This window comes from Pseudomonas sp. UBA5666, assembly GCF_002420785.1.
GTDB lineage: Bacteria > Pseudomonadota > Gammaproteobacteria > Pseudomonadales > Pseudomonadaceae > Aquipseudomonas > Aquipseudomonas fulva.
Genome location: NZ_DIIQ01000008.1, coordinates 1 through 230,686 on the forward strand (window position 1 = coordinate 1; position 230,686 = coordinate 230,686).

General features: G+C 62.9%; 192 protein-coding genes, 2 tRNA genes, 3 pseudogenes and 2 riboswitches (1 of these 199 cut by a window edge). Of the genes and pseudogenes, 98 read left to right on the forward strand and 99 right to left on the reverse strand.

Annotated features, from left to right (window positions below; translation table 11 throughout):
* Both B2Y33_RS05315 and B2Y33_RS05320 read left to right on the forward strand, forming a co-directional pair.
* The coding region (locus B2Y33_RS05315; protein ID WP_288632777.1) for a phosphoenolpyruvate carboxykinase (ATP) at nt 1–751 on the forward strand (751 nt) is incomplete at its 5' end.
* Nucleotides 752–886: 135 nt separating this feature from the next.
* A complete protein-coding gene (locus tag B2Y33_RS05320; RefSeq protein ID WP_288632778.1) occupies nt 887–1,312 on the forward strand; it encodes an acyl-CoA thioesterase in 426 nt (141 codons plus the stop codon).
* A gap of 229 nt (nt 1,313–1,541) precedes the next feature.
* Here B2Y33_RS05320 and B2Y33_RS05325 read toward each other — a convergent pair whose 3' ends face one another.
* The 3 genes from B2Y33_RS05325 to fdhD all read right to left on the reverse strand — a co-directional run bounded on the left by B2Y33_RS05325 (nt 1,542) and on the right by fdhD (nt 5,398).
* Nucleotides 1,542–2,021 (reverse strand): glycine zipper domain-containing protein, encoded by a 480-nt coding sequence (locus B2Y33_RS05325; RefSeq protein WP_027914113.1) that lies wholly within the window; start codon nt 2,019–2,021, stop codon nt 1,542–1,544.
* Between the two features lie 195 nt (nt 2,022–2,216).
* Nucleotides 2,217–4,562 carry an FdhF/YdeP family oxidoreductase gene (locus B2Y33_RS05330; RefSeq protein ID WP_049696772.1) on the reverse strand — a complete coding sequence of 782 codons (2,346 nt, stop codon included), beginning with the start codon at nt 4,560–4,562 and terminating at the stop codon, nt 2,217–2,219.
* Nucleotides 4,563–4,567: 5 nt separating this feature from the next.
* Entirely contained in the window at nt 4,568–5,398 is an 831-nt protein-coding gene (gene fdhD / locus B2Y33_RS05335) for a formate dehydrogenase accessory sulfurtransferase FdhD (protein WP_027914111.1), read from the reverse strand.
* A gap of 192 nt (nt 5,399–5,590) precedes the next feature.
* On the opposite strand from fdhD, the gene lysM reads away from it, so the two are divergent.
* Nucleotides 5,591–6,031 (forward strand): peptidoglycan-binding protein LysM, encoded by a 441-nt coding sequence (gene lysM, locus B2Y33_RS05340; RefSeq protein ID WP_027914110.1) that lies wholly within the window; start codon nt 5,591–5,593, stop codon nt 6,029–6,031.
* A gap of 59 nt (nt 6,032–6,090) precedes the next feature.
* Here lysM and yrfG read toward each other — a convergent pair whose 3' ends face one another.
* Nucleotides 6,091–6,753, reverse strand: a complete 663-nt coding sequence (yrfG, locus tag B2Y33_RS05345) for a GMP/IMP nucleotidase (protein ID WP_028688175.1) — start codon at nt 6,751–6,753, stop codon at nt 6,091–6,093.
* 63 nt (nt 6,754–6,816) lie between these two features.
* On the opposite strand from yrfG, the gene nudE reads away from it, so the two are divergent.
* Together nudE and cysQ are read left to right on the forward strand one after the other, a co-directional pair.
* Nucleotides 6,817–7,383: an ADP compounds hydrolase NudE gene (nudE, locus tag B2Y33_RS05350; RefSeq protein WP_023535727.1), complete on the forward strand. Its 567-nt coding sequence runs from the start codon at nt 6,817–6,819 to the stop codon at nt 7,381–7,383.
* Nucleotides 7,380–8,198: a 3'(2'),5'-bisphosphate nucleotidase CysQ gene (cysQ, locus tag B2Y33_RS05355; protein WP_028688174.1), complete on the forward strand. Its 819-nt coding sequence runs from the start codon at nt 7,380–7,382 to the stop codon at nt 8,196–8,198. The genes nudE and cysQ overlap by 4 nt, the downstream gene beginning before the upstream one ends.
* A 132-nt stretch (nt 8,199–8,330) precedes the next feature.
* Here the strand turns inward: cysQ and B2Y33_RS05360 are convergent, their stop codons facing one another.
* The 4 genes from B2Y33_RS05360 to rfbC are packed head-to-tail and all read right to left on the reverse strand — an operon-like array spanning nt 8,331 to nt 12,588.
* On the reverse strand, nt 8,331–8,786 hold the full coding sequence (locus B2Y33_RS05360) for a YiiD C-terminal domain-containing protein (RefSeq protein WP_206405232.1): 456 nt from the start codon (nt 8,784–8,786) through the stop codon (nt 8,331–8,333).
* Nucleotides 8,786–10,189, reverse strand: coding sequence for a sigma-54-dependent transcriptional regulator (locus B2Y33_RS05365; RefSeq protein ID WP_206405231.1), 1,404 nt, complete (start codon nt 10,187–10,189; stop codon nt 8,786–8,788). Before B2Y33_RS05365 ends, B2Y33_RS05360 begins: the two co-directional genes overlap by 1 nt.
* Nucleotides 10,186–12,000, reverse strand: a complete 1,815-nt coding sequence (locus tag B2Y33_RS05370; protein ID WP_206405230.1) for a sensor histidine kinase — start codon at nt 11,998–12,000, stop codon at nt 10,186–10,188. The genes B2Y33_RS05365 and B2Y33_RS05370 overlap by 4 nt, the downstream gene beginning before the upstream one ends.
* A 42-nt stretch (nt 12,001–12,042) precedes the next feature.
* Nucleotides 12,043–12,588 (reverse strand): dTDP-4-dehydrorhamnose 3,5-epimerase, encoded by a 546-nt coding sequence (rfbC, locus tag B2Y33_RS05375; protein WP_027914103.1) that lies wholly within the window; start codon nt 12,586–12,588, stop codon nt 12,043–12,045.
* 267 nt (nt 12,589–12,855) lie between these two features.
* Here rfbC and aguA point away from each other — a divergent pair, with 267 nt between their 5' ends.
* A complete protein-coding gene (gene aguA, locus B2Y33_RS05380; protein ID WP_145279338.1) occupies nt 12,856–13,962 on the forward strand; it encodes an agmatine deiminase in 1,107 nt (368 codons plus the stop codon).
* Between the two features lie 449 nt (nt 13,963–14,411).
* On the opposite strand, the gene B2Y33_RS05390 is transcribed toward aguA, so the two are convergent.
* Nucleotides 14,412–16,514, reverse strand: coding sequence for a TonB-dependent receptor (locus B2Y33_RS05390; protein ID WP_206405229.1), 2,103 nt, complete (start codon nt 16,512–16,514; stop codon nt 14,412–14,414).
* Between the two features lie 459 nt (nt 16,515–16,973).
* Between B2Y33_RS05390 and B2Y33_RS05395 the strand changes: the two genes are divergently transcribed.
* On the forward strand, nt 16,974–18,293 hold the full coding sequence (locus B2Y33_RS05395; protein ID WP_023535821.1) for an OprD family porin: 1,320 nt from the start codon (nt 16,974–16,976) through the stop codon (nt 18,291–18,293).
* A 69-nt stretch (nt 18,294–18,362) separates the two neighbouring features.
* Here the strand turns inward: B2Y33_RS05395 and B2Y33_RS05400 are convergent, their stop codons facing one another.
* Together B2Y33_RS05400 and B2Y33_RS05405 are read right to left on the reverse strand one after the other, a co-directional pair.
* Nucleotides 18,363–19,730, reverse strand: a complete 1,368-nt coding sequence (locus B2Y33_RS05400; RefSeq protein WP_028688171.1) for an ATP-binding protein — start codon at nt 19,728–19,730, stop codon at nt 18,363–18,365.
* A 1-nt stretch (nt 19,731) separates the two neighbouring features.
* Nucleotides 19,732–20,454, reverse strand: a complete 723-nt coding sequence (locus B2Y33_RS05405) for a response regulator (protein WP_027914099.1) — start codon at nt 20,452–20,454, stop codon at nt 19,732–19,734.
* Nucleotides 20,455–20,594: 140 nt separating this feature from the next.
* Here B2Y33_RS05405 and B2Y33_RS05410 point away from each other — a divergent pair, with 140 nt between their 5' ends.
* Nucleotides 20,595–22,892: a TonB-dependent siderophore receptor gene (locus tag B2Y33_RS05410; protein WP_206405228.1), complete on the forward strand. Its 2,298-nt coding sequence runs from the start codon at nt 20,595–20,597 to the stop codon at nt 22,890–22,892.
* A 72-nt stretch (nt 22,893–22,964) separates the two neighbouring features.
* On the opposite strand, the gene B2Y33_RS05415 is transcribed toward B2Y33_RS05410, so the two are convergent.
* Nucleotides 22,965–23,171: a DUF3079 domain-containing protein gene (locus B2Y33_RS05415; protein WP_023535792.1), complete on the reverse strand. Its 207-nt coding sequence runs from the start codon at nt 23,169–23,171 to the stop codon at nt 22,965–22,967.
* A gap of 337 nt (nt 23,172–23,508) precedes the next feature.
* Between B2Y33_RS05415 and B2Y33_RS05420 the strand changes: the two genes are divergently transcribed.
* Both B2Y33_RS05420 and B2Y33_RS05425 read left to right on the forward strand, forming a co-directional pair.
* Nucleotides 23,509–24,321, forward strand: coding sequence for an alpha/beta fold hydrolase (locus B2Y33_RS05420; protein WP_206405227.1), 813 nt, complete (start codon nt 23,509–23,511; stop codon nt 24,319–24,321).
* The gene (locus tag B2Y33_RS05425) at nt 24,314–25,471 is read left to right on the forward strand and encodes a sensor histidine kinase (protein ID WP_206405226.1); all 1,158 of its coding nucleotides are present in this window, start codon (nt 24,314–24,316) and stop codon (nt 25,469–25,471) included. Before B2Y33_RS05420 ends, B2Y33_RS05425 begins: the two co-directional genes overlap by 8 nt.
* A gap of 296 nt (nt 25,472–25,767) precedes the next feature.
* Here B2Y33_RS05425 and B2Y33_RS05430 read toward each other — a convergent pair whose 3' ends face one another.
* The 5 genes and pseudogenes from B2Y33_RS05430 to B2Y33_RS05450 all read right to left on the reverse strand — a co-directional run bounded on the left by B2Y33_RS05430 (nt 25,768) and on the right by B2Y33_RS05450 (nt 27,856).
* The gene (locus B2Y33_RS05430; RefSeq protein WP_206405225.1) at nt 25,768–26,214 is read right to left on the reverse strand and encodes a type II toxin-antitoxin system HicB family antitoxin; all 447 of its coding nucleotides are present in this window, start codon (nt 26,212–26,214) and stop codon (nt 25,768–25,770) included.
* Nucleotides 26,215–26,301: 87 nt separating this feature from the next.
* Nucleotides 26,302–26,484, reverse strand: a complete 183-nt coding sequence (locus B2Y33_RS05435; protein ID WP_080992932.1) for a type II toxin-antitoxin system HicA family toxin — start codon at nt 26,482–26,484, stop codon at nt 26,302–26,304.
* Between the two features lie 585 nt (nt 26,485–27,069).
* A pseudogene (locus B2Y33_RS05440) lies at nt 27,070–27,276 on the reverse strand (integrase); the annotation flags it as partial.
* Between the two features lie 157 nt (nt 27,277–27,433).
* Nucleotides 27,434–27,509: transfer RNA gene (locus tag B2Y33_RS05445), tRNA-Thr, on the reverse strand.
* Between the two features lie 98 nt (nt 27,510–27,607).
* Entirely contained in the window at nt 27,608–27,856 is a 249-nt protein-coding gene (locus B2Y33_RS05450) for a hypothetical protein (protein WP_023535804.1), read from the reverse strand.
* Between the two features lie 673 nt (nt 27,857–28,529).
* On the opposite strand from B2Y33_RS05450, the gene B2Y33_RS05455 reads away from it, so the two are divergent.
* Nucleotides 28,530–28,805, forward strand: a complete 276-nt coding sequence (locus B2Y33_RS05455) for a DUF3077 domain-containing protein (RefSeq protein ID WP_028687285.1) — start codon at nt 28,530–28,532, stop codon at nt 28,803–28,805.
* Nucleotides 28,806–29,226: 421 nt separating this feature from the next.
* Here B2Y33_RS05455 and B2Y33_RS05460 read toward each other — a convergent pair whose 3' ends face one another.
* The 5 genes from B2Y33_RS05460 to B2Y33_RS05480 all read right to left on the reverse strand — a co-directional run bounded on the left by B2Y33_RS05460 (nt 29,227) and on the right by B2Y33_RS05480 (nt 33,519).
* A complete protein-coding gene (locus B2Y33_RS05460) occupies nt 29,227–30,432 on the reverse strand; it encodes a methyltransferase (RefSeq protein ID WP_128611009.1) in 1,206 nt (401 codons plus the stop codon).
* Between the two features lie 113 nt (nt 30,433–30,545).
* Nucleotides 30,546–31,235: an ABC transporter permease gene (locus B2Y33_RS05465; RefSeq protein ID WP_206405224.1), complete on the reverse strand. Its 690-nt coding sequence runs from the start codon at nt 31,233–31,235 to the stop codon at nt 30,546–30,548.
* Nucleotides 31,232–31,927 (reverse strand): ABC transporter permease, encoded by a 696-nt coding sequence (locus B2Y33_RS05470; RefSeq protein WP_023535794.1) that lies wholly within the window; start codon nt 31,925–31,927, stop codon nt 31,232–31,234. Before B2Y33_RS05470 ends, B2Y33_RS05465 begins: the two co-directional genes overlap by 4 nt.
* Before the next feature lie 54 nt (nt 31,928–31,981).
* Nucleotides 31,982–32,734 carry an ABC transporter substrate-binding protein gene (locus tag B2Y33_RS05475; RefSeq protein ID WP_023535762.1) on the reverse strand — a complete coding sequence of 251 codons (753 nt, stop codon included), beginning with the start codon at nt 32,732–32,734 and terminating at the stop codon, nt 31,982–31,984.
* Nucleotides 32,735–32,745: 11 nt separating this feature from the next.
* On the reverse strand, nt 32,746–33,519 hold the full coding sequence (locus B2Y33_RS05480; RefSeq protein ID WP_023535748.1) for an ABC transporter ATP-binding protein: 774 nt from the start codon (nt 33,517–33,519) through the stop codon (nt 32,746–32,748).
* Nucleotides 33,520–34,157: 638 nt separating this feature from the next.
* Between B2Y33_RS05480 and gabP the strand changes: the two genes are divergently transcribed.
* Complete coding sequence (gene gabP, locus B2Y33_RS05485; protein WP_023535725.1) at nt 34,158–35,543, forward strand: GABA permease; 1,386 nt, start codon at nt 34,158–34,160, stop codon at nt 35,541–35,543.
* Nucleotides 35,544–35,686: 143 nt separating this feature from the next.
* Here gabP and B2Y33_RS05490 read toward each other — a convergent pair whose 3' ends face one another.
* The 6 genes from B2Y33_RS05490 to B2Y33_RS05515 form a co-directional block, all read right to left on the reverse strand.
* Nucleotides 35,687–36,130 (reverse strand): hypothetical protein, encoded by a 444-nt coding sequence (locus B2Y33_RS05490; protein ID WP_027914092.1) that lies wholly within the window; start codon nt 36,128–36,130, stop codon nt 35,687–35,689.
* Nucleotides 36,131–36,217: 87 nt separating this feature from the next.
* Complete coding sequence (ppk2, locus tag B2Y33_RS05495; protein WP_028687282.1) at nt 36,218–37,198, reverse strand: polyphosphate kinase 2; 981 nt, start codon at nt 37,196–37,198, stop codon at nt 36,218–36,220.
* Between the two features lie 224 nt (nt 37,199–37,422).
* Nucleotides 37,423–37,498: transfer RNA gene (locus tag B2Y33_RS05500), tRNA-Phe, on the reverse strand.
* 91 nt (nt 37,499–37,589) lie between these two features.
* A complete protein-coding gene (locus tag B2Y33_RS05505) occupies nt 37,590–37,862 on the reverse strand; it encodes an oxidative damage protection protein (protein ID WP_027914090.1) in 273 nt (90 codons plus the stop codon).
* The gene (mutY, locus tag B2Y33_RS05510) at nt 37,862–38,926 is read right to left on the reverse strand and encodes an A/G-specific adenine glycosylase (RefSeq protein ID WP_206405223.1); all 1,065 of its coding nucleotides are present in this window, start codon (nt 38,924–38,926) and stop codon (nt 37,862–37,864) included. Before mutY ends, B2Y33_RS05505 begins: the two co-directional genes overlap by 1 nt.
* Nucleotides 38,923–41,178: an AsmA family protein gene (locus tag B2Y33_RS05515; protein ID WP_206405222.1), complete on the reverse strand. Its 2,256-nt coding sequence runs from the start codon at nt 41,176–41,178 to the stop codon at nt 38,923–38,925. Before B2Y33_RS05515 ends, mutY begins: the two co-directional genes overlap by 4 nt.
* A 285-nt stretch (nt 41,179–41,463) precedes the next feature.
* Between B2Y33_RS05515 and B2Y33_RS05520 the strand changes: the two genes are divergently transcribed.
* The 6 genes from B2Y33_RS05520 to hisF all read left to right on the forward strand — a co-directional run bounded on the left by B2Y33_RS05520 (nt 41,464) and on the right by hisF (nt 46,511).
* Entirely contained in the window at nt 41,464–43,125 is a 1,662-nt protein-coding gene (locus B2Y33_RS05520) for an OFA family MFS transporter (RefSeq protein WP_128611006.1), read from the forward strand.
* A gap of 260 nt (nt 43,126–43,385) precedes the next feature.
* Nucleotides 43,386–43,979: an imidazoleglycerol-phosphate dehydratase HisB gene (hisB, locus tag B2Y33_RS05525; RefSeq protein ID WP_023532883.1), complete on the forward strand. Its 594-nt coding sequence runs from the start codon at nt 43,386–43,388 to the stop codon at nt 43,977–43,979.
* Nucleotides 43,980–44,618, forward strand: a complete 639-nt coding sequence (gene hisH, locus B2Y33_RS05530) for an imidazole glycerol phosphate synthase subunit HisH (RefSeq protein ID WP_028687279.1) — start codon at nt 43,980–43,982, stop codon at nt 44,616–44,618.
* On the forward strand, nt 44,619–44,879 hold the full coding sequence (locus tag B2Y33_RS05535) for a DUF2164 domain-containing protein (RefSeq protein WP_027914086.1): 261 nt from the start codon (nt 44,619–44,621) through the stop codon (nt 44,877–44,879). It begins immediately after the preceding gene.
* A 27-nt stretch (nt 44,880–44,906) separates the two neighbouring features.
* Nucleotides 44,907–45,656 carry a 1-(5-phosphoribosyl)-5-[(5-phosphoribosylamino)methylideneamino]imidazole-4-carboxamide isomerase gene (gene hisA, locus B2Y33_RS05540; protein WP_023533011.1) on the forward strand — a complete coding sequence of 250 codons (750 nt, stop codon included), beginning with the start codon at nt 44,907–44,909 and terminating at the stop codon, nt 45,654–45,656.
* A gap of 84 nt (nt 45,657–45,740) precedes the next feature.
* Nucleotides 45,741–46,511, forward strand: coding sequence for an imidazole glycerol phosphate synthase subunit HisF (gene hisF / locus B2Y33_RS05545; protein WP_027914085.1), 771 nt, complete (start codon nt 45,741–45,743; stop codon nt 46,509–46,511).
* 40 nt (nt 46,512–46,551) lie between these two features.
* Here hisF and betA read toward each other — a convergent pair whose 3' ends face one another.
* The 3 genes from betA to betI all read right to left on the reverse strand — a co-directional run bounded on the left by betA (nt 46,552) and on the right by betI (nt 50,554).
* On the reverse strand, nt 46,552–48,243 hold the full coding sequence (gene betA / locus B2Y33_RS05550; RefSeq protein ID WP_023532909.1) for a choline dehydrogenase: 1,692 nt from the start codon (nt 48,241–48,243) through the stop codon (nt 46,552–46,554).
* Between the two features lie 146 nt (nt 48,244–48,389).
* Complete coding sequence (betB, locus tag B2Y33_RS05555; protein WP_023532870.1) at nt 48,390–49,862, reverse strand: betaine-aldehyde dehydrogenase; 1,473 nt, start codon at nt 49,860–49,862, stop codon at nt 48,390–48,392.
* Nucleotides 49,863–49,900: 38 nt separating this feature from the next.
* Nucleotides 49,901–50,554 (reverse strand): transcriptional regulator BetI, encoded by a 654-nt coding sequence (gene betI / locus B2Y33_RS05560; protein ID WP_023533018.1) that lies wholly within the window; start codon nt 50,552–50,554, stop codon nt 49,901–49,903.
* A gap of 475 nt (nt 50,555–51,029) precedes the next feature.
* On the opposite strand from betI, the gene B2Y33_RS05565 reads away from it, so the two are divergent.
* Nucleotides 51,030–53,033: a BCCT family transporter gene (locus B2Y33_RS05565; RefSeq protein ID WP_110606980.1), complete on the forward strand. Its 2,004-nt coding sequence runs from the start codon at nt 51,030–51,032 to the stop codon at nt 53,031–53,033.
* Nucleotides 53,034–53,118: 85 nt separating this feature from the next.
* Nucleotides 53,119–57,771: a dermonecrotic toxin domain-containing protein gene (locus tag B2Y33_RS05570; RefSeq protein WP_206405221.1), complete on the forward strand. Its 4,653-nt coding sequence runs from the start codon at nt 53,119–53,121 to the stop codon at nt 57,769–57,771.
* 128 nt (nt 57,772–57,899) lie between these two features.
* Here B2Y33_RS05570 and B2Y33_RS05575 read toward each other — a convergent pair whose 3' ends face one another.
* From B2Y33_RS05575 to gpmI, 4 genes are all read right to left on the reverse strand, one after another.
* Nucleotides 57,900–58,667: a divergent polysaccharide deacetylase family protein gene (locus B2Y33_RS05575; RefSeq protein WP_288632779.1), complete on the reverse strand. Its 768-nt coding sequence runs from the start codon at nt 58,665–58,667 to the stop codon at nt 57,900–57,902.
* A 7-nt stretch (nt 58,668–58,674) separates the two neighbouring features.
* Nucleotides 58,675–59,991 carry a S41 family peptidase gene (locus tag B2Y33_RS05580; RefSeq protein ID WP_023533072.1) on the reverse strand — a complete coding sequence of 439 codons (1,317 nt, stop codon included), beginning with the start codon at nt 59,989–59,991 and terminating at the stop codon, nt 58,675–58,677.
* A gap of 76 nt (nt 59,992–60,067) precedes the next feature.
* The gene (locus tag B2Y33_RS05585; protein ID WP_028687277.1) at nt 60,068–61,369 is read right to left on the reverse strand and encodes a murein hydrolase activator EnvC family protein; all 1,302 of its coding nucleotides are present in this window, start codon (nt 61,367–61,369) and stop codon (nt 60,068–60,070) included.
* Between the two features lie 120 nt (nt 61,370–61,489).
* A complete protein-coding gene (gene gpmI, locus B2Y33_RS05590) occupies nt 61,490–63,025 on the reverse strand; it encodes a 2,3-bisphosphoglycerate-independent phosphoglycerate mutase (protein WP_288632780.1) in 1,536 nt (511 codons plus the stop codon).
* Between the two features lie 208 nt (nt 63,026–63,233).
* On the opposite strand from gpmI, the gene B2Y33_RS05595 reads away from it, so the two are divergent.
* The 3 genes from B2Y33_RS05595 to secB are packed head-to-tail and all read left to right on the forward strand — an operon-like array spanning nt 63,234 to nt 64,430.
* Nucleotides 63,234–63,647: a rhodanese-like domain-containing protein gene (locus tag B2Y33_RS05595; protein ID WP_181073863.1), complete on the forward strand. Its 414-nt coding sequence runs from the start codon at nt 63,234–63,236 to the stop codon at nt 63,645–63,647.
* 1 nt (nt 63,648) lies between these two features.
* Entirely contained in the window at nt 63,649–63,903 is a 255-nt protein-coding gene (gene grxC / locus B2Y33_RS05600) for a glutaredoxin 3 (RefSeq protein WP_027914077.1), read from the forward strand.
* A gap of 41 nt (nt 63,904–63,944) precedes the next feature.
* Nucleotides 63,945–64,430 carry a protein-export chaperone SecB gene (secB, locus tag B2Y33_RS05605; RefSeq protein WP_023532907.1) on the forward strand — a complete coding sequence of 162 codons (486 nt, stop codon included), beginning with the start codon at nt 63,945–63,947 and terminating at the stop codon, nt 64,428–64,430.
* Nucleotides 64,431–64,536: 106 nt separating this feature from the next.
* Here secB and trmL read toward each other — a convergent pair whose 3' ends face one another.
* Nucleotides 64,537–64,998, reverse strand: a complete 462-nt coding sequence (gene trmL, locus B2Y33_RS05610; protein WP_027914076.1) for a tRNA (uridine(34)/cytosine(34)/5-carboxymethylaminomethyluridine(34)-2'-O)-methyltransferase TrmL — start codon at nt 64,996–64,998, stop codon at nt 64,537–64,539.
* Here trmL and B2Y33_RS05615 point away from each other — a divergent pair.
* Entirely contained in the window at nt 64,997–65,434 is a 438-nt protein-coding gene (locus B2Y33_RS05615) for a hypothetical protein (RefSeq protein ID WP_027914075.1), read from the forward strand. The genes trmL and B2Y33_RS05615 overlap by 2 nt on opposite strands.
* A 295-nt stretch (nt 65,435–65,729) precedes the next feature.
* On the opposite strand, the gene ntrC is transcribed toward B2Y33_RS05615, so the two are convergent.
* The 4 genes from ntrC to glnA all read right to left on the reverse strand — a co-directional run bounded on the left by ntrC (nt 65,730) and on the right by glnA (nt 70,611).
* Complete coding sequence (gene ntrC / locus B2Y33_RS05620) at nt 65,730–67,172, reverse strand: nitrogen regulation protein NR(I) (RefSeq protein WP_027914074.1); 1,443 nt, start codon at nt 67,170–67,172, stop codon at nt 65,730–65,732.
* Complete coding sequence (glnL, locus tag B2Y33_RS05625) at nt 67,169–68,254, reverse strand: nitrogen regulation protein NR(II) (protein ID WP_027914073.1); 1,086 nt, start codon at nt 68,252–68,254, stop codon at nt 67,169–67,171. Before glnL ends, ntrC begins: the two co-directional genes overlap by 4 nt.
* Before the next feature lie 254 nt (nt 68,255–68,508).
* Nucleotides 68,509–69,051 carry a chorismate mutase gene (locus B2Y33_RS05630; protein WP_110606977.1) on the reverse strand — a complete coding sequence of 181 codons (543 nt, stop codon included), beginning with the start codon at nt 69,049–69,051 and terminating at the stop codon, nt 68,509–68,511.
* Between the two features lie 153 nt (nt 69,052–69,204).
* Nucleotides 69,205–70,611: a type I glutamate--ammonia ligase gene (gene glnA, locus B2Y33_RS05635; RefSeq protein ID WP_023532915.1), complete on the reverse strand. Its 1,407-nt coding sequence runs from the start codon at nt 70,609–70,611 to the stop codon at nt 69,205–69,207.
* A 469-nt stretch (nt 70,612–71,080) separates the two neighbouring features.
* On the opposite strand from glnA, the gene thiI reads away from it, so the two are divergent.
* On the forward strand, nt 71,081–72,535 hold the full coding sequence (gene thiI, locus B2Y33_RS05640; protein WP_027914071.1) for a tRNA uracil 4-sulfurtransferase ThiI: 1,455 nt from the start codon (nt 71,081–71,083) through the stop codon (nt 72,533–72,535).
* A 126-nt stretch (nt 72,536–72,661) separates the two neighbouring features.
* Nucleotides 72,662–74,482 carry a translational GTPase TypA gene (gene typA / locus B2Y33_RS05645; RefSeq protein ID WP_023532979.1) on the forward strand — a complete coding sequence of 607 codons (1,821 nt, stop codon included), beginning with the start codon at nt 72,662–72,664 and terminating at the stop codon, nt 74,480–74,482.
* 141 nt (nt 74,483–74,623) lie between these two features.
* Here typA and B2Y33_RS05650 read toward each other — a convergent pair whose 3' ends face one another.
* The gene (locus B2Y33_RS05650) at nt 74,624–75,028 is read right to left on the reverse strand and encodes a YkgJ family cysteine cluster protein (RefSeq protein WP_016712459.1); all 405 of its coding nucleotides are present in this window, start codon (nt 75,026–75,028) and stop codon (nt 74,624–74,626) included.
* Nucleotides 75,029–75,213: 185 nt separating this feature from the next.
* Between B2Y33_RS05650 and B2Y33_RS05655 the strand changes: the two genes are divergently transcribed.
* The 5 genes from B2Y33_RS05655 to B2Y33_RS05675 all read left to right on the forward strand — a co-directional run bounded on the left by B2Y33_RS05655 (nt 75,214) and on the right by B2Y33_RS05675 (nt 80,630).
* On the forward strand, nt 75,214–77,664 hold the full coding sequence (locus tag B2Y33_RS05655) for a glycogen/starch/alpha-glucan phosphorylase (protein ID WP_027914070.1): 2,451 nt from the start codon (nt 75,214–75,216) through the stop codon (nt 77,662–77,664).
* A 242-nt stretch (nt 77,665–77,906) separates the two neighbouring features.
* Nucleotides 77,907–78,917 (forward strand): class 1 fructose-bisphosphatase, encoded by a 1,011-nt coding sequence (locus B2Y33_RS05660; protein WP_023532920.1) that lies wholly within the window; start codon nt 77,907–77,909, stop codon nt 78,915–78,917.
* Nucleotides 78,918–78,920: 3 nt separating this feature from the next.
* A complete protein-coding gene (locus B2Y33_RS05665) occupies nt 78,921–79,517 on the forward strand; it encodes a DUF924 family protein (RefSeq protein ID WP_206405218.1) in 597 nt (198 codons plus the stop codon).
* Nucleotides 79,518–79,806: 289 nt separating this feature from the next.
* On the forward strand, nt 79,807–80,061 hold the full coding sequence (bamE, locus tag B2Y33_RS05670) for an outer membrane protein assembly factor BamE domain-containing protein (protein ID WP_027914068.1): 255 nt from the start codon (nt 79,807–79,809) through the stop codon (nt 80,059–80,061).
* Nucleotides 80,058–80,630, forward strand: a complete 573-nt coding sequence (locus tag B2Y33_RS05675) for a lipocalin family protein (RefSeq protein WP_027914067.1) — start codon at nt 80,058–80,060, stop codon at nt 80,628–80,630. The genes bamE and B2Y33_RS05675 overlap by 4 nt, the downstream gene beginning before the upstream one ends.
* 104 nt (nt 80,631–80,734) lie before the next feature.
* Here B2Y33_RS05675 and B2Y33_RS05680 read toward each other — a convergent pair whose 3' ends face one another.
* Nucleotides 80,735–82,099, reverse strand: coding sequence for a formimidoylglutamate deiminase (locus tag B2Y33_RS05680; RefSeq protein ID WP_206405216.1), 1,365 nt, complete (start codon nt 82,097–82,099; stop codon nt 80,735–80,737).
* A gap of 143 nt (nt 82,100–82,242) precedes the next feature.
* Here B2Y33_RS05680 and hutC point away from each other — a divergent pair, with 143 nt between their 5' ends.
* The 7 genes from hutC (at nt 82,243) to hutG (ending at nt 90,465) form a co-directional block, all read left to right on the forward strand.
* Complete coding sequence (gene hutC / locus B2Y33_RS05685; protein ID WP_173645899.1) at nt 82,243–82,953, forward strand: histidine utilization repressor; 711 nt, start codon at nt 82,243–82,245, stop codon at nt 82,951–82,953.
* A complete protein-coding gene (locus tag B2Y33_RS05690; protein WP_059183449.1) occupies nt 82,950–83,519 on the forward strand; it encodes a HutD family protein in 570 nt (189 codons plus the stop codon). Before hutC ends, B2Y33_RS05690 begins: the two co-directional genes overlap by 4 nt.
* A gap of 135 nt (nt 83,520–83,654) precedes the next feature.
* Nucleotides 83,655–85,328 (forward strand): urocanate hydratase, encoded by a 1,674-nt coding sequence (gene hutU / locus B2Y33_RS05695; protein ID WP_027914063.1) that lies wholly within the window; start codon nt 83,655–83,657, stop codon nt 85,326–85,328.
* Between the two features lie 98 nt (nt 85,329–85,426).
* Nucleotides 85,427–86,959 carry a histidine ammonia-lyase gene (gene hutH / locus B2Y33_RS05700; RefSeq protein ID WP_027914062.1) on the forward strand — a complete coding sequence of 511 codons (1,533 nt, stop codon included), beginning with the start codon at nt 85,427–85,429 and terminating at the stop codon, nt 86,957–86,959.
* A 67-nt stretch (nt 86,960–87,026) separates the two neighbouring features.
* Nucleotides 87,027–88,430 (forward strand): amino acid permease, encoded by a 1,404-nt coding sequence (locus B2Y33_RS05705; protein ID WP_206405215.1) that lies wholly within the window; start codon nt 87,027–87,029, stop codon nt 88,428–88,430.
* A 15-nt stretch (nt 88,431–88,445) separates the two neighbouring features.
* On the forward strand, nt 88,446–89,651 hold the full coding sequence (hutI, locus tag B2Y33_RS05710; protein WP_027914060.1) for an imidazolonepropionase: 1,206 nt from the start codon (nt 88,446–88,448) through the stop codon (nt 89,649–89,651).
* Between the two features lie 10 nt (nt 89,652–89,661).
* Nucleotides 89,662–90,465, forward strand: coding sequence for an N-formylglutamate deformylase (hutG, locus tag B2Y33_RS05715; protein ID WP_206405252.1), 804 nt, complete (start codon nt 89,662–89,664; stop codon nt 90,463–90,465).
* Nucleotides 90,466–90,513: 48 nt separating this feature from the next.
* On the opposite strand, the gene B2Y33_RS05720 is transcribed toward hutG, so the two are convergent.
* On the reverse strand, nt 90,514–96,033 hold the full coding sequence (locus B2Y33_RS05720) for a dermonecrotic toxin domain-containing protein (RefSeq protein ID WP_241194866.1): 5,520 nt from the start codon (nt 96,031–96,033) through the stop codon (nt 90,514–90,516).
* 181 nt (nt 96,034–96,214) lie between these two features.
* On the opposite strand from B2Y33_RS05720, the gene pip reads away from it, so the two are divergent.
* From pip to B2Y33_RS05755, 7 genes are all read left to right on the forward strand, one after another.
* Nucleotides 96,215–97,186 (forward strand): prolyl aminopeptidase, encoded by a 972-nt coding sequence (gene pip, locus B2Y33_RS05725; protein WP_206405213.1) that lies wholly within the window; start codon nt 96,215–96,217, stop codon nt 97,184–97,186.
* A complete protein-coding gene (gene dtd, locus B2Y33_RS05730; RefSeq protein ID WP_028687265.1) occupies nt 97,183–97,620 on the forward strand; it encodes a D-aminoacyl-tRNA deacylase in 438 nt (145 codons plus the stop codon). The genes pip and dtd overlap by 4 nt, the downstream gene beginning before the upstream one ends.
* A gap of 264 nt (nt 97,621–97,884) precedes the next feature.
* On the forward strand, nt 97,885–99,606 hold the full coding sequence (locus B2Y33_RS05735; RefSeq protein ID WP_201870985.1) for a glucan biosynthesis protein G: 1,722 nt from the start codon (nt 97,885–97,887) through the stop codon (nt 99,604–99,606).
* On the forward strand, nt 99,599–102,172 hold the full coding sequence (mdoH, locus tag B2Y33_RS05740) for a glucans biosynthesis glucosyltransferase MdoH (protein ID WP_206405212.1): 2,574 nt from the start codon (nt 99,599–99,601) through the stop codon (nt 102,170–102,172). The genes B2Y33_RS05735 and mdoH overlap by 8 nt, the downstream gene beginning before the upstream one ends.
* A 242-nt stretch (nt 102,173–102,414) precedes the next feature.
* On the forward strand, nt 102,415–103,215 hold the full coding sequence (locus B2Y33_RS05745; RefSeq protein WP_023533017.1) for a transporter substrate-binding domain-containing protein: 801 nt from the start codon (nt 102,415–102,417) through the stop codon (nt 103,213–103,215).
* A 111-nt stretch (nt 103,216–103,326) separates the two neighbouring features.
* Entirely contained in the window at nt 103,327–104,289 is a 963-nt protein-coding gene (locus tag B2Y33_RS05750; RefSeq protein WP_027914053.1) for an amino acid ABC transporter permease, read from the forward strand.
* Nucleotides 104,282–105,016, forward strand: coding sequence for an amino acid ABC transporter ATP-binding protein (locus tag B2Y33_RS05755; protein ID WP_027914052.1), 735 nt, complete (start codon nt 104,282–104,284; stop codon nt 105,014–105,016). The genes B2Y33_RS05750 and B2Y33_RS05755 overlap by 8 nt, the downstream gene beginning before the upstream one ends.
* Nucleotides 105,017–105,085: 69 nt before the next feature.
* Here B2Y33_RS05755 and B2Y33_RS23165 read toward each other — a convergent pair whose 3' ends face one another.
* The 13 genes and pseudogenes from B2Y33_RS23165 to ubiE form a co-directional block, all read right to left on the reverse strand.
* Nucleotides 105,086–105,979 (reverse strand): methyl-accepting chemotaxis protein, encoded by an 894-nt coding sequence (locus B2Y33_RS23165; protein WP_371923610.1) that lies wholly within the window; start codon nt 105,977–105,979, stop codon nt 105,086–105,088.
* A 9-nt stretch (nt 105,980–105,988) separates the two neighbouring features.
* A pseudogene (locus B2Y33_RS23170) lies at nt 105,989–107,086 on the reverse strand (methyl-accepting chemotaxis protein); the annotation flags it as partial.
* 199 nt (nt 107,087–107,285) lie between these two features.
* The gene (locus tag B2Y33_RS23175) at nt 107,286–108,158 is read right to left on the reverse strand and encodes a methyl-accepting chemotaxis protein (RefSeq protein ID WP_371920202.1); all 873 of its coding nucleotides are present in this window, start codon (nt 108,156–108,158) and stop codon (nt 107,286–107,288) included.
* Nucleotides 108,141–109,202 (reverse strand): annotated as a pseudogene (locus tag B2Y33_RS23180) (methyl-accepting chemotaxis protein); the annotation flags it as partial. The pseudogene B2Y33_RS23180 and the gene B2Y33_RS23175, both read right to left, overlap by 18 nt.
* A gap of 97 nt (nt 109,203–109,299) precedes the next feature.
* Nucleotides 109,300–110,007, reverse strand: coding sequence for a 16S rRNA (uracil(1498)-N(3))-methyltransferase (locus B2Y33_RS05770; RefSeq protein ID WP_206405205.1), 708 nt, complete (start codon nt 110,005–110,007; stop codon nt 109,300–109,302).
* Nucleotides 110,004–110,789, reverse strand: coding sequence for a twin-arginine translocase subunit TatC (gene tatC / locus B2Y33_RS05775; protein WP_027914048.1), 786 nt, complete (start codon nt 110,787–110,789; stop codon nt 110,004–110,006). Before tatC ends, B2Y33_RS05770 begins: the two co-directional genes overlap by 4 nt.
* Nucleotides 110,786–111,163 carry a Sec-independent protein translocase protein TatB gene (gene tatB, locus B2Y33_RS05780; RefSeq protein ID WP_027914047.1) on the reverse strand — a complete coding sequence of 126 codons (378 nt, stop codon included), beginning with the start codon at nt 111,161–111,163 and terminating at the stop codon, nt 110,786–110,788. The genes tatC and tatB overlap by 4 nt, the downstream gene beginning before the upstream one ends.
* Before the next feature lie 3 nt (nt 111,164–111,166).
* Nucleotides 111,167–111,448 (reverse strand): twin-arginine translocase TatA/TatE family subunit, encoded by a 282-nt coding sequence (locus B2Y33_RS05785; protein ID WP_027914046.1) that lies wholly within the window; start codon nt 111,446–111,448, stop codon nt 111,167–111,169.
* Nucleotides 111,449–111,502: 54 nt separating this feature from the next.
* Nucleotides 111,503–111,838 carry a phosphoribosyl-ATP diphosphatase gene (locus B2Y33_RS05790; protein WP_023532983.1) on the reverse strand — a complete coding sequence of 112 codons (336 nt, stop codon included), beginning with the start codon at nt 111,836–111,838 and terminating at the stop codon, nt 111,503–111,505.
* Nucleotide 111,839: 1 nt separating this feature from the next.
* Complete coding sequence (hisI, locus tag B2Y33_RS05795; RefSeq protein WP_023533064.1) at nt 111,840–112,232, reverse strand: phosphoribosyl-AMP cyclohydrolase; 393 nt, start codon at nt 112,230–112,232, stop codon at nt 111,840–111,842.
* A gap of 72 nt (nt 112,233–112,304) precedes the next feature.
* Nucleotides 112,305–113,921 carry a ubiquinone biosynthesis regulatory protein kinase UbiB gene (gene ubiB, locus B2Y33_RS05800; protein ID WP_027914045.1) on the reverse strand — a complete coding sequence of 539 codons (1,617 nt, stop codon included), beginning with the start codon at nt 113,919–113,921 and terminating at the stop codon, nt 112,305–112,307.
* On the reverse strand, nt 113,918–114,541 hold the full coding sequence (locus B2Y33_RS05805) for a ubiquinone biosynthesis accessory factor UbiJ (protein WP_027914044.1): 624 nt from the start codon (nt 114,539–114,541) through the stop codon (nt 113,918–113,920). The genes ubiB and B2Y33_RS05805 overlap by 4 nt, the downstream gene beginning before the upstream one ends.
* The gene (gene ubiE / locus B2Y33_RS05810) at nt 114,541–115,311 is read right to left on the reverse strand and encodes a bifunctional demethylmenaquinone methyltransferase/2-methoxy-6-polyprenyl-1,4-benzoquinol methylase UbiE (RefSeq protein WP_027914043.1); all 771 of its coding nucleotides are present in this window, start codon (nt 115,309–115,311) and stop codon (nt 114,541–114,543) included. The genes B2Y33_RS05805 and ubiE overlap by 1 nt, the downstream gene beginning before the upstream one ends.
* Nucleotides 115,312–115,435: 124 nt before the next feature.
* Between ubiE and B2Y33_RS05815 the strand changes: the two genes are divergently transcribed.
* On the forward strand, nt 115,436–115,711 hold the full coding sequence (locus B2Y33_RS05815) for a polyhydroxyalkanoic acid system family protein (protein ID WP_023533042.1): 276 nt from the start codon (nt 115,436–115,438) through the stop codon (nt 115,709–115,711).
* Between the two features lie 54 nt (nt 115,712–115,765).
* Here B2Y33_RS05815 and phaZ read toward each other — a convergent pair whose 3' ends face one another.
* From phaZ to gshB, 12 genes are all read right to left on the reverse strand, one after another.
* Nucleotides 115,766–116,578 carry a poly(3-hydroxyalkanoate) depolymerase gene (gene phaZ / locus B2Y33_RS05820; RefSeq protein WP_042139516.1) on the reverse strand — a complete coding sequence of 271 codons (813 nt, stop codon included), beginning with the start codon at nt 116,576–116,578 and terminating at the stop codon, nt 115,766–115,768.
* Between the two features lie 62 nt (nt 116,579–116,640).
* Nucleotides 116,641–118,317 carry a class II poly(R)-hydroxyalkanoic acid synthase gene (gene phaC / locus B2Y33_RS05825; RefSeq protein WP_027914042.1) on the reverse strand — a complete coding sequence of 559 codons (1,677 nt, stop codon included), beginning with the start codon at nt 118,315–118,317 and terminating at the stop codon, nt 116,641–116,643.
* A 259-nt stretch (nt 118,318–118,576) separates the two neighbouring features.
* Entirely contained in the window at nt 118,577–118,954 is a 378-nt protein-coding gene (locus tag B2Y33_RS05830) for a gamma-butyrobetaine hydroxylase-like domain-containing protein (RefSeq protein WP_023532890.1), read from the reverse strand.
* Nucleotides 118,955–119,088: 134 nt separating this feature from the next.
* On the reverse strand, nt 119,089–120,432 hold the full coding sequence (gene hslU / locus B2Y33_RS05835; RefSeq protein WP_023533050.1) for an ATP-dependent protease ATPase subunit HslU: 1,344 nt from the start codon (nt 120,430–120,432) through the stop codon (nt 119,089–119,091).
* 75 nt (nt 120,433–120,507) lie between these two features.
* On the reverse strand, nt 120,508–121,038 hold the full coding sequence (gene hslV, locus B2Y33_RS05840) for an ATP-dependent protease subunit HslV (protein WP_023533032.1): 531 nt from the start codon (nt 121,036–121,038) through the stop codon (nt 120,508–120,510).
* A 422-nt stretch (nt 121,039–121,460) separates the two neighbouring features.
* On the reverse strand, nt 121,461–122,732 hold the full coding sequence (locus tag B2Y33_RS05845; protein ID WP_027914041.1) for a dihydroorotase: 1,272 nt from the start codon (nt 122,730–122,732) through the stop codon (nt 121,461–121,463).
* A complete protein-coding gene (locus B2Y33_RS05850) occupies nt 122,729–123,733 on the reverse strand; it encodes an aspartate carbamoyltransferase catalytic subunit (protein WP_027914040.1) in 1,005 nt (334 codons plus the stop codon). Before B2Y33_RS05850 ends, B2Y33_RS05845 begins: the two co-directional genes overlap by 4 nt.
* A 12-nt stretch (nt 123,734–123,745) precedes the next feature.
* Nucleotides 123,746–124,264: a bifunctional pyr operon transcriptional regulator/uracil phosphoribosyltransferase PyrR gene (gene pyrR, locus B2Y33_RS05855; protein ID WP_023533003.1), complete on the reverse strand. Its 519-nt coding sequence runs from the start codon at nt 124,262–124,264 to the stop codon at nt 123,746–123,748.
* Between the two features lie 49 nt (nt 124,265–124,313).
* Complete coding sequence (ruvX, locus tag B2Y33_RS05860) at nt 124,314–124,751, reverse strand: Holliday junction resolvase RuvX (protein WP_023533019.1); 438 nt, start codon at nt 124,749–124,751, stop codon at nt 124,314–124,316.
* A complete protein-coding gene (locus B2Y33_RS05865) occupies nt 124,751–125,320 on the reverse strand; it encodes a YqgE/AlgH family protein (protein WP_027914039.1) in 570 nt (189 codons plus the stop codon). The genes ruvX and B2Y33_RS05865 overlap by 1 nt, the downstream gene beginning before the upstream one ends.
* A 46-nt stretch (nt 125,321–125,366) precedes the next feature.
* Nucleotides 125,367–126,266: an energy transducer TonB gene (locus tag B2Y33_RS05870; RefSeq protein ID WP_027914038.1), complete on the reverse strand. Its 900-nt coding sequence runs from the start codon at nt 126,264–126,266 to the stop codon at nt 125,367–125,369.
* Between the two features lie 139 nt (nt 126,267–126,405).
* On the reverse strand, nt 126,406–127,359 hold the full coding sequence (gene gshB, locus B2Y33_RS05875; RefSeq protein ID WP_027914037.1) for a glutathione synthase: 954 nt from the start codon (nt 127,357–127,359) through the stop codon (nt 126,406–126,408).
* A 239-nt stretch (nt 127,360–127,598) separates the two neighbouring features.
* Between gshB and B2Y33_RS05880 the strand changes: the two genes are divergently transcribed.
* The 7 genes from B2Y33_RS05880 to trhA all read left to right on the forward strand — a co-directional run bounded on the left by B2Y33_RS05880 (nt 127,599) and on the right by trhA (nt 137,155).
* Nucleotides 127,599–128,000: a response regulator gene (locus B2Y33_RS05880; protein WP_027914036.1), complete on the forward strand. Its 402-nt coding sequence runs from the start codon at nt 127,599–127,601 to the stop codon at nt 127,998–128,000.
* Between the two features lie 48 nt (nt 128,001–128,048).
* Nucleotides 128,049–128,414: a twitching motility response regulator PilH gene (gene pilH, locus B2Y33_RS05885; protein WP_027914035.1), complete on the forward strand. Its 366-nt coding sequence runs from the start codon at nt 128,049–128,051 to the stop codon at nt 128,412–128,414.
* Nucleotides 128,411–128,962 carry a chemotaxis protein CheW gene (locus B2Y33_RS05890; RefSeq protein ID WP_027914034.1) on the forward strand — a complete coding sequence of 184 codons (552 nt, stop codon included), beginning with the start codon at nt 128,411–128,413 and terminating at the stop codon, nt 128,960–128,962. The genes pilH and B2Y33_RS05890 overlap by 4 nt, the downstream gene beginning before the upstream one ends.
* 48 nt (nt 128,963–129,010) lie before the next feature.
* On the forward strand, nt 129,011–131,035 hold the full coding sequence (locus tag B2Y33_RS05895) for a methyl-accepting chemotaxis protein (RefSeq protein ID WP_225806697.1): 2,025 nt from the start codon (nt 129,011–129,013) through the stop codon (nt 131,033–131,035).
* Nucleotides 131,036–131,044: 9 nt separating this feature from the next.
* Nucleotides 131,045–135,994 (forward strand): Hpt domain-containing protein, encoded by a 4,950-nt coding sequence (locus B2Y33_RS05900; RefSeq protein WP_225806668.1) that lies wholly within the window; start codon nt 131,045–131,047, stop codon nt 135,992–135,994.
* A complete protein-coding gene (locus B2Y33_RS05905) occupies nt 135,987–136,469 on the forward strand; it encodes a chemotaxis protein CheW (protein ID WP_023532942.1) in 483 nt (160 codons plus the stop codon). Before B2Y33_RS05900 ends, B2Y33_RS05905 begins: the two co-directional genes overlap by 8 nt.
* A 68-nt stretch (nt 136,470–136,537) precedes the next feature.
* Nucleotides 136,538–137,155 carry a PAQR family membrane homeostasis protein TrhA gene (gene trhA, locus B2Y33_RS05910; protein WP_027914031.1) on the forward strand — a complete coding sequence of 206 codons (618 nt, stop codon included), beginning with the start codon at nt 136,538–136,540 and terminating at the stop codon, nt 137,153–137,155.
* Nucleotides 137,156–137,196: 41 nt separating this feature from the next.
* On the opposite strand, the gene B2Y33_RS05915 is transcribed toward trhA, so the two are convergent.
* Together B2Y33_RS05915 and B2Y33_RS05920 are read right to left on the reverse strand one after the other, a co-directional pair.
* Nucleotides 137,197–137,916: a 16S rRNA (uracil(1498)-N(3))-methyltransferase gene (locus B2Y33_RS05915; RefSeq protein ID WP_027914030.1), complete on the reverse strand. Its 720-nt coding sequence runs from the start codon at nt 137,914–137,916 to the stop codon at nt 137,197–137,199.
* Nucleotides 137,917–138,020: 104 nt separating this feature from the next.
* Nucleotides 138,021–139,427, reverse strand: coding sequence for an adenosylmethionine--8-amino-7-oxononanoate transaminase (locus B2Y33_RS05920; RefSeq protein WP_027914029.1), 1,407 nt, complete (start codon nt 139,425–139,427; stop codon nt 138,021–138,023).
* A gap of 205 nt (nt 139,428–139,632) precedes the next feature.
* Between B2Y33_RS05920 and B2Y33_RS05925 the strand changes: the two genes are divergently transcribed.
* The 3 genes from B2Y33_RS05925 (at nt 139,633) to B2Y33_RS05935 (ending at nt 142,944) form a co-directional block, all read left to right on the forward strand.
* Nucleotides 139,633–141,534, forward strand: a complete 1,902-nt coding sequence (locus B2Y33_RS05925) for a flavin monoamine oxidase family protein (protein ID WP_049696728.1) — start codon at nt 139,633–139,635, stop codon at nt 141,532–141,534.
* A gap of 245 nt (nt 141,535–141,779) precedes the next feature.
* Nucleotides 141,780–142,331, forward strand: coding sequence for a cytochrome b (locus B2Y33_RS05930; protein WP_027914027.1), 552 nt, complete (start codon nt 141,780–141,782; stop codon nt 142,329–142,331).
* A gap of 34 nt (nt 142,332–142,365) precedes the next feature.
* Complete coding sequence (locus B2Y33_RS05935) at nt 142,366–142,944, forward strand: YceI family protein (protein WP_206405201.1); 579 nt, start codon at nt 142,366–142,368, stop codon at nt 142,942–142,944.
* Nucleotides 142,945–142,993: 49 nt separating this feature from the next.
* Here B2Y33_RS05935 and B2Y33_RS05940 read toward each other — a convergent pair whose 3' ends face one another.
* From B2Y33_RS05940 to ahcY, 4 genes are all read right to left on the reverse strand, one after another.
* A complete protein-coding gene (locus tag B2Y33_RS05940) occupies nt 142,994–144,874 on the reverse strand; it encodes a DEAD/DEAH box helicase (RefSeq protein ID WP_027914025.1) in 1,881 nt (626 codons plus the stop codon).
* A 218-nt stretch (nt 144,875–145,092) separates the two neighbouring features.
* Nucleotides 145,093–145,881 (reverse strand): substrate-binding periplasmic protein, encoded by a 789-nt coding sequence (locus B2Y33_RS05945; protein WP_027914024.1) that lies wholly within the window; start codon nt 145,879–145,881, stop codon nt 145,093–145,095.
* Nucleotides 145,882–146,014: 133 nt separating this feature from the next.
* On the reverse strand, nt 146,015–146,860 hold the full coding sequence (gene metF / locus B2Y33_RS05950; RefSeq protein ID WP_027914023.1) for a methylenetetrahydrofolate reductase [NAD(P)H]: 846 nt from the start codon (nt 146,858–146,860) through the stop codon (nt 146,015–146,017).
* 159 nt (nt 146,861–147,019) lie between these two features.
* Complete coding sequence (gene ahcY, locus B2Y33_RS05955) at nt 147,020–148,429, reverse strand: adenosylhomocysteinase (RefSeq protein WP_027914022.1); 1,410 nt, start codon at nt 148,427–148,429, stop codon at nt 147,020–147,022.
* A gap of 20 nt (nt 148,430–148,449) precedes the next feature.
* Nucleotides 148,450–148,546, reverse strand: a riboswitch (S-adenosyl-L-homocysteine riboswitch).
* Nucleotides 148,547–148,724: 178 nt separating this feature from the next.
* Here ahcY and B2Y33_RS05960 point away from each other — a divergent pair.
* Nucleotides 148,725–149,126: an acyl-CoA thioesterase gene (locus B2Y33_RS05960; protein ID WP_023533000.1), complete on the forward strand. Its 402-nt coding sequence runs from the start codon at nt 148,725–148,727 to the stop codon at nt 149,124–149,126.
* 35 nt (nt 149,127–149,161) lie between these two features.
* Here the strand turns inward: B2Y33_RS05960 and B2Y33_RS05965 are convergent, their stop codons facing one another.
* Nucleotides 149,162–150,397: a cation:proton antiporter gene (locus B2Y33_RS05965; RefSeq protein WP_027914021.1), complete on the reverse strand. Its 1,236-nt coding sequence runs from the start codon at nt 150,395–150,397 to the stop codon at nt 149,162–149,164.
* Nucleotides 150,398–150,639: 242 nt separating this feature from the next.
* Here B2Y33_RS05965 and B2Y33_RS05970 point away from each other — a divergent pair, with 242 nt between their 5' ends.
* Nucleotides 150,640–151,473, forward strand: coding sequence for a DMT family transporter (locus tag B2Y33_RS05970; RefSeq protein WP_028687247.1), 834 nt, complete (start codon nt 150,640–150,642; stop codon nt 151,471–151,473).
* A 27-nt stretch (nt 151,474–151,500) separates the two neighbouring features.
* The gene (locus B2Y33_RS05975; RefSeq protein WP_023533046.1) at nt 151,501–151,887 is read left to right on the forward strand and encodes an MAPEG family protein; all 387 of its coding nucleotides are present in this window, start codon (nt 151,501–151,503) and stop codon (nt 151,885–151,887) included.
* Between the two features lie 27 nt (nt 151,888–151,914).
* Here the strand turns inward: B2Y33_RS05975 and B2Y33_RS05980 are convergent, their stop codons facing one another.
* Complete coding sequence (locus tag B2Y33_RS05980; protein ID WP_206405199.1) at nt 151,915–153,066, reverse strand: murein transglycosylase A; 1,152 nt, start codon at nt 153,064–153,066, stop codon at nt 151,915–151,917.
* A 118-nt stretch (nt 153,067–153,184) separates the two neighbouring features.
* Here B2Y33_RS05980 and B2Y33_RS05985 point away from each other — a divergent pair, with 118 nt between their 5' ends.
* Nucleotides 153,185–153,643: a c-type cytochrome gene (locus B2Y33_RS05985; protein WP_027914018.1), complete on the forward strand. Its 459-nt coding sequence runs from the start codon at nt 153,185–153,187 to the stop codon at nt 153,641–153,643.
* Nucleotides 153,644–153,692: 49 nt separating this feature from the next.
* Here the strand turns inward: B2Y33_RS05985 and B2Y33_RS05990 are convergent, their stop codons facing one another.
* From B2Y33_RS05990 to B2Y33_RS06005, 4 genes are all read right to left on the reverse strand, one after another.
* Complete coding sequence (locus tag B2Y33_RS05990; protein ID WP_027914017.1) at nt 153,693–154,085, reverse strand: DUF1090 domain-containing protein; 393 nt, start codon at nt 154,083–154,085, stop codon at nt 153,693–153,695.
* 138 nt (nt 154,086–154,223) lie between these two features.
* Nucleotides 154,224–155,921: an NAD-dependent DNA ligase LigB gene (ligB, locus tag B2Y33_RS05995; RefSeq protein ID WP_132578005.1), complete on the reverse strand. Its 1,698-nt coding sequence runs from the start codon at nt 155,919–155,921 to the stop codon at nt 154,224–154,226.
* A gap of 143 nt (nt 155,922–156,064) precedes the next feature.
* Nucleotides 156,065–157,255, reverse strand: a complete 1,191-nt coding sequence (gene metK / locus B2Y33_RS06000) for a methionine adenosyltransferase (RefSeq protein ID WP_023532964.1) — start codon at nt 157,253–157,255, stop codon at nt 156,065–156,067.
* An 18-nt stretch (nt 157,256–157,273) separates the two neighbouring features.
* Nucleotides 157,274–158,266, reverse strand: a complete 993-nt coding sequence (locus tag B2Y33_RS06005; RefSeq protein WP_027914015.1) for an ArsR/SmtB family transcription factor — start codon at nt 158,264–158,266, stop codon at nt 157,274–157,276.
* Between the two features lie 228 nt (nt 158,267–158,494).
* Between B2Y33_RS06005 and tkt the strand changes: the two genes are divergently transcribed.
* The 10 genes from tkt (at nt 158,495) to B2Y33_RS06055 (ending at nt 168,822) form a co-directional block, all read left to right on the forward strand.
* Nucleotides 158,495–160,492, forward strand: coding sequence for a transketolase (tkt, locus tag B2Y33_RS06010; protein WP_206405196.1), 1,998 nt, complete (start codon nt 158,495–158,497; stop codon nt 160,490–160,492).
* 182 nt (nt 160,493–160,674) lie between these two features.
* A complete protein-coding gene (gene epd, locus B2Y33_RS06015) occupies nt 160,675–161,736 on the forward strand; it encodes an erythrose-4-phosphate dehydrogenase (protein WP_027914013.1) in 1,062 nt (353 codons plus the stop codon).
* 12 nt (nt 161,737–161,748) lie between these two features.
* Nucleotides 161,749–162,912, forward strand: a complete 1,164-nt coding sequence (locus B2Y33_RS06020; protein WP_027914012.1) for a phosphoglycerate kinase — start codon at nt 161,749–161,751, stop codon at nt 162,910–162,912.
* A complete protein-coding gene (locus B2Y33_RS06025) occupies nt 162,912–163,163 on the forward strand; it encodes a hypothetical protein (RefSeq protein WP_027914011.1) in 252 nt (83 codons plus the stop codon). The genes B2Y33_RS06020 and B2Y33_RS06025 overlap by 1 nt, the downstream gene beginning before the upstream one ends.
* Before the next feature lie 74 nt (nt 163,164–163,237).
* On the forward strand, nt 163,238–163,567 hold the full coding sequence (locus tag B2Y33_RS06030) for an MliC family protein (RefSeq protein WP_049696721.1): 330 nt from the start codon (nt 163,238–163,240) through the stop codon (nt 163,565–163,567).
* 98 nt (nt 163,568–163,665) lie between these two features.
* Complete coding sequence (fba, locus tag B2Y33_RS06035) at nt 163,666–164,730, forward strand: class II fructose-bisphosphate aldolase (protein ID WP_023533056.1); 1,065 nt, start codon at nt 163,666–163,668, stop codon at nt 164,728–164,730.
* A gap of 232 nt (nt 164,731–164,962) precedes the next feature.
* Nucleotides 164,963–167,098 carry a putative bifunctional diguanylate cyclase/phosphodiesterase gene (locus B2Y33_RS06040; protein WP_027914008.1) on the forward strand — a complete coding sequence of 712 codons (2,136 nt, stop codon included), beginning with the start codon at nt 164,963–164,965 and terminating at the stop codon, nt 167,096–167,098.
* Between the two features lie 31 nt (nt 167,099–167,129).
* On the forward strand, nt 167,130–167,630 hold the full coding sequence (locus B2Y33_RS06045; protein WP_206405195.1) for a M48 family metallopeptidase: 501 nt from the start codon (nt 167,130–167,132) through the stop codon (nt 167,628–167,630).
* A 12-nt stretch (nt 167,631–167,642) separates the two neighbouring features.
* Nucleotides 167,643–167,939, forward strand: a complete 297-nt coding sequence (locus B2Y33_RS06050; protein ID WP_027914007.1) for a winged helix-turn-helix domain-containing protein — start codon at nt 167,643–167,645, stop codon at nt 167,937–167,939.
* A 145-nt stretch (nt 167,940–168,084) separates the two neighbouring features.
* Complete coding sequence (locus tag B2Y33_RS06055; protein WP_132578009.1) at nt 168,085–168,822, forward strand: substrate-binding periplasmic protein; 738 nt, start codon at nt 168,085–168,087, stop codon at nt 168,820–168,822.
* A 139-nt stretch (nt 168,823–168,961) separates the two neighbouring features.
* On the opposite strand, the gene yccS is transcribed toward B2Y33_RS06055, so the two are convergent.
* The 7 genes from yccS to B2Y33_RS06090 all read right to left on the reverse strand — a co-directional run bounded on the left by yccS (nt 168,962) and on the right by B2Y33_RS06090 (nt 179,361).
* Nucleotides 168,962–171,160: a YccS family putative transporter gene (gene yccS / locus B2Y33_RS06060; protein ID WP_027914005.1), complete on the reverse strand. Its 2,199-nt coding sequence runs from the start codon at nt 171,158–171,160 to the stop codon at nt 168,962–168,964.
* Nucleotides 171,161–171,283: 123 nt separating this feature from the next.
* Nucleotides 171,284–172,465, reverse strand: a complete 1,182-nt coding sequence (locus tag B2Y33_RS06065) for an NAD(P)/FAD-dependent oxidoreductase (RefSeq protein WP_059183442.1) — start codon at nt 172,463–172,465, stop codon at nt 171,284–171,286.
* 147 nt (nt 172,466–172,612) lie between these two features.
* Nucleotides 172,613–173,950 (reverse strand): ATP-dependent RNA helicase DbpA, encoded by a 1,338-nt coding sequence (gene dbpA, locus B2Y33_RS06070; protein ID WP_230396040.1) that lies wholly within the window; start codon nt 173,948–173,950, stop codon nt 172,613–172,615.
* 112 nt (nt 173,951–174,062) lie between these two features.
* Complete coding sequence (gene mdtD / locus B2Y33_RS06075; protein WP_023533030.1) at nt 174,063–175,490, reverse strand: multidrug transporter subunit MdtD; 1,428 nt, start codon at nt 175,488–175,490, stop codon at nt 174,063–174,065.
* Between the two features lie 100 nt (nt 175,491–175,590).
* Nucleotides 175,591–176,910 carry a TldD/PmbA family protein gene (locus B2Y33_RS06080; RefSeq protein ID WP_049696720.1) on the reverse strand — a complete coding sequence of 440 codons (1,320 nt, stop codon included), beginning with the start codon at nt 176,908–176,910 and terminating at the stop codon, nt 175,591–175,593.
* A complete protein-coding gene (locus B2Y33_RS06085) occupies nt 176,910–178,352 on the reverse strand; it encodes a TldD/PmbA family protein (RefSeq protein ID WP_145279405.1) in 1,443 nt (480 codons plus the stop codon). Before B2Y33_RS06085 ends, B2Y33_RS06080 begins: the two co-directional genes overlap by 1 nt.
* Before the next feature lie 154 nt (nt 178,353–178,506).
* Nucleotides 178,507–179,361, reverse strand: coding sequence for a LysR family transcriptional regulator (locus B2Y33_RS06090; protein ID WP_128610984.1), 855 nt, complete (start codon nt 179,359–179,361; stop codon nt 178,507–178,509).
* On the opposite strand from B2Y33_RS06090, the gene B2Y33_RS06095 reads away from it, so the two are divergent.
* From B2Y33_RS06095 to B2Y33_RS06105, 3 genes are read left to right on the forward strand one after another with little or no spacing between them, the layout of a single operon-like run.
* Complete coding sequence (locus B2Y33_RS06095; RefSeq protein ID WP_241194865.1) at nt 179,360–180,466, forward strand: hypothetical protein; 1,107 nt, start codon at nt 179,360–179,362, stop codon at nt 180,464–180,466. The genes B2Y33_RS06090 and B2Y33_RS06095 overlap by 2 nt on opposite strands.
* Before the next feature lie 24 nt (nt 180,467–180,490).
* Nucleotides 180,491–181,450 (forward strand): hypothetical protein, encoded by a 960-nt coding sequence (locus B2Y33_RS06100; protein WP_027913998.1) that lies wholly within the window; start codon nt 180,491–180,493, stop codon nt 181,448–181,450.
* 2 nt (nt 181,451–181,452) lie between these two features.
* The gene (locus B2Y33_RS06105) at nt 181,453–182,376 is read left to right on the forward strand and encodes a DMT family transporter (RefSeq protein ID WP_206405194.1); all 924 of its coding nucleotides are present in this window, start codon (nt 181,453–181,455) and stop codon (nt 182,374–182,376) included.
* Nucleotides 182,377–182,394: 18 nt separating this feature from the next.
* On the opposite strand, the gene B2Y33_RS06110 is transcribed toward B2Y33_RS06105, so the two are convergent.
* Entirely contained in the window at nt 182,395–184,197 is a 1,803-nt protein-coding gene (locus B2Y33_RS06110; RefSeq protein ID WP_145279408.1) for an acyl-CoA dehydrogenase, read from the reverse strand.
* Between the two features lie 246 nt (nt 184,198–184,443).
* Nucleotides 184,444–188,397: a trifunctional transcriptional regulator/proline dehydrogenase/L-glutamate gamma-semialdehyde dehydrogenase gene (putA, locus tag B2Y33_RS06115; protein WP_027913995.1), complete on the reverse strand. Its 3,954-nt coding sequence runs from the start codon at nt 188,395–188,397 to the stop codon at nt 184,444–184,446.
* Nucleotides 188,398–188,756: 359 nt separating this feature from the next.
* Here putA and putP point away from each other — a divergent pair, with 359 nt between their 5' ends.
* From putP to B2Y33_RS06160, 9 genes are all read left to right on the forward strand, one after another.
* The gene (putP, locus tag B2Y33_RS06120; protein WP_027913994.1) at nt 188,757–190,235 is read left to right on the forward strand and encodes a sodium/proline symporter PutP; all 1,479 of its coding nucleotides are present in this window, start codon (nt 188,757–188,759) and stop codon (nt 190,233–190,235) included.
* A gap of 170 nt (nt 190,236–190,405) precedes the next feature.
* Nucleotides 190,406–191,242 (forward strand): 23S rRNA (adenine(2030)-N(6))-methyltransferase RlmJ, encoded by an 837-nt coding sequence (locus tag B2Y33_RS06125; RefSeq protein ID WP_027913993.1) that lies wholly within the window; start codon nt 190,406–190,408, stop codon nt 191,240–191,242.
* Between the two features lie 355 nt (nt 191,243–191,597).
* Nucleotides 191,598–193,355, forward strand: a complete 1,758-nt coding sequence (locus tag B2Y33_RS06130; RefSeq protein ID WP_027913992.1) for a carbamoyltransferase family protein — start codon at nt 191,598–191,600, stop codon at nt 193,353–193,355.
* Nucleotides 193,339–194,466, forward strand: a complete 1,128-nt coding sequence (locus B2Y33_RS06135) for a glycosyltransferase (protein ID WP_027913991.1) — start codon at nt 193,339–193,341, stop codon at nt 194,464–194,466. The genes B2Y33_RS06130 and B2Y33_RS06135 overlap by 17 nt, the downstream gene beginning before the upstream one ends.
* The gene (locus B2Y33_RS06140) at nt 194,466–195,362 is read left to right on the forward strand and encodes an antimicrobial resistance protein Mig-14 (RefSeq protein WP_027913990.1); all 897 of its coding nucleotides are present in this window, start codon (nt 194,466–194,468) and stop codon (nt 195,360–195,362) included. Before B2Y33_RS06135 ends, B2Y33_RS06140 begins: the two co-directional genes overlap by 1 nt.
* Nucleotides 195,359–196,789, forward strand: coding sequence for a PIG-L deacetylase family protein (locus tag B2Y33_RS06145; protein WP_049696763.1), 1,431 nt, complete (start codon nt 195,359–195,361; stop codon nt 196,787–196,789). The genes B2Y33_RS06140 and B2Y33_RS06145 overlap by 4 nt, the downstream gene beginning before the upstream one ends.
* A complete protein-coding gene (locus B2Y33_RS06150) occupies nt 196,786–197,931 on the forward strand; it encodes a glycosyltransferase (protein WP_049696715.1) in 1,146 nt (381 codons plus the stop codon). Before B2Y33_RS06145 ends, B2Y33_RS06150 begins: the two co-directional genes overlap by 4 nt.
* On the forward strand, nt 197,928–198,812 hold the full coding sequence (locus B2Y33_RS06155) for a glycosyltransferase (protein WP_028687916.1): 885 nt from the start codon (nt 197,928–197,930) through the stop codon (nt 198,810–198,812). The genes B2Y33_RS06150 and B2Y33_RS06155 overlap by 4 nt, the downstream gene beginning before the upstream one ends.
* Before the next feature lie 6 nt (nt 198,813–198,818).
* Nucleotides 198,819–199,457, forward strand: coding sequence for a CatB-related O-acetyltransferase (locus B2Y33_RS06160; RefSeq protein ID WP_206405192.1), 639 nt, complete (start codon nt 198,819–198,821; stop codon nt 199,455–199,457).
* On the opposite strand, the gene B2Y33_RS06165 is transcribed toward B2Y33_RS06160, so the two are convergent.
* Both B2Y33_RS06165 and B2Y33_RS06170 read right to left on the reverse strand, forming a co-directional pair.
* Nucleotides 199,434–200,642, reverse strand: coding sequence for an acyltransferase family protein (locus tag B2Y33_RS06165; protein ID WP_027913986.1), 1,209 nt, complete (start codon nt 200,640–200,642; stop codon nt 199,434–199,436). The two genes, B2Y33_RS06160 and B2Y33_RS06165, sit on opposite strands and share 24 nt — an antisense overlap.
* 1 nt (nt 200,643) lies before the next feature.
* A complete protein-coding gene (locus tag B2Y33_RS06170; RefSeq protein WP_049696714.1) occupies nt 200,644–202,500 on the reverse strand; it encodes a bifunctional O-antigen ligase/aminoglycoside phosphotransferase family protein in 1,857 nt (618 codons plus the stop codon).
* 147 nt (nt 202,501–202,647) lie between these two features.
* Between B2Y33_RS06170 and msbA the strand changes: the two genes are divergently transcribed.
* A complete protein-coding gene (gene msbA, locus B2Y33_RS06175) occupies nt 202,648–204,453 on the forward strand; it encodes a lipid A export permease/ATP-binding protein MsbA (RefSeq protein ID WP_027913984.1) in 1,806 nt (601 codons plus the stop codon).
* 129 nt (nt 204,454–204,582) lie between these two features.
* Nucleotides 204,583–206,004: a bifunctional D-glycero-beta-D-manno-heptose-7-phosphate kinase/D-glycero-beta-D-manno-heptose 1-phosphate adenylyltransferase HldE gene (gene hldE, locus B2Y33_RS06180; RefSeq protein WP_027913983.1), complete on the forward strand. Its 1,422-nt coding sequence runs from the start codon at nt 204,583–204,585 to the stop codon at nt 206,002–206,004.
* A 69-nt stretch (nt 206,005–206,073) separates the two neighbouring features.
* Here hldE and B2Y33_RS06185 read toward each other — a convergent pair whose 3' ends face one another.
* The 4 genes from B2Y33_RS06185 to B2Y33_RS06200 all read right to left on the reverse strand — a co-directional run bounded on the left by B2Y33_RS06185 (nt 206,074) and on the right by B2Y33_RS06200 (nt 209,513).
* The gene (locus tag B2Y33_RS06185) at nt 206,074–207,045 is read right to left on the reverse strand and encodes a hypothetical protein (RefSeq protein WP_027913982.1); all 972 of its coding nucleotides are present in this window, start codon (nt 207,043–207,045) and stop codon (nt 206,074–206,076) included.
* A 46-nt stretch (nt 207,046–207,091) separates the two neighbouring features.
* Nucleotides 207,092–207,904, reverse strand: a complete 813-nt coding sequence (locus tag B2Y33_RS06190) for an aldo/keto reductase (protein ID WP_027913981.1) — start codon at nt 207,902–207,904, stop codon at nt 207,092–207,094.
* Complete coding sequence (locus B2Y33_RS06195) at nt 207,901–209,076, reverse strand: NAD(P)/FAD-dependent oxidoreductase (protein WP_027913980.1); 1,176 nt, start codon at nt 209,074–209,076, stop codon at nt 207,901–207,903. Before B2Y33_RS06195 ends, B2Y33_RS06190 begins: the two co-directional genes overlap by 4 nt.
* A gap of 104 nt (nt 209,077–209,180) precedes the next feature.
* The gene (locus tag B2Y33_RS06200; RefSeq protein WP_027913979.1) at nt 209,181–209,513 is read right to left on the reverse strand and encodes a DMT family transporter; all 333 of its coding nucleotides are present in this window, start codon (nt 209,511–209,513) and stop codon (nt 209,181–209,183) included.
* Between the two features lie 83 nt (nt 209,514–209,596).
* Here B2Y33_RS06200 and B2Y33_RS06205 point away from each other — a divergent pair, with 83 nt between their 5' ends.
* Nucleotides 209,597–210,487 (forward strand): LysR family transcriptional regulator, encoded by an 891-nt coding sequence (locus B2Y33_RS06205; protein ID WP_027913978.1) that lies wholly within the window; start codon nt 209,597–209,599, stop codon nt 210,485–210,487.
* Between the two features lie 11 nt (nt 210,488–210,498).
* Nucleotides 210,499–211,770, forward strand: coding sequence for a lipid IV(A) 3-deoxy-D-manno-octulosonic acid transferase (gene waaA, locus B2Y33_RS06210; protein ID WP_027913977.1), 1,272 nt, complete (start codon nt 210,499–210,501; stop codon nt 211,768–211,770).
* Between the two features lie 98 nt (nt 211,771–211,868).
* Here waaA and B2Y33_RS06215 read toward each other — a convergent pair whose 3' ends face one another.
* A complete protein-coding gene (locus tag B2Y33_RS06215; RefSeq protein ID WP_023532888.1) occupies nt 211,869–213,302 on the reverse strand; it encodes a TolC family outer membrane protein in 1,434 nt (477 codons plus the stop codon).
* Nucleotides 213,303–213,461: 159 nt separating this feature from the next.
* A riboswitch (TPP riboswitch) is annotated at nt 213,462–213,568 on the forward strand.
* 154 nt (nt 213,569–213,722) lie between these two features.
* On the opposite strand from B2Y33_RS06215, the gene thiC reads away from it, so the two are divergent.
* Nucleotides 213,723–215,603, forward strand: coding sequence for a phosphomethylpyrimidine synthase ThiC (gene thiC / locus B2Y33_RS06220; protein WP_027913976.1), 1,881 nt, complete (start codon nt 213,723–213,725; stop codon nt 215,601–215,603).
* Nucleotides 215,604–215,713: 110 nt separating this feature from the next.
* Nucleotides 215,714–216,997 (forward strand): putative hydroxymethylpyrimidine transporter CytX, encoded by a 1,284-nt coding sequence (cytX, locus tag B2Y33_RS06225; RefSeq protein WP_027913975.1) that lies wholly within the window; start codon nt 215,714–215,716, stop codon nt 216,995–216,997.
* Here cytX and B2Y33_RS06230 read toward each other — a convergent pair.
* Complete coding sequence (locus B2Y33_RS06230) at nt 216,966–217,712, reverse strand: RsiV family protein (RefSeq protein ID WP_027913974.1); 747 nt, start codon at nt 217,710–217,712, stop codon at nt 216,966–216,968. The two genes, cytX and B2Y33_RS06230, sit on opposite strands and share 32 nt — an antisense overlap.
* Nucleotides 217,713–217,897: 185 nt before the next feature.
* Between B2Y33_RS06230 and B2Y33_RS06235 the strand changes: the two genes are divergently transcribed.
* The 9 genes from B2Y33_RS06235 to B2Y33_RS06275 all read left to right on the forward strand — a co-directional run bounded on the left by B2Y33_RS06235 (nt 217,898) and on the right by B2Y33_RS06275 (nt 227,261).
* Nucleotides 217,898–218,515, forward strand: a complete 618-nt coding sequence (locus B2Y33_RS06235) for an NUDIX domain-containing protein (protein WP_023532940.1) — start codon at nt 217,898–217,900, stop codon at nt 218,513–218,515.
* The gene (locus B2Y33_RS06240; RefSeq protein ID WP_206405190.1) at nt 218,506–218,958 is read left to right on the forward strand and encodes a DUF1249 domain-containing protein; all 453 of its coding nucleotides are present in this window, start codon (nt 218,506–218,508) and stop codon (nt 218,956–218,958) included. Before B2Y33_RS06235 ends, B2Y33_RS06240 begins: the two co-directional genes overlap by 10 nt.
* A gap of 12 nt (nt 218,959–218,970) precedes the next feature.
* A complete protein-coding gene (gene cpdA, locus B2Y33_RS06245; RefSeq protein ID WP_027913972.1) occupies nt 218,971–219,771 on the forward strand; it encodes a 3',5'-cyclic-AMP phosphodiesterase in 801 nt (266 codons plus the stop codon).
* A 294-nt stretch (nt 219,772–220,065) separates the two neighbouring features.
* Nucleotides 220,066–220,674, forward strand: a complete 609-nt coding sequence (locus tag B2Y33_RS06250; protein WP_027913971.1) for a YqiA/YcfP family alpha/beta fold hydrolase — start codon at nt 220,066–220,068, stop codon at nt 220,672–220,674.
* A 35-nt stretch (nt 220,675–220,709) separates the two neighbouring features.
* Entirely contained in the window at nt 220,710–222,614 is a 1,905-nt protein-coding gene (parE, locus tag B2Y33_RS06255) for a DNA topoisomerase IV subunit B (RefSeq protein ID WP_027913970.1), read from the forward strand.
* Nucleotides 222,611–223,597: an esterase-like activity of phytase family protein gene (locus tag B2Y33_RS06260; protein ID WP_027913969.1), complete on the forward strand. Its 987-nt coding sequence runs from the start codon at nt 222,611–222,613 to the stop codon at nt 223,595–223,597. Before parE ends, B2Y33_RS06260 begins: the two co-directional genes overlap by 4 nt.
* Entirely contained in the window at nt 223,594–224,112 is a 519-nt protein-coding gene (locus B2Y33_RS06265) for a retropepsin-like aspartic protease family protein (RefSeq protein ID WP_027913968.1), read from the forward strand. Before B2Y33_RS06260 ends, B2Y33_RS06265 begins: the two co-directional genes overlap by 4 nt.
* A 10-nt stretch (nt 224,113–224,122) precedes the next feature.
* Nucleotides 224,123–226,378, forward strand: a complete 2,256-nt coding sequence (gene parC / locus B2Y33_RS06270) for a DNA topoisomerase IV subunit A (RefSeq protein ID WP_027913967.1) — start codon at nt 224,123–224,125, stop codon at nt 226,376–226,378.
* A gap of 172 nt (nt 226,379–226,550) precedes the next feature.
* On the forward strand, nt 226,551–227,261 hold the full coding sequence (locus B2Y33_RS06275) for a PqiC family protein (protein WP_023532908.1): 711 nt from the start codon (nt 226,551–226,553) through the stop codon (nt 227,259–227,261).
* A 262-nt stretch (nt 227,262–227,523) separates the two neighbouring features.
* Here the strand turns inward: B2Y33_RS06275 and B2Y33_RS06280 are convergent, their stop codons facing one another.
* A complete protein-coding gene (locus B2Y33_RS06280) occupies nt 227,524–228,969 on the reverse strand; it encodes a histidine kinase (RefSeq protein WP_027913966.1) in 1,446 nt (481 codons plus the stop codon).
* 134 nt (nt 228,970–229,103) lie between these two features.
* Between B2Y33_RS06280 and serB the strand changes: the two genes are divergently transcribed.
* On the forward strand, nt 229,104–230,318 hold the full coding sequence (gene serB, locus B2Y33_RS06285) for a phosphoserine phosphatase SerB (RefSeq protein ID WP_027913965.1): 1,215 nt from the start codon (nt 229,104–229,106) through the stop codon (nt 230,316–230,318).
* Nucleotides 230,319–230,394: 76 nt separating this feature from the next.
* On the opposite strand, the gene asd is transcribed toward serB, so the two are convergent.
* Nucleotides 230,395–230,686 carry the end of an archaetidylserine decarboxylase gene (asd, locus tag B2Y33_RS06290; protein WP_206405186.1) on the reverse strand. The gene runs 572 nt beyond the window's last position, so only the last 292 of its 864 coding nucleotides appear in the window; its start codon lies off the right edge, out of view; it ends in the stop codon at nt 230,395–230,397.

Below are 230,686 nucleotides of genomic sequence, written 5' to 3' on the forward strand. Positions count from 1 at the left end.
GTCCGAGAAGAACGAGCCGGTCATCTGGAAAGCCATCAAGCATGGCGCCGTGCTGGAAAACGTCGTGCTCGATGCCAACAAGCACGCCGACTACAGCGACGTCAGCCTGACCCAGAACAGCCGCGCCGCCTACCCGTTGGAGCACGTGGCCAAGCGCTCCGAGGCGAACCTGGGTGGCGAGCCGAACGCGGTCATCTTCCTGACCTGCGACCTGACTGGCGTACTGCCTCCCGTGTCGATCCTGAACAACGAGCAGGCGGCCTACCACTTCCTGTCCGGCTACACCGCGCTGGTCGGCTCCACCGAAATGGGCTCGGGCGGCGGCATCAAGTCGACCTTCTCCACCTGCTTCGGCGCGCCGTTCTTCCCGCGTCCTGCTGGTGAATACGCCGAGCTGCTGATCAAGCGCATCAACGGCTTCAACTCCAAGGTCTACCTGGTTAACACCGGCTGGACGGGCGGTGGCTACGGTGTGGGCAAGCGCTTCAGCATTCCGACCACCCGTGCCGTGATCGCTGCCATCCAGAGCGGCGCGTTGGTCGGTGCTGAAACCGAGCACCTGGACATCATCAACCTGGACGTACCGAAGTCGGTACCAGGCGTCGAGACTGACCTGCTCAACCCGCGCACCAACTGGGCTGACAAGGCTGCCTACGACGAAGCCGCCAAGGGCCTGGCCAACCTGTTCATCGAAAACTTCAAGAAGTTCGATGTGTCCGATGCCATCAAGGCTGCGGGTCCTCAGCTGTAAGCTGAAGCAGGTTGTAGTAAAAAAGCCGCCCTTCGAGGCGGCTTTTTGCTGGGAGCTTCAAAAAGGTTAGTTCGGTCAAACGGCTCATTTTCTGATTCACTGTGTCCATCCAATGTGAAACCGCGAGCCTGCCCGATGATCCAGCCTCCTCAGCGCACTGCCTTTTCTCACGTGCATCCGATCCTGACCCGCGCGCAAGACAACGACGCCAACGGCCATATCGCGGGCTCGACCGTGCATGCTTATTTCGAAACGGCCATTCAGGCCTTTTTGATTGAGCAAGCCGGACTGGATCTGCGCGACGGCGCATTGGCGGCGTTCGTGGTCAGCTCGGCGGCGGACTTCTATGCCCTGCGGGGCTTTCCGGACGTACTGGAGGTTGCGCTGGGTGTGACGCGTCTGGCTGGGAGCACCGTGGAGTACCGGCTGGCGCTGTATCGTCCTGGTGAAGCCCAGGCTTGTTCGGCGGGGACGGTGGTGCAGGTTTTCATTGACCGAGCCAGTGGCCAGCCGGTTGCGCTGCCGGCGCAGTTAGCGGCGCTTGCAGAGCAGGCCCCATGAAAAAACCCCGCCTCAAGGCGTAATGCTGTTCATTTAGGGCCGCTCCGCGACCCATCGCGGCACAAGGCCGCTCCTACAGTGACTGCGTGACGCTTGAGTTAGCGGGCTCACTGGGCATCGTGGGAGCGGCCTTTGTGCCGCGATGGGCCGTGAAACGGCCCCAACACGCTTAAGTGAACAGCATTACGCCTCAAGGCGGGGTCTTTGCGCAGCGGTTACCGCTGACCCATCAAGGGTGGCGATGACGGCCGTGCTTGCGGTGGCCGTAATGGTGACCACGGTCCCAGTGACGGCGGTCGTCGTAGTCGCGGCGGTAGCGGCGATGGTCGCGGCGATCATCCTGATCAGCCTTGTTGCCCATGTAGTTGCCCAAGGCACCGCCGGCGCCGCCGCCAGCGGCTGCACCGATGTAGCTGCCGGTGGTGCCGCCAACGGTACGGCCCACCACGTTGCCGCCTGCTGCGCCCAGCGCACCGCCGATGGCCGCTTCGCCACGCTGACGTTTGTCGGCGCCCACCGCACTGCCGGCGGCGCCGCCCAGGCCTGCGCCTATGGCGCCGCCTGTGCTACCACCGATGGACTGGCCTACGACTGAGCCCAGTACCCCACCCAATGCGCCGCCAATGCCGGCCTCGGTGGAGCCGCCTGCCATGGCAACGCCGCTGAGCAAGCTGAAAGACAACAACAGAATCGAGGAGTACTTCTTCATTCAAGAGAGCCTCAGAGTGATGACGAGGCGAATGTGCTTCTATCTGCAGCCAGTGGCAACGAATATCCGACGAATTGCACGGGTTGTACACAATTCGTCAACTCATTGATTTATAAGTGAAACTTTGTCTTTTTTTTGCGGTCTTATGCTCTTGTGACCCAGCCCTGCTCCTGTATTGGACCAGGGCTTTTTCATTCAGAGTATTCGCCCGTCGTCCTCTGCGCGTTCCAGTTTGATCGCAATGAACTTGGACGTGGGTGTATGACTACCCTCGCCAATGCTCTCCAGCGGCACCAACGGGTTCACTTCTGGATAATAGGCCGCTGCCTGCCCTGCAGGTATGTCGAACGCCAGCAGAGTGAAGCCGCGCACGCGGCGTACATGCTCATCCCCCCACAGTGAAACGATGTCGACCTTCTGGCCAGGCTCAAAGCCCAGCCGAACAATGTCGGCTTCGTTGGCGAACAACACGTCGCGCTGGCCGCGTACGCCTCGGTAACGGTCATCCAGGCCATAAATGGTGGTGTTGTACTGATCGTGCGAGCGCATCGATTGCAGTACCAAGTCCGGTACCTGGCCGCTGTTACGTACACGCTCGTCGATCAGGGAGTCTGGCAGCAGGTTGGCCTTGAAGTTGGCGCGGCCATTGGCCGTGGCCCACTCGCGCCGGGCGGCGCTATTACCCAGATAGAACCCCCCAGGCTGGCGCATGCGCTGATTGAAATCAGCGAAGCCTGCAATGGTGTCGGCGATCAGGGCTCGAATGCGGTCGTAGTCGGCCACTAGCCATTGCCAGTCCACAGGGTGTTTGCCCAGGGTGGCTGCAGCGATGCCAGCGATGACCGCAGGTTCGGACCGCATCTGCCGGGACAGTGGCTTGAGCTGGCCATTGGAGCCATGGACCATGCTGAACGAGTCTTCGACGGTGACCGCCTGAGGCCCGTCCGCTTGCATATCGATATCGGTGCGGCCCAGGCAAGGCAGGATAAGCGCCTGCTTGCCGTGAACCAGGTGGCTGCGGTTGAGCTTGGTGCTGATGTGCACGGTCAGTTCGCAGTTGCGCAGCGCCCGCGCGGTGCGCTCGGTGTCAGGTGTGGCCTGGGCGAAGTTGCCGCCTAGCCCGATGAACACCTTGGCGTGCCCCTGGAGCATGGCATGGATGGCTTCGACGGTGTTGTGCCCGTTCTTGCGCGGCACCGGGAAGCCGAAGCGCGCTTCGATGGCGTCGAGCAGGGCGGCAGGCGGACGCTCGTTGATACCCATGGTGCGGTCGCCCTGCACGTTGCTGTGACCGCGAACCGGGCACAATCCGGCCCCTGGCGCGCCGATGTTGCCGCGCAGCATTTGCAGGTTGACCAGTTCCTGGATGGTCGGCACCGAGTGACGGTGCTGAGTGATGCCCATGGCCCAGCACATGATCACGCGCTGGCTCCGGCAGTACATACGGGCGGCCAGTTCGATGTCTTCGAGTGCCAAGCCCGACTGCTGCTGGATATGCGCCCACGGCGTGGCATCGACCACCGCCAGGTAGTCGTCCAGGCCGTGCCCGTGCTCGGCGATGAAGGCGTGGTCGAAGACCGCCGGCTCGCCCTTGGCTTGCGCTTCACGCTCCCATTGCAGGGCGAACTTGGCCATGCCGCGCAGCATGGCCATGTCGCCACCCAGCGCCGGGCGGAAGAACGCGGTATTGGTGGGGCGGTCGCTGTTGGTCAGCATCTCCAGCGGGTTTTGCGGGTGCTGGAAGCGTTCCAGACCACGCTCCTTGAGCGGGTTGATGCACACCACCTGCGCACCGCGTTTCACCGCATCGCGCAGCGGGTCCAGCATGCGAGGATGGTTGGTGCCCGGGTTCTGGCCCCAGACGAAGATGGCATCGGCGTGCTCGAAATCCTCGAACGTGACGGTGCCCTTGCCCACCCCGACGCTCTGCCCCAGCGCCACACCGCTGGCCTCGTGGCACATGTTCGAGCAGTCCGGAAAATTGTTGGTGCCGTAGGCGCGCACGAAGAGCTGGTACAGGTACGCCGCTTCGTTGCTGGCGCGCCCGGAGGTATAGAACTCGGCCTGGTCAGGGCTTGCGAGCTTGTTCAGCTCTCGGCCGATGAGGGCGAACGCGGCGTCCCAGCTGATGGGCTGGTAGCGATCACTGGTGGCGTCGTACACCATCGGTTCGGTCAGTCGGCCTTGGTACTCCAGCCAGTAGTCGCTTTGTTGCAACAACGAGGTAACGCTGTAGCGGGCGAAGAAGGCGGCGTCCACGCGGCGTTTGGTGGCTTCCCAGTTGACGGCCTTGGCGCCGTTTTCGCAGAACTTGACCATGCCGCTTTCGGGCGAGTCGCCCCAGGCGCAACCCGGGCAATCGAAGCCGCCGTTCTGGTTGGTCTTGAGCAGGGCGCGGATGTTCTTCAGCGGGTTGTCGCTGCCAACCCAGGCTTTGGCCACGCTGCGCAGTGCACCCCAGCCGCCGGCAGGGCCGTGGTAGGGCTTGTAGCGAGGGGAAGAGGCTGGGGCGTTTTTCGGAATAGGCTGGTACGAGGTCACGGCTGTTACGACTCCGCCGCCGGGCTGTAGACCCGCGGTGCGCTGTGTTTGGGCAAATGAATGAGGTTGAGGTTGTGCCTGCGCGCCCATTGCAGGGCCAGGCCCGTTGGTGCCGACAGGCTGACCAGGGTCTGGATGCCGGCGCGCAGTACTTTCTGGATCAGTTCCAGGCTGCAACGGCTGGTGACGATGGCCAGGCCGCCGCCGCTGTCGATGCCCTGGCGCAGCAGTGCGCCAATGAGCTTGTCAAGGGCGTTGTGCCGGCCAATATCTTCGCGGCCCAGCAGCAGTTCGCCATGGCGGTCCATGAACAAGGCCGCATGCACGGCGCCGCAGTGCTGGCCCAGCGGCTGGAAGGCGTCGATGCGCTGGCGCAGGCCGACCAGCCACTGTGCAGGCGGCAACGGGGCGCCGGGCAGCTTGGCCAGGTCCGGCAGCGCCTGCTCCAGGGCTTCGACGCCGCACAGGCCACAGCCGCTGGTGCCGGCCAGCTGGCGGCGTTGGTTCTTCAGGTTCCAGAAAGCGCGGCTGGAGATTTCCAGGTCCGCGTACATCGACGCGCCACTTCCCGACAGTTTGACGTCGTAGATTTCGGCGGTGCTTTCAACGATGCCGCTGCCCACACTAAAACCAACGGCAAAATCTTCCAGGTCGGTCGGGCTGACGAGCATGACGGCCTGGTTCAGGCCGTTGTACACGATCGCCAGGGCGACTTCTTCGGCCAGTGGCGTGCTGCCAGGCTGGCCATCGCCGAGCTGGACGTAATCATAGGTAGTGCTGGCGGCGGGCAGGGCTAACGGTAACGAGGCCGCACAGAACGGTGGCTTGCTGTTCATCCAGGCGTGCTCTTGATCGGCGATTGGGCGCCGGCTTACTGAGGCTACAAGCCTAGGCTTGCCCGCCGGCGACGTCTAATTGCTAGGGTCTATGCCGTGATAGACCGCGTCGATAGGTCGCAGTGCGATGACTGACTGAGTCATGGCCTAGACTTCACTGTCCAACGGTTTCACATCAACAAGGAGAGCGTCATGAGTCTATTCAGCTTTGTGAAGGAAGCAGGCGAGAAGTTGATCGATCTGCTAACCCCCGGCAATGCCAAGGCCGAGGAGCAGTTGAAAAAGCACGTTGAAAACGTCGGGTTGGGTAACCCCAACATCACCGCCACCGTGGAAGGCGACACAGTCACCCTCAAGGGCGAGGTAGCGAGCCAGGAAGAGAAAGAGAAGATCATTCTGGCAGCCGGCAACATTGAAGGTGTGGCCAGCGTCGACGATCAGATCACCGTCACCGGCCCAGTAGCCCAGGCTGCGCGCTTCGTGACCGTGGAGAAGGGCGATACCCTGAGCGCCATCTCCAAGCGGGTGTACGGCGATGCGAACAAGTACCAGAAGATCTTCGAGGCCAACAAGCCCATGCTGTCGGATCCGAACAAGATCTACCCGGGCCAGGTGTTGCGTATTCCCGAGTAACGGGTAAGCCTGTCTATAGGCTTGTCACCGCAACCCGCGCCCATGGCGCGGGTTTGCGTTCACAGTCCGTGCAGCAATTCCCGATAGTCCTCGACAGCTGCGAACTCTGCGGTATCCCGAGGCTGAGCCTGGCTGTCCGGCTGACGCACCGCCAGCAAGTGGCCCACCCCGAATTGCCGGGCACTGCGCAAGATGGGCAATGTGTCGTCGATGAACAGGCTGCGGGCAGGTTCAAAGCCGATATCGGCTTGCAAGGCATCCCAGAACTGCGGGCTTTCCTTGGGAAACCCATAGTCGTGGGAGCTGATCATGCGGTCGAAGTAGGGTGCCAGTTCGATGCGCTCGAGTTTGAGCGACAGTGAATCGCGGTGTGCATTGGTGATCATGATTACCCGCTTGCCTGCCTGGCTGATCGCGGCCAGAAAGGTATCGGCATCGGGTCGCAAGGCGATCAGGTCGGCGATTTCGCGCTTGAGCTCGCGGATCGGCAAGCGCAGCTCACGGCTCCAGAAGTCCAGACAGTACCAGTTCAACGTGCCGGCGTTGCGCTCGAACAGCGGTTCGAGTTCCAGCTGCGCCATCGCCCGGCTCACGCCGTGCAGTTCTGCATAGCGCTGCGGCAGGTGCTCCAGCCAGAAGCGGTTGTCATAGTGCAGGTCGAGCAGTGTGCCATCCATGTCCAGCAGGACGGTGTCGATGGCGGACCAGGGAAGAACAGGCATGGGAAACTCTCGTTCGGTCGGCAAGCCACGGTATAGTAACCCGTTCACGCCAAGGAGCCCCCCATGCGCCAGAAACCTACCGTCCTCAGCCGCGAGATCGTCGCCAGCAGCCGCCTGTTCCGAGTCGAGGCCGTCGAGTTGCGGTTCAGCAACGGCGTGGAACGCACCTACGAGCGGCTGGTGGGCCGGGGCAACGGTTATGGCGCGGTGATGATCGTGGCCATGCTCGATGCCGAGCACGCGGTCCTGGTCGAAGAGTACTGCGGCGGAACTGACGAATATGAACTGTCCCTACCCAAGGGCCTGATCGAGCCCGGCGAGGACGTGCTGGCGGCAGCTGACCGAGAGCTCAAGGAAGAAGCCGGCTTTGGTGCACGGCAACTGGAGCACCTGACCGAGCTTTCCCTGTCTCCGGGCTACATGAGCCAGAAAATCCAGGTGGTGCTGGCCACCGACCTGTACGAGGAACGGTTGGAAGGCGATGAGCCGGAGCCGATGGGCGTGGACAAGGTCAACCTGCGGGAGCTGTCGGCCTTGGCCATGCACCCGCAGTTCAGCGAAGGTCGCGCGCTGGCTGCCTTGTACCTGGCCCGTGACCTGCTGATCCAGCGCGGGGTACTGGCACTATGAACGATCAGCAATTGATGCAGGGCGTGGTGGCGTTGGCGCTGTCGGCGGGCGAGGCGATCCTGCCGTTCTGGCGCGCCGATGTGGCCGTCGTCAACAAGGCCGACGACTCGCCCGTCACGGCTGCGGACCTAGCTGCACACCAGGTGATTGCAGAGGGCTTGCAGGCTCTGGCCCCGCACATTCCCGTTCTGTCCGAAGAAGACTGCGATATCCCACTGGTGGAGCGCCAGAAGTGGCGCCGTTGGTGGTTGGTCGACCCGCTCGACGGCACCAAGGAGTTCATTGCCGGCAGTGAGGAATTCACGGTCAACATTGCCTTGATCGATCAGGGCGAGGTGGTGTTCGGGGTGGTATCGATGCCCACTTCGGGGCGTTGCTATTTCGGCGGCCGGGCCCTGGGTGCCTGGCGAGCGGAGCGGGGTGAAACCGCGCAGGCCATCCAGGTGCGCGCCACCCCGCCTGCCGGGTCGCCTTTCACCGTGGTTGCCAGCCGCCGGCACTCCAGCCCTCGGCAAGAGGCTTTGCTGAACGGGTTGGGTGCTGCGGTGGGGCCGCTTGATTTGGTTTCGGTGGGCAGTTCGCTGAAGTTCTGCCTGCTGGCCGAAGGCAGCGCCGACTGCTACCCGCGTTTGGCGCCGACCTCCCAGTGGGACACGGCGGCTGCTCAGGGTGTGGTCGAAGGTGCCGGGGGCGAGGTGATCGAGGTCGACGGCCAACCCTTCCGTTATCCGGCGCGCGAATCGCTGCTCAATCCCTACTTCCTGGCCCTGCCGGCGGGGGCTGGTTGGCGAGAGGCCTTGCTTGCGCTTGTTTGATTCACAAGAGTCAGTGCGGCGTTGGGTGTTGAAAACTGCTCATCGTTTGAGGGCCGAAAGGGCCGCTAAGCGGCCTTAGATGCTCGCCTTCACACAAGACTAACAGTTGATCACTCGCGATCACCCCGCCGCTCACCTGTGCAACACATACTGCCCGCTGAACAGCACCGCCACTTCATCACTGCCCACGTTGCTCACTGCCGTTTCCAGCGTCAGCCGTGCCCGCCCACGCCGTTGATACATTGTCAGGAACCGCGACCAGGCCTTCTCGTCCGGTGCAGCGCAACTGGCCACGGCGGCGCCGGTAACCGGCAGCGGATAGCTGATCTGCCCCTCTTGAATGACGATATGCCCATCATCGATGCCCAATTCCTGTAGCCGCAGGTGCAACCAGCCCCAGCCGGCCAGGACCGCGGCGCAATAGAGGCTGCCACCGAACATGGTGTTCTTGTGGTTGACGTTGGCGGCCAATGGCAGGTGCAGGCGCAGGGTATGCCCTTGCCAGTCCAGCACCTCCAGGCCCATCTCCCGGGTCAGTGGAATATCGCCGTGAAGTACTGTCTGCAGCGGGTGAATCGGCTTGCTCATCAACGGGTTTCCTCATGGTCGTCGTGGCCACCGCCACCGCCCTCGAAACTCAGGCCATGCTTGCGTAACTTGTCGTGCAGCGTCTTGCGTGGAACACCCAGCGCTTCGGCCAGGCTACGCAGCGAGCCATGAGGCTGGGCCAATTCGGCAGTGATCAACGAGCGCTCGAAGTGCTCCACTTGCTCGCTCAGGTTGCCGGTGACGGGGGCGGGCGCGTTGGTTGCAGGCGGCGCCTGGCCATCGAGTGCCAGCTCCAGCCCGAGGGCAAAGCGTTCGGCCGCGTTTTGCAGTTCGCGCACATTGCCCGGCCAGTCATGGCGCAACAGCAAGGCCCGTTGCGCAGGTTGCAGCGCGTGCGGCCCCAGGCCATGGCGCTGGCTGGCCGCATCGGCGAAATGTTGGAAGAGCATCAGGATGTCGTCGCCACGTTCGCGCAGCGGTGGAGTACGCAAGGGCGCCACGTTCAAGCGGTAATACAAGTCCGCACGAAAACGGCCCTGATCGGCGGCCTGGCGCAGGTCTTCCTTGGTGGCGGCGATGATGCGGATATCCAGCGGTATCAGCTGATTGCCACCCAATCGCTCGACGACGCGCTCCTGCAGCATGCGCAACAGCTTTACCTGCACATCCAGGCTCATGCTTTCGATTTCATCAAGGAACAACGTACCGCCATTGGCGAATTCGAACTTGCCAATGCGGCGTTTTTGCGCGCCCGTGAAGGCGCCAGGCTCATGACCAAACAGCTCGCTCTCGACCACCGATTCGGCCAAAGCGCCAGCGTTGATGGCCACGAAGGGCCCGTCCCGGCGGCTCGACAGGTCGTGCAGGGCGCGGGCGACCACTTCCTTGCCAGCCCCGGTCTCACCCAGGATCAATACGTCCGCTCGCGTGCCGGCCAGCGCGCCGATCTGCTCGCGCAGGCGCTGCATGGCCGCGGACTGGCCTACCAGGCGCGTGGCCAGTTGCTGGCGGTCGCTCAAAGCCATGCGCAGGCTACGGTTCTCCAGCACCAATTGGCGCAGTGCCAGGGCGCGGCGTACGCTGTCGAGCAGGGCGTCGCTGGCGAAGGGCTTTTCCAGGAAGTCATAGGCACCGGCGCGCATGGCTTGTACCGCCAGCGGGACATCGCCGTGCCCGGTGATCAACAGTACCGGCAGTTCGCTGTCCAGGCCATGCAGCTGCTCGAGCAGCTGCAGGCCGTCGATGCCCGGCATACGGATATCGCTGACGACAACCCCCGGCCAATCTGTTGGAATGCGCTCGGCTAGGCCGTGGGCATCGGCCAGTGCCACGACCTTGAGCCCGGCCAGGTCCAGCGTCTGGCTCAGGGCTTGGCGCAGGTGTGCGTCGTCGTCGACCAGGATCACCTGGGCGCGGCTGTCGATCAGTGTCTCGGGGCTCATGCCGAAGAATCCTCTGAATTGGGCAAGGTGGCACCCGGCGGGGCTACACGCATTTTCAAGGTCAGCACCGCACCGCCCTCGGGGTGGTTGGCCAGCAACAGTTCTCCCCCCAGGGTGCGCATCAGGCTGTCACAGATGGCCAGGCCCAAGCCCAGCCCCTGGGTGCGGGTCTTGGTGGTGAAAAAGGGCTCTATGGCATGCTCCAGTGCCTGACGGGTGAAGCCGGGGCCGTTGTCGCGAATGGAGAGATAAACGCAATCGTCCTGCTGCTCTGCACTTATCCACAACCGGCGCGGGTTGGCCTTCTCGGTCAGCGCGTCCAGGGCATTGGCCAGCAAGTTGCCCAATACCTGACGCAGGCGGGTTTCGCCCGCCTGCACCCACAGCGTCGCTTCAGGCAGGTCGCGCACCAGCTCCACCGCCATTGCCCGGCGACGTTTGGCGAGCAGGGCCAGGGCATCGTCCAGGGCCGGTTGCAGGGCTACGCTTTCCGGCGCGTGGCGGTCACGGCGGGCAAAGGCGCGCAGGTGGGCAATGATCGAGGCCATGCGCCCGGTCAGTTCGCCGATCAGTTTCAGGTTGCCGCGCGCGTCCTCGGTACGTTGATGGTCCAACAGGATCTCGGCGTTTTCCGCATAGCTGCGAATGGCTGCCAGGGGCTGGTTCAGCTCATGGCTGATACTCGCCGACATGGTGCCCAGCACCGACAGCTTGCCTGCCTGCACCAGTTCGTCCTGGGCCCTCACGGCCTCCTGCTGGGCATTTTCGCGTTCGAGCACGGCGCTTTTGAGGCGCGCGTTGAGCCCTTCGAGGTCGGCGGTGCGCTCGGCCACGCGCTGTTCGAGCTGCTGACGACCACGAGCCTCGAAGTCGATGCGGTCCATGTAATGACGGCGCCGCTGCATCACCAGGCCAGTCAGCAGCACGATGACCAGCAGAGCGCCGGCACCGATGGCCGTAACCGTCTGCGCGGCGCGGTCCACCAGGATGCGCGGGGCAAGGATGCTGACCTGCCAGCCGGTCTCTGGAATGGCCCGGGTCTGGGTGATCCAGGCATCGTCACTGATCACCAGCGGCTGGGGTGCCTGGGTCGGGTACGGCTGGATGGCGATGATGGCCTGGCGCTCGGCCGCGGTCAGCGGACGGGTGGCGCGAAAACGCCACTCCGGGCGTGACGTGAGGATGACCACGCCGTTGTGATCGGTCAGCAGCAGTTGCTCGGGCGTGCGGCCCCACAAGGTCTCGGTATGATCGAGGTCGACCTTCACCACCAGCACACCGACGATGCGTTCGCCGTCGCGCACGGCGGCGGCAAAGAAATACCCCCGCTTTGCAGACGTGGTGCCCTGGCCGAAGAAACGACCGAGGTGCCCGGCCATGGCTTCGTTGAAGTAAGGGCGAAATGCGAAGTTACGCCCCACGAAGCTGTCGTGTTTGTCCCAGTTGGACGCCGCCAAGGTGTTGCCGCTGACGTCCATGAGGTACATCACCTCGGCGCCGGTCTGCTGCACGATGTTTTTCAGCAGGCGGTTGGCATTGGTGACCGCCTCCAGGCGGAACGGATCGGCCAGCACCCCGCGCAAGGCCGGCAAATCGCCAAGGATCTGCGGCAAGGTTTCATAGCGGTGCAGCGTCCCCAGCAGGTTGGCGACATAGAGGTCGAGGGTCTGCCGGTTCTGCGAGGCCAGTTCTTGCCGGTAATAGCGCTCGGCCAGGTGATGCAGCGGCCATAGCAGCGGCACCAGGCACAGCGCCAGTAAGGCCAGGCTGCGCCAACGGGGGCGGCGAGGAGGGGTGTTCTTGGCGATCATCACATCATTGCGTCAGAAAAGTCTGATGCAATTATGCGCTAGTTAAGGCAGCACTTGTGCTTCTGCCCACGACACGCCCACCTTGTCCTTGTCTGACAGCACAGGCGGCTGTTGCAGGCCCCAGTCAATGGCCAGCGTCGGGTCGTCCCAGCGGATGCAGCGGTCAGCCTGGGGATTGTAGTAGTCGGTGGTCTTGTACAGAAACTCCGCCGAATCGCCCATCACCGCAAAGCCATGGGCAAAGCCTGCTGGGATCCACAACTGACGATGGTTTTCCGCCGACAGGTGCACCGCCACCCACTGGCCGAATGTTGGCGAGTGCCTGCGCACGTCCACGGCCACATCGCGGATCTCGCCCTGTACCACGCGCACCAGCTTGCCTTGGGTATTGGCCACCTGATAATGCAGCCCACGCAGCACGCCCCGGCCGGAGCGCGAGTGGTTGTCCTGGACGAACTCGACCTCGGCGCCGGTCAGCCGGGCAAACTCGCGGGCGTTGAAGGACTCGAAAAAAAAACCTCGGCTGTCGCCGAAGACCTTGGGTTCGATGATCAGCACTTCGGGGAGGGCAGTGGCTATCACGTTCATCGGGAAACACTCTGCAGGCTATGCGTTATGACCCTAGCTGGCAGACGCGTGCTTGTCCTGTCCAGAAGAGCGCCCGACAACGGTCTGAACACTGCTAGGGTTAGGTTGCGCACGACGAGCGTCACGTATTTGCCGATTATTATCGAAATATAATCCGTATATTATGCGCCTTCTCGAACGCTATTCTGTTTAAAGATGGATTTATATCGGTTATAAACGCTTTTTACGCCCACACCCTTCCGGGCAGGGCCATGACAGAGGTCAACGATGAAAACCCTCACTTCCACGCCACGTGCCGATGGTTTCCACATGCCCGCCGAATGGGCCCCGCAAACCCAGGTCTGGATGGTCTGGCCAGAGCGGCCGGATAACTGGCGACTGGGCGGTAAGCCGGCGCAGGCGGCCCATGTCACCTTGGCCAAGGCGATCGCGCGCTTCGAGCCGGTCACCGTGGGCGTCTCGGCGGGCCAGTATGAAAACGCGCGTCGCCTGCTGGACCAGCCCAATATCCGGGTCGTTGAACTGGGCAGCGACGATGCCTGGGTGCGTGACACCGGCCCCACCTTCGTGGTCAACGACAACGGCGAAGTGCGTGGCGTGGACTGGGATTTCAACGCCTGGGGTGGCTTCGAGGGTGGACTGTATGCACCGTGGAACCGGGACGAGGCATTGGCTGGCAAGGTGCTGGAGATGGAGCGCTGCCAGCGTTATCGCACCGAAGGGTTCGTGCTCGAAGGCGGCTCGATCCATGTGGACGGCGAAGGCACGGTGATCACCACCGAAGAGTGCCTGTTGAACCACAACCGTAATCCGCACCTGAACCGCGAGCAGATCGAAACCGTGCTGCGCGACAACCTCGCGGTCGATACCGTGGTGTGGCTGCCAGACGGCCTGTACAACGACGAGACCGATGGCCATGTCGACAACTTCTGCTGTTACGTGCGCCCTGGCGAAGTGTTACTGGCCTGGACAGATGACGTGAACGACCCCAACTACGCGCGCTGTCACGCGGCCATGGAAGTGCTGCAGACCACCCGCGACGCCAAGGGGCGGGCCTTCGTCGTGCACAAGATGCCGATTCCCGGGCCGCTGTACGCCACCGAAGAAGAATGTGCCGGCGTCGACCAGGTGTCGGGCAGCCAGGAGCGTGATCCTTCGGTGCGTCTGGCAGGCTCGTACGTCAACTTCCTGATCGTCAACGGCGGCATCATCGCGCCGAGCTTCGACGACCCGGCCGATGCCGAGGCCAAGGCCATACTGTCGAGCATCTTCCCTGATCACGAGGTGGTGATGATCCCTGGACGGGAATTGCTGTTGGGTGGCGGTAACATCCATTGCCTGACCCAGCAGCAGCCGGCGCCTGTGTACCGTTGATGGTTCGTGGCGCGTAGTGAGGACGCACACGCGCACAACCGCCAGGCGACGCCTGGCACCTGCAGTGGCATAGCTTTTGTATTGTTTTTCAAACAGATAGCCTGATGTAACCGGGTTACCTGCTTGTAACACTACTTGCGTAGGTTAGCTGCTCACGGGCCAGGAGTACGTGTAGAAATGAATGCAGCAAGTGAGTCGGCATTGCGCCCATTGGCAATAGACCAAGCATCGCTCGAGCGTTTGGCGACGTGGTTGAAGCACCATGGAAGCAGCAGGGTCAGGACGACCGACCCACGACGGCTACTTGCCGGGCGCTACCCTGAAGGACTGATCAGCGAGGCGGAGTTTCATGCGTTGATGGCGGTGTGGCGTTAGCCGCGACCCAACGTTGCTCAAACCCTGTACCACACTGGCAGGGGCAGCCCCGCAAAGGCTGCCCCTGCTGACGTTCAGAAGCTGTAGGTGCCTGTGACGACCAGGCTGCGGGGGTCGCCGACCTGGATCTGCGCTGCACTGGTCGCCGAACTGTAGTATGTCCGGTCGGCAATGTTGCTCAGCGCCGCCCGCACATCCCACGCCTGGCTGCGGTACCCGGCCAGCGCATCCCAGCGGCCATAACCTGGCAGCACCGTGGTGTTCTGGTTGTCGGCATACCGCTGACCGACCAGCGTCAGGCCTGTTTCGGCATACCAGCCCAGTTCTGGCTTCCAGGTGACGAACAGGCTGGCGTTACGCTTGGCCACGTCATTGATCCGGTTATCTTGCTGGCCGTTGTTGTCCTTGACGATGGTGGCATCCTGCAAGCCAACCCCGCCGCGCACGTACCAGTTGCCGATCACATTGCCCGTGGCGGTCAACTCGATGCCGCGCGAGCGCTGAAGGCCGCTGAGCAAGGTGATTTCCGGGTTAAGCGGGTCGCGGGTACGACGGTTGTAAAGCTCCAGTTCATAGACCGCCAGGGTGGTGGTCAGGCGTTGGTCGAACCAGTCGCTCTTCACGCCAACTTCCTTTTGCCGGGTCAGCTCGGGTGCCGTCTCGTTGCTGTTGCCCGGGGCGCCCGGCGTGATGCCGATCAGGCCACCGCCTACCGGCGAGAAGGTCTTGCTCCATGATGCGTAGAACGAGTGATCCTGCCACGGGGTGTACACGATCCCTATGCGAGGGCTGGTGGTCCGGCTGCTCTGTTTTTCGGACAGGCTGCGCACCTTGTTGGTGGTCTCCACGTCGAATTCATCGAAGCGCACGCCTGCCAGCAGCTGCCATTGATCGTTCAGGCGAAGCTGGTCTTGCAGGTACAGGCCACGGCTTTGCACCACGGTGTGGTTGTTGCTGGACATCACCATGCGACCGTTGTGCTGCTTGCTCCGGTCAGGGTCGTACAGGTCCAGCGGCGGCACGGGCCGCCCGCCGGCGTTTGCCGCAGCCGCGGTATACAAGGTAGGGTCGCGGCGTTGGCTGCCGAACTCCAGGCCCAGCAACAGCGTGTGCCCCAGGCCTAGTGTGTCAAAGGTGCCTTCGGCTTCCAGGGTGTTGAACAGGTTGCGGGTGTTCAGGTCCTGCTGCCAGCGCTGACGCGTCACCGTGCCATTGCTGGGGTTATAGGCGGTGGGGTAGGTGTTGTCGAATTCGCTGTCGAGCTTGAACAGGCTCAGGGTGTGACGCAGTTGCCACGCATCGTTGAGCTCGTAGTTCAGGCGTGAGCGCAAGGACTGCGCCCGGTCATCGATGAAGTCACGCTGTGTATCGCCGTAGGTCGTGCTGCGGCTGACGTTCGCCGGGCGGCCATCGACGCCGGGGATACCGCGGTCCGGCGTGCGGTTGAAGCGGCTGTACTCGTATTGCACCAGCCAGTTCAGCTGCGGCGTGACCTGCCAGCTGACCGAGGGCGCGAACAGCTGGCGGCTACCGTCGATACCGTCACGGAAGCTGTTGTTGTCCTGGTTACCCATGTTCAGGCGCAGGCTGACCGTGTCGCTGGGGTCTGCGCTCAGGTCGGCATACAGGCTGCGCAGATCCTCGCTGCCTGCCCGTGCCTCCAGGGTAGAGCGACGGCCTGCCTCGGGCGCCTTGCTGATGCGGTTGACGATACCCCCCTGGCCGCCCCGCCCATACAGCACGGCCGCCGGGCCTTTGAGCACATCGACCCGTTCGATGCTGTGCAGGTCGCGGATGTACTGGCTGTCATCGCGCACGCCGTCCAGATAGAAGTCATTGCCGGCTTCGAAGCCGCGAATGCGTACGCTGTCGAAGCGCGTGTCGGCACCACTGCTGACGTTGGGGATACCCTCGAGCGCTTTGCCCAGCGTGTCGCTGCCGTAGTCCAGCACCTGCGACGTCTTTATCGTATCCACCGCCTGCGGCACGGAGCGCACGGCAGTGGCGGTTCGAGTCGCGGTACCGACCTCACGCACCCGCGGGTTGTCTTTTTCCCGCTCGCTTTCGGCGGTGACGGACAGCTCAGGTAGGGTGGTGGTGGCAGCGCTTGTGGGGCTGGCAGCCAGCAGGCATGAAATGGAGAGCGTGATAGGAGCGAGGCGAGAAGGGGCAGGCATGGCGCACGTTCGACCGAGCAATAATGAAGGTGCGAATGATAATGGGTGCTATTTACTAATGCTCGCCTATTCTGAGCCCTGGATTTTTACGTTTGTATCACTTTGTAACTAATTACGAAGGCCTGCCAAGGGAACTTGTCGCTGTGATCAGGATGAGTTTTCCATATCAAGAAGGAATATCCTCCTACAGCTTTAGTTCTAAAGAAAATGCCTCATGAGCGCTCGGTTTTTAGTTATATCAACCTGAATTTCACGTTTTTTTGACATTTGTAATCGCACGCCGCTAGGATTCGGCCACGCCTGCTGGCCAATCCGTTTGGCCATGCTGTTGCCAGGCCGGCCGCGTTTACCGGCAAAGGGGCTTTTGGCAGAACCTGCATAGCGTCGAACCTACGAAGGGGCGTTGGTTTATGGCGTCATTACGCAGCGCGTTTTCGATCAAGAAATAAGGAAAATAACATGTTGAATACCAGGATCAGCCTGGTCGCCCTGGCGATGATCGCCGCGACCCAGGCCCAGGCCAATGACCAGGCCGCCAGCAACGGCTTCATCGAGGACAGCCACGCCAACGTCCTTCTGCGCAACGCCTACATCAACCGTGACAAGAAGCACGGCACCGATGACCAGATCGAGTGGGGCCAGGCATTCATCGGTAACTTCTCGTCCGGCTTCACCCAGGGCACCGTCGGGGTCGGCGTCGATGCATTCGGCCTGTACGCCTTGCGCCTGGACGGCGGCAAGGGCCACAACGGTGGCGGCGGCGTCGACTTCTTCAAGCCGCACGACACCACCAACGCCGATGGCAATGCCCGTTCGCCGCACAACCTGGCCCGTGCCGGTGCCGCCGTGAAGTTCCGCATTTCCAACACCGTGCTCAAGTACGGTGACCAGATGCCCGCCCTGCCAGTGCTCCAGTACGACGATGCGCGCCTGCTGCCGGAAAGCTTCACCGGCACCCTGATCACCTCCAAGGAAATCGAAGGCCTGGAGCTGAACGCCGGTCGCTTCACCCAGGAAGCGCGCAAGAGCGCCGAACGCCGCGATGGCGGTGGTCTGAAGTCGATCAACGTGTTGGGCGGTAGCTACAAGTTCAACGACAACTTCACCGCGTCGCTGTACACCGCCGACACCGAAGACGTGATGAAGAAGCACTACCTGGGCTTGAACTACGTCTACGCCATTGCCGAGAACCAGTCCCTGACCCTGGACTTCAACGGCTACAAGTCGAGCATCGACAACAAGTACGTGCGTGAAGCGGGCCTGAACGGCGACTCGAACACCATCTGGAGCCTGGCCGCCACCTACGCCTACGGCGCCCACTCGTTCACCCTCGCTCACCAGCGCAGCACTGGCAGCACCGGCTACAACTACGGCTGGTACCAGAACCAGGGCGGTGTGGGTGATGGTGGCTCGACCATCTTCCTGGCCAACTCCTACTGGTCCGACTTCAATGCCGAGGACGAGCGTTCCTGGCAGCTGGGCTATGGCCTGGACTTCGGTGCCTACGGCATCCCTGGCCTGACCTACAAGCTGGCCTACGTGGTGGGTGACAACATCAACACCCGCAATGTCGCCAACCCACAGGGCTTCGGCGAAGGCAAGGAGCGCGAGATCTTCAACCAGATCCGCTACGTGGTACAGGAAGGCCCTGCCAAGGACCTGTCGGTCAAGCTGCGCAGCTCGTTCCTGCGTACCAACAATGCCGTGCGCCAGAACGGTTACAACGACGACGGCAACGAAGTCCGCGTATTCGTCGAGTACCCGATCAGCATCTTCTGATCTGGTCACCCACGCAGGCCACCTTCGCACCGCGTGCGCCGTTGGCCTGAGCCTACGGGCTGCCCGTCTCTAGACAGGCAGCTCAAGGGTCACGCGCAACCCGCCCCCCTCACGGTTGCGCACCCGCAATGCCCCCCCATGGCTGGTCATGATTCGCTCGACGATACTCAGCCCCAGCCCATACCCGCCGGATGCCTGGTTACGCGAGCTCTCGCCCCGTACGAACGGTTCGGTGACGGTCGCCAGCAGGTGCGGCGCAATGCCTGGGCCTCGATCCTCGACGTGAACCAGCACCCGTGCCCCTACGCGCTCCACCGACACACTCACCTGACTGGCATAACGCAATGCATTGACCAGCAGGTTTTGCAGGCAACGCTGCACCATCAGGGCATCGACGCTCACCACGCCGCCATGGCCGTGCACGGGTATTGGTTCGTCGGCAGTGGCCAGCTCGGCGCACTGGCGTATCACCAGGCGATCCATGTCGACCGGTTGCAGGTTTTGCTGTTCGCCCGCACGCAGGTAGTCCAGCACCTGGCCGATCATGTCGTCCATCTGGGCGATGTTCTGCCGTAAGCGCTGCCGGTGTTCGTCGTCGGGCATGCGTTCCAGGCGCAGGCGCATGCGCGTCAGCGGGGTGCGCAGGTCATGGGAGACAGCAGCGAGAAAGTAAGCCTTGTCGTTGACCATGGCGATCAGGCGCTGCTGCATGGCGTTGAAGGCTTGCGCGGCCTGACGAACCTCATCGGGACCATCGAGCGCCAGCGGCGGTTGTTGCAGGTTGCTGCCCAGCGCCAGCGCCGCATCCGCCAGGCGGCGTAGCGGACGCAGGCACAGGCGCACGGCAATCAGGCATACCACCAGCACGGCGACAATGCGCAACGCGTACACCCGCAGCAGGTAGTCACTGATCAGCAGCCAGGCGGATTCACCGCTCCAGCCCTGCAGTTCCTGCCCGTCTATGGTCAGCCAATGCCCGTCTGCCAACGGCACCGCAAACTGAAGATGGGCCTGGGCGGTGCGCAGCCCGAACAGGCTGCGCCAGACGATCGGCTGGCCCAGTTCGTCGGTCAACTGCACCTTCATCAAGCGCACCTGCGGCTCATGGCCAAGCTCGTATTTCAGTGCCTGGTGAAGCAGCAACTCGACCCGTTTGCGCCCGCGCCGTTCATCCTGCTGCAGTACGGGCAGCTGCTCGGCGCAGCGCAACTGGTAATGGGCCGGCACCTTGAGCACGCCGGCATGACAGCTGGCCTGCTGGATCAGCGGTGCACTGCGCGCCGCAATCAAGCGCACGGGGGCTTCGAACACCTGGGCGAAGCGCACATCGAACCAGATGCTGCTGGACATCAACTGAATGGCCAGGGTGCCGCCCACCATGATCAGCATCAGCTGCCCGAACAGCGTGCGCGGCCACAGTCGGCGAGCCCAGCGCATGTCAGGCCGTGGCCTGGGTCTGAGCAATGCTCAGCAGATAACCTTCGTTGCGGATGGTGAGGATCTGCGCCACATCGCCAGGCGCATGGCGCAGATGCTGGCGCAGGCGGCTGACGCACATGTCGACCGAGCGATCGTCCGGCAGGTGGTCGCGGCTGAAGGCACTACGTGTCAACTGGTCGCGAGACACCACACGGTTGTTGGCTTCGAGCAGTTCGCGCAGCACCCGATAATCGGAGCGCGGCAAGGTCAAGGTCTGCCCGTCGGGGCGGGTCAGCAGGCGCTTGATATGTTCCAGGCGAAAACCTGCAAAGACATGGGCTTGGACCTGGGTTGGCTCCTGTACGGCAGCCTCCAGCCGATGGGGCCTGCGCAGCACGGCCTTGATCCTGGCAATGAGCTCCCGGGGTTCGAAAGGCTTGGCCAGGTAATCGTCGGCCCCTACTTCCAGGCCAATGATGCGGTCCAGTGCACTGCCCTTGGCCGACAGCATGATCACCGCCAACCCCGGCAGGGCCTGCAACTGACGGCACAGGCTCAGGCCATCTTCACCGGGCAGCATCAGGTCCAGCACCACAAGGTCCACCTTTTGCCGCGCCAGGTGCTCGTGCATCTGCTTGCCGTCGGCCGCCGCCAGTACGACGTAGCCTGCATCGGTCAGGTAATCGCACAGCAGCTCGCGAATCTCGTCGTCGTCATCAACAACCAGCAGGGTTGTGCTCATCTGAAAAAACACCTGTGAGGCGGGCGTCGTCAACGCCCGTTACGTTGCATTACATCCCCGTACATGTCGGGTGTAGAGCCCGGAGGACTGATCCCTAGAATCCTAACAAAAAATCATCTGCAAATACGAAGCCTTCCCAAATGAATCCCTCAAGCATCGCCAACACCTTCACCGCGTTCACCTGTGGCGGCACCCGCCTCAAGCCAATTGCCTTCTTCGTCGGCCTCGCCATCAGCGGTGGCGTCATGGCCGCCGGCAGCGCACCTCTGGTGCTCGATGCCACTCAAATCGAAGACAGTGCCCTGCTGCCCCAGGACGATGCCGGCCAGCTGGGCTACACCGTCGAACGCACGCGCAGCTCCACCGGCCTGGCGCTGACCCCACGGCAAACGCCACAGTCGGTCACCACCATCACCCGCCAGCAGATGGATGACCGCGCCATCCACAGCATCGAGCAGGCGCTGGAAACCACCCCCGGGGTAACCGCCAGCAAATCCGAAGTGGGCGGACGCACCGATTACCGCGCCCGTGGCTATTCCATCACCAACTGGAAAATCGACGGCCTGCAGGCACCCGGCGCGTCCGACTTCAGCGGTAGCGGCAACGCCCTGAACATGGACCTGTACGAGCGCATCGACATCGTGCGCGGTGCCAACGGCCTGCTCGGCGGAACCGGTGACCCGTCCGCTACCATCGACCTGATTCGCAAGGCGCCCACCCGCACCTTCGGCGGCAGCGCCTATGCCACCTACGGCAGCTGGGACAAACGCCGCCTGGGCGCCGACCTGAACCTGCCGCTGTCCGAAGACGGCCGCCTGCGCTCGCGTTTCGTGGTGACCCAGCAGGACGCCAACTCGTTCCGCGACTACCAGTCCGACCGTTCACGCGCGGCCCTGGCCAACTTCGAGTTCGACCTGGACGACGCCACCACCCTAGGTGCCGGCTATCAGTACGAGTACAACAAGGTGGTGGGCGGTGGCTGGGGCGCGAACATCCCCATCTGGTACCGCGACGGCAGCAAGACCGACCTGCCACGCAGCTCCAACCTGGTACCGAGCTGGAGCTTTGGCGAGTACACCACCCGCACCGCCTTCGGCTCGCTGGTGCACCGCTTCGACAACGACTGGTCGCTGGACCTGAAGGCATCCCAGAGCACGACCGATGCCCTCAACCACCGAGGCCTGGGCAAGGTCAACTCGGCAGGGCGTGGCCGGTTCGGCGGCTACTGGAATCAGGACGGCAGCGGCGCGGTGCTCAACGGCCTGCACAGCTCGAGCGACACCACCCAGCAGTCGGCGCAGATCGACCTGTCCGGCCCGTTCCAGTTGTTTGGCCGTACGCACCAGGCCATGGTCGGCTACAACGACAGCCGTAGCGTGCAGTGGTCCCCGGAATACCGCTGCAGCATGGTCGGTGGCGGCAAGGCCACCGATCCAGTGGTGGGCTGCTTGTTCCGCGCCAACAATGGCCTGCCCATCAGCGACTGGCGCAATGGCGTGGACGGGGACTATGCCATGCTGGCTTCGCAGACCGGCAAGCACAGCAAGACCACCACCCGCCTGCAAGGCATGTACGCCGCGACCCGCCTGAGCATCACCGACCCACTGTCGGTGATCCTGGGCGTGCGCACCACTGACTACTCGGCCATCACCCGCAGCGTGGATGCCGTGCGCACCAGCCAGGAAGAAAACGGCGTTGTGACTCCCTACCTGGGCGCGGTCTACGACCTCAACGACACCTACTCGCTGTACGCCAGCTACACCGACATCTTCAACCCGCAAACCCAGGAAACCAGTGCCGGCAGCCGGGTCGAGCCGATCCGTGGGCAAAGCTACGAGACGGGTATCAAAGGTGCCTGGTTCGACGGTCGCCTGAACGCCTCTGCGGCGTACTTCCGCACCAAGCAGGAAAACAAGGCCGTGCTGGACGGCGGCCTGTCGACCCCGACCGGTGGCGATGCCTACAAAGCAGGCTCAGGCCAGGAAACCGACGGTATCGACCTGGAAATCGCCGGCGCCCTCACCCCGGACTGGAACGTGTACGCCGGCTACACCTACCTGCACTTCCGCCGCGTTGACAGCGACGGGCGCAGCGACCCTTCGCACCTGTTCAAGGCCTCCACCACCTACCACCTCAGCGGCCCACTCGACCGCCTGACGGTCGGCGCCGGCGTTACCGCGCAGTCCAATATCCGCGCCCTTTCCAGCCCGGCGGGCCAGCCCGTCAACGGCGTGAGCAGTGGTGCTACCGACGTGAACTGGTCCGGCTACGCCATCTGGAACGCCATGGCCAAGTACCAGGTGACCGACGACACCAGCGTGACCCTCAATGCCAACAACCTGTTCGACAAGCACTACTACACCCGCTACGGGTTCTATGCAGGGGCCGTTTACGGTGACCCGCGCAGCTTGTCGATGACCGTCAACACCACCTTCTGATCCACGTTGCAAGGACGAACACCTCACCCGCGCCCGGCGGGTGAGGTGGTTCATGCAGGGCTGAAGGCGCGGTCAGAGGGTGGGGGGCTTCGCGTTATCCACAGCGGGCGGCTCGAACCTGTCATCGAAGCTGTCCCAGTCCTCGCCGAACAGCTCCATCGGGTGCATGGTCCGGTCGGCACCATTGCCGCATGCCAGCGCCTTGGCTGGGCAATACAGATCGCAGCCCCAGCAAATGCGCTCGGGGTGGCTGGGGTGCTTCGGGAATTTCTTGGCCATGAGGTGCCTCCGGCAGGCGGTACATGACCTGAGCCTAACCTTCGCAGCGCTATTCGAGTTGACCGAAGTCAAACACCAGCCAATGGCATCCTGATCATCGCCTGACCGTCTGTCCCCAGAAAATTGGCAGAAACTTCTACGTCGCTTGCCTATATAGCGTAATGTGGGCGTCCCGATCCGTGAACTGTTACAGCACAAGACCCCACTAAGTCATTAGCGGGGCGATGACGCGTCGCTCAACGGCACCTTTCTGTAGGGCTTCCCTCAACTATTCTCAGCAAGGACTTGAACGGATCGTGACAGCTCAGCATGACGTTGAACGGTATTGGGGAGAGGTATGACCCTGCAAAAACGTAACAACGTCCAGGTTGCCGGAGCCGGTGACGTGACCCTCGTTCTGTCCCATGGTTTCGGCTGCGACCAATCCATGTGGCGGCTGCTGCTCCCGCACTTTCTCGAACGCTTCCGGGTCGTGACCTACGACTTGGTCGGGGCGGGGCACTCGGACCTGAGTGCCTACAAGCACGACAAGTACTCCACGCTGTGGGGCTACGCGAGCGATCTCAACGAAATCATCGACGAATACGCCCAAGGCCCGGTCATCGTGGTCGCCCACTCGGTCAGCGCCATGATCACTGCCCTGGCCGAGCGCCAGCGGCCAGGCCGCCTGATGGGGCTGGTCATGGTGGGCGGCTCGCCCTGTTACGTCGACGACGAGGCGTACACCGGCGGCTTCACCCCCGATGAAGTGCACGACCTGCTGACCACCCTCGACGAAAACTACCTGGGTTGGTCCAGCTCCATGGCCCCCGTGCTGATGGGGACCCCCGGCCAGCCGGCCCTGGAGCAGGAACTGGCCAGCAGTTTCAGCCGCACCGACGCCCAGATCGCCCGGCACTTCGCCCGCGTGATCTTCCTGTCCGACCACCGCAAGGACGTGACAGGCCTGCAGCTGCCCACCCTGATCGTGCAATGCACCGGGGACCCCGTCCTGCCTTTAGCGGTAGGCAACTACCTGCACGCCGTCATGCCCAGCAGCCAGCTGAGCATCATCGAGAACATGGGCCATTACCCCCAGCTGAGCGCGTCAGGCGCTTGTGCGGCCGCGATGGACCAGTTCTTCACCCACCTTGGCCTCGACCATGGATAACACGGCGCTGCTGTCCACCCAGGCCTTCTTCGAGCACGCACCCTGTGCCCTGGTGGTGATGGCGCCCGACGGCACCCTGGTGCGCTGCAACCAGACACTGGCCGACTGGCTGGGGTACGACAGCGCCACCCTGCACGCGATGAGCTTCGACCAACTGCTGCCCGCCGACGGCCGCGTGTTCCTGCTGACCCACTGGGGCCCACTGCTGAACATGCAGGGGTCGATCTCCGAAGTGAAGATCGCCCTGCGCCACCGCGACGGCCGCAAGCTGCCCATGCTGCTCAGCGGCGTGCGCCGCGAAAGCGATGACGGCATTCGTTACCATCTGGCGCTGTTCAGCGCGCTCGAAAGCACCAGCAGTGGCAAGGCTGCCCTGGAAGCCATGCAACGCGCCGAAGAAATGCTGGCGCAGAAGATAGAAGCCGAAAGCGCCCTTCAGCGCGCCCAGGCTGAACTCGCCGCCGCCTACCAGGAAGTCCAGCGCCGTGCCGTCTTCTCCGAACAGATGGTCGCCATTGCCAGCCACGACCTGAAGAACCCCCTGACCGCCATCCAGATGGCCGCGTCCATGCTCAAGCGCGATCTACCAAGCGACCGTGCTCGGCGCTTGTTGGCGGGCATCGATACCTCGACCGAGCGCGCGCTGCGCATGATCGTCGACCTGCTCGACTTCGCCTCGGTCAGGCTCGGCCCCGGCATGACCATCCGCCGCGAGCGAGTGGACCTGGTGCGTGCCGTGGATTATTCGATAAGTGAGCTGAAGGTGGCCTTCCCTGACGCACAGATTCGGCATTACGCCCGCGGCCGGCGCGTGGTGCAGGTCGACCCGGATCGGTTGCAGCAGTTGATGGGTAACCTGGTGGCCAACGCTGTCGCCTATGGCGACCTTCGCTATCCCATTACCGTGACCACGGATTTCTCGGATGACGGGGCGGTGGTGACTGTGCAAAACCATGGTGCTGCCATCGATGACGCGCTGCTGCCCACGTTGTTCGAGCCGATGACCCGAGGCAGCGATTGCCAGGACACGGTGCGGTCGGTGGGGCTGGGGTTGTTCATCGTGAAGAAGATCGCCGAGGCGCATGGGGGGAGTGTGAATATGTGCTCGGATGGGGTGTTGGGCACACGGTTTGAGGTTTGGTTGGGGTGAGGGGGCTTGGGCAGGTGCGTTCAATTCGCCGGGAATCCTAACCCGTATCTTGCGTAAGCGCCGTTCCATACGAGCAACCCCCCAACACCGCATCCGGAACCGAGCGAATCCCAGTGTGGGAGCGGCCTCGCGCCGCGATGGGCTGCACAGCAGCCCCAATAAGGCGTTTCAGAAGTTCGATGAATACCCTGTGAGCTCTCAAGTTTCGCAAAGTTGGTTCAGTGCTTCAGTTGCGTTTCTTGCCCGTATACCTGGTCATTATTAGGGCGCCCTAGGGCGCCCTTAATATTTTCAAGTCATACTGTCTTTCTGGTTTTTAAAGCGTCTATGCCTTCGTTTAAGTTTTTCGCCAGCTCATGCAGCGCCGCCGCGGCTAAAAATCCTGATCTGGACGCATAAGCGCTGTCTTCTTTCACGCGATCATCTATGCGTTTGAGGAGACCTTCTGGTAAAGACGCGTTAAAGCGAACCGACTTCCCATAGTAGGGGGTGACGTCGAATTCTACGAAAGCCCAGATGCCATCGGCATAAGCCGGGTCCTTCCTATGGATTTCGATATTTTGAGGTTGCGGCAGAGGCTCTCCATCTTCTACCAAACCTTCAAAGTGCATCTCTAACGCCAGTTGGACTTCGCTCAATGCTTCATCGATCGTTTCGCCAGCAGAGAAGCAGCCCGGTACGTCTGGAACTGTCACTCCGTAGTCGGAGCCTTCATCTTTGTGCAAAACAACTGGGTATTTCATTTTAAATATCCCTCCGAAAAATTTCGGCGATTCGATTTCACTATTGCTAACAGCAAGCTTACGATCTACCCGCAAGGGTAAAACCGGTCAGAGACCGGCTTGCTTCCAAATGTTTCGAAGCGTCCCGGTTGCCACATCCTTATTTGGATGAGGAACCGTAACCCGCCCCTTCTTGGTTGGATGCTTGAACTGCTGGTGGCTCCCATCAGTCCCTTTGACTCTGACCCAACCGTCATCCTTCAGCCGCTTGATGATGTCTCGGCTGTGCACGGGTACCTCCTCAAAGCTTGCCGCGGTTGTGTGTATGCTACACAACGATTCAGAGGATTGTACACACTAGTACACAATGTCTAAGATCCGACAACCCAACGCTTGTTCCCCAGAGCAGGGGGATGAGCTCACATCGACCGTATTTGCATACGCTTCACCTCCGTTTGCTAATCCTCGCCCCACCGTATCCTGCCTAGAATGCTGAGCGTTATCAGGGATGGCCCCTGCGACCTGTGGGGGATGTCCTCTAGTCTGTGGCTGGCGGCTCCTGACGTCCTGGAGCGAGGGCATCTCATGATCTGGCCTCTTGAAGCCGTTAAAGGTGGGCGGGTAGAGGCTGCATTGGCTGACGAGACCAGTGCTGCGAGATCCTGAGTTGGATGAAATGCAGCAATGCGATGACCGGGGCATGCCCGACTGTTAGTCAGGTGCACCCCATTCCTTGGTCTGCGGCACCATCCCCTACATCGCTGCTGCTAGAGCCATTGGCGTCTGTCACGCCTATGTCAGGAGTGAAGTTGCTGCAAAACCAAATGCGATAAGGGCTGCAGCACTGTCAAGAGCGCCCGGCTCTTCCCATTGAAAGAGACGGATCACTGGATAACTGCTTAGGGCAGTCAGGCCTTCTCGGCCATCGGGTTTCACGTACCTGAGCCGCCCGCCCTTGCGGCCGTTGGATTGCACAAGCAGGTCAAGACCGCCCCCATCGAAGAGCTTGTACTCGCGCTTTCTGGGCTTTGCCGTGCGACAGGGGGTACCGGTAGGCGGGGCAGTTTTGCGGGCCGCAAGGATAGTCTCCGATATCGAAACGGACCTCTACCCTTAAAACTAGCCTTATTAGCGCTGGCCACTCCCGAAATCCGACGGCACGCCAAAACGAAAAAACCCGCCAGAAGGCGGGTTTTCCGGGGGTTCCAGAGATTTTGAAAACCTTCTCTGGAACCTTATATGGTGCCGGCACCAGGAATCGAACCCGGGACCTACTGATTACAAGTCAGTTGCTCTACCAGCTGAGCTATACCGGCAATGGGGCGTCATTATAACGATCGTTTGGCGTGTGTAAACCACTTCCTTGCGATTGTTTGAAAATGACCTAACTCACCGACCCAAAAGGGAAATTTTCTTACCAGCCGCGGTGGAGGGTGGTGACGTTTGGTTCGGTCTTGCCGGGGTTGAAGAACAGCTTGTCGTTGTCGCAACCGCGCTTGCGGCAGGTGTTGTCGGCGCGCAGGGGTAGGCCTCGGTCGCCGCCCAGCTGCATGCCGGGGTGGTTCCAGCCGAGGTTGCCGGGGGCGGGGTGCGAGGGGCCGCTGGCGCAGGCGGTGAGGGCCAGGGCGAAGGCGAGCAGGGCGAGGGGCTTGGCTTGGGTCACGAGAGTCAGGTCCGTTGTCGAATCTGGCGCAACGCCAGATGGCCGCAGGGCTGGCAGGCAGCGCGCGACGTCACTTTTTAATGTTTTGGGGGGCGCATGATACACGGTTGTGGGGGCGGGGATTAGGGGTGGGATGTTGCGGGGAGTGTGCGGTGGGTCATGGAATTGGAAGTTGAGTGGGTTTTTGGGGGAGGCGGGGGTGTGTGGGGCTGTGGATATGGGGTTTGGGGTGGAGTTGCTGGGGCCGCTTTGCGGCCCATCGCGGCGCGAGGCCGCTCCCACACCGGGATACGTTGGGCTGGAGTTTTGTGTTTGATTGATGGTACGGGATGAGTGGTTTGTAGTCTGAGGGCCTTGGTTTTGTAGGAAATGTCTGGACTCTTCTGCTGGAGGCTTCTGCAAATTTACGTATCGGACGTATCCTACGCGCTCTGCCGAAGTATCGCCGTTGTCTGGGAAATACCTCACGGATACCTTTGCCCCGTCGCTCTGGCGACCGGGTGTGAGAACCCGACTTCGAATAAGCGCTACCTGCAATGGTGGCCGTGCGCGGGCAGGCTTTGGTCTGGCCGGGGTTCCTTATTCACTCGGTTTCTCACCCTGCGTACGGCTGCCACCCTATCCGTGAGAAGGTCTGCGTGGCGGCTCCTGTTTTCGAATAAGGAACCAAGTCATGGATACGAGCAATTCGGACCCTATCACCACCGCAGGCGTAGAAACCTTCCTCCAAGCCGGCACCCCACCCGTAAACCTCCTTCGCGTACAGCCCGGCATCCCGGTGGATGCTGCGTACGAGCACGTCTCCATCCTGATGGGTTACATCAAGCACCTGGTGCGTGAGGGGGACATGGAGGATGACCACAAGCTGCTCGGTGCGGCGGATTACCTCTGTGACATGGCCAACGCCTTGCTGAATGACATCGAAATCGCCAAAGGCAAACGCCCCTAGCCAACCAGAACCTCGGCGGCATGGATGACAATGGGCCAGGGTGCCAAGCGGATAGACAAACCGTTCTCAGGCACCCGTCCAATGCTTTCATCACTGCTCAAGGAAAACAGACTTCGGAATTTCAAAGCCACACGCGAGTACTGAAGCATTCACAGTTCCGGCATGGCAGCTCGATCCCCTACGCACCAAACGTCTCTGAAATCAACAAAAAATCGCCCCTGAAAAATTGCTTATGCACAAGCGGCATCGAATGTTTGTGCCAATGGCATAACCCCGCCCGCAATAAACCAAATTTGCGCAAATGCCTGTTTTTGCTGGTCTTGAACGTCATTTTGGAATAAGCCAATCCGTCCGAATGGCCCCGTACACCAACAGGTAACCCCAAGCTTGTTCACAGACTTATCCACAGGCTTTTCTGCGGCTATCTGTCGCGCTCGGCGAGGATCATCAGGTTGCGTGGGGTGAGGGCATAGTCGCAAAACACGCCCAAAAGTACGTCATAGCCCTGTTCGGTCAGAAAAAGGGCACGGTCCAGTGCCAGCCAGAGTTCGAGTGGGCGGCGGAAGAGGTTGCGCAGGCGTTCGAGGTTGCGTACCTGCGCCAGGCGATTCCATCCTGCCGATTCCAACGCCGCCCAATCGATATCCCCATCCAGGTCCAGTTGCTTGAGCGCAGCCAGGTCACGGCAATACCGCTCGAAGGGCTTGGCCAACCAGGCCACCGGCAGCGATGGCGTGGGCAGGTACTGGTCGGTCTGGCGCTGTTGGCGTTGCAGCAGGTCGAAGCCCAGGCGGCGGGCCATGGACGTGTCGCGCTGGCGGCGTACGCGGGCGCCGGCGGTGACGGTTTCGCTCAGGGGCAGGCCAAGGTCATCCAGCGACAGGTGCAAGGCCGAGGCGCGAGCAGCTGTGGATAACGCCTGGTACTGGGCGGTGGCAATGCGGTTGTAGCAGCACGGGGCCACGGCCAGTTGTGGGCAATGTTGCTGGCTGGCCAGGCGCAGCAGCCGGACATGCAGGTCGCCGCAGGCGTGCAGGGCGACCACGCTGGTGTCTGCATCCAGATGCTCGACGCTGCCAGGGGCCATCACGTCCTGATGGATGTGTTGCACGGGCAAATGGTGATGGGCACTGAGCGCCTGCCCGGCAGCCACCAGCGCGGTGTCGTACTCCAGGCAGGTCAGGCGCTGGCCGGGGTGCAGCAAACGCCGGCCCAGGTGGCCTTTGCCCGAGCACCAGTCCAGCCAGTGGCGCGAGGGCGCGCGGAAGGCGAGGTGACGGGCGAAGGCTTCGATCTGGTGCCATTTGCGGCCGGGTACATTGACGTCAAGCCGGTGGGCGGCGGCGGGGAGCGCACAGGTGGGCAGGGCACCCAGCGCGCTGAGCGCCTGGGCGGCATCAGCCAACTGTGGATAAGGTGCGGGCAGTGCGTGTGGGTCGACGTCACCTTCGGCCTCGGCCAAGGTGCTTTGGCGCAGATGCCGCGCAAGTTCCGGGTAGGTGCTTTCCCAATCCAGGTGCAGATGGGTGAACGGCCTGGGTTTCCACAGCGCCTGATGCTCGGTCAAAAACCGGTCAAGCGCCTGAAAGCGTTCGAGCAAAAGGTGGCTGTGGAGGGAGGTAGGCATTGGGAGCGCTGTCGATAAAGGGTGGTCAGGCCTTGCTGCCGGCTGAACCCGCTTTCACCCAGGCATCCACATGCCGGGTAAAAAAGGGCCAACCGGCTGCAGCCGGTAACGGATCAGCGCCCTTGGCAGGCGTCCACGCGCAACCAGCGCTCCAGCAGCTTGAAGCCCTGCACCAGCATGAACGAGATCAGCAGGTAGAACAGGCCAGCGGCGAAGAAGATCTCCACCGGCAAGTACGTGCGGGCAATGATGGTCCGCGCCATGCCGGTTAGTTCCAGCAGGGTGACCGTACTGGCCAGCGCGCTGGCCTTGAGCATCAGGATCACTTCGTTGCTGTAGGCCGGCAGGCCGATGCGGGCAGCCCGGGGCAGCATGATGTAGACCAGCGTCTTGGCCCGGGACATGCCCAGCGCCCGCGCAGCCTCGATCTCGCCCTTGGGAATGGACTGCAAGGCGCCGCGCAGGATTTCGGCGATGTAGGCGGCGGTGTGCAAGGTCATGGTCAGCGCGGTGCACCAGAACGGGTCGCGCAGGTACGGCCATAGCGCGCTGGCGCGCACGGCGTCGAACTGGGCCAGGCCGTAGTACACCAGAAACAGCTGCACCAACAGCGGGGTGCCGCGGAAGAAGAAGATGTAACTGAAGGGCACGGCGCGCACGTACCAGTGCCGCGAAGAGCGGGCGATACCCAGCGGGATGGCCAGGATCAAACCGGCCACCACCGCGATGGCCACCAGCTCCAGGGTCAGGGTGGCGCCCTGGGCCAGGCGCGGCAGCCACTTGATGATCACTTCCCAGTTCATTGTTCGGCCCTCGCGAAGCCGCGAGCGGCGCGTTGTTCCAGGAAATGCATGCCGGTCATGGCAATGACGGTCAGGCTGAGGTAGATGCAGGCCGCCACCATGTAGAAGGTGAACGGCTCCTTGGTCACGGTCACGCCAATCTGGGCATGGCGCATGATTTCTTCAAGGCCGATCACCGACACCAGCGCGGTGTCCTTCATCAGGATCATGAACAGGTTGCCCAGGCCGGGCAGGGCGATGCGCCACATCTGCGGCAGGATGATCCGCGACAGGATGCGGCCCTTGGACATGCCCAGCGCCAGCCCGGCTTCGCGGTGGCCTTTGGGGATGGCCAGGATAGCGCCCCGGAACACCTCGGTGGCGTAGGCGCCAAAACACAGGCCCAGGGCAATGACGCCTGCGGCAAAGGCGCTGAGCTCAAGGCCTGGCATGTGCAGGGCTTCGCCCAGGGCGTTCATCAGGCCCACGGTGCCGAAGTAGATCAGCAACACCCACAGCAGTTCGGGAATACCCCGTACCAGGGTCGAGTAGAAACCGCCAAGCCACTGCAAGGGCTTGAGCGGGGAAGTCTTGGCCAGGGCGCCGAGCAGGCCCAGCACCAGCCCTAACAGCAAGGCGCACAGCGCCAGTTTTACGGTCATCAGGGTGCCGGCCATCATGGCCGGACCGAATCCGTGCAAGTCGATATTCATGGGCAGGTCATTCTAGGGAGAGGCGCGCCACCGGGGCGCGCCAATCGGGGCGGATCATTCGATGCTGAACGGGAAGTACTTGTCGTTGATCTTCTTGTACGTACCGTCGGCCTTGATTTCGGCCAGGGCCTTGTTCAGGTCGTCGCGCAGCTTGGTGTCACCCTTGCGCACGGCGATACCGATCTTGTCGCTGTCCATCACTGGCTCGCCCTTGAACTCGTAGTTCATGCCGTCCTTGCTCTTGAGCCACTCGTACTGCACGTACTTGTCGGCCAGGATGCCGTCGATACGGCCGGAAACCAGGTCCAGGTAGGCGTTTTCCTGGGTGTCGTACAGCTTGATGTCCACACCGCTGTAGTTGTCTTCCAGGTAGGTGCCAGCCAGGGTGGCGCGCTGGGTGCCGATGACCTTGCCCTTGAGCGAGTCCTTGTCAGTCTTGAAGTCGACGTTCTTCGGTGCGATGAACTGCAGCTTGTTGGAGTAGTACGGGTCGGTGAAGTCCACCGCCTGCTTGCGCTCGTCGGTGATCGACAGCGACGAGACCAGGAAGTCGAACTTCTTGGCGTTCAGGGCTGGAATGATGCCGTCCCAGTCGGAGGTGACGACCGAGCACTCGACCTTCATCTTGGCGCACAAGGCATCACCAATGTCCTTGTCGAAACCGACGACATTACCGCTGGCGTCCTTGTTGTTGAACGGTGGGTAGGCGGCTTCGATACCCATGCGCAGTTTTTCCGCGGCCATGGCATTGGCCGACATGACCAGGGTGGCAGCGGCTGCCAGGAGAAACTTCTTGTAGGTGTGCATGTATTGCTCCGTTAGCGGTGGCTGGACATGAATTGCTTGCAACGCGCCGAGGTCGGGTTCTCGAAGACCTGCTGCGGCGATCCCTGCTCTTCGACCAGGCCCTGGTGCAGGAAGACCACTTCACTGGACACCTGGCGGGCAAAGTTCATCTCGTGCGTCACCAGCAGCATGGTACGGCCTTCTTCGGCCAATGCGCGGATAACGTTAAGCACTTCCTGGACCATTTCCGGATCGAGGGCCGAGGTGGGCTCGTCGAACAGGATGACCTTGGGCTTCATGGCCAGGGTACGGGCAATGGCGGCGCGCTGCTGCTGGCCACCGGACAGCTGGGCGGGGTAGCTGTGACGCTTGTCGTAGATCCCCACCTTGTTGAGCAGCGCCTCGGCTGCCTCGACGGCCTCGGCCTTGCTTTGGCCAAGTACGCGGCGTGGGGCCTCGATGATGTTGTCGAGGATCGACATGTGCGGCCACAGGTTGAAGTTCTGGAAGACGAAGCCGATTTCGCTGCGCAGTCGGTTGATCTGGCGGTTGTCGGCAGCCATCAGGTCGCCGTTCTTTGCGGCCTTGAGCTTGAGGGCTTCACCGGCCACGAGGATTTCGCCCTGGTGCGGGTTTTCCAGCAGGTTGATGCAGCGCAGCAGGGTGGACTTGCCGGAGCCGGACGACCCCAGAATGGAGATCACGTCACCGTCGCGTGCGGTCAGCGAAATGCCCTTGAGAATTTCCTGCTCGCCATAACGTTTGTGCAGGTTGCGGATTTCCAGCGCGGGCGTGGCCTGAGCCATGTGCGGTCCTCATGTGTTCGGGTGCGTTCCCAGCTGTTGGCGGCCTTCCTGGCGTGCGCCAAGCTAGCATAGCGGCATTATGACGGCCAACAGGGTCGCCGGGCGCTCTGGGCATTGGTGGGGCAGTTTGTCGCATCGTTGCAGCGCAACGTCGCGCAGATGTCCACAAGGGAGGTTACCCGGCACCAGAGCCATGATGAAAAAAGGCGCGATGGTGCCAGTTTTGACGGTCTCAGGGAAGCGCTTTCGGACCATGTGCCCGTCAAACCTGACTGTCCGGGCAGCCTGTCGAGGCGCTCCGGTGCAGCCTTTCTGAACCCCGCCGCGGTCCAGGGTTGTACCGAAGGGTTGCGCCCTGTTTGCCTTGTGATGGTGCGCAGGTGTTACCGAGGGGCACCTTTGGTGCATTTGTAAGTGAGTATTTCGGTAATGAGCGCTTTTGATGGCTAATCGGCCATTCAATGGCCCTTTTTGCCGTGGCCCCCGCCGTTATTGGCTTCCGGCGTGGTCGGGCCGAGTGCGCGTAGCACATGGCGCGGTTATTGCCAGTGTCCAATCAATGGTTGCCGCTGTGCATGCTCCAGACGCGAGCCGCGCTTGCGCAACCGATGTGATCTACTCCTTGCAAAGGTAGTTTTATGAGCGGCAACAATTCCAATGACCTCGCTCAGGGGCTTAAACAACGGCATGTGACCATGCTGTCCATTGCTGGCGTCATCGGCGCAGGCCTGTTCGTCGGTTCCGGACACGCCATTGCAGCGGCGGGCCCGGCGGTACTGCTGGCTTATGCCGCCGCCGGTACGCTGGTGGTGCTGGTCATGCGCATGCTCGGTGAAATGGCAGTGGCTTCGCCCGACACCGGTTCGTTCTCCACCTACGCCGACCGCGCCATCGGGCGCTGGGCCGGCTTCACCATCGGCTGGCTGTACTGGTGGTTCTGGGTGTTGGTGATTCCACTGGAGGCCAACGCCGCTGCAGCCATCCTGCATGCCTGGTTCCCAGCCGTTGACCTGTGGGCGTTCTCCCTGCTGATCACCTTGGCACTGACCGTGACCAACCTGTTCAGCGTGAAGAACTACGGTGAGTTCGAGTTCTGGTTCGCCCTGCTCAAGGTGCTGGCCATCATCGCGTTCATCGTGGTCGGTTGTGTGGCCATGTTCGGCCTGGTACCCAACAGCCAGGTCAGCGGTGCCAGCCACCTGTTCGATACCCAAGGCTTCATGCCAAACGGCCTCGGCGCCGTGCTGGCTGCCATGCTGACGACCATGTTCTCATTCATGGGCACCGAGATCGTCACCATCGCCGCTGCCGAGTCCAAGGACCCGGGCAAGCAGATCAGCCGCGCCACCAACTCGGTGATCTGGCGTATCTGCCTGTTCTACCTAGTGTCGATCTTCCTGGTCGTGGCGCTGGTGCCATGGAATGACCCGGCGTTGGCCGAAGTCGGTTCCTACCAGACCGTGCTCAGCCGCATCGGTGTACCCAACGCCAAGCTGATCGTCGATATCGTGGTACTGATCGCCGTGACCAGCTGCCTGAACTCGGCGCTGTACACGTCCTCGCGCATGTTGTTCTCGCTGAGCAAGCGTGGCGATGCCCCGGCCATGGCCCAACGCACCACCAAGGCGGCTACCCCTTACGTGGCGGTGCTGCTGTCCACTGCGGCGGCGTTCCTGTGCGTCTTCGCCAACTTCCTTGCGCCAGCCCAGGTCTTCGAGTTCCTGCTGGCAAGCTCCGGCGCCATCGCGTTGCTGGTGTACCTGGTGATTGCCGTTTCGCAACTGCGCATGCGTGCCAAGCGCGAGGCCAGTGGTGAGCAGATCGCGTTCAAGATGTGGCTGTTCCCAGGGCTGACCTGGGCGACCATCGCCTTCATTGTGGCGGTGCTGGGGGTAATGGCACTGCGTGAGGACCACCGCATCGAGATCATCGCGACGGCACTGCTGAGCATCGCCGTGGTGGCTGCGGGGCTGCTGGTGCACCGCAAGCGCGAAGCCGGTGGACGGGCAGCGGTGGCCAAGTAAGGCCGCCACTCCATTTGCCTGCGTGCAGGGCCGGCCATCGCGGCCGGTCCAGCGCCCCGGCAAGGCCGCTCACGCAGGTATTCGGTCGTCTTTAGGAGCGGGGCAAGTCGGCTGTTTCCAAGCCGTCAGCCCGGCCACCCTAATCAACCAAACTGCTTCTGCTGTTGCTGCTGCTTGGCCACCAGCTCGGACGCAGCCAGGTAAGCCTCCTGGAACTCATCGCTTTCCAGCCATGCCATGGTCGTGTCTTCGTCCGCGCCATCGAGCCATGCACGGTAGGCGTTGAATACCATCACGATATAGTCGGTCGCGTGTTCTTCCTTGTGGCCCTTGAGCACCAGGGCCAGCAGCGGGTCAACCAGGAACACCGAGATCATCGGCACCAGGCCGCCTTCCTGGGCTTCCTTCATCTTCTTGAACAAAGGGTCGTAACTGGCCGACGCCATGGCCTTATCGAACACCTGCTCGACGCTGGCGCTATCGCCTGCGCTGGCCTTCACGGCCTGGCCGCTGCGCACCATGCGGTTCTGCTTGGCCTTGGTGGCGGCGCGCTTGGCGCGTTTTTGTTGCTTGCTGGAGGTGGCCATGGGCAATCCTTGGGTGGGGCTTGAAAGTGCGCGTATTGAAGCGCAGTTACCCGCGAAACCCAAGTGCCATGCACGCACCGCCGGCGGTCAGCTGGCGATCGCGTCGTCCTCCTCGAACCCGCGCGATGCCCGCCCGACCAGCAGTGGGTCCGGCGCGTAGGCCACGCTCAAGTCCTTGTCCGGGTAGTCCAGCGAATGCAGGAAGTGGCGGATGCAGTTGATGCGCGCACGCTTCTTGTCATCGGACTTGATCACCGTCCACGGCGCGTCGGCGGTGTCGGTGTGGAAGAACATGGCTTCCTTGGCGGCGGTGTAGTCGTCCCACTTGTCCAGAGACTTGATGTCGATGGGCGACAGTTTCCAGTGCTTGAGGGGGTCGTCCCGGCGCGAGATGAAGCGGCGCAGTTGTTCCTCGCGGTTCACCGAAAACCAGTACTTGAACAGCAGTATGCCGCTGTTGCACAGCATCCGCTCAAGGTCCGGTGCCTGGCGCATGAACTCCAGGTATTGAAGGGGGGAGCAGAAATCCATCACCTTCTCGACGCCCGCGCGGTTGTACCAGGAGCGGTCGAAGAACACCATTTCCCCCGCCGTGGGCAGGTGCTGCACATAGCGCTGGAAATACCACTGGCCTTTCTCTTGTTCCGACGGCTTTTCCAGCGCCACGATGCGAGCGCCCCGGGGGTTCAGGTGCTCCATGAACCGCTTGATGGTCCCACCCTTGCCTGCAGCGTCACGCCCTTCGAACAGAATCACCACCCGCTGCCCGGTTTCTTTCACCCAGCTTTGCACCTTGAGCAACTCGATCTGCAGGGCGTGCTTGGCCCTTTCGTACTCTTGTCGACGCAGGCGCTGCGGGTAAGGGTAGCCGGATGGCAAGCGCGCCGATGTGCTGTCTTCGCTGCTGCCCTTGGGAGCGCTGGCCACTTCCAGTGCGGTCGGTGCCTGGCTGATCGCGGTGATGGCCGGTTCGGGTTTGCGCGGGCGGGGGCGGCGAGTGCGGGGCTTGGCCGTGGGGGTAGCCTTCTTGGGGGGTGGGGAAGTCTGGAGAGGGGCGTCGTCGCTCATGGAGGTCCTTGCAAGGTGGTTCGAATGTTCACCTTGAATGCTAAGGACGACAGGGCGCTGGCTCTTTGATGTTGATCAACCCGGCCGGGATGAGTGCTGCTGACCGAAGGCTACCCACGACGAAGGGCGACCCACCAGCACTTTTCGACAGGCAACAAAAAACCCGCACTGGGCGGGTTTCTTGTGTCGCTTCGGGTAACTTTGCAACCACCAGAAGCTGAAGGTGGTGCCCAGAGACGGAGTCGAACCGCCGACACGAGGATTTTCAATCCTCTGCTCTACCGACTGAGCTATCTGGGCGACGAGGTGAATTAAATAGACTTTCAGACCGCTCGTCAACGACTTTTTGAAAAAAATATTAAATTAATTCCGTCGCTTACGTGCCCCCGGGTCATTGCGAGGGCGGTACGTAGCCTTCTGCCTGAGCGTATTCTTCGCCAGCGAAAAACTTGTCCATCTCGGCCTGGAGGAATTTGCGGTCCTCGCCATTCATCATGTTCAGGCGCTTTTCGTTGATCAGCATGGTCTGGTGCTTCTGCCAGTCGGCCCAGGCCTTCTGCGAGATGTGGTCGAAGATGTCCTGGCCCTTGGCCCCTGGATAGGGTGGGCGGTCCAGGCCGGGCAGTTCTTCGTTGTACTTGCGGCACATCACGGTGCGGGTCATCAGGCATCTCCTGCAATCAGTTCGTCGGCTGCGCGTTTGAGCAGCTTCTTCACCGGGGCGGCCAGGCCCAGGCGCGGTGGGGTGGCCAGGTTATACCAGAGCCAGTCGGCCTCGACCATGTGCTCGCCAACCGGGTCGACGTGCACCAGCCAAGGCTCGATGGCCAGCTGGAAGTGGCTGAAGGTGTGGGTCAGGTTGTCCAGGGCGTGGCTGCGGCCCAGGCGCAGGCCGTGCTGATCGGCCAAGTCGTCAAGCTGGGCGATGTCGTCGAGCTCCGGCAAGCTCCACAGCCCGCCCCACAGGCCACTGGACGGGCGACGGTACAGCAGGATGGCGCCGTCGTCGTTGGCCAGCAGCGGCATCAGCGTGCGCCGCTGGGGTAGCGCCTTGCGCGGCTTGGGCTCGGGGTAGCGGGTTTCTTCGCCGTGCAGGTGCGCCTCGCAGCCGCGCCGTACCGGGCAGAGCAGGCAGGTGGGCTTGCTGCGGGTGCAGAGCGTCGCGCCCAGGTCCATCATCGCCTGGGTGTAGTGGTTGGCACGAACCATGGGCGTGAAACGCTCGGCAGTGGCCCACAGCTGGTTGGCTACCCTCGGCTCACCCGGGTAACCGGCCTGGGCGGTGAAGCGCGCCAGGACTCGTTTGACGTTACCGTCCAGGATCGGCGCACGGATGCCCATGCTGATGCTGGCGATGGCCCCGGCTGTGGAGCGGCCGATGCCGGGCAGCTCGGTGAGCTGCTCGACGCTGCGCGGAAACACCCCGCCATGCTGCTCGACCACGATGCGTGCAGCCTTCTGCAGGTTGCGGGCGCGGGTGTAGTAGCCCAGGCCCGTCCACAAGTGCAGCACCTCGTCCTCGGGCGCCTCGGCCAGCGCTTGCACGGTCGGCAGCGCATGCATGAAGCGGTCGAAATAGTTCAGCACGGTGCTGACCTGGGTCTGTTGCAGCATGATTTCAGACACCCACACCCGGTACGGGTTGATGCCCTGTTGCCAGGGCAGATCGTGCCGGCCGTGCGTGTCGTACCACTCCAGCACAGCGCTGGAAAACTGCTCGGGTGTCATCGCTTGAACAGCCCCTTGAGCGCGTCTTTGAGTTCCGGGCTCACTTTGTCTCCGAGTTTTTCATCGAGTTTTTCGTCGATCTTGTCTTTGAGGCGGTTGCCTGCGAGTTTGGCGGCGACCTTGCCCATGCCGTCCTTGTCCAGACGGCAGGCCTTGGCGCCCAGCTCCAGCGGGCCACGGCAGCGCAGCGGCACTTCCACGCCCACGTAGCGCTCGTTGACCTGGCAGGCCGGGTCGGGCATGGCCCGCTGATCGCCCTCGACGATAACACCCACGTTGTAGTCCATGCCCAGTACCCGCAGGTCCACGTCACCATGGCCGTTGACGGTCAGGCCTGGAATTCGCACCTTGAGGTCAGGGTTGCTGGCCACGCCATTGCGAATCACCACGCTGCCACGCAGCGCCTGGAACGGGGTGTCCTTGCCGCGCGGCTCGCCGCTGAGCGACTTGCGGTTGAGCGTGGCAATGGCCTGGCACAGCTGTTGTTCGAGGTTGGCGTTGACCAGCACACCGTCATTGATGGTGAAGTTGGCCGTGCCGTTGAGCGTGTCCACCAGCGCTTTCTGGCTGTTGCCGGTGGCGGTCAGGTCGCTGGACAGGGTCAGCAAACCCTTGACCGGCGGCGTCTTGTCCTTGTCGTCGGTCTTGATGAAATGCTCGACGGGTACTCGCTGGATGCGGGTGTTGACCCCCAGCTGTGGCACGGCGGGGCGCACGTCGACCGTACCCTTGGCCTCGAACGTGCCGTTGTACAGGTCACCGCGCAAGGTTTGCAGGGTCAGTAGCCCACCCTGGCCATTGGCCGTCAGGCGGGCGTTGCCGATGGGCAGCTTGTCCAGCGTCAGCGAACCGAAGCTCAGGTCTGCCTGCAGGTCGAGGGCGCGCAGACGGTCCACCGGCAGCAGTTTGTCAGTGCTCCAGGCGCCCTGGGTGGGGGCGTCGGGCAGGGGTGTGCTGCCTGCACCGGCCACGGCACTGGCTTCTTGCTGCTGTACCTGGGCCTTGCGCGCAGCAGTGGCGCCCTTGGCCTCTTCGCTCTTGGCCGGCAGGTACCGGTCTGCATCGAAGCTGTCGCCCTTCAGTTGCAGGCGCAGGGCTTGCTTGGCGAAATCTTCAACCGCCACGCGTCCGGTGAAGGTGCTGCTGTCCAGTTTCACCGACAGGTCTTCCAGGGCGATGCTGGCAGGCGTGCCTTGCAGGCGCGTGACCAGCTCGAGCTTGCCGAATGCAGCCGGGTCCTGAGTGGTAGGCAGCGGGTGGCCGATACCGTCCAGGAAGGTACGCAGGTCGAACTGGGCAATGGACAGGCCGCCACTTAGCTGCGGCGTCTTGTCCAGCTCGCGCAGGTTGAGTTCGCCCAGGGCGCGCAGCTGGTTGGCCGACAGTTTCAGGCCGTTCCATGACGCCACGTTGGCGGCCTGGTCGAGCAGCAACTGGCCCTGGGCGGCGAAGGTTACGGTCTTGCCGCCAGTGGGCTCTCCAGAGGTTTCGCCCGACAGGCGCATGTCTTCGAAGCTGTAGCGCTTGAGCGCACGGTCCAGACGCAGCTCGCCGGCCACTTCGGTGCGCGCCTTGATGTTGGGCTGGCTGGCGCTGATGAATGCGCTGGCCTTGAGTGGAATAGTGGCGCCTTCGTGTACCGCGCCGGTGCTGAGTTGAATGCTTTCGGCGTTGTAGCTGACGCCGCTGCGTGCGTCGGTGTACTGCACGCGTGCGTTGTTCACGGTCAGGCTGTCGATATCGAGCTTGACCGGTCGGTCTGCGTTGGCAGTGCCGGAGCGCTGATCGGTGTTTTCGGGGCCTTGCGCATTGCCTGGTGCAGGGGTTTCGCCCTCGGCCGACGCAGGCAAAGGCTTGCCGATGTCCTCCCAGTTGCCATGCCCTTGTTCGTCACGTGTCAGGATCAGGTTCAGCCCTTCGACGCGCACATCACTCATCTGCACCTCGCGGCGCAGCAGCGGCAGCACCCGCACCGACAGGCCCAGCATCTGCAAGTCGGCAAACGGCGCCTTGGGCGCATTCAAGGTGGCGATGCTGGCGTCATGCAGCTCAAGCCCCAGCCATGGGAACAGGCTCCAGCCAATGTCGCCGTTGAGAGTCAGCTCCACGTGAGCCTTGTCGCGCGCCAGCTGGCGAATCTCGTCTTTGTAGTCGTTGGGATCGAACAGGTGGGTCAGGGCAAAGCCCAGCGCCACGATGATCAGCAACAACCCGAGAAGCCCTAGGCCCAGGATTTTGCCGAACGCTTTCATGGGCGAGTCCTTAACTATCGGAATGTGAATTCAAGCGCGAGAGTATAGCGCCGCAGCGGCCGTCCCTGCTGATTCGGCTGGATATACCGGCCATTTCCCACGTGCTCAGTAGATGCTACGGCTTTCGACAGCGGTGATCTTGGCAGTTCAGAAAGATCGGCTACAGCGCGTTACCGTTTCAGCCGAACTAAAATAGGCGATATCAGATTGCTTTCATGTGATCGGATACTGCTACCCTTGCGCCGCTTTGCCTGCCTCCACAACTTATAAAAAAGGATCATCCCCATGAGCCGCACCATGACGGCGGATGCCTTGGCCAGTGCGCCAGGCTTCCTCTCCAAGGAACGCATCATCGCCCGGCCGGGCTTCAACCGCTGGCTGGTGCCTCCGGCTGCTTTGGCCATCCACCTGTGCATCGGCATGGCCTACGGCTTTTCGGTGTTCTGGCTGCCGTTGTCCCAAGCCCTGGGCATCACGGCGCCAGTGGCGTGCGCGCCAGACATGAGCTTCGTCGCCCGATTGTTCAGCGCCGAGTGCGACTGGCCCATTTCGATGCTCAGCTGGATCTATACCCTGTTCTTCGTCTTCCTCGGCTGTTCGGCCGCCGTGCTGGGCGGCTGGCTGGAACACGCCGGCCCGCGCAAGGCCGGGCTGGTCTCGGCGCTGTGCTGGTGTGGCGGCATGCTGATCTCCGCCATCGGGGTGAAAACCCATCAGCTGTGGCTGATGTGGTTGGGTTCCGGCGTGATTGGCGGTATTGGCTTGGGCCTGGGGTACATTTCGCCCGTGTCCACCCTGATCAAGTGGTTCCCGGACAAGCGCGGCATGGCCACCGGCATGGCCATCATGGGCTTCGGCGGCGGTGCCATGGTGGGTGCACCGTTGGCCACGGCGCTGATGGGTCATTTTGGCAGCGCGCAAGAAGTGGGCGTGTGGCAGAGCTTCGTGGTCATGGCCGCGATCTACTTCGTGTTCATGACGGCCGGCGCCCTGGCCTATCGCATTCCGCCCACCGGCTGGAAGCCTGAAGGCTGGACCGCGCCGGCCAAGAAGGCGGGCAACGGCATGGTCACCGATCGCCATGTGCACGTCAGCGTAGCCTGGAAAACCCCACAGTTCGTCCTGGTCTGGCTGGTGCTGTGCCTGAACGTGTCGGCCGGTATCGGCATTCTCGGCATGGCCTCGCCGCTGTTGCAGGAAGTGTTCGCTGGCAAGTTGCTGGGCAATGAACTCACTTTCAGTCAGCTCAATGCCGCGCAATTGGCGCAGATTGCCGCCATCGCGGCGGGCTTTACCGGCTTGTTGAGCCTGTTCAACATCGGCGGGCGGTTCTTCTGGGCGTCGTTCTCCGACTACATCGGGCGCAAGAATACCTACTTCGCCTTCTTCGCCTTGGGCGTTGGCCTGTACAGCCTGATCCCGAACATGGGTCACCTGGGCAACGTGGCGCTGTTCGTGGCGGCGTTCTGCATCATCCTGTCGATGTATGGCGGTGGCTTCTCCACGGTACCCGCCTACCTGGCCGACCTGTTCGGCACACAGATGGTCGGCGCCATCCACGGGCGTCTGTTGACAGCCTGGGCGGCCGCCGGGGTGCTGGGGCCTGTGTTGATCACCTACCTGCGCGAATCTCAATTGGCGGCTGGCGTTGAACGTGCGGCAGCGTACGACATGACCCTGTACATCCTCGCCGGCCTGCTGGTGCTGGGCTTCATCTGCAACATGCTGATCCGCCCGGTGGCCGACAAGCACTTCATGACCGATGCGCAACTGGCCGCCGAACGTGCGTTGAGCCACGACAAGGGCGCTGACGGCGCGCGGTCCCTCGAGTGGAAGGCTGCGCCTGGCAGCCTGCCGCTGGTGCTGTTGGCCTGGGCCGTGGTGGTGGTGCCGTTGGCCTGGGGCGTCTGGGTGACCCTGCAGAAGACCGCCGTATTGTTCCACTGATCCGGACTGGTCGAAGCCTTGCCACGGGGCCGTCGCGCCTGGCTCCGTGGCGTCGGTGCTACCAGCACGTGCGACAGGGCCGCGTTGAGTGGCGGCCCTTCAGATACCCCACAAGCGATCCCCCGCTCCTGGTTGTATAGACCTGTAGTGGTATCCGAGCCCGTCATTGCTGGGCTTGCCATCTATCTTGCGCGTTCCAAGCAGCGGCCATCTGCGCCTATAATGCAGCCCTTTCGCCTAATGATTTTGCGGAGCTGGTGATGGTCGAACGTAAGGCTTCCGTCGAGCGCAATACCCTGGAAACCCAGGTCAAGTGCTCGATCAACCTCGATGGCAGTGGCAAGGCCCGATTCGATATCGGCGTGCCGTTCCTTGAACACATGCTGGACCAGATCGCTCGCCATGGGCTGATCGATCTGGATATCGAGTGCAAGGGTGACCTGCATATCGACGATCACCATACCGTCGAGGACGTCGGTATCACCCTGGGCATGGCGTTTGCCCAGGCCATCGGCGACAAGAAAGGCATCTTCCGTTACGGCCACGCCTACGTGCCGCTGGACGAAGCGCTGTCACGCGTGGTCATCGACTTCTCCGGCCGCCCTGGCTTGCAGATGCATGTGCCTTACACCCGTGCCAGCGTAGGCGGCTTCGACGTCGACCTGTTCCAGGAATTCTTCCAGGGCTTCGTCAACCACGCCCTGGTCACCCTGCACATCGACAACCTGCGTGGGCACAACACCCACCACCAGATCGAGACCGTGTTCAAGGCCTTCGGCCGCGCACTGCGCATGGCTGTTACCCTCGACGAGCGCATGGCCGGGCAGATGCCGTCCACCAAAGGGTGCCTGTAAATGCAGACGGTAGCGGTAATCGACTATGGCATGGGCAACCTGCACTCGGTCGCCAAGGCGCTCGAGCACGTCGGCGCCGGCAAGGTACTGGTCACCAGCGATGCAGCGGTGATCCGCGAAGCGGACCGGGTGGTGTTCCCAGGCGTTGGCGCCATTCGCGACTGCATGGCCGAAATTCGCCGCCTGGGCTTTGACAGCCTGGTGCGTGAAGTGAGCCAGGATCGCCCGTTTCTGGGCATCTGCGTGGGCATGCAGGCACTGCTTGAGCACAGCGAAGAAAACGACGGCGTCGACTGCATCGGCCTGTTTCCGGGCCAGGTGCGCTTCTTCGGCAAAGGCCTGCAAGAAGAGGGCGAGCACCTGAAGGTGCCGCACATGGGCTGGAACGAAGTCAGCCAGAGCGTCGACCACCCCCTGTGGCACGACATCAGCGACCGGGCGCGTTTCTATTTCGTGCACAGCTACTACATTGCCGCCGGCAAACCCACGCAGGTGGTCGGGCGCGGTCACTACGGCGTCGATTTCGCCGCGGCGCTGGCTGATGGTTCGCGCTTCGCGGTCCAGTTCCACCCGGAGAAGAGCCATACCCATGGCCTGCAGCTGCTGCAGAACTTCGTGGCCTGGGACGGGCGCTGGTAAATGAGCCGTTCGAAGACCAAGGCGCCGATCCTCACATTGGCCCCCGAGCAGGAGCGTGAAGCGCTCGATACGCTCAAGCGCTTTCTCGAAGACCGTTTCGAGCTGGAGCTGGGGTCGTTCGAAGTCGCCGAGGTACTCGAACTGTTCACCCATCACATTGCACCCCATTACTACAACAGGGCGATCGCCGATGTTCAGCTGCACCTCAAGGAGCGGTTCGAGAGCATCGAAAGCGATCTGTGGGCGCTCGAGAAGCCCTGAAACCCCAAGAACGGACAGGTTCCCAAGATGCTGATTATCCCCGCTATCGATCTGAAGGACGGTGCCTGCGTGCGTCTGCGCCAGGGCCGTATGGAAGATTCCACGGTATTTTCCGATGACCCGGTGAGCATGGCCGCCAAGTGGGTCGAGGGCGGCTGCCGTCGCCTGCACCTGGTCGACCTCAACGGTGCCTTCGAAGGCCAGCCGGTCAACGGTGAAGTGGTCACCGCCATCGCCAAGCGCTACCCGACCCTGCCGATCCAGATCGGTGGCGGCATTCGCTCGCTGGAAACCATCGAGCACTACGTCAAGGCTGGCGTCAGCTACGTGATCATCGGCACCAAGGCGGTGAAGCAGCCTGAATTCGTGGCCGAGGCCTGCAAGGCCTTCCCCGGCAAGGTCATCGTCGGCCTGGACGCCAAGGACGGTTTCGTCGCCACCGACGGCTGGGCTGAGGTGAGCACGGTGCAGGTCATTGACCTGGCCAAGCGCTTCGAGGCCGATGGCGTCTCGGCGATCGTCTACACCGACATCGCCAAGGACGGCATGATGCAGGGCTGCAACGTGCCCTTCACAAAGGCCCTGGCAGAAGCCACGTCGATACCGGTAATCGCCTCGGGCGGCATTCACAACCTGGGCGACATCAAGGCACTGCTACAGGCCAATGCGCCTGGCATCATTGGCGCCATCACCGGCCGTGCCATCTATGAGGGCACCCTCGACGTCGCCGAGGCCCAGGCCTTCTGTGACACCTACCCGAGCATTGGCCAGCGCTAAGTGTCTGCGGCAGGGGGCCCGTTCGGTGCGTATCCCTTGCCGCCCCAAGCTTGCAGCTTGCAGTTGCTTCCCAGGAGCCCTCTCATGGCTTTAGCTAAACGCATCATCCCTTGCCTGGACGTGGACAACGGCCGTGTGGTCAAGGGCGTCAAGTTCGAGAACATCCGCGATGCCGGTGACCCGGTTGAAATCGCCCGGCGCTACAACGAGCAGGGTGCGGACGAAATCACGTTCCTCGATATCACGGCCAGCGTTGACGGCCGCGACACCACGCTGCACACCGTCGAGCGCATGGCCAGCCAGGTCTTCATCCCGCTGACCGTCGGTGGTGGCGTGCGTACCGTGCAGGACATCCGCAACCTGCTCAATGCCGGTGCCGACAAGGTGTCGATCAATACTGCCGCCGTGTTCAACCCGGAATTCGTGGGCGAGGCCGCCGACCGTTTCGGCTCGCAGTGCATTGTCGTGGCCATCGATGCCAAGCAGGTATCCGGCCCTGGCGAAACGCCGCGCTGGGAAATCTTCACCCACGGCGGACGCAAGCCGACCGGTTTGGACGCGGTAGAGTGGGCCAAGAAGATGGAAGGCCTGGGCGCGGGCGAGATCCTGCTGACCAGCATGGACCAGGATGGCATGAAGAACGGGTTCGACCTGGGCGTGACCCGTGCCATCAGCGATGCGTTGAGCATCCCGGTGATCGCCTCGGGCGGGGTGGGTAACCTTCAGCACCTGGCCGATGGCATCTTGCAAGGGCATGCCAGTGCCGTGTTGGCTGCCAGCATCTTCCATTTTGGGGAGTACACGGTGCCTGAGGCCAAGGCCTATATGGCAGCGCGCGGAATAGTCGTTCGCTGACCGGAAAAAAAAGGGGCTGCCAGGCAGCCCCTTTTGCTGATCAGCCCTGCTTCACTTCGCGCATGGGCTTGCCTTTGACCGGCGCGTCGTTGGCCACGTAGTACTTGGCAGTGCTGCGCGGCAACGGCTTGCGACCACGGATCTTGTCCGAGATTTTCTCGGCAATCATGATGGTGGTGGCGTTGAGGTTGCCGGTGATGATGATCGGCATGATCGACGCATCCACTACACGCAGGCCCTGCATGCCATGCACGCGGCCTTCGCCATCGACCACCGCCATGTCGTCGGTACCCATCTTGCACGAGCAGGATGGGTGGTAGGCGGTTTCGGCGTGCTCACGGATGAATTTGTCCAGCTCTTCATCGGTCTGCACATGCGCGCCTGGGCTGATTTCGCGACCGCGGTACGGGTCCAGCGCCGGCTGGGCCATGATTTCGCGGGTCAGGCGAATACCGTCACGGAATTCTTCCCAGTCCTGCTCGGTGGCCATGTAGTTGAACAGGATGCTCGGGTGCTGGCGTGGGTCCTTGGACTTGACCTGCACGCGGCCGCGGCTAGGCGAGCGCATCGAGCCCATGTGCGCCTGGAAGCCATGTTCCTTGACGCCCTTGGAGCCGTTGTAATTGATGGCAACCGGCAGAAAGTGGTACTGGATGTTCGGCCATTTGAATTCAGGGCGCGAGCGAATGAAACCGCCGGCCTCGAACTGGTTGCTGGCCCCGATGCCGGTACCGTTGAACAGCCACTCCGCGCCGATGGCCGGCTGGTTCCACCACAGCAGCGATGGGTACAGCGATACGGGCTGGGTGCACGCGTACTGAAGGTACAGTTCCAGGTGATCCTGCAGGTTTTCGCCAACCCCTGGCAGGTCGTGAACGACCGGGATGTCCAGGCTTTCGAGCAGGGCGCGCGGGCCTACACCGGAGCGCTGCAGCAGTTGCGGCGTGGCGATGGCGCCGGAGCTGACGATCACTTCCTTGCGCGCACGTGCTTCGACGCGCTCTTCGCTGTCGCCCACCAGGTAGCTCACACCAATGGCGCGCTTACCGTCGAACAGTACGCGGTCGCTCAGGGCGTGAGTCACGATGGTCAGGTTGGGGCGTTTCTTGGCCTGGTCCAGGTAACCGCGGGCAGTGCTGGAGCGGCGGCCATTCTTGGTCACCGAACGGTCCATCGGGCCGAAGCCTTCTTGCTGGTAGCCGTTGAGGTCTTCGGTGCGCGGGTAGCCGGCCTGTACGCCAGCTTCGACCATGGCGTTGAACAGCGGGTTGTTACCCGCCTTGGGCGTGGCCACGCTCAACGGGCCGTCGCCACCGTGATAGTCGTTGGGGCCGATGTCGCGGGTTTCGGCCTTGCGGAAGTACGGCAGGCAGTCCAGGTAGGCCCAGTCTTCCAGGCCTGGCAGCTCAGCCCAGCCATCGAAGTCCAGGGCGTTGCCGCGGATGTAGCACATGCCGTTGATCAGCGAGGAGCCACCCAGGCCCTTGCCACGGCCACATTCCATGCGGCGGCCGTCCATGTGCGGCTCCGGGTCGGTCTCGTAGGCCCAGTTGTAGCGGCGGCCTTGCAGCGGGAAGGCCAGGGCGGCTGGCATCTGGGTGCGGAAGTCGAAGCGATAGTCAGGGCCGCCCGCTTCGAGCAGCAGTACGGTGGTGCCTGCGTCTTCGGTAAGGCGAGTAGCCAGGGTGTTACCGGCAGAGCCGGCACCAACGATGATGTAATCGTATTCCATGGGGAAGCTTCCTCCGGAAGCAGTTGCGCGTCTGGCGCTGCACCTGGGTGCAGCCTGGCCTCACGCGCAAATGGATGAGTGCTGCAAGGGCCGGTCGGTCAACGACCGGCGCTGTCCTGCAGCATGGGCTGGCGTGCTACGGGCGGTCAGAAGACCGACGCGTAGTCGCCCAGCTCGACCTGTACCGACTTGATGCGGGTGTATTGGGCCAGCGAGCTGATGCCGTTCTCGCGACCAACGCCCGATTGCTTGTAGCCACCCACCGGCATTTCGGCTGCGGACTCGCCCCAGGCGTTGATCCAGCAAATGCCCGCTTCAAGCTGATGGATGATGCGGTGGGCACGGTTCAGGTCGTTGGTGCACACGCCGGCTGCCAGGCCGTATTCGGTGTCGTTGGCGCGGCGGATCACTTCTTCCTCGGTCTCGTAGCTGAGGATGCTCATGACCGGGCCGAAAATCTCTTCCTTGACGATGGTCATGTCGTCGCGGCAATCGGTGAACACGGTCGGGGCCACGAAGGCACCCTTGCCGAAGTCGCCTTCGGTCAGGCGCTCGCCGCCACACAGTACGCGGGCACCTTCTTCCTTGCCCTTGGCGATGTAGCCCAGCACGCTTTCCATGTGCTGGAAGCTGACCAGCGGGCCGAAGTTGGTGTTTTCATCTTCCGGGTTGCCGGCACGGATGCGCGCCACGCGCTCGAGAATCTTGGCTTCAAAAGCGGCCTTGTGCTCGGCTGGGATGAACACGCGGGTACCGTTGGTGCACACCTGGCCCGAGCTGTAGAAGTTGGCCATCATGGCGATGTCGGCGGCCTTGTCCAGGTCGGCGTCGGCGCAGATGATCAGCGGCGACTTGCCGCCCAGCTCCATGGTCACTTCCTTGAGCGAGGAGCTCGAGGCGCTGGCCATGACCTTCTTGCCGGTGGTGGTGCCGCCGGTGAAGGAGATCTTCTCGATGCGCGGGTGCTCGGTCAGCCAGCTACCGACTTCGCGGCCGCTGCCGGTCAGTACGTTGAACACGCCGTCCGGCAGGCCGGCCTCGGTGTAGATCTCGGCCAGCTTGAGGGTGGTCAGCGAAGTGACTTCCGACGGCTTGAAGATCATCGCGTTGCCGGCAGCCAGGGCCGGTGCGGATTTCCACAGGGCGATCTGGATCGGGTAGTTCCAGGCACCGATACCTGCGGTCACGCCCAGCGGTTCGCGGCGGGTGTAGACGAAGGACGATTCGCGCAGCGGAATCTGCTCGCCTTCGATGGCAGGTACCAGGCCTGCGTAGTATTCCAGTACGTCGGCGCCGGTGACGATGTCGACGTAGCGTGTTTCGGAGTAGGACTTGCCGGTGTCCAGGGTTTCCAGCATGGCCAGCTCGTCGTTGCGTTCGCGCAGGATGTCCACGGCGCGGCGCAGGATGCGCGAGCGCTGCATGGCGGTCATGGCCGCCCACACTTTCTGGCCGCGCTCGGCGCTTTCGACAGCCTTCTCGACGTCAGCTTCGGTGGCGCGTTGCACGTGGGCAAGCACTTCGCCGGTAGCCGGGTTGATGGCTTCGAAGGTGGCATCGGTGCCAGCGTCGACATAACCGCCATCGATGTAGAGTTTTTGCGTTCCGAAACGGGCCATAGTGTCCTCGCAAGTGCAATGTGTGAGTAGGCCGGGCGTCACGCTCCTGCCGTGCTGGCAGAGGCCGTGCGCCGTTTTTCAGCAGCGGGGTCGGTGCCCAGTGTGTGCTGCTTGGCCAGTTGTAGATCCATGTATTCGTAAGCGATCCGTATCGCCTGGTCAGTGTCGAAGGCATCCCCCGACAAGGCGCCACGCAGCCACAGGCCGTCGATCAGGGCCGCCAGCCCGCGGGCTGCCTTGCGTGCATGGTAAAGCGGCAGCACGCGGCGAAACTGGCAACACAGGTTGGAGTACAAACGGTGGTCATTGATCCGTTGCAATCTGTGCAGATCGGGCTGGTGCATGCTGGAAGCCCAGAAAGCCAACCAGGTTTTCATCGCCGGGCCATTCACCTGGCTGGCATCGAAGTTGCCCTCGATGATCACTTTCAGGTGGGCGCGCGGCGCATCGTCCGTCAACGCCTGGCGGCGCGCTCGCACGCCTTCGTTGAGCATGCTCATGATGTAGCCCATCGTCGCTGCGATCAGGCCGTTCTTGTCCCGAAAGTAGTGACTGATGATGCCGTTCGACACGCCGGCCAAACGGGCAATGAGCGCAATGCTGGCGTCCCCCAGACCGACCTGATCGACCGCCTGTAGCGTGGCTTCGATCAACTGCTGACGGCGGATGGGTTGCATACCGACCTTGGGCATCTTGCTTTCTCCTCAGGTCTGCCAGCAGACGACAAGCGTCTGACTCGGCGAAGACCAGTCTATTTTGTTTTGATTGAACGTTCAATCAATAAAGAATAAGCTCTGCGACAATTTGTGCCATTGACAGCCCATGTGGCGGCGCCAGCGGCATCGATTAAAACCTTAGGAAATCGCGCAAACCCAGAGCCGGCAAGGCTTGTAAGGGGGCGATCGATAAAGGACGCAGACGCCGTCGCAGCGTGAACAACCTGCGACATGCCTCAGGATCGGGCGATATCCCTGTGACCAATGCGCGCATGTGCAACCCTGCGCAGCAGTTTGAAGCGGTGGTAACGGCGTATGTGTTGCAGCGGATCGGTTCGAAACCGCGATTCCCAGGGTGCTTTTATAACACCTGATGCAGTGGGGGTATTCCACCAAATGCTCAGGAAGACCGATTAGCCTCCACTGCCGTTCTGCCCGGAGCCTTCTTGCAATGAGTTCTGCCTCACTAACCAAACCCCCCGCCGAGAGGGTACGGGTCAACCGCGTGGTGTTCTACACCTCGGCGCTGATGATCCTCGTTCTGACTGCCTTGCTTATCGCTGTTCCTGAAACTGCCGGCCGCGTACTGGGCGTCGCCCAGCAGTGGCTGACGCGCAGTTTCGGCTGGTACTACATGCTGGTGATCTGCGGCTACTTGCTGTTCGTCATCTACCTGGCGTTTTCCGACTACGGCAAGCTCAAGCTGGGCGGCAAGGAAGATCAGCCTGACTTCAGCTATGGCGCCTGGGCCGGCATGCTGTTCTCGTCGGGCATCGGTATTTCGCTGTTGTACTTCGGCGCATCCGAGCCACTGGATCACTATTTCAATCCGCCCGAAGGCACGCCGGCCAGCCTGGAAGCGGCGCGTCAGGGCCTGCAACTGACGTTCCTGCACTGGGGCCTGCACGGCTGGGCGATCTACGCCCTGGTGGGCTTGGCCGTGGGGTACTTCGCCTACCGTCACAACCAGCCGCTGGCACTGCGCTCGGCACTCTATCCACTGGTAGGCGAGCGCTGGGTCAAGGGCGCTGCCGGCAACGCTGTGGATATCTTCGGCATGTTCGTGACCCTGCTGGGCCTGGTCACCAACCTCGGGATCGGCTCGATGCAGGTCGCATCGGGGCTCGAATACCTGTTCGGCATGGACCACAGCAAGACCAACCTGCTGGTAGTGATCCTGGTAATGGCTGGCGTTGCCACGGTGGCGGCGGTCTCGGGTGTGGAAAACGGCATCCGCCGCCTGTCCAACCTGAACATCGCGCTGTTCAGCGGGCTGCTGATCTTCGTACTGCTGGGCGGCCAGACCCTGCACCTGCTCAACGGCTTCGTGCAGAACGTGGGCGACTACCTCAACGGCATCGTGCTGAAAACCTTCGACCTTTATGTGTATGAGGGTGAGTCGGGCAAGTCAGAGCGCTGGTTGGGCCTGTGGACAGTGTTCTATTGGGCCTGGTGGATTTCCTGGGGCCCGTTCGTGGGCATGTTCATTGCCCGGATCTCCAAAGGCCGTACCGTGCGCCAGCTGGTCAGCGGTGTGCTGTTGATCCCGCTGGGCTTCACCCTGGCGTGGCTGTCGATTTTCGGCAACACAGCCTTGGACCTGGTGATCAACCATGGCGCCGTCGAACTGGGCAAGACCGCCCTCGAGCAGCCGTCCATGTCGATCTACCAGCTGCTGGAATATTTCCCGGCCGCGAAGATCGTGATCGGCGTGGCCGTGTTCGTGGGCTTCGTCCTGTTCCTGACCCCAGCGGATTCCGGCGCAGTCATGATGGCCAACCTGTCGTGCAAAGGCGGCAAGGTCGACGAGGACGCCCCGCACTGGATGGTGGTGTTCTGGTCGGTGATCATCACCCTGGTCACCATCGGCCTGTTGTTCGCCGGCAACTTCGAAGCCATGCAGACCATGGTGGTACTGGCAGGCCTGCCGTTCTCGGTGGTGCTGGTGCTGTTCATGTTCGGCTTGTACAAGGCCATGCGACAGGACGTGACCATGGAGCAGGAGCGGGCCGAACTGGCCGCACGTGGCCGTCGAGGCTTCAGTGAGCGCCTGACCCAGCTCGAACTGCAACCGACCCAGGCTGTGGTGCAGCGCTTCATGGACAAGCAGGTCAGCCCTGCGCTGAAGGATGCTGCGGCTCAGTTGCAAACCCAGGGATTCGACGTCGAGACCCGGGTCGGCCAATCGCGCAACATGATGGGCCTGCGGGTGATGATGGAAGAAGGTAACCCCTTCGTCTATGAAGTCAGCCTCGACGGCTACATGGCTGCACCGACAGAAGCCCCGGTCGAAGGTGAGCCCGAGGTACGGCAACGCTTCTACCGTGCCGAAGTGTATTTGCACGACGGTAGCCAGGAGTATGACCTGATGGGCTTTGCGCCTGAACAGATCGTGCGCGATGTACTGGACCAGTTCGAGAGCCATCGGCAAGTGTTGGGGCGGGTATACAGCTGACGCTTGGTCCTGGCCTAGCAATATGTACGGCCGATGACCACACGTGCGTGGCTACGGTGGGTCTCCCGATTCAAGAAGGCCCACCATGCCCACCGCTCGAGCCGCTTCATACGACCTCAAAGCCCAGGTCAACGCGCAATTTTCAGGCAGGCCTACATTACGGCAAGTAGCCAGCCGGCAGATCATGGGTCTGCTGATCGAGCACTACCCCCTGATCGCCGTCCATCGCCCCACGCTCAAGGATGCCAACCAGCTGAGCCTGGTCAGAGCTAACCCCGATGGGCAAAGCGTATCGACCCTTCCGCTCGTGGACGAGATCCTCAAGGCAAAGCTGCACAACCGGGTGCTGGACTTCGCGCCAGTGGCCAATTTCAACCAGTATCTGCTGCTCGACGGCAAACATTTCTTCGCCATCCCAGATCCGTTTGAGACAGCAGAGGGCGATCAAATCGATCTCTTCGCTCTGCAACCTGCCTTCGAAGACCTGCTGCTTTTACTGGATGGCTACTTCAACGCGGCGCAGGTCGAGTACTGGCGTGCTGTCGGCAGCATGGGGGTCAGCCGTGACCGCTGGCTGCAACTGGTCTTGAAGACGGCGCTGCTGCACAACCTGTCACTTCAAGGCTTGAGCGCTCGGCAGCAGGCATGTTTGCGTGGACTCTTGGGCAGCCCCAGTGAGCGGCCGACGGTGTTCATGGTGGAGATGACCCGCCCCTATCAGAACACCACCGTTAGCCGATTCCTGCCCGATCTTATCGTGCAAGGGCAGTGGGATGAGGGTGAGACAGTGCTGTGGTGCAAACCGTCCGGCGTGGTCTGGGCGTTCGACACGCTGGATGAGTTCGCGCAGGCCCTGCAGCAGGAATATCCCGGCCTTGTGGACGAGCTAGAGATGGCCTGGCATCGGCATGAGCTTGAAGGGGATCCCTTTGCGCAGCAAACGGCCATGATGCAGGAACTCATGCTGGGGCAAGTGAACGACCTGTACAAGGCGCCATTGACCGACGTCACGCAGTTGGAAAACGGCTACTTTGCATTGAGCGATCCTGCGCAATGGTTCATCGAAGGTTATGTCGACCCGTCCGATTTCAAGAAAGCGCCGGTAGGTGTATTTCGGGTGGCAGCAGCCGACAGCTTCGCTTGCCAGAGCGCCTTTTTCGAAATTGCCCTGGCCCAGGCCGACTCGGACGGGGAAGGGGCACTGTCCGGGATTCTCGATCTTCACAGCTACACCCGTCAGCAATTGCGAAAGCAGCTGTTGCAGGACCATCCGGTTGATGCCAATTACTTTCCCGATGATGTGCTTCTGGAATTGAGCACTGCCTACGGGGTTCCTGGCGGGGCAGGTACAGGCGCCGGCGACGGCGTTGTGGAAAAGCGCACTATCACGTTGACGGAGTTTGCCATTGGTAACCTGAGTTCGCTCGGGCAAGCGACCATCACCGCCATCGGCCACCGTGAAGATCAGCTGATCATGGATTGGTTGACCGTTGATTACCTCAAGCAGCTTGTCTGGCGAGTGGATATCGGTGCTACTTACCCAGCGTATGTGGTCACCCATCTCGACGACGCGCAGCGCCAACCTGAGCGGGTCAAACGCTTCGCAGGAGAATGGCGAAGCGCATTCCTCAATAGCGCCTTGCTGGCGAAATTGACGCAACAGTTGAGCGAAATCGGCCTGCAGGCTATTTCCGATTATTGCGGCGGTAGGCTGGACGCAGCGCAACCGGCCAGCACACTGATGCCGTTCGCATTGCGACGTGCGCCGGACAGTGAGCAATACGATCGGGTGCATGGCATGTATGTCCTGGTCAATCAAACCCCAGGGACCGTTGTGCTGTACAGGCCCCTCTACGGCGGGAAGGCCGTGCTGGAATTCACCAGTACGGACGCTTTGATGGCTCAGGTGCGCGACGATGCTGAGCTGCAGACCAGCATCCTTGACTGGCTCACGCCTGAAGTGCGCCCGGTATACGACCACGGCGGCTTCAGCGAGCCTCATCTGGGGCATTCGATCATCGATACCTCGATCTTGCCCGGGCGTGTAGCGCCTGCTCAGTTCTGGGCCAAGCCTTGGTTGGATGCTGTCGATCTCAAGCTGTACAGAGCCAACCGCGATTTGCTGGTCGATTTGGCCGAGCGCAGCTCGGTTTCCAACGCAGAAAGCCAGTGGGCGATTCTCACTCAAGGTGCCTGGTTGCTGTTCGATGTCGCTTCTATGGTGGTAACAGGGCCCGTCGGCGCCATAGCCTGGATGGTCCAAACGCTCAATGCCGCGGCGGCCGACGAAAAAGCCATCCGAGAAGGTACGGCGTTCGAGCGCTCGGCTGCCATTGTGGATATCGTGCTCAACCTGGTAATGGCCCTGGGGCATGTGTTCGGACCAAAAACTGCCGCCAAGCCGGTAGAGTTACCCGATGCCATACGCCCTTCAACGTTGGCGCCGGGGTCGACACTCCCAGTGCTGGCCGATGCCGATATGCCCACGCAAGGCAAAGTCTACCTTCCTGGGCCGGTCACCAAGCCGCAGGCGATCATGGATTTCTCCTTCTCTGGTGGGGAAGGGTTCAATGCCTTGCCGGCCGAAATGCGCAGCAAGGTCTTGGGGTTGCGCGTTCAGATCGATCTGGAAGAGCACTCGCCCGCTTCCAGCGGGGAGGCCGCAGGTCTTTACACGGTCGATGGGCAGCGCTACGCAAAAATGCTGATGGGCACCTTTGCTGTATCGGTTGATACCGAAGGTGTGCGGATCGTTGATGCGCAGGGCCAGCCTGGCCCGTGGTTGAGGTATGTGGGGGGAGCGTGGCGTATCGACTCGGGCCAGCGCTTGCTCGGCGGTATGCCCAAGAGCCGTCTTCAGCTTGTGCGCGAAGAGAACATGCGCCGCGAAGAGAGCATGCGTGAAGAGGATGCGCGCTTGACGTATGCGCGCGAAACATTGGCCGAGACCTATGACCGACATGCTTCTGAAGTGGATAAGACCACCGAAAAACTTGAGGAACTCGAGCGAGTCGAAACGCCCGATGCACAGCAGCTGGAAATGATCAGTCTACTGCGCCAAGTCAGAAGGAGGCAGCGCCAGTATGTGTGCAAAGACCTGGACGCACTCATCAAACACGACAGCGAGCACGACGCTCTGCTCATGTCGGGCGGATCGGTAAGACCTTCCAGTCAGCTCGTCTCGACCACGGTAGCGTATCAACGCAGTATTATCCGACGTGGCCTGTTGAGGTCCTGCGAGATGTATTACAACTTGCTGGCGGATATGATCAATGAGGAGTCCATAGACGCACAGCTTGAGGAAATCGCAGTCCTCCCTACCACTGAGCAGGAGCAGCAACGCTACAAGCAATTGACCGCCTCGCTCGAACGCGTGACGCAGTGGGCCAAAGACATGCTGGCCTTGGCCGCTAAACTTGATCCTCTACTTGAGAGCACCCGAGCCGACAATGACATTGTGTTCCAGGACGAGGATGGCAAGAGCGAAAACAAGCATCTTGAACTGACCAGAATCATTCAACAGCGCCAATTGAACGCCATTGATCTTGAGTTTCGACTGCTTGAAGACCTTGGCGAACTGTCAGTTGATCGTCTCCGGGGCGCCTCTGAAAAGCAGATCAACGAGTACAACGAAATGTTGGTTGGAAAGGCACTCAAGAGTGCGGGCAGTGCACATGGTGAATTGGCTGGCAGTAGCCTGTCTGGCGAAGAGCGAGTCGCTGTGCTCAATGACGTGATCGATGCGTACGAAGAGACCATTGGCATGGCGCAATACCTGGCCGGCGCCAAACCTGAAGCTATCCGGCTCGATAAGCTCCAGCAGTATCTGGAAGAGCTACGCCGGTTGAAGCTGTTGGCCAACGAGGAAATGCAGGCCAATCTTCGTGAGGTCGAGCAGACCAAGACCTCTGCACCACGCGCTCCCGTCTATGCGCCGCGCGGCGGTGTGCGTCGAATGGTCAGGACCCAGCAGGGACGTAACGTTGTGGGTGTCGAGAGCGTCGACGACGCAGGCCTGCCCGTGGTGCAGCAAGTGGACAGTCATGCGAAGGTGTTGCGAACCTTTCGCCGGCAGAATAGCCAGTGGCAAGAGGTCGAGCCCTTAGGCACGACCGAACATTCGCCTGGCCCTGCCATAAGGCTAAGCGAACTACGCCGACAAGCGCAGAAGCTGATCGATGGCGTTGATGCCACGGTTGCGATGGCAAAGAAATTTTTCGCCAAGAATGAGCCCCTGGGATTGACCACGATTGTCGACCAGCACGTCAAAGACCTCGAAAGCAATCTGGCGCTTTTGCCCCGAACGGATGCCGAGAGTGCGTTGAGAGGGCGAATCGAGCATGCAATCACCGAGCTCGAAGACCATCGTCAGGAGCTGCTCAAAACGTATTACCTGACCTGCAAGACCCCTACCTTGAACGCGCTCAAGTTCCTTCACGGACTGGGTGAGATCAGCATTAGTCAAGCCGATCGCAGGGTGCCGTTGGGGGCAAACGATTACTTGGACACCTACGAGATCAAACGGGCGTCAGGCAAGCCTATCTGGGAGGCTCACTTTCACTACCCCGCCGTCGACACGCCGGATCGAGAATTTTCTCGAGGGCATCTGAAATTGTGGGAGCAGCGCAGGCTTGGGCATCAAGCCGTGTTGCGGGCCGCGAAGAAACAGGAAGTGCTCTCCATCTACCGTGGCCAGCTACGCAAAGGCGATGTAGAGGGCATCATTCCATTCGGGTAACGCTGTTGACTGTGATGGCCTGTGCTCTGCTCGCCGCCCGGGGGGCAGGGTCCAGACGTCACCGACGTGCCTGCGCTGGCATGAAGGCACGCGCTCGACTCGCTTCGCAGGCCCGCACGCGACGCTGCTCAACGATTGCTGTAACGGCCTTGCTTGCCGTGGGCGGGCATGGCCAGGTTGCTTCGTTCGGCAATCATCTGTTGCAGGTTGATCAGCTTCACACCCTGTCGCGCGAGGGTGGGTAGCTCGCGCTCCAGCACTTCGAGGGTTTGTGGATACGGGTGGCCAATCAGCACCGCTGACCCCTGCTTGCGCGCCAGGGCGATGCCTTGGTGCAGTTGGCGCGTGATTGCCTCTGGCGTGCGCTCGTCATCCAGAAACACATCCCTGGACACGTTCGCCGTACCCTGTGCCTGAGATTGTGCCGCGGCCACGGTCGCGGCGCTAGTGCGGCTGTCGACGAAGAACAGGTCGCGTCGCTGTAGCTCGCCCATCAACCAGGTCATGGCGTCGCGTTGTGCAGTCATACGGCTGCCCATGTGGTTGTTCACACCAGCGGCATAAGGCACCTTGGCCAGGGCTGCATCAAGACGCCTGGCAAGCTCGGCCAGCGGCACGCCGGGGTGCCAGGCATAGGGCCCGGTGGCCGGGTCCATGGGCATGTGCAGGATGACGGTTTTACCCGCCTTGTGCGCTTGGCGGGCGAAGTCGGTGGCATGCGGGGTGTCAGGCATGATGGCCATGGTCACCGGCCCCGGCAGCGCCAGGGTTCGGCTGTCGCGTTCGGGGCTCTGACCCAGGTCATCGATGATGATGCTCATGTACGCCTGGCCGGTGGGCGCTGCGTGCGCCACGCCCGCCACCAGCCCGATCAGCAGATACAGCAAATAACGCATGGGTGGCTCAGCTGCCTTTGGTGATGTTCAGGCCCTTGAGCAGACTCAGGGCCTGGCTCAGCTGGAAGTCGTTGTCCTGAGGCCGCTCCTTGCGCTTGCTGCTGCCTGTGGGGCGGTCGGCGCCACCATTGCCGTTACCCAGGTGCCCTTGCAGGTCGGCTTCCTTGAAGTTGTCGTTGTCCGCTTCGGCCGTAAGCTTGGCCTGGCGGACCTCGATGTCCGGCACGATACCCTGGGCCTGGATGGAGCGACCGTTGGGGGTGAAGTACAGGGCAGTGGTCAGTTTCAGCGCACGGTCGTTGGCCAGTGGCAGCACTGTCTGGACCGAGCCCTTGCCAAAACTGTCGGTGCCCATCAGCACGCCGCGCTTCTGGTCCTGCAAGGCGCCCGCGACGATTTCCGAGGCCGAGGCACTGCCGCCGTTGATCAACACCACCAGTGGCACACCTTCGCTGGCATCGGCGGGGTCAGCCGAGAAGCGCAGCTCGGAATTGGCGATCCGCCCTTTGGTGTACACAATCAAGCCCTTGGTCAGGAAATGGTCAGCCACTTCCACCGCCGACTGCAACACGCCCCCCGGGTTGTTGCGCAGGTCCAGGATCACGCCACGCAGCTTCTTGCCGTTGTCCTTGCGCAGCTTGGCCAAGGCCTTGCCCACTTCGTCGCCGGTCTTGACCTGGAACTGGGTGATGCGGATGTAGCCGTAGTCGTTCTCAAGCAGCTGGCTCTTGACGCTCTTGACCTGAATGACTGCACGGGCCAGCGTCACATCGAACGGCGTACCCCCGTCGCGCACCAGCGTCAGGGTGATCTTGTCGCCCACCTTGCCGCGCATCTTGTCCACGGCTTCGGTCATGGTCTGGCCACGTGTCGGTGCGCCGTTGATCTTGACGATCAGGTCCCCCGCCTGGACACCTGCCTTGGACGCCGGCGTGTCATCGATGGGCGAGACGACCTTGATGAAGCCGTCTTCCTGGCCGACTTCTATGCCCAGACCGCCAAATTCACCACTGGTACTTTCCTGAAGCTCCTGGAAATCTTCAGGGCCCAGGTAGGCCGAGTGGGGATCAAGGTTGCTGAGCATGCCCTTGATGGCGTTTTCCAGCAGGGTCTTGTCATCGACAGGCTCGACATAGGCCGCCTTGATGCGGTCCATGACTTCAGCAAAAGTGCGCAGCTCTTCAAGCGGCAGCGGCGCCTTGGCCGTTACCTCTGTGGCCGGCACGGCTGCCGCCTTGGTCGGCTCTGCGGCAACGGCCAGGGGTGCGCCGACCGCCAGGGCGATGGACAGGGCCAGCTGGGTAAGACGGGGCGAGTGCAGCATGTCGAACGAACTCCTGATCCTGTAGACGCTCCCTTCGGAGCATGGGCACAGCACACGCTGCGCCACATAAGTTTGACTAGCCGCGGCACCACTGGGAGGGGTCGGAAGGCCGGCCCTGCTGGCGGATGGCGAAATACAGACCGGCAGCCTCCTGGCCACCACTGTCGCCGACTGTCGAAATGGCTTCGCCCGCCTTGACGACGTCACCGGCGCTCTTGAGCAGGCTCTGGTTATGGCCATACAGGCTCAGGTAACCATTGCCATGGTCGAGAATGACCAGAAGACCGGCGCCACGCAACCAGTCGGCGAACACCACACGGCCTCCATGGACAGCCCGCACCTGGGTACCGGGGTTGGCACTGATCATCACCCCGTCCCACTTGGCGCGTGAATCACCGCCGCGGGCATCCCCGAAGCGTGCCAGCAATCGACCATTGACTGGCCATGGAAGTTTTCCGCGGGAAGCAGAAAATGCACCGCCATAACTGGCACCGTCGCTCGAAACCATGGGCCCGAGGGTCGCGCGGGCCTTGCGAGGTGGCTCGACCGGCTCGGGTGCCTTGTCACGGGCGGCGGCGGCGAGGGCCTCTTGCTGGCGGCGTTTCTCCGCTTCCTGCTGGGCCAGCAGTGCGCGTTGACGAGCCTGCTCGGCTTCACGCGCCTGGCGGGCCAGGGTTTCCTCGATGGTCTTGAGCACCTTGGAGAGGTCGGCCTGATCCTGCTCGCGGGCGCGCAACTTCTGGTCGCGGTCTTTCACATCGCCGTTGAGTTTGGCCAGCACCTCGCGGCGCTTGCCCCGTTCGACTTCCAGCGCCTGACGGCGGGTGTCGAGGTCGGCGCGCTGGGCCAGCAATTGCGCTTGTTGACTGCCGATGTCGCGTTCCACACCGGCCAGTTGGCGCAAGGTGTCATTGAAGGCGCGCAGTTGCTCCAGGCGTGCCTTGCTGAGGTAATCGTAGTAGGTGAGCGTTCGCGCAAATTTTTCGGGGTTCTGCTGGTTGAGCAGCAGCTTGAGGTATTCCTCACGGCCGTTCTGATAGGCCGAACGGGCCTGAATGGCGATCAGCCGCTGTTGTTCAACGCGGGCGCTCTGGAGTTTTTTTTTCTCGGTATCAAGGCGCTCCAGTTCGCCCTCGGTCTTTTTTAGTTGCTGCTGCAGGGCCTCCACCTGCTTCTCCAAGTTGCCGATGTCGGTTTCGGTGGCCTTTAGGTCTTTCTGCACACCTGCCTTTTCTTCCTGGAGCTTGCCCAAGGTTTTCTTGAGTTCGGCGATGTCCTGGCGGGTGGCGTCCAGTTGCTGCTGGGTCTGTGCGCGCTCATCGGCGAACGCCGGGGTGAGCAGGCAAGACAAGGCGAGAAGGATCAGGGCGCGAAGCATGGGTTTGGCATACCGGGGATGGAGACTGGCCTAGTATGAATGAGCGGCAGGCTGCACGCTACACGCCACAGGAAGGGGCCGTGAACCGGCACGTGCTTCGTGTGGCGTGTGGCATGACCGTCAGGCGTCGATCAGGATGGAAGTGCCTGTCATCTCGGCAGGCTTCTCCAGCCCCAGCAGCTTGAGCATGGTCGGTGCCACGTCTGCCAGCACGCCGCCTTCGCGGACCTTGAGGTTGCGCTTGCCTACATAGATGAACGGTACTGGCTCGGTGGTGTGCGCGGTGTGCGCCTGGCCGGTGGATTCGTCTTCCATTTGCTCGACGTTGCCATGGTCGGCCGTGATGAGCGCTTCGCCGCCGACCTTTTCAAGCGCCGCGACGATGCGGCCCATGCAACCATCCAGGGCCTCGACGGCCTTGACTGCCGCATCGAACACACCGGTATGGCCAACCATGTCACCGTTCGCGTAGTTCACCACGATCACGTCGTGGCGCTGCTGCTCGATGGCTTCGACGATACGGTCGGTGACCTCGGGCGCGCTCATTTCCGGCTGCAGGTCATAGGTGGCGACCTTGGGCGATGGGATGAGGATGCGCTCTTCGCCTTCGAATGGCTCTTCGCGCCCGCCCGAGAAGAAGAAGGTGACATGCGCGTACTTTTCGGTCTCGGCGATGCGCAGTTGGGTCTTGCCGTTGTTCGCCAGGTATTCGCCCAGTACGTTGTGCAGGCTGGCCGGCGCGAAGGCGGCCGGCGCCGGGATCTTGGCCGAGTATTGGGTCAGGCCGATGTACGCCGCCACTTTCGGCAGGCGCGCGCGCGGGAACTCGTTGAAGTCAGGCTCGACGAACACGCGCGACAACTCGCGGGCGCGGTCGGCGCGGAAGTTCATGAAGATCACCGCATCGCCATCTTCGACCTTGACGGGCTCGCCGATGCGCGTGGCCTTGACGAACTCATCGCTCTCATCGCGGGCGTAGGCTGCTTCAAGGCCGGCCAGGGCAGTATCGGCAGTGTATTGCGCGTCACTGTCGACGATCAGGTTGTAAGCGGCGCTCACCCGGTCCCAGCGGTTGTCGCGGTCCATGGCGAAGTAGCGGCCGATGAGGCTGGCGATGCGGCCTTTGCCCAGCCGGGCGAAGGTGGCGTCAAGCAGCTCGATGGAGGATTGGGCGCTGCGCGGCGGGGTGTCGCGGCCATCGAGGAAGGCGTGCAGGTAGATTTTTTCGGCACCACGCTGCGCAGCCAGCTCGGCCATGGCAACGAGGTGGTCCTGGTGGCTGTGAACGCCACCGTCGGACAGCAGGCCGAGAATGTGCACGGCCTTGCCAGCGCCCGCCGCCGCATCGACCGCACCCGTGAGCACCGGGTTGGTGAAGAACTCGCCGTCACGAATGGCCTTGGTGACGCGGGTGAAGTCCTGGTAAACGACGCGCCCGGCGCCCAGGTTCATGTGGCCGACCTCGGAGTTGCCCATCTGGCCATCCGGCAGGCCGACATCCATGCCCGAACCGGAAATCAGGCCGTGCGGCTGGGTAGCCCGCAAGCGGTCGTACACCGGCGTATTGGCGGCGTGGATGGCATTGTATTCAGGGCTTTCGCTGTAACCGAAGCCGTCCAGGATGATCAGGACCAGGGGTTTGGGCGTGCTCGTCATCAATCAAACTCACGGTTGTTCAAAGATGATAAAGACACGCATTTTAGGGCAAATGCGCCGGGTATGGGCGAATAATCGTCCTCGAACCCGACCGGTGCACCCATGCGGCAATGTGTAACGGCGCTTGATCGGCGCTCCGGTCAGGCTTTGGTGGCACCGGGCTGGTGTGTATACTGGCCGGCATTTTCAATCGCGTGGAACACCCCAGATGGTTGCTAACCTGATTCAATTCGCGACAAACCACTACCTCCTGGTGGCGATCTTCGTCGTTCTGCTGGCGGCCTTGCTGGTCAACGAAATCCGCCGTGGCGGGCAGAGCCTGAGCAATGGGCAACTCACCGCCCTGGTCAACGCCGACAAAGCGCTGGTGATCGATATCCGCCCGGCCAAGGAATATGCTGCCGGTCACATCGTCGGTGCGCTCAGCATCCCCCAGGACAAGCTGGCCACCCGCATGACCGAGCTCGAAAAGCACAAGGACAAGACCCTGATCGTGGTGGACGCGATGGGTCAACATGCCGGCACCGTGTGCCGCGACCTGCTCAAGGCTGGTTACAACGCTGCCAAGCTCAGCGGTGGCGTTTCCAGCTGGAAAGCCGACAACCTGCCTTTGGTGAAGTGATATGAAGCCTGTCATCGTCTATTCCAGCGACTACTGCCCCTACTGCATGCGTGCCAAGTACCTGCTCCAAAGCAAGGGTGTGGCATTCCAGGAAATCAAGGTCGATGGCAAGCCGCAGGTTCGCGCTGAGATGACCCAGAAGGCCGGCCGCACCTCCGTGCCGCAGATCTGGATCGGCAGCACCCACGTCGGTGGCTGCGATGAACTGCATGCCCTGGAGGGCGCCGGTAAGCTCGACGCACTGCTGGCCGACTGATTTTTGCACTGCATTCCCAAACATTAGTATAAGGATCTGCCATGACTGACCAACAGACCACCGGCGCTGCTGCAGAAGACAACAGCCCTCAGTTCTCGATGCAGCGCATCTATGTGCGTGACTTGTCGTTCGAAGCCCCGAAAAGCCCGCAGATCTTCCGTCAGACCTGGGAGCCGAGCGTCGGGCTGGACCTGAACACCAAGCAGAAGGCCCTGGAAGGTGACTTCCACGAAGTGGTGCTGACCCTGTCGGTGACGGTCAAGAACGGTGACGAAGTCGCCTTCATCGCCGAAGTGCAACAGGCGGGTATCTTCCTGATCAAGAACCTGGATGCCGAGTCGATGAGCCACACCCTGGGTGCGTTCTGCCCGAACATCCTGTTCCCGTATGCTCGCGAAACCCTGGACAGCCTGGTGACCCGTGGTTCTTTCCCGGCCCTGATGCTGTCGCCGGTCAATTTCGACGCGCTGTATGCGCAAGAAATGCAGCGTATGCAGGAAGCCGGCGAAGCACCCACCGTGCAGTGATCGCCCGCTTCACCAAAAGCGCCCTCAGGGGCGCTTTTTGTTTGTCTGGCGTACAGCCCCACGCCGGCAGGCCCCGTAGGGCATTGCGCGGCTGCCTGACGCTAAGTCAGCTACCGGCAAACCCGTTCTGACGCCAGGCTTCGTATACCGTCACAGCTACCGTGTTGGACAGGTTCAGGCTCCGGCACCCGGGGCGCATGGGCAGTCGCAGTCGTTGTTCGGCGGGCAGGCTGTCCAGCACATCCGTCGGCAGGCCGCGGCTTTCGGGGCCAAACAGAAATGCGTCGCCAGGCTGGTAGGCCACTTCATGGAAAGGGTGCGAACCCTTGGTCGTGAAGGCGAAGAGCCTTGGCTGGCCCAGGCTTTCCAGGCAGTGCGCCAAGCTCGGGTGGCGCTTGAGCGTGGCATACTCGTGGTAATCGAGGCCTGCGCGGCGCAAGCGCTTGTCGTCCAGTTCGAAGCTGATGGGCTCGATCAAGTGCAGCGCGCATCCGCTGTTGGCGCACAGGCGAATGATGTTGCCCGTATTGGGTGGAATTTCGGGTTGAAAAAGGATGACGTGAAACATGCACGGCTCCAAGCATGAAGATGGTGAGCATTCTACCCCTGAACCGGACGTGCGATCGAAAGCCTTCCCCCGGGTGATGCTTTCACTGGCAATCGTGGGCGTGATGATCGGTTTGATGATTGGCCGTCTGACCGCGCCCGTGGAGCGCGAGCTGCAGCAGGTGAGCGTGGCGCAAGATGGGTTGGTGTTGTGGTTCAACGCAGAACCCAAGTTGCATGGGGAGAACGTGGAAGGTACCGTGGCGTTGCTGTTTCAGGCCAAGGGCCGCCCCCAGCGAGGGCAGTTGACCGTGCGTGGCAAGCCGGTCAGCTGGCGGGTGCAGGACAGCCAGGAGGGCCTGCTGTTGACGGTGGTGGCTGCGCGTACGCTGCAGGGCCACTGGTCCAGTGAAGAAGTGTCTGGACGCTGGCGGGTGCAGGTGGACCTGCGCGAATAAAAGAGGGGATTCCCGGCCTGCCTGTACCAAGGTCCCCGAAACGTGTGCGTGAGCGAATAAAAGAGGGGTCACCTGGCCTGCCTGTACCAGGGCCCCCGAAACGGATGTTATCTGTCCTGTTGCAGGTGCCGTGCCAACTTCTGAGCCCCGCTATAACAGGGTGAAAAGGGGAAAACGGCCAGTGTTTGCGGCCATTTGTGCCTTCGGGCGGTGCGTCTGGCACAGAAACGGTGCAACCATGCGCCTAAATGAAAAAGGGCCGCGAAGCGGCCCTTTTCAGGTGTTCTGCAGTCGTCTACGCCTGGTGGTCTTCACCTTCCTCTTCATCACCACCGGCTACGTTCATGCCTAGTTCCTTGATCTTGCGCGTCAAGGTATTGCGACCCCATCCCAGCAACAGTGCCGCATCTCGGCGCCGCCCGGCAGTGTGCTTGAGGGCCGTCTCGATCATGATGCGCTCGAAACTCGGAACGGCGCTGTCAAGCAGGCTGGTCTGCCCGCGCGCCAGTGCCTGGTCCGCCCACTGGCGCAGTGCTTGCTCCCAGTTGGTAACCGGTGCGGCATCCTGTGGCAGGTTCAACAACTCAGGTGGCAGGTCGCCGATCAATACCTCACGGCTCGAAGCCATTACCGTGATCCAGCGGCAGGTGTTTTCCATCTGTCGCACGTTGCCCGGCCATGGCAGGTTGCGGATGAACTCCTCGGTCTCTGGCTTGAGTACCTTGGGTTCTACCGATAGCTCCTGGGCCGCCCGGGCCAGGAAGTGGCGGGCAAGGGCGGGAATGTCTTCACGGCGGTCCGCCAACCGAGGGATATGAATGCGGATGACGTTCAGGCGATGGAACAAGTCCTCGCGGAACTTTCCGGCCTGCACCAGCGCTTCCAGGTTCTGATGGGTAGCAGCAATGATGCGCACGTCGACCTTGACCGGAATGTGGCCGCCTACGCGATAGAACTCGCCGTCGGCCAACACACGCAGCAGGCGCGTCTGGGTATCGGCCGGCATGTCGCCGATCTCATCGAGAAACAGCGTGCCGCCGTCCGCTTGTTCGAAGCGCCCTCGACGCAGGTTGGCCGCGCCGGTGAAAGCGCCTTTTTCATGGCCAAACAGCTCCGACTCCATCAGGTCCTTGGGGATCGCCGCCATGTTCAGGGCGATGAAGGGGGCGGCTGCGCGCGGGCTGTGCCGATGCAGCGCGTGGGCGACCAATTCCTTGCCCGTACCGGACTCGCCATTGATCAGCACGGTGATGTTGGAATGGCTCAGACGGCCGATGGCGCGGAACACCTCCTGCATCGCCGGCGCTTCACCGATGATTTCAGGGGTTCGCGCCAGGTTTTGTGGCACTTCCAACCCTTGCTGCTCCTGGGCGTGCTGGTTGGCACGCTTGACCAGGGCAACCGCTTCATCCACATCGAAAGGTTTGGGCAAGTACTCGAAAGCACCGCCCTGGTACGACGCCACGGCGCTGTCCAGGTCCGAGTGCGCGGTCATGATGATGACCGGCAGACGAGGGTGCTGGTCGCGTATCTGCGCCAACAGCTCCAGACCACTGGAGCCAGGCATGCGGATGTCGGAAATGATCACGTCTGGCTGCTGACGGGCCAGTCGGCCCATGACGCCCTCGGCGCTGTCGAAGCTCTGGGTGGTCATCCCTTCCTGTTGCAGGGCTTTTTCAAGGACCCAGCGAATGGAGCGATCATCGTCGACGATCCATACGGTTTCACTTCGGCTCATGAGGCGGTGGCTCCTTGTTCCAGGGGCAGATAGATAGAGAAGGCGGTGTGACCTGCGTGGCTTTCACACTCGATCAGCCCCTGGTGCTGACTGATGATGTTTTGGGTAATGGCCAGGCCCAGGCCGGTACCGTCCGGGCGACCACTGACCATGGGATAGAAAAGGGTGTCCTGCAGCTCGGCAGGGATGCCGGGGCCGTTGTCGATGATCTCGACGCGCGCCACCAGGCGATGGCGCACGTGACCGATGGTGAACTGGCGCAGTGCCCGGCTGCGCAAGGTGATGCGGCCCAGGCGCAGCTCATTTTGCGAGCTGATGGCCTGCATGGCGTTGCGCACGATGTTGAGCACAGCCTGGATCATCTGTTCGCGGTCGATCAGCACGTCCGGAAGGCTAGGGTCATAGTCACGCGCCAGGGTGATGCAGCCCTGGCTCTCGGCCTCCACCAGGCTGCATACCCGCTCCAGCACCTCATGGATGTTGGTCATGGCCAGCGACGGCAGCTTGTTCGAGCCCAGCATGCGATCGACCAGGTTACGCAGGCGGTCAGCTTCCTCGATGATCACGTTGGTGTAATCGCGCAAGCTCTCTTCGGGTAACTGACGCGCCAGCAATTGTGCTGCACCGCGGATGCCGCCCAAGGGGTTCTTGATCTCATGGGCCAAGCCGCGCACCAGCATCTTGGTGGTCTCCTGCTTGCTTAGCTGGGCTTCTTCCTTGGTGATGCGCAGGAGGCGATCGCGTGGGTGGACCTCCAGCAGCAGCAGGGTCTGGCTCAGGTGCAGGATCGGTGTAACGGCATAGTCCACCGTGATGGTCTGCCCCGTCAGCGAGGTCAACTGGGCTTCACGCTTGGTAAAGGGGTGTGCCTGCTCCACGGCCTGGCGCAGCGAGCTCAACGCTTCGGTGGACTCGGTGAACAGCTCGCTGATGAACTGCCCGTGGCTGCGCTGGCCACTGACGGCCAGCAGCATTTCGGCGGCCGGGTTCATGTATTCCAGCCGCAGCTCGGCGTTGAGCAGCAGCGTGGCCGTGGTCAGGTTGTCCAGAAGCAGACGGTGTTGTGCATCACTGATGGTCATGGTGCGGCGTCGACCTCTTTCGGTGCTTGCTGGCAAAGGAGCCGCGCTGTGCGCGACACATCCAGTGGTTGCTGTTGGTCTGGAAATGCAAGAAACAAACCAAGGCGCCGAAAAGAGGCAGATTCAACAGGATCCTGTAACTTTTCGCCCAGATTCGCACCAGAAGACGCTGCATTAACGTTTCAGGTGCTTCATTTTGGAATAAATAACGGTGCAACCAGGTAATTGCTGCACCATTTTGGAGCATAGGGCTTTTACGAGGGATCGCAAAGCTGGCCAGTTGCCCTGATCATGCCCTGCTTCATCAGCGGTGCACTTGGCCGGCTTGCAATAGCGCTAGCTACGCGCTGCGCACAGGCCTGCCCGTCCTGACGCCTGAATGCCGCAAGCTGTTCAAGCAATTGACTTTCGAGCCTGTCCAGCTGCGGGCGAATGACCGTTTGCAGGTCCGCCCGCAGGTGGTGCGGCGCTTGTCCTGCCAAGCGCCATTGGTGCAGCAGGGTGTACTGCACAAGCTTGTTGGCTTCCATCTGGTCGGCAAAAAAGGCTTCGGTATCGTGCGGGGCCAGGCCAAACACAGGTGCAGCCACCTGCACGCGCATCAGGACCTCTTGCTCGCGTTCAGTGGCTTGCACGGGTTGCCCTTTGTCCCACTTGTGCAAGGCAACGGCCTGCGCAATGGCCAGGCGCTGCTCAATGGTAGCTAACAACGGCTCAAGAGCAGGGTGTTGCGGTGCAGCAGCAGTGCAGCCAGTCAAGCTGAACGCTGTAAACAGACAAAGCAGTCGATTGCGCATACAGGGTGCCTCCTAGGGGTGGAGGTCTGATTCTGAGAGGGATGGGCAACGCACCGAGGTAGGTAACTTCCGAAATGCCTGAAGTCCAAAACGCAAACGGCCTCCCAAGGGAGGCCGTTTCGATCCAGTCATCGGCGCCAGGCGCCGATCAGATCAGCAGCTGTAGTACAGCTCGTATTCCAGCGGATGGACGAAGGTACGGACCTTGATTTCTTCTTCGCTCTTGAGCTCGATGAACGCGTCGATGAAATCATCGGAGAACACGCCGCCCTTGGTCAGGAACGCACGGCCCTTGTCCAGCTCTTCCAGGGCTTCCTTCAGGCTGCCGCACACCTGTGGGATGTCCTTGGCCTCTTCAGGCGGCAGGTCATACAGGTTTTTGTCGGCTGCATCGCCTGGGTGGATCTTGTTCTGGATGCCGTCCAGGCCAGCCATCAGCAAGGCCGCGAAGGCCAGGTACGGGTTAGCCGATGGATCTGGGAAGCGCGCCTCGATACGGCGGGCTTTCGGGCTGCCGACATAAGGGATACGGATCGAAGCCGAGCGGTTGCGTGCCGAGTAGGCCAGCATCACGGGTGCTTCGAAACCTGGGACCAGACGCTTGTACGAGTTGGTCGACGGGTTGGTGAAGCCGTTCAGGGCCTTGCCGTGCTTGATGATGCCGCCGATGAAGTACAGGGCGGTGTCGGACAGGCCGGCATAGCCTTCACCTGCGAAGGTGTTCTTGCCGTCTTTCCAGATCGACATGTGCACATGCATACCCGAGCCGTTGTCGCCGTACAGCGGCTTCGGCATGAAGGTAGCGGTGCGGCCGTAGGCGTCGGCAACGTTGTGCACGACGTACTTGAGGGCCTGGACTTCGTCGGCCTTCTTCACCAGGGTGTTGAACTTGACGCCGATTTCGTTCTGGCCGGCAGTGGCCACTTCATGGTGGTGCACTTCGACCAGCTGGCCCATCTCTTCCAGTGCGTTGCACATGGCAGTACGGATTTCGTGGTCGTGGTCGAATGGCGGTACTGGGAAGTAGCCACCTTTGACGCCTGGGCGGTGGCCTTTGTTGCCGCCTTCGATATCGGCACCGGTCATCCACGAGCCTTGCTCGGAGAAGATCTTGAACATCGAGCCGGAGATGTCCGACTGGAACTTCACTTCGTCGAAGATGAAGAACTCAGGCTCCGGGCCGGCGAACACGGTGTCACCGATGCCAGTGCTCTTGAGGTATTCCTCGGCGCGCTTGGCGATCGCACGTGGGTCACGGTCGTAGCCCTGCATGCTCGACGGGTCGACGATGTCACAGGTAATGATCAGCGTCGGCTCTTCGGTGAACGGGTCCAGAACGGCAGTCTCGTCTACCGGCATCAGGATCATGTCGGAGGCTTCGATGCCTTTCCAGCCAGCGATGGAGGAGCCGTCGAACATCTTGCCGACTTCGAAGAAGTCTTCGTCCAACGCATCACGCGCCGGCATGGTCACGTGGTGCTGAGTACCTTTGGTGTCCGTGAAACGCAGATCAATCCACTTGACGTCATGATCTTTGATGAGCTGAACCGACTTCGACATGTTGTCCTCCGGATGGTCTAGGGCACGGTTGGCCGCCGCCCTGGAAAAAGGGTGTTGCCGGGCGCGGATAGTCGGCCAAGCTTACCTGCCTCACAAGGGAGCAAATTGCATGCCAGTGCCCGAAAATGGCGAGGTCGGGACAGAAGGGGGCGTTTGTGGGCATCTGGCTGGGGCTGCAGGGAGAAATGTGCACCCTTACGATGCGATTTTTTTAATTGTCGCACCAATAAGGTGCATTGGGTCGAATGGCGTTGAATGGGATCGTACTCGACGTATGAGGCCGACTGGATGCAATGGGCCGTCTGCCCAAGATCGCAGATACCGCCTTCAAGCCCCGACGCGCGGTGTCTGAAGTTGGCTTCCTGCATTTTTCTGCAAGCTTCTGCTCAAAAGTTGGTCAAATCCTGAGCAATTTCCGATATAATTCGCGCCCCTCATTTTCGGCAGGCCCTGCGCGCGCTGTAAACCAATGAAACTTATCGTCAAAGTCTTCCCAGAGATCACCATCAAGAGCCGGCCGGTGCGCAAGCGCTTCATCCGTCAGCTCGCCAAGAACATCCGCAACGTGCTCAAGGATCTGGATCCTGAGCTCGTGGTCGATGGTGTCTGGGACAACCTCGAGGTAATCACCCGCATCGAGGACGAGAAGGTTCAGCGCGAGATCGTCGAGCGCCTGACCTGTACACCGGGTATTACCCACTTCCTGCAGGTCGAGGAGTACCCCCTGGGCGACTTCGACGACATCGTCGCCAAGTGCAAGCAGCACTTCGGCCACCTGCTGGCCGGCAAGCACTTTGCGGTGCGTTGCAAGCGCGGTGGGCACCACGACTTCACGTCGATGGACGTCGACCGCTACGTGGGCAGCCAGCTGCGCCAGCAGTGCGGTGCGGCCGGCATCACGTTGAAGAACCCGGAAGTGCTGGTACGCATCGAAATCCGCAACCAGCGCCTGTTCGTGATCCACAACCAGCACCAAGGGATTGGCGGCTACCCGCTGGGCGCCCTGGAGCAGACCCTGGTCCTGATGTCCGGCGGGTTCGACTCTACCGTGGCCGCCTACCAGATGATGCGTCGCGGCCTGATGACGCACTTCTGCTTCTTCAACCTCGGCGGACGTGCCCACGAACTGGGCGTGATGGAAGTGGCACACTTCCTTTGGAAGAAGTACGGCAGCAGCCAGCGCGTGCTGTTCATCAGCGTACCCTTCGAGGAAGTGGTCGGCGAGATCCTCAACAAGGTCGACAACAGCTACATGGGCGTCACCCTCAAGCGCATGATGCTCCGTGCCGCGGCGCGAATGGCCGAGCGCCTTGAGATCGACGCGCTGGTGACTGGCGAAGCCATATCCCAGGTATCCAGTCAGACCCTGCCGAACCTGTCGATCATCGACTCGGCCACCGACAAGCTGGTGCTGCGCCCTCTGCTGGCGACCCACAAGCAGGACATCATCGACCAGGCCAACGCCATCGGTACCGCCGATTTCGCCAAGCACATGCCCGAATACTGCGGCGTGATTTCGGTGAACCCGACTACCCATGCCAAGCGTCACCGCATGGAGCACGAAGAAAAGCAGTTCGAGATGCAGGTACTCGAGCGCGCCATCGAGCGCGCCAAGTTCATCTCCATCGACCATGTGATCGATGAGCTGGGCAAGGACATCGAGATCGAAGAAGTGGCCGAGGCATTGCCGGGCCAGATCGTCATCGATATCCGCCACCCCGACGCCCAGGAGGACGAGCCTCTGGCGATCGACGGTATCGAAGTCCAGGCGCTTCCGTTCTATGCCATCAACAGCAAGTTCAAGCACCTGGACCCCACGCGCCAGTACTTGCTGTATTGCGACAAAGGTGTGATGAGCCGTCTGCACGCACACCACCTGCTCAGTGAGGGACATGCCAATGTGCGTGTTTATCGTCCGGCATAAGACGCCAGGGCTGTATGGCGGCAGCATCCGCCATCGCCCTCCCGACCTGCGGGCCCGCTGAGCCTCAAACGTACTTATTCGCCGCCTACACTGGCGGCAACCGAATCCTCTGATCGAGATACAGTTGTGATCGAAAATCTGCGTAACATCGCCATCATCGCCCACGTTGACCATGGCAAAACCACCCTGGTAGACAAACTCCTGCGCCAGTCGGGCACGCTCGAGCGTAACGAGCTCAACGACGAGCGCGTGATGGACTCCAACGACCAGGAAAAAGAGCGCGGCATCACCATTCTGGCGAAGAACACCGCCATCAACTGGAACGGCTACCACATCAACATCGTCGACACCCCCGGCCACGCCGACTTCGGTGGCGAGGTTGAGCGTGTGATGTCGATGGTTGACTCCGTGCTGCTGCTGGTCGATGCCCAGGACGGCCCGATGCCACAGACCCGCTTCGTGACCAAGAAGGCCTTCGAAGCTGGCCTCAAGCCAATCGTGGTCATCAACAAGGTCGACCGCCCGGGCGCGCGTCCTGACTGGGTTCTGGACCAGATCTTCGATCTGTTCGACAACCTGGGCGCCACCGATGAGCAGCTGGACTTCAAAGTCGTCTACGCCTCGGCCCTGAACGGCATTGCCGGCCTGGACCACACCGACATGGCCGAAGACATGACCCCGCTGTACCAGTCGATCATCGACAACGTACCTGCGCCTTCGGTTGACCGTGACGGCCCGTTCCAGATGCAAATCTCGGCACTGGACTACAACAGCTTCCTGGGTGTGATCGGCGTTGGCCGCATCGCCCGTGGTCGCGTCAAGCCGAATACCCCGGTTGTCGCCATCGACACCAATGGCAAGAAGCGTAACGGCCGTATCCTCAAGCTGATGGGCCACCACGGTCTGCACCGCGTCGACGTTGAAGAAGCCCAGGCTGGCGACATCGTCTGCATCAGCGGTTTCGACGAGCTGTTCATCTCCGACACCCTGTGCGACCCAACCGCCGTCGAAGCGATGAAGCCACTGACCGTTGACGAGCCAACCGTGTCCATGACCTTCCAGGTCAACGACTCGCCGTTCTGCGGCAAGGAAGGCAAGTTCGTCACCAGCCGGAACATCAAGGACCGTCTGGACAAGGAACTGCTGTACAACGTAGCCCTGCGCGTTCAGGAAACCGATTCTCCTGACAAGTTCAAGGTATCGGGCCGTGGCGAGCTGCACCTGTCGGTGCTGATTGAAACCATGCGTCGCGAAGGCTTCGAGATGGCCGTGGGCCGTCCGGAAGTGATCATTCGTGAAGTCGACGGCGTCAAGCAAGAGCCGTTCGAAAACGTCACCATCGACATCCCTGAAGAATCCCAGGGCAAGGTCATGGAAGAGATGGGCCTGCGTAAGGGCGACCTGACCAACATGGTTCCGGATGGCAAGGGCCGTGTGCGCCTTGAGTACAACATCCCGGCCCGTGGCCTGATCGGCTTCCGTAACCAGTTCCTGACCCTGACCAACGGTGCAGGCATCCTGACCTCGATCTTCGATCGCTACGACACCATGAAGTCGGGCCAGATGTCCGGCCGTCTGAACGGTGTACTGGTGTCGGTCGAAACCGGCAAGGCCCTGACCTACTCCCTGGAAACCCTGCAAGCGCGCGGCAAGCTGTTCGTCGAGCACGGTCAGGAAATCTACGGTGGTCAGATCATCGGCCTGAACAGCCGCGACAACGACCTGGGTGTGAACCCGACCAAAGGCAAGAAGCTCGACAACATGCGTGCTTCGGGCAAAGACGAAGTCATCGCCCTGGTACCGCCAGTGCGTCACACCCTGGAACAGGCCCTGGAATTCATCCAGGACGACGAGCTGTGCGAAGTCACGCCGAAGTCGATCCGTCTGCGCAAAAAGATCCTGGACGAAGGCGAGCGTACCCGCGCTGCCAAGAAAGCCAAGAACTGAGTTAGCTCAGGCTGAATGAAAACGCCCCCCGTCGAAAGGCCGGGGGCGTTTTTGTTTGTCTGGCGACTCGTTGTCCTGTCGGTGGCCAGCTAGGCTCCAGCGGTATGCAAATACCGACAGGTTATCGACCCCTATTGGGTCTTAGCGCCCAACCACCTTCGGCTTGTACGCACAATACCCCGGCCGTGGCCCGACCTTCGGATGGTTGCGGCAGGTGTCGGGGCGCTTGTCATAAATGGTGCACAGGCGGCTCTTACGATCCAGGTACATGCAATCGTCGTTGCTCATGCGCGTCAGGGTGAAGATGCCCGACTTCTGGTTGAAGCGCTCGATGATGCCTTCTTTCTGCAAACGCTTGGCCACGTTTTTAGGCGGCTCGTCTTTTTCGAATTCATCCACCACGCCGATGCGGATCAGGTCCTTGATCTTGACCTCCACCGGCAAGGTGCAGCAAGTTGAATGGCAGCCGCCGCACATGTGGCTGGCATAGCGCTGCCAAGTCTCCAGGCGGTCGACTTCGGCAGCGGCGATCAGGGTCGTTTTCATCGTTTTATGAGGCGGATCACGGTATAGGGCGCGCGATGATACCGGAATTGCTCAATTTATGAACAATTTTATGACCGGTTGCATGCGGCCACGCAAATACTCGAACACTGGTGATTGCGGCCGGTCGAAGCGTCTAGGCTCAACATTTGCTTTCTGCTCTTGTCCATTTGCCCCGAGGATGACGCATGTCCCAGGAACCCAAAGCGCGTGACGCTGAAGTCGCGGATTTTCGCGCTGCAGTGCTGGATAAACTTACCTATGCCGTCGGCAAGGACCCGGAGCATGCTTTCGACCATGACTGGTTCGAAGCCATCGCCCTGGCTGCGCGCGACCATATGGTCGATCACTGGATGGACCATACCCGGCAATCCTACCGACGCAGTCAGAAGCGGGTGTATTACCTCTCCCTGGAGTTCCTGATCGGTCGGCTGCTGTATGACAGCCTGAGCAACCTGGGCTTGCTGGACATCGCGCGCGACGCGCTGGATGGCCTGGACGTGGACCTGGAGCGCATTCGCCTGCTTGAGCCCGACGCGGCGCTGGGCAACGGCGGTTTGGGCCGGTTGGCAGCGTGCTTCATGGAAAGCATGTCAACGCTGGGCATTGCCGCGCATGGTTACGGTATCCGCTACGAGCACGGGCTGTTCCGGCAGGCCATGGTGGACGGTTGGCAGCAGGAACAGACGGAAAACTGGCTGGATTTCGGCAACCCATGGGAATTCGAGAGGGCCGAAGTCATCTACCCCATCAGTTTTGGTGGCAGCGTCGAAACGGTCAGCGACACGCATGGCAACCAGCGCCAGGTGTGGTCTCCCAGCGAAACCGTCCGGGCGGTGGCGTACGACACGCCGGTCGTTGGCTGGAGAGGCTCCAGCGTCAATACCTTGCGCCTGTGGCGTGCACGGGCGCTGGAGGAACTGCACCTGGAGCGCTTCAACGCAGGGGACCACCTGGGCGCCGTTGCCGAGGTGGCGCGCGCCGAAAGCATCTCCCGCGTACTGTACCCGGCCGACAGTACCGAGGCTGGCCAGGAGCTGCGCCTGCGCCAGGAGTACTTCTTCGTGTCGGCATCGCTGCAAGACCTGCTGCGTCGGCACCTGAACATGCACGACAACTTGCTCAACCTGCCCGATGCGGCGGCTATCCAGCTCAACGACACCCACCCCTCCATCGCCGTGGCCGAGCTGATGCGGTTGCTGGTCGACGAACATCAAATCCCCTGGGACACCGCCTGGGAAGTGACTGTGGGCACCTTGGCCTACACCAACCACACCTTGCTGCCCGAGGCCCTGGAAACCTGGCCGGTGGCCCTGATGGAGCGCATGCTGCCCAGGCACATGCAGATCATCTACCTGATCAACGCCTACCATATCGATTCGTTGCGTGCCAAAGGCATGCATGATTTCGACCTGCTGCGTGCCGTGTCCTTGATCGAAGAAGACAACGGCCGGCGGGTGCGCATGGGCAACCTGGCGTTCCTTGGCTCACACAGCGTCAATGGCGTATCGGCGCTGCACAGCCAGTTGATGAAGAGCACGGTCTTTTCCGAGCTGCACAAGCTGTACCCCCAGCGGATCAACAACAAGACCAACGGCATCACCTTCCGCCGCTGGCTCTATCAGTCCAACCCCCAACTGACCGGCATGCTGGTGGAGGCATTGGGCCCCGAGCTGCTGGACGACCCTGAGCGCCTGCTGACCGGGCTGGTTCCGTTCGCCGACAAAGCCAGTTTCTGCAAGCAGTTCGCAGCGCAGCGGCTGCACAGCAAGCGTGCATTGGCGAGCATCATCCAGGATCGCGTGGGCGTTACGGTGAACCCGGAAGCGATGTTCGACGTGCAGGTCAAGCGCATCCACGAGTACAAGCGGCAACTGCTCAACCTGCTGCACACCGTAGCGTTGTACCAGGCTATTCGCCACGACCCGGGTACGCACTGGGTACCCCGGGTCAAGATCTTCGCGGGCAAGGCAGCGGCCAGCTACCATCAGGCCAAACTCATCATCAAGCTGACCAACGACATCGCCCGGGTGGTCAACAACGATCCCACCGTGCGCGGCCTGCTCAAGGTCGTGTTCCTGCCCAATTACAACGTAAGCCTGGCCGAAAGCATCATCCCGGCGGCGGACCTTTCCGAGCAGATATCCACGGCCGGCTACGAGGCCTCGGGTACCAGCAACATGAAGTTCGGCCTCAATGGCGCCCTGACCATCGGCACCCTCGATGGCGCGAACGTGGAGATGAGCGAGCAGGTCGGCCCCGACAACATGTTCATCTTCGGCTTGACGGCGCAGCAAGTGGAAGCGCGCAAGCGCGCCGGCGATTTCGGCGCCTCGGCTGCCATCGCGGCCTCCGGGCGCTTGAACGACGTGTTGCAGGCCATCCGCAGCGGTGTGTTTTCCTCGGACGACCCTTCGCGTTACACCGGTCTGATCGATGGCCTGATTGGCTACGACCGCTTCATGGTCTGTGCCGATTTCGATGCCTACTGGGACGCTCAGCAGCGGGTTGAAGACCTGTGGCACAAGCCGCAGCAGTGGTGGCGCATGGCGGTGCTGAACACGGCACGCATGGGCTGGTTCTCGTCGGACAGGACCATCCGCGAGTACGCGACCGAGATCTGGAAGGCGCTGGACTGACACAGGGCAGGCCAGGTGGGCACCGCCACCTGGCTCGTCGACGTTGCCAGCAGCAGCGATCACAGGCCGCCCGGCGCCAGCATGGGGCCGGGCAGCCCTGTGCCGACCGTCGGCCTGGCGAGCGCTGAACTCCCGATCCATTGTGCCGTCTGACAGCCGTGGCGAGTCTCATCGCTCGCTAGCCCGCCGCTCTCCCTGTAAACTGCGTGGGTTTTCCATCCCCAATCCTGTTGGAGCCATACATGTCCCGCGTTACCCTGAGTCGCTATCTGATTGAGCAGACCCGCAGCAACAATACCCCTGCCGATCTGCGCTTCCTGATCGAAGTGGTGGCGCGTGCGTGCAAGGAAATCAGCCATCACGTGTCCAAGGGCGCCCTTGGCGGTGTGCTGGGCAGCATGGGCACCGAAAACGTCCAGGGCGAAGTCCAGAAGAAGCTGGACGTCATCTCCAACGACATCCTGCTCGAAGCCAACGAATGGGGCGGTCACCTGGCCGGCATGGCGTCCGAGGAAATGGACAACGCCTACCAGATTCCGGGTCGCTACCCCAAAGGTGCCTACCTGCTGGTCTTCGACCCGCTCGACGGCTCCTCCAACATCGACGTCAACGTGTCGGTCGGTACCATCTTCTCGGTACTGCGTTGCCCTAACGAGTACCTGAGCCAGAACGAAACCCTGAACGAAAATGCCTTCCTGCAGCCGGGCACCGAGCAGGTTGCGGCCGGCTACGCCATCTATGGCCCGCAGACCATGCTGATTCTGACCCTGGGCAACGGCGTCAAGGGCTTCACCCTGGACCGCGAACTGGGTAGCTTCGTGCTGACCCACGAGAACATCAGCATTCCGGAAACCACCGCCGAATTCGCCATCAACATGTCCAACCAGCGTCACTGGGAAGCCCCGGTACAGCGCTACGTGGGCGAGCTGCTGGCAGGCGAGACCGGCCCGCTGAAAAAGAACTACAACATGCGTTGGATCGCCTCGATGGTGGCCGACGTACACCGTATCCTCACCCGTGGCGGCCTGTTCATGTACCCGCGCGATGCCCGTGAGCCGAGCAAGCCGGGCAAGCTGCGCCTGATGTACGAAGCCAACCCGATGTCGTTCATCATCGAACAGGCCGGTGGCGCGTCCACCAACGGCTACGACCGCATCCTCGACATTCAGCCAGAGAGCCTGCACCAGCGTGTGTCGGTGATCCTGGGCTCGAAGGAAGAGGTTGAGCGCGTCACCGCCTACCACAAGGAGTAAGTCATGCTCGCACCTTGGCAGCCTTTGCTGGAATGGTGGTTCGGTTGGGGCACCAGCGCCCAGGCCGTGGCTGACGAGAAGAGCGCCCAATGGTTCGGCAAGCATCACGACGCCGAGGCCCAGGCGCTGTTCGATGAGCTTGTCGACCAGGCCTTGGCAGGTGGGCTCGACGAGTGGCAGCAGAGCCCTCAGGGCTGGCTTGGGCTTCTGCTACTGCTCGATCAGCTGCCACGCATGATCTACCGCGACACGCCACGTGCGTTCGAGGGTGATCGGCGTGCGCAAGTGGTCGCCCTGCAGGGGTTGCAGAAGGACTGGGATTATCAGTTGCTCCCGATCCAGCGGGTATTCGTGCTGCTGGTGCTCGAGCATGCCGAAGTGCTGGACTGGCAGAACATGTCCGTCGAGCGCTACCAGGTGCTGCTTGACGAGCAACCTGAAGCCAACCGTCGGTTGTTCGAAGGCTTCCTGGATTATGCCCAGCAACACCAGCGGGTAATCGAGCGGTTTGGCCGGTTCCCGCACCGTAACCTCGTGCTGGACAGGCCCAGTACCAGTGAAGAGATGGATTTTCTGCTCGAGCCGGGTTCCAGGTTCTGAAGCAGCGCTCTACGTTCAATGACTGAGGCCGCCCTCCATGGGCTAATGCGATTGACTTGACACTAATGGGGCCGCACAGCGGCCCCATTAGTGTCTGCTGTTTCAGACCCGGCCCAGCACGTAAATCCCCATACTGAACCCACCAACCTCCGGGCGGCTCATTCGAATAAGCCATTTTCCCGATCAGCGGTAGCGGTCTTGGGCAGGTCCAACAGGGAACCTGGGAGGCATTTTCCCGTCGAAGGGCACTGCAGGCCACTCGCCTGCTCCCTCGTTCAGGAGTGTCTTCATGTCGTTGCGTTCCCTCGCCCTGTTGTCGCTGTGTGTCGTGCTCGCCGCCTGCAGCAAGATCAATCAGGAAAACTATTCCAAACTCAAGGCCGGCATGAGCAAGGCCGAGGTCGAGCAATTGCTCGGCACGCCGACCGAGTGTTCTGGCGCCTTGGGCATGAGCAGTTGCACGTGGGGGGACGAGCGTAGCTTCATCAGCGTGCAGTACGCGTCGGACAAGGTCTTGATGTATTCGGGGCAGGGTCTCAAATGAGGGCTGCCGGTCTACTGTTGGGCCTGTGCCTGACCCTCTTGCTCGGCGGGTGCGCGGGGTCGATGAACGACCCGCTTGCACCGAAGACCGCGGGGCAGGTGGATCTCAAGCGTTACCAGGGCAAGTGGTACGAGCTTGCACGCTTGCCCATGCGCTATCAGGCCGGCTGCGAACAGTCGGAGGCCCATTACAACCTCAAACCCGATGGGTCATTCGGTTTGCTGAACCGCTGCCGCACCCTGGGTGACGAGTGGCTGCGTGCCGAAGGCCGTGCCTACATCGAGGCGCCAGGGCATACCGACAGGCTGTGGGTGGAATTCGACAACTGGTTCACACGCCTGGTCCCTGGCGTTGCCAGGGGCGAATACTGGATCTTGTATGTGGACGAGCGCTACCGCACCGCGGTTGTCGGCAGCCCGGACCGCAAGTACTTGTGGATTCTGTCACGCACGCCCAGCTTGCCGGCCTGGGAGCGCGAACACTTGCTGGCCAAGGCCCGCCAGCAGGGCTACGACACCAGCCGGTTGATCTGGCGAGCTTCCGACCAGCAGATCGTCAAGATGCACTGAGTGGGTTGCAGGCGTGGTGGGCGGAAGCGAACGTCATGCCTACCCGGGGCCTGCTGTAGCGCCTCAGCTCGAATCGCGGCCGCCGCTAAGCGGCCTTGGTCGGGTCATCCCAAAAGCTGCCGCAGTACCTGAGTGAATGCCGCGCGGCTTTGCTCCTCTTGCAGATGATGGCCTTGGCGTACCACCCATTGGCCATTGACCATCACGTCGCGAACCTGCCGGTCACCGCCGGCAAACAGCCACCGATTGAGAATGCCATCACCGTCGGCCATGGCGATGTAGGGGTCCTGATCATCAAGCACCAGCCAGTCGGCGCGCTTGCCTACAGCCAGTTCGCCAATGGGCTGACCCAGCGCCTGTGCACCCCCTGCCCACGCAGCGTCGAGCAAGGTGCGCCCGACCATCGGTTGGTCGCGGCGATGCAAGCGGTTGCGTCGCTGGTCGCGCAGGCGCTGGCCGTACTCCAGCCAGCGCAGCTCTTCAACCACGCTTAGCGAGACATGGCTGTCCGAACCAATCCCCAGGCGCCCGCCCTGTGCCAGGTAGTCTGTGGCCGGGAAAATGCCGTCGCCCAGGTTGGCTTCGGTCGTCAGGCACAATCCCGCCACGGCGCCGCTGCGGGCCATGGCTGTCACTTCGTCCGGCTGGGCGTGTGTGGCGTGCACCAGGCACCAGCGCTCATCCACGGCCACGTGCTCATACAGCCATTGCAAGGGTCGCAGGCCGCTCCAGGCCAGGGAGTCATCGACTTCCCGTTGCTGCTCGGCAATATGAATGTGCACCGGGCATTTGCCGTCACTGGCCGCCAATACCCCGGCGATCTGCCCAGGCGTCACGGCCCGCAGCGAGTGAAAGCACAAGCCCAGCCCCTGCGCCGGTTGCGCGGCCAGCAGCGGCGCCAATTGCGCCTGCAAACGCAGGTAGTGGTCGGTGGACTGGATGAACCGGCGCTGGCCATCGCTTGGCGTTTGGCCGCCAAACCCTGCATGGCTGTAGAGTACCGGCAGCAGGGTCAGGCCGATGCCGCTCTGCGTGGCCGCTGCGCTGATCCGACGAGACAACTCGGTCGGGTCTGCATACGCATTGCCTACCTGGTCATGGTGCACGTAATGGAATTCCGCCACCGCGGTATAGCCCGCTTTGAGCATCTCGATGTAGAGCTGGCGGGCGATGACCTGCAGCTGCTCAGGCGTGATCTGCCCGACCAGCCGGTACATGAGGTCGCGCCAGGTCCAGAAGCTGTCATTGGGGTCGCCGACGACCTCGGCAAGCCCGGCCATGGCCCGCTGGAACGCGTGGGAGTGCACATTCGGCATACCGGGAAGTAGGGGGCCCGCCAGATGCTCTGCGCCGTCGGCGCAAGCGCCGGCTTCAATGCGTGTCAGGAACCCGTCCGTACCGACGTCTAAGCGCACGTCTCGGGCCCACCCCGTAGGCAACAAGGCGCGTTGGGCAAAATAGGCGGGCATTGCAGGCTCCTGTTCTTGTTATCTTGTATATACATATACAGGCGTTTGCCTGCCGGGTAAACTCCGGCAAGCTAACGCTCATTTCTTATGCACAAGGATTTCTGGCCGTGCCGACACCTCCTGCCAACGCGCTGGTTGCCCCCATGGGCGAAGGCCCGGCGCCGCTGTACGCGCGGGTCAAACAGATGATCAAGCAGCACATCGACGACGGTAGCTGGCCGCCGCATCACCGTGTGCCCTCGGAAAGCGAACTGGTCAGCCAACTGGGCTTCAGCCGCATGACCATCAATCGCGCCCTGCGCGAGCTCACAGCCGAGGGGCTGTTGGTGCGCATGCAAGGTGTCGGCACCTTCGTAGCCGAGCCCAAAGGCCGCTCGGCGCTGTTCGAAGTGAACAACATCGCCGACGAAATCGCCGCACGCGGGCACCGGCATAGCTGTCAGGTCGTGGTGCTTGCCGAGGAAGCTGCAGGTTCCGAGCGAGCGCTGGCCTTGAACATGCGCGAAGGTCAGCGGGTATTTCATTCGCTGATCGTGCATTTCGAGAACGATACCCCGGTGCAGATCGAAGATCGCTACGTCAATGCGGCCGTGGCGCCCGAATACCTTCTGCAGGACTTCACCCGTCAGACGCCTTATGCCTATCTGTCCCAGGTAGCTCCGCTGACGGAGGGCGAGCATGTGGTCGAGGCGATCCTGGCAGAGCCTGAAGAATGCCAGCTCCTGCAAATCGAACGCGGCGAGCCATGCCTGCTGATCCGCCGCCGTACCTGGTCCGGGCGCCAGCCGGTCACGGCCGCGCGCCTGATTCACCCCGGTTCGCGCCATCGCCTGGAAGGACGTTTTGGCAAATGAGCCGATTGCATGTGTTGCAGGCGCGGGACTATCCGCGCATGCCCTGGAAAAACGGCGCTGGCTTCACCGAGGAAATCGCCCGTGACCACGGCAAGGGCCTGGACGGTTTTGGCTGGCGCTTGTCGATTGCCGATATCCAGGCGTCGGGCGCTTTTTCGAGCTTCGCCGGCTACCAGCGGATCATCACCGTGCTGCAGGGCGATGGCATGCGTCTGTGGGTAGACGGCCAACTCAGCCGGCCGCTGCTGCCATTCGACGGGTTTGCGTTCGAGGGGGCAAGCGAGGTCGATTGCCACCTTATCGGCGGGCCGATTCGTGATTTCAACCTCATCTACGCACCGCAGCGCTATCGGGCGCGCTTGCAATGGCTGGAAGGTTTCAACCGTTTGCACACCTCGGCCTCGACCGTGCTGCTGTTTGCCGCCAGCCAAGCGGTAGAAGTGGCGGCGGGGCACCAGGCCCTGCAATTGGGGCGTCATGACTGCCTGCAACTGGAAGGTAACGAAGCGTTGCTGGCGTTGGACGTACAGGGGCAGTGCTGCCTGATCGAACTCGATCCCCGTTGAGCTGACCCTGGGCTGGCATCGCTTGCGGCGTCAAGGTCTACGAATTTCACTTGTCCATGCTTGTACATACAAGTAAAGATGTGTTTGTATTGTTCCACGACACATCTGCTGCAGCCGACCGCAAAGGACATTCCCGTGACCGACAACAACAAATACCGTGACGTTGAAATCCGTGCCCCGCGTGGCAATACGCTCACTGCCAAAAGCTGGCTGACCGAAGCGCCACTGCGCATGTTGATGAACAACCTCGACCCGCAGGTCGCCGAGAACCCCAAGGAACTGGTGGTGTACGGTGGCATCGGCCGGGCCGCGCGCAACTGGGACTGCTACGACAAGATCGTCGAAACCCTGACCCGTCTGGAAGACGACGAAACCCTGCTGGTCCAGTCCGGCAAGCCGGTCGGCGTGTTCAAGACTCACAGCAACGCACCACGCGTGCTGATCGCCAACTCGAACTTGGTCCCTCACTGGGCCAGCTGGGAGCACTTCAACGAGCTGGACGCCAAAGGCCTGGCCATGTATGGCCAGATGACCGCTGGCAGCTGGATCTACATCGGCAGCCAGGGCATCGTCCAAGGCACTTACGAAACCTTCGTCGAGGCGGGTCGCCAGCACTACGGCGGCAGCCTCAAGGGCAAGTGGGTGCTGACCGCAGGTCTGGGTGGCATGGGTGGGGCCCAGCCATTGGCCGCGACCTTGGCCGGGGCTTGTTCGCTGAACATCGAGTGCCAGCAAAGCCGTATCGATTTCCGCCTGCAAACCCGCTACGTCGATGAGCAGGCCACTGACCTGGACGATGCCCTGGCGCGCATCGCCCGTTACACCGCCGAAGGCAAGGCTATTTCCATCGCCTTGCATGGCAATGCGGCCGACGTATTGCCTGAGTTGGTCAGGCGCGGGGTGCGGCCAGACATGGTCACCGACCAGACCAGCGCGCATGACCCGCTCAATGGCTACCTGCCCGCCGGCTGGACGTGGGAGCAGTACCGCGACCGCGCACAGACCGACCCGGTGGCCGTGGTCAAGGCTGCCAAGCAGTCGATGGCCGTGCATGTACAGGCCATGCTCGATTTTCAGCAGCAGGGCGTGCCCACCTTCGACTACGGCAACAACATTCGCCAGATGGCCAAGGAAGAAGGCGTGGCCAATGCGTTCGATTTCCCAGGTTTCGTGCCGGCTTACATCCGTCCACTGTTCTGCCGGGGCATCGGCCCCTTCCGCTGGGCAGCGTTGTCCGGCGAAGCCGAAGACATCTACAAGACCGATGCCAAGGTCAAGGAATTGATCCCCGACGACGCCCACCTGCACCGCTGGCTGGACATGGCCCGCGAGCGCATCAGCTTCCAAGGCTTGCCGGCCCGCATCTGTTGGGTAGGGCTGGGGCTGCGGGCCAAGCTGGGCCTGGCGTTCAACGAAATGGTGCGCAGTGGCGAGCTGTCGGCACCGATCGTGATCGGGCGCGACCATCTCGATTCGGGCTCGGTCGCCAGCCCCAACCGCGAAACCGAAGCCATGCGCGATGGCTCCGATGCGGTCTCCGACTGGCCATTGCTCAATGCCCTGCTCAATACCGCCAGCGGTGCCACCTGGGTGTCGCTGCACCATGGCGGCGGTGTCGGCATGGGCTTCTCCCAGCACTCGGGCATGGTCATCGTCTGTGACGGCAGCGACGAGGCGGCGGCTCGTATCGCTCGCGTGCTGGCCAATGACCCAGGCACCGGTGTCATGCGTCACGCCGATGCCGGTTACGCTATCGCCATTGAGTGCGCGCAAGCGCAGGGGCTGGACCTGCCGATGATCACCGGCTGATCACCTCCCTCTGCAATGCACCCCACAAGGGTGATACTCGACAACAAGAAGAGGCGGGCTGGCGCTGCCGGTCATGCCTCGCGAACTGGAGTAGCAACGTGACCGAACTTACCCTCAAGCCCGGCTGCCTGACCCTGGCGCAACTGCGCACTGTGCATGCAGGCCCTGTACGGCTTCAACTCGACGCCAGCGCCGGCCCGGCCATCGATGCCAGCGTGGCCTGCGTCGAGCAGATCATCGCGCAGGACCGTACCGCCTACGGCATCAACACCGGTTTCGGACTGCTGGCGTCGACCCGTATCGCCAGCCACGACCTGGAAAACCTGCAGCGTTCGCTGGTGCTGTCGCATGCCGCCGGGATCGGTGCGCCGCTCGATGACGCGCTGGTCCGATTGATCATGGTGCTGAAGATCAACAGCCTGAGCCGCGGCTTCTCCGGTATTCGCCGCAAGGTCATCGACGCGCTGATCGCGCTGGTCAACGCCGAGGTCTATCCCCACATCCCCCTCAAAGGCTCGGTCGGCGCCTCCGGTGACCTCGCGCCGCTGGCCCACATGTCTCTGGTACTGCTGGGCGAGGGCAAGGCGCGCTACAAGGGCCAGTGGCTTGCGGCTACCGAGGCCCTGGCCATCGCCGGTCTTGAGCCGTTGACCCTGGCCGCCAAAGAGGGGCTCGCCCTGCTCAATGGTACCCAGGCCTCCACGGCCTATGCCCTGCGCGGGCTGTTCCATGGCGAAGACCTGTTCGCCGCCGCGGTCACCTGCGGCGCGCTCAGCGTGGAAGCCGCCCTTGGTTCGCGCTCGCCCTTCGATGCCCGTATCCATGCAGTGCGCGGCCAGCGCGGACAGATCGACACCGCTGCCTGCTTCAGGGCCCTGCTGGGGGACACCAGCGAGGTATCGCTTTCGCACCAGAACTGCGACAAGGTCCAGGATCCTTACTCGCTGCGCTGCCAGCCACAAGTGATGGGCGCCTGCCTCACCCAACTGCGTCAGGCTGCCGAGGTACTCGGCGTCGAGGCCAATGCCGTGTCGGACAACCCTTTGGTGTTCGCCGCCGAAGGCGACGTGGTTTCCGGCGGTAACTTCCATGCCGAGCCGGTGGCGATGGCCGCCGACAACATCGCCCTGGCCATCGCCGAAATGGGCGCGTTGAGCGAGCGCCGCATCTCGCTGATGATGGACAAGCACATGTCCCAGTTGCCGCCCTTCCTGGTGGAAAACGGTGGGGTCAACTCGGGCTTCATGATCGCCCAGGTCACCGCCGCCGCACTGGCCAGCGAGAACAAGGCCCTGTCCCACCCGCACAGCGTCGACAGCCTGCCGACCTCCGCCAACCAGGAGGACCATGTCTCAATGGCCCCGGCTGCTGGCAAGCGCCTATGGGAAATGGCTGAAAATACCCGGGGCGTGCTGGCGATCGAGTGGTTGGGCGCCTGCCAGGGCCTGGACCTGCGCAAGGGGCTCAAGACCTCCGCCAGGCTCGAACAGGCGCGCCAGGCATTACGCCGTGAAGTGCCGCACTACGACCGCGACCGGTTCTTTGCACCGGACATCGAAAAGGCCGTGCACATGCTGGCCGAAGGCAGTCTGACCGCGCTATTGCCAGCGGGCGTGCTACCAAGTCTGTAATGCGCTCGGGGGCCTTTGGTGGCGGCCCCCGTATCTCACGACCACAAAAACAATTCAAGGACGTGACATGCAACCTGCACAAGGTCTCAAGCGCGGGCTGACTGCCCGCCACATTCGTTTCATGGCCCTCGGCTCTGCCATCGGTACCGGCCTGTTCTACGGCTCGGCATCGGCCATCCAGATGGCCGGCCCGGCGGTATTGCTGGCCTATCTGATCGGCGGCGCTGCGGTATTCATGGTCATGCGGGCATTGGGCGAAATGGCCGTACACAACCCCGTGGCCGGCTCATTCGGTCACTACGCCAGCACCTACCTGGGCCCCATGGCCGGCTTCATCCTCGGCTGGACCTATGCGTTCGAGATGGTCATCGTCGCCATCGCCGATGTGACGGCGTTCGGCATCTACATGGGCTTCTGGTTCCCAGAGGTCGCCCGTTGGACATGGGTGCTGGGCATCGTCTTGGTCATCGGTGCGCTCAACCTGTGCAACGTCAAGGTATTCGGCGAACTGGAATTCTGGCTGTCCTTGCTCAAGGTGGGCGCGATCGTGGCCATGATCCTGGCGGGCCTTGGCATCATGGTCTTCGGTTTCAGCCAGGTGGGCAGCGGGCAGGCCGTGGGCGTGGGCAACCTGTTCGAGCATGGCGGTTTCATGCCTAACGGTGTCGCCGGGTTGATCGCCTCGTTCGCCGTGGTCATGTTCGCCTTTGGCGGCATCGAGATCATCGGGGTGACCGCAGGCGAGGCCAAGGATCCGCAACGGGTGATTCCCAAGGCGATCAACGCCGTGCCCCTGCGCATCCTGCTGTTCTATGTGCTCACCCTGTTCGTGCTGATGTGCCTGTACCCCTGGCCGCAGATTGGCAGCCAGGGCAGCCCCTTCGTGCAGATCTTCAGCAATCTGGGGATCGGCTCTGCGGCTGCGGTGCTGAACGTGGTGGTGATCTCTGCGGCCGTTTCTGCCATCAACAGCGATATCTTCGGTGCGGGCCGCATGATGTATGGTCTGGCCCAGCAGGGGCATGCCCCCAAGGGCTTCAGCCGGCTGTCCAGGCATGGCGTGCCGTGGATGACGGTGGTGGTAATGGGGGCAGCACTGCTGGTTGGGGTACTGCTCAATTACCTGATCCCTGAAAACGTGTTTCTGCTGATCGCCTCGATCGCTACCTTCGCCACCGTCTGGGTCTGGCTGATGATCCTCATCACTCAAGTGGCGATGCGGCGGCGCATGAGCCGTGAGCAGATGGCCGAGCTCAAGTTCCCGGTACCGTTCTGGCCCTGGGGCCCGGCATTGGCCATCGCCTTCATGGTCTTCGTCTTCGGTGTGCTTGGCTATTTCCCGGACACCCAGGCGGCGTTGTTGGTCGGCATGGTCTGGCTGGTCTTTCTGGTGGCGTCCTACCTGTTGTGGTGCAAGCCGCGCACAGGGCAGGGCGCGTCGGTGGCCGAAGCCGCCAAGTTGCATCGCTAGCAAAGGAGAACCTGCATGAAAACCCTCTGGCAACACTGCCACGTGGCAACCATGGCCCAAGGCCGTTATTCGATCATCGAAGACGCCGCCATCGTGACCGGTGGTGGGCGGATCCTGTGGATCGGCCCACGTGCCGACTGGCAAGTCGAAGGGACCGAGCAGACGGTGGACCTGGGCGGTACTTGGGTGACCCCCGGGCTGATCGATTGCCACACGCACGCGGTATTCGGCGGCAACCGCAGCGGCGAGTTCGAACAGCGGCTGCAAGGTGTGAGCTATGCCGAGATCGCCGCGCAGGGCGGGGGCATTGCCAGCACCGTGAGGGCCACCCGCGCCGCCAGTGAAGACATGCTGTTCGCCAGCGCCCGGCAGCGCGTCCGGGCGTTGATGCGCGACGGCGTGACCACCCTGGAGATCAAGTCCGGTTACGGCCTGGACTTGGCCAACGAGCGCAAGATGCTGCGTGTAGCCCGGCGTCTGGGTGACGAGCTGGGTATCACGGTTCGGGCCACGTGCCTAGCGGCTCACGCCTTGCCGCCGGAATACGCCGAACGCAGCGACGACTTCATTGCCCACATCTGTGATGACATGCTGCCAGCATTGGCAGCAGAAGGGCTGGTGGATGCGGTGGATGCCTTCTGCGAACACCTGGCCTTCTCACCCGTCCAGGTTGAACGCCTGTTCATCAAGGCACAGCAACTGGGTTTGCCGGTCAAGCTGCACGCTGAACAATTGTCTTCCTTGCACGGCTCCAGCTTGGCCGCCCGCTACCAGGCACTGTCGGCCGATCACCTGGAATTCATGACAGAAGAAGATGCCGTGGCCATGGCAACGGCTGGCACCGTGGCCGTCTTGCTGCCCGGCGCGTTCTACTTTCTGCGCGAGACCCAAGTTCCGCCGATGGAGGCCCTACGTCGGCACGGCGTGAAAATCGCCCTGGCCAGCGACCTGAACCCGGGCACCTCACCGGGCCTGTCACTGCGGCTGATGCTGAACATGGGCTGCACCTTGTTCCGCATGACGCCGGAAGAGGCCCTCGCCGGTGTCACCACCCATGCGGCGCAAGCGCTGGGCATGGGAAGCAGCCATGGCACCCTTGAAGCGGGCAAGGCCGCCGACTTCGTTGCCTGGCAAATAGAACGCCCTGCCGACCTGGCCTACTGGCTTGGCGGCGACCTGCCCAAGCGCGTCGTGCGCGGCGGCCATGAACTGGATATCTGAGCGAGGCGAGATGGACAAGGTACTGAGCTTTCACCAGGGTCAATTGCCGCTGTTGATCAGCATTCCCCATGCGGGCCTGAAGCTGACCCCGGCAGTGGCCGATGGCCTGGTCGATCAGGCGCGCAGCTTGCCCGACACGGACTGGCACATTCCCCGTCTGTACGATTTCGCCCAGGCGCTGGGCGCCAGTGTACTGACGGCCGAGTATTCGCGCTTCGTCATCGACCTCAATCGCCCAGAGGACGACAAGCCGCTGTATGCCGGGCCCACCACGGGGCTTTATCCGGACACGCTCTTTGAAGGTGAACCTTTGTTCAAGGAGGGGCTGGCGCCAAGCCCGGCAGAGCGCAAGCATTACCTTGAGCACATCTGGCACCCTTATCACAGGGCAATCAGGCATGAGCTGGCACGTTTGCGTGAGACGTTCGGCTATGCCCTGCTCTGGGACGCCCATTCCATTCGCTCGCACATTCCTCGGTTGTTCGACGGCAAGCTACCGGACTTCAACCTCGGGACCTTCAATGATGCGAGTTGCGACCCCAGTCTGGCCCAGCGGCTGACGCACGTCTGCCAACAGGCGCACGGTTACGATCATGCGCTCAATGGGCGCTTCAAGGGCGGGCACATCACCCGTCATTACGGCAACCCAGCCGCGCACGTTCACGCCGTCCAGCTCGAGCTTGCGCAAAGCACCTACATGCTAGAGCGTGAGCCTTTTAGCTACCGTGAAGATTTGGCAGGCCCCACCCAGACGGTGCTCAAGCAGCTTCTGCAGGCGCTGCTAGCGTGGGGCCAGGCGCATTATCGCAACTGAAGGCAATCGGCCAGGCAGCGCGGGGTACGCGCGCCGCCCGGTCAATCGTCAGCCTTTGGCGACCTCCTTGAGCGTGAGTTCGCGCAGCAGTGCCTGCTCCTCGAGTTCCCGATCCATCTGCAAGCCTTGTTGCAAGATCACCTCTTCCTGCAGCGGATGGCTGGTGTTGGCCAGTTCCAGTACCCGCTGGCGGTACCGGTTTTCAACCTCCTCGAACCGCTCGGCGTATTCACCGCGAAGGCGCTGGGTCCAGTCCTGGTTGGACAGCAGATAGTCGATGAACGCTTCGCTGTGTTCGCGCTTGCGCACGTGTTCGAGCACGCTCGAAAGCTCATCGGCCGCCAGGTTGGCAGCACTTCGGAAACGCATGCGGTCGGCGATGGGCAGCTCGAGTTCCTTGGCCAGTTCGCGGCGATAAGCCAGGCGCACCGAAACCAGATCCCCCGGTATCGAGCGGTGCTGGGCAAGGTGTTCGAGTTCCTCTACCCGGAACAGCTGCAACAGCCTTTGGCGCATCTGCTGCAGGCTATCTCCTGCATCGATCACGACACGTTGATGCATCAGGTACAACTCGATGTTGTTGAACGCCTGAAGCGCGCCGTCATGACAGGTTTGTGCGCCATTTTCGTCAGGCAGCGCCGCTACAGCGATGCTTTCCAGCAATGGCCGCTCGGTCGGGTTGCTGACCGCCGCGACCAGCATCAGTCGCACCCGTTCGCAAAACCTGCCCCGAGTAGCGGGCTCCACGTAAGGGGCTGCGTTTTGCAGACGGCCCACCAGGCGCAGCAAGTCACTGCCTGCAAGCGCGTCCCAGCATACCTGCAGGGATTCATTTTGCAGTGCATTTCCCAACATCCACGATTCCATCCGTGGGGTATCGTCACCGGACACCGGAAAGTGCGGGTGGTCCAGAGAGCCATCACTGGAACCATCGGTGAGCAGGTCGGTGGGAATGTCCAAGGCGAAGGAAAAGCTGTGGTGGCTGTCGGAAAACGTGCGGACCCGCTGGATGGTTTCGGCTGGCAGCGGGTTGTCCAACAGGGACACAGAAGAAATCGGAATGGTGCTATCCAGGTTCGACAGGACACGGTCCGGCAGTTCGGTGATGTTGTTCGAACTGAGGTCGAGCAACTCGAGCGGCAGCAACAGGTCGCACCAGTGCGGCCAGCCCTGTAGGTCCATGTTGCTCAGCACCAGGGACTGGAGATTCGCTGCAAGCTGTGCAGGAACATGATTGATGGTGCCCACCCGGTTGCCCGAAAGGTCCAGCGAAGTAAGGTGGTTCAGGCGGCCAAAAATCTCGAACATAGGCTCATCGATTTCCAAACCCATGTTGCGCAACTCCAGGTACTCCAGCTCCGGCAAGCGCAGCAAGGCGGTAGGCAGTGTCGATTGCGGCGCTTGATGACCGTCTATGGTCAGGCGCGTGATACCCGGAAACCGACTGAGCAGCTCATCAAGCTGCGCAGTCGTGCCTCGCAAGCGGGTCAAGGCCAGGGCGCGAACACGCTCGCCAAAGAAGGGGGGCAGGCGCCTCGGGAAGTGCTCGATCGACACGTCTTCCAGATGCAGCCTGAGGTATCGATGGCCCTGTTCCTGATATGTCCAGAAATCATTGATCGCCGTTTCAATGCGTTGACGCTCGGCCAGGGCGGTTTGTGTCAGGGGGTTGCTGGAACTCGATGCCTGCGCCCAGCCCTCCAGCGCTTCTCGTACCTGCGAGCGCTCGGTGCGCAGGCGCGTGATTCCCTCGATAAGCGACGGCGGCTGGTCCACGCGAATACCAGAAGTATCCAGCTGCTCGTTCATGAGCAAACGCTGCACGTGAATTTCGTTGATCGGGTTGCCTTCAAGGTTGATGACCGGCGGGAGTCGCAGTGATTCGGCTTCGTGCAGCAGGAACGATGGCAGCGTGAGCAGGTTATTGGCGCGCAGGGACAGCTCACCGATGCGGCTCAAGGCATCGCTGTCGATGCCCATCGGCCATTGCGACAGATGCATGCGGTCGAGCCCGAGGTAATCGAGTGTGAGCGCGTGGAAGCTCGGACGGTTGCCTTGTGCCAAGCGATTTCCGGAAAGGTCCAGATGACGCAGCTGCCGGGCACCGGTCAGCATGTCCAGGTCACTGGAGGACAAGGCAATGTTCTGGTTGGTCAGTACCAAGCGCTGCAGCTGTGGCAGGTTTTCCAGAATGGTGGGAATGCTGAATATGAATGCCGAGGGTGTTGCCCGCGGTGTGTAGGGCCGGTCAATTTCCAATGCCTGGAGTTGCGGCATCTGGCGGAGCAGGCGTTGCAGCAAACGCTCGTTCTGCGCCCAGCTGGCCATCGCGCCTGAGGGCAGGTCATAGAGGGTCAGGCTGCGCACTCGCTGGTAGAAGAACTCGGGTAAGTTCAACGGAATATCGGCCAGAGAGATCAGCGCCAGGCGTAACACGGACGTGCTCCGGTCGCCTTCGTCCAACGCCGTGTCATACCAGAACTGCACGATAGCCTCGCGCAACGCATCGTAGTTGCGTGCTGCCGCATCGGTCGACGGCGAAATGGCCTCGCTCCAGTCATCGAGCCTGCTTTGCAGTTCGGTGCGCTGCTCGGCCAAACGTTGCAGGTGTTCGAAAATCTGCAGGCGCGTGCGGCCGCTGCTGGCCAGCGTATTGATCACCTGATCGGCAGAGCGGCCGGTACGCTGCGCCAACTCCAATGCCTCGACCTCTGCAAGGAGCTGCGAATAAGAGACCGCATGGGCTTGCGGGCCACCGCCGCTCAGCGGATACCCGAGGCGGCCCTCGGCAAGGCGCATGGGTGACCGATAGCCGGGGCGCACCGGCCGCATGCCCAGGGCCCTGCGCAAGGCTGGGCGAGGCAGCAACGGACTTTCCTGCATCAGGTGCCGCAGGGCCGCAGCGTCAGCCGCGCCGAGTTGTGCCATGACGTCTGGCAGCGCCTCGTGAAGCGCGGTAAAAAGGTCCGGGTGTGCCGTTACCAACCGAGATGACTCGGCTTGATCCTGGACGATGTACCCTGCAGGGGCATGGATGATGGTTACGCAGGGGTTACCTTGCTTGGGGCCGATTGCCTCGGCTTGAGTGGGCCAGAACCCACCTCGCAGGATTTGTAGCCTGGTACCGGTAGGCCATTGCCTGAGTGTCGGCAAGGTATGCAGCACGAGTCGATCGCTGTCCCAGCTCTGAGCCCCTACCAGAAACAGCCCCTCGTAAGCCCGCGCCAGACGGACCTGTTGCAGATAAACACGAATTTCCTCGCTCAGGCGTAACGGTACCCTACCGCTTGCCAGCAGGCCCCGTTCGTTGGCAGTCGCGCTGCGTACCAGCTCGTCGGCAATGGCGGCTGGAAGACCGGGGTATGCCCGCATGACCGGTTCGGCGTCGGGCAGCTGGGCCGATGCCATGCGCCTGTAGGCTCTGAAAAATTCGGTTGAGCGGTCTGCCGTGACGGGCAACTGGCTGATCGACTGGTCAAGCTTGAACCGCTGGAGGGTGTCTTGCAGCAACGCCGGCAATCGCTCGCTCTCCACCAGCGCCCTGCGCAAGGTATCTTCGTCCGTGTCACTGATCTGCAGCATCCGTTGCAGCGTCGGCTCATCGAAGTCAGCACTCAGGTGCCCCATTCGTTGCAACAAGGTCGAACCTGTCCAGGTAGCGGGGCGGTCGGTGACCTGTATCCACGCGCCAGCGCCGTTGTAGCGCAGCGGTGGCTGATAGCGATGCTCGCCCTGTGGGTGCTGCAGCCGGTATTGGCCAGTGTCGGCGTCTGACACGACCTGATACTGGCGACCCTGCAGCACCAGCCGTTGCTGACCCTCATGCAACAACAGGCCCTGCTCATCCGGTGCCAATGACTGTGGCAGTGGGTCCTGGATTTGATAGGGCGTCAGATCAGGTTTCCACAGGCTAACCTGCCCATCAGGCATGTCCACGTCTTCCAGCTCTTCGATGAATGACGGGGTCTCGACGGGAATGCGCGCATCACCCGATTCGTCGTCGGGTTCTTCGACGATGGGTTCGTCGCCCCCTGGGATTTGCGGCGCGCCTTTGAGCGCATGGCCGGCAGCTGTCAGCGCAGCCATGACCGCCACGTTCTCGACGACATCGATCAGGTAGTCGTAAGCTGTGTCGCGCTCGTCTGCCTCCCAGGCTTCGATCCCCTCATACACCTCATGGGCCAGCTGGACGATGCCCACCAAAAGCATGGCCTCCCCAAGGCCAGGCACGAAGAAGCCGGCGATGTTCAATGCCAGCAACGCGCGCCCGGCAATGAGCTCGCGGTGAGCCTGGGCCGTACGCCGGTCCACGATCTGGGTTGGGACAGCGTGGAAGAGCACGTCCTGTTCATGACGTTCCACCTTGCGAAAGGCCATGAGCCCCTGGAACGCGTGGGTGAAAGGCGTTTGAACGGGGTAGAGCCTGGCATGTGGATCGCGTACGGGCTCGTGCAGGCCGCGGGTACTCCAGCCCGGTGGTGTCAGACGCGCTTGCAGGCGCTGTCTAACCATCCCCTTGTCGCGCTCGGGCACATGCTTGTCCAGGTAGCCCATGTCAGCCTGGAGCCGATCCCGCAGTGCGTCATGCATGGCCTGCGTATCGGCGAACGCCTTGAGGGGTGTTTCCTCGTCGTCGGGGATATACAGCGCAATGCGGCTATCGGCACCCGATTGCCTCTCGATGACCACTACTCCCGTCAGTACGCAGCCCCAGAGTTGCAGCTCGCTGAACCTGAACCCCGATGCGAGAGGATCCAGCTTTTGATCGAGCGGTACTTCCAGCGCGGCGGTGTAGAACGTCTCGCTGATATCGCCCTTCAAGCGAGCGTAGTGCAGGGACTGTCGCCAAGCCGATTCCTCCGCCCGCCCCAGTGTTTGATACACCTCCAGGGCCACCTCGTCCGCACTGCGGTCAGCCGTTGCGGCCGGGTAGTAGATCGCGTGTATCAGGTCGTGATATTTCCCACCAATGTCCAACGTCCGACACAGGTCGGCGAAGGCTTCTGCCGGAATGTCCAGTGCATTGATGATAGGCACGGTGCCCATGAAACGCCGGTGGTCGAGAATCACCGATTTTTTCAGGAGCCCATCGGGTGCATCCATGCCACCTTCAACGGCGGCGGACGCCTCGAAGTTATGCAGGGCTGCCTGAAGCAGTGAACGGGTCGCCCGCTCCACGGCCTGCCGCCCGTCCAGGGCGTTGTGCTCCTCGATCAGGCGCGCGTCCACCAGGTAGCTCTTGTCGACATCGACCTGTAGACCAAAGCGTTCGGCAATGGCTTCGGTCAACGCCTTTCTGGCATAGATCTCCAGCTCTGCAACCTGCTCGAACAGCGCCGCGACCTGCGCTTGGTGCTGACGGTGCTGTGCGTGTTCGATGCTCCAGGCACGCGCGACGGCCGGTTGCTCCGTGATCGCTGACGCCAGCCAGGCAGGTGCCTGCCGCCAATTGCGCATGGCCTGGTGCGTGTGGGTCGGGCTTTTTTTCAGCCACTGGGGGATGCGCTTGGCAATGGTGGAGTAATGGACACCTTGTGAGGGTAGGGTGTCGCTGGTGGGTGTTGGCATTTAGCAGTCCTCTGCACGATGAGGTGAAGGACTCTGTAGGGCCGGGGAAGGAGAAAGGAGGTAGATATATCTGCCCGGCAACTGTACCGGGCCAGGCATGGAGTTGATGTACAAGCATGCTCTGCGCTCAATTCAGGTTTATGATGGCTCACGGTCGAACAACCTTCACACGGAGTGCGCAATGCAGACCCTCTACCCGCAGATCAAACCCTACGCCCGGCACGATCTGGCCGTGGAAGCGCCACACGTGCTGTACGTCGATGAAAGCGGCTCACCCGAAGGTTTGCCAGTGGTCTTCATTCACGGCGGCCCGGGTGCAGGCTGCGACGCCCAGAGCCGGTGCTATTTCGATCCCACCCTGTACCGCATTATCACCTTCGACCAGCGCGGCTGTGGCCGCTCCACCCCCCATGCCAGCCTGGAAAACAACACCACCTGGCACTTGGTGGAGGACATGGAGCGCATCCGTGAACACCTGGGTATCGACAAGTGGGTACTGTTCGGCGGCTCATGGGGCTCCACGCTCGCGCTGGCCTATGCCCAGACTCACCCCGAACGCGTGCATGGTCTGATCCTGCGCGGCATCTTCCTGTGCAGGCCCCAGGAGATACAGTGGTTCTACCAGGAAGGTGCCAGCCGCCTGTTCCCCGACTACTGGCAGGACTACATTGCGCCCATCCCACCGGAGGAGCGCGGCGATATGGTCAGCGCGTTCCACAAGCGCCTGACCGGCTCCGACCAGATTGCCCAGATGCACGCGGCCAAGGCATGGTCCACTTGGGAGGGCCGCACGGCCACACTGCGGCCCAACCCCCTGGTAGTGGACCGGTTCTCCGAGCCGCAGCGGGCCTTGTCCATCGCCCGCATCGAATGCCACTACTTCATGAACAACGCCTTCCTGGAGCGGAACCAGCTGGTGCGCGACCTGCCCAGCATCGCCCACCTGCCGGCGGTGATCGTGCACGGGCGCTACGACGTGATCTGCCCACTGGACAACGCTTGGGAACTGCACCAGGCGTGGCCGAACAGTGAACTGAAGGTCATTCGCGATGCCGGGCATGCCGCATCCGAGCCGGGCATTACCGATGCTCTGGTGCGCGCAGCCGACCAGATGGCCAGGCGCCTGCTCGACTTGCCACTGGAAGAAGCATGAAGGGCCTGCTGCAACGGGTGCGCAACGCGCGGGTGGAAGTGCAGGGCCAGGTCATCGGCGCTGTCGAGCAAGGCCTGCTGGTGCTGGTGGCCGTGGAGCCGGACGACACCCGCGAGCATGCTGACAAGCTGCTGCACAAGCTGTTGAACTACCGCGTGTTCAGCGATGAGCAGGGCAAGATGAACCTGTCGTTGAAAGAAGTGGGGGGCGGGCTGCTGCTGGTCTCGCAGTTCACATTGGCGGCCGACACCCGCAACGGCATGCGCCCCAGCTTTTCCACGGCGGCGCCGCCGGCCTTGGGCGCCGAGCTGTTCGACTACCTGGTGACGCAAGCCAGAGACCGCCACGCCGACGTCGCTACCGGTCAGTTCGGTGCCGACATGCAGGTCCACCTGGTCAATGATGGCCCTGTAACATTGCTGTTACAAATTTAAGGTTAAAAAAAGCCGCTTTCTTGAATAAATAAGCGGTTCTATACCATAAATAGTTGTTGCAGCCTGATGCGTTGTCACGCGACCTGCTGGATAATCGCGCGCTGCATGAGGCCTGCGTTCGCAGGTCCGTTTCACTCTGACTCGAGCATTGTCCGTAGCCGTTTGGGGAATCATTACGCCCTTACGGGGTCCGAACAGTGCTCGCCAACCCGGCATTTGTCGCTGGCCGTTGGTTTCATGATCTGTTTTCGGCGAGGGTTGCTCGTGATTGTTAGTCCCCAAAAAGCATCAAGAATCCCCGGCGTCAGGCTGCGCAAGGCGCTGATGGCCAGCATGGCAATCGTTGGCCTGATGAGCGCGGGCCAGCTGTGGGCATTCAATCTTGACGATGTTGCAGCCAAGGCAAAGGATCTGGCCGGCCAGAAGTACGAAGCGCCCAAAAGCAACCTGCCGGCCGTGTTCCGCGACATGAAGTTCGCGGACTACCAGAAGATCCACTTCCTGCAGGAAAAGGCCGAGTGGGCCAACGACAAGACACCGTTCAAGCTGTCGTTCTACCACCAGGGCATGCACTTCGATACGCCGGTGAAAATCAACGAAGTCACCGCCACCAAGGTCCAGGAAATCAAGTACGACCCGAGCCGCTTCGAGTTCGGCGACGTGCCGCATGATGCCGATGCCACCAAGAACCTGGGCTATGCGGGCTTCCGCGTGCTGTACCCGATCAACAAGGCCGACAAGCAGGACGAAATCATGACCCTGCTTGGCGCCAGTTATTTCCGCGTCGTGGGCAAGGGCCATGTGTATGGCCTGTCGGCCCGTGGCCTGGCCATCGACACGGCGCTGCCTTCGGGCGAAGAATTCCCACGGTTCACCGAGTTCTGGGTCGAGAAGCCGCAGCCGGCCGACAAGCACCTGGTGATCTACGCGCTGCTGGACTCCCCGCGCTCAACCGGCGCCTACAAGCTCACCCTGCGTCCGGGCAACGACACGGTCGTTGACGTGCAGTCGCGCGTGTACCTGCGCGATCATGTCAGCCGCCTGGGTGTCGCGCCGCTGACCAGCATGTACCTGTTCGGCCCGAACCAGCCGTCCAAGGTCCTCAACTACCGTCCTGCGCTGCACGATTCCGAAGGCCTGTCCATCCATGCCGGCAACGGCGAGTGGCTGTGGCGCCCGCTGAATAACCCCAAGCACCTGTCGGTCAGCAATTTCAGCGTCGAGAACCCGCGCGGCTTCGGTCTGATGCAGCGCCAGCGCGCCTTCAGCGACTATGAAGACCTGGATGATAACTACCAGAAGCGCCCAAGTGCCTGGATCGAACCCAAAGGCGACTGGGGCAAGGGCTCCGTCGACCTGGTGGAAATCCCGACGGCCGACGAAACCAACGACAACATCGTTGCTTTCTGGAGCCCGGAAAAGCTGCCCGAGCCTGGCGAGGCGGCCGAGTTCGCCTACCGCCTGCATTGGACCATCGACGAACCCAAGTTCCAGGCGCCTGAGTTGGGCTGGGTCAAGCAGACCCTGCGCTCCACTGGCGACGTCAAGCAGTCCAACCTGATCCGCCAGCCTGATGGCAGCGTGGCTTTCCTGGTCGACTTCGCGGGCCCGGCACTTGCCGCCCTGCCTGAAGACACCCCGGTGCGCAGCCAGATCAGCGTGGGCGACAACGGTGAGGTGGTCGAGAACAACCTGCGCTACAACCCTGAAACCAAGGGCTGGCGCCTGACGCTGCGTCTGAAGGTCAAAGAAGCCAACAAGTCGACCGAAATGCGTGCAGCGCTGGTGCGCGATGTGCCCGTAGAGGCTCCAGCGCCTGCCACGGACGCCAAGCAGGACAAGGCGTCTGCCAAGCATGCCAAGGCCGAGAAAACCGCCAAGGCCGAACAACCTGCCGCCGACGCGGCGCCCACCGCCGAGGCTGCGGCCACCACCGAAAAGGTGCTGACCGAAACCTGGACCTATCAGTTGCCTGCCGATGAGTAACTCGAGCCCAAAGCCGGTATCGCTTGGCGAGTACCTGGCCCACCTTCCAATGAGCGATGAGCAGCGCGCGGAACTGGCCAATTGCGCATCGTTCAGTGAGCTGCACCAGCGCCTGGCGGCCAACTCGCACGCCAGCCCAGCCGAGGCCGTGCAGGCCTCGGTGGGCTCGCGCCTGACGGTCGGCACCGCGGGTGAACTGGAAGAGGCCGAGATGCTCGGGGTGGACGGTAACGGGCGCCTGTGCCTGAAGATCGCGCCGCCCATCACGCGTACCAAGGTCGTTCCCGAGCCATGGCGTACCAACCTGCTGGTGCGGGTATGGCGGCGCCTGACCGGGCGTACCAACGCACCGCAGCCACCCAAGCGTGAGTTGCCGGCGGCCCGCTGGCGCACTGTCGGCTCGATCCGCCGATACATCCTGCTGGCGCTGATGATCGGGCAGACACTGGTCGCTGGCTGGTACATGAAGAGCATCCTGCCCTACCAGGGCTGGTCGTTCGTCGATCTGGACGAAATCTTCGCTCAGCCGATCTGGGATACGGTGGTGCAGGTATGGCCGTACGCCTTGCAGACGTCCATCCTGATTCTCTTCGGGATTCTGTTCTGCTGGGTGTCGGCCGGCTTCTGGACTGCCCTGATGGGCTTCCTTGAGCTGCTGACCGGGCGCGACAAGTACAAGATTTCCGGCAGCAGTGCCGGCAACGAACCCATCGCGCCCGATGCACGTACTGCGCTGGTCATGCCGATCTGCAACGAAGACGTGCCGCGGGTGTTTGCAGGCCTGCGTGCAACGTTCGAGTCGGTAGCAGCCAGCGGTAACCTGGACCGTTTCGACTTCTTTGTGCTCAGCGACACCAACGACACCGACATTGCCGTTGCCGAGCAGCAGGCATGGCTGGACGTGTGCCGTGAAACCAAGGGGTTCGGCCGTATCTTCTACCGCCGTCGCCGGCGTCGGGTGAAGCGCAAGAGTGGTAACCTCGACGACTTCTGCCGCCGCTGGGGCAGCGAATACAAGTACATGGTGGTGCTGGACGCCGACAGCGTCATGAGCGGCGAATGCCTGAGCAGCCTGGTGCGCCTGATGGAGGCCAACCCCGATGCCGGCATCATCCAGACCGGGCCCAAGGCGTCGGGCATGGATACCCTGTATGCGCGCATGCAGCAGTTCGCCACGCGCGTATACGGCCCATTGTTCACGGCCGGCCTGCACTTCTGGCAGCTGGGTGAGTCGCACTACTGGGGGCACAATGCGATCATTCGCATGAAGCCGTTCATCGAACACTGCGCATTGGCGCCATTGCCAGGCAAGGGTGCGTTCGCTGGGGCCATTCTTTCCCACGACTTCGTCGAAGCCGCGCTCATGCGCCGCGCCGGTTGGGGCGTATGGATCGCCTATGACTTGCCGGGCAGCTACGAAGAACTGCCGCCCAACCTGCTCGACGAACTCAAGCGCGACCGTCGCTGGTGTCATGGCAACCTGATGAACTTCCGGCTGTTCCTGGTCAAGGGCATGCACCCGGTGCACCGTGCCGTGTTCCTGACGGGTGTCATGTCCTACCTGTCTGCGCCGTTGTGGTTCCTGTTCCTGGTGCTGTCCACTGCGTTGCTGGCGACCAACACCCTGATGGAGCCCCAGTACTTCATCGAGCCGTACCAGCTGTATCCGCTGTGGCCTCAATGGCACCCGGAAAAAGCCGTGGCGTTGTTCTCCACCACCATCGTGCTGCTGTTCCTGCCCAAATTGCTCAGCGTCATCCTGATCTGGGCCAAGGGCGCAGTTGAGTACGGCGGGCGGATCAAGGTCACCTTGTCGATGCTCATGGAAATGCTGTTCTCCATGTTGCTGGCGCCGGTGCGCATGATCTTCCACTCCCGCTTCGTGCTGGCCGCGTTCCTGGGCTGGGCCGCCACCTGGAACTCCCCGCAGCGCGACGACGATTCCACACCCTGGAGCGAAGCGGTCAAGCGTCATGGTCCGCAGACCTTGCTGGGCGTGGCATGGGCAGGTCTGGTAGCCTGGCTGAACCCCAGTTTCCTGTGGTGGCTGACGCCGATCGTGGGCTCGTTGATGCTGTCCATTCCGGTCTCGGTCATTTCCAGCCGTACCCGCCTGGGTCTGGCCGCCAAGGACGAGAAGCTGTTCCTGATTCCTGAGGAATACGCCACACCGCAGGAGCTGCTGGCCACGGACCAGTATACCCACGAGAATCGCTGGCACGCCCTGCGCGACGGTTTTGTGCGCGCGGTAGTGGACCCGCGGCAGAATGCTCTGGCGTGTGCCATGGCCACTGCCCGGCACGGTCAGGCAGCGCCCATCGAGGCCATGCGTGCCGAACGCATCGTCAAAGCTCTGGAAGTTGGCCCCCATGGACTCGACCTGGGCACGCGCCTGGCATTGCTGAGCGACCCCGTGGCGCTGACCCGCCTGCACGAGCAGGTATGGTCGCAGCAGCACGCGGCATGGATCGATGCCTGGCGCGCCTCGATCAAGGGCGACCCGCATTCACCGTTGTTGCCGCTGCATCCTGAACATGAGGGTCAACCGGCACTCGCAGGCTCCTGACCTGCGCCATTAGCGGGCCAGCCCGTTCCGACCTACCCTGCAGCCGACGTTTGCAGGGTAGCGCCGGACCGGGTTGGCCCGCGACGCTTTTGCCCCTCGGGCCGATTTAGGCCAACAAAGTCCCCCCCGATGCTATATCGCCAGCGCGCCATGCGTTAGCATCCCTCTCCGATAGCTCATGGCGGCCCGCACGGCCGTACCAATAAGAAAACGCGCTACTTCTACTTTCAGGGGACTTGGTGATGTTCAAGAAATACCTTTCGCGGCTGCTGGTGGGCATGACCGCTCTGGTGGCGGTGTCCGCCGCCCAGGCCGGGGCCATCGACGAGGCCGTCAAGCGTGGCACGCTGCGTGTGGGCATGGACCCGACCTACATGCCGTTCCAGATGACCAACAAGCGTGGCGAGATCATTGGTTTTGAGGTCGACATCCTCAAGGCCATGGCCAAGTCGATGGGCGTCAAGTTCGAAGCGGTATCCACCGCCTACGACGGCATCATCCCCGCCCTGCTGACTGACAAGTTCGACATGATCGGCAGCGGCATGACCTTGACCCAGGAGCGCAACCTGCGCCTGAACTTCAGCGAGCCTTTCATCGTCGTGGGCCAGACCCTGCTGATCCGCAAGGACCTGGCCGGCGAGATCAAGTCGTACAAGGACCTGAACAACGAGAAGTACCGCCTGACCTCCAAGCTGGGTACCACCGGCGAGATGGTGTCCAAGAAGCTGATCGGCAAAGCCAAGTACCACGGCTATGACAATGAGCAGGAAGCGGTCATGGATGTGGTCAACGGCAAGGCAGACGCCTTCGTCTATGACGCGCCGTACAACGTAGTGGCCGTTGAGAAGGCCGGTGCTGGCAAGCTGCTGTTCCTCGAAGAACCCTTCACCTACGAGCCGCTGGCCTTCGGCCTGAAGAAAGGCGACTACGACAGCATCAACTTCATCAACAATTTCCTGCACCAGATCAAGCATGACGGGACCTACGATCGTATTCACGACAAGTGGTTCAAGAACAAGGACTGGCTCAAGGACATGGAATAAAAGGCAACTTCAGGCCGCAAGCTGCAGGCCGTAGCCAGTGACCGGCCTTGTGGGGTCGGCTACAGGCTGCGGCTTGCGGCTTGCGGCCTGCCGTTTTCCGGAGTATCCAAAGTGATCAAACACAAGAAGGCCCAGTGGCCCTGGCATGGGCTGACTGCACTGGTCCTGGTAGGCCTGGCCGTCAGCCTGTACATGGCGACCTCGATGATTTCCTACGAGTGGCGCTGGAACCGCGTCCCTCAGTATTTCGCTTACCAAGCCGAAGACGTACAGCGCGCGACCGACTATGGCACCGTGCAGGAAATCGTCATCTCCGGTGATGAAGCCCGCGTCACCCTGAAGGATGAAAGCGGGGAGCTTCAGGTCCTGGACGTGGCCAAGGACAGCCTGCAACTGAGCCGCGGCGACGATGTGGCCGAAGGGGACCAGATTGGCGTGACCCGGCACTGGGCCGCAGGTCCACTGGCCTGGGGGTTGTGGACCACCCTGTGGATTTCGGTGGTGTCCGGTGCGCTGGGGCTGGTGATCGGGCTGGTGGCCGGCCTGTGCCGGTTGTCGACCAACCCGACGCTGCATGACCTGTCGACCGTGTATGTCGAACTGGTGCGCGGTACGCCGTTGCTGGTTCAGATCTTCATCTTCTACTTCTTCATCGGCACGGTCCTGAACCTGTCCCGCGAGTTCGCCGGTGTCGCCGCCCTGGCGCTGTTCACAGGCGCCTATGTGGCCGAAATCGTGCGTGCTGGCGTGCAGTCCATCGCCAAGGGGCAGAACGAAGCGGCGCGCTCGCTGGGCCTCAATGCCGGCCAGTCGATGCGTCACGTGATACTGCCCCAGGCATTCAAGCGTGTACTGCCGCCGCTGGCCGGTCAGTTCATCAGCCTGGTCAAGGACACGTCGCTGGTGTCGGTGATCGCCATTACCGAACTGACGAAAAGCGGACGGGAAGCCATCACCACCTCGTTCTCGACCTTCGAGATCTGGTTCTGCGTGGCAGGTTTGTACCTGCTGATCAACCTGCCGCTGTCGCACATTGCCAGCCGGCTCGAGCGGAGGCTTGCGCAAAGTGATTGAAGTCCGTGACCTGCTCAAGGTATTCGACACCCGTGGCCATGTGGTACGGGCGGTCGACAACGTCACCACGCACGTGGCAAAAGGCGAAGTGGTCGTGGTCCTCGGCCCTTCTGGCTCTGGCAAGTCGACCTTCTTGCGTTGCCTCAACGGCCTGGAGCATTTCGATGAGGGCCATGTGGCCATCGCCGGCCTGGATCTGGCGCACCCCAAGACCGACATCAACGCCTATCGCCGCGAAGTCGGCATGGTGTTCCAGCATTTCAACCTGTTCCCGCACATGACCGTGCTGGAAAACCTGTGCCTGGCGCAGAAGGTGGTGCGCAAGCGCAGCAAGGCCGACCGCGAGGCCAAGGCTCGGGCCTTGTTGCAAAAGGTGGGGATCGCGGAGAAAGCCAACGAGTATCCGTCACGGTTGTCGGGCGGTCAGCAGCAACGGGTTGCGATTGCCCGCGCGTTGGCCATGGACCCGAAAGTGATGCTGTTCGACGAGCCCACCTCGGCGCTGGACCCGGAAATGGTAGGGGAGGTGCTGGATGTGATGAAGACTCTGGCCCTGGAAGGCATGACCATGGTCTGCGTCACCCATGAAATGGGCTTTGCACGAGAAGTGGCCGACCGCGTGCTGTTCTTCGACCATGGCAAGCTGCTGGAAGACTCGCCGCCCGCGGAATTCTTTGCCGCACCGAAAGACCCACGTGCGCAGGCGTTTTTGCGGCAAGTGCTCTGAAAGTGAAGGCTACCCTCGCGCAGTGGGTAGCCTTCGGATTGTGCGCTACAGGGCTCCCAAACCAAGCGCTCAGATGTTGAACCGCCTTACCATCCCCCGCAGTTGCTGCCCCAACTGCTCCAGCTCACCACTCGATGCTGCAGTCTGTTCGCTGGCTGCACTGGTCTGATCGGACGCATCACGCACATTCAGCACGCTGCGATTGATCTGTTCGGCCACCACGCTCTGCTGTTCGCTGGCCGTGGCAATCTGCTGGTTCATGCCTTGGATGCTCGAGACCGTCCCTGTGATCTGGCTCAGCGCATCGCCTGCCCTGCGGCTTAACTCCACGCTTTGCTCTGTGAGGTTCTTGCTGCTGTCCAGCAAGCGCGTGACTTCGTCGGTGCCGTTGTGCAGGCTGTCGATCAGTTGACCGATTTCTTCGGTGGCGGTGGAGGTGCGCTGGGCCAGGCCGCGCACTTCATCGGCCACTACCGCGAAGCCCCGCCCGGCTTCACCCGCCCGCGCCGCCTCGATCGCGGCGTTGAGTGCCAGCAGGTTGGTCTGTTCGGAGACCGACTTGATCACGTCCAGAATACTGCCGATGCGCTGACTCTCGCCGGCCAGATGCTGCATGGCTGCCAGGCAATGGTCCATCTGCCCGGACAACTGTTCAATGCGGCCAATCGCTTCGGTCACCACCTGATCGCCCACCTGCGCCTGTTGGTCGGCATTGGTGGCGGCCATCGATGCCTGCTCTGCGTTCTGCGCCACCTCCTGGACCGTGGCGCTCATCTGGTTCATGGCAGTGGCAACCTGGTCGGTTTCTTCTCGCTGCTGGCTGATGCGCACCTTGGTGTCTTCGCTGCTGGAGGCCAGTTGCGACGCGGCTTGCGAGAGTTGCCCGACACCGTGGTCGATGCCGCCGATCAGTTCGCGCAAACTTATCGTCATCTCACGCATGCTGGCCTGGAGCTTGCCCATCTCGTCGCGGCGCTGCACCGGTTCGACCTGGCTCAGGTCCCCTTTGGCGATACGTGCCGCCACATCCAGGGTCTGGCGCAGCGGTTGGGTGATCTGCAATGTGATCAGCCACCCGGCGATCACACCGACCACTAGCGCCAGCAGCGCCACGGTGGTCAACAGCGAGCGGGCGGCCAGTGCTTCCCTGTCGCGTTGTTCGACTTTGCGCTTGCCAAGCTCCAGGCTCACCGAGCGCAACTCGTCGCCGCGGCGCTCCATCGTGTTTTGCAGTTGCTCGGCCTTGACGGCGACCTGGCGGTACTGGTCCAGGGTCGCGCGGTATCGGGCCAATTCGGTGCCTGGTTGCTCGATCACCGTGCGCGGCAGCCCGAGAGGCGCCAGGCCCTTGACCAGTTGAGCCAGGCTGGTACTTGCGGCCTCCAAGGCGCTTTCACCGACTTTGGCGAAGTCTTCGACAGGGGAGAGGGTGTAGACCGGTACCAGGCTTTGCTGGTTGGCGCTCTCCACATGCCGGCTCAGTGTGTCCATCATGCCCAGCACGTTGGTCTGCTGCCCATCGGCAGGCATCTTCAACAGGGCCTGGGTTTCAAGTTCATCGATGGCCGTGCTGAGTTTCTGCCCCTGAACGAGCAGCGCCTGGCGCAAGGTGGTGCGGCTGTTGGCAGTGCGCTGCAGTTCGGCGAAGTCATCGCGCAATTGCTGCAGCAAACCCAGTTTTTCGGTCAGCATCTGCCGTGACTCTTCGACATTGCTGCGCTGCTGCAGCGTAGTCAGCATGTTGCTCAATTGCTCGAGGATGCGGCCGATCCGCGTTTTGCTCTGCTCATCGTCGAGCACACGGTACGTGATGCGCTCAGCGCGCAGGTCCTTGGTCAGGTCATTGATTTCGCCAATTTCACTCAGTTGCTGCGAACGAACGATGGCGCCGTCCAGGGCGCGCCAGCCACTGATCGTGGTGACCAGCGTGAGCAGCAGGACCACGGCGAAACCGAGGGCCAACTTGGCGGCGACGCTGATGTTGCCGAGCTTGCGGTTGAGGTAACCGAGCATGGGGATTCTCCGTGCAAGTGGAAGGAATGAAGAGCACGCGCAATGCGTGCAAGCCATCCCTGCCCATCGGCGGAGGACCTGTAGGACTTGACCTGAAACCCGCGTAGGAAAATTCGGACCATATGGTCAGATCTTTTACGGTTACATAAGCCTTTCGAGCGCAACCGCACGTCTTTCAAAGAGGCTGCGTGGCAGCCTCAGTCTGAATGCGCCGATTGACCGGCACTGTCATTGGCCGTGTCGACAGGCCTGCCCGTCAGAGCTTGAAACGCCTCACCAAACCCTGCAAATGAGTGCCTAGGCGTGCCAGCTCCACACTGGAGCTGGCAGTCTGTTCGCTGGCCGCCGAGGTCTGGTCGGAAATGTCCCGTACGTTGATCACGCTGCGGTTGATCTCTTCGGCCACCGCCGTCTGCTCCTCGGCTGCCGTGGCGATCTGCTGGTTCATCGCCTGGATGGAGGAGACGGTGCGGGTGATGTTTTCCAGCGAACTACCTGCACGGCGGGTCAGTTCGACGGTGCTGTCGGTGAGTTGCCGGCTGCTGTCCATCACGCTCGCTGCGCGCTGTGTGCCGCTTTGCAAACCGGCGATCAGCTCCTCGATCTCCTCGGTGGATTGCTGTGTGCGTTGTGCCAGGCTGCGCACCTCGTCAGCCACCACTGCAAACCCGCGCCCGGCTTCGCCTGCACGGGCCGCTTCGATCGCCGCGTTGAGCGCCAGCAGGTTGGTCTGCTGGGCCACCGACTTGATCACATCCAGTACGCTGCCGATCTTGTCGCTTTCACCCTTGAGCTGGCTCATGGCCTCGCTGGAGTTGGCCACCTCGCTGGCCAGCCGCTCAATCTGCGCTACCGCTTCGCTGACCACACGATCGCCCTCACGGGCCTGCTGGTCGGCCATGACGGCTGCTTCCGAGGCCTGCTCGGCGTTGCGTGCCACGTCGTGAACGGTCGCTGTCATCTGGTTCATCGCCGTGGCAACCTGGTCTGTCTCGACTTTCTGGTTGGTAACGCCTGCGCTGGTCTGCTCGGTCACCGCCGAGAGCTCTTCGGCGGCACTGGCAATCTGGGTTACACCATCACCGATGCCGCCAATCAGCTCGCGCAGGCCTTGGGTCATGCGCTGCATGCTGGCCTGCAACTGGCCAAGCTCGTCTCTACGCAACGAAGGTTCATGCAGGGTGAGGTCGCCGTTGGCCACCCGTTCAGCTCCACGCAGCGCCTCGCGCAGCGGCAGGATGATCTGACGGGTGATCACCCAGGCCGCCAGCAGGCCCAGCAAGACGGCCAGGCCAGTGGCCAACCCCAGCAACGCTTTTGCCTGGGCAGCGGCGGTGTCACGCACCTGGGTCTGCGATGTGGTCATGGCCTGGCTGGTCTGCATCAAGGTCACGCCTTGATCGGCCATTTGCTGCAACGCCTGGGCGCTGGCGCTCTGCGCTTCGCCGAACTGCATCACGGCGTCGCGGTAGCCGCCCATGGCGGTACTGGCCTCGGTCAGGCCGGCGGCGAATTCGGCAGGCAGCTTGGCGGGCAGCCCTCGCAACTCGTCCAGCGCCTGGTCGATGGCCTTGAGTGCGGTCTGCTGATAATCGGCATTACCGCTGTAGGTGTAACCACGCACCTGGAATCGCGCTTGCTGGAGCAGGCTGTTGACGGTGACGGCATATTGGTACTGGGTGATATCGCCCGCTTGAAGCAGGCGCTGCTGAACGCGTCCTACCAGTTCGACTGCCTTGTCCGCGCTGTCCCCCAGCACGCCGCGGCTGGCCTCGCGTCGCACATTCGCCTGCTTGAGCTGCGCGAAGGCCTGCTGGTAGGCCGCTACTGCATCGCGCTGCTGTTCGAGTCGCTGGTGATCGGCGGGTTCGTCGATCTGGCCGAGCATCAGCTGAACCTGACGATCCAGAGTGCCAAGCGCCTTTTCCATCTCACCGATCGAGGCGTCGTCGCGCTGGCGCTCATAATGCTGACGTGCAATGCGCAGCTCCTGGGCGTACTGCTGAATGACCGAGATGTTGCCCAGCTTGTCACCTCTGGCTGTGATGCTGTTCATGCCGTGCCAACCGGTCAGGGTGATGATCAGCGTCAGCAGCAGTACCAGGCCAAAGCCCAGCGCCAGTTTGCGGGTTACACTCACGTTGCCCAAAAGCTGGGCTAACCATCGATTCATAGAAACTCCCTGGCGGCTTGGCAGCACGATTCGTTGTTGTTGCCAATGCCATCGGCCAGGGAAGCGGAAACTTGATGGGGGAAAGCTGACCAGTTCGTCAGAATATGCGTGAGAGCAAGGCCGTGACGGCCGTTTCCACACGCAGGATGCGCGCACCGAGCTGCACTGGGGCCAAACCCGCCTTGCCCAGCAGATCGACCTCGTAGGGGATCCACCCGCCTTCCGGACCAATGGCCAGGGTGACTGGCTGTTCTACAGCGCGAGGGCAGGCAGGATAATCACCTGGGTGACCGACCAGTCCAAGGGTGCCTTCAGCGATGGCGGGCAGACGGTCCTCGACGAACGGCTTGAAGCGTTTTTCGATGATGACTTCCGGCAGCACCGTGTCACGTGCCTGCTCCAGCCCCAATATCAGGTTTTCACGGATGACGTCGCGCTGAAGGAAGGGGGTCTGCCAGAAGCTCTTTTCCACCTTGTAGCTGTTGAGCAGGATCAGGCGAGGCACCCCAAGGGTGGCGACGGTCTGGAACAGCCTGCGCAGCATCTTGGGCCGTGGCACCGCCAGCACCAGAGTCAACGGCAGCTTGGCCGGTGGCGCCTGGTCGAAGCTGACGTGAAGCTCGGCTTCATGACGCTCCAGGCGCTGCACCGTCGCCAGGCCCATCAGGCCGTTGATGCGGCCTACGCGCAGGGTGTCGCCGACGGCGACCCCGTGTACATCCTGCATATGGACGAAGCGCCGATCAGCCAATACGACGCGGTCGGCCGCGATGAAATCGGCCTCCTCCAGCAGCAGCAGGTTCACGACTGCGTCGCGGGTGGTTGGTCTTGATCATCGGCAGGCTGTTCGTCGCTGCCACGCTTGCGAATCAGGCTGCCGCACAGCACGCCGACCTCGAACAGCAGCCACATGGGGACGGCCAACAGGGTCTGGGAGAAGATGTCCGGAGGCGTCAGCACCATGCCGACCACGAAGCAGCCAATGATCACGTAGGGGCGGATCTTCTTCAGGTACTTCACATCGACCACGCCAATCCAGACCAACAGCACCACGGCCACCGGAATCTCGAAGGCCACGCCGAAGGCGAAGAACAGCGTCATCACGAAGTCCAGGTAGCTGGCGATGTCGGTCATCATCGAGACGCCCTCGGGCGTTGCGCTGGCGAAGAAGCCGAAGATCAACGGGAAGACCAGGAAATAGGCAAAGGCCATGCCGGCGTAGAACAGCACGATGCTCGACATCAGCAGCGGTATGGCGATGCGCTTTTCATGGCGGTACAGGCCCGGCGCGATGAAACCCCAGATCTGCTGCAGAATGAAGGGGATCGCCAGGAACAGCGAAACGATCATGGTCAGCTTGAACGGCGTCAGGAAGGGCGAGGCCACGTCGGTGGCAATCATGGTCGCATTGGCGGGCAGATGATCACGCAGCGGCGCCGAGACCAGGGTGTAGATCTGCTGGGCGAAGGAAAACAGCCCGGCAAAGATCAGGAAGATGACGGCAACGCAACGCAGCAAGCGGGTGCGCAGTTCGGTCAAGTGCGAAACCAGCGGCATGGGCTGGTCGTGTTCCGGATTCTCGCTCATGGGGCTCGCGGCGGCTCGGGCGGTACGGGAGTAGGGTGCGCAGTGGCATCGGTTTCGGCTGATGTGGCTGGCAGGCCGGCAGGCGGCTGCACGGTTGCCGTGGTCACCGGAGGCTGGGCAGGCGGCGCATTGGGGTTGAGGATGCGCTTGGCCTGCTCTTCCATGTGCATGATGTGCTCGTTGTGCAGCTGGCGGCGGATGTCATCGGCGCCGATTTCACGCTCGACTTCCATCTTGATGCTGTTGAAGCTGCGTTTGAGCCGACCGATCCACAAGCCTGCCGTGCGGGCGGCGCCCGGCAGGCGCTCGGGGCCGAGCACCAGCAGGGCGACGAGGCCGACGAGCAGCAGCTCGCTGAAACTGATGCCGAACATAAGTCAGTCTTTCCGCTGCGGCTCTTGGACCGGTTGGGCCTGGCCTTCGATGGTGTGGCCCTGGCTGGCTTGGGCGGTGGTGTGCACCGGTTGCACAGGGGGTACGGGCTGGGCCGGAGGAGGGGTAGGTTCAGCTGGCTTGGTTTCCTCTTCGTTCATGGCCTTGCGAAAGCCCTTGATCGATTCGCCCAGGTCGCTGCCCAGGTTCTTCAGCTTCTTGGTGCCGAACACCAGCACGACCACGACCAGCAGGACGATCCAGTGTTTCCAGTCAAAGATACCCATTTCGTACTCCCGAAAATTGTGTGAAGGTCACCGGGCGTCAGCCCTGAACATACATCAGGCCGAAGGCTGGCGGGCGGCTTTTTCGTCATGGCCCGACAACCCGAAGCGCCGGTCGAGTTCATCGAGCACGGCCTGCGGGTGCTGACCCAGGGCGCTGAGCATCACCAGGCTGTGAAACCACAGGTCGGCCGTCTCATAGATGACGTCGCTGCAGTCCTTGCTAAGCGCAGCATCCTTGGCGGCAATGATGGTTTCGACCGACTCTTCGCCGAGCTTTTCCAGAATCTTGTTGAGGCCCTTGTGGTACAGACTGGCCACATAGGAGCTGTCCGGCGCTGCCTGCTTGCGTTCTTCGAGCACGGCGGCCAGCCGGTTGAGGGTGTCGCTCATGTCAGTGTCCTGCGTCGTAGATGGCGTGCGGGTCTTTCAGAACCGGGTCGACGGTGGCCCATTGGCCATTCGAATAGACGCGGTAGAAGCAGCTTTCCCGGCCGGTATGGCAGGCAATGTGGCCCACCTGTTCGACCATGAGGATGATCACGTCGGCGTCGCAGTCCAGGCGCATTTCGTGAAGCTTTTGCACATGGCCCGACTCCTCGCCCTTGCGCCACAGTTTGCCACGCGAGCGCGACCAATAGATGGCGCGTTGCTCAGCAGCGGTCAACGCCAGTGCTTCACGGTTCATCCACGCCATCATCAGCACGCGTCCGGTCTTGTGGTCCTGGGCGATGGCAGGCACCAGGCCATCGCTGTTCCACTTGATCTCGTCCAGCCAGTCTTTCATCGTCGACTCCAAAACGGGCCCGTCTGCGTCGCGGGCCTTTTGCGCTAGTGTGCCAGCCACGGGCGCGGCTGGCTATTGGCGCACGATCAGGTAAAGGCCTGCGGCCAGCATCAACCAGGCCGGCCACGCAGTGGCTGCCGCCAGGCTACCGGCCTGCAGGGCGACACCGCCCAGGATCACGCCCCCGCCCAGCAAGCCGGCACCGAGCAGGCGCAGGGCCCAATGATCGCCATGTCGGCGCTCGGGCATCTTGGGGTCGTGCAGGTGCGGTTGCGACAGGCGTTCGAGCAAGTCCCGGGTCATGTTGGCCAGGTGAGGCAACTGCTCAGCCTGGCTGTGCAGGTTGCCCAGCAACGCCTTGGGGCTCATGCGCTGACGCATCCAGCGCTCAAGATAAGGCTTGGCCGTGCTCCACAGGTCCAGCTCGGGGTACAGCTGACGCCCCAGGCCTTCGATGTTGAGCAGGGTCTTCTGCAGCAGCACCAGTTGAGGTTGCACTTCCATGTTGAAGCGGCGCGCGGTCTGGAACAGGCGCATCAGCACCTGGCCGAAGGAAATGTCCTTGAGGGGTTTTTCGAAGATCGGCTCGCACACGGTGCGAATGGCCGCTTCGAACTCATTGACCTTGGTATTGGCCGGCACCCAGCCCGAGTCGATGTGCAGCTGGGCGACGCGGCGATAGTCGCGCTTGAAGAAGGCAATCAGGTTGCGCGCGAGGTAATCCTGGTCTTCATCGGTAAGGCTGCCGACGATGCCGCAGTCGATGGCAATGTATTTGGGGCTCCACGGCTTGACCGTGCTCACGAAGATGTTGCCCGGGTGCATGTCGGCGTGGAAGAAGCTGTCGCGAAACACCTGCATGAAGAACACTTCGACGCCGCGTTCGGCCAGCATCTTCATGTCGGTGCGCTGATCGGCGAGGGTGGCCATGTCGGTCACCGGTACGCCATAGATACGCTCCATCACCAGCACTTTCGGCCGGCACCAGTCCCAGTAGACCTGGGGCACGTACATCAGCTCGGAATCCTCGAAATTGCGCCGCAGCTGGCTGGCATTGGCCGCCTCGCGAAGCAGGTCGAGTTCGTCGTAGATGGTTTTTTCGTAATCGCCGACAACGTCCACCGGGTGCAGGCGGCGTGCATCGGCAGAGATGCGTTCGGCGCCCTTGGCGATCAGGAACAGCCAGGCGATGTCGGCAGCGATGATCGGCTTGAGCCCCGGTCGGACCACCTTGACCACCACTTCTTCACCGCTTTTCAGGCGTGCAGCGTGCACTTGCGCCACCGATGCGGAGGCCAGGGGCTCCACGTCGAAGCGGCTGAACACCTCACTCACCTTGGCCCCAAGCTGGGCTTCGATCAGCGCCACGGCCTTCTGCGGATCGAACGGCGGTACGCGGTCCTGCAGCAGCATCAGTTCGTCGGCAATATCGGTGGGCAGCAAGTCGCGCCGGGTAGACAGCAGCTGGCCGAACTTGATGAAGATAGGCCCCAGGTCCTGCAGCGCCATGCGCAACCGCGCACCGCGGCTCAGCTCGGAGGCCCGACGCGGCAGCCAGCGCCACGGCAACAGCAGGCGCAGGCTCATCAACCACCAGGGCAGAGGGTAGTCGAACAGCAGGTCATCGAGCCGGTAGCGGATGACGACGCGCTGGATGCGGAAAAGGCGGCGGAAGGCGAGCAGCTTCATGCGTTATCGCTGGAATCAAGGGATCGGGAAAGGCGCAGGATGCGCGCCTCGAGGCGTTCTGTATCGACCTTCATGGCATCGAGTTCGCTGAAGGCGGCCTCGGCTTCGCGCTTGCCTACCAGCGTACGCGATTCTTCCGCCAGGTACTCGGACAGGCTCTGGCTCAAGCGCGCCAGGCCTTGGCGGGTCCAGCGGGTGCGCAGGCGAATGTGCCCTGCGATCAGGGACGTGGGCACCGGGCCCAGCCACTTCTGCAGCTCATGCTCCCAGTCCAGCTCGAGGTCCTGGAGAATGCCGAACAGATCGAGCAGGGCCGCGGTGTCGCCATGCAATTGCACCTGTGGGCTGTGCAGGACTGCTGTCTTGTCCCGCGACAACGCCAGGTGCGCCAGGCTCGCTGCCGGTGCACGCAGCCGACAGTCGACCTCGCCTTCCCAGGCACTGGCCAGCATCAGGCCCTGTTCGTCGGGCAGGATGAAGACCTGCATGGCCGGTTGGCGGCAGTCGATCTCGATGACCTTGCCTTCCAGCGCCGCCAGCCTTGGCAATGCCGTGCTGTCCATGCGCAGGACGCGGTTCAGGCCATGTTCGGCGCTGGCGAGCAGACCGGCCATGAGCATCAGGGCTTGATCCCCCGGTGCACGGCCACGATGCCGCTGGTCATGTTGTGGTAGGTCACCCGGTCGAACCCGGCTTGCACCATCATGGCCTTGAGGGTTTCCTGGTCAGGGTGCATGCGGATCGATTCGGCCAGGTAGCGGTAGCTCTCGGAGTCGTTGGTGATGAGCTTGCCGGCCAGGGGCATGAAGGCGAACGAATAGGCGTCGTAGGCCTTGGACATCAGCTTGTTGGTCGGCTTGGAGAACTCCAGCACCAGCAGGCGGCCGCCCGGCTTGAGCACGCGCAGCATGGAACGAATGGCGTCTTCCTTGTGGGTGACGTTGCGCAGGCCGAAGGCGATGGTCACGCAATCGAAATGGTTGTCCGGAAACGGCAGCTTCTCAGCGTCGGCCTGGACGAACTCGATGTTGCCGGCCACGCCACGGTCCAGCAGGCGGTCGCGGCCGACCTTGAGCATGGACTCGTTGATGTCGGCCAGCACCACGTGCCCGGTCGGGCCCACCAGGCGCGCGAACTTGGCTGCCAGGTCGCCCGTGCCGCCGGCGATGTCGAGCACACGGTTGCCGCTGCGAACGCCCGACAGCTCGATGGTGAAGCGCTTCCACAGGCGGTGCATGCCGCCGGACAGCACGTCGTTCATCAGGTCGTATTTGGCCGCCACCGAGTGGAACACTTCGGCGACTTTGCGCGCCTTCTGGCTCTCAGGCACGTCCTGGTAGCCAAAATGGGTCGTGGGTTCGGCGTGGTCGCCTTTGCGCTGGTCGTTCATATCGCTTCACCGAAATTAATTGACGCCATTCTAGGGCGAACGAGCGGATTTGTCTTGGCGGGGTGTACCGCCAGGCGGGGGCGGGCATAATGTCGATTATGTCTACATGTTCAGGAACACCCGCATGACCCAGATCAGCGTCGAACGCAAACACACCCTTGGGCGCGACGCCGCCCGTGCCAAGGCCCAGGCGCTGGTGGATCGCCTCAGCCGCGAGTATGACCTCAAGGCCTCATGGGATGGCGACCGCGTCGATGTGGCACGCAGCGGTGCGAACGGCAGCGTGCACATCGGCCAGGACAGCATCCGTGTCGATCTCAAGCTCGGCATGATGATGTCGATGATGAGCGGCACCATCAAGGGCGAAATCGAACGGGCGCTGGACAAGGCGCTTGCCTGAATCTGGACACCGGCCATTCGGCCCGGTTCGCCGGGTGATGGCGAACGGGGCGTTTCAGGTGGGCTCGGCAAGAAATTTCATGATGACCGGCGCGATGGCGTGCGGCCGGGTGATCAGAAACAGATGACCATCATCGATGATGTGCAGCTGCGCGTTGGGAATACGCCAGGCCAGCAGACGCATGTTCACCAGCGGAATCAACGGATCGTCATCCCCGGCCAGCACCAGGGTGGGCTGGCGGAGCTTGTGCAGCCAGTGGATGCTGGTCCAGCCAACTGCTGCGAACAGTTGCCAGTAATAACCCAGCTTGCCAGCCGAGCGTGCCGTGGCCGCGTGCTTTAGCGCCAGGTGCGGATCCCGGCGAAACCCGCCGCCATACACCAGCGGTGCGATGCGCATGACATGCGCCGGGTCTACGTACCGGCGGGGGCTGGCCATGCTCCACAGCACCTTGGGCTTGCCAGGCACCATCACCGCCCCTGCCGCCGTGGCGGCCAGGATGAGTTTTCGGCAGCGCTGCGGGTAGTCATGGGCGAATTGCTGAGCCAGCCCACCTCCCCACGACACACCGATGACGTTGACCTGGCCGTAATTTAGCGCGTCGAGCAGCCGAGCGGCGAGCCGGGCAAGCCCTGAAAACCGATAGGGCCGCTGCGGCGTGGATGAACCGCCCACACCCGGGGCATCGAAGGCGATGACCTGCAGGTCGGGGTCCAGTGCCTCGATGAACGGAAATATCAGCTCGAAGTTGGCCCCGATGCCGTTGAAGATCAGCAAGGGCGCCAGGGTCGACTGACCTGGCCGCACGACGGTACGGATGGACAGGCCATCGAGCTCGACCGTTTTGAACACGTAGGGTGACGGCATGCGCATGGCTCCTGGAGCAGGTAAACGCCTTGGCACCGCGCAGGTGGCCACGGCGCAGGGGTTCAACGCTGGTGCACGTAGCGGCCTGGCGCAGACTCGGCTGCAGGATGACTGGGGCACCCCAGGTGGCCCGGCGCCTCGATCAATGCCCCGGCCCGCTCGACCAGCCAGCCCTGCCAGTGCAGCCACCATGAATCGACATGCCTGACGGCGTCCTCTTGCCACGCCAGCGGATCGTCATGCTGGCCACCGCCGGCCTGAAAGCGCGCCTTCGGGTTGCCTGGCGGGTTGATGATGCTCTGGATGTGCCCGCTGTTGGAGAGCACGAACTCGACCTTGCCGCCGAACAGTCGCGCCGAGCGGTAGCAAGCCTGCCAGGGCGTAATATGGTCGGCATTGCCCGCCACGCTGAAGAGATCGCACTTGACCTGCTTGAGGTCGATGGCGGTACCGCAAACGGTGATGCCACCGGGACGGGTGAGCGGATTGCCCCTGTACATCTCGATCAGGTCGGCATGGAATGCGGCGGGCAAGCGCGTGGTGTCGTTGTTCCAGTACAGGATGTCGAACGCTGGCGGCTCGTTGCCGAGCAGGTAATTGTTGACCCAGTAGTTCCAGATCAGGTCGTTGGGACGCATCCAGGCAAACAGCCGGGCCAGATCGCTGCCCTCGAGCACCCCCGCCTGCTGGGATTGACGCTTGGCCGCATCCAGCGCCTGGTCGTCGACGAACAACGCCAGCGCGTTGTCGAGCGTGGCGTCCAGCACGCTGACCAGCAAGGTCAAGGCATTGACCTTGGTTTCATGGCGCGCCGCAAGGTGGCCCAGCAGCGCGGTGCAGGTGATGCCCCCTGAGCATGCACCGAGCATGTTCAGGGTCGCACTGCCGGTGATGCTCAGCACGGCGTCCACTGCCTCGCCCAGTGCTCGCACATAGGTGGACAAGTCCCAATCGCGCTGCGCCCTGGTCGGGTTGCGCCAGCTGACCATGAAGGTCTGTTGGCGGGCGTCCAGGCAGAAGCGCATCAGGCTTTTTTGCGGGCACAGATCAAAGATGTAGAACTTGTTGATCTGTGGGGGCACCACCAGTAATGGCCGTTCATGCACCTGCTCGGTGAGGGGGCTGTACTGGATCAATTCCAGCACCTCGTTACGGTACACGACCGCGCCGCGACTGCTGCCCAGGTCCTTGCCCACCTCGAAAGCATCCATGTTCACCTGGCGGGGCATGCCGCCGTTGTGGACCACATCCCTGGCCAGGTTCGACAGGCCATCAAGCACGCTTTTGCCGCCGGTCTCGAAGAAACGCTTGAGTGCGGCAGGATTGGACAGGTTGTTGGTAGGCGCCAATGCTTCGGTCATGAGCTGGATGACGAACTGCCCACGGCTGATGTCCTCAGGGGGCAGGTCACTGCTGCTGATCCACGCCTGGAGTTCGTTACGCCATGCCAGGTAGCCTTGCAGGTAGCGTCGGTAAAGCGGGTTCTGTGACCAGGTCGGGTCGCTGAAGCGGCGGTCATCGCTGGCAGGGGCGAGGCTCGATTTGCCCAGCACCACATTCTTCAGTTCGAGCCCGAAGGCAAGCGCGTGCTTGGCACTGTGCAAGGGCTGGCGTACGGCCTGACGCAGCACGGTCTGGGCCGTGCCCAACAGGTCCTTGCGTTGAACGCCGACCATCGGGTTCAGGCCCGCGGCGCGTTGCGGGGCCTGCTGCTGATCTTCATTGTTTTTGTTACTCATCCGCGACGCTCCGTTGTCTGAGACGAGTACCGGCTGCCGAGGGGTGCACCGACGTGTCCCCGATACCGCTACTCGGGTAATCCGTGACCACGTCCTGCACTGCTACGGGCGATCAGGCGCCTGCCGCGCCATGCTGGTAAATGGCCACCTCTACTGGTTACCCGAGTTTCAGGCGCGAAGCAACCTGGCGCTGTCGTATGTTCCTTATCACTGTCAGTTGGGTCGGCATGGCGGGCGAAGGCGTTTGCCAGGAGAACAGTTAAAGCATCAGCTTGACCACGGATTCCGAAGGGTCTCGCGTCTTGCCGGCCTTGTGCAGTGCCTCAAGGTATTCGGCCCACAAGACGTCCTGACGCAGACACAACTGTTCCAGGTATTCCCAGGTGAACAGACCACTGTCATGGCCATCGTCGAAGGTGAGTTTCAGGGCGTATTGCCCAGCCGGTTCCAGCCCGACGAGGCCGACGTTGACCTTGCCAAACTGCAGGATGGGGTTGCCGTGCCCCTGGACTTCGGCCGAGGGGGAGTGCACGCGCAGGAATTCGGCGGGCAGGTGGTAGACCTCATCGGGCCCATAGGTGAGGCGCAGGGTCTTGGAGGCTTTGTGCAGGTTGATGGCGGTAGGCATGCGAGCCATGGGCGTGATCTCTGTTTGAGTTACACACCGCACGCTACCCGCTGCACGAAATGCTCGCCAGCTTCTTGAGCAAAAAACCTGTTTCGCCAGGCTGCAAGCGTCGCACGGGGCGCTTGCAGCCTGGCGCGGGCCCGTTACAGGATGTAGCGGGACAGGTCTTCGTTCTGGGCCAGCTCGCCCAGGTGGCTGTTCACATAGGCTGCGTCGATCTGGATCGGCGCTTCGTCATGGGCACTGGCCAGGTCGCCGGCGCTGAACGACACCTCTTCGAGCAGGCGCTCAAGCAAGGTGTGCAGGCGACGGGCACCGATGTTCTCGGTTTTCTCGTTGACCTGGTAGGCGATTTCGGCCAAACGCTTGATGCCATCCTCGACGAACTCGATGTTCAGCCCTTCGGTCTTGAGCAGTGCCTGGTACTGTTCGGTCAGCGAGGCATGCGGCTCGCGCAGGATGCGCTGGAAGTCTTCCGGGGTCAGGGCCTTGAGTTCCACGCGGATCGGCAGACGACCTTGCAGCTCAGGCACCAGGTCGCTCGGCTTGCTCAAGTGGAACGCGCCCGAGGCGATGAACAGGATGTGGTCGGTCTTGACCATGCCCAGCTTGGTGTTGACCGTGCAGCCTTCGATTAGCGGCAGCAGGTCGCGCTGTACACCCTCACGGGAGACATCGGCGCCGCCGACATTGCCGCGCTTGGCGACCTTGTCGATCTCATCGATGAACACGATGCCGTGCTGTTCGACCGCTTCCAGCGCCTTGGCCTTGAGCTCTTCTTCATTGACCAGGCGACCGGCTTCTTCGTCGCGCACCATTTTCAGCGCTTCGCGAACCTTCAGCTTGCGCGACTTGCGTTTGCCCTTGCCCATATTGGCGAACAGGCTCTGCAACTGGTTGGTCATTTCTTCCATGCCAGGGGGGGCGGCGATTTCGACGCCCACGGCATCGGCCACCTCGATTTCGATTTCCTTGTCGTCCAGCTGGCCTTCGCGCAGGCGCTTGCGGAACAGCTGGCGGGTATTGGAATCGGAACTGGTCTGGGCGGCTTCCTCGCTGAAGCTGCTGGCCCGTGCCGGTGGCAGCAGGGCGTCGAGGATGCGCTCTTCGGCGGCATCCTCGGCGCGGTGGCGCACACGGATGATTTCCTGCTCACGCAGCATCTTCAGAGCAGCGTCGGCCAGGTCGCGGATGATGGATTCCACATCGCGGCCCACATAGCCCACTTCAGTGAACTTGGTGGCTTCGACCTTGAGAAACGGGGCATTGGCCAGCTTGGCCAGGCGCCGGGCGATCTCGGTCTTGCCCACGCCGGTGGGGCCGATCATCAGGATGTTCTTGGGCGTCACTTCGGCGCGCAGCTCGGCAGGGAGCTGCATACGGCGCCAGCGGTTGCGCAGGGCGATGGCCACGGCGCGCTTGGCGTCGTCCTGGCCGATGATGTGACGGTTGAGCTCGTGGACGATCTCGCGGGGGGTCATGGACATGATCAATAGGGTCCTCGTACGAATGATTCAGCGTGGAAAAGCCCCGTCACCGAGACGGGGCGCCAAAGCAGCTGATCACTCGGCCAGGTCCTGCTCCTCGATGGTCAGGTTGTGGTTGGTGAACACGCAGATGTCACCGGCGATGTTCAGCGCGGTCTCGGCGATTTCGCGGGCCGAGAGGTCGGTCTTGTTCAGCAGTGCACGGGCTGCGGCCTGGGCGTAGGCGCCGCCGGAACCCATGGCGATCAGGCCGTCTTCGGGCTCGACCACGTCACCGTTGCCGGTGATGATCAGCGAGGCATCCTTGTTGGCCACCGCCAGCATGGCTTCGAGGCGGCTCAGGGAGCGGTCGGTACGCCATTCCTTGGCCAGTTCCACGGCCGCGCGGATCAGGTGGCCCTGGTGTTTCTCCAGTTGGCCTTCGAAGCGTTCGAACAGGGTGAAGGCATCGGCAGTGGCGCCGGCAAAGCCCGCGATGACCTGACCGTGGTACAGGCGACGCACTTTCTTGGCGTTACCTTTCATCACGGTGTTGCCGAGGGATACCTGGCCGTCGCCGCCCATGACGACTTTGCCATTGCGGCGGACTGAAACGATGGTGGTCAAGGGAGAGTCTCCACGCAGCGGGGCGAAAATGCCTGTTGCAAACTCATATGGGGGTGCAGGACGGGATTTCAACCGCGGGGGATGAACGGTTCGAGGAGTGGGGTTCAGAATGGGTGACGAGGTTTTTGTGCCAGGTATGGCGAAACACCGTATGGCGAAACACCTCGATGCGATAAGCGGCATCCCAGGATCCTGGCTTCGCAACCCGTAGGTTGGGGCCGCGCAACGGTCCATCGCGGCACGAGGCCGCCCCCCACACCGCAATGAGTACGCCTCTCAGATACGGACTGCACCGCCATCCCTGTGGTGGCTTTGCCGGGGCGCCGGACCGGCCGCGTGGGCCGCTGCGCGGCCCCAACGCTACAAGCTGTAAAGCTGAACCCTAAACCGCTACACAACTCATTGATCGGCCGGCCCCTGGCTCACGCCTCGTGACAGACGCGCCCATCGACCAACGTATAGCGCACAGCACCCGGCAGGCAGTGCCCGATGAACGGGCAGTTGTCGCCACGGGAGTACCAATGCTCACCCGCCACGGTCGAGGCCTGTGGATCGAATACCACCAGGTCAGCCGCTGCCCCCACCTGCAACTGGCCAGCCGGCAGCCGCATCGCTCCAGCAGGACCGCAGGTCAGGCGCGCCAGCAACGTGGGCAGGTCGAGCAAGCCATCCTGTACCAGCGTCATGGCCAATGGCAGCAACACTTCCACGCTGCTGATACCCGGCTCCGTGGCGCCGAACGGGGCCAGCTTGGCATCGCGCTCATGAGGCTGGTGATGGCTGGCGATCGCCTGGATCACGCCGGTTTTCACCGCCTCGCGCAGGCCATCGCGGTCGGCAGCGCTACGCAGTGGCGGTTGCACGTGGTACAGGCTGGAAAATTCACGCAGCGATTCGTCGGTCAGGATCAGCTGGTACAACGCGACATCGGCAGTCACCGGCAGGCCAAGGCTTTGCGCCTGGGCGATCAACCTGGCGCCACGGGCGCTGGTGATCTGGGTGAAGTGAGCGCGAACACCTGTCTGCTCCACCAGCAGCAGGTTGCGCGCCAAGGCCACGGTTTCGGCAGTTTCAGGGATGCCGGGCAAACCCAGGAAGCTGGCCATGGCCCCTTCGTGGGCAAGGCCGCCCTGGGCCAGGTCGCGGTCCTGGGAGTGGAACACCACCGTCAGGTCGAACGTGGCGGCGTATTCCAGCGCACGGGCCAAAGTGCGGTTGTTGGGTATTTCCTTAAGGCCATTGCCAAAAGCGACGCAGCCGGTGTCGCGCAGGCCTACCAGTTCGGCCAGCTGCTCCCCCTCCAGGCCCTTGGTCAGCGCACCAATCGGGTAGACCTTGCTGTTGCCCGCCTCGCGGGCGCGGTCCAGGATCAGCTCGGCCACTGCCGAGGTGTCCAGGGCCGGGCGGGTCTGCGGCGGGCAGCACAGGCTGGTCACGCCGCCGGCCACGGCCGCGCGGGTCTCGCTGGCGATGGTGCCTTTGCGGCTGTAGCCGGGCTCGCGCAGTGACACGCCCAGGTCCACCAGGCCAGGGGCGACGACCAGGCCATCGGCCTGAAGGGTGCGGCTGGCAGCAAAGCCAGCGGGCGCGGCGCCCATGGCGGCAATGCGGCCACCCTCCAGGTGCAGGTCGGTGACCTGGTCAAGGCCGCTTTGAGGGTCGATGACCCGGGCGCCAAGAATGCTGATGCTCACTGGGCGATCTCCTGGTCGAGTTGACGTTGTACGTTTTGCCCGCTCATGGCCATGGACAACACGGCCATGCGCACGGCGATCCCGTAGGTAACCTGGTTCAGGATCACCGAATGCTTGCCATCGGCCACGGCCGATTCGATTTCCACCCCACGGTTGATCGGGCCGGGATGCATGACGATGGCGTCCGGCTTGGCGCCTGCCAGGCGGGCGGTGGTCAGGCCGAACAGACGGTAGAACTCGCCTTCGCTGGGCAGCAGGCCACCGGTCATGCGCTCACGTTGCAGGCGCAGCATGATCACCACGTCGACATCCTTGAGGCCTTCTGCCAGGTCGGTGTACACCTTCACGCCATACTGCTCGATGCCGACGGGGATCAGGGTTTTGGGGCCGATCACGCGAATGTCCGGGCAACCCAGCGCCTTGAGCGCCAGCATGTCCGAACGCGCCACGCGCGAATGAAGGATATCGCCGACGATGGCAACCGATAGGTTCTCGAAGCCGCCCTTGTGACGGCGAATGGTGAGCATGTCGAGCATGCCCTGGGTCGGGTGCGCATGGCGGCCATCACCGCCGTTGATCACGGCAACCTCCGGGCACACGTGCTCGGCAATGAAGTGCGCCGCGCCCGAATCCGAGTGGCGCACCACGAACATGTCGGCCGCCATGGCTTCAAGGTTGCGCAAGGTATCGAACAGCGTCTCGCCCTTGCTGGTCGAGGAGGTCGACACGTTCAGGCTGATCACGTCGGCCGACAGGCGCTGGGCGGCCAGCTCGAACGTGGTCCGGGTTCGGGTCGAGTTCTCGAAGAAGACGTTGCACACCGTCTTGCCACGCAGCAGCGGCACTTTCTTCACGGCGCGGGCGCCGACTTCCAGGAAGGAATCGGCAGTGTCGAGAATTTCGGTCAGCAGTTCGCGGGGCAAACCGTCAAGCGAAAGGAAATGGCGCAGCTGGCCCTGATCATTGAGCTGCAGCGGGCGCTTGGCGTCGATTGGCGTCATCGCGGGGGACTCTTAAAGGGCGGTAGCGGGGGCGAGGTCCTGGCGCTCGAGGGCGAGCGGCGTGGGTCCGGTCAATTTTACCCGTTCATGGGCCGCCAATGACAAGGTGGCGCCGAGCACATTCGGGCGGATGGGCAGCTCGCCTGCATCCAGGTCCAGCAGGCAGACCAGGGTGACGCTGGCCGGACGGCCATAGTCGAACAGTTCGTTGAGGGCGGCACGAATGGTTCGACCGCTCATCAGCACGTCGTCTACCAGCACCAGGTGCTGGCCTTCGATTTCGAACGGCAGCTCCGAGGGGCGCACCTGCGGGTGCAGGCCATTCTGGCTGAAGTCGTCTCGATAGAACGACACGTCAAGCGTACCCATGGGGCTGGTGTCGTCCATGGCCTGTTGCAACGCCTGGGCCACCCACACACCGCCGGTGCGAATGCCGATGTAGCGTGGCTCGGCGATGGCGCGGCGGGCCAGATGGGCGCGAAGGTCGACAGCCATCTGCCGGATCAGCGCGGCAGGATCAGGTAGGCTCATTGCAGGTTCCTCGGAAGGGTGCGCCGGAGGCATCCGGCCGCGAAGATGATCAGGTATTGGCCTCCAGCCAGCCTTGCAGCAGCAGGGCGGCGGCGATAGCGTCGACCGGGTTGTCCCGGTACGTGCCGCGCTGGCCGCCACGGGCCATGCGCTCGCCCTTGGCCTCGAACGTGGTCAGGCGTTCATCATGGGTATGCACCGGCAGGTTGAAGCGCCCATTGAGGCGGCGGGCGAATTTTTCGGCGCGGGCGCTCATGTCGCTGGGGGTGCCGTCCATGTTCAGCGGCAGGCCGACGACGATGGCGTCAGGTTTCCATTCGGCGATCAGACGCTCGACCTGGGCCCAGTCCGGCACGCCATTCTGGGCGCGCAGCGTACACAGCTCACGGGCCTGGCCGGTGACCGCCTGGCCGACAGCAACGCCAATCTGCTTGGTGCCATAGTCGAAGCCCAGCAGCAGCCGGGGTGCGGCAAGTGCGTCGGCCATCAGGCGTGGCCCGCTTGGCTGGTCAGCAGGTGAAGGTTGATGCCAAGGCTCGCGGCCGCCGCTTCCAGGCGCAGCTCGCTGGTCATGGCAAACAGGATATCCGGGTCGAACGCACAGTTGAGCCAGGCGTTATCGGCCAGTTCGGCCTCCAGCTGGCCCGCTTCCCAGCCGGCGTAACCCAAGGTGATCAGGCTCTTTTCCGGGCCCACGCCTTCCGCGATGGCGAACAGCACGTCCTGGGACGTGGAGAGCGAGAGGCCCTGGAGTTCCACCGTGGCCTGGTAGCTGCACTCGCTGGTGTGCAGCACGAAGCCGCGGTCGGTCTGCACCGGGCCGCCTTGGTAGATGGGTACCTGCAGCGTGCTGGCCGACGGGGTTTCGTCCGGGCGCAACTGCTCGAGGATGTCGGCCAGGTTCAGTTCCTGCGGCTTGTTCACCACAAGCCCCATCGCGCCATGAGCATTGTGCTCGACGATGTACGTGAGGGTCTGGGCGAAGTTCGGGTCGGCCATGTGCGGCATGGCGATCAGGAACTGGTGCTTGAGGTAGCTCGGCGTGAGGTTCTTCATGGGGGATAGTGTGGCGCCACCCGGCCACAGCTGCAAGCGTGCCGGCTCAGTTGCTGGACAACCGATCGCCTCTGGCGAAGCGCCAGGTGCGGATGATTTCCAACCGGTCGTACTCGGCCAGGTCACCGGTGAACGGTGCGAACGGTGCAGCCAGGCGCACAATGCGCTGGGCCGCCTGGTCCAGCACGGGCTGACCGGAGGATTCGAGCACCAGCACTTCGTAGAGTGACCCGTCGCGGTTGATCGAGACCATCATGCGCAGGTTGCCGTAGATCTGCTGCCGGCGTGCCTCGTCCGGGTAGTTCAGGTTGCCCACGCGTTCGACTTTCTTGCGCCACTCCTCCTTGTACCAGGCGCCCTTGTCGCGCATGGTCGAGGCCGCATTCAGGCGATGGATACGCGGGCGCTTGGCATATTGCTGCTGCTCGTTGGCAAGCTCGGCTTCAAGGCTGGCGATCTGGCTGGACAGCTGCGAGCTGTCGAACTCCCGCACGGGCGTGCTCGGCTTGGGCTGGGGCTTGCTTTCCCGGGGCTTGGGCTCGACCTTCTGCGCCTTGGGGGCCTTGGTCGCGACCGCCGACTTCTGTGGAGGCGGCGGTACCTCGGGCCTGGCGGCAGGAGGCGGCGTGATCTTGTTGATCTTGGTGTCCTGGAAAGGCGCAAGCTCGGTGGTCTTGGGCACGGCCTTCTTGTCCAGGGTGCCGCTGCCTTGCTGGTTGTCCTGCGCCTGGAAATCAGCCTTTTCCGGCGGCTTTTCGCTCTTGAACGTGGCCAGGGTGATGTCCATGGTGCGGCTGATCTGCGCCGGCTTGACCACGGTAAAGCCCACTCCGAGGATCAACGCCAGGTGCACCAGCGCCGCCAGAAACAGCGTGAAGCCCAGCCTGTCCACCGGACGAACGCGGGGCGGCAACAGGTCGGCGGGGATGTCAGCGGGCAGCGTCATCAGGTATCCAGGGGCATCGTCGAGCTACAAACGGCACGCGACAGTCAGCAGAAGCACGGGGCGGTTGTGCCGGGCTTGCAGCCTGTCGCTTGCGGGTGAGCATGATACCCCACGCCAGCCCGTTACCGAATGTCCGTGGTCAACGCGCCTTGAGCTGGCGATCAATGGCATCCATCAGCTGGCCGCCGATGTCGGTGCCGTAGGCGGCGTCGATTTCGCGGATGCAGGTGGGGCTGGTCACGTTGATTTCGGTGAGGTAGTCGCCAATCACGTCCAGGCCGACGAACAGCAGGCCTTTCTCGCGCAGTGTCGGGCCCACCTGGGCCGCGATCCAGCGGTCGCGCTCGCTCAAGGGGCGTGCCTCGCCGCGACCACCGGCTGCCAGGTTGCCACGGGTTTCGCCGCTGGCCGGAATACGGGCCAGGCAGTAGTCGATCGGCTCGCCGTCGATCATCAGGATGCGTTTGTCACCGTCCTTGATCGCCGGCAGGTAGGCCTGGGCCATGATCTGTTGAGTGCCCAGCAGGGTAAGGGTTTCGAGGATCACCGACAGGTTTGGGTCGCCCGCCCGGTGACGGAAGATCGACGTGCCGCCCATGCCATCCAGGGGCTTGAGGATCACATCGCCATGCTCGGCGGCGAATGCGCGGATGATGTCCGGGCGGCGGCTGACCAGGGTAGGCGGGGTGCACTGCGGGAACAGCGTGGCGAACAGCTTTTCGTTGCAGTCACGCAGGCTCTGGGGGCGGTTGACCACCAGCACGCCTTCGCTTTCGGCCTGTTCGAGCAGGTAGGTGCTGTAGACGAATTCCAGGTCGAAAGGCGGGTCCTTGCGCATCAGGATCACGTCCAGTTCAGCCAGGGCGCTGTCCTGCTCCTCGCCCAGCTCGAACCAGCGGGCCGGGTCTGCGAACACCGTCAATGGGCGCATGCGCGCACGGGCCTTGCCTTCGCCTTGATACAGGTCGCGCTGCTCCATGTAGAACAGGCTCCAGCCGCGTGCCTGGGCAGCCAGCAGCATGGCCAGCGAACTGTCCTTCTTGTAGGAGATGGACGCAATAGGGTCCATGACAATGCCGAGGCGAACGCTCATGGGGTGGTTCCTCTTGGCGGCGTGGCCGCGATGGATCGAAAGAAAAGTGGCTCAGGGTGGCGCCGCTAACGCCGCCGGTCAAGGGGCGCGGCAGATGGAATGGCTACCCGGACTGTGCTAAAAATGCAGCTTCAAGCCTTTGGCTACACGCCTCAAGCGAAAAGCGGCCATGGGCCCATGGGGCTTTCCTGTCGCGTGCCGCTTGCACCATGCAGCTCAATTCCCCCGGGTAGGCGTCTATGGAACAACCCCTGAAAGTGATGGTAATCGACGATTCACGCACCATTCGCCGCACGGCGCAGATGCTGCTCAGTGAGGTGGGCTGCGAGGTCATCACTGCCAGCGATGGCTTCGATGCCCTGGCCAAGATCGTCGATCACAACCCGGCCGTGATCTTCGTCGATGTCTTGATGCCGCGCCTGGACGGCTACCAGACGTGCGCGGTGATCAAGCAGAACAGCACCTTCAAGGACGTCCCGGTGATTCTGTTGTCGTCGCGCGACGGTTTGTTCGACAAGGCCCGCGGGCGTGTGGTCGGTTCTGATCAGTTTCTGACCAAGCCGTTTACCAAGGAAGAACTGATCGAGGCAATACAGGCCCATGTGCCTGGGTTTGCCACAGCCCAACAAACAGCACCCTGATCGTGCCCTGCCCTGGCACGGTCTTACGAATCCTGATGGGGAACCAGTATGGCCCGCGTTCTGATTGTCGACGATTCGCCGACAGAAATGTATAAGTTGACCCAATGGCTGGAAAAGCACGGGCACGAGGTACTCAAGGCCAATAACGGCGCCGATGGCGTGGCCCTTGCCCGGCAAGAGAAGCCGGATGCAGTGCTCATGGACATCGTGATGCCAGGCATGAACGGCTTCCAGGCCACTCGCCAGCTCAGCAAGGACCCGGAGACCAAGGCCATTCCGGTCATTGTGGTGACCACCAAGGACCAGGAGACCGACCGCATCTGGGCGACGCGCCAGGGCGCACGTGACTTCCTGACCAAGCCCGTGGAAGAAGATGCGCTGGTGCAAAAGCTCCAAGAGGTGCTGGGGGCTTGACCACACGCCCGCAGGGGGCGTCGCTGACCGCCTTCGAACTGTTGCTGGATATCGATCGCCGCTGCCGGCTGCTGGTGGCCGACCAGCCAGCTTCGGGTGACAGGTTGCAGCAGTGGAGCGGCATCGGTTTTCGTGTAGCCGGGCAATGGTTCGTCGCCCCCATGGGCGAGGTGGCCGAAGTGCTGCGTGAGCCCCGCAGTAGCCGAGTACCCGGTGTACAACCCTGGGTATGCGGGGTGGCCAATCTGCGTGGCCGGCTACTGCCCGTGATGGACCTGGGCCGTTTCCTCGGCCTGGGCAGTGCCGTGCCAGGCAAGCAGCGCCGCGTCCTGGTGCTCGATCACGAGGCGCTTTTCGTTGGTCTGCTGGTGGACGAAGTGGTGGGCCTGCAGCACTTTGCTATCGACAGCCTGCAACCTGCGCTGCCAGTGACCGATGCTGCCGGGCCCTTCGTTCAGGGGCGCTTCGAACGCGACCACGACTACTGGGCGATCTTCAGCCCCTTTGCCCTGGCCCAGGCACCGGGCTTTCTCGATGTGGCGTTATAGGACCTTGCAAACGTGAACCAGCCTGCTCCCCCCGTCACCGCCACCACCGTGAGCCCCCGCACCCGCAGCATTGCGCAGATCACCGTGCTGTTCCTGATCCTGATCCTCTCGATCATTCTGCTGTTCGCCAATTTCGCCTACCTCAACACCCAGTCCAACTACGACAAGCAGTACATCGGCCATGCCGGCGAGCTGCGCGTGTTGTCGCAGCGCATTGCCAAGAACGCCACTGAAGCGGCTGCCGGCAAGGGTGTGGCCTTCAGGCTGCTGTCCGATGCGCGCAACGACTTCGAGCGTCGCTGGGGCTACCTGCGCGAAGGCGACAAGGCCACTGGCCTGCCCGCAGCGCCACCCTCGGTGCGCGAAGAAATGGAAGCGGTGCGCGATGACTGGGAGAGCCTGCGCAAGAGCACCGACACCATCCTGGCCAGCGAACAGACCGTGCTGTCCTTGCACCAGGTGGCGGCAACCCTGGCCGAAACCGTCCCGCAGTTGCAGGTCGAATACGAAAAAGTGGTCGAAATTCTGCTGCAAAGTGGCGCCCCGGCCAGCCAGGTCGCCGTGGCTCAGCGCCAACTGCTGTTGGCCGAACGTATCCTGGGGTCGGTCAATACCGTACTGGCCGGCGATGCGGCGGCGGCGCAGGCCGCCGATGCCTTCGGCCGTGATGCCGGCCGCTTCGGCCAGGTGCTCGAGGGCATGCTCAAGGGCGACGCTGGCATTGGCGTTACCCGTGTCGAGGACGCCGATGCCAGGGCGCGGCTGGCGGAAATCGCCGAGCTGTTCCAGTTCGTGGCAGGCTCGGTCGATGAAATTCTCGAAACCTCGCCGGAGCTGTTCCGGGTGCGGGAGGCGGCCGGCAGCATCTTCAGCCTGTCGCAGACCTTGCTCGAGGAAGCCTCGCACCTGGCCAACGGGTTCGAAAACCTGGCCAGCGGGCGCACGCTCGATACCGTTGGGGGGTATGCACTGGGCTTGTTGGCGCTGGCCTCGATCATCCTCATCGGCCTGGTCATGGTGCGTACCACCAACCGTCAGTTGCGTGAGACCGCCGAAAAGAACGAACGCAACCAGCAGGCGATCATGCGCCTGCTCGATGAAATCGAAGAGTTGGCAGATGGCGACCTGACGGTGACCGTGTCGGTGACCGAAGACTTCACCGGCGCCATTGCCGACTCCATCAACTATTCCGTCGACCAATTGCGCGACCTGGTCGCCACCATCAACCACAGCGCGGTGCAGGTCGCCTCGGCGGTGCAGGATACGCAGAACACGGCCCGCCAGTTGGCCAAGGCATCCGAGCAACAGGCCGAGCAGATCAGCGAGGCCTCCGAGGCAGTCGGGGACATGGTCGAGTCGATCGACCGTGTTTCGGCCCATGCCTACGAGTCGGCCAAGGTCGCCGAGCGGTCCGTGGCCATTGCCAACAAGGGCAATGAGGTGGTGCACAACACCATCGATGGCATGAACAACATTCGCGAGCAGATCCAGGACACCGCCAAGCGCATCAAGCGCCTGGGCGAATCTTCCCAGGAGATCGGCGATATCGTGAGCCTGATCGACGACATTGCCGACCAGACCAATATCCTGGCCTTGAACGCCGCGATCCAGGCCTCGCTGGCGGGTGAGGCAGGGCGGGGGTTCGCCGTGGTCGCGGATGAGGTCCAGCGCCTGGCCGAGCGCTCGTCCTCTGCCACGCGGCAGATCGAAGCCCTGGTGCGGACCATTCAGGCCGACACCAACGAAGCGGTCATTTCCATGGAACAGACCACGGCCGAAGTCGTGCGCGGCGCCAGGCTGGCGCAGGACGCCGGCGTGGCGCTGGCTGAGATCGAAGGGGTTTCGCAGAACCTTGCCGACCTTATCCACAGCATTTCCGATGCGGCCCAATTGCAGACGTCCTCGGCGGGGCAGATCTCACACACCATGGCCGTCATCCAGCAGATCACCGCCCAGACGTCCGCAGGTTCCAGCGCCACCGCCGACAGCATTCGTCACCTTGCGCGCATGGCCAGCGAGATGCGCCGTTCGGTCTCCGGATTCACCCTGCCGGCACCTGCCGAGCCCCATTGAGAAATGCCCATGTCCACGCCCATGCCCGGCCCCATTGCTGGCCCTGCCCGCCACGATACCGTGGGCCTGGCCTGGACCAAGGCTGCCCTGCTCGATTGCCTGGGGCAGGGGCGCCAGGCGCTGGAACGTTTTGCCGGCGAGCCTGAAGACCTGTCGTTACTCACCTTCGTGGCGGACAACCTGCACCAGGTACACGGTTGCCTGGTGATGCTGGAGTTGCCTGGGGCAACGCGCCTTGCCCAGGAGCTGGAGATGCTCGTGACCGACCTGGCCAACGGTAAGGTCACCCCGCGAGGCGACTGCCTGGGGGCGCTGTTCAAGGGCCTGGAGCTGTTGCCTTCCTACCTGGAACGTCTGCGCGGTGCACGCCATGACTTGCCACTGGTGATGTTGCCGCTCCTGAACCAGCTGCGTGCCTGCCGGGGCGCGGAACCGGTGGTTCATGGCCGCCTGCTCGGCAATGCAGGCCAGCGTCTGGCAGGTGCCCAGGACCTGGCGAACCTTGACGTGTCATTGGGCAACTGGCGCGAGCAGTTGCAGGCTGGGGAGGGCCGCGACGCGCTAAGGTCGGTAGTGGCGGCATTGTGTGACGACCTCATGCGCATCAAGGACCGCCTGGACCAGTTCGTGCGCAGCGACCGGCAGCACAATGAACAACTGGAGGTGTTGCTCGCGCCCCTGCGCCACGTGGCCGATACCCTGGCCGTGCTGGGTTTCCAGCAGCCGCGTCGGGTCATCATCGATCAAGTGATGACGCTGCAAGGGCTGGCCGAGGGCGATCGGGCCGTGGATGACGCGGTGCTGATGGATGTGGCGGGGGCCTTGTTGTACGTGGAAGCCACGCTCAACGGCATGGTCGGGCCACTCGAAGAAGGGGGGGAGCCAGGCCTGCCGGGCGCCGATGTCGCCGAGATTCGCCTGGTCGTGCTGCGAGAGTCGCTGAACGTGTTGCAGCAGGCCAAGGACCTGATGGGCGATTGCTTGGAGTCGGGCTGGCCCCGTCAGCACCTGCAGGCCTTGCCAGGCTTGCTCCAGCAGGTGCGCGGCGCCCTGGCCATGCTGATGTTGCCGGCCGCTGCCGAGGTGTTCGCGCGCTGCACGGTGTTTGTCCAGGGCTGGGTACAACAGGCGCAGGCCGACCCCTCGTCCGAGGAACTGACGCTGCTGGCCGAAGCCTTGAGCGCTGGCGAATGCTATCTACAATGGCGCGTGGCCGACCCGCTGGCCGACGCTCAGCGCTTCATCGTCATGGCTCGCGAGCGCCTGGGGGCGTTGGGCGTGCACTGTTCCACCGTTGAAGAGCATGCCGATCTGGAAGAGGCGGATGGCCTTCAGGACGAATTGCGTGGCGTATTCATCGAAGAAGCCCAAGCATTGCTTCAGGACATTGAGCGGCACTGGTTGACTTGGCGTGCCGACCACCAGCAGCACAACGCGCTGATCGAAGTGCATAGGGCATTGCATACGCTCAAGGGCGCAGGCCGCCTGGTGCATGCCCAGGCGTTGGCAGAGCTGGCCTGGGCCGCCGAGCACTTGCTCAACCGTGTGCTTGCCGGCCGCAACGTGCTTGGTGCGGACGGGCAGATGGCGCTTGAGCAAGCGTTCGCGCAACTGCCCGAGGTGCTCGCCGACTTCGCCGCGGGGCACCTGCCGCATGTGAGCGCCGTACAGCAACTGGTGGGCCACCTGCATGCCCTTGCCGAGCGCGACCTGCCAGCCGCGGCCAGCGCGCAGGGGCTCGACCCGCAGTTACTGGACATCTTCCGTGGCGAGGCCCAAGGCCACCTGGCCAGCCTCGACGGGTTCCTGGCAAATGCCCAGCACGGCGTCCCTGTAGACGACGCCCTGCAGCGGGCCTTGCACACCCTCAAGGGCAGTGCGGCCATGGCCGGAGTTGTGCCCATCGCCGAACTTGCCACCGTGTTCGACCGACTGGTGCGCGAGTACAAGGCGCACGACCTGCTGCTCGATGAAACGGAGCTGCACTGGCTCAAGTCCGCCGCCTCGATGTTCGGGCAGGGCCTGGCGCAGTTATCCACCACCCCGTTCGAGCCACTGCCTGGTGCGGCCCAATTGATCGAGCAGGTCGAGTTGGCCATCGATACGCGCATCGCCGCCCTGGGCGGCGATGCGCATGCCTCGACCGGCAACGCCCGCGACCCGCAACAGGTCGCAGCTTTCCTGTCGCAAGCCATGGATCGTTTGCTGGACGCCGAGTCGTTGCTGGCCGACTGGCAGCGGCGCCCGGCTCAACGGGCGGCCTTGGAGACACTGCTCGATGACATGACCGAGCTTGCCCATGCCGCCCATTCGGCCGATCTGTGGCAGGTCGATGAGGTGTGCGAAGCCTTGCTGGACCTGTACGGTGCAGTGGAGGAGGGCAGCCTGCCTGCCGATGCGCAGTTCTTCACCCATGCCCAGCACGCCCACGAGGCGCTGCTGGACATGCTCGACGAGCTGGCTGCCGGCCAGGACGTCGTCCCGCGTACGCCGCTGGTGGCTCGCCTGCGCGAACTTCAGGGGCAAGGGCTTGCACCCGATGCCACCGGGCGCGTGGGCCTCGACAGCGTCACACCGCTGCACCCGGACATGGACGTGCAACTGATCGACACGCCAGCCCCAGACCTGGCCCTCGACCCCGCGCCAGTGCCGCCGTCACAAGCTCCGGAAAGCGCCGGGGAAGAGCTGATGGAGGTTTTCCTCGAAGAAAGCTCGGACATCGTCGAGAGCGCCGCTGCAGCGCTGGCGCGATGGCAGGCCGACCCGCGCAGCACGGTGGAGGTGGACAACCTGATGCGCGACCTGCACACCCTCAAAGGGGTGGCACGCATGGTCGAAATCGGCCCCATCGGTGACCTGGCCCATGAGCTGGAATTTTTGTACGAGTTGCTCGCGGCAGGGCGCCTGCCACCGAGCGGGGCCCTGTTCTCGCTGTTGCAGAACTGCCACGACCGCCTGGCGCACATGCTCGATGCGGTGCGCCTGGGGCAACCGCTGCACGCCGCCACGGCGCTGATCGATTACATCCGCAACTTCAGCAGCGCAGGCCTGACCGACAGCGCGGCCGGCACCAGCCCGGTCGAAACTGCCGCCAGCGAAGGTCCGGCAGTAACCCCCGAGCGAGTGCCGGGGGACATGGTCAAGGTCGATGCCGAATTGCTGGACGACCTGGGCAACCTGGCCGGTGAGCACTCGATCATCCGTGGACGCATCGAGCAGCAGGTCAATGACGCCCAGTTCACCCTCAACGAAATGGAAACCACGCTCGAGCGCATGCGTGACCAGCTGCTGCGCCTGGATATCGAAACTCAGGGGCGGATCTCCAGCCGCCAGCAGCTGGAGGGCGATGTCTATGAAGACTTCGACCCACTGGAAATGGACCGCCACTCCCAGCTGCAGCAGTTGTCGCGGGCGCTGTTCGAGTCGGCCTCGGACCTGCTGGACCTGAAGGAAACCATGGCCCAGCGCGCCCAGGAAGCCTACGGCCTGCTCCAGCAGCAGGCGCGGGTCAACAGTCAGCTTCAGGAAGGCCTGACGGCAACGTTGATGGTGCCTTTCGAACGCCTGGTGCCGCGCTTGCAGCGCGTGGTGCGGCAGGTGGCGAGCGAGCTGGGCAAGCAGGTCGAGCTGGTGGTGGGCAACGCCGAGGGCGAGCTGGACCGCAGTGTGCTGGAACGCATGGTGGCGCCGCTTGAACACATGTTGCGCAATGCCGTCGACCATGGCCTGGAAAGCCGCGAAGCCCGATTGGCTGCGGGTAAGCCTGAGCAGGGCACGATCCACCTGAACCTGCTGCACGAGGGGGCGGACATCGTCATCGAGATGACCGACGATGGCGCCGGCGTACCCCTACAAGCCGTCCGACTCAAGGCGATCAAGCGCGGCCTGCTCGACCCGCAGGCACAGCTGAGCGACCACGAGATACTGCAGTTCATCCTCAGGCCGGGCTTTTCCACGGCCGAAAAGATCACGCAGATCTCAGGGCGAGGCCTGGGCATGGACGTGGTCCACGAGGAGGTCAAGCAGTTGGGCGGCTCGATGACCATCGAGTCGGCCCAGGGCAAAGGGGCGCGTTTTCAGATTCGCCTGCCGTTCACGGTGTCGATCAACCGCGCGCTGATGGTGCACCTGGGCGACGAGCAGTACGCCATCCCGCTCAACACCATCGAAGGCATCGTGAGGGTACCGCCCGCTGAGCTGGCAGGTTGCTACGAGCAGGAGCCGCCGCGCTACACCTACGCAGGCCATCAGTACCAGCTGCGCTACCTGGGCGAGCTGGTGCAGGGCGCGCCGCGTCCTACGCTGCTGGGCCAGAGCGTGCCGCTGCCCTTGTTGCTGGTGCATTCACAGGAGCAGTCGTTCGCCATTCAGGTCGACAGCCTGTCGCCCAGCCGGGAGATCGTGGTCAAAAGCCTGGGCCCGCAGTTTGCGGCCGTTGCCGGCCTGTCGGGTGCAACGCTGCTGGGGGATGGGCGCGTCGTGTTGATTCTCGACCTGTTGGGGCAATTGCGTGGCCAGCAACGGCGGCTTGCTCGTTTGCCTGGAGGCACGCCGCGTGGGTTGCTGCCGGCAGCGACCCCGGACCGCACCTTGCTGGTGATGGTAGTAGACGATTCGGTCACGGTGCGCAAGGTCACCAGCCGCCTGCTTGAGCGCCATGGCATGAGCGTGATCACCGCCAAGGACGGGGTGGATGCCATGGCGGTGCTGGAAGGGCACCGGCCCGATGTGTTGCTGCTGGATATCGAAATGCCGCGCATGGACGGTTTCGAAGTGGCGACCCGCATTCGCCAGGACGCCCGCCTCAAGGCGCTGCCCATCATCATGATCACCTCGCGTACGGGGCACAAGCACCGCGACCGAGCCATGGCCATCGGGGTCAACGAATACCTCGGCAAGCCTTATCAGGAGTCGGTCTTGCTGCACAGCATCCTCCGGTGGAGCCAGTCCCATGCTTGAACTGATAGCCGGGCAGCGCAGCAGCCTTACCGGGCTGTTGCTGCCATTGGGCGACCGTACGTTGGTGCTGCCCAATGTGGCCGTAGCCGAACTCAGTGGGCTGCGCAATGTAGCGTGTCAGCGCGGTGACCTGCCCTGGCACCTGGGCTGGGTCGACTGGCGCCAGCAGCGCTTGCCCCTGATCGGTTTCGAAGCGGCCTGTGACAGCCATACGCCCTGTGGAGAACGGGCCCGTGTGGTGGTGCTCAACGCACTGGGCGACACGGGGTTGCGTTACCTGGCCTTGTTGCTGCAAGACATACCGCGCTCGTGCAAGCTCGACAGCCAGCTCAACTACGTTGACGTGGCGTTGGCACCCCTTGAGTTGGCCGCTGTCCAGGTAGGGGATCAGGTGGCGCGCGTGCCTGACCTGGTCGGGCTCGAGCGCCTGGTCAGGGACGCACAGCGCAGCGGCAGGCTGCAAACGCCGGGTTAGAGCGTGCCGCCGGTACGCGTCGAGTGTCGTGGCTGAAACTAGCTGGGTTTCGAAAGGTCTTTAAGTGCATGTATTACGGTGAACGCTTCAATGCCTGGACCCACTTGGTGGGTGCGTTGCTGGCAGGCCTCGGTGCCCTCTGGCTGATCATCGGCGCCATCTTGCAGGGGGACCCCTGGAAGATCGTCAGTTTCTCCATCTACGGTGGCACGCTGCTGTTGCTGTACAGCATTTCCACGCTGTATCACAGCACGCGAGGGCGGGCGAAGGTGATCATGCGCAAGCTCGATCACCTCTCCATCTACCTGCTGATCGCCGGGAGCTACACGCCCTTCTGCCTGATCAGCCTGCGCGGGCCCTGGGGCTGGAGCCTGTTCGGCATCGTCTGGGGGCTGGCCGTACTGGGCATGTTGCAGGAAATCAAGCCCCGCTCCGAAGCACGCGTCTTGTCCATCGTGATCTACGCCGTGATGGGCTGGATCGTGCTGGTCGCGGTCAACCCGTTGCTGGAGGCGCTGGGTACGGCCGGTTTTGCCTGGTTGGCCGCAGGGGGCGTGTTCTACACCGTGGGCATCATATTTTTCGCATTCGACCGGCGCTTTCGCCACTGGCATGGCATCTGGCACCTGTTCGTGATTGCCGGCAGCCTGATGCATTTCGTGGCAGTGTCGCACTACGTGCGCTGATGAACCCAGCCTGTGAGCAGCCTCTGCTCCCCTGAGAAGGCTTAGAAATCGCCCCAGAGCTGTTGCGCCACCGAAAGGGCTACCACCGGCGCAGTTTCAGTGCGCAATACCCGCGGGCCAAGGCGCGCTGCATGAAAGCCCGCTGCCTTGGCCTGTTCGACCTCGGGTTCGCTCAAGCCGCCTTCGGGACCGATCAGAAAAGCCAGGCTTGCCGGTCTGGCATGGCTGACCAGCGGTTCGGCCACCGGGTGCAACACCAGCTTGAGCTGCGCCTGGGTTGCGGCCAGCCACTCAGTCAAGGTGATGGGTGGGTGGATGATCGGCAGGCTGGAGCGGCCACACTGTTCGCAGGCGCTGATCGCCACTTGCCGCCAGTGGGCCAGGCGTTTGTCGGCACGCTCGTCCTTCAGGCGCACCTCGCACCGCTCGCTGACGATCGGGGTGATTTCATTGGCGCCCAGCTCAGTGGCTTTCTGGATGGCCCAGTCCATACGCTCGCCCCGCGACAGCCCTTGACCCAGGTGCACCTGCAGGGGGGAATCGGCCTGGCCAGCGAATGCCTGGTCCAGGCTCACACGCACGGCCTTCTTGCCCACCTCCAGCAACTGCCCACGGTATTCCTGGCCGCTGCCGTCGAACAGCTGCACGGGGTCACCCGCCGCCATGCGCAATACGCGGCCGATGTAGTGGGCCTGTGCCTCGGGCAGGTCGTGTTCCCCAAGGCTCAGGGTAGCGTCGATGAAAAAGCGGGACAGTCTCATGGGTAAGCTCTGAAAAGGTAAGGACAACCGGAAGGCCCGCGCTGGCATGACGCATGCGCAGCGCAGGTTCCGGCGCGGTCGAAGGCCTGGCCTTCGCCCCGTAATCAGCCCGGATCGCGAAAATCCGGGTGGAAGGTGCTGGGCACCGTCACGCAGGTGCTGTCGCGGGTGGCGATGTCGATGCCTTCGCTGGCCACTTCGGCCAGGAAGTCGATCTGTTCGGGCGTGATGATATACGGTGGCAGGAAATACACCACACTGCCCAGCGGACGCAGCAGCGCGCCACGGGTCAGGGCATGCTCGAACACTTTAAGGCCGCGTCGCGCCTGCCAGGGGTAGGGCACTTTGCCGGCTTTGTCCTGGACCATTTCGATGGCCAGGACCATGCCGGTCTGGCGAATCTCGGCCACGTGGGCATGGTCGGCCAGATGCGCGGTGGCGGTGGCCATGCGCGTGGCCAGCGCCTTGTTGGCCTCGATCACGTTGTCCTGCTCGAAGATGTCGAGGGTGGCCAATGCGGCCGCGCACGCCAGTGGGTTACCCGTGTAGCTGTGCGAATGCAGGAACGCGCGCAAGGTGCGGTAGTCGTCATAGAACGCCTGGTACACCTTGTCGGTGGTCAGGCAGGCGGCCAGGGGCAGATACCCCCCGGTCAGGGCCTTGGACAGGCACAGGAAGTCCGGGCGAATACCTGCCTGCTCGCAGGCGAACATCGTGCCCGTACGACCGAAGCCAACCGCGATCTCGTCATGGATCAGGTGCACGTCGTAGCGATCGCAGGCTTCGCGCAAAAGCTTGAGATAGACCGGATGGTACATGCGCATGCCACCGGCGCCCTGGATCAACGGCTCGATGATGACCGCGCTGATCGAGGCATGATGCTCGGCCAAGGTCTGCTCCATGACTTGGAACAGGGTGCGCGAATGCGCCTCCCAACTGACGCCCTCCGGACGCAGGTAGCAATCGGGGCTTGGGACTTTCAGGGTGTCGAGCAGCAACGCCTTGTAGGTTTCGGTGAACAGCGGGACATCACCGACGGACATGGCCGCGATGGTTTCACCGTGATAGCTGTTGGTCAGGGTGACGAACCGCTTCTTGTCCGGCTTGCCGACGTTCTGCCAGTAGTGGAAGCTCATCTTCAGCGCCACTTCGATGCACGAGGAGCCATTGTCGGCGTAGAACACCCGGTCGAGCCCAGTCGGTGTCATGGCCACCAGGCGTTCGGACAGCTCGATCACAGGCTGGTGGCTAAAGCCTGCCAGAATCACGTGCTCAAGCTGGTCGACCTGCTCCTTGATGCGCTGATTGATACGCGGGTTGGCATGGCCGAACACGTTGACCCACCAGCTGCTCACGGCATCCAGGTAGCGCCGGCCCTCGAAATCCTCGAGCCACACGCCTTCCCCGCGCTTGATCGGTATCAGCGGCAGTTGCTCGTGGTCTTTCATCTGGGTGCAGGGGTGCCAGAGGACCTTGAGGTCGCGCTGCATCCACTGATCATTGAGGCCCATGAGCATTTCTCCTGGCTTGGCGGCGTGGGGGCGTAAGCCTAAGCAATGGCACGGGTGAGAACAACCCGCCAGAAAATGTCATTTAGCCAGACCACTTGATGTCACTACGCTGGCAGCCCTGGCAGCGGTGACGTATTCTAGCGCCTCTCTCGGGGCATCCCGCCTCTCTCTGTTTTCTGCAACCTTTGACTCGGAGTTCGCCAACATGGCTGCTGCTTGGGTGCGCCTGTGCGCGTTGGTATTGATTGGTGTTTCCAGCGGTGCCGCGCTGGCGAGTGACAAGATGCCCACGGCAATCGTCGTGGGTGGCGGCATGGCAGGCCTGACCGCAGCCTATGAGCTGCAGAACAAGGGCTGGCAGGTGACCTTGCTCGAAGCCAAGGCAGGCATGGGCGGCCGCTCGGGCCTGGCCACCAGCGAATGGATCGGCAATACCAAGGCGCAGCCTGTACTCAACCAGTACGTTGATCGCTTCAAGCTCGACACGCTGCCAGCGCCGGAATTCGTGCGCACCCCTGGCTACCTGATCGATGGCGAGTATTTCAGCGCCGCAGACCTGGCCCTCAAGCAGCCGGCCACGGCCGAAGCCCTCAAGCGCTACGAGAAAACCCTGGACGACCTGGCCCGTTCGATCGACGATCCGCTCAACCCCCAGGCGACCAGCACCCTGTTCGCCCTGGACCAGATCAACGTATCCTCCTGGCTGGACAAGTTGCAGCTGCCTGCCACCGCCCGTCAGTTGGTCAACCAGCAGATCCGCAGCCGCTACGACGAGCCATCGCGCTTGTCGCTGTTGTATTTCGCTCAGCAGAACCGCGTCTACCGTGACGTGAGCGACCGTGACCTGCGTGCAGCGCGGCTTCCTGGCGGCAGCCCGGTGTTGGCGCAGGCATTCGTCAAGCAACTGAAGACCATCAAGACCGACTCGCCGGTAAGTGCAATCGTTCAGGACAAGGATGGCGTCACCGTGAAAGTCGGCAGCGTGGGTTATCGCGCCGATTACGTGGTGATGGCCGTGCCCCTGCGCGCACTGGCCAAGATCCAGATGACACCTGGCCTGGATAACCAGCATGTGGCGGCGCTCAAGGGCACCAACTACGGCTGGCGCGACCAGGTCATGCTCAAGTTCAAGAAACCGGTGTGGGAAAGCCGGGCGCGCATGTCGGGCGAGATCTTCAGCAATACCGGCCTGGGCATGTTGTGGATCGAGCCGGCCCTCAAGGGCGGTGCCAATGTGGTGATCAACCTTTCCGGCGACAACGCCCGCCTGCTGCAGGCCTTTGGCGACAAGCAAATGGTCGACCAGGTGCTCATTCGCCTGCACACCTTCTATCCTCAGGCCCGCGGCGCCTTCACCGGCTATGAAGTCAAGCGCTACAGCGCCGATGCCGGCACCGGGGGTGCCTACCTGGCCTATGGACCTGGCCAGATCAGCAAGTACTGGCGTCTTTGGGAGCGCCCGGTGCAACGCATCGCGTTTGCCGGTGAGCACACCGATGCCCTGTACCCAGGCACGCTTGAAGGCGCACTGCGTAGCGGTCAACGGGCTGCCGGCCAAGTGCAGGACCTGCTGGCCGGCAAGTCGTTCGACCCAGTCAAGGCCGTGCCGGCTGCCGCGACAGCCGCAGCAGGTGCGGCAGCGGCCAAGAGCAAGGGCAATTTCTTCACCAACCTCTTCGGCGGCGCGTCCAACAAAGACAAGGCAGGCGACCAAGCGCCGGCCAAGCCTGAGGCCCAATCGACCGACGCGACGGGTCAGAAGAAGCCAGGGTTCTTCGCTCGGCTGTTCGGCGCCAAGGAAACCCCAGCGCCAGAGCCTCAACCGGCGGCAAAGGCCGCTGACGTAGCACCTGTAGCACCCCCCGTCGCGCAGCCTGCAGCGCAAGCGCCACAACAGGCACCGGCCAGCCCGGCGCCCGCCGTCAAGGCAGCACCCACCAAGGCAGCAGCCACCAAGGCCGCCCCGGTCAAGCAGGCGCCGGCCCACAAGCCAGCGGCCAAATCGGCCCACAAGCCAGCTCACAAGCCTGCCGACAGCAAAAAAGCGGCTACCAAGCCGGCGCCAGCCAAGAAGCCTTTGACCGATAGCCAGGCCAAAGCGAGCTGATACCGCCGGCCTGCCCGGCACCGCCCCGGCAGCGCCTAACCGCAGGGCTCAGCCACTCGACTGAGCCCTGTGCCATGCGCATTGATCGAAGCGCTCGCTGCCTGATATCGGCGTTAACGTTTCCTTAATAGCCTTCTATGAAAATTGCTATCGGATTTGTTGATAATCCAAAGCAAGTTTTTCCGCTTTTATTCGATACGTTTGACGCTAGTCTTTGCATAGCTTTCACGGGGAAGAACGCCAACATGCAAGTGCGCAATTCATCTTCACGTTACGGCGCTGTCAGCATTCTCATGCACTGGGGCGTGGCGCTGACCGTCTTCAGTCTTTTCGGCCTCGGGTTGTGGATGGTCGGGCTCGACTACTATGACCCATGGCGCAAGGCCGGCCCAGACCTGCATAAAAGCATTGGTCTGATGCTGCTGGCGGTGATGCTGTTGCGCGTGCTGTGGCGTTTTGTGAGCCCGCCGCCGCCGGCACTTGCCAGTTATGGCCCGCTCACCCGATTGGGTGCCAAGCTGGGGCATCTGGCCCTGTACCTGGGGTTGTTCGCCGTGATGATTGCCGGTTACCTGATTTCCACCGCCGACGGCGTGGGGATCCCGGTGTTTGGCCTGTTCGAGGTGCCTGCCCTGGTCAGCAATCTGCCAGACCAGGCGGATCTGGCCGGTGTCATCCACCTGTGGCTGGCGTGGGGGGTGGTGGTTTTTGCGGGGTTGCATGCCCTGGCCGCACTCAAGCACCATTTCATCGACCGTGACGCGACCCTCATGCGTATGCTGGGCCGCAAAGCTTGACGCTCAACCTCAATCGCAAAGGAAGGAAGTAACGATGTTGAAAAAGACTTTTGCCGCTCTGGCGCTCGGTACTGCTCTGTTCTCCGCTGGCCAGACCATGGCAGCCGAGTACAAGATCGACAAGGAAGGCCAGCACGCTTTCGTGGACTGGAAGATCAGCCACCTGGGCTACAGCTTCATTCACGGTACGTTCAAGGATTTCGACGGTAACTTCACGTGGGACAGTGCCAAGCCTGAAGCCAGCAAGATCAGTGTCGACCTGAAAACCGCCAGCCTGTGGTCGAACCACGCCGAGCGTGACAAGCACATTGCCAGCCCCGACTTCCTGGACGTTAAGAAGTATCCGGATGCCAAGTTCGTGTCCACCAGCGTCAAGTCCACCGGTGACAAGACCGCTGACGTCATGGGTGACCTGACCCTGCACGGCGTGACCAAGCCGGTGACTTTCAAGGCCACCTTCAACGGTGAAGGCAAGGACCCATGGGGCGGTGAGCGCGCTGGCTTCAATGCCACCACCACCTTGAACCTGAATGACTTCGGCATCAAAGGCCCAGGCCCAACCTCGCAGACGCTGGATCTGGATATCAGTGTCGAAGGCGTAAAGCAGAAGTAATACGTGTCAGCCGAATGAAAAACGGGGCCGCTTGCGGCCCCGTTTTCGTTTACGACCCCTTGCGGGTCAGCAGTGCCGGGCGTTCGCCCCGCGGACGGCTTGGCAGATCGTCCAACTGCTCGGGGGTCGGATAACGGTCCAGCTTGGATTCCTTGCGGATGATCACAGGCTGATGCTGTGGCTGGCGCGTGTTGCCTACGGCCGGTTCCTGGCGGGCAGCTGCGTCACGCGGTGGGCGACCACCACGCGCGCCGCCGTCACGACGAGCAGTGCCGCCATTATTGGCACGAGGCGGGCGTTTCTCACCACCGCCAGTACGGGGTTGACCGTTGTTGCGGCCTTGACCACCGGCATTGGTACGCGGCGTACCTCCTTGCGGTTGACTACCATTACCGGCTGGGCGACGGTTGCGGCCTTGGCCCTTGCCATTCTGGTATGGGCTCACGTAGTCAGCCCGGTTACCGAAGTTATCCACATCGTCATCCAGAAACTCTTCCGGATCGCGGTTGGGCTGCATGGCCGGAGGGGTCGCGTTGCTGGCCTGTTGCTGACGAGGCTTCTTGTCACGTGGCTTGCGCGGCTGTTGCTGCCTGTCGCCGGACTTTTCCTTGTCAGCGGGTTTGTCCGCAGCCTGCTGGCGGGTTTTGCCCTTGTCCTTGCCCTTATCCTTGCGGCCACCGTTGGCGTCCTTGCTGCCCTCGCCGCGGGCCTGCTGACCACGACCGCCACGGCCATTGGGCTGCTGGCGTTCGCGGACTTCAGGCTTCTCGGCCTCGACCTGGCTGGCATCGAAGCCCATCAGGTCGCCGTCAGCGATCTTCTGACGGGTCACGCGCTCGATACTCTTGAGCAGTTTCTCCTCGTCAGGTGCCACCAGGGAAATGGCCTCGCCAGAGCGACCGGCGCGGCCAGTACGGCCAATGCGGTGCACGTAATCTTCTTCGACGTTGGGCAGCTCGAAGTTGACGACGTGGGGCAGTTGGTCGATGTCCAGGCCACGGGCGGCGATGTCGGTGGCGACCAGCACGCGAATGTTGTTGGCCTTGAAGTCAGCCAAGGCCTTGGTGCGTGCGTTCTGGCTCTTGTTGCCATGGATGGCTGCGGCAGTCAGGCCGTGCTTTTCCAGGTACTCGGCCAGGCGGTTGGCGCCATGCTTGGTACGGGTGAAGACCAGTACCTGCTCCCACGCACCCAGGGTGATCAAGTGCGCCAGCAGGGCACGCTTGTGGCTAGCCGGCAGGCGGTAGACACGCTGCTCGATGCGCTCGACGGTGGTGTTTGGCGGGGTGACCTCGATGCGCTCCGGGTTGTGCAGGAGCTTGTCGGCAAGGTCAGTGATGTCCTTGGAGAACGTGGCCGAGAACAACAGGTTCTGGCGTTTGGCAGGCAGGCGGGCCAGCACTTTCTTGACGTCGTGGATGAAGCCCATGTCGAGCATGCGGTCAGCTTCATCCAATACCAGAATTTCTACATGGGCCAGGTCGACCTTGCCTTGACCGGCCAGATCGAGCAGGCGACCAGGGCAGGCAACCAGGACGTCGACGCCCTTGGCAATGGCCTGCACCTGCGGGTTCATGCCGACGCCGCCGAAGACGCACGCACTGACCAGCGGCAGGTCGCGGGCATACAGCTTGAAGCTGTCGTGCACCTGGGCCGCCAGTTCGCGGGTAGGGGTCAGTACCAGGACCCGTGGCTGACGGGGGCCATGGCGCTGGGATTTGTCCGGGTGACCTGCCGGGAACAGACGTTCGAGAATCGGCAGGGCGAAACCGCCGGTCTTACCGGTACCGGTCTGTGCGGCGACCATCAGGTCGCGGCCTTGCAACACGGCGGGAACTGCCCGCTGTTGCACGGGGGTCGGCTGGGTATAGCCCGCGGCTTCAATGGCGCGGACAAGAGCCTCGGAGAGACCGAGGGAAGCAAAGGACATGGGCAATCCTGTTCTCGTGTGGGCTGGGCCCGTAGGGATGTTCTGCCTGGCGCGACGGGCATCGGCATGATGCGATCGCGTCCGGTCCAGCTGGGCTTTCACTGCACATCCGGGAAACGGAGGGCTGACGCCAGAGTGCGTCGATGCCGATCGGGATGCCTGTTGCGAGGCCGAGCGTCCGGGCGTGAGCCGGGCGGGAAGGCCCGAGTATAACAGAGCTAGCGCGCTGTGCTGCTTTCCTGCTGCTCAACGGCGTTCGCAAGGTTCTCAGGGTCGTGTGTGTAGTGGTCCATGATGGCCGCGTAGGCCGGTTCCTGCTTGAATCGCCGCAGTTCCTCGGCAAAGGCCTGGGCCAGTACCTCACGCCCAGGCTTGCGGGCCAGGCCCAGGTACTGGGGCTGGCGACTGACGACAAGCGGCAAGGCTTCGATCTGCTGCTCCAGACCCATGAGCCGGATGACATGCAGGCCGACCCTGCGGTCGGTAATCGCAAGGTCTATGCGCCCCAGCGCCAGCTTGCCAAAGTTCGCTTCATGGGTCGGCGCCGCTTCGCGCTTGAAGAAGGTAGCCTCATTGAACGCCGCACTGTAGTTGTAGCCTGGCGAGGTGCCCACGGTCAGGCCGGCCAGCGCATCCAGGCTCGATACCTCATGGCGGCGAGCCTTGGTCTGGAACAGGATCAACTCGGCCGTGGACATGGGTTCCGGGACATACAGCAAATAAGGGTGGCGGGACTCGACCTGGAAGACATCCATGATGCCGTCGGCCTGGCCCTGCTCGATCATTGCCAGGCACCGCTTGAAGGGCATGAACTGCCATTGGACCTCGTACCCAAGACGACGCAATACCTCGGTCGTGACCTCGTAGTCGATGCCACGCGGCTGGCCGTTTTGCTGGTAGACATAGGGTGCCCAGTCATCGCTTACCAGGCGCAAGCGCTCGCCCAGCGCGAACGGGCTGAGGCAAAAAAGCAGCAGGATCCAGATCAGACGGGCGGAGATTGGCATGCCCGGAGATTACGCGCTCGGCCAGGTCAAGACCAGTGCCGGATTGGGCGAGGCAGGGCGCCGCAGGTGGGGCCTGCGACACGTGCGTATGAACCAGGCGCCGGTCAGCTACCAGCACGTGGTCCATCGGGCTTCAACGAGACGGCTGGAGGTTGTTCCAGATCGCCATGCTCGGTTCTGCCTGGTTCAAGGTGTAGAAGTGCAGGCTCGGTGCACCGCCTTGCAGCAGCTCCTCGCACATGCGGGTGATGACTTCTTCACCGAAGGCCTGGATGCTGGCCGTATCGTCCGCATAGGCTTCGAGCTGTTTGCGAATCCAGCGTGGAATTTCGGCGCCGCAAGCGTCGGAGAAACGCGCCAGCTTGCTGTAGTTGGTGATCGGCATGATGCCGGGCACCACGGGGATGTCCACGCCCAGCTTCTGGGCTCGCTCGACGAAGTAGAAGTAGCTGTCGGCGTTGAAGAAGTACTGGGTGATGGCGCTGTCGGCACCGGCCTTGACCTTGTGCGCGAAATTGGCCAGATCGGCTTCGAAGTTGCGTGCCTGTGGATGCATCTCGGGGTAGGCGGCGACTTCGAGATGGAAGTGGTCACCCGTTTCCTGACGGATGAACTCGACCAGGTCACTGGCATAACGCAGCTCGCCACTGGCCATGCCCATGCCCGAAGGCAGGTCACCGCGCAGTGCGACGATACGCTTGATGCCGACTTGCTTGTACTCGGCCAGCAGCGCGCGCAACTCGGCCTTGGTATCGCCTACGCACGAAAGGTGGGGCGCAGCCGGCACCTGCACCTGGCTTTCCAGCTGCAATACCGTGTTGAGCGTGCGGTCGCGGGTGGAACCGCCGGCGCCGTAGGTGCAGGAAAAGAAGTCAGGGTTGCAGGCGGCCAACTGGCGCGCCACGCCCATCAGCTTTTCATGACCTGCGTCGGTTTTGGTCGGGAAGAACTCGAAACTGTAACGGCGTTCTTGTGACATCACTCGTTCCTCTAACAGCAAGCCCAAAGCTGCAAGCTGCAAGTAGAAGCCAGGTCGGTGATGGCCGACCTGGCCTGGCATCGTTCACGTTTCTTTCAGGCGTGCACTTCGAGCGGCAATGCCACGGTCTGGCACTGCCTGGCGCTTGAAGCGTACCGATCAGTAACGGTAGGCGTCTGGCTTGAACGGGCCTTCAACGGTTACGCCGATGTAGTCGGCCTGCTGCTTGGTCAACTGGGTGACCACGCCGCCGAAACCGCGGACCATTTCCAGGGCCACTTCTTCGTCGAGCTTCTTGGGCAGCACTTCGACCGTCAGGCGCTCGGCTTTCTTCTCGGCCGACAGGTCGGCGTACTTCTGCTCGAACAGGAAGATCTGTGCCAGGACCTGGTTGGCGAAGGAGCCATCCATGATGCGGCTTGGGTGGCCAGTGGCATTGCCCAGGTTGACCAGGCGGCCTTCGGCCAGCAGGATCAGGTAGTCGTCGTTCTGAGGATCGAAGCTGCCGGCGCCGGTACGGTGGATCTTGTGCACCTGCGGCTTGACCTCTTCCCATGCCCAGTTCTTGCGCATGAAGGCCGTGTCGATTTCGTTGTCGAAGTGACCGATGTTGCAGACAACGGCACGCTTTTTCAGGGCCTTGAGCATGTTGGCGTCGCAGACGTTCACGTTACCGGTGGTGGTGACGATCAGGTCGATCTTGCCCAGCAGCGCCTTGTCGACACTGGCTTCGGTGCCATCGTTCAGGCCATCGAGGAAGGGCGATACCACTTCGAAACCGTCCATGCACGCCTGCATCGCGCAGATGGGGTCGACTTCGGTAACCTTGACGATCATGCCTTCCTGACGCAGCGACTGAGCCGAGCCCTTGCCCACGTCACCGTAGCCGATCACCAGGGCCTGCTTGCCCGACAGCAGGTGGTCGGTACCGCGCTTGATGGCATCGTTCAGGCTGTGACGGCAGCCGTACTTGTTGTCGTTCTTGCTCTTGGTGACCGAGTCGTTGACGTTGATGGCCGGAACCTTCAGCTCGCCTTTGGCCAGCATGTCCAGCAGGCGGTGCACGCCGGTGGTGGTTTCTTCGGTCACGCCGTGGACGCGCTCGAGCACCTGTGGGTACTTCTTGTGCAGCAGTTCGGTCAGGTCGCCACCGTCGTCCAGGACCATGTTGGCGTCCCAGGGCTGGCCGTCCTTGAGGATGGTCTGCTCCAGGCACCATTCGTATTCCTGCTCGGTTTCACCCTTCCAGGCGAAGACCGGGATACCGGCGGCTGCGATGGAGGCGGCGGCCTGGTCCTGGGTTGAGAAGATGTTGCACGACGACCAGCGCACTTCGGCACCCAGGGCGACCAGGGTTTCGATCAGCACGGCAGTCTGGATGGTCATGTGGATGCAGCCCAGGATCTTGGCACCCTTGAGCGGTTGCTCGGCCTGGTACTTGCGGCGCAGGCCCATCAGCGCAGGCATTTCCGATTCGGCGATGATGGTTTCGCGACGGCCCCAGGCGGCCAGGGAGATGTCGGCAACTTTGAAATCGGTAAAACCAGCAGGCATGTTTGCAGCGCTCATCAGAGCCTCCATTCGTAGTGTGCGAATGGGCGCCGTTGTGCGTTGAGCGTCCGCGGGAGCGGACAACGCCCCATCCGAGCCTGACAGGTCGAGCCTGCTGCAGCGCCCCTCGGACAGGTGGCGGGCATGGCGCCGCTGTGGACGGCCATGTAAAACGGCCACGATTATAGCCGGGTGCGGCACCATCCCCAAGGTTTTCTGTCGATTAATCGAGACGATAGTCGATGTTGGGTGGAGCGGCGCTGGCCGCTCTGCCATCATCGTTTTACGCAAGCCAGGATGCTCAGGAGTCCCGATGAACTTCCACACCCGCAAATGGGTTAAACCCGAAGACCTCAACCCCAACGGCACGCTGTTCGGTGGCAGCCTGCTGCGCTGGATCGACGAGGAAGCGGCCATCTATGCCATCGTGCAGCTGGGCAACCAGCGCGTGGTGACCAAGTACATGTCCGAAATCAATTTCGTCAGTGCCTCGCGCAAGGGCGACATCATCGAACTGGGCATCACCGCCACCGAGTTCGGCCGCACCTCGATCACGCTGCGCTGCGAAGTGCGCAACAAGATCACGCGCAAGAGCATCCTGACCGTCGAACGCATGGTCTTCGTGAACCTGGGCGAGGACGGCCTGCCTGCGCCCCACGGGCGTACCGAAATCAAGTACGTGCAGGACCAGTTCCCCGACTCCGCCGTGGAGTGACGGTCTGGGGGCTGCAGGGTGCAGCCCCGCTTCTTTCAGGGTTGTACGCTGACCCTGCGTACCACCTTGCCGATGCTCAGGCCCTGCACCAGGATCGAGGACAGCACCACGATGTAGGTGATCGACAGCAGCAGGTCACGCTCTTCACCCAAAGGCAACGACAGCGCCAGGGCTACCGATACTCCACCACGCAGGCCACCCCAGGTCAGCACCCGCACCGTGCCCTTGGGCACCGGGCGCCAACGCCGCAGCAACACGATGGCCGGCGCCACGGTCAGCAGGCGCGAGAGCAGCACGGCCAGCGCCAATACACTGCCGGCGGCCATGTGCAGCCAGTTGAAAGGCAGCAACAGCAGCTCCAGGCCGATCAACGCGAACAGCAGCGCGTTGAGCATATCGTCGATCAACTCCCAGAAACCGTCCATGTAGCGACGGGTCATGTCGTTCATCGCCAGGTTGCGCCCCAGGTTGCCGATGATCAGGCCCGCCACCACCATCGCGATAGGGGCCGAGACGTGCAACTCATAGCACATCGCCGAGCCACCGATCACCAGCGCCAGGGTCAGCATGACCTCGACCTGGTATTGCTCCACACTCTTGATCATGCGGTAGGTGGCGTAGCCGATCACACCGCCAAACAGCACGCCACCGATGGCTTCGCGAACGAACAGCAGCGCCGTGTCGGCGATGCTCGGGGTTTCACCGAGCTGGATGATGCCCAGCAGCACGGTGAAGACCACAACGGCAGTACCGTCGTTGAACAGCGACTCGCCGACGATGGTGGTCTTCAGGGGTTTAGGAGCATTGGCCGTACGCAGGGCGCCCAACACCGCAATCGGGTCGGTCGGCGAGATGAGCGCGCCGAACAGCAGGCAGTAGATCAGCGGCACCTGCCAGCCGAACATCGCGAACACCCAGTGCGACAGGTAGCCGATGACCACGGTGGCGATCAGCACGCCCACGGTCGCCAGCAGGCCGATGGGCCAGCGGTAGCTGCGCAGGTCGGACAAGTTCACGTGCAAGGCACCGGCGAACAGCAGGAACGCCAGCATCCAGTGCATCAGCAGGTCATTGAAGTCGATCTGGTTCATCAGCGCTTCGACGCGGGCTTCCAGGCCAGGAAAGCCGATCAGGCTCAATGCCTGAAGCATGAGCGAGAACAGCAAGGCCGTGACCATCACGCCGATCGCAGGTGGCAGGCCGATGAATCGGTAGTTCACATAGGTGAGAAGGGTGGTAAGGCAGATAAACGCGGCAACTAATTCAAGCATCCCGATTCCTGTAACAGTGGCTTCCAAGTCGTCACCCGAATGACTCGGGCAGTTCTTTGATGACCTGACGAGGGGTTCGGGGCACAGGGTTTGACCGATTTTGCATTAATCGTTCCCATTAGCGCCCTGCCAAAGGCGGTGGGCGGGCTGTAACAGGGGGTGGCGAGGCCGCTTCGTGATTGACGCGCTCACCTGGCCAGGGCTTATAGTCTGCGTCCGGTAACCCCTTGAGGACCCACCGCGTGTTGGCCACGTCTCTGGTGCTGATCGCTGCCTTGCTTCATGCGACCTGGAACACCCTGATCAAATTCAGCGGCGAGCGCCTGCTGGTCATTGCCAGCATGGACACGGTGGCCCTGGCCCTGGTGATGCCTGCGGTGGCTTTCGTGGACATCCCGCCTGCCGGTATCTGGCCCTGGTTGCTGGCTTCGGCGTTTGCCGAGCAGCTGTACCGCTGGCTGCTGATCAAGGCGTACCGCGTGGGTGACCTGGGCCTGGTCTACCCGCTGATGCGTGGGCTGTCGCCTCTGGTCGTACTGGCGCTGACCCTGGCGTTTGCCGGAGAACCCCTGAGCCAGCAGCAGATCATCGGCATTCTGCTGATTCCCTGTGGCATGGCCTGCCTGTTGTGGCAGGGCGGTGGCGGAGACCGGCTGCCGTGGTCGATGTTGCCGGTGGTGGCCCTGATCGGGCTGTGCATCGGGTGCTATACCTGGTTCGACGGTCAGGCCGTGCGCGAATGGGGCAAGCCATGGGACTACTTGGTGTGGCTGACGCTGCTCAGTGCCTGGCAATTCCCCGCGCTGGCCGCAGTGGCGCGACGGGCACCGTTCGTGCTGTTCTGGAAAACCCAGTGGCGGCTGGGCCTGGCCGTCGGCCTGTGCGTGCTGTTCAGTTATGCCCTGGTGCTCTGGGCGATGCACCTGGGGTCGGTGGCCGAGGCAGCGGCGCTGCGCGAGCTGAGCGTGATCCTTGTGGTGTTGCTGGGGATGCGCTACCTCAAAGAACCTTTTGGCGGGCCAAGACTCCTAGCTTGCGGGCTGGTACTGGCAGGTATGCTGGTAATGAAGCTCTGACCGACTGACAAACGAGGAACCCTGTCCATGACCGTTGCCCTGTGGTGCATCCTGATCGCGCTGATCCTGCCGCCGCTCTGTGCGCTGATCGCCAAGCTGGCGAGCGGCCGGTTCGGCTTGAAGCACAACCATGACCCGCGCGCCTTCCTCGATACCCTGTCGGGGCTGCCGCGCCGCGCGCACTCAGCCCAGCAGAACGGTTATGAAGCCTTTCCGGCATTCGCCGCCGCTGTGCTGGTGGCAGACATCGTCGGCAACGCCGAACAGGTGACCCAGGATGTGCTGGGTGTGATGTACATCACCAGTCGGCTGCTCTACATCATCTGCTACCTCGCCGACTGGGCGGCACTGCGCTCGCTGGTCTGGTTCGCTGGCCTTGCGATCATCGTGGCGTTCTTCGTGGTCTCGGCCTGACCGCATCGCCCGGTGCCGAGGCCCCCGTCACGGGACCTTGGGCACTTCAGGCAGCGGTTGGCCCTTGGGCCACAGCATCCAGATCTGGCCCTGCTGCTTCATGTTCCCGGCCAGGTCTCCGGCTGCCTGGCCGGTCCCCCAGAACAGGTCGGCGCGAACCTCGCCTGCGATAGCGCCCCCAGTGTCCTGGGCCGCGACCGGGCGCACAACGGGGCTGCCGTCCGGTCGGGTGGTCGATAGCCACAGCAGGCTGCCAAGCGGGATGACCTTGCGGTCGATAGCCACGCTGTAGCCCGCCGTCAGTGGAACGTTGAGCGAGCCACGTGGCCCTTCATTGCTGTCGGAGCGCGTGCTGAAGAACACGTAGCTGGGGTTGCTGGCCAGCAATTCGGGAACCCGTGAAGGGTTGGACTGGGCCCACGCATGAATGGCGCCCATGCTCACGTCTTCTTTTTTCAGCTGCCCTTGCTCGACCAGCCAGCGGCCAATCGGACGATACGGATGACCGTTCTGGTCAGCGTAACCCAGGCGCAGCTGGCGCCCGTCCTCCAATTGGACGCGACCAGAGCCCTGGATCTGCAAGAACTGCAAGTCCATCGGGTCGGTCAGCCAGGCCAGTACCGGGGCCTTGGCGCCGTTGCGGTTGATGACCTCAGCAGTGTCGTAGGGCTTGAGCACGCGCCCTTCGAGGCGACCACGCAGGCGCTTGCCCTTGAGTTCGGGGTACACGCTGGCCAGGTCCACCGTGATCATGTCTTCGGGAGGGCCGTAGACCGCCACATCATAGGTGGCAGAGGGGGTCAGGCTGCCAGGGTAGACAGGTTCGTAATAGCCGGTGATCAAGCCGTTGGCACTGTTGTCAGCCGAACGCAGGCCATAGACCTCCAGGTTCTGCTCGAGAAAGGTGCGCACCTGTGCAGCGCTTGCCGGCTGGCTCCCAGCGGCTTCACAGGTGGCCGCCCAGACCGGGTCGCGCTTGAGCTTTTCGCAGCCGCTGCGCCAGGCATAGAAACCGGCGAGCAGGTCTTCGTCGCTGACCGTGGGCAGGTCTTTCCAGGTACCAGGCGCGTAGGTTGCGATGGCGTGGGGCTCGGGCTTTGCCGTCTGGTCGTTGTCGCAGCCGGCCAGCAAGGCCAGTAGCGGGAGTGTCCAGGCCAGGTGGCGCAAGGCATGTTTCATCGGTGTATTCCTGTCATGGACGAACACGCAGTTCACCCTTGTTTTTTATGTGGCTATTGGTCTTTCGCCTATTGGCAGCGATACTGGCCGGCCCTTTTTCCAGGCATGGGTAGGCGAGATGTTTAAGCGGTTGGGCGTTGTGGTGCTTGCAGCATTGACCTTGGGTAGTGGCCTGACAGGTTGCGGGGGCGTTGACCCCAACTCCCCACTGGGCAAGCGCAAGGCCATCTTCAAGGACATGCTCAAGACAAGCGAGGACCTGGGCGGCATGTTGCGTGGTCGACTGCCGTTCGACGCCGGTCGCTTCGCCCAAGGGGCGGACACCCTGGATACGCTGTCTCACCAACCCTGGCAGCACTTTGCGCAGGTACCCGAGGGCGAAGGCAGCGCGGCGCGACCCGAGGTGTGGCAACGGCAGGCGCGCTTTCAAGACCTGGCCCGGCAGCTGGAGGCAGCTACCGGAGCGCTGGTGCAAGCGACCCGCCAGCCGTCGCTGGACGCTGCGCAGTTGAAGGCACCCATGGACAAGGTCGAAAACGCATGCCGGGCGTGCCACAGCGAATTTCGTAACCATTGAATGACGCGGCAGGCGGCGGCTGGCCCGTGCGCCGCCTCAGGCGCTGGCCTCAGCGGTCAAGGTCGTCTACCGCGTCCTGCAGTTCCTTGCGGGACTCGGCGAGCTTGTCCTTGCGCTTGTTGATTTTTTCGGCGTCGCCTTTCTTCTCGGCCTTTTTCAGGTCCTTCTCCCGCTGGGCCACCTCATGGCGCGCATCGAGCACCTTCTGCTCACGCTCTTTGCGCAGGCTGGCCTCGGTGCAGTTGGCCACGCCACGCAAGGCCTCCTCCAGCCCGGCCGCCTGCGCGGCATTGCCGTGCTCACGGGCGATCTTGAGCTGGTTCTCGATCGCGCTGCGCTTGGCATCGCAACCGGTCAGGCCGGCATCGGGCGCGGCTGCCTGTGCAGCGCCTGCGCCCAGGCCCAAGGCCGCGAGCAGAAAAAGGGAAGAAAAGCGTTTCATGAAAAGCCTCCTGGACGGGGCAGGGCAACGAGAAAAATTCTGGATGGAAATCCTGCCTTGGTTTTGGCCATTTAGGAACCCTTGATAAGACTGGGCCGCTAAATCTCCGGCTTTTCCTACAGTTTTTTTGGTAAATAATCATTGCTCAGGCCTGAGCGGCTGCTCCGAGAACCCGTCTACACCTTGCCCGGCCAGATGTGACCCAATGGCTTGCACCTCGGCGCTGGCGAAGAATCGCGCAAGTTCGTCCGCCCGTTTCGAGCCGATGCCAGGCTGGGCTTGCCACTGCCCACGCGTCTGGGCAACCACCGTCGGCCAGTCACCGGGCAGCGCCACCCCCTTGCCGATAGGTGTCCCGATACCGCGAACCCATTGTGTGAATGGACGCAAGCGGGCCTGTTCGAAGGCGGCCAGCAACTGGGCTGCCCTCAGGGTGCTGATGCCTGGCACCTGTTGCAGGCGCCCGGCATCGAGCTCCAGCCAGTCGGTCATCGTCGAAACCAGGCCTGCCTCGACCAGCCGTCGCCAGGTTCCTGGGCCCGTTCCTGGCAGGGCCAGGCCTTGTTTGCCGGCCAGCCAGCTGAGGCGAGCGATGAACTGCTCATTACAGCCTTCTCCGGCACGCCAGCAGCTGTGGGCATGGTATTGGTCGACTGCCGGTGCAGTGACTGGCTGGCGCTCGACCGAGTAATGCACGATCTGGTCGAAACGGGGGATGGTCAGCCCTGCCAGGCTGATGGCTATCTGGTCGCCTGGACGAACGTCCAATGCCTGCCAGCGTGACAGCGAGCCCAGGCTGACACGGGTCACGCGCCGGTCATCGAGGGTCACCGGCTCGACGTGAACGATGGGGGTGACCTTACCTGTGCGTCCGATTTGGAAGCGCACCTCGCGCACCTGCGCCAATTTTTGTGCGTAGGGGTATTTCCAGGCTGCGATCCAGTACGGCGCCTTGGCCTGCCAGCGTTGGGCAGGCGGGCGTTCGCCCTGGCGCAGGATCACCCCATCGCTGGCGAAGGGTAGCGGCGTGCCGAACCAGTGGTCCCGCCACCGCGCAGCTTCTTCGGGGGTGTTTATCGCAACGCTGTAGCGCTGACTGTCCGCAAAGCCCAGTTGGGCCAGCTGCGACAGGCGCTCGGTTTGCTGTTCAGGCCCCTTGGGCCACTCCCAGACGAACAGACCGAGGCGGGCGCCTTGTTCCTCGTCGATCTGGTGGCGAGCGAGCAGGCCGGCGACCGTGCCACGGGCATTGAGGCCCCCTGCGCTTGCCTGTATGTGGCCTTCAAGGCGCAAGTAGAGCTCGCCTTGCAGCGACAGATCGAGCGGGCGGGGCAGCTGCCGGACAATCCCTTCGAGTTGTGGGATATGGCGGCTCCAATCGTGCCCCCGGACCCCGTCGCCTCGGCTGATCAACTGGGTCAGCCGGCCCTGGCGGTAGATCAGTGACACCGCCACGCCATCGACCTTTGGCTGTACCCACAGGTCGGTCTTGCCAGTCATCCAGCCGGCAACCCGCCGGAAGTCGGCCAGCTTCTGCACGCCGGTGTGCGGCACGGGATGGACGACCGGACCGCCCGCCCTGGCCAGCGGCGAGGCCTCGGTCGCAAGGCCAACGCAGCGCTGCAACATGGCCAGGTGATCGCGGCTCTGGTCATACAGCTCATCGGCCACCAGTGCCACGCCGTCACGGTGATAACGTTCGTCCCAATGGGCGAGCGTTGCGCTCAGTTGGGCGATCTGTGCGTGTGAGCGTGCCGGTGTCCAGTCCGGGCACGGGTTGGCCCAGGTCGGCGGCAGGTGCAACACCACCATGATCAGCAGCAATACGATTGGCATGGCCCGCTTCCTTGCGTGGCTTGAAGTGTGCCGAGCCTATGGGGTTTTCACGGTGTTCGCCTCGGGCGGTTTGTCAGGCGATATGTCACAAAAAAGCCCCTGCCGATTGCTCGGCAGGGGCTTTCGCTCAGCGCTGTAGGAAATTACAGGCCGGCAGCGTCACGCAGCGCTTCAGCGCGGTCAGTGCGTTCCCAAGTGAAGGTGGTGAAGGTGTCGTCACCCACGGTTTTCTGCTGCGGGGTGCGACCGAAGTGGCCGTAAGCAGCGGTTTCCTGGTACATCGGGTGCAGCAGGTCGAGCATGGTCGTAATGGCGTATGGACGCAGATCGAAGCACTCGCGCACCAGCTGGATGATCTTCTCGTCCGACACCTTGCCAGTGCCGAAGGTATTGATCGAGATGGAGGTCGGTTGGGCCACGCCGATGGCATACGAGACCTGGATCTCGCAGCGCTCGGCCAGGCCGGCGGCGACGATGTTCTTGGCCACGTAGCGGCCGGCATAGGCGGCGGAACGGTCGACCTTGGACGGGTCCTTGCCCGAGAACGCGCCGCCGCCGTGGCGGGCCATGCCACCGTAGGAGTCGACGATGATTTTGCGACCGGTCAGGCCGCAGTCACCGACCGGGCCGCCGATGATGAAGTTGCCCGTCGGGTTGATGTGGTACTGGGTACCTTTGTGCAGCAGTTCGGCAGGCAGCGTGTGCTTGACGATCAGCTCCATGACCGCTTCCTGCAGGTCTTTCTGCGACACCTCGGGGTTATGCTGGGTGGACAGCACCACCGCATCGATACCCACGACCTTGCCACCTTCGTAACGGCAGGTGACCTGCGACTTGGCATCCGGGCGCAGCCAGGGCAGCAGGCCGGACTTGCGTGCTTCGGCCTGACGCTCGACCAAGCGATGCGAGAAGCAGATCGGCGCTGGCATCAGCACTTCGGTCTCGTTGCTGGCGTAGCCGAACATCAGGCCCTGGTCACCGGCGCCTTGGTCTTCTGGCTTGGAACGGTCGACGCCTTGGGCAATGTCCACCGACTGCTTGCCGATGATGTTCATCACGGCGCAGGTGGCACCGTCAAAGCCGACGTCGGAGCTGTTGTAGCCGATGTCGATGATGACCTTGCGTACCAGGTCCTCGAGGTCGACCCAGGCCGAGGTGCTCACCTCGCCGGCAATGATCGCCACGCCGGTCTTGACCAGCGTTTCACAGGCGACGCGGGCGTACTTGTCCTGGGCGATGATCGCGTCCAGCACGGCGTCCGAAATCTGGTCGGCGATTTTGTCCGGATGCCCTTCGGACACGGACTCGGAGGTGAAAAGGGAGTATTCGCTCATCTCGAAGGTTCCTGAAATTTACCGATGGTGTATGTCGCCAGCCGTCCGCTGGAAATGGCGGACCTGGATCTGGAAACCGTTACGCAGGCCTACGTACAGGCTATCCCCGTGGGACAGGCCTGCCGCGTTGGCCCAGCGGGCCAAGTCGTCCTGTTCGAAGCCGAGCCACAGGTCGCCGCAGGCTTCCCGCGCCCACCCCTGGTCATGGCTGCACAATTCGGTGATCAACAGGCTGCCGCCTGCCTTCACCCGTTTGGCCAGCTGGCACAACGCCAGGGCCGGATCGCTGAAATGATGCAGGACCATGTTCAGCACAACGCAGTCGGCGACCACATCCGTTGCACCCAGTGCATCGGCCAACTGCAGGTTCACGTTGTCCAGCCCTTCGCGCTGACAGACCTGGCGGGCGAGTTCGAGCATGGTCGGGCTGTTGTCAAGCGCGGTAACCTGCGCAAAACGCCGAGCCAGGTCCGGAAGGAACCCCCCATCGCCGGGGCCGACCTCAAGCGCGCTGGCGCTTGGGTCGAAATGCAGCTTGTCGAGCAGCGCCAGCAGGCTCTCGCGATATTGCGGCAAGCCTGCGATCAGGTCCTGCTGGGCGCGAAAGCGCTCTTCCACGCGCAGGAAGAAGTCCTGGCTGGTTGCCGCGCGGCGCTGCTGCACCTGGGCGATGCGGCCTTGCACCTCGGCGGGCAAGGCCAGGTCATCGACCTCGTCGAGCAGCGCGGCGTGCAAGCGTCCGCCCAAGCGCAAGCTGTCGGGCAGGGCGCGGCGATAGAAAATGGCGTTGCCTTCCCGACGGGTGGCTACCAGGTCGGCCTGGGCCAGCACCTTGAGGTGGTGGCTCATGCCCGACTGGCCGATGTCGAAGATCTGCGCCAGCTCCAGCACGCCGAAGGAATCGTTGGCCAGGGCGCGCAGCACATTCAGGCGCAACTCGTCGCCACTGGCCTTGCACAGGGCGGCCAGTGCCTCGCGTTGTTCCGGTATTGCTTGCGCACGAAGGTTCATGGTGCGGGAGTCTAGACAGGCATCGTTGCCCTAGCAAGGCCTATATCAAAAAGTTTTGATATTGCAGGTCCGTTGCCCATTAGCCATTACCCTTGCGTTGCCATTGCGGTCGATGATCGGACCAATGCACGCCGCTTGCTGCTTAAATGTTTGCCCCAAGCGCCCCAGTGGGCGAAAATGGACGCCTTTTTCGTATCACCACCTATTCAAGCCCCCAGGAGATCAGCGATGCCCAGCCGTCGTGAACGTGCCAACGCCATTCGTGCCCTTAGCATGGATGCCGTGCAAAAGGCCAACAGCGGCCACCCCGGTGCCCCCATGGGCATGGCGGATATCGCCGAGGTTCTTTGGCGCGACTACCTCAAGCACAACCCGAGCAACCCGGCATTTCCCGATCGCGACCGCTTCGTGCTGTCCAACGGCCACGGTTCGATGCTTATCTATTCGCTGCTTCACCTGACCGGCTACGACCTGTCGATCGACGACCTCAAGGGCTTCCGTCAACTGCACAGCCGTACCCCTGGCCACCCGGAGCATGGTTACACCCCTGGCGTCGAGACCACTACCGGCCCGCTCGGCCAAGGCATCGCCAACGCCGTGGGCTTCGCCCTGGCCGAAAAAGTCATGGCGGCCCAGTTCAACCGTGACGGCCACACCATCGTCGACCACAACACCTATGTGTTCCTGGGCGATGGCTGCATGATGGAAGGCATTTCTCACGAAGTGGCCTCGCTGGCCGGTACCCTGGGGCTGAACAAGCTGGTTGCCTTCTACGACGACAACGGCATTTCCATCGACGGTGAAGTGCATGGCTGGTTCACCGACAACACCCCGGCGCGCTTCGAAGCCTACAACTGGCAGGTGATCCGCAACGTCAACGGCCACGACGCCGAAGAGATCAAGACGGCCATCGAGACCGCCCGCAAGAGCGACCGTCCGACCCTGATCTGCTGCAAGACCACCATCGGTTTCGGCTCGCCGAACAAGCAGGGCAAGGAAGAGTCCCACGGCGCGCCGCTGGGCAACGACGAAATTGCCCTGACCCGTCAGGCACTGGGCTGGAACCACGGTCCGTTCGAAATCCCCGCCGACATCTATGCCGAGTGGGACGCCAAGCAAGCCGGTGCCAAGGCCGAAGCCGAGTGGAACCAGCGTTTCGACGCCTACGCTCAGGCGCACCCGGAGCTGGCCGCAGAGTTCAAGCGCCGCATGGCCGGTGACCTGCCTGCCGATTTCAGCGAAAAGGCCCAGGCCTACATCGAGGAAGTGGCGGCCAAGGGCGAAACCATCGCCAGCCGCAAGGCCAGCCAGAATGCCCTGAACGCCTATGGCCCGATGTTGCCCGAGTTCCTCGGCGGTTCGGCGGACCTGGCCGGTTCCAACCTGACCCTGTGGAAGGGCTGCAAGGGCGTGGAAGCTGGCGATGCCAGCGGCAACTACGTGTTCTACGGCGTGCGTGAATTCGGCATGACCGCCATCATGAACGGCGTGGCCCTGCACGGCGGCCTGGTGCCTTACGGCGCGACGTTCCTGATGTTCATGGAATACGCCCGCAACGCCGTGCGCATGTCGGCGCTGATGAAGCAGCGCGTGATCCATGTCTACACCCACGACTCCATTGGCCTGGGCGAAGACGGCCCGACCCACCAGCCGATCGAGCAGCTGACCAGCCTGCGCACCACGCCGAACCTGGACACCTGGCGCCCGGCGGATGCCGTTGAGTCGGCCGTGGCCTGGAAGAACGCTCTGGAGCGCAAGGATGGTCCATCGGCGCTGATCTTCTCGCGCCAGAACCTGCAGCACCAGGCCCGCGATGCGCAGCAACTCGCTGCCATCAGCCGTGGCGGCTACGTGCTCAAGGATTGCGCTGGCGAGCCTGAGCTGATCCTGATCGCCACCGGCTCCGAAGTGGGCCTGGCCGTTCAGGCCTACGACAAGCTGACCGAGCAAGGCCGCAATGTACGCGTGGTGTCCATGCCGTCGACCAGCGTGTTCGATGCCCAGGATGCTGCCTACAAGCAGTCGGTGCTGCCACTGGAAGTCAGTGCCCGTATCGCCATCGAAGCGGCACATGCCGACTTCTGGTACAAGTACATCGGCCTCGAAGGCCGCGTCATCGGCATGACCACCTACGGTGAGTCGGCGCCGGCCTCGGCACTGTTCGAAGAATTCGGCTTCACCCTGGAGAACATCCTCGGTACCGCCGAAGAGCTGCTGGAAGACTGATGTATCAGGGAGGGCAGGATGCCCTCCTGGTCGTGCGAGGGGAGGGCGTCGCCCTCCATCGCGCCATGAGGCCGCTTCCACAGGTACTGTCGCCAGCCACGGCGTAGTACCTGTGGAAGCGGCCTTGTGCCGCGATAGGCCGCCATGCGGCCTCGAAGCCATCACGCTTAGCGAGTCAACGAATGTCCCACTTGCGTCCCTATAAAGTTGCACTCAACGGTTATGGCCGTATCGGCCGCTGCGTTCTGCGCGCGCTGTTCGAGCGGGGCAGCAGGGCCGATTTCGAGATCGTCGCACTCAACGACTTGGCCGACCAGGCCAGCCTGGAATACCTCACCCGCTTCGACTCCACCCATGGGCGCTTTCCCGGCGAGGTCAAGGTCGATGGCGATTGCCTGCACATCAATGGCGATTGCGTGAAGGTGATGCGCAGCGCCACGCCCGAAGGCATCGACTGGGCGGCCCTGGACGTGGACCTGGTCCTGGAGTGTTCCGGCGCCTACAACACCCGTGCCGATGGCCAGCGCTTTCTCGAGGCCGGTGCGCCAAGGGTGCTGTTCTCCCAGCCCATGGCCAGCGAGGCCGACGTCGATGCCACGGTGGTGTACGGCATCAACCAGCACTGCCTGACCGGCACTGAGCGGCTGGTCTCCAATGCTTCGTGCACCACCAACTGCGGTGTACCGCTGCTGCGGGTGCTGGATCAGGCATTTGGCATCGACTATGTACAGATCACCACCATTCACTCGGCCATGAACGACCAGCCAGTGATCGACGCCTATCACCATGAAGACCTGCGCCGTACCCGTTCGGCGTTCCAGTCGGTGATTCCGGTGTCCACCGGCCTTGCGCGCGGCATCGAGCGTCTGCTCCCGGAACTTGCCGGGCGAATCCAGGCCAAAGCGGTACGCGTGCCGACGGTCAACGTCTCGTGCCTGGACATCACCTTGCAGACCGCTCGCGACACCACCGCAGCCGAGGTCAACAGGGTACTGCGCGAGGCGGCGCTGACCGGGCCGCTCAAGGGGCTGCTGGCCTACACCGAGCTGCCCCACGCCAGTTGTGATTTCAACCACGACCCGCATTCGGCCATCGTCGATGCCAGCCAGACCCGTGTATCAGGCCCGCGCCTGGTCAACCTGCTGGCCTGGTTCGACAACGAATGGGGGTTTGCAAACCGTATGCTCGACGTTGCCGGACATTTTCTGCACGTCGTCCACCCAACCCGCAACAAACAGCCCTGAAGGACCGCATTCATGACCGTGTTGAAGATGACCGACCTGGACCTGCAAGGTAAGCGCGTACTGATTCGCGAAGACCTGAACGTGCCTGTCAAGGACGGTGTGGTGACCAGCGATGCGCGCATCCAGGCAGCGCTGCCGACCATCAAGCTGGCCCTGGAGAAGGGTGCGGCGGTGATGGTCTGCTCGCACCTGGGCCGCCCCACTGAAGGTGAATTCTCTGCCGAGAACAGCCTTGAACCGGTTGCCAAGTACCTGAGCAAGGCGCTGGGCCGCGACGTGCCGCTGGTGGGTGACTACCTGGGTGGCGTCGAGGTCAAGGCAGGCGAGCTGGTGCTGTTCGAGAACGTGCGCTTCAACAAGGGCGAGAAGAAGAACGCCGATGAGCTGGCCCAGCAGTACGCGGCGCTGTGCGATGTGTTCGTGATGGACGCCTTCGGCACGGCTCACCGCGCCGAGGGTTCCACCCACGGCGTTGCCAAGTTCGCCAAGGTCGCGGCGGCTGGCCCGTTGCTGGCAGCTGAGCTGGATGCCCTGGGCAAGGCGCTGAAGGCTCCGGCCAAGCCAATGGCCGCCATCGTCGCCGGCTCCAAGGTGTCCACCAAGCTGGACGTGCTCAACAGCCTGAGCTCGGTATGCGATCAGCTGATCGTCGGTGGCGGCATCGCCAACACCTTCCTAGCGGCTGCCGGGCACCCGGTCGGTAAGTCGCTGTACGAGCCCGATCTGGTCGAAACGGCCAAGGCCATTGCCGCCAAGGTCAGCGTGCCGCTGCCTGTCGATGTGGTGGTTGCCAAGGCCTTCGCCGAAGACGCCGAAGCGACCGTCAAGGCCATTGCCGATGTTGCGGCCGACGACATGATCCTGGACATCGGTCCGCAGACCGCCGCCCAGTTCGCCGACTTGCTCAAGTCCTCCAAGACCATCCTGTGGAATGGCCCGGTTGGTGTATTCGAGTTCGATCAGTTCGGCAATGGCACCCAGGTGCTGGCCAAGGCAATCGCCGACAGCGCCGCGTTCTCCATCGCCGGTGGCGGTGATACCCTGGCAGCCATCGACAAATATGGCGTCAGCCAGGATATCTCCTACATTTCTACCGGTGGCGGCGCCTTCCTCGAGTTCGTCGAAGGCAAGGTTCTGCCAGCGGTGGCCATGCTCGAAGAGCGGGCCAAAGCCTGATGAACACGGCGCCTGGCAAAAGGAGTGGCCTGATGGCCAAGCAGTTGCCTGTGTTGCTGCTGGTCGGGCTGCTGAGCGCCTGCGCCGGCAGCCCGGATGCTCAGGACGACCCGGCGCAACCGCCCAAGGGCGGTTGCTATCAGTCCGAATGGCAAGCCGAAACCGTGCCAGTGATCAGCAAGCGCGTAGGCCCGGAAGGGCTGGAAAAGTACGACGAAGAGCACCAGCGCAAGGCGCCCGGCTGCCCTTGATCGGGCCGCTGGCAACCTGCAGGCCGGTTTGTGGTCTTGGAGAAGGGCCGTGTGCTGCCCATCGAGGTAACTGAATGAAAGCGCTCTTGGCCGTAATGGCCCTGGCGACACTGGCAGGATGTTCAATGCTGCAACCGGCGCAGACCGCGCCGGCGGACAACTGGACCCGGTGGGTCTGCGACACCCAGGCCGAAGTGCTGTGGCGGTTTGCCGACCCCCAGCGTGACCAGGTTGACGTACGCCTTGGCGGCGGCGACCAGGTGTACCGGCTCAAGGCCGAGCCCGGCGCCTCCGGCGCGCTGTACAGCGACGGCATGCTGGCGTTTCACACCAAGGGCGAAGAAGGCCTGGTGTACTGGGTGGCGACCAACGATCTGATAGGGCGGGGCTGCAAGGCACCGTGACTGGCCGGGCCGCTAGGTGGCCCACACTACTTGAACAGCAACTGCCCCTGCGGCAGGCTTGCACGAAACAACGACGCTTGTCGGGAGAGAGATACACAATGGCACTCATTAGCATGCGCCAGATGCTGGACCACGCCGCCGAGTTCGGTTATGGCGTACCGGCTTTCAACGTCAACAACCTTGAGCAGATGCGCGCCATCATGGAAGCGGCTGACAAGACCGACTCCCCTGTGATCGTCCAGGCCTCGGCCGGTGCGCGCAAGTACGCAGGTGCGCCGTTCCTGCGTCACCTGATCCTGGCGGCCATCGAAGAATTCCCGCACATCCCGGTGTGCATGCACCAGGACCACGGCACCAGCCCGGATGTCTGCCAGCGCTCCATCCAGCTGGGCTTCAGCTCGGTCATGATGGACGGCTCGCTCGGCGAAGACGGCAAGACCCCGACCGATTACGAATACAACGTGCGCGTCACCCAGCAGACCGTTGCCATGGCCCATGCCTGTGGTGTGTCGGTAGAAGGCGAACTGGGCTGCCTGGGCTCGCTGGAAACCGGCATGGCCGGTGAGGAAGACGGTATCGGTGCCGAAGGCGTGCTCGACCACAGCCAGATGCTGACCGACCCTGAAGAAGCTGCCGACTTCGTCAAGAAGACCCAGGTCGATGCCCTGGCCATCGCCATCGGCACCAGCCACGGTGCTTACAAGTTCACCAAGCCGCCTACCGGTGACGTGCTGGCCATCGACCGCATCAAGGAAATCCACAAGCGCATTCCCGACACCCACCTGGTGATGCACGGCTCCTCCTCCGTACCGCAGGAGTGGCTGGCGATCATCAACCAGTACGGCGGCGACATCAAGGAAACCTACGGTGTGCCGGTCGAGGAAATCGTCGAAGGCATCAAGTACGGCGTGCGCAAGGTCAACATCGACACCGACCTGCGTCTGGCGTCCACCGGTGCCATCCGTCGTCACATGGCCATGAACCCGAGCGAGTTCGACCCGCGCAAGTTCTTCGCTGAAACCGTAAAAGCCATGCGCGACGTGTGCATCGCCCGTTACGAAGCATTCGGCACTGCCGGCCATGCCTCGAAGATCAAGCCGATCTCCCTGGAAGGCATGTTCCAGCGCTACGCCAAAGGCGAGCTGGCCGCAAAAGTCAACTAAGCAAACCGGCCCCCGGAAAACCCGCAGCGATGCGGGTTTTTCGTTTCTGGCGGTGGCTGCGAAAGCGTTCTGCCATTGCATGTCACAGAATGTCAGCGAAACCGCGATCGGTCGGCTACCTTCAGTCAGTGGCTGATGGTTTTTGGCTTGTGATGCGTGCTATCAGCTCATGCCTGGGGTAAAACTGGATCCAACGGCCAGTTTGTAGTCGGTCATATAACAGAGATGCAGCATGGATGGCGCTCACCTTCAACTCATGCCACAGGATGGCAGCTCGGTGCTTCTGGTAGTCGACGATTACCCAGAGAACCTCATCAGTATGCAAGCCTTGTTGTCGCGCCAGGATTGGCTGGTGCTGACGGCAAGTTCGGGCCGAGAAGCCCTGAGCGCATTGCTGGAAAACGATGTCGACCTGGTTTTACTGGATGTGCACATGCCTGAGATGGACGGCTTCGAAGTCGCTCGCCTGATGCGCGGCAGCCAGCGAACCCAACTCACGCCCATCATCTTCCTGACAGCCAACGAGCAGTCCCAGGCCGCCGTGTTGAAAGGCTACGCCAACGGCGCCGTGGACTACATGTTCAAGCCGTTCGACCCGCGGATTCTCAAGCCCAAGGTGCAGGCCCTGCTCGACCAGCAGCGCAATCGGCGGCGCCTGCAGGCGCTGACCCGTGAACTCGACGAGGCCCGCGCCTTCAATGCATCGATTCTGGACAATGCGGCCGAGGGTATTCTGGTGGTGGATGCCGGGGGCATCATCCGCTTCGCCAACCCGGCTATCTGCTCCCTGCTGGCAACGCCTATCGAACAGTTGCAAAACGTCGATCTGCTGGGGCTGTTGCAGCTGAGCACGCCGAGTACGTGGCAGGATTCGACGTTCCACCAAAGCTATCTGGCCAGGCGCATCCACCGCATGCATGACGCCCAGTTGCGTCGCCCGAGCGGCGAGCTGCTGCCGGTGGCCTTGTCATGTGCGCCCCTGCCTGCCGAGCAACAGGCGATGGTGGTAACCGTGCTGGACATGTCGGCGGTGCACAACCTGCACCAACAGCTCGAATACCAAGCCATTACCGACCCGCTCACCGGTCTGCTCAATCGCCGTGGGTTCTACCAGGCGGCCGAAGGGGCGTTGCTGCGCAATGAGCGTTCGGACCGGGCGCAGGCCTTGATGTACATGGACCTCGATGGCTTCAAGCGTATCAACGACTCCCTTGGTCATGATGCCGGTGACCGGGTCCTGCGCTGGGTGGCCGAGCAACTCAAGGATTGCCTGGGCAGTGAAGCGCTGTTGGCACGCATGGGCGGGGACGAATTCACCGCGCTGTTCGACGGCTTGCCCTATGCCGAGCAAGCCGGGCGCTACGCCGAGCGGCTGCTCGAGCGCATTGCCATCAGCCATCAGATCGATGGGCTGGACGTGTGCCTGGGCGTGAGCATCGGTATCGCCACGTACCCTGACTGCGGTGGCAACGTAGAAGGCTTGCTGCGCGCAGCCGATGCGGCCATGTACGCTGCCAAGCAGGCAGGGCGTCAGCAGTATCGCTTCTACGACCAGGAGCTCAATGGCCGCGCCCGCTCCCGCCTGATGCTCGAAGACGGCGTGCGTACAGCCATCGAGCAGCAGGATTTCACCCTGGTGTACCAGCCGCAAGTGGCCTTCGCCGATGGTCGCCTGCGCGGCTTCGAAGCCCTGCTGCGTTGGCAGCACCCCAGCGTTGGCGATGTGCCGCCAGGCCTGTTCATCCCCCTGCTTGAGGAGGCGCGGCTGATCAACCGCCTGGCCGGCTGGATCTACGGTCAGAGTGCTGCCCAGCGCCAGGCCTGGTATCAACGCTTTGCGACCGACATCGTGTTGGGCATCAGCCTGAGCCGGGCCCAGTTCGTCTCGCCAAGCCTGGTCGAGGAGCTGCAACGGGTCATCCAGCGCTATGGCCTGCAGCCGGCGCACCTGGAAGTGGAAGTGGCCGAAACCTCGCTCATGTACAACATCGATGCGGCGGTCAAGCAGGTCGACCGGTTGCGTGCGCTGGGTGTGCGGGTGGCGTTGGACGATTTCGGCGCCGGTGACTGTTCGCTGCGCATGCTGCGCGATTTGCCCATCGACACCCTGAAACTCGATCGCCACCTGGTGGCGCGCTTGCCGGACGCGTCGACCGATGCGGCGCTGGCACGCAGCGTCATCGGGCTGTGTGCCGATTACGGGATCACCGTGATTGCCGAGGGCGTTGAAACCCAGGCTCAGGCTCAATGGCTTAAAGCCGCAGGCTGCGAATACGTTCAGGGCTTTCTGGTAGCGCACCCCATGACAGCTGCCGATGCCGGCAACTTCCCGGCAATTTTCCCCTGGCCTGATCCGCTGGCGGGTTAGAATTGGCGCTCGTTACGCCGACCGTACTGCCATGACCGTCCTACGCTACCTGCAAGCCTACCCACCGCACCTGCAACAGCAAGTGCGGCAGATGATCGACAGCGACCGCCTTGGCGAGTACCTGCACAAGCGCTATCCAGAGCGCCACGAGGTACAAAGCGACAAGGCCCTGTACGGCTACGCCCAGGAACTGCGCCAGCGTTTTCTGCGCAGTGCACCGCCGCTGGACAAGGTGCTGTTCGACAACCGCCTGGACCTGACCCACCGGGCGCTGGGCCTGAACACTGCTGTCTCTCGCGTGCAGGGCGGCAAACTCAAGGCCAAGAAGGAGATCCGCATCGCCTCGCTGTTCAAGGAGGCCGCGCCGCAATTTCTACGCATGATCGTGGTGCACGAGTTGGCGCATTTGCACGAGCGTGACCACAACAAGGCGTTTTACCAGCTCTGTCAGCACATGGAGCCGGACTACCATCAACTGGAATTCGACCTGCGCGTCTACCTGACCTATCGGGAATTGCCGGGCAACGCTTGAGGACCCCGCAGCATGGAAGTGAGCAAGACAAAAAGCAGTTTCTACCGCCGTCTTTACGTCGCCTGGCTGATCGACAGCCAGACCGCTACCAGCGTGCCTGCGCTGATGCAGGCTACGGGCATGCCCCGGCGCACGGCCCAGGACACCCTTGCGGCGCTGGCCGACCTGGACATCGTCTGCACCTTCGAGCAGCAGGAAGGCGCGCGCAATCACGCAGGTCACTACCGTATACAGGACTGGGGGGCCATCGACCGGCAGTGGATCGAGCTTCACCTGAATCAGGTACGCCAGGTACTGGGTTATCCCTGACCTGTACCCGCTAAGGCCGCTGCAATAAAAATCGCAGGTTCGGCCAGAATAGAGGCTAGATGACACTATTGGCCGCTGCCCCGGCCAGAGCCTTTGTGTAAGCTCATTCGCAGTGTACGTTTCTTCACCGCACAAGGGCTTGGGCATGCGGCTGATGCTTTGTGTTCTCGGGTTACTGGCCACTGTCATGGTGCCCCCGGCCGCAGCCGCCGCCAAGCTGCGGCTGGTATCGGACCATTGGCCGCCCTTCACTGACGCCAGCATGCCTGGCGGCGGTTTGGCCATCAGCATCGTGACCACGGCGCTGACGCGGGCGGGCTACAGCAGCAGCTTCGAGGAGGCACCCTGGGCGCGGGCCCTGGCAGGCGTCGGTGACGGCCGTTACGACATACTGATCAACGCCTGGCACAACGACGCGCGCGCACGCATCGGGCAGTTTTCCAGCGCCTACCTGAGCAACCGCATCCGCCTGCTGCAGCGCAAGGACGCGGGCCTGCATTACGAGCACCTCTCGGACCTGTACCCCTACAGCATCGCCGTGGTGCGTGATTACGCCTACTCGAGCGCGTTCGACGGCAATACCCGCTTGCACAAGGTTGCGGTCAGTACCTTTTCGTCCGCCGTGCGCATGCTGGCGGCGGGGCGTGTAAGCTTGGCCGTGGAGGACGAGTACGTGGCCCGCTATCACCTGCAGCGCGAGCCGGACAATGTGCGTGACAAGGTAGAGCTGATGGAGCCTGTACTGGGCGAGAACCCGCTGCACATCCTGGTCAGCCTGAAGCATCCGGACCACGAGTCGATCGTCGCGCGCTTCGATGCGGCCATCGCCGCCATGAAGGCCGATGGCAGTTATGACCGGTTACTGCATCAGTATGGGTTCTAGGCGAGCGGGTGGCGTTCCCAGGCGCCGGCTTGGCAGTGGCTTCGGATTTGAGCTTCGCAGCTGATCATGGCCGGTCCGCAGCGCCTGGAGATTTGCCCGTCTTCGTAGGCAAAGCAGGCTATTTACCCTCGCGCCAGACCTAACGCGAGGCGTCACCTGCCGAAGCATCCTTCTTGATCAAATGCGCCGCCAACGTGCGCAAAGGGGCCAACTGGCGGCAGATCAATGCCAGTTGCGTCTGTACCAGGCGCTGATGTTCATCCACCTCCTCGGGCATCTGTTCAAGAGCGGTGGCGAGCGCTTCTTCGGCATCACTGTGAATCGCTACCGGTGAACGCGCCGCCAGGCCATTGGCTATCTCCTCAAGGCTGTTCGCCAGGCGGCTGCCCGCATCCTCGATCAAGTGCTCCCGTGCCTCGGCCGGAAGGGCCGTGTCGCGGTGGGCGCCCAGTCCCGACAGGTAGCTGAGCAGGGTGTGCGACAGCACCAGGAAGCGGAAGCCCACATCGGCCTCCTTGCGAAAGTGGCCAGGCTCCATGAGCATGTTGGCCAGGGTCGTCGACAGCGCTGCATCGGCATTGTGGGCATTGCGCCGCGCCAGGCGATAGGCCAGGTCGTCGCGCTTGCCGTAGGCATATTGCTGCATGATCTGGCGCAGGTATTCGCTGGCGCAGATCAGTGTGTTGGCCAGCGCCTTGTTCAAGCGGCGGCCTTGCCAGTCGGGCAGGAACAGGAACACGGCAAGGATGGCGATCAGGCTCCCGATCAGGGTATCGAACAGCCTTGGCAGGAACAGCCCGTAGCCATCGCCGATCTGGTTGAAACAGAACAGCACCATCAGTGTGATCGCGGCCGTGGCCAGGGTGTAGCGCGTGGTCCGGTTGACGAAGAACACCACCCCCGCCACGACCGCGAACAGCGACTGGATGACCGGGTTGGGGAACAGGTCGAACAGCGCCCAGCCAACGGTCAGGCCTACGGCGGTGCCGATGATGCGCTGCACCAGTTTACGCCGGGTCGCCCCGTAGTTGGGTTGGCACACGAACAGGGTGGTGAGGATGATCCAGTAGCCCTGGGTTGGGTGGATCAGGTGCACCATGCCGTAACCGATGGACAGGGCCAGCGGCAGGCGCAGAGCATGGCGGAACAGCAGCGAGGTGGGCGTCAATTGCGTGCGCAGGCGCTTGCCCATGTCCCTGAGCGAGCGCGGCGAGCGGTCCAGCAGGCTGCTGTCGCTGGCATCGGCCAGGCTGTCGGGATTGCTTGCAGCACCGAGCAGGCGATCGAGCGTGGCCAGGTTGGCCGCCAGTGCACGCAATGAGCGCAGCAGCCCGCGCCAGGCCGGGTTGTTCTGGCCGCGCAGGTGTTCGAGCGAAGCGTTGAGGTCTTCGAGTGCCTCGGTAAAGCCGCTGGCCAGCACGAAAGGTTGTCGCAGCCGAATCGAGCGTGCCAGCTCCTGGCACGAGGCGCCTTGCTTGCGCAGCAGGCGCTGGCACCGGAACATCACATCGCTGTGGAAGAAGGCTTCGGCCAGTGCATTGTAGGGGTAGTGGGAGGCGCTGACCCGCTCATGGATATCCTGGGCCAGGAAGTAGAGTTTCAGGTAGCGGCTGACCTTGGAGTTGGGTTGGCTGTTGCCCACCCGGTGCAGGATGATTTCCTTCGCCGCATTGAGGGCCGCCACCACCTTGCCATTTTGCTGGGCCAGTTCAAGCCGACGTGCCTCGACGTCCAGGGTGCGGACAGGCTCGAACAGGCTGGCCTTGAGCTTGAGGTAGCTGCCCAGTTCGAAGAACAGTTTCGCCAGGCTTTGCTGCACCGGCTGGTTGGAAAACAATGCCTGCCACAGCACCGAGAGCAGCCCATACCAGGCCGCACCCGCCACCAGCAGCATGGGTTCGTGCCAGAAGTCCGTCACCTGCCCGCCGCGCTGGTCCACACCGATCATCGTGTACACCGCTGTGATCAGCGTTGCCGATGCGATGGCGCCGTAGCGCTCGCCCAAAGCGCCCAGCATGGTCAAGGCAAACGCTGCCAGGGCCAAGGCGCAGACGAAGATCAGGGGGTAGGGGAACAGCAGTTCGACCGCGAGCGCCGCGATGGCAAAACACACCAGGGTGACCGCCAGGGCGCTGAGGCGGCCTTGCCAGCTGTCATCGGTTTCAGCCAGGGCACTGGCGATGATGCCCAGAAACAGCGGGATCAACAGGGCCATTTCGTTCTGGTGCCAGCACAGGGCAAGGCTGCCGGTAAGGGCAATGGTCACCCGGATGCTGTAGCTGAACTTGTCCTGGCCCCACAGGCGACGCAATGAATGACGTAACGAGCTCGATGACATGATGGCCTGCCGGGCAGTGATCGTAGAAATACCGTAGCGATGAGCGGGCAGCCAGATGCCCCGCCACCCGCTATTGAGCACGTGCCAGCAAGAAGCGTTCCGTGCTGCGCGTTGGATTCTACCCTAGACGAACTGCGCCGCGGCGTTGGCCGATGCCCAGGCCCACTGGAAGTTGAAGCCACCAAGGTGCCCCGTCACGTCCAGCACTTCACCGATGAAGTAAAGCCCAGGGCTCTTGAGCGACTCCATCGTCTTGGACGAGACCTCACGGGTGTCCACGCCGCCCAGGGTCACTTCGGCGGTGCGGTAGCCTTCGGTGCCGGCAGGCACCAGTTGCCAGCGTGCCAGCTTGTCGGCGATCAGGGCCAGTTCGGCCGGTGTGTACTGCTTCATCGGCTTGGATTCGAACCACTGCTCGGCCAGCAAAGTGGCCAGCTTGCGCGTGAACACCTCGCCCAGTACGGTCCTGAGTTCAGCATTGCCGCGCTCGGTTTGCTGGGTGTGCAACCAGTCCAGCGCATCGCGGTCAGGCAACAGGTTGATCTCAAGCGTATCGCCAGCTTCCCAGAATGAAGAAACCTGCAAGATCGCCGGGCCGCTCAGGCCCCGGTGGGTGAACAGCAGATTTTCACGGAAGCTGGTGCCGTTGCAACTGGCGGTGCAGTCCAGCGAGGTGCCGGACAGTTCGGTGCACATGGCCTTGAGCTGGGGCTCGGTGATGGTGAACGGCACCAGACCCGCGCGGGTTGGCAGCAAGGTATGGCCAAACTGTCGGGCCACCTGGTAGCCGAAACCGGTCGCACCCAACGTCGGGATGGACAGGCCGCCCGTCGCGATCACCAACGACTGGCAAGCGAATGGGCCAGCGCTGGTGCGCAGCAGGTAGCCGCTGTCGGTCTTGTCGATCTGCTCGATGCTGGTGTGCATGCGGATTTCGGCGCCGGCTTCGTCGCACTCGGCCAGGAGCATGTCAAGGATGTCACTGGCCTTGTTGTCGCAGAACAGCTGGCCCAGCTTTTTCTCGTGGTAGGGCACGCCATGCTTGCACACCAGCTCGATGAAGTCCCACTGGGTGTAACGCGCCAGGGCCGACTTGCAGAAGTGCGCGTTGTGCGAGAGGAAATTGCTCGGCTCGGTGTACAGGTTGGTGAAATTGCAGCGCCCGCCGCCGGACATCAGGATCTTCTTGCCTGGCTTGTTGGCGTGGTCGAGCAGCAGGACCCGGCGGCCCCGGCGGGCGCTGAGCTGGGCACACATCAGGCCGGCAGCGCCTGCGCCCAGGATGATCACGTCGGTGGAGTGCACGGTGTTACCTCATCAATAGCCGCGGCCGTGTTGCAGCCCATCGCAGGCAAGCCAGCCCCCACAGGGACGGCACCGGCTTGAGGCCTGTGATGACCCTGTGGGGGCTGGCTTGTTTGCGACAGGCTGCAACGCGGCCCGAAATAAATGTCAGACGATGCGGACTTTCAGGGAGCGGCCCTTGATCTTGCCGCTATTCAAGCGCTGCATGGCCTGCTTGGCCAGTGCCCGCTCAACTGCCACAAATGCCTGGAAATCAAAGATCGCGATCTTGCCCACCTGCTTGCCGGGGATGCCGGCATCACCGGTCAGCGCACCGAGGATATCGCCCGGGCGCAGCTTGTCCTTGCGCCCGGCTGCGATGCACAGTGTGCTCATGACCGGCAGCAGTGGCTCGCCGCCTTTGTTCTTGAGGCTGTCCAACAGGTCCCAGCGCAGCGGGCTCTTCTGCAAGGCTTCGATGGCCTGGGCGCGATGGCCTTCGGCAGGCGCGACCAGGCTGACTGCGATACCCTTCTCGCCAGCGCGGCCCGTGCGGCCCACCCGGTGCACGTGGATTTCGGCATCACGCGCCAGTTCCACGTTGATGACCATGTCCAGGCCGTCGATGTCCAGGCCACGGGCGGCCACATCGGTGGCCACCAGCACCGAGCTGCTGCGGTTGGCGAACATGGTCAGCACCTGGTCGCGGTCACGCTGCTCCAGGTCACCGTGCAGCGCCTGGGCCACGATGCCCTTGGCCGTGAGGTGGGCCACCACGTCCTCGCACTGCTGCTTGGTGAAGCAGAACGCCACGCAGGACTGGGGACGATAATGGGCCAGCACACGGGTCACCGCCTCAAGGCGCTGCTCGGGGGCGATTTCGATGAAGCGCTGCTCGATCTGGTTGTCGGTATGCAGGCTCTCGACCCTGACCTGCTGCGGGTCGCGCATGAAATCGGCCGCCAGCTGCTTGATGCTGGAGGGGTAGGTGGCGGAGAACAGCAAGGTCTGGCGGCGCGCTGGGGTCTTGGCGATGATGCTGGCGATGGCATCGAAGAAACCCATGTCGAGCATGCGGTCGGCTTCGTCGAGGATCAGCGTGTTCAGGCCGCCCAAAACCAGCGTGCCCTTGTCCAGGTGCTGCTGGATGCGGCCCGGGGTGCCGACGATGATGTGCGCACCGTGCTCCAGGGAGGCGATCTGAGGGCCCAGCGACACGCCGCCACACAGCGTCAGGATCTTGATGTTGTCTTCGGCACGGGCCAGGCGACGCAGTTCCTTGGCCACCTGGTCGGCGAGCTCGCGCGTGGGGCACAGCACCAGCGCCTGGCAGCCGAAGTACCGAGGGTTGATCGGGTTGAGCAAGCCGATACCAAAGGCGGCGGTCTTGCCGCTCCCGGTCTTGGCCTGGGCGATCAGGTCCTGGCCCTTGAGAATGACCGGCAGGCTCTGGGCCTGGATCGGCGTCATCGAGGTGTAGCCGAGGGCGTCCAGGTTGGCCAGCATGGCGGCGGACAACGGCAAGGTGGCAAAGGCGGTGGAATCGGTGGTCACGAGGCGGGCCTACGGTGCGAAGCGAAAAATGCTGCACAGTCTACCAGCCCCGACGCCATTCGCCCTAAGACTCCACGTGCTCTTCCGGACGACGGGCACGCCTTCCGTCCGTCGGCGCCAGTTGCAGGAAGATGGCCGCCGCCAGCATGGCCATGATGCCAATGGTGAAGAACGTCAGCTGGAACGCACCCAGGGTGGTTTCCACGCCTTCGGCGCTGCCTGCTGCCGTGAAACCGCCCAGCAGCGCACCGGCACAGGCCACCCCCAGGCTCAGCGACAGCTGGGCGACCACCGACAACAAGCTGTTGCCGCTACTGGCGCTGGCATCGTCCAGGTCGATCAGCGTCACCGTGTTCATGGCAGTGAACTGCAGGGAATTTACGGCGCCCAGCAGGCCAAGTTGCACCAGCAGCAGCCAGTACGGGGTCTGCTCGTCCACCAGGCCCAGGCCGGCCAGCAGTACGCCCAGCAGCACCGTATTGCCGGTCAGGATGATGCGATAACCAAGGCGTTCGATCAGCGGCCTGGCCACGGACTTGGCGACCATGGCCGCCGCCGCCAAGGGGATCATGCTCATGCCCGCCTGTGCCGGTGAATAGCCAAGCGCTACCTGCAGCAGCAGCGGTACCAGGAACGGCAGTGCCCCGCTGCCCAGGCGGGCGAACAGGTTGCCCAAGATACCGATGGCGAAGGTACGTACCCGGAACAGGCTGGGAGAGAACAACGGCTCCGGGTCGCGCCCGGCCCGCAGCCAGTAGGCCGCCAGGCAGGCCATGCCGGCGAACAGCAGCAACATGACGCGCAAGTGCGGCAGGTGCAGCTCGCCCAGGCCTTCCATGGCGATAGTGATCAGCACCATCGCGGCGCCGAACAGCAAAAAGCCCGGCCCGTCGAACGTAGTGCGCTCGGCGCCGCGCAGGTCGGGTATGAACTTCCAGACGGCGTAGCAGCCCAGCAGGCCGACCGGCAAGTTGAGCAGGAAGATCCAGTGCCAGCTCAGGATCTCCACCAGCCAGCCACCTACCGTCGGGCCCAGCAATGGCCCGAGCAGACCGGGGATGGTGATGAAACTCATGATGCGCACCAGTTCGGTGCGAGGGTAGGCACGCAGCACCACCAGCCGGCCGACCGGCAGCATCAGCGCCCCGCCGAGCCCCTGCACGATCCGCGCGAAGATCAAAAAGCCCAAGCTGTTGGCCACCGCGCACAGCAACGAACCGAAACTGAACAGCAAGATGGCACTGAAAAAGATGCGCTTGGTGCCGAAGCGGTCGGCGATCCAGCCCGAGGCGGGGATCAGCAAGGCCACGGTGAGCATGTACGAAATGATCACACCCTGCATGCGCAGGGGGTCTTCGGCCAGGGAGCGGGCCATGGCGGGCAGGGCGGTGTTGAGAATGGTGCCGTCCAGCGACTGCATGAAGAAGGCGATCGCCACCACCCATGGCAGCCAGCGGGCGGTGATGGGGTCGAGCGGGGTGCGTTCGGGCATGACGTCCTCGTCTGTCTGTACTGGCCTCTTCACGGCGAACGCCGCGCCTACGGGGCAAGGCAGGCGTGGCGACCGCCATGAAGGGGCCGGCAAATTCCAATCACAATGTCAGCGTCAGCGCTTTGACCAGCGCGCCCGGCAAATGACTCGATCCGGTACTGCGTTGCCCATAGGTACTGGTGGAGAGGATCAGCTCCCGCTCGCACGTCAGCGCCTCCAGTTGGTCGCCCAGCAGGTTGTACAGGCTGTCATCGAAGCGCATCGTGTTGACCGGCCCCTGGATCTGCCCGTCCTGCACCCAGAACGTGGCGAAGCGGGTCAGGCCGGTCATGCGCGCTGCGGGCAGGTCGGAGTAGTTCAAGTACCAGAGGTTACTGATGTAAAGGCCGGTGCCGAGCCGCGCCAGGACCTGTTCACGGGGTAATTGGCCGGGTGCGAGGCTGAGTGCGCAGGGCGACTCGTAGCTGTCGGCACCATTGGCCAACACCCCGAATTCGGCTGCGCTGCGCGCGCAGGCCAGGCGTTGTGCTGGTTTGCCCTGCTCGATCAGCGCCACGTCCAGGCGCGGTGAACCTTCGTCGGAGAACGCCGGGCTCAATGAGCCGCTGACCTGCTCGGTGAAGCTGATCAGTGGGCTGAGTGTGGCATCACCGCTGTACAAACGCTGCAAGGCACTGCTGCCGGTCGCCAGGGCCTGCGCCGAGAAACCGCCCCAGCACAGCATGCCGGCGATTTCGTCCATGGCCGCAGGCGCCAGGTAGGCGCGGTAGCTGCCGGGTTGGAGTACCACCGGCGCACGCCCCAAGTGGCCCAACTGCGCCCGAGCCTGGCGCAGGCGAGCGGTAAAGTCGTCGGCGCGCCATACCTGCCCGGCATAGTTGGCCTTGACCGCCTGGCCGCTCTCGTGGAACAGGCTCCAGTCGATGTTGAAGCTATTAGCCTGGTGCCAGCCAAAGGCGCCGAATGAGCTGGCGAAACCGCGCCAGATCGGGCCTGCGGCATAAATGCCGACCAGGTCTAGGTCACCGGCTTCCTGTTCCAGCAGGGCCAGCACCTCATTCAGGTCGGGCAGGGCCTGCGTCTGTTGGCTGTCACTGCGCCAGGCACTGTCATCCAGGCTCAGGTACGGGTCTGCTGCCAGCAGTGGCAGGATCTGGCGCAGTTGCGACAGGGCGTCGAGCAAGCGCTGACGGTCCAGGTGCCTATCACCGCTAAGGGTCAGCTGTTGCTCGGCCTGACGACCGGCGTGGATCAGACGCAGGTGAGCACTGGCCTGGCTTACCTCGCCCGCCTGACGGACCTTGGCGTGGTTCAAGCGCACGAACTGCGACTGCTCGGCGCTCAACCCCAGGGTGTAGTGTTCGCCTGCCTGAAGGGCAGAGCCCAGGGTGTCGATGAGGGATTGGAAGGCCTGTTTCATCATGCATCTCCTCCAAACACGTCGATGGCGCTGAACACGCAAGCCGGCGAGGCGTGGCCGACCCGGATCACCTGGTTGGGCTCGCCCTTGCCGCAATTTGGGGTACCCAGGACCTGGAAGGTGCTGCGGTCGCCGACGGCGGCCAGGTTGCGCCAGAACCGTGCGGAGATGCCGCGGTAGTTGGGGTTCTTCACGATGCCCTTGAGTTCGCCATGTTCGATCAGTTGGCCCCATTCGCAGCCGAACTGGAACTTGTTGCGCGCATCGTCGATGGACCAGGACCGGTTGGTGCGCATCAGGATGCCATGCTCGATTCCTGCGATCAGTTGATCCAGGGATTGATCACCCGGCTCGATGTTCAGGTTGGCCATGCGGTCGATCGGCGCCCGGTTCCAGCCGCAGGCGCGGCTGTTGGCCACGCCGCCCAGACCAGAGCGGAACTGGGAAAGGGCACCGCCCAGCGGGCGCAGCAGCACGCCGTTCTGAATGAGAAATTGCTTGCTGGCCGGCGTGCCATCGTCGTCGTGGCTGTAGCTGGCCAGCTCTTCGCTCAAGGTCGGGTCGAAGGTTACGTTCAGCAGGGAGGAACCATATTGCAACCGGCCAAAGTCGGCGACTTTGACGAAGCTGGTCCCGGCGTAGTTGCGCTCGTCGCCCAGGATGCGATCCATCTCCAAGGGGTGGCCGATGGACTCGTGGATCTGCAGCATCATCTGGTCAGGCATCAACAACAGGTCGCGCACGCCGCTGGGCGTGTTCGGCGCCTGCAGCAATTGCAGGGCCTGGTCGGCAACCTGCCGGGCAGCGCCCCTCAGGCCGCAGCGCTCGATGATTTCGAAGCCACCCTGCTGACCGAAGTTCTCCCTGCCCAGGCTGCGGCTCTGGCTGTCCTGGCCATCGCTGGCCGTCACCGCCAGACCAGGGAACAGAAAGCGCTGGGCCTGGCGCAGTTCGGCACCGGCCGAGTTCAGGTACGTCTGCTCCACCAGGCTCATGCCAAGGCTCGCCTGCCAGTCCACCAGGCGTGAGTCCGACGGCACGCTGGCCGATTCTTCGGCGAGCAGGCCAAGGCAGTCGGCAAGGCCCGGCATGGGCTGGTCGAAATGAGGCGAGAGGTAATCGTGACGCCCGGTGGGCACAGGCTGATCGCGCAGGTCCAGCAGGCTGTAGCGGGCAATCTGTCGAGCGAGGTTTTCAGCCTGCTCCAATGCGCGCTGAAGGCCGCTTTGGGACAGATCGGCCGTGGCAGCGTAGGCCTCCACCCCGTTGATGCGCACGGTCAGCATGGCGCCCTCGTCCTGGCTCAAGGCAGGCGGTTCGGCAACGTTACGGCGCACGGACAAGGCCTGGTGCGACTGTCTGACATGGCGCAAGGAAAACAGATCGGCCGTGCTGCGCAGGGCGGCGAAGCGCTGGCGCAGCAGGGTGCTGGAATCGAACATGGACAAGCCTCCGGATACACGGTGGCCCCCTGGAACCACGCGCTGGGCAATGCCAAGGCGGGCCGCGCTACGGGCTCGGGCAATGCCGGGTCATTATGGCAGCCTGCTGATGTGCTGGTCAGGCATTAACGGTCGTTTGCGTTGCTGCGAACCCTTAGTCGGCTTCTTTTTGTATGGCAGCCTTGAGCAGTGCGTGCAAGTGCACTGCCACAGGGTGCGCGGTGTCCGTCAACAGGTAGATGCCGTGCGGGGGAAGCGCCGGCAGATCCTGGTCTTGCAAAAAGACGAGCGCGTCGTCGGCTTCGAGCGCCTCGACGATGCCAACTGCCAGGCCACTTTTGACGCAGGCCAGTACCGCATGCCAGTTGGCACTTTCCAGCAGGATACGGTACGCGATGCCTTTGGCTTTCAATGCCTGGAGCGCTGCCTCCCGGTATGGACAGCCCTTTAATTGCAATGCCAGGGGTAGCGGGCGGCTGTCATCGCGGATGAAGCCCTTCGCGGCAGCCCAACGGGGTTCTGTGGAGCGCAGCCAGTCGCCCTGCTGGATCTGCTCGCTGCTGACCGCCACGGCCAGGTCCAGCTGCTGCCTGGCAAACAAGTCCAGCAACTGCGCGCTGGAGCACGCCACAGCTTCCAGCTCCATCTTCGGATTACTGGCAACGAACACCGGCAGACACTCACTCATGAGCGTGGCGGCATAGCCGTCCGGTACTCCTAGACGGACTTTGCCGGTCAGCTGCCGGGGAGACAGCGTCGCCAGCAGCTTGTCGTGGGCGATCAGAAAGCGTGTCGCCTCGCCCAGCAGATGCCGGCCTGCGGGCGTGAGCGCCACCGCCTGGTTGCTACGCGCAAACAGCTGTTGGCCAACCTGCTCTTCGAGCTTTTGTATCTGCGTGGTCACCGCTGAAGGGCTGCGATGGACATAGTCTGCCGCTGCGTTGAAACGACCGAGTCGAGCCACGGCCTGGAAAGTTCTCAACACATTGATATCTAGACCTTTGCCCATGAAACCACCTGATTTGGCTGGATCGAATCAGCACTTCGATTTAATCAACTGTACAGGCTTTATAGCCCCTCTTAACGTGAGGTCAAAGCGTGCGCCACTGCCGAAATGCAAAGGAATGATACGGATGAGCCTGAACGACTTTGTTGTAGACGCTCTTGTGCATACCCCTTCCTATCAACGGGCACGGTTATGGTCCGTCGAAAACCACGAGAAATACTCAACCCTCGCGCCGCCTGAACAGGGCACTCAAGACACCTACCGCTTCAACCAAGAGATATTTTTGCTCATGCGCGCCCTCAACGAGCAGGGCTTGAATGAACCTGGCTTGTGCGCCGATGCGCAAGGCAGGGGACCACTGCGCAGCGTTATTGGTGATGTAGCACAACGACTGGCTGCTCTAGGCCGCGACCGCAGTGCTCACTACGTTGAACTAGGGCCGGAACCGGTCAAGAGTGCTTGTTTGCTCAAGCATATGGCTGACACCTGTACGGCCGTTCGCTACACCGCCATCGACATCAATCAGACTTCCGAACCGGCCATGAGGGATGCCCTGGGTCCGATCCTGAGCGCCCAGGGCAGCTTCAACTATATCGCTGCCGACTATCGCACCGTGACCCGCGAAGCGTTGCATCCTGATGAGGACATCACACTGATTACCTTGCTGGGCTTCCAGGAAGGCAATGAATGGCCGGTCAGTACGGGCAGACTGATTCGTACATTGGCCGGCAAAGGGACCTACGTTCTTTCTGAAATGCAGGTATACGAGCCTGGCCTGGAGCAAACCATTCTCGGTTTCTACGCCAATGCCAATATGGTTCAGTTCTCCCGTTTGGTTGCCCTGCAACAAGGTTTCTGCCCCATGGCTGAGCATGAAGCCTTGCTGGTGCCCCTGCGCATACTCGACGAAACCGTTTATGTGGCAGTCACCTTGCAGCCTGTCCTACACGGGCAAACAGAGGGGTTCCTGTTGACCAACATCTGTCTGAAATTCACCCCGGAGCAGTTTCGCCGCACTCGGGCTCGGCATTGCGACTGCAGGGTGGTCGATGAATTTGCCAGCGGTGATGGTTCGGTGCGCTATCAGATCGCTGAATACCTCCAATAGCGTGATCAAACGGAGATAGACGTCATGAGCCATTCGAATACCTTGCCCTTGTTCGAACGCGGCCTGGGCCGAATCAAGCTGGCGCTCAAGTCGACCTTCAAGGGCGCGCCTCGGCCATCAACGGCCTGTTCTGATGGTCACGCTTGCTGGCGGGACGATCTGCTGCAGCCAGTGGGGCCTGCTATTGCAGACATCCGTACGCTGGGCGAACTGGGATACAGCCAGAGCCCACATGCGAGCTTGGCCGTTGATACGATCACAGGGGTTGCGGCGGTTCATCGGCTGTTCACACCTGAGTGCGTCACCATTTTGCAAGACATCTGCGCACGCCTTGAGCACGTGGCAGGTGACAGCGACTGGATCATTTCCCGGCGCACGCGGGGGGTGACGGCACGCTCGCCGTTTATCAACGACATGATGAGCAGCCGTGCATTTCTGTTGGCTGTCTCGCGCATCGCGGGCGTGCCACTGGTGCCTTATCCGATGCTCAATGCCCGCTCGCAGGTCAACTATTACTACCCGAAACCGCCCGAGCAACAGCAGCAAAGGGGCATGTGGCACACCGACGGCACGAACTATGTGTTGAACATCGTGTTAACGGGACCGGCCAGTTATACCGGCGGCGAATTCCTGTATCACAATGGCACAGTCGATACGTTCGACGCCTTGGACTACCGGACCTTCGAGACGGCGCATCTGAACGCATCGGGCGATGCGCTGTTCATCTTCGGCAGTCGGTTGTTCCACGGTGTGCGACCGGTACTCAGTGGGCGACGAATGTCGCTCGTGTTGTCCTTTCATTGCCCTTACTTCAACGACGATTCCAACCGCTTCTGGCACTTGGCGTCGGATGACGGCATCCCTCGAACACTCCCCAATTGGTTAGCCTTGCGATGGGCGCTCCATCGATCGGCAGCCCGTCACTACGCCAGGCTGGGTATCGAACCCATCACCTTCGAAGAATTACGTCAGACAGGGGCGTGACCATGCCTTCGAGTACGCTCTACATGCCGGTCTTGCAAGTTGTCTTTGTCCTGTCCTGGAGTTCCGGTTTCATTGGCGCACGGCTCGGCACGCAGGACGCAGGCGCGGTGAACTTGCTGTTCTGGCGCTTCCTGTTGGTCAGTTGCTGTCTGTTGCCGTTTGTATGGCATCGATTACGCAACCTGTCCTGGGCGCAAGTTCGCTACAACGCGGTCATCGGATTTCTGGCCCAGTTCGCGTACTTGATAAGTGTCTACATTGCCATACGCGGTGGCTTGCCGGCGGGGATAGCCGCAATCATTTGCGCGCTGCAGCCCCTGATCACGGCGGCGATGGGCAGCGCGGATCAGCAGGAGCGAAGCGGCAGGCAGGAGTGGCTTGGGCTGGTACTTGGGTTTGCCGGTGTCAGTGTGGTGATTCTTGGTGAGTACCGCCTGTCTTCCACCCGGCTCGAACCCTGGCTGTATGCGCTGCCGCTGATTGCCGCGATCACGTTATCGATTGCCACCGTCTACCAACGGCGACAGTCGGTCATGGGCACGGATCACAGTAAAGAAGGCTTGTTGATGCCGCTCTTCCTGCAATCGAGCGCGACGCTGGTACTGCTCAGCGTCACGGGAGTGCCGTTGCGCCTGATTGAGCTGCCCGGCAGCGCTCAGGTCTGGGTGGCGGTGGCGTGGTTGACGTTGTTTTCGACCTTCATCGCCTACCTGAGCCTGTGGATACTTTTGACCAAACTGTCTGCCACACGGGTATCCGCGTTGGTTTACCTGGAACCCCCTGTAACGCTCATTTGGGCGGCGTTGATGTTCGGCGATGCCATTCACTGGACGACCTATCTGGGTATCGCGATAGTCGCCACAGGCATTGCCATCACCCGCACCGCTCGACGTGTGCGGTCGTCAGGGGAGTGTCCGCAACGATGAGCGGGTTTGGGCCACCTTCTAGAACCACCCTGGTTGCATGTTCAAGCTGGTGTCATCGCGCGCCTCGAGCAAAGCCAGGTCTGCATGGCAGCCCGGTATTTCGCAGGTAAGGAAATACCGGGCTGCCTGCAGCTTGCCGAGGTAGAAGTCGCGGTCAGTGGCGCCGCACTGAAGCAGACCGAGTTCGGCATGAATCGCCTGTTGCAGCCAGCGCCAGCCAATCACGCAATGGCCGAAGACCTTGAGGTACAGGGTCGAGTTGGCCAGGGCGCCGGCAACCTTGCCTTGGGCCAGGTCGCCGAGCAGGGCCAGGGTGACACCTTGCAAGCGGTTGACCAGCTGCTCCAGGGGATGGCGCAGCGGGTCGAGGTTGGGATGATGGCTGGCGCGCTCGCCAGTGACAGCGATCAGGCGCATCAAGTGTTTGAGCCCGGCCCCACCGTTCTGGGCCAACTTGCGGCCCAGCAGATCGAGCGATTGGATGCCCTCGGTCCCTTCGTGGATGGGGTTCAGGCGGTTGTCACGGTAATACTGCTCGACCGGGTACTCCCGGGTATAGCCGTGCCCACCGAGAATCTGGATGGCCAGTTCGTTCGCTTTCAGGCAATACGCCGAGGGCCAGGATTTGACGATGGGCGTCAACAGGTCGAGCAACGCCTGGGCCTGCTGGCGAGTGTTTTCATCGGGTGCGGTGTGGGTGTCGTCGAACAGCCGCGCCGCATACAAGCCCAGGTCGAAAGCGCCTTCCACATAGGCCTTTTGCGCAAGCAGCATCCTTTTGACATCGGTGTGCTCAATGATCGGGATGGCCGGGCTTTGCGGGTCCTTGTTGTCGGCTGATCGGCCCTGTGGGCGCTGACGCGCATAGTCCAGCGAGTACAGGTAACCGGCGTAACCGAGCATCACCGCGCCCATGCCGACGCCGATGCGTGCTTCGTTCATCATTTGGAACATGCAGGCCAGGCCCTGGTGTGGCTGGCCGATCAGATAGCCCACGCACTGGCCGTTGTCGCCGAAGTTCAGCGCAGTGGACGTGGTGCCGCGCCAGCCCATCTTGTGAAACAGCCCCGCAAGCGCTACGTCGTTGCGCGAGCCCCGGCTACCGTCGGGCCCGACCAGGTACTTGGGCACGATGAACAGCGAGATGCCTTTGACCCCCGGTGGGGCGTCCGGCAGTTTGGCCAGGACCATGTGCACGATGTTTTCCGACAGCTCATGGTCACCGCCGGAAATAAAAATCTTGTTGCCCCTGAGCCGGTAGCTGCCGTCACCGGCAGGTTCTGCGCGGGTGCGGATATCGGCCAGCGAAGACCCTGCGTGGGGTTCGGTCAGCGCCATGGTGCCGAAGTAGCGGCCCTCGATCATCGGCTGCAGGTACAGGCGCTTTTGTTCTTCGCTTCCGAAGCTCTCGATCAGGTTGGCCGCGCCCATGGTCAGGAACGGGTAGGCGGTGGTGCCGGCGTTCGCAGCCTGGAAATGCGCAAAGCAGGCTTGTGACACAAGGCTGGGCAACTGCATGCCCCCGACCTCGAAGTCGCGGTTGGCGTTGAGGAACCCGGCTTCAAGAAAGGCATCGACGGCAGGCTTGACCTCTGGGATCAGCTCAGCGCGGCCGTCTACATAGCGCGGCTCGTTTTCGTCAGCTTTGCGGTTGTGGGGCGCGAAGTATTTTTCGGCGATGGTGCGCGCAGTGGTCAGCGCGGCGTCGAAGGTTTCACGGCTGTGCTCGGCAAAGCGAGGGCGCTGTATGAGGCTTTCGGCGTCGAGGACTTCGTAGAGCTCGAAGGCCAGGTTTCGGGTGCTAAGCAAGGTCTCGGGCATGACGGCGGTCCTGGGGCACAATGCTGCGAGTGTAGAAGCGGGTTGGATGGCGAGGACAGGTTAATAGGTCTGGGTGATATGGCGTGAGAAAAGTAAAGCCCGTGGTGCCGCAAGCCACTTGCGATACCACGGGTCACACCACCGCTATTGGACGGGCGCCGCTGCTTAGCCAGGTTGTCACTGCGGCAAGATGGCGACCATAAAAAAGGGAGAGCCCGAGCTCTCCCTTTTCTTCGACCTTCAGCGTTAGCCGATGGTCATCAAGCTGGCGTTACCCCCAGCCGCCGCAGTGTTCACACTCACCGCACGCTCGATGACCAAGCGCTCCAGTGCAATCTGATGATCGCCGCTGGACAAGCCGTGTACCCCGACGATGGCACCGGCACGCTTGGCCACCTGCTGGCAGACGCTGCGCAGCTGGTCCGAATCGCCGTGATGGATCACGGCATCGAACGCCACTTCGTCCTTGTTCCAGTCGGGTACCAGCTTCACCTTGGCCTGCAAGTCACGGGGCAGTCGGGCGCGCAGGGCCTTGCCCGGTTCGCCGTCGGCCCACACCGCCGAGCTGCCTACCGCGAGCACCGCAGCGAACTGCGCCAGCAGGTCGGCTTCGTTGTCAGCCAGGCACAGCACGTGTTCGCGCGGCAGGATGGTGTAGGTGTTGCGCTCGCCGGTCGGGCCTGGCAGCAGACGGGCGATACCGCTCTGCGACTGGCTGGCGAACTGGCTGCACAGCACGGCAAGGTCGGACAGCTGATTGCTCTCGGCCCACGCCTTCAGCGCGTGGAGCGGCTTGACCAACTGCTCGTGCAGTGCGCGGTCTGGCTTGGCTTCGCCGTCCTGGTGCTGGAAGTGGCTGCCGATGGCGTCCGCCGGGCGGGTCGACAGCAGGCGGTACAGGTACAGCGGACCGCCGGCTTTCGGGCCAGTGCCCGACAGGCCTTCGCCACCGAACGGCTGTACACCTACGACGGCGCCGACGATGTTGCGGTTGACGTACATGTTGCCGGCATGGGCCGACTCGACCACCTTGGCGATGGTTTCGTCGATACGCGTGTGCACACCCAGGGTCAGGCCGTACCCCGAATTGTTGATCTGCTCGATCAACTGGTCCAGGTTGCGGCGGTTGTAGCGCACCACGTGCAGGACGGGGCCGAAGATCTCGCGCTTGAGCTCGTCGAGGCTGTCCAGTTCGATCAGGGTTGGCATCACGAAGGTGCCACGCTTGATCTCGGCACTGTCGGCAATCGCCACCTGATAGACCGAGCGGCCTTTCTCGCGCATGCCCTGAATGTGCTTCTCGATGCCAGCCTTGGCTTCAGCGTCGATCACCGGGCCGATGTCCACGGCCAGCCGGTCCGGGCAACCGAGCCGGCTTTCGGCCATGGCGCCCTTGAGCATCTCGATCACGCGGTCGGCGGAGTCTTCCTGCAGGCACAGTACGCGCAGGGCGGAGCAACGCTGGCCGGCACTGTCGAAGGCCGAGGACACGACATCGATCACCACCTGCTCGGTCAGGGCCGAGGAGTCGACGATCATCGCGTTCTGGCCGCCGGTTTCGGCGATCAATGGCACTGGGCGACCCTGGTTATCCAGGCGACCCGCCACGTTGCGTTGCAACAGGCGCGCCACTTCGGTGGAGCCTGTGAACATCACGCCTTTGACGCGCTCGTCACCCACCAGCCCAGCACCGACGGTTTCGCCGCGGCCCGGCAGCAGTTGCAGGACACCTTCCGGAATGCCGGCTTCGAGCAGCAGGCGCACCGCCTGGGCGGCGATCAGCGGGGTTTGCTCGGCAGGCTTGGCCAGTACCGGGTTGCCGGCGGCCAAGGCTGCGGCTACCTGGCCGGTGAAGATCGCCAGCGGGAAGTTCCAAGGGCTGATGCACACCACAGGGCCCAATGGGCGGTGGGCATCGTTGCTCAGGTCGTTGCGCGCCTGGACGGCGTAGTAGCGCAGGAAGTCGACGGCTTCGCGCACTTCGGCGATGGCGTTGGCGAAGGTCTTGCCGGCTTCGCGGATCAACAGACCCATCAGGGGCTGGATCTCGGCTTCCATCAGGTCGGCCGTGCGTTCCAGGATGGCGGCGCGCTCGGCTGGCGGGGTGGCCTGCCAGATGGGCGCTGCGTTGAGTGCGCACTGGATGGCATTGTCGACGTCTGCAACGGTCGCTTCCTGAACGTGGCCGACCACATCGCGGTGATCGGCAGGGTTCAGAACCGGCGTTGCCGCACTGTCACTGGCGGTGCAGGCCAGCAGCGGGCCGGCTTTCCAGTCGTTGTTGGCGGTGGCCAGCATGGCGCAGGACAGCGAAGCCAGACGGTGCTCGTTGGCCATGTCGATGCCGGCGGAGTTGGCCCGCTCGGTGCCGTACAGGTCACGCGGCAGTGGAATGCGGGGGTGTGGCAAGCCGATGCGGCCTTCCTGGGTACCCATGCGCTCGATGCTGGTGACCGGGTCGGCGACCAGTTCCTGGATGGAAATGGATTGGTCGGCGATGCGGTTGACGAACGAGGTGTTCGCGCCGTTTTCCAGCAGGCGACGAACCAGGTAGGCCAGCAGGGTTTCATGGGTGCCGACCGGTGCATACACGCGGCAAGGGCGGTTCAGCTTGCCATCGGCGATCTTGCCGACCACCTGTTCGTACAGCGGCTCACCCATGCCGTGCAGGCACTGGAACTCGTACTGGCCGGGGTAGTAGTTCTGCCCGGCGATCTGGTAGATGGCCGACAGGGTATGGGCGTTGTGCGTGGCGAACTGCGGGTAGATGGCCTCGGGTACGGCCAGCAGCTTGCGGGCGCAGGCGACGTAGGACACGTCGGTGTAGACCTTGCGCGTGTAGACCGGGTAGCCCTCCAGGCCTTCGACTTGGGCACGCTTGATTTCGCTGTCCCAGTAGGCGCCTTTTACCAGGCGGATCATCAGGCGGTGGCGGCTGCGCTTGGCCAGGTCGATCACGTAGTCGATCACATACGGGCAGCGCTTCTGGTACGCCTGGATGACGAAACCGATACCGTTCCAGCCGGCCAGTGCAGGCTCGAAGCACAGGCGCTCGAGCAGGTCGAGGGACAGCTCAAGGCGGTCGGCTTCCTCGGCATCGATGTTCAGGCCGATGTCGTATTGCTTGGCCAGCAGGGTCAGCGACAGCAGGCGCGGGTACAGCTCTTCCATCACCCGCTCGTACTGGGCACGGCTGTAGCGTGGGTGCAGGGCCGAGAGCTTGATCGAGATGCCCGGGCCTTCATAGATGCCGCGGCCGTTGGATGCCTTGCCGATCGAGTGGATGGCTTGCTCATAGGATGCCAGGTACTTCTGGGCATCGTGCTCGGTGAGTGCCGCTTCACCGAGCATGTCATAGGAATAACGGAAGCCCTTGGACTCGAAACGCGTGGCGTTGGCCAGTGCTTCGGCAATGGTTTCGCCCGTGACGAACTGCTCGCCCATCAGGCGCATGGCCATGTCCACGCCCTTGCGGATCATCGGCTCGCCGCTCTTGCCGATGATGCGGGTCAGCGAGGAGGTCAGGCCCGATTCGTTGTGGGTGCTTACCAGCCTGCCCGTTAGCAACAGGCCCCAGGTGGCGGCATTGACGAACAGCGACGGGCTGTTGCCCAGGTGCGGCTGCCAGTTGCCGGTGCTGATCTTGTCGCGGATAAGGGCGTCGCGGGTGCCTTTGTCGGGAATGCGCAGCAGCGCTTCGGCCAGGCACATCAGTGCCACGCCTTCCTGCGACGACAACGAGAATTCCTGCAGCAGGCCTTGAACGATGCCGGCCCGGCCCCCGGTGCTCTTCTGGTTGCGCAGCTTCTCGGCGATGCCGGCAGCCATCTTGTTGGCCGCGTCGGCAAGCGGAGCGCTCAGGCGCGCCTGCTCCAGCAGCATCGGCACCATCTCCTGCTCGGGCCGACGGTAGGCGGCGGTAATGGCCGAGCGCAGCACCGACTGCGGCAGGATGCTTTCGGCGAACTCCATGAAGCTCTGGTGACCCTGCTCGGGCTGCACGTCGCCGGCTTCATCGTTCAGGCCGAGGGTCTGGCCATTGATTTCGGTCAGGGTCGCGCCACCCTCGAGCTTCTCCAGGTAGCTGAAGATCGCTTGCTTGATCAACCAGTGCGGCGTGCGGTCCACGGACAGCGCAGCGGCCTTGAGTCGTTCACGGGTAGGGTCGTCGAGTTTGACCCCAAGGGTGGTCGTCGCCATTTCTTATCCTCATTATTGCCACGAGTGTGGCTTAAGCTGGCGACAAGATTATCTTCAGGAAAACGCGGGTGCAACCAGGTGCAACCCTAAAATGTCGTGAATAAGGTGCAACTCGTCAGGCTGTCGTTTTCAGTGAGGGTCAAAGCGTCAGGCGAGGAAGGATTTGTTCTAAAAAAGAGCCTCATCTGCCCCATTAGGGAGCAAAAACGAGGCTTTGTCTGAAAATGCATACTTGGGTGCAACTTCACAGTGAAAAATGGTTGCACCGGATTTACGTTGTTGAATAGCATCTGCCGCCTGGGTGCAACCACCAACGATGTGGGTGCGCATGAGATAACAACAAACGCCAGGGCCAACACATGGGTAATCCCTTAACGATCACATTCGTGGTCTACATCGCAGCAATGGTGCTGATCGGCTTCGCTGCCTACCGCGCCACCAAGAACCTTTCCGACTATATTCTCGGCGGCCGCAGCCTCGGCAGCGTGGTCACCGCATTGTCGGCCGGTGCATCCGACATGAGTGGCTGGCTGCTGATGGGCCTGCCCGGCGCCATCTACTTCGCGGGTCTGTCAGAAGTCTGGATTGCCATCGGCCTTACCGTCGGCGCCTACCTGAACTGGCTGTTCGTCGCCGGGCGCCTGCGCGTGCAGACCGAGCACAACGGCGATGCGCTCACCCTGCCGGACTACTTCTCCAGCCGTTTCGAGGACAAGAGCGGCCTGCTGCGGATCATCTCGGCCATCGTCATCCTGGTGTTCTTCACCATTTATTGCGCCTCTGGCATCGTGGCCGGTGCTCGCCTGTTCGAGAGCACCTTCGGCATGTCTTATGAGACAGCGCTGTGGGCAGGGGCAGCCGCCACCATCATCTACACCTTCGTCGGAGGCTTCCTGGCCGTGAGCTGGACCGACACGGTCCAGGCGTCGCTGATGATCTTCGCGCTGATCCTGACCCCGGTGATCGTGCTGATCTCCACCGGCGGCTTAGACCAGACCTTCGCCGCGATCGAGGCCGTCAACCCGGCCCACTTCGACATGCTCAAGGGCGCCAGCTTCATCGGGATCATTTCGCTGATGGGCTGGGGGCTGGGCTACTTCGGTCAGCCACATATCCTGGCGCGCTTCATGGCGGCCGATTCGGTGAAGTCCATCGCCAAGGCGCGCCGTATTTCCATGACCTGGATGATCCTGTGCCTGGCCGGTACCTGCGCCGTTGGGTTCTTCGGCATCGCCTATTTCTCGGCCCACCCTGAGGTGGCCGGGCCGGTGAACGAAAACCACGAGCGCGTGTTCATCGAGCTGGCGAAGATCCTGTTCAACCCTTGGGTCGCCGGTGTCCTGCTGTCGGCCATCCTGGCGGCGGTGATGAGTACCCTGAGCTGCCAGCTGCTGGTGTGCTCGAGTGCGCTGACCGAAGACTTCTACAAGGCCTTCCTGCGCAAGAATGCCTCCCAGCGAGAATTGGTGTGGGTCGGTCGTCTGATGGTACTGGCCGTGGCCCTGATCGCCATCGCCATGGCTGCCAACCCTGAAAACCGCGTGCTGGGCCTGGTGGCCTACGCCTGGGCGGGCTTCGGTGCTGCGTTCGGCCCTGTCGTGCTGATCTCGGTGCTGTGGAAGGGCATGACGCGCAATGGCGCGCTGGCCGGTATCGTGGTGGGTGCACTGACCGTGATCCTGTGGAAAAGCTTCGACACCATGGGGCTGTACGAAATCATCCCTGGCTTCCTGTTCGCCAGCATCGCCATCGTCCTGGTGAGCAAGCTGGGCCGTCCTTCGCAGGCGATGGTGAGCCGCTTCGAGACGGCTGATGCGGCGTATCACGCTGACAAGTGACAGCGCCAAGGCGCGCTGCTAGCTGAAAGACGGGCCCGCTCCTGCAGTGTCCGCACGGCCTTCAAGGGTTCGTGCTGCACTGCGGTAGCGGGTTCGTTGTTTTCTGACGACCGTCAGGCCTGACGTCGTTTGCCAGGCAGGGTAAACTTGCGCTCTGCGCAGGAGTTGCCATGAACTATCGTCACGCCTTCCATGCCGGCAACCATGCCGACGTTCTCAAACATATCGTGCTGACCCGCCTCATCGCCCTGATGTCGCGCAAGGAGCAACCGTTCGCCTACCTCGACACCCATGCCGGGCTGGGGCTGTACGACCTCAAGGGTGACCAGGCGAGCCGGACCGGTGAGTACCTCGAGGGGGTCGCGCGGCTGTGGAACCGTGACGACCTGCCGGCCATGACCGCCGATTACCTGCGCGTCATCAAGCGTCTGAACGCAGACGGCGAGCTGCGCTACTACCCAGGTTCACCTGAATTGGCGCGTCGCCTGATGCGTCAGCAGGACCGCGCCTTGCTCAACGAGAAGCACCCGGAGGACGGGCCGCTGCTCAAGGAAAACATGAAGAAGGATCCGCGCGTGTTCGTGCACCTGGGCGAGGGCTGGCACGTGCCGCGCGCCTTGTTGCCCGTGCAGGAAAAACGCGCGGTCATGCTCATCGATCCGCCGTTCGAGCAGGCCGATGAACTCAAGCGTTGCACAGCCGCGATGAAGGAAGCCATTGGTCGGATGCGCCAGACGGTGGCGGCCATCTGGTACCCCATCAAGGACCAGCGCTCGCTGACCCGTTTCTACCAGGACCTTACCAGCACTGGGGCGCCCAAGCTGCTGCGCGTCGAGCTGTATGTGCATCACCAGGACAGCCCGCAAGGCCTCAATGGATCTGGGCTTGCCATCGCCAACCCGCCTTGGGGGCTGGAAGATGAACTCAAGGAGCTGCTGCCCTGGCTCGCCCGGGAGTTGGCGCAGACCGAAGGCAGCTATCGCATGGACTGGCTGATCGCCGAATAAGGCCGCCCCGGCGAGGCTGCTCCACACAGGCCGCGTGACGCCTGAGTGAGTAGCCCCACAGAGCGTGGAGCGGCCTAGTCAGCGATGGGCCGCAAAGTGGCCCCAGGGTTTCAGCTTCGCAGCGCGTAGTGCAGGGGCCGCTTTGCGGCCCATCGCGGCGCTAGGCCGCTCCCACAGTGACCGCGTGATGGACAAGTTGCGCGGTTGCCGTGCTTGTGGAGTTTGTGCCGTGGCCGAAGGCGTAGCCTTTGCAGAGGCATGCGTACGCTGCGCTTTGCGTTATAATCCCGCCTTTTAGCCGCCACCCGCCCACCGGGCCGCTGGCGCATCTCTACCGAATGAAGAGGCCTATCCCTTGGCATTGACGATTCTTGGCCTGTCCGGCGCCCTCAGCCATGACCCTTCCGCGGCCCTGTACATCGACGGCAAGCTGATTGCCGCCGCCGAAGAAGAGCGTTTCGTGCGCGACAAGCATGCGAAAAACCGCATGCCCTACGAATCGGCGAAGTTCTGCCTGGAACAAGCCGGCATCAAGCCCGCCGACGTCGATGTCATTGCCATCCCGTTCGCGCCCATCAGCCTGTTCGGCAAGGCGCGCTGGCACTACGCCAAGCGCTACTGGTACGCACCGGACCGCGCCCTCGACGCGATCCTGATGGGCAACCGCCGCTACAAGCGCTACCGCAAGAAGATCGTCTGGTGTCTGGAGCAGCTGGGCTTCGACCCGAAAAAGGTCAAGATCGAGCCCGTGGAACATCACTTGGCTCATGCCTCCAGCGCCTACCACTGCTCGGGCTTCAAGGAAAAGACCGCGATCCTGGGCATCGACGGCAAAGGCGAGTACGCCACCACCTTCTTCGGCTACGGCGAGAACGGCAAGATCCACAAGATCAAGGAGTTCTTCGATCCGGATTCCCTGGGTGGCCTGTACGGCGCTATTACCGAATTCCTCGGTTTCGAAATGCTCGACGGTGAGTTCAAGGTCATGGGCATGGCGCCGTACGGCGATGCCAGCAAATATGACTTCTCGCGCCTGGCCAGTTTCGAAAACGGCGAGTTGGTGATCAACACCGATTACGCCAACGTCATCGGCTTGCGTCGCTACAAGGAAAAAGGCAAGGGCTTCTACTTCTCGCCCAAGCTGATCGAGTGGCTGGGGCCCAAGCGCGAAGGCGACATCGCCGACGAGCCGTACATCCATTACGCAGCCAGCATGCAGGCGCTGTTCGAGAAGATCGCCCTGCAGATGATCGACCACTACCTGGGCGATACCCTGCGCGAAACCGGCAAGCTGGCGTTCGCCGGCGGTTGTGCGCTGAACGTGAAACTCAATCAGAAGATCATTGCCCGTTCCGATGTGAAGGAGCTGTTCGTGCAGCCGGCCTCCGGTGACGCCGGTACGGCAGTGGGCGCGGCAGCCTACGTGTCCCACGCCCGCGGCGTGCCGGTCGAGAAGATGGAGCACGTCTACCTCGGCCCGTCCTACTCCAACGAAGATGTGATCGCGGCCTGTGCTCGTCATCCCAACGCCCCGAAATGGCGCAAGCTCGACGACATGCCGCAGCGCATCGCCAAGATCATGGTCGATGGCAACCCGGTGGCCTGGTTCCAGGGCCGCATGGAGTTCGGCCCGCGTGCCCTGGGTGGTCGCTCGATCATTGGCTGCCCGAGCGTGCCGGGCGTGGCCAACCGCATCAACGAGCAGATCAAGTTCCGTGAGCGCTGGAGACCCTTCTGCCCGTCCATGCTCGATACGGTCGCCCCGCAAATGATCAAGGTCGACCATCCGGCGCCATTCATGACCTTCACCTTCGAAGTGGCTGAAGAATGGAAAACCCGCGTGCCAGAAGTGGTCCATGAGGACGGCACCTCCCGTGCCCAAGTGCTCAAGCGCGAATACAACCCGCGCTACTACGACATGATGAAGGCGCTCGAAGACCTGACCGGCAATGGCGTCTCGCTGAATACCTCGCTCAATCGCCGGGGTGAACCGATGATCTGCTCGCCGACCGATGCCCTGAACATGTTCTTCGGCTCGGATCTGCAGTACCTGATCATGGAAGACATCCTTGTCGTCAAGGACGGCGCTGCCGCCTATGAACAGCCGCTCTGAACCGCGCATCCTGCAGTTCTGCCATGGCTATGACGGGCCTTTCCTGGATTGTGCCCGTCAATACGCCAGCCTGTTCGAGGGCAGCGGCTACAAGGTTACGACCGTGTTTCTGACCGGCGCAGCCGACCCGCAGGTGGCGGCCGGCTGTGCGTCGGATGAAGTGCTGTTTCTGGAGTTCAGCTCCAAGGCGGTCCGTGGCCTGAAGCTTGGCGCGATTCGGGCGTTGCGCAAGGTCGCGGCCCAGCGCAACTTCGCGTTCTGCATAGCTCACCGCTTCAAGCCGATCTACGTCGCCTTGCTCGGTACCCGGTTACCGGTGATAGGCGTGCACCATGCCTTTGGCGACTATGAGCGCAAAGGCCGGCGCCTGTTCGCCAACCTGTTCAGCAAGCGCTTGAGCCTGCTGGGTGTATCCGACGCAGTGCGCGACGACATGCGCCGCTGCCTGGCGCAGTGGCCCGCCGAGCGCATCCAGACGCTGTACAACCGCATCGATATCGCGGCCCTGCAAGCTGCCCTGGTGCCGCGTGCCGAGGCACGCGAAGCCTTGGGGCTGGATGCGCAGGCCTGGGTGGTGGGCAACGTCGGTCGGTTGCACCCGGACAAGGACCAGGCCACCTTGCTGCGCGGCTTTGCCCAGGCATTGCCGGCATTGCCGGGTGGTGCGCGCCTGGCCATCCTGGGCAAGGGCCGCCTGGAACCCAAACTGAAGGCCCTGGCCCGCGAGCTGGGCGTTGCCGATCAGGTCGACTTCCTGGGGCAGGTGCCCGATGCGCGTCGCTATTTCCAGGCCTTCGACGTGTTCGCCTTGAGTTCCGACCATGAGCCTTTCGGCATGGTCCTGCTCGAAGCCATGGTCGCTGGCGTCCCGGTGCTGGCCACGGCCTGTGGCGGCGCGCGGGAAGTGGTCGAGGGTGTCGGCATGCTGTTCCCACTGGGCGAGGCCAGCCAGCTGGCGCAAGGCCTCGAACGCATGGCTGCGCTGGACGACTCGCAACGCCAGGCGTGCGCCGAGCATATGCTCGAACGCCTGCGCGAGCGTTTCTCGGACCAGGCGGTGCGCGATACCTTCTGGCAACTGCCCCAGGTTCGCGCGTTGGTGGGGGCCTGATGTTCAATCATGTAAAAGCCCTGCGCGAGCGTGGCTGGCAAGTCATTGACGCGCAAACCTATGCCCAGGCCTGGGCGCGTTTCGGCGGCAGTGTCGCCACTCATCCCCTGGTGGTCTCGCAGTTGGCGGACCTGGCGCAGATCCCCGTGCGTTACCTGGCCTGGCATCAGGGCGGGGAGCTCAAGGCAGCCATTCCCACCTGGGGGCGCCACCTGGCGCTGTCCAAGGACGTGCTCAAGCGCAGCGGCAAGAAGGCGTTGTTTGACCTGGGCAATGCCGAAATCATCCTGCCGGCGGCGGCCGACGCCGCTGCGCCGCTGCGCCATGGCGCACGCTACCTGTCCGAGCTGAACCAGGGCCGCTTTGTTGGTCTCAAGGCGCAGAAAGAACAGCTGGCGATGGCCCGTGCGCCCGAAGACCTGTCGAAGAAATTCCGTTACAACCAGCGCCGTGAGCTGCGGTTACTGGAAGAAGCCGGTGGCGTGGTGCGGCCGATCAGCGACTTCGATGCCGCTACCATCGCCGCCATGTATTGCGACCTTTTCCAGCGTCGCTGGGGGTTCGCAGCCACCGGCGCCGAGCGCATGGGCGACGTGATCGCGCGGCTGCGGGACCTGCTGATCGGCTCGGTCCTGCTGCTCGAAAACAAGCCTATCGCCATCCAGCTGGTGTACCGCGTCGAGGCGCCTGAGTGGATCAGCGTCGAATACGTCAATGGCGGCGTCGACCCCGAGACCAAGGCGTTCAGCCCCGGCAGCGTGTTGAGTTTCCTCAACACCCAGGCCGCCTGGGAAGACGCCCGCGCGCGCAACAAGCCATTGCGGTTCTCGTTCGGCCGTGCCGACCGCGAGTACAAGGACCGCTGGTGCCACCCCGTGCCGGTGTACCAGGCGTGAGCCGCAAGCAGCAGTTGCTAAAGCGCCACCGGCGCAACAAGCGCCTCGCGCTCCTGGTGGCCCTGGCGGCGTTGATTGCGCTGGGTTTGGTCACCTGGTGGCTGCCGTTGTTGCTGCTGCCGCTGCTGTGGGTGGCCCACGAGGCATGGCTGGCCGATCATCTGTTCTACACCCCGGCCGACGACTACACCTACGCCTTCGATGAGGCCGATGAAGTGGCGGGCGTGAGCTTGAAGGACGGCCGCTTGCAGCTACCTGCATTGCCCGTCGCAGAAGGCGCCACGTGGGTGCTGCAGGTTGAGCTGCGTTGCGCCCTGCTGGGCAGGTTTCTTGACCCCGGCGTGTCCATCGAAGGCGCAGGTGGCGAAGACCTGCAGGTGTTCGAGCGCGGTGTTCGCGGCAAGCGCTACCTCAACCTGACTGGGCTCGACACGGCGCTGCGTCAGGGCCAGATCACCTTGCGCGGGCGCTTCTGCCGGCTGGTGGGCCAGCCGCGCCTGTGGATGTTCCAGCAGCCAGACCTGCGTCGTAAGCGGGTGATGGTCATCGCGCCCCATGCCGATGATGCCGAACTTGCCGCCTACGGCCTGTACAGCCAGGCAGACGAAGCCTGGATCGTGACCCTGACCGCTGGCGAAATCGAGGCCGAGCACTACCAGGCCATGGGCCTGTCATCTGTCGAGGCTGCGCGCCTCAAAGGGCGCTTGCGGGCCTGGGACAGTATCGCGGTGCCTCGCTGGGCAGGCGTTGCGCAAGAGCGCTGCGTGCAGTTGGGCTATTTCTGCCTGCAATTGCCGGCCATGCGGCAGGCACCGACGACCCCCTTCGGCTCGCGTGAAGCGGACATGGCCGACACGCGCCCCTTCCGTACCCTCAACGCGTTGCCTCTGCCCGGCGACGACGGCGTCCCGACTTGGCACAACCTGCTGGCCGATGTGCGCGCGTTGATACAACAGGCGCGTCCGGAAGTGATCGTGATGCCGCACCCGGTGCTCGATCCGCATCCTGACCACGTGGCTGCCCAGCAAGCCCTGCAGGAAGCGTTGCAGGGCCTGCCGTGGCAACCCGAGATCCTGCTGGGCTATGCCAATCACCTGCACGACAACGACCGCTGGCCCATGGGCGACAGCGGTGCAGGCGTGGCCTTGCCGCCGGTCACCCACGCGTTGTCGGTCGGGCAGCCGTGCACCTTGGTGCTGGACCGTCCTCTGCAACTGGACAAGGCCATGGCTCTGGGCATGATGCACGACCTTCAGCCCCGCCCGCCCTTCAAGCGCCGAGTGCGACGGGTGATCCAGCGCTGGCTGGCAGGCCGGCGCAGTTCGCCTTACGGCGAGAACGAATTTTTCCGCAAGGCCGTGCGTCGCCACGAGCTGTTCTGGGTTCTGACGGACCGCCACCAGGGTGTACATCGGGAAAACGTATGAAGCGTTTCAAAGTCCTGCAACTGCAACCGGACTACAACATCAAGCAGCACGATTTCGCCGACCTGGCCGAGCAGATCTTCAAGGCGCTGCCAGCGGATCGGTTCGAAACGACCATGGCCTTTCTCAAGGGCCGGCCTGCGCCTGGCCAACCGGTCAGCCGCGCCGACCATTCGGTGTACTTCGACTTCAGCGACAGTGCGCTCAAGGGCATGCGTCTCAAGGCCTTGTGGCAGCTCTACCGGTATTGCCGGCGCGAACGCTTCGACGTGGTGATCTGCAACCGCTTCAAGCCTGTGAACATGCTGTTGCAGCTCAACCGCTGGTTGAAGATCCCGTTGTGCATCGGCATTTCCCATGGCTTCGGCGAGTACGACCGCGCCTACCGCCGTCGTCAGACCCAGCGCCTGATCGACGGGCATTGGCAGTTCGTAGGCGTGTCGCCGGCAGTCAAGCAGTACCTGCTGGATTGCACCTGCGGTTTCACCGATGCCAACACCCACGCCATCACCAACGCCATCGACACGGATCAGGCCCAGGCGTTGCAGCTGGACAAGGCCGAGGCCCGTACGCAACTTGGCCTGGCCCAGAACGTTCGCATGGTCGGGGCGCTGGGCCGCCTGGTGCCGGTCAAAGGCCATACCTACCTGATCCAGGCGTTTGCCGCCCTGAAGGACAAGTACCCCACCGCGCAGCTGGCGATCATCGGTGCTGGTCGTGAGCAGGCGCGCCTGCAGGCTGAGATCGATCGCCTGGGGCTGACGGGCAGGGCGCACCTGCTGGGCTTTCGTGACAACGCCCTGCGCTACGTCCGTGCCTTCGACATCTGGGCCATGCCATCGCTAGCCGAAGGCCTTGGCCTTGCCCTGCTCGAAGGCATGAGCGGGCGCTTGCCGGTCATCGCCAGCGACGTGCCGGCCATGTTGCCGCTGATTACCGGCGCGGGCGGCGAGGTGGTCAAGCCCGCGGACGTTGACAGCCTGACCACGGCCCTGGACCGCTACCTGGCGCTGGATGACGCGGCGTTGCATGCCAAGGGCGAGCAGGCCTACCACTACCTCAATCAACACCACGACATCGACGTGTTCCGTGAGCAATACCTGGCGCTGATCGAGTCGGGCTTGGCTGCCAAGGAGCCGAAATGAGTGCGGACCCAACCCTGGTCACGGTGATCATTGCATCGTACAACCATGGCCCTTACATCGAGCAGAGCATTCTCAGCGTATTGAACCAGACCTACCCGCACATCGAGCTGCTGGTGGTGGACGACGGCTCGACCGATGACAGCGTCGAACGTATCGAGCGCCTGCAGGCGCAACATGGCTTCGATTTTCGCGTGCAGCGCAACAAAGGCCTGACCCACACGCTCAACGAGGCCATTGCGCGGGCCAGGGGCACGCTGATCGCGCCGTTCGGGTCCGACGACATCATGATGCCGGATCGCATCGCGATCCAGGTCCAGTACATGGCCGACAAGCCCGAAGTGGGTATCTGCGCTGGCAACATCGAGCTCATCGATTCCCAGGGTGAGCTGTTCCCCGAAGCGCGGCAGCGCCGCGAGGTTCCGTTCAGGCGCCTGGACTTCGAGGACATGTTCCTGGAACGCAAACCCTACCCACCTGCGCCCACGCTGCTGATCCGCCGCGAGGCGCTGGAGAAGGTGGGCGGTTTCGACCCGGATATCCGCCTGGAAGACCTGCTGATCGAACTGAAGGTGACCCATGCCGGGTACTTCATCGATGGCCTGAGCGTGGTCATGGCGCGCTACCGCAAACATGCCAGCAACTCGTACAAGAACCACCGATTCATGATCGACAACATCCTGCGTACCTATGCCAAGTTCAAGGATCACCCGGCCTACGAGCAGGTCAAGTTCAAGGCGCTGAACTCGATGTTCCTCAAGGTGGCCAACCGTGACCGCAAGCTGGCCCGCGAACTGCTGGCGCAGATTCCACTGCGCGCCTATACGCGCAAGACCTGGCGCGGGCTGGGGCGGTTGTTCTTCTCGCCCTTGGAAAAGGGCTGAAGGGCCATGGGCTGGCTATCGCGCTACCGGGAAAAACGGGCCAAGCGGGCGATTCGCAAGCTGCCGGCCATCGAGCGCGGGCAGGCGCGATTTGCCGCGCGTTACCCCCAGTACGCTTTCGGCGTGGGCAGCTATGGCGTGCCCGAGGTGCATGACTGGCAAGAGGGCACGACGCTGCGCATCGGCGCCTATTGCTCGATTGCCGAAGGCGTGCAGATTTTCCTTGGCGGGCATCATCGGGCCGACTGGGTCACCACTTACCCATTCCCGGCCATGCTGCCCGAGGCATCGGTCATAGAGGGCTATGCCTTCAGCCGCGGGGATGTGACCATCGGCAACGACGTGTGGCTGTGCTCCAACTGCACGATCCTGTCGGGGGTGAACATTGGCAGTGGCGCCATCGTGGCCGCTGGGGCCGTGGTGACGCGGGATGTACCCGCTTACGCGGTGGTCGGCGGCAACCCGGCCAGCGTCGTGCGCTGGCGATTCCCGGAAGCGGTACGCGTGCAACTGCTGGCCAGCGCCTGGTGGGACTGGCCACCTGCCGAGATTGCCCACGTGGTGGGCACGCTGTGCAGCGATGATATCCAGGCGTTTCTCGCCTATGCCGAGCAGCGCGCCTCAGGCCTGGCGGGTCGAACCTGACTTCAGGTTGTCAGGCTTGGTCTGCCGGCGCTGGGCCAGGCGCTTGCCCAGGGCGATCCCCGGCTTTTCCAGTATGAGGAACGTGGCGCTGCTCAAGACCACCAGGACGGTGCAGGCGATGGCGATCACGGCCATGAATGCCCCGTGGTCGTCGTAGGTGAACCCGTAAGAGGGGTAGAGGCGATAGGCGAGCCACCACAGCACCAGCCCATGGAGCAGGTAGAGGCTGTAACTGATTTCACCCAGCCAGCGGGCACTGCGCAGGGCCAGGGCGCCCAGCAGGTCGTTGCCCGAGACGATGATGCAGAACACGAGGCTCAGCAGCAGCAGCGGGAATACCGCGAAGGTCTTGTGCAGCACTGTCATCACCAGCACCAGCAAGCCGATGGCCATCCAGGTGCCGTACCTGCCCTTGGCCCATTGCACCAGCCTCGGGCTGCGTACCCAGTACACCGCCGCAATGCCGCCTGCAAAGCTCATCAGGTATTTCTTCTTCAGCGCATGTTCCCAGCCCACGAGCTTTGCCAGCAGGTACAGGGCGACCACGCAGGCAATGGCCCTCAAGAGCGTACCGCGGTAGACGAACATCAGGCCCAGCAACGGCAAGGCCAGGTAGAAGTAGATTTCGTAGTTCAGGGTCCAGGTCACGTTCGAGATCAGGTTGCCGGTGCCGGCCAACTGGTTGATGTCGGGACGGTGGAACAGCAGCCAGGCTGAAAGCTGTTGTGCCAGCGCGGTCGGCGTATCCAGCAGCTCCCAGCCTTGCAGATAGAACACCGTCACAAGCACCGCAGCCAGCAGGCCGAAATACAGGGGGTACAGGCGCATGACCCGGGAAATGGCAAAGGCCCGCCAATCGAAGGCGCGGCCCTGGCGAACCAGCCTGCTCCAGAACAGAAACCCGGTGATCATGAAGAACAGGGCGACGCTCGCTTGCCCGATCTGGGCAAAGAAGCGCTCCGGTGGCATGTTGATCTGGCCAGTGTGCTGGTAATGCCAGGCAATGGCGGCATGGTGGATGAAGACCCCCAGTGCCAGATAGCCCCTCAAGCCATCGAGGGTGGCCCAGCGCCCCGCCACCGGCTCCAGATGGCGCGCCACCCAAGGGCTGCGCAGCAGCAGCCCTGCCAGCAATAGGGCCAGGCCGAACACCAGGAAACTGAGCAGCGGCGCGAGGTAGCCCATGTCAGCGATCCGCTCCAGGGGCCAGTTCGAGCTTCTGGCGCAGGGCGTGGCTCATGGTCTGGCTGGCCGCTGCACTGTAGCCCTCCAGCAGGGCCTGGACGTTTTCCTCGAACAGCCACTGCTTGTCTTCGGCGTAGCGCTGCATGTGGCGCAGGTTGCGCTGGCGCAGGTCTGCCGACAGTGGCGAAGGCAGCAGGCGCATGTCGGCAAGGTCGATCAGGCCAAATTCGCCGTTGTCCATCAGCAGTACGTTGCCCAGGTGCAAGGACCGGAAGTAGACGCCTTGCTGGTGCAACTGACCCATGAAGCGCCCCAGCCGCTGCACCAGGGCCTTGCGTGCTGCCAGCGAGGGACAGGCCTGCAGCGCCTGGCGCACGGTCTGGCCTGCCAGGGGGATGTAGCGCACCCCCTGGGTGCCATCGGCGTAGTTCAGCAGTTCCACGACGGGGGGCGTGGGAATGCCTTCGAGTGCCAGTTGCTGGCTGTTTCTGGCAAAGCGGCGCGCGTAGGGGTAGAAGGCGCCGGCGGTGTACCAGGCGCGCGGGCGGAACAACTTCAGGAAGCTGCCATCTTGCAGGAGCAGGACCTTGGGCCCAAGCCCGTCCTCTTCGATGATGCGGGCACCCTCATGCAGCTGCCTGGCCTGCGCCTCGCTCAAGCGAGCGCGGTTGGCCGCCACCAGCCTGCCGCCCCGGCGGGCGATGTTCAGCCCGGCGACCAGTGCCAGCGGAATCCACAGCAGGAACCAGTGCTCCTTGGGCCGCGACAGGATACCGCCGCCCTCGGTCAGGCCCGCACCAATGCCGAACACCAGCAGTGCCGAGGCCATCTGCAGGGCAGGGTGGGTGCGGTACTTCCAGCCGCTGTAAAGCGCGTAGATGATCATGCCCAGCCACGGCAGCAAGCCCAGGATGCCCACGTAATACAGCACGCCCATGACGAAACTGTGGGGCTCGCTCAGCAGGTAACCCACGCCGACATCGATGGACAAGGGCGCGTCGTAGCCGTGGCCAATCAGCGGGTGCTGGAGGAACAGGTCCCAGGTAATGCGCCAGATATCGAAACGGTACGAGTCGCCGCGCGCCATGATCAACTGCGGGTCCACCACCAGTACTGCGGCGATGAACAGCGGAGCGGCCAGGAACAGGGGGATCGAACGACGGTCCAGGCACAGCAGGGCGATCCAGTTCACCGCCAGGGTCATGGCCACCAGGGGCGTGCGGGAACCGGTGGCCACCACCGCGGCGAACATGACCGCAAAGGCCGCCATGCACAGCGACACAGTCAGCGCCCGCTTGCCGTTGACCGCCATCCACAGCCAGTAGGTCCCGAAGAAACCGTACAAGTGCGAGCTGAGCAGCGGGTTATCCAGAGCGCCTGCGCCGATCAGCCGGCTGCCTGGCGTGTAGGTGAGCATGAACGTGGTCAGGTCCCGCAGCGTGGCCAGCAGCGCCAGTAGCGCAGCCCCCAGGAAAAGGCCCTTGAGCGCCTCGGGCCGGTAACGCAGCATCAGCCCGGTGCCCAGGAACAGCATCAGGGTGTGCAGGGGCCGCTTGATCAGGTTGTCCGCCTGCGCCGCCGAGGGTGACCAGCTCAGGCTGAGGATGGCGTAGCCGGCGAAGGCCACGAACAGCCACAGCAACGGTTCACGAAACAGGGTTTTCAGTTCACGAGGCCGGACACATAGCGCCAGCAGGGTCGGGATGCTGAAAAGGCCGTAGTACAGCTTGTGGTGCAGGCTGCGTTCGGGCAGGAAGAACAGGGCACCGAGCAGCGCCAGCATGCCGGCCGGCAGCAGCCACAGGCACACGAAATCGAAAAAGCGGTTGCCGGCGTTGTGTAGGCTGCTTGGGAACATGGAGAAAGAGGGCCCAGGTCGAAAGAACGGGCAATGTTACCCCAGCTTTGCGCGCATTGCTGCTGGTAAGCGGCGGGGGCCGAGTGGTCCGACGTCGCTGCCAACGTGTGGTAAAGTCAGCACCCCATTTTCAGCATGTTCCGTGATATGACAGACGCCAACGGCTCCCAGAGCCCATCGAGCATGAAGATCTATTTCCGTCTACTTGGCTATGTCCGACCCTACATCGGCGTGTTCCTGCTGAGTATCCTGGGCTTTCTGATCTTTGCTTCGACCCAGCCAATGCTGGGTTACATCCTCAAGTATTTCGTCGACGGCCTGTCCAACCCGGATGCCTCGCTGTTTCCCAACGTCCCGCACCTGCGCGACCTGAACCTGCTGCACACGGTGCCGGCGCTGATCATCATCATCGCCGCCTGGCAAGGCCTGGGTTCGTTCCTGGGCAACTACTTCCTGGCCAAGGTCTCGCTGGGCCTGGTCCATGACCTGCGGGTGCAGCTGTTCAACAACCTGCTGAGCCTGCCCAACCGCTACTTCGACCAGAACAACTCCGGGCACCTGATTTCGCGCATCACCTTCAACGTGACCATGGTCACTGGGGCGGCTACCGACGCCATCAAGGTGGTCATTCGCGAAGGCATGACGGTGGTGTTCCTGTTCGGCTCGCTGCTGTTGATGAACTGGCGCCTGACGCTGGTGATGCTGGCCATCCTGCCGCTGATCGCCTTCATGGTGGGCCGTGCCAGCAAGAAATTCCGCAAACAGAGCAAGAAGATCCAGGTTGCCATGGGCGACGTCACCCACGTGGCGTCCGAGACCATTCAGGGCTACCGCGTGGTGCGCAGCTTCGGCGGCGAGGCCTACGAGCGCCAGCGCTTCCTCAAGGCCAGCCAGAGCAACACCGACAAGCAGCTGCGCATGACCCGTACCAGCGCCATCTACACGCCCCTGCTGCAACTGGTGATCTACGTTGCCATGGCCGTGCTGATGTTCCTGGTGCTGTACCTTCGTGGCGATGCCTCGGCAGGCGACATGGTGGCCTACATCACCCTGGCCGGCCTGCTGCCCAAGCCGATTCGCCAGCTTTCGGAAGTGAGCTCGACCATCCAGAAGGGCGTGGCCGGTGCCGAGAGCATCTTCGAGCAGCTCGACGAGCAGCGAGAAGTGGACACCGGTACCGTCGAGCGCGATGCGGTCAGCGGGCGCCTGGAAGTGCGCAACCTCAGCTTCACCTACCCCGGTACCGATCGCCAGGTGCTGAGCGACATCAACTTCACCGTCGAGCCTGGGCAGATGGTCGCGCTGGTGGGCCGCTCCGGCAGCGGCAAGTCCACCCTGGCCGGCCTGATTCCACGCTTCTACCACCACAGCAGCGGCGAGATACTGCTCGATGGCGTGGAAATCGAAGACTTCAAGTTGCTCAACCTGCGTCGACACATCGCCCAGGTCAACCAGCATGTGACCTTGTTCAGCGACACCATCGCCAACAACATTGCCTACGGTGACCTGGCCGGGGCGCCGCGTGCCGACATCGAAGCGGCGGCTGAGGCAGCCTTCGCCAAGGATTTCGTCGATCAGCTGCCCAAAGGTTTCGATACCCAGATCGGCGAAAACGGGGTGTTGCTCTCCGGTGGCCAGCGCCAACGCCTGGCCATCGCCCGCGCGCTGTTGAAGAACTCGCCACTGCTGATCCTGGACGAAGCGACCTCGGCCCTGGATACCGAGTCCGAGCGGCACATCCAGGCTGCGCTGGACCGCGTGATGCAGGGGCGCACCACGCTGGTGATCGCGCATCGCCTGTCGACCATCGAGAAGGCCGACCAGATCCTGGTCATGGATCAGGGCCGTCTGGTGGAGCGGGGCACCCATGCCGAGCTGCTGGCCGCCAACGGTTACTATGCGCGCCTGCATGCCATGGGCCTGGATGAGCCGGCCAAGGCCGACATCACCTGATCCTACCTGCCAAGGGGCCTCGGTGCCCCTTCTGTTTCGGGGTACTCCTCAGCGCGAACTGGCCCTAAAGCCGCCAGCCGCGCTGTGCTAATATCCCGTCCCTGTTCACTATTGTCATATGGGTTGCCCATGAAGTTGTCCATGCCGCGTTTCGATCAAGCCCCGGTACTGGTGGTCGGCGATGTCATGCTCGACCGCTACTGGCATGGCGGTACGTCGCGTATTTCGCCGGAAGCGCCAGTGCCGGTGGTCAAGGTCGATCAGATCGAGGATCGCCCAGGCGGTGCGGCCAACGTGGCCTTGAACATCGCCGCACTGGGCGCGCCGGCGTCCCTGGTGGGCGTCACCGGGCAGGACGAAGCTGCCGACAGCCTTTCCAACAGCCTGCAGGCGGCAGGCGTGCGTTCGGTCTTCCAGCGCATTGCGCATCAGCCGACCATCGTCAAGCTGCGGGTCATGAGCCGGCACCAGCAGCTGCTGCGCATCGATTTCGAAGAATCCTTCGCCACCGACCCGGTGTCGCTCAGCGCAGAAGTCGACGGTTTGCTCGAAGGCGTCAAGGTCCTGGTGCTGTCGGACTACGGCAAGGGCGCGCTGAAAAACCACCAGGCGCTGATCCAGGCCGCACGGGCCAAGGGCATCCCGGTGCTGGCCGACCCCAAGGGCAAGGATTTCTCCGTCTATCGCGGGGCCAGCCTGATTACCCCCAACCTCAGCGAGTTCGAGAACATCGTTGGGCGTTGTACCGACGAGGCGGAGCTGGTTGCCAAAGGTTTGCAGCTGCTCCAGGAGCTGGACATGGGCGCCTTGCTGGTGACCCGTGGCGAGCACGGCATGACCTTGCTGCGCAATGGTCATCCGCCCCTGCACCTGCCAGCCCGTGCACGTGAAGTGTTCGATGTGACCGGCGCAGGCGATACGGTGATCTCCACCCTTGCCGCCGCCATTGCCGCCGGTGAAGAGCTGCCCCAGGCAGTGGCCCTGGCCAACCTGGCGGCGGGTATTGTCGTCGGCAAGCTTGGTACTGCGGCGATCAGCGCGCCGGAACTGCGCCGCGCCATCCAGCGCGAAGAAGGGTCCGAGCGCGGGGTGCTGGGCCTTGAGCAATTGCTGGTAGCGATCGACGATGCCAGGGCACACAACGAGCGTATCGTGTTCACCAATGGCTGCTTCGACATTCTGCATGCGGGCCACGTGACCTACCTGGAGCAGGCGCGCGCTCAAGGCGATCGCCTGATCGTGGCGGTCAACGACGATGCATCGGTCAGCCGGCTGAAGGGCCCGGGCCGGCCGATCAACAGCGTCGATCGCCGCATGGCCGTGTTGGCAGGCCTGGGCGCGGTGGACTGGGTGATCAGTTTCTCCGAAGGCACCCCAGAAAACCTGCTGAGCCAGGTCAAGCCGGATGTGCTGGTCAAAGGCGGCGACTACGGCATCGATCAAGTGGTTGGCGCCGACATCGTCAACGCCTATGGCGGCACCGTGAAAGTGCTGGGGTTGGTCGAAAACAGCTCCACCACTGCCATCGTCGAGAAGATCCGCAAGCACTGACAGGGCAGGGCTGCGTGGCAGCCCTTGTTGCGGCGGCGCCAGCGGCGGCGCGCTGCATGCCCGCTTCGCTCAGGGCTTGTGCAGCGAGGTACGCGCCCGCTTGAGCAGCGCTCGGGCCTTGGCACCGAACCGTTGCAGGTGGGAGGCTCGGGCAGGCTTGGGTTCAACCAGGCCTTGTTGACGCACCCAATCCTTCCAGCGTATCCGTTCCTCGTTGACCACCCAGCCCTCCTGCCGGGCGAAGCTTTCGGCCAGGTACAACCCCCGTGTGCTGGCCGGCACCAGTTCGTCTTTCTTCAGGGTATACAGCTCGGCCAGGGGTTGGCCGTCCTGTAGCGGCATCAGGTACAGGTCCGGGCGCTTGCGGTTCAGCCGCGCCACCAACTGGTCGCCCTCAAGACGTTCATCCACATGGAACAGGCTGAGCTTCTTGGCCTCCCTGGGCACTTGCAGGCGCATGTCGTAGATCAGTTGCAGCGAAGCGGTCGGCAGGTGCACGTAGGCACGGGGCCGCTCCAGCAGGACCAGGTTGCCGCAGTGGACCGGGCGGGCGGCACCGGACTGCGGGGTCAGTTGAAAATGCGGCGTTTCTCGGTAGTGCAAGGCTGCCGCATAGGGCACAGGTAGCCAGGTGTCGTTGAAGCGGCCGCCCAGCCAGCCCTCTGTGGTTTCCAGCAGGCATTCCTCGGCTACTTCCTGCACGGCGGTGTGCAATGGCAGGTTCAGTTCCTGAGCGGGCACGTAACCTGAGATCAGCTTTAGCACCACGTCGCCGCGGTCTTGGCGCCGTTGACGCACCAGCACCCAGTAGTCGCGGTTCTGCCAGCTCAGCGTCAGGCGCACCGACACACCCAAGTTGGCAAGCTCGACCACGAACCGCTGGGGATCTGCCACCGCCACCGGTTTGCGACGTTGTTGGGTCTGGGCGAAATTGAGGGGCATGCCAGTGCCCTGGTAGAGAAGGCTTTCGGCCGTGGCCTCGACATGCAGCGGCAGCGTCTTGAAGTTGCTCGGGTTCTTGCGTATCAGCGTTCGCGCCACGTTGCTCCTCCTTGCGACGGCTCGCCCGGCGCGTGGCCAGGCAGACTCAATGCTGGCCCAGGATTCGGGCGACGGTGGCCACGTTATGGGCCAGGTGCAACGGGTTGATGGTGCCCACGATAGCACTGCTGACGCCAGGGTGGGCGAAGAGCAGCTCGAAGCTGGCACGGACCGGGTCGACGCCGGGTGCCAGGCAGGCATGGCCGCTGGCCAGGGCCTTTTTGACCAGGATGGCCTTGCCGTGCTGCGCAGCGTAGTCGAGTACCGGGCGCTCTGCCTGTTCGTTCAGGTTGAAGGTGACCATGGCGCAGTCGCCTTGCTCCAAGGCCTTCAAGCCTCCGGCTACAGTCTTGCCTGAAAACCCGAAGCCCAGGATCTTGCCTTCACGCTTGAGCGTGGCCAAGGTCTCATACACCGCCTGCTGCTCGAGGATGGCCAGGTCATTACCGTCGGAGTGCACCAGCACCAGGTCGATGCGGTCGGTTTCCAGCCGGCGCAGGCTGCGCTCCACCGATCGGCGCGTGTGGGCCGCGCTGAAATCGAAACGCGATTGACCGGCGTCGTATTCCTCGCCCACCTTGCTCACCAGCACCCAGGCATCGCGCTGACCCCGCAGCAGCGGGCCAAGGCGCTCTTCACTGCGGCCATAGGCCGGAGCGGTATCTAGCAGGTTGATGCCCAGGTCGCGGGCCTGGCCAAGCAGCAGCCTGGCTTCATCGTCGCCGGGGATGGTGAAGCCTGAAGGGTATTTCACGCCCTGGTCCCGGCCAAGCTTGACCGTGCCCAGCCCCAGGGGCGAAACCTGCAAGCCCGTGCTGCCCAGGGGGCGGTGCAAACCGTGGAGAGTTGGCAAGCTCATGGCAGGAGGGTCTCCCATGCAGGCTGGCCCAGCGGCGGGCGCGGCAAGTCGGTCAGGTCGGCCTGGGCCTGAGGTTGCACGGCGTCGCGTTGCAACTGGCGGATAACCCGGTCGCTGAAGTCAGGTGCCAGGGCCAGCTTGGTAGGCCAGCCCACCAGCAGCCGTTGCTGTTCGGCAAGAAACGCATTGTCCGGGCGCACCAGGCCGGACTGGGCAGGCTCGGCACGGTCCACTCGCAACGTGGCCCAGTGCAACTGGCTTTGATCCACCCAGGGCAGCAGGCTGGCCACTTCTTTCTGCGCGGCGGCGATCTGCGCGGCCGGCTCGCGGGCCACGCCATCGGCTTCGGCCAGTTCGCCGCCCAGGTACCACACCCACTGTCCGTCGGCGGCCGGGTGGGTGGTGACCGTCATCCGCGGCTTGGGGCCTGCGCCCAGGCAATGGGCATAAAGTGGCTTGAGGTTGGCTCCCTTGACCATCACCATGTGCAGGGGGCGGGTTTGCATGGCGGGCTGCTCGAGCCCCAGTGCCTGCAACAGGTCCGCGATGCCGGCGCCCGCGCTGAGCACGATGCGCTGGGCGCGGATGTCACGCCCGTCCACACGCAGGCCCACCAGCTCGCCCTCGTCGCGCAGCGGCTCGATGCGTTCGCCCGCCAGGAGGCTGTCACCGGCCAGTTCGGCCAGGTTGGTCAGCAGGCTGGGCACGTCGATCACCAGTTCGGCCAACCGATAGACCTTGCCCTTGAAGGCACGGTCCTGCAACGCCGCAGGCAATTGGTCGCCTTTGACCTGATCCACCCGGCCGCGCACCGCCTTGCTGGCGAAGAAGCTGGTGAGATTGCCGGCCAGGGTGCCTGGAGACCACAGGTAGTGCGCATCGGACAGCAGGCGCGTATGGCGCAGGTCCAGTTCGCCGTTGCCTGCCAAGGCTTCGCGCCAGCGGCGCGGCATGTCGGCAATCGCCTCCGAGGCGCCGGTCAGCGCCCCATGCAGCGCGTACTTGGTGCCGCCATGGATGATGCCCTGGGACTTGAGCGTCTGTGCGCCGCCTACCGTGGCGCGCTCCACCAGCACTGTCGAATAACCCAGGCGGCGCAAGCGGGCATTGAGCCAGAGGCCTGCGACCCCGGCGCCGACGATCAGCACGTCAGTGGAAATGGCAGATGGCATGGCGATACCTCGAAAACTGGGACAGCTGGCAAGTATACAGGCTCAGGGTCGGATGCACGGGCTGGCGTGCGCCACGCATCCTGACGCTGCTGCCACGGCCCGGCTCAGTGCCCCGTGGTCTTGGAGAACAGCTGAATCACCACCACGCCGCCGACGATCATCGCCATGCCGAGCATCGCCGGGATGTCCAGTTTCTGCCCATAGAGCACCAGTGCCGCCACGCTGATCAGCACGATACCCAGCCCCGACCAGATCGCGTAGGCGATGCCCACCGGGATGCTGCGCACCACCAGCGTCAGCATCCAGAACGCGATGGCGTAGCCCGCCACCATCAGCAGCAGAGGCAATGGGGTGCTAAGGCCTTTGACAGCCTTCATGGAGGCGGTGGCGACGACTTCGGCGCAGATGGCAATCGCGAGGTAGGTGTAGGCATTCATGGCGGTTCTCCAGTGGATGGGCGCATTCTAGGCCGTACTCGAATGCGGTAAAGTCATTACCTATCTGGTAAGGAGATAGGTGAATGGCCGAGCAATGGAGTCTGGATCAGTTGCGCACGTTCATGCGCGTGGCTGAGCTGCGTTCGTTTTCTGCCGTTGCGCGCGAACAGCACAAGGCTCAATCAGCGGTCAGCAACGCCATCGCCCTGCTCGAAACGGACCTTGGGGTCACCCTGTTCGAACGCAGCAGTGGGCGCCAGCCGAAGCTCACCGCAAACGGCGAAGCGCTGCTTGCCGATGCCCGCGAGCTGCTGCGCCAGTGCGAGCGTCTGGATGGGCGGGCCTTGGCGTTGATGCGTGGCCAGGAAGCACTGCTGCGGGTGGCGCAGGATGAGGCGATGCCGTATCAGCCTGTCATCGACAGCCTGGATGAGTTGGCAACCCGTTACCCCTTTCTGGAAGTTCAACTGGCCAGCGGCGCGCAGGGCGACGTCGCACGCAAGCTGGTGGAGCGGCGTGCCGACCTGGGGTTGTTCTTTCACCATGAGCGCGTACCGGCGTCGCTGGAACGGCGGGCCTTGGGTAGCGTGGAAATGGTCACGGTCTGCGCCGTCGGCCACCCCTTGGCGCAGGCCGGCCGGGCGGACCGACAGCAACTGGCACGCCATCGCCAGCTGCTGATCACCCCCCAGCAGAGCGGTTACCCGGGGGGTGAGGCGATCAGCCCACAGGTGTGGCGGGCCGACAGCTTCTATGCCATGGCCGAACTGCTGATGCGCGGGCTGGGCTGGGCCTGGCTGCCGCGGCATGTGGTGCAGTACCCCACCTATCAGGCGCATATGGTGGAGCTGGCCAGCGACTGGCGGCCACCGGCGCTGGTGGTGGAGCTGGCCTGGCGTCGGGACGAGCCGCTGGGGCCTGCGGCGCAGTGGCTGGCCGAGCGCTTTGCGGTGCATTTGCGTGCGATCGGGTAAACTGCGTCGCCATGAACAGAACTCTCTACACCTTGCTGTTTCACCTTGCCCTGCCACTGCTTGCACTTCGCCTGTACCTACGCGCGCGCAAGGCGCCGGCCTACGGGCGCCGTATCGGCGAGCGCTTTGCCATCAAGCTGCCGACGATGCGCAAGGGCGGCATATGGGTCCATGCGGTTTCCGTAGGCGAAAGCATCGCAGCTGCCCCCATGGTGCGCGCACTGCTAAAGGCCTACCCTGAGCTGCCGATCACACTGACGTGCATGACGCCCACCGGTTCGGAGCGCATTGGCGCCCTGTTCGCCGATGAGCCGCGGGTCCAGCATTGCTACTTGCCATACGACCTGCCGTGGGCGGCGGGGCGCTTTCTCGACCATGTGCAGCCAAGGCTGGGCGTGATCATGGAAACCGAACTCTGGCCCAATCACATCCATCAATGCGCCAGGCGCGGTATTCCCGTGGCGCTGGCCAATGCGCGCCTGTCCGAACGCTCGGCCCGTGGCTACGGGCGGTTTGCCAGGCTGACCCGGCCCATGCTGGCCGAAATGAGCCTGATTGCCGCGCAGACCGAGGTGGAGGCCCAGCGCTTTCTGGCACTCGGCGCGCGTGCTGCCTGCGTGCAGGTCACCGGCTCCATCAAGTTCGACCTGAAGATCGATGAGCAGCTGGTGCCGCGCGCCCAGGCTTTGCGCCAGCAATGGGCCGCCACTTCGCGCCCGGTGTGGATTGCCGCCAGCACACACGACGGCGAAGATGCCCTGATCCTCCAGGCACACCAGCAGTTGCTGCAGGTGCATGGGGATGCGTTGCTGATCCTGGTGCCCCGGCATCCCGAGCGCTTTGACGCGGTTCATGCCATCTGCAGTCAGCAGTTTGCCACGGTGCGTCGCTCTACCGGGCTACCGGTGCTTGCCCAGACCCAGGTGCTGCTGGGCGACACCATGGGTGAATTGCTGTTCTTGTATGCCCTGGCCGACATGGCGTTCGTCGGTGGCAGCCTGGTGCCGACCGGCGGGCACAACCCGTTGGAACCGGCAGCCCTGGCGCTACCGGTGCTCATGGGGCCGCACGTGTTCAACTTCCTCGAAATCAGCGCCATGCTGCGCGAGGCGGGTGCGTTGCAGCAGGTCGATGACGCTCAGGGGTTGGCCGGTGCCGTGCAACGGCTGGTCGAATTACCGCAAGATGCCCGGCGCATGGGTGAGGCGGGTAGGGCAGTGATGAGGGCCAACCAAGGGGCGCTGCAGCGCTTGCTGAAGGGGTTGGGAAGGCTGATGCCCTGAGCGCTCACTGTCGGGGCGATGGTTGCGGTTGGCGTGATCAGGGCCGCTTTGCGGCCCATCGCCGGCAAGCCGGCTCCCCCAGATGAGGCTGCCCGTCCTCAGGGCTTACGCTCGAAATTCTTCGCCGCCGCTGCCGCCAGGTCCGGTGGCAGGAAATCCTTGTCCGGGTTGTAGTCGGGTTTCAGGTAGCGCTTGAGGTCCTGCAAGTCTTGCGGGCTCAGCGTGCCGGCCGCCTGTTTCAGGCTCAGGTTGTCGAGGATGTAGGCGTACCGGCTGTTGTTGTAGTCGCGCACAGAGGTGTACAGCTGGCGCTGGGCGTCGAGCACATCGACGATGTTGCGGGTGCCCACCTGGTAGCCGATTTCGGTAGCCTCGAGCGCGCTCTGGTTGGAGATGATCGACTGCTTGCGCGCCTGTACCTGTTCGACGTCGGTGTTCACCGCACGGTGCAGGTTGCGGGTGTTCTCCACCACCTGACGGCGCAGGCTTTCGCGCTGCTGTTCGCTCTGGCTGAGGCGCTGGTAGGCTTCGCGTACCTGTGAACTGGTCAGCCCGCCGCTGTAGATGGGAATGTTCAACTGCAGGCCAACGGTGGTCTGCTCCACGTCGCCCCCATACCGAACACCCAGCGGCGATGGGTTGCTGAAGCCCAGGTTGTCGTTGTCACCTTTCTGGTATTTGGCCACGGCATCGACGGTCGGGGCGTGACCGGCCTTGCGCTGACGCAACGTTTCTTCCGCCGCAGACACCGCGTAGTTGGTCGCCAACAGGTTGAGGTTCTGCCGGCCGGCGGTTTCGACCCAGGCCTTGGCGTCGTTGGGCACGGGCACCTGCACCGGCAGGCTGTGGACTACACCCTGGATAGCGGTGTACTCCCGATTGGTCAGGGTGACCAACGCCTGGAAAGCATCCTGCACCTGACGGTCGGCGATGATGCGGTTGGCGCGGGCCGTGTCATAGCTGGCCTGGGACTGCAGCACGTCGGTCTTGTCCGAAAGCCCCACGTCGAAACGTTCGTTGGACTGGTCGAGCTGACGCTTGAGGGCCGCTTCCTCGGCCTTGCTGGCCGCCAGGTTGTCCTGCGCACGCAGCACCGCAAAGTAGCTTTGCGCAGTCTGCAGGATCAGGTTCTGCTCGGTGGCAGACAGCTCCAGCGCGGCCTGTTCGTTGACGGCCTCGGCCGCTTGCAACTGGAACCAGCGGTCAGCGCGGAAGATGGGCTGGGCCAGGGTCGCGCTCCAGGCATTGCCGCTGCGGTTGGATGTGATCGACGGCTCGTCGAGCTTGGTGCGGGTGCTTTGCATCTCGGCACCGGCCGACAGGTTGGGCAGCAAGCCGGCACGGGCCTGGGGCACGATTTCGCGGCGCGCGCCGTAGTCGGCGCGGGCGGCTGCCAGGTCGGCGTTGTTCTCTACCGCTTCCTGGTAAACGCTCACCAGATCGGTCTTCACCGTTGCCGGTACGTCCGCCGCCCAGGCCATCGTATGGGACGCACAAGACACGGCCAAGGCCAGTGAGAGTTTGCGCAGCATAGGGGCAATCCTTGTACGAAATGTAATTACTGAACTGTTGAGTTTTGCTTGATGACGCAGTGTAGTGCCACGCGCTCCGGGCAACAATCACCCTGATGCCGTTGATCATTCCCGGGATTGCTCGCTTGGCTTTGCCGGCAACTCCAGTCTAGACTGCGCATGTTCTTGTCGGGGTGCCTTGAAGCAAAGGCTGAGATCGCATAGGTGCGGATCCCGTTGAACCTGATCAGGTTAGCGCCTGCGTAGGGAACAAGATTGCTCGCCTTCCCGGGGAGCCTCTTGTGCCAGGTCCGGGAAAGCATCGGCTGTTTGCAGCCCATGACACCCCGTCTTTGGCACCGCACCCGTCTAGGAGTGCGTCCGCGTCCTTCAGGTTCACCCCGACATTCCACTGCTAGGAAGCCGTCTGGAGAGCCTGTGATGACCCAACAAGAAAAAGCGATGAACCTCAGCGAATCGGCGCAAGTCGATCAGCAGTCCGTGCAGCCGTTTCCGCGCTCGCGCAAGGTCTATGTCCAGGGCTCGCGCCCGGATATTCGCGTACCGATGCGCGCGATCAGCCTGGCCGACACGCCCACCGATTTCGGGGGCGAGCGTAATGCGCCCGTGCTGGTCTACGACACTTCCGGCCCCTACACCGACCCAGAGGTGTTGATCGACGTGCGCAAGGGCCTGGCCGACGTGCGTTCGGCCTGGATCGATGCACGCGGTGACACCGAGCGCCTGAACGGCCTGAGCTCCCACTTCGGCCAGCAGCGCCTGAACGACGCCGAGCTGGCCAAGCTGCGCTTCGCCCATGTCCGCAACCCGCGTCGTGCCAAGCCAGGCGCCAATGTGTCGCAGATGCACTACGCCCGCCAGGGCATCATCACCGCCGAGATGGAATACGTGGCCATCCGCGAGAACATGAAGCTGCAGGAGGCCCGGGCGGCAGGCCTGCTCGATACGCAGCATGCCGGTCACAGCTTCGGCGCCAGCATTCCCAAGGAAATCACCCCCGAGTTCGTGCGCGAGGAAGTGGCCCGTGGCCGCGCCATCATTCCGGCCAACATCAACCACACCGAGCTGGAGCCGATGATCATCGGCCGCAACTTCCTGGTGAAGATCAACGGCAACATCGGCAACAGTGCGCTGGGTTCGTCCATCGAAGAAGAGGTGGCCAAGCTCACTTGGGGCATTCGCTGGGGTTCGGACACCGTCATGGACTTGTCCACCGGCAAGCACATCCATGAAACCCGCGAATGGATCATTCGCAACTCCCCCGTGCCCATCGGCACCGTGCCCATCTACCAGGCATTGGAAAAGGTCGGTGGCGTGGCCGAGGACCTGACCTGGGAGCTGTTTCGCGACACGCTGATCGAACAAGCCGAGCAGGGCGTGGATTATTTCACCATCCATGCCGGGGTGCTGCTGCGCTATGTACCGCTGACCGCCAAGCGCGTCACCGGCATCGTCAGCCGGGGTGGTTCGATCATGGCCAAGTGGTGTCTGGCGCATCACCAGGAGAACTTCCTGTACACCCACTTCGATGAAATCTGCGAAATCATGAAGGCCTACGACGTCAGCTTCTCGCTGGGCGATGGCCTGCGCCCGGGCTCGATCGCCGATGCCAACGATGCGGCGCAGTTTGGCGAGCTGGAAACCCTGGGCGAGCTGACCAAGATTGCCTGGAAGCACGATGTGCAGTGCATGATCGAAGGCCCCGGCCATGTGCCGATGCAGTTGATCAAGGAGAACATGGACAAGCAGCTCGAATGCTGTGACGAAGCGCCGTTCTACACCTTGGGCCCGCTGACCACCGACATCGCCCCTGGCTACGACCACATCACTTCCGGCATCGGAGCGGCCATGATCGGCTGGTTCGGCTGCGCCATGCTCTGCTATGTCACGCCCAAGGAACACCTGGGGCTGCCCGACAAGGACGACGTCAAGACCGGCATCATCACCTACAAGATTGCGGCCCATGCAGCCGACCTGGCCAAAGGTCACCCAGGGGCCCAGATTCGCGACAACGCGCTGTCGAAGGCGCGCTTCGAGTTTCGCTGGGAAGACCAGTTCAACCTGGGGCTGGACCCCGACACGGCGCGTGCCTTCCATGATGAGACCCTGCCCAAGGAGTCGGCCAAGGTGGCGCATTTCTGCTCCATGTGCGGGCCGAAGTTCTGCTCCATGAAGATCACCCAGGAGGTGCGTGAATACGCTGCCCGGATCGAAACCGTGGACGTCTCGGTGGAGCAGGGCATGCGCGAGCAGGCCGAGCGCTTCCGCCAAGCCGGCAGCCAGCTGTACCACAAGGTCTGAGGCCCAGCCTTTGGGCCAAGGTGGGCGCCACTCAGGCCGCGAAGCAGGGACCTGGTTAGCGGCCTGCCTTGCGCCCACCCCAACAATCACATTGCCGAGTGCGAGCAAGCATGACCACGTCCAGTCAATTTTCCCCTGATCATCCCATTCCCAACGGCCAGCGCGTATTCGGTGGTCGCGACCTGTTTTCACTGTGGTTTTCCCTAGGCATCGGCCTGATGGTGCTGCAAGTCGGTGCCATGCTGGCGCCGGGCCTTGGCCTGTCCGGGGCCATCCTGGCCATCGTCCTGGGCACCGGGGTCGGTGTGCTGTTGCTGGGTGCTGCCGGTGTGATCGGCAGCGACACCGGTTTGTCCGCCATGGGTACGCTCAAGCTCAGCCTGGGGGCGCAGGGTGCGCGCTTGCCAGCGCTGCTCAACGTATTGCAGCTGATAGGCTGGGGCGCCTTCGAGATCATCGTGATGCGCGATGCCGCCAGCCTGTTGGGTGCGCGAGCCTTCGGTGAGGGCAGCATCTGGAACAGCCCGGTGCTATGGACGCTGTGTTTTGGCGCGCTGGCCACCGTGCTGGCGGTCAGTGGACCGTTGGCTTTCGTGCGCAAGATCCTGCGGGCCTGGGGCATCTGGCTGCTGCTGGGCGCCTGTGTCTGGCTGACCTGGAACCTGTTCGCCAAGGCCGACCTGGCGATGTTGTGGCAGCGCGGCGGGGATGGGTCGATGTCGCTGGCCGTGGGCTTTGACATCGTCATCGCCATGCCCCTGTCCTGGCTGCCGCTGATTGCCGACTATTCGCGTTTTGCCCGCGACGGCAGGCAGGTGTTCGGCAGCACGGTGGTGGGGTATTTCATCGGCAACACCTGGTTGATGAGCCTGGGGGTGGCCTATACCCTGGCCTTCGCGGCGCAAGGCGAAGTCAATGCCCTGCTGCTGGCGCTCGCTGGGGCGGGCATGGGTATTCCGTTGCTACTGATTCTGCTCGACGAATCGGAAAAAGCCTTCGCCGACATTCATTCGGCGGCGGTCTCCGCCGGCGTGCTGGCACGCGTGAAGGTTGAACACCTGGCCCTGGCCATCGGCGTGCTGTGCACCCTGATCGCCCTGTTGGCACCGCTTGCCCAGTACGAAAACTTCCTGCTACTGATCGGCTCGGTGTTCGCCCCACTGTTCGGTGTGGTGCTGACGGACCATTACTGGGTTCGCCGTCGCAGCATTCCAGCCCATGTGGGGGCGCTGCACTGGCCGGCATTGCTGGCATGGGCGGCAGGCGTGGCGGCGTATCACATCATCGCCGCCCAGGCGCCGGACCTGGGCGCGACCCTGCCGGCGTTGGTGCTGGCAGGTGTGTTGTATGGCGTATTGAACTTCAGCCGCGGCCGGGGAACAGTTCGGGCTTGATCACGCCATTGAGGCGTGGGTAGGGAATTTTCAGCTCCACATGGCCCATGGAATACGGCGCGATGGCGTACACCTCGTACTTCACCACCACCGCGCCGTAGGTCAGAGCGATATGCGGCGAGCGCTTGAATGGCCAGGTTTTGATGAACTCGGCATCCTTGTCCATGCCGACACTCATCAGCCAGGCCCGGTGTGATTCCTCCACCGTCTTCCAGAACGTTTCTTCCTGGCCGGGGACCAGCATGTCCTGCAGGGTCAGGACCTTGTCCAGCTTGCGTGAATAGTTGATGAACGCACGACCTGGCATGCCATGGGCGCCACCGGTATCCAGGTAGCTGGACAGCTCGATGATCACCAGCCCGTCATGCTGTTCGCGTACTTTGGCCTGCAGGTAGCTGCTGTTGCGCTTCTCGGCGTTGGACAGGTAGTGCTGTTCGTAGGCTTGCAGCGTTGTCGGTGCCGCCCCGTGCTGGTTGTCCTCGGTCAGTTGCAGCAGACGCTTTTCGACAATGCCGTCGAGCTTGGGCAACGCCGGGAAATGCACGGTGTCAATATTCACCAACGGGCAATCACGCTCGCTGCAGCCTGGCTTGACGTGTTCCCAGGCTTCGCGCTTGACCTCGAGCGGCGCTCGGTAGTTGGGGGCGAACAGGCTCTGGCATGCGCCCAGCGCCAAGGCCAGCACAGCGATGGATGTCAGTTTGACAAGTGTCATGATGATCCTTGCAAGAACAGGGAAAAGTCGGCCTTTGACCGTCGGCATGGCCTTCAGTTCGCCACTAAGCTAACAGAGACCGGGCCTGCTGTGCCATGTACGCCAACGGTTGTCGCCGGGGGGTGAAACGTGCCAGCGTGCAGAGTAGGATGGCGCGATGCAGCAGCGATGCAACGAGGATTTTCATGTCGGATACGTTGAATTCAGTGCCCCAGGCGGTCGAGATCGTCAAGCGGGACAAGTGCTTCCAGGGCTTTTATAGGCTCGACAAGCTCCACCTTCGCCATGAGCTGTTCGCCGGTGGAATGGGTCGGGAAATCAGCCGTGAGCTGTTCGTGCGCCATGACGCGGTGTGCGTTCTGCCGTACGACCCGCAGCGCGATGAAGTGGTCCTGATCGAGCAGTTTCGTGTGGGTGCCCTGGACAAGGTCGCCAACCCCTGGTTGATCGAGATGGTCGCCGGGCTGATCGACAAGGATGAGCAACCTGAAGAGGTGGCGCACCGCGAGGCCGAGGAAGAGGCCGGCCTGACCTTCAGCGCGCTGTGGCCGATGACGCGCTATTTTCCTTCGCCAGGCGGCAGTGACGAATACGTCCACCTGTTCCTGGGCCGCTGCAGCGCCGAGGGTGCCGGCGGCCTGCACGGGCTGGAGTCCGAAGGCGAGGACATCCGGGTGCGCGTGTGGTCGTTCGAGGATGCCTTGCAGGCGGTACGCGACGGGCGCATCTGTAATGCCGCGACCATCATCGGCTTGCAATGGCTTGCCCTGAACCGCGACGAAGTTCGAGGTATGTGGAAGTGAACCTGTTGCGCGAGCGCTACCGGGTCGACCTGGCCGGGTTGCAGGCCGCCTGCGAGGCCAACTATGCCCGGCTGATTCGCCTGCTCCCGGACATGCGCACCACCCAGAGTTCGCGCAGCATCGGCATGACCCAGGGCGACCAGATGCTGGGCGTGCTGGTGCTCGACGTGGTCCTGGCCTGCCCCTATACCACCACGCTGCGCATACGCCAGGAGCACAGTCTGCCCTGGCTGCCGGTCCCGGTCATGGAGGTGCAGGTGTACCACGATGCCCGCATGGCCGAAGTGGTGAGTGCTGAGCACGCCCGGCGCTTGCGTAGCATCTATCCTTACCCCAACGCCGCCATGCATCAGCCGGACGAGAAAGCCCAGCTGAACCTGTTCCTGGGTGAATGGCTTTCCCACTGCCTGGCCTGCGGCCACGAACTGGTAAGCGCTCGCTGAAAGGAGACGGCCTTGCCGCACTCGAACCCTGCCGGCACCGTTAACGTGGTGCACCTGACCGACGCCCATCTGTTCGCCAGCCCCGAGGGCAGCATGCTGGGCCTCAATACCCGCGACAGCCTGCGCCATGTGGTGCAGCAGGCGTTGCGCGAGCAGCACGACACGCACCTGCTGGTGTGCACGGGGGACCTGTCCCAGGACGCCAGCGTTGCGTCCTACGCAGCCTTTGAGCAATTGACCGCAGGCTTTGCCGCGCCGGCGCGCTGGCTACCGGGCAACCATGACGAAGCGCAGGTGATGGCGCAGGTGGCGCCCGAGTTGGTGCAGCCGGTTACCGACATCGGGGTCTGGCGCATCGTCATGCTCGACACGGCAGTGCCAGGGGCGGCCCATGGTTGGCTGCAGGACGCCCAGCTCAGTGTGTTGGAGGCGGCCTTACGCACGGCAGGGGAGCGCCATTGCCTGGTGTGCCTGCACCATCAACCGGTCGACATCGGCTGCGCATGGATCGCCCCCATCGGCCTGCGCAACGCCGATGCGCTGTTCGCCGTGCTCGATCGTCATCCCCAGGTGCGCGCGCTGTTGTGGGGGCACGTGCATCAGGAATGGGATCAATGGCGCGGCGACCTGCGGCTGCTGGCCACGCCTTCGACCTGCATTCAGTTCGCGCCAGGCAGTGAGGATTTCGAGGTGAGTCAGCAGCATCCTGGCTACCGCTGGATCCGCCTGCATGCTGATGGGACGGTGGACACGGGGGTGGAGCGGGCGCTGGATTTCGAGGTCAGGCTCGATTTCGATAGCCCCGGGTATTGAACCGCGAGGCCGCTCCATTGGCCGTGTGGTGCCTGAGCTGACGGGCTCTTGGGCTTGTGGGCCCAACTGTCTGGTGCCGTATCAGCAAGCCAGCACATTGCCGTGTAGATGCCGGTCAGACGCCCATCCCGCCGCTTACACCAAAGCTGCGAATCCTCTCAGTGACTCTTCACCCTGCCCGTCGGGGAATGTGTTTCAGAAAAACCGGCGCGGCGCCAAAACCTTGCGAACGCGATACACTGCGCGTCCCTGCGCCTGCCTACAGGCGCAACGCTACAGCTTTCGGGGAGCAGCATGTCGGGTTCCATCCTTTATATACACGGCTTCAACAGTTCGCCGTTGTCAGCCAAGGCCAGGCAGCTTCAGGCCGTCATGCAGCACCTCGGGCTGATCGACCGGCTGCGCCTGCCAGCGCTGCATCACCACCCCCGCCAGGCCATCGAGCAGCTTGAAGGCTGCATCGCCGAACTGGACGCGCCGTTGCTGGTGGGCAGCTCACTGGGCGGCTACTATGCCACCTACCTGGCCGAACGCCATGGCCTCAAGGCCTTGCTGATCAATCCCGCCGTAGGGCCGCACCGCTCGTTCGACGGCTATCTGGGTACCCAGCACAACCATCACACAGGCCAGGCGTGGGAGTTGACCCTCGACCACGTCCAGGCGCTGGCCGAGCTGGAGGTCCCGCCTCCTGCGGACCCAAGCCGCTACCAGGTATGGTTGCAGACCGGTGACGAAACCCTGGACTATCGCCATGCCGAGCGGTACTACCGCCACTGCGCGCTGCGTATCCAGGCCGGTGGGGACCACAGTTTTCAAGGCTTCGCCGAGCGCCTGCCGGCCCTGCTGGCCTTCGCCGGTGTTGCCCCGACGCAGTACGCTGCACTCGATTTTTCTGTATTTTGATTTTTTTGCATTCACCAGACTGACGACGAGACCCCATGGCCAATCCCAGCGCTAGCGCCTATAACGCAGACGCCATCGAAGTCCTCTCGGGCCTTGACCCGGTTCGCAAGCGGCCGGGCATGTACACCGACACCAGCCGCCCCAACCACCTGGCCCAGGAAGTCATCGACAACAGCGTCGACGAAGCCCTCGCCGGCCACGCCCGTTCGGTGCAGGTCATCCTGCACGCCGACCATTCGCTGGAAGTCAGCGACGACGGACGCGGCATGCCGGTGGACATCCACCCAGAAGAGGGCGTGTCGGGCGTCGAACTGATCCTCACCAAGCTGCATGCCGGCGGCAAGTTCTCCAACAAGAACTACCAGTTCTCCGGCGGCCTTCACGGCGTCGGCATTTCGGTGGTCAACGCCTTGTCCACGCAGGTGCGCGTGCGCGTAAAGCGTGATGGCAACGAGTACCAGATGACCTTTGCCGATGGCTTCAAGGCAAGCGAGCTGGAAGTGGTCGGCACGGTCGGTAAGCGCAACACCGGCACCAGCGTCTATTTCAGCCCCGACCCCAAGTACTTCGACTCCCCGCGGTTTTCCATCAGCCGGCTCAAGCACGTGCTCAAGGCCAAGGCCGTGCTCTGCCCAGGCCTGCTCGTCAGTTTCGAGGACAAGGCCAGCGGCGAGAAGGTGGAGTGGCATTACGAAGACGGCCTGCGCTCCTACCTCGTGGATTCGGTCAGTGACTTCCAGCGCCTGCCCGACGAGCCGTTCTGCGGCAACCTGGCCGGCAACAAGGAAGCGGTCGATTGGGCCCTGCTGTGGCTGCCCGAAGGGGGCGACAGCATCCAGGAAAGCTACGTCAACCTGATCCCCACGGCCCAGGGCGGCACCCATGTCAACGGCCTTCGCCAGGGCCTGTTGGATGCGATGCGTGAGTTCTGCGAATTCCGCAACCTGCTGCCGCGTGGTGTGAAGCTGGCCCCCGAAGACGTCTGGGAGCGCATCACCTTCGTGCTGTCGATGAAGATGCAGGACCCACAGTTTTCCGGGCAGACCAAGGAGCGCCTTTCCTCGCGTGAAGCCGCCGCCTTCGTTTCAGGCGTGGTCAAGGATGCCTTCAGCCTGTGGCTCAACGCCCACCCGGAGCTGGGCATGCAGTTGGCCGAGTTGGCCATCAGTAACGCCGGGCGCCGCCTGAAAGCCAGCAAGAAGGTCGAGCGCAAGCGCATCACCCAGGGCCCGGCACTGCCGGGCAAGCTGGCCGACTGCGCAGGCCAGGACCCAATGCGCGCCGAGCTGTTCCTGGTCGAGGGCGACTCGGCCGGCGGTTCGGCCAAGCAGGCGCGTGACAAGGAGTTCCAGGCGATCCTGCCGCTGCGCGGCAAGATCCTCAACACCTGGGAAGTGGACGGCGGTGAAGTACTCGCCAGCCAGGAAGTGCACAACATCGCCGTCGCCATCGGCGTAGACCCAGGTGCCACCGACCTGGCCCAGCTTCGCTATGGCAAGGTGTGCATCCTGGCCGACGCCGACTCCGACGGCCTGCACATCGCCACCTTGCTGTGCGCGCTGTTCGTGCAGCATTTCCGGGCACTGGTCGAAGCCGGTCACGTGTATGTGGCCATGCCGCCGCTGTACCGCATCGACCTGGGCAAGGAAATCTACTATGCCCTGGATGAAGCCGAACGAGACGGCATTCTCGACCGCCTGGTGGCAGAGAAAAAACGCGGCAAGCCGCAGGTCACCCGCTTCAAGGGCCTGGGCGAGATGAACCCGCCCCAGTTGCGCGAAACCACCATGGACCCCAACACCCGGCGCCTGGTCCAGCTCACCCTGGACGACGTGCAGACCACGTGCGAGCTGATGGACAAGCTGCTGGCCAAGAAGCGTGCAGGTGATCGCAAGGCCTGGCTGGAAACCAAGGGCAACCTGGCCGAGGTCATGGTTTGATTCGTTGGCTCCTGGCGGCTTGCCTGCCGCTGGTGGCCTTGCCGACCTTGGCAGACACCTGGCCTGAACTCGAACTGATGGGCGAGCACCCCGTCGATGGCATGCGTGCCGGTAACCTGTCGGGCCTTGCGCAATGCCGCGGCAGCTTGTGGGGTGTCTCGGACCGCGACGACGACCGTATTTACCGTTTCGAGCTCAAGGACGGTGCATGGCAGGCGCAGGCAGTGGCCTTTGACCCCCCACCGGTGCCGGAAAGCGGCTTGCCATGGGGGCTGAAGATGCGGACCTGGCTGGCGTCGTGGCTGCGCGGTGGCGACCTTGACTTCGAGGGCATCACCTGTGACCAGGCCGGCAACCTGTACCTGGTCAGCGAGGCGCATGCCGCCGTGCTGCAACTGCCTGTTTCGGGCACGCCAGACTGGCTGAAGATCGATTCGGCCATGGTGCGCCAGGCGCGCGCCAGCGGCATGCTGCTGAACTTCAATGCGCTGTTCGAGGGTGTGGCCGTCAATCCTGCTGGCGATCGCCTGTGGCTGGCCGGCGAGCGTGAGCGCCGCGGGCTGGTGGCCATCGAGCGCCAACAGTCGGTGTGGGCCTGCGGGCCCCGCTGCGTCCTGTTCAGCGAAGCCGGTGTAGAGATGCAACCGCCGCAGATACCCGATGCGCGGCCGGTTTCACGGGACTTCGCCGACCTGGCCTGGTTCGACGGCAAACTGTTCACGCTCGAGCGCAATGCCTATCGCATCTGTCGCCGCGATGCCGACAGCGGCCAGGTCGAGCGCTGCTGGTCATTTGCGGCCGACGCGTTGACCGAGCCGCGCCGCTATGACCAGCTGTTCGGTGTGGCCGAGGCGCTGGTGGTCGACGCCGAGGGGGCGTGGATCGGCCTGGACAACAATGAAGGCGCGCGTGCCGATGGCGAGCGCCGACCGATCGTCTGGCGCTTTGCGGCCCCTGCCGGCGGCTGGAGCGCCAAGCCGTGAGTCAGGCACCGGGCAGACGGGCGGGCAGGGTGCTGATGATCCTGGCCTGGGCGGCGGCGCTGTTTCTGGCTACGCGCTTCTTCGGGCAGTGGGAAGACCGCCAGCGCAATCCCAATGCGCAGGTCCAGTCCTCCCACGGGCAAGGGTTCGTCGAGGTGCGCCTGCTGGGCAATGGCCAGGGCCACTTCGTGGCCGATGGCGCCATCAATGGCCAGGTGGTGCATTTCATGCTCGACACCGGTGCCACCGATGTCGCCATACCCGAATCCCTGGCCGACGGCCTTGCGCTCAGACGTGGCAGCCCGGTAACCGTCAGCACGGCCAACGGTCGCACGCAAGGCTATCGCACCCGGCTGGACAGCCTGCAATTGGGCGATATCCACCTGCGCGACATCCGCGCGATCGTGGTGCCGGGCCTGGATGGCACCACCGTGCTGTTGGGCATGAGCGCCTTGAAACAACTTGAATTTACCCAGCGCGGCGGCACCATGCTGCTGCGCCAGAACCTGAAATGACGAGGCTCGCATGAGCGAACTACAAGACAGTCTGGACGGCGTCGAACGCCGCTCGTTGGCTGACTTCACCGAACACGCCTACCTCAACTACTCCATGTACGTGATCATGGACCGGGCCCTGCCGCATATCGGCGATGGCCTCAAGCCAGTGCAGCGGCGCATTGTCTACGCCATGAGCGAGTTGGGCCTGGACGCCGATGCCAAGCACAAGAAGTCGGCGCGTACCGTGGGCGATGTGCTCGGCAAGTTCCACCCTCACGGGGACTCGGCCTGCTACGAAGCCATGGTGCTGATGGCGCAGCCCTTCAGCTACCGCTACACATTGGTGGACGGCCAGGGCAACTGGGGCGCGCCGGACGATCCCAAGTCGTTTGCCGCCATGCGCTATACCGAAGCACGGCTGTCGCGTTATGCCGAGGTGCTGCTTGACGAAGTCGGCCAAGGTACCGTGGATTGGGTGCCCAACTTCGACGGCACCTTGCAGGAACCGGCGGTGTTGCCTGCGCGCCTGCCCAACATTCTGCTCAACGGCACCACCGGTATCGCCGTGGGCATGGCCACCGATGTGCCACCGCACAACCTGCGTGAGGTGGCCAGTGCCTGCGTGCGTTTGCTCGACGAGCCAAAGGCCACCATCGAGCAGTTGTGCGAGCACATTCAAGGGCCCGATTACCCGACCGAGGCAGAGATCGTCACGCCTCGGGCCGACATCCTCAAGATGTATGAAAGCGGGCGCGGTTCGATTCGCATGCGTGCAGTGTACCGGGTCGAGGATGGCGATATCGTCGTCACGGCGTTGCCGCACCAGGTGTCCGGCGCCAAGGTACTGGAGCAGATTGCCGCACAGATGCAGGCCAAGAAGCTGCCGATGGTCGCTGACCTGCGCGATGAGTCCGATCACGAAAACCCGTGCCGCATCGTCATCATCCCGCGCTCCAATCGCGTGGATGCCGACGAGCTGATGCAGCACCTGTTCGCCACCACCGACCTTGAAAGCAGCTACCGGGTCAACGTCAACATCATCGGCCTGGACGGTCGTCCGCAGCTGAAGAACCTGCGGGCGCTGCTGCTGGAATGGCTGGAGTTCCGTACCGGCACCGTCCGGCGCCGCTTGCAGCATCGTCTGGACAAGGTGGAAAAACGCCTGCACTTGCTGGATGGTTTGCTCACTGCCTTCCTCAATCTGGACGAAGTGATTCATATCATCCGCACCGAGGAACACCCTAAGCAGGCGCTGATCGCCCGCTTCGACCTCACCGAGATCCAGGCCGATTACATCCTGGAAACCCGCCTGCGCCAGCTCGCCCGGCTGGAAGAAATGAAGATCCGTGGCGAGCAGGACGAGCTGCTCAAAGAGCAGGCCAAGCTGCAGGCGCTGCTGGGCAGCGAGGCGAAGCTGCGCAAGTTGGTGCGCAGCGAATTGCTCAAGGATGCTCAAACCTATGGCGACGACCGACGCTCGCCGATCGTCGCGCGGGCAGAAGCCAAGGCGCTCTCCGAAAACGAGCTGATGCCGACCGAGCCCGTCACGGTGGTGCTGTCGGAAAAAGGCTGGGTGCGGTGTGCCAAGGGCCATGACATCGATGCCACGGGCCTGTCGTACAAGGCCGGGGATGGGTTCAAGGCCGCAGCCGCGGGGCGCTCGAACCAATTTGCCGTGCTCATCGATTCCACCGGCCGAAGCTACTCGGTGGCTGCCCACAGCCTGCCGTCAGCCCGTGGCCAGGGCGAGCCCCTGACCGGGCGCCTGACGCCACCACCGGGCGCCACCTTCGAGTGCGTGCTGCTGCCCGAAGACGATGCGCTGTACGTGGTGGCCTCCGATGCCGGCTACGGGTTCGTGGTCAAAGGTGAAGACCTGCAGGCCAAGAACAAGGCTGGCAAAGGGCTGCTCAGCTTGCCCAACGGCGCCAAGGTGATGACGCCGCGACCGGTGCTCAACCGGGAGCAGGACTGGCTGGCAGCCGTGACCACCGAAGGCCGTCTGTTGGTGTTCAAGGTCAGTGATTTGCCGCAGTTGGGCAAGGGCAAGGGCAACAAGATCATCGGCGTGCCCGGTGACCGGGTCGCCAGCCGGGAAGAGTATGTCACCGACCTGGCCGTGGTAGCCGAAGGGGCTACGCTGGTGCTGCAAGCCGGCAAGCGGACCCTGTCACTCAAGGGCGATGACCTGGAGCACTACAAGGGCGAACGCGGCAGGCGCGGCAGCAAGCTGCCACGTGGCTTCCAGCGGGTCGATGGGCTGCAGGTCGAATTGCCCGCCTGACCGTCAGACAGGCCCGCAATGGCGATTTCACCGCCGTTGCGGGCAGAAATGCTGGAGTCGAGCACTCATTTCGCGGATGATATGCCCCCTGCGGTGCCGGCGTAGCCGTGTGCCCGTTTGAATCCATACGTATCACTGCGGCATGCCTGAAGGCAGCCGCCTGGATGGGATGATGAAATTTCTGCGCCTTCCCTTTGCGCTGTTGATGACGGGTCTATTGGGCCTTGGCGGGTGCACAATGCACCAGCCGGTTGCCTTGTACCAGCTCGACAGCGGTGATCCTGGCCAGCCGTCGCAACACGCGGGCATGGCCGTCGTGCTCGGCCCGGTTTCGGTGGCCGACTACCTGCAACGTGAGACGTTCCTGCAACGCCAGGCCGACGGCAGCCTCAGCGCCGCCACCGACGGGCGCTGGGCGGGCAGCCTGTCCTCGGACATCGATCAATTGCTGGTGCGGCAGCTGGCCTGGCGTCTGGATAGCCAGCGCGTGGTGCTGGCGCCGGCGACGGCAGGTTTCAGCCCGGACGTGCAAGTGCTGCTGTCGATCACGCGGCTGGACTCTGGCAAGAACCAACCCGCGGTTCTGGATGCACAATGGCGTGTGCTCGACCGCCGTGGCCAGGTCCGTGACAACCGCATCGTGCATTTGGAGCAGAAGCATGAAGGTAGCGAGGCCTCGCAGGTACAGGCGCAAGGTCAATTGCTGCAGAAGCTGGCCGAGCAACTGAGCACTGCGGTGAAGCCGTTGGCAAACCAGCCGGCCATTGCCGAAGCCGCACCCAAGAAGCCTGCAGCGCCTGTGCAGGTCAAGAAGCAGCCCGAGAAATCCAAAATCCCGATGGCCTCGCCGATTCGTACCGACATGGAAGTGTATCGGTTCTAACCGAAGGCCAGGCATGAAGAAGCCCGCATCAAGGCGTAATGCTGTTCATTTAGGGCCGCTCCGCGACCCATCGCGGCACAAGGCCGCTCCCACAGTGACTGCGTGACGCTTGAGTTAGCGGGCTCACTGGGCATCGTGGGAGCGGCCTTTGTGCCGCGATGGGCCGTGAAACGGCCCCAACACGCTTAAGTGAACAGCATTAGCATCAAGGCGGGCTTTTTCGTGGGCGCTGTACAGGGCCGCGCAGCGACCCTGTAATGGCTCAGGCGCGGCGTTCGTGCATGCGGGCCAGTTGGCGTTCCAGCATCGAGGGGTACGGCTCCATCAAGCGCTCCACGCAGCATGCCCCTTCCGGGCTTGCGATTGGGCGAATGCGAGCTCGCTGGCGGATCAAACCGTCGTCATTGACCTTACGCTCGACCAGCAGCAGGTTGCGGCTGTGTTGAGACAGTGCCAGCGCGTCCTGCACCTTTTCAGCCATCAGCAGGTCGACCAGTTCCAGGCCATCGAGGTCATTGCTCATGGCAAGGCCCAGTTGCAGTTGCAAGGTGATGCCGCTGTCAGCGACGTCGATCTGCAAGGCATGGCCCAAGGCGCGTAGCAACTCGCCGCAACAGATGGCATTGGTGAGATAGTCCTCGCCGCACTGGCGGCTGTGGAACAGGACCAACGTACTGCCGTCGTTGAGGGTGTGGGTTTCGCCCTCGTACAGCGAGGCAGCATGCTCCAGGCACTCCTGATAGCGCTCGGTCAGCTCGGTCAGGCGGGTGCGCGGCAAGCGCCGCAGCTGCTCCTGGGAACCCAGTTGCACGGCAAGCACCGCGCTGAACTGAGGCTCATCGGACTCCACTTCGACCGCGTGTGCCGGTGCGTCGTCGTCCAGCAGGCCGGCGAACGCCTCGTCGTCATCGTCCGCGCTCGTGACGGTAGTGCGCTGAGCAGGCTTGGAAACGGGGGCGGGCGCGTCATCGAAATGCTCGTCGTCCTCGGGCTCCGGCTCCGGCTCTGGCGGAGGCGGTGGGGCCAAGCGGGCATGCAGTTGCCGGGCGATGTCGCCGATCTCGTCCTGGCGGTCGGTGGCGGGCGTGTAATACTGCGGATCGCGCAACCAGACCCGCAGTTGCAGCAGCGGCAAGGTGATGAATCGGCCTTGGCGCAGGCTCAGGGTCAGAGCAAGCACCAGCAGAATGGCCGCCAGGATGGCCATGCTCTGCATGCTGATCAACATGGGCTGCTGGAACTGGCTCATGTCCAGGCTCATGCGCAGTTGCCCGGCAGCCACGTCCTGGAAGGTGATTTTGGTCTGATAGACGCCCTCGGCCTCACCCAGCAGGCTGTTGCGCGGCCGCTGGCCTGCCTCGGCGAGGATGCGGTTGTCGACGCTGTAGATGGCGGCGTGTGCCACCAGCGGGTTCTTCACCAGGTTGCCCAGCAGCACGTTGAGGCTGAGGATATCGTTGGCCACCAGCAACTCGGTCGCCGACGTCGCCGTCTGGGTCGTCAGGCTCTGGCCCACGGCATCGGCCTGATCGTGCATGGCCTGTTTGAACTGCAACCCCATGACGCAGGCATAGATCACCAGCGCCAGGGCCACCAGGAAGATGTTGGTGCAGGCGATGCGCAATGCCAATGGCACGCGACGTTGACTCAGGGCGCGATAGATCATCAGGAAGAAATTGTCTGTTTTGACTGAGGTGGGCCGGTTCACTGAGCTCGGCTCTTAATGGCATGAAGTGGGGGGGAGTATAGCGACCCGGGTTTTGTCGGCAAAGTAGCGTTAGCGCCCGATGGTCACGGAAAATCGGTAGAATGCGCATTTTTCATCGAAGTCGGAGCCTGGTTGTGCGCGAAATCGTCCTGATCAACATCACCGGTGAGGACCGCCCCGGTCTTACTGCTGCCATCACTGGCGTCCTGCTGCAGGACGGTGTGAGCATTCTCGACATCGGCCTGGCGGTGATGCACGGCACATTGTCGTTCGGCATCCTGGTGGATATTCCGGATAACGAAGTGGCGACCAAGCTACTGCAGAGCGTCCAGGCCAAGGCGCACGAGCTGAACCTGCAGGCGCGCTACACACCGATTTCCGAAGCGGACTACCAGCACTGGGCCGATGGCCATGGTGAAGCACGGCACGTGGTCACCCTGCTCAGCCGCAAGATCTCACCAGACCAGTTGCAGCGTGTCAGCGCCATCATCAGCCAGCACGGGCTGACCATCGAGCGCATCGAGCGCCTGTCGGCCCGGGTGGCGCTGGACGCGGACACCAGCAAGGGCAAGGCTGCGGTGGAGATTTCGGTTCGCGGCGAGCCTGACGATGGCCAGGCGTTGCGCGCCGAGTTCTTTGCCTTGTCCGAGGCCCTGAGCATCGACATCGCCTTCCAGCGGGACGACCTGTTCCGCCGCAACCGCCGCCTGGCCGTGTTCGACATGGATTCGACCCTGATCGAGGCTGAAGTGATCGACGAGCTGGCCAAGGCCGCTGGCGTGGGCGAGCAGGTCGCGGCGATCACCGAGCGGGCCATGCGTGGCGAGTTGGACTTCCGGGCCAGCTTCAAGGAGCGCATGGCGCTGCTCAAGGGCCTGGATGTCGGCGTGCTGGATGAAATCGGCGCATCGCTGCGTTTGACCGAAGGTGCGGAAAACCTCTTTGCCGAGCTCAAGCGCCTGGGTTACAAGACCGCCATTTTGTCGGGTGGCTTCACCTACTTCGCCCGCCAGGTACAGGCGCGCCTGGGCATCGACTACGTCTTTGCCAATGAGCTGGAAGTGGTCGATGGCAAGGTGACTGGCGTGGCGGTGGAGCCTATCGTCGATGCCCAGCGCAAGGCCGAGCTGCTTCAGCAATTGGCCAGCGAAGAAGGCCTGCAACTGGAACAGACCATCGCCGTGGGCGATGGCGCGAACGACTTGCCGATGCTGGCGTTGGCGGGGCTGGGCGTAGCCTTCCGCGCCAAGCCGCTGGTGCGGCAGTCGGCCAAGCAGGCAATTTCCACGCTGGGCCTTGATGGCGTGCTGTACCTGCTGGGCCTGCGCGATCGCGACACACGCGGCTGATATAGCCTGCGCTTGCGCAAAGCGGCCCCAAGGCTCTGGCGCTAACGCCCGAACCCTGGGGCCACGTCTCAGGCCATTACGCCTGCAACGGCGTGGCCAACAGCTGGCCCATGCGCACGGCCGAGGCGGCGCCCACGTGTTCGGCCCATTTGACCTGATCGGGGCCGAACAGCACGATCGCCGTCGAGCCCAACTTGAACCGACCCAGCTCGACGCCTTTTGCCAGGTGAATCGGCGCACGGCTGGCGTCGTCGTAGCGGAAGGTCTTGAGCTCGCGCTTGGGCGGCGTGATCAGCCCTGCCCAGACGGTCTCGATGGATGCCACGATCATGGCACCGACCAACACGACCGCCATCGGGCCGCGCTCG

Coding starts and splice junctions, on each gene's coding strand:
- B2Y33_RS05655 (WP_027914070.1), top strand. CDS start 75,214: ATGTCCCAGGAACCCAAAGCGCGTGACGCTGAAGTCGCGGATTTTCGC.
- nudE (WP_023535727.1), top strand. CDS start 6,817: ATGCGCCAGAAACCTACCGTCCTCAGCCGCGAGATCGTCGCCAGCAGC.
- mdoH (WP_206405212.1), top strand. CDS start 99,599: ATGAGTAACTCGAGCCCAAAGCCGGTATCGCTTGGCGAGTACCTGGCC.
- ntrC (WP_027914074.1), bottom strand. CDS start 67,172: ATGAGCCGAAGTGAAACCGTATGGATCGTCGACGATGATCGCTCCATT.
- B2Y33_RS05505 (WP_027914090.1), bottom strand. CDS start 37,862: ATGACCCGCACCGTGATGTGCCGCAAGTACAACGAAGAACTGCCCGGC.
- B2Y33_RS05850 (WP_027914040.1), bottom strand. CDS start 123,733: ATGACGCCAATCGACGCCAAGCGCCCGCTGCAGCTCAATGATCAGGGC.
- gpmI (WP_288632780.1), bottom strand. CDS start 63,025: ATGACGAGCACGCCCAAACCCCTGGTCCTGATCATCCTGGACGGCTTC.
- waaA (WP_027913977.1), top strand. CDS start 210,499: ATGAACAGAACTCTCTACACCTTGCTGTTTCACCTTGCCCTGCCACTG.
- B2Y33_RS05880 (WP_027914036.1), top strand. CDS start 127,599: ATGGAACAACCCCTGAAAGTGATGGTAATCGACGATTCACGCACCATT.
- B2Y33_RS05745 (WP_023533017.1), top strand. CDS start 102,415: ATGTTCAAGAAATACCTTTCGCGGCTGCTGGTGGGCATGACCGCTCTG.
- B2Y33_RS05570 (WP_206405221.1), top strand. CDS start 53,119: ATGCCCACCGCTCGAGCCGCTTCATACGACCTCAAAGCCCAGGTCAAC.
- bamE (WP_027914068.1), top strand. CDS start 79,807: ATGTCGTTGCGTTCCCTCGCCCTGTTGTCGCTGTGTGTCGTGCTCGCC.
- B2Y33_RS05870 (WP_027914038.1), bottom strand. CDS start 126,266: ATGACGCTGCCCGCTGACATCCCCGCCGACCTGTTGCCGCCCCGCGTT.
- epd (WP_027914013.1), top strand. CDS start 160,675: ATGTCCCACTTGCGTCCCTATAAAGTTGCACTCAACGGTTATGGCCGT.
- hisA (WP_023533011.1), top strand. CDS start 44,907: ATGCTGATTATCCCCGCTATCGATCTGAAGGACGGTGCCTGCGTGCGT.
- hutC (WP_173645899.1), top strand. CDS start 82,243: ATGGGCGAAGGCCCGGCGCCGCTGTACGCGCGGGTCAAACAGATGATC.
- B2Y33_RS05990 (WP_027914017.1), bottom strand. CDS start 154,085: ATGAAACGCTTTTCTTCCCTTTTTCTGCTCGCGGCCTTGGGCCTGGGC.
- B2Y33_RS05535 (WP_027914086.1), top strand. CDS start 44,619: ATGAGCCGTTCGAAGACCAAGGCGCCGATCCTCACATTGGCCCCCGAG.
- ruvX (WP_023533019.1), bottom strand. CDS start 124,751: ATGGCCGACGCACTTGCCGCACCCCGGCTGCTGCTGGGCTTCGACTAT.
- B2Y33_RS05985 (WP_027914018.1), top strand. CDS start 153,185: ATGTTTAAGCGGTTGGGCGTTGTGGTGCTTGCAGCATTGACCTTGGGT.
- betI (WP_023533018.1), bottom strand. CDS start 50,554: ATGCCCAAGGTCGGTATGCAACCCATCCGCCGTCAGCAGTTGATCGAA.
- B2Y33_RS05410 (WP_206405228.1), top strand. CDS start 20,595: ATGAATCCCTCAAGCATCGCCAACACCTTCACCGCGTTCACCTGTGGC.
- B2Y33_RS06020 (WP_027914012.1), top strand. CDS start 161,749: ATGACCGTGTTGAAGATGACCGACCTGGACCTGCAAGGTAAGCGCGTA.
- B2Y33_RS05930 (WP_027914027.1), top strand. CDS start 141,780: ATGCAAGTGCGCAATTCATCTTCACGTTACGGCGCTGTCAGCATTCTC.
- B2Y33_RS05785 (WP_027914046.1), bottom strand. CDS start 111,448: ATGGGTATCTTTGACTGGAAACACTGGATCGTCCTGCTGGTCGTGGTC.
- B2Y33_RS05680 (WP_206405216.1), bottom strand. CDS start 82,099: ATGCCCGCCTATTTTGCCCAACGCGCCTTGTTGCCTACGGGGTGGGCC.
- B2Y33_RS06135 (WP_027913991.1), top strand. CDS start 193,339: ATGAACAGCCGCTCTGAACCGCGCATCCTGCAGTTCTGCCATGGCTAT.
- dtd (WP_028687265.1), top strand. CDS start 97,183: ATGAAGGGCCTGCTGCAACGGGTGCGCAACGCGCGGGTGGAAGTGCAG.
- B2Y33_RS05945 (WP_027914024.1), bottom strand. CDS start 145,881: ATGCCAATCTCCGCCCGTCTGATCTGGATCCTGCTGCTTTTTTGCCTC.
- metF (WP_027914023.1), bottom strand. CDS start 146,860: ATGTCACAAGAACGCCGTTACAGTTTCGAGTTCTTCCCGACCAAAACC.
- B2Y33_RS05720 (WP_241194866.1), bottom strand. CDS start 96,033: ATGCCAACACCCACCAGCGACACCCTACCCTCACAAGGTGTCCATTAC.
- B2Y33_RS06205 (WP_027913978.1), top strand. CDS start 209,597: ATGGCCGAGCAATGGAGTCTGGATCAGTTGCGCACGTTCATGCGCGTG.
- B2Y33_RS05975 (WP_023533046.1), top strand. CDS start 151,501: ATGACCGTTGCCCTGTGGTGCATCCTGATCGCGCTGATCCTGCCGCCG.
- B2Y33_RS06150 (WP_049696715.1), top strand. CDS start 196,786: ATGAAGCGTTTCAAAGTCCTGCAACTGCAACCGGACTACAACATCAAG.
- hslU (WP_023533050.1), bottom strand. CDS start 120,432: ATGTCCATGACCCCCCGCGAGATCGTCCACGAGCTCAACCGTCACATC.
- B2Y33_RS06040 (WP_027914008.1), top strand. CDS start 164,963: ATGGATGGCGCTCACCTTCAACTCATGCCACAGGATGGCAGCTCGGTG.
- B2Y33_RS06025 (WP_027914011.1), top strand. CDS start 162,912: ATGAACACGGCGCCTGGCAAAAGGAGTGGCCTGATGGCCAAGCAGTTG.
- glnA (WP_023532915.1), bottom strand. CDS start 70,611: ATGTCGAAGTCGGTTCAGCTCATCAAAGATCATGACGTCAAGTGGATT.
- hldE (WP_027913983.1), top strand. CDS start 204,583: ATGAAGTTGTCCATGCCGCGTTTCGATCAAGCCCCGGTACTGGTGGTC.
- hisI (WP_023533064.1), bottom strand. CDS start 112,232: ATGAAAGACTGGCTGGACGAGATCAAGTGGAACAGCGATGGCCTGGTG.
- B2Y33_RS05565 (WP_110606980.1), top strand. CDS start 51,030: ATGAGTTCTGCCTCACTAACCAAACCCCCCGCCGAGAGGGTACGGGTC.
- betB (WP_023532870.1), bottom strand. CDS start 49,862: ATGGCCCGTTTCGGAACGCAAAAACTCTACATCGATGGCGGTTATGTC.
- parE (WP_027913970.1), top strand. CDS start 220,710: ATGGCCAATCCCAGCGCTAGCGCCTATAACGCAGACGCCATCGAAGTC.
- betA (WP_023532909.1), bottom strand. CDS start 48,243: ATGGAATACGATTACATCATCGTTGGTGCCGGCTCTGCCGGTAACACC.
- B2Y33_RS05660 (WP_023532920.1), top strand. CDS start 77,907: ATGTCCCGCGTTACCCTGAGTCGCTATCTGATTGAGCAGACCCGCAGC.
- B2Y33_RS05520 (WP_128611006.1), top strand. CDS start 41,464: ATGAGCCGCACCATGACGGCGGATGCCTTGGCCAGTGCGCCAGGCTTC.
- B2Y33_RS05575 (WP_288632779.1), bottom strand. CDS start 58,667: ATGCGTTATTTGCTGTATCTGCTGATCGGGCTGGTGGCGGGCGTGGCG.
- B2Y33_RS05430 (WP_206405225.1), bottom strand. CDS start 26,214: ATGAAATACCCAGTTGTTTTGCACAAAGATGAAGGCTCCGACTACGGA.
- metK (WP_023532964.1), bottom strand. CDS start 157,255: ATGAGCGAATACTCCCTTTTCACCTCCGAGTCCGTGTCCGAAGGGCAT.
- B2Y33_RS05415 (WP_023535792.1), bottom strand. CDS start 23,171: ATGGCCAAGAAATTCCCGAAGCACCCCAGCCACCCCGAGCGCATTTGC.
- parC (WP_027913967.1), top strand. CDS start 224,123: ATGAGCGAACTACAAGACAGTCTGGACGGCGTCGAACGCCGCTCGTTG.
- B2Y33_RS05325 (WP_027914113.1), bottom strand. CDS start 2,021: ATGAAGAAGTACTCCTCGATTCTGTTGTTGTCTTTCAGCTTGCTCAGC.
- B2Y33_RS05390 (WP_206405229.1), bottom strand. CDS start 16,514: ATGCCTGCCCCTTCTCGCCTCGCTCCTATCACGCTCTCCATTTCATGC.
- hisH (WP_028687279.1), top strand. CDS start 43,980: ATGCAGACGGTAGCGGTAATCGACTATGGCATGGGCAACCTGCACTCG.
- B2Y33_RS05965 (WP_027914021.1), bottom strand. CDS start 150,397: ATGCTTGAATTAGTTGCCGCGTTTATCTGCCTTACCACCCTTCTCACC.
- B2Y33_RS06195 (WP_027913980.1), bottom strand. CDS start 209,076: ATGCCATCTGCCATTTCCACTGACGTGCTGATCGTCGGCGCCGGGGTC.
- B2Y33_RS06125 (WP_027913993.1), top strand. CDS start 190,406: ATGAACTATCGTCACGCCTTCCATGCCGGCAACCATGCCGACGTTCTC.
- mutY (WP_206405223.1), bottom strand. CDS start 38,926: ATGACACCCGAGCAGTTTTCCAGCGCTGTGCTGGAGTGGTACGACACG.
- B2Y33_RS06085 (WP_145279405.1), bottom strand. CDS start 178,352: ATGTTCGATTCCAGCACCCTGCTGCGCCAGCGCTTCGCCGCCCTGCGC.
- B2Y33_RS05585 (WP_028687277.1), bottom strand. CDS start 61,369: ATGCTTCGCGCCCTGATCCTTCTCGCCTTGTCTTGCCTGCTCACCCCG.
- tatC (WP_027914048.1), bottom strand. CDS start 110,789: ATGAGCGAGAATCCGGAACACGACCAGCCCATGCCGCTGGTTTCGCAC.
- yrfG (WP_028688175.1), bottom strand. CDS start 6,753: ATGCCTGTTCTTCCCTGGTCCGCCATCGACACCGTCCTGCTGGACATG.
- putA (WP_027913995.1), bottom strand. CDS start 188,397: ATGGCGACGACCACCCTTGGGGTCAAACTCGACGACCCTACCCGTGAA.
- yccS (WP_027914005.1), bottom strand. CDS start 171,160: ATGTCATCGAGCTCGTTACGTCATTCATTGCGTCGCCTGTGGGGCCAG.
- B2Y33_RS05665 (WP_206405218.1), top strand. CDS start 78,921: ATGCTCGCACCTTGGCAGCCTTTGCTGGAATGGTGGTTCGGTTGGGGC.
- B2Y33_RS05815 (WP_023533042.1), top strand. CDS start 115,436: ATGACCCAGATCAGCGTCGAACGCAAACACACCCTTGGGCGCGACGCC.
- B2Y33_RS05320 (WP_288632778.1), top strand. CDS start 887: ATGATCCAGCCTCCTCAGCGCACTGCCTTTTCTCACGTGCATCCGATC.
- ligB (WP_132578005.1), bottom strand. CDS start 155,921: ATGCCAATCGTATTGCTGCTGATCATGGTGGTGTTGCACCTGCCGCCG.
- B2Y33_RS05830 (WP_023532890.1), bottom strand. CDS start 118,954: ATGGCTCGCATGCCTACCGCCATCAACCTGCACAAAGCCTCCAAGACC.
- B2Y33_RS05470 (WP_023535794.1), bottom strand. CDS start 31,927: ATGAATATCGACTTGCACGGATTCGGTCCGGCCATGATGGCCGGCACC.
- lysM (WP_027914110.1), top strand. CDS start 5,591: ATGAGTCTATTCAGCTTTGTGAAGGAAGCAGGCGAGAAGTTGATCGAT.
- B2Y33_RS06090 (WP_128610984.1), bottom strand. CDS start 179,361: ATGGGCAAAGGTCTAGATATCAATGTGTTGAGAACTTTCCAGGCCGTG.
- phaZ (WP_042139516.1), bottom strand. CDS start 116,578: ATGCCGTCACCCTACGTGTTCAAAACGGTCGAGCTCGATGGCCTGTCC.
- thiC (WP_027913976.1), top strand. CDS start 213,723: ATGACCCAACAAGAAAAAGCGATGAACCTCAGCGAATCGGCGCAAGTC.
- B2Y33_RS06275 (WP_023532908.1), top strand. CDS start 226,551: ATGAAATTTCTGCGCCTTCCCTTTGCGCTGTTGATGACGGGTCTATTG.
- hutI (WP_027914060.1), top strand. CDS start 88,446: ATGAAAACCCTCTGGCAACACTGCCACGTGGCAACCATGGCCCAAGGC.
- pyrR (WP_023533003.1), bottom strand. CDS start 124,264: ATGAGCCTACCTGATCCTGCCGCGCTGATCCGGCAGATGGCTGTCGAC.
- gshB (WP_027914037.1), bottom strand. CDS start 127,359: ATGAGCGTTCGCCTCGGCATTGTCATGGACCCTATTGCGTCCATCTCC.
- B2Y33_RS06100 (WP_027913998.1), top strand. CDS start 180,491: ATGAGCCATTCGAATACCTTGCCCTTGTTCGAACGCGGCCTGGGCCGA.
- rfbC (WP_027914103.1), bottom strand. CDS start 12,588: ATGAACGTGATAGCCACTGCCCTCCCCGAAGTGCTGATCATCGAACCC.
- B2Y33_RS06080 (WP_049696720.1), bottom strand. CDS start 176,910: ATGAAACAGGCCTTCCAATCCCTCATCGACACCCTGGGCTCTGCCCTT.
- grxC (WP_027914077.1), top strand. CDS start 63,649: ATGAAGCCTGTCATCGTCTATTCCAGCGACTACTGCCCCTACTGCATG.
- trhA (WP_027914031.1), top strand. CDS start 136,538: ATGTATTACGGTGAACGCTTCAATGCCTGGACCCACTTGGTGGGTGCG.
- B2Y33_RS05805 (WP_027914044.1), bottom strand. CDS start 114,541: ATGCTCATGGCCGGTCTGCTCGCCAGCGCCGAACATGGCCTGAACCGC.
- B2Y33_RS06190 (WP_027913981.1), bottom strand. CDS start 207,904: ATGAGCTTGCCAACTCTCCACGGTTTGCACCGCCCCCTGGGCAGCACG.
- B2Y33_RS05980 (WP_206405199.1), bottom strand. CDS start 153,066: ATGAAACATGCCTTGCGCCACCTGGCCTGGACACTCCCGCTACTGGCC.
- B2Y33_RS05705 (WP_206405215.1), top strand. CDS start 87,027: ATGCAACCTGCACAAGGTCTCAAGCGCGGGCTGACTGCCCGCCACATT.
- B2Y33_RS06030 (WP_049696721.1), top strand. CDS start 163,238: ATGAAAGCGCTCTTGGCCGTAATGGCCCTGGCGACACTGGCAGGATGT.
- hisF (WP_027914085.1), top strand. CDS start 45,741: ATGGCTTTAGCTAAACGCATCATCCCTTGCCTGGACGTGGACAACGGC.
- ubiE (WP_027914043.1), bottom strand. CDS start 115,311: ATGAACGACCAGCGCAAAGGCGACCACGCCGAACCCACGACCCATTTT.
- B2Y33_RS05915 (WP_027914030.1), bottom strand. CDS start 137,916: ATGAGACTGTCCCGCTTTTTCATCGACGCTACCCTGAGCCTTGGGGAA.
- B2Y33_RS05365 (WP_206405231.1), bottom strand. CDS start 10,189: ATGAGCCCCGAGACACTGATCGACAGCCGCGCCCAGGTGATCCTGGTC.
- secB (WP_023532907.1), top strand. CDS start 63,945: ATGACTGACCAACAGACCACCGGCGCTGCTGCAGAAGACAACAGCCCT.
- B2Y33_RS05475 (WP_023535762.1), bottom strand. CDS start 32,734: ATGCACACCTACAAGAAGTTTCTCCTGGCAGCCGCTGCCACCCTGGTC.
- B2Y33_RS05425 (WP_206405226.1), top strand. CDS start 24,314: ATGGATAACACGGCGCTGCTGTCCACCCAGGCCTTCTTCGAGCACGCA.
- pilH (WP_027914035.1), top strand. CDS start 128,049: ATGGCCCGCGTTCTGATTGTCGACGATTCGCCGACAGAAATGTATAAG.
- B2Y33_RS05515 (WP_206405222.1), bottom strand. CDS start 41,178: ATGAAAGCGTTCGGCAAAATCCTGGGCCTAGGGCTTCTCGGGTTGTTG.
- B2Y33_RS05865 (WP_027914039.1), bottom strand. CDS start 125,320: ATGAAGAACCTCACGCCGAGCTACCTCAAGCACCAGTTCCTGATCGCC.
- fba (WP_023533056.1), top strand. CDS start 163,666: ATGGCACTCATTAGCATGCGCCAGATGCTGGACCACGCCGCCGAGTTC.
- hisB (WP_023532883.1), top strand. CDS start 43,386: ATGGTCGAACGTAAGGCTTCCGTCGAGCGCAATACCCTGGAAACCCAG.
- fdhD (WP_027914111.1), bottom strand. CDS start 5,398: ATGAACAGCAAGCCACCGTTCTGTGCGGCCTCGTTACCGTTAGCCCTG.
- B2Y33_RS06165 (WP_027913986.1), bottom strand. CDS start 200,642: ATGGGCTACCTCGCGCCGCTGCTCAGTTTCCTGGTGTTCGGCCTGGCC.
- B2Y33_RS06055 (WP_132578009.1), top strand. CDS start 168,085: ATGCGGCTGATGCTTTGTGTTCTCGGGTTACTGGCCACTGTCATGGTG.
- B2Y33_RS06050 (WP_027914007.1), top strand. CDS start 167,643: ATGGAAGTGAGCAAGACAAAAAGCAGTTTCTACCGCCGTCTTTACGTC.
- B2Y33_RS06110 (WP_145279408.1), bottom strand. CDS start 184,197: ATGCCCGAGACCTTGCTTAGCACCCGAAACCTGGCCTTCGAGCTCTAC.
- putP (WP_027913994.1), top strand. CDS start 188,757: ATGGGTAATCCCTTAACGATCACATTCGTGGTCTACATCGCAGCAATG.
- B2Y33_RS05465 (WP_206405224.1), bottom strand. CDS start 31,235: ATGAACTGGGAAGTGATCATCAAGTGGCTGCCGCGCCTGGCCCAGGGC.
- B2Y33_RS06160 (WP_206405192.1), top strand. CDS start 198,819: ATGGGCTGGCTATCGCGCTACCGGGAAAAACGGGCCAAGCGGGCGATT.
- B2Y33_RS05790 (WP_023532983.1), bottom strand. CDS start 111,838: ATGAGCGACACCCTCAACCGGCTGGCCGCCGTGCTCGAAGAACGCAAG.
- cysQ (WP_028688174.1), top strand. CDS start 7,380: ATGAACGATCAGCAATTGATGCAGGGCGTGGTGGCGTTGGCGCTGTCG.
- B2Y33_RS06095 (WP_241194865.1), top strand. CDS start 179,360: ATGAAACCACCTGATTTGGCTGGATCGAATCAGCACTTCGATTTAATC.
- B2Y33_RS06170 (WP_049696714.1), bottom strand. CDS start 202,500: ATGTTCCCAAGCAGCCTACACAACGCCGGCAACCGCTTTTTCGATTTC.
- B2Y33_RS05940 (WP_027914025.1), bottom strand. CDS start 144,874: ATGTCCTTTGCTTCCCTCGGTCTCTCCGAGGCTCTTGTCCGCGCCATT.
- B2Y33_RS06250 (WP_027913971.1), top strand. CDS start 220,066: ATGTCGGGTTCCATCCTTTATATACACGGCTTCAACAGTTCGCCGTTG.
- B2Y33_RS05905 (WP_023532942.1), top strand. CDS start 135,987: ATGCTTGAACTGATAGCCGGGCAGCGCAGCAGCCTTACCGGGCTGTTG.
- B2Y33_RS05580 (WP_023533072.1), bottom strand. CDS start 59,991: ATGCTGCACTCGCCCCGTCTTACCCAGCTGGCCCTGTCCATCGCCCTG.
- B2Y33_RS06005 (WP_027914015.1), bottom strand. CDS start 158,266: ATGAACCTTCGTGCGCAAGCAATACCGGAACAACGCGAGGCACTGGCC.
- B2Y33_RS05960 (WP_023533000.1), top strand. CDS start 148,725: ATGAACTTCCACACCCGCAAATGGGTTAAACCCGAAGACCTCAACCCC.
- glnL (WP_027914073.1), bottom strand. CDS start 68,254: ATGACCATCAGTGATGCACAACACCGTCTGCTTCTGGACAACCTGACC.
- ppk2 (WP_028687282.1), bottom strand. CDS start 37,198: ATGAGCGACGACGCCCCTCTCCAGACTTCCCCACCCCCCAAGAAGGCT.
- B2Y33_RS06215 (WP_023532888.1), bottom strand. CDS start 213,302: ATGCTGCGCAAACTCTCACTGGCCTTGGCCGTGTCTTGTGCGTCCCAT.
- ubiB (WP_027914045.1), bottom strand. CDS start 113,921: ATGAAGCTGCTCGCCTTCCGCCGCCTTTTCCGCATCCAGCGCGTCGTC.
- msbA (WP_027913984.1), top strand. CDS start 202,648: ATGACAGACGCCAACGGCTCCCAGAGCCCATCGAGCATGAAGATCTAT.
- B2Y33_RS05595 (WP_181073863.1), top strand. CDS start 63,234: ATGGTTGCTAACCTGATTCAATTCGCGACAAACCACTACCTCCTGGTG.
- B2Y33_RS05690 (WP_059183449.1), top strand. CDS start 82,950: ATGAGCCGATTGCATGTGTTGCAGGCGCGGGACTATCCGCGCATGCCC.
- B2Y33_RS05920 (WP_027914029.1), bottom strand. CDS start 139,427: ATGGGCCTCAATGATCAGTGGATGCAGCGCGACCTCAAGGTCCTCTGG.
- B2Y33_RS05900 (WP_225806668.1), top strand. CDS start 131,045: ATGTCCACGCCCATGCCCGGCCCCATTGCTGGCCCTGCCCGCCACGAT.
- B2Y33_RS06155 (WP_028687916.1), top strand. CDS start 197,928: ATGAGTGCGGACCCAACCCTGGTCACGGTGATCATTGCATCGTACAAC.
- dbpA (WP_230396040.1), bottom strand. CDS start 173,950: ATGCTGGCCAACCTGGACGCCCTCGGCTACACCTCGATGACGCCGATC.
- hutG (WP_206405252.1), top strand. CDS start 89,662: ATGGACAAGGTACTGAGCTTTCACCAGGGTCAATTGCCGCTGTTGATC.
- B2Y33_RS06045 (WP_206405195.1), top strand. CDS start 167,130: ATGACCGTCCTACGCTACCTGCAAGCCTACCCACCGCACCTGCAACAG.
- B2Y33_RS05925 (WP_049696728.1), top strand. CDS start 139,633: ATGGCTGCTGCTTGGGTGCGCCTGTGCGCGTTGGTATTGATTGGTGTT.
- B2Y33_RS05630 (WP_110606977.1), bottom strand. CDS start 69,051: ATGCGCAATCGACTGCTTTGTCTGTTTACAGCGTTCAGCTTGACTGGC.
- B2Y33_RS06235 (WP_023532940.1), top strand. CDS start 217,898: ATGTCGGATACGTTGAATTCAGTGCCCCAGGCGGTCGAGATCGTCAAG.
- B2Y33_RS05370 (WP_206405230.1), bottom strand. CDS start 12,000: ATGATCGCCAAGAACACCCCTCCTCGCCGCCCCCGTTGGCGCAGCCTG.
- B2Y33_RS05615 (WP_027914075.1), top strand. CDS start 64,997: ATGCACGGCTCCAAGCATGAAGATGGTGAGCATTCTACCCCTGAACCG.
- B2Y33_RS05675 (WP_027914067.1), top strand. CDS start 80,058: ATGAGGGCTGCCGGTCTACTGTTGGGCCTGTGCCTGACCCTCTTGCTC.
- trmL (WP_027914076.1), bottom strand. CDS start 64,998: ATGTTTCACGTCATCCTTTTTCAACCCGAAATTCCACCCAATACGGGC.
- B2Y33_RS05420 (WP_206405227.1), top strand. CDS start 23,509: ATGACCCTGCAAAAACGTAACAACGTCCAGGTTGCCGGAGCCGGTGAC.
- B2Y33_RS05490 (WP_027914092.1), bottom strand. CDS start 36,130: ATGGCCACCTCCAGCAAGCAACAAAAACGCGCCAAGCGCGCCGCCACC.
- pip (WP_206405213.1), top strand. CDS start 96,215: ATGCAGACCCTCTACCCGCAGATCAAACCCTACGCCCGGCACGATCTG.
- B2Y33_RS05455 (WP_028687285.1), top strand. CDS start 28,530: ATGGATACGAGCAATTCGGACCCTATCACCACCGCAGGCGTAGAAACC.
- ahcY (WP_027914022.1), bottom strand. CDS start 148,429: ATGAGCGCTGCAAACATGCCTGCTGGTTTTACCGATTTCAAAGTTGCC.
- phaC (WP_027914042.1), bottom strand. CDS start 118,317: ATGAGTAACAAAAACAATGAAGATCAGCAGCAGGCCCCGCAACGCGCC.
- B2Y33_RS05360 (WP_206405232.1), bottom strand. CDS start 8,786: ATGAGCAAGCCGATTCACCCGCTGCAGACAGTACTTCACGGCGATATT.
- B2Y33_RS23165 (WP_371923610.1), bottom strand. CDS start 105,979: ATGGGCAAGCTCCAGGCCAGCATGCGTGAGATGACGATAAGTTTGCGC.
- thiI (WP_027914071.1), top strand. CDS start 71,081: ATGAAACTTATCGTCAAAGTCTTCCCAGAGATCACCATCAAGAGCCGG.
- B2Y33_RS05400 (WP_028688171.1), bottom strand. CDS start 19,730: ATGCGCTGGGCTCGCCGACTGTGGCCGCGCACGCTGTTCGGGCAGCTG.
- B2Y33_RS06230 (WP_027913974.1), bottom strand. CDS start 217,712: ATGACACTTGTCAAACTGACATCCATCGCTGTGCTGGCCTTGGCGCTG.
- aguA (WP_145279338.1), top strand. CDS start 12,856: ATGAAAACCCTCACTTCCACGCCACGTGCCGATGGTTTCCACATGCCC.
- B2Y33_RS05650 (WP_016712459.1), bottom strand. CDS start 75,028: ATGAAAACGACCCTGATCGCCGCTGCCGAAGTCGACCGCCTGGAGACT.
- B2Y33_RS05395 (WP_023535821.1), top strand. CDS start 16,974: ATGTTGAATACCAGGATCAGCCTGGTCGCCCTGGCGATGATCGCCGCG.
- gabP (WP_023535725.1), top strand. CDS start 34,158: ATGAGCGGCAACAATTCCAATGACCTCGCTCAGGGGCTTAAACAACGG.
- B2Y33_RS05480 (WP_023535748.1), bottom strand. CDS start 33,519: ATGGCTCAGGCCACGCCCGCGCTGGAAATCCGCAACCTGCACAAACGT.
- B2Y33_RS23175 (WP_371920202.1), bottom strand. CDS start 108,158: ATGCAGCGCATGACCCAAGGCCTGCGCGAGCTGATTGGCGGCATCGGT.
- mdtD (WP_023533030.1), bottom strand. CDS start 175,490: ATGCCCGAACGCACCCCGCTCGACCCCATCACCGCCCGCTGGCTGCCA.
- B2Y33_RS05935 (WP_206405201.1), top strand. CDS start 142,366: ATGTTGAAAAAGACTTTTGCCGCTCTGGCGCTCGGTACTGCTCTGTTC.
- tatB (WP_027914047.1), bottom strand. CDS start 111,163: ATGTTCGGCATCAGTTTCAGCGAGCTGCTGCTCGTCGGCCTCGTCGCC.
- cytX (WP_027913975.1), top strand. CDS start 215,714: ATGACCACGTCCAGTCAATTTTCCCCTGATCATCCCATTCCCAACGGC.
- B2Y33_RS06105 (WP_206405194.1), top strand. CDS start 181,453: ATGCCTTCGAGTACGCTCTACATGCCGGTCTTGCAAGTTGTCTTTGTC.
- B2Y33_RS06140 (WP_027913990.1), top strand. CDS start 194,466: ATGTTCAATCATGTAAAAGCCCTGCGCGAGCGTGGCTGGCAAGTCATT.
- B2Y33_RS06200 (WP_027913979.1), bottom strand. CDS start 209,513: ATGAATGCCTACACCTACCTCGCGATTGCCATCTGCGCCGAAGTCGTC.
- B2Y33_RS05405 (WP_027914099.1), bottom strand. CDS start 20,454: ATGAGCACAACCCTGCTGGTTGTTGATGACGACGACGAGATTCGCGAG.
- B2Y33_RS05460 (WP_128611009.1), bottom strand. CDS start 30,432: ATGCCTACCTCCCTCCACAGCCACCTTTTGCTCGAACGCTTTCAGGCG.
- tkt (WP_206405196.1), top strand. CDS start 158,495: ATGCCCAGCCGTCGTGAACGTGCCAACGCCATTCGTGCCCTTAGCATG.